Below are 230,686 nucleotides of genomic sequence, written 5' to 3' on the forward strand. Positions count from 1 at the left end.
CCTCAGCAGAAGGTCGATCCGGAACGGCACCATGATTCGCCGAGCCACCCCGTCCCGGCTTGGGTCATGTGACTGCTTCTCCGTACACGGACGTCGCCTCGCAGCCCTCGGCCACCGCCTCCAGCTCCCCGGCCAGCCGCCGCATCAGGGCGGGGTCGAGTTGGTCCAGGACACGTCGGCGCGCACTGGAGAGGTGGGCCGGACAGGCGCCTATCAGCCGTTGCCGACCGGCTTCCGTGAGGACGGCCACGCTCCCCCGGGCGTCCGTCGCGTGCGGCCGCTTGACGACCAGACCCTGCCCCCGGAGCGTCTCCACGAGCCGCGTGACACGGCTCGCGGACAGGGCGGTGGCGGTGGCCAGATCGGTCATGCGCATACGGTCACCGACTGCCTCGGAGAGCTGCATCAGCACGATGTACTGGCTGAGCGACAGGCCCGTGGAGCGCAGCAGATCCTCGTCGAGCGCCCGGGGCAGCGCCACGAGCAGTCTCTGCAGGGAGCGCCACAGGCGTTCCTCCGCGCTGGTCAGCGGTTCCGGTACGGGAGCCATTCCCCTTCCCTCCCTCCCGAGGCCGTAGGAACACTCAAGCACAGCCATTACTTGCTTGACAAAGCATTTTCAGGTGAGTGAAGATACTTGCCAGAGCAAGCATCAGCGCACCAGCCGGGCCGTTTCGCGCGACGGCGAACGAGAGGAACTTCCGATGTCCACCAAGATCGCAGTCATCTACTACTCGTCGACCGGCACCGTGCACGAGCTGGCGGAGTCCGTGGCGGAGGGCGCCCGCAAGGAGGGTGCGGAGGTACGGCTCCTGCGCGTGTCCGAGCTCGCCCCCGAGGAGGCCATCGCCGCCAACGACGCGTGGTCGGCGCATGCCGCGGCCACCAAGGACATCCCGGTGGCGACCGGCGCCGACATCGAGTGGGCCGACGCCGTGATCTTCGGCAGCCCGACCCGGTTCGGCAACATCGCCAGCCAGCTGAAGCAGTTCATCGACACCCTCGGCGGGCTGTGGGCGCAGGGCAAGCTGGCCGACAAGATCTACAGCGGCTTCACGGCCACCGCCACGGCACACGGCGGCCAGGAATCCACGCTGCTCGCCCTCTACAACTCCGTCCACCACTTCGGCGGCATCATCGTCACCCCCGGGTACACCGACCCGGTGAAGTTCGCCGACGGCAACCCGTACGGCACCAGCCACGTCAACGGCCAGGGCGCGATCCCCGTCGACGACACGGCCCGAGCCGCCGCCGTGTACCAGGGCAAGCGCGTGGCCGCGGTCACCGCGCGGTTCAAGGACGCGTAGGGGGAGGGTGGTTGGGCGCCGGGCCCAGGGTCTTCGCGGCCCAGATCTGTGCCGCTCAGGCTTCGCCCCGGCGCGCCAGCCACTCCTTCTCCTCACCCGGTTCGGGCAGGACCTGCCCGCCCTCCACGGCGGACCGGGCCGGGCCGTCCTGGATCACCACCATGACGTGGTTCTCCTCAACTCCGGTGATGCGTACGACCGCCGCGGACAACTCCAGCGCCAGTCGCGTCGTACCCTCCTGCGGATGCCCCCGTCGCGCCCAGCCCGTGATGATCAGGGGCGTCCCCGGCACCCCGCCGGCGAAGACGTCCTCCGACGGCGGCTCGGCGAAGATCACGTTGACGTAGGCCGGTGGCACATGGTTGATCGCCGCGTGGATCCGGGTGATCTCGGCCGCCAGTGAGGCCTTCGACTCCCGTGTCAGGGTTCCCTGTGCCGCGGTGCAGGTGTAGACGGGCATGTCGGCTCCTCACGGATCGGGGGCGCGTCCAACGGATGACACCGGCATCACGCTCCCTCCTGCCATGTGGTCGCGGCTTCCGTCATCCGACGGAGGCCGTGACTGCAACCGACAACCGGCCTGATTTCCACGGCAGTTACTACTCCCCCGACTGGCCCGGCACGCCTTGACACACTTTCCCCTCGACGCAATGCTTGCCGACGAAAGCAATAACTTCGGGTGGGAGACCGCGATGACCACAAGCACCCCGGACGACAAGGGCGGCCCGCTGCGTGCGGTACTGGAAGGCACCGCGTTCCAGGCGGATCCGCACTCGGTGCTACGGCAGTTGACGGACTCCGGGGCCGCCCACCGCTGCGAACCGGAGGGTGCACCCCCGCAGTTGCTCGTCACGGGCTACGACGCGGCACGCCAAGTGCTCACCGATCCCCGCGTGTCCAAGCGGAGCGAACGCGCGGGTCTTGAGCCGGGCTGGCTGATGAGCGGTGTCCGGGACGAGGTCGGGATCGACTACATGCTGACCGTGGACCCGCCCGACCACACCCGCCTCCGCAAACTGGTGACACGCGCCTTCACTCCGCAGCAGATCGAGGCGCTACGGCCCCGCACGCAGGAGCTCGCGGGCCGGTTCGCGGACGACGTACTCGCCCTGGAGACACCGGAGTTGGCCGAGGGATTCGCCGCCCGCGTCCCCATCGCCGTGATCTGCGAACTGCTCGGCGTGCCGCTGGACGACTGGGACAGGTTCCGCTGGGCATCGGAACAGATCGTGTCCCCGGTCGCGGGCAGTGACCGGGAGGAGGCGTACGTCTGGATGAGCGGATATCTGGCGGAGCTGATCGCGGCCAAGCGGGCCGGCCCCGGCCAGGACCTGCTGAGCGCGCTGGCCAACGACACCGTCGAGGACCGGCTCACCGACCCGGAGTTGGTCGGCATGGCCTTCCTCCTCCTGATCGCCGGGTACGAGACGACCGCCAACCTCATCGGGACCGTACTCCTCGGACTCGCCCAACAGCCGGACCTGCTCAAGGCGTTGCAGACCGACCCCTCCCTCGTGCCCACGGCGGTCGAGGAGTTCCTCCGCCTCGACGGGCCGGTGCTCACGGCGACCGAGCGCTTCGCCACCGAGGACATGCGGGTGGGTGAAGTCCCGGTGCGCCGGGGCGACATGCTGCTGGTGTCCCTCGCCGCGGCCGACCGGGACCCGGCCCGTTTCGAGGAACCGGACTCCTTCCGCCTCGGACGCCCGGCAGGCCATGTCGCCTTCGGACACGGTGTCCACCACTGCCTCGGAGCGCCGTTGGCCAGGATGGAGGCCACCGTCGCGATCACCGCGATGCTGGAGCGCGTCGAGAGTCTGGAACTGGCCGTGGACGCGGCCGACTTGGAGTGGACGCCGGGCCTGTTGATGCACGGGGTGCGGCGGCTTCCCGTGTCGGTCGTGGTCGCCGGGAACTCGAACTCGCAGTGATGCAGGGCGACGTCAGTCCTGGCGACGGACCTCGATGAGGAGTGCCTGCTCGGGGTTGAGAGTGGGCATGGGCAGACCGGCGGTGGTCAGCACCGAGCCCGGCACGGTGAGCCAGTCCTCCTGCGCGGCCCTCAACCACGCGGGCGATGCGATCTGGTGGAAGGAGGGCAGGCCGAGTTCGGTGCGCACTCGGAGCCGGTAGCGGGCGTCGGGACTCAGACCGGGAAAACGCGTCCGGCCCGACTGCCCTTCGGGTGAAGTGGCCACCCTCGCCCAGGAGTACAGCGCCCTTGAGCCGTCGTGGGCCACCACTCCGTGCAGTATCCGAGCCTTGTCCTCCAGGTCGGCACGTACCGTGCGACCGCTGTGCAGCAGCGGGCGCAGTTCCCGGTACAGGGCGCTCCAGGCGGTGAGCCTGGTCAGCTCCTCCTCCGAGCACTCGGCGAGATCCTGCTCGATGCCCGCGTGGCCGAAGAGGGCGGTGATCAGGCGGAACGTGTCGGAGGTGACGCGGCCTGTGGTGTGGCTGCGGGCGGCGCCGACGTGGGTGCCGACGAGTTCGGGCGGGAGGAGTTGGACGGTCCAGCTCTGGATCGACTGGCGTTCCACGGGGTCGTTGCAGTCCGAGGGCCACACACGGTCGGTGCGGTCCAGTACGCCCAGGTCGACGCGACCGCCGCCGCTCGCGCAGCTCTCGATCTCCAGTCCGGGGTGCCGTTGCCTCACCGCGTCCAGCAGTCGGTACAGCGCCTCGACCTGGGCGTGGCCTGCGGGCCGGTCTCCCAAAGTGCTTACGGCTTCGAGGAGTTCGCGGTTGTGGTCCCACTTGAGGAAGGCGATGTCGTAGCTTCCGACGAGCGCGTCCAGTGACTTCAGCAGGTAGTCGAAGACCTCGGGGCGGGAGAGGTCCAGGACGTGCTGATGACGGGCGGTCGGGCCGAGGCCGGCGGCGGGGCCGAGGATCCAGTCGGGGTGGGTGCGGGCCAGGTGGGAGTCGAGGTTGACCATCTCGGGCTCCACCCATAGCCCGAAGTCCATGCCCAGCGACCGGACATGGTCGGCGAGCGGGCTTAGTCCGTCGGGCCAGACGGTCGGGTCGGCGAGCCAGTCGCCGAGGCCCGCGGTGTCGGCGCGACGCCCGCTGAACCAGCCGTCGTCGAGCACGAACCGCTCGACTCCCACGGCGGCGGCCCGCTCTGCCAGGGCGCGCAGCCGGTCGAGGTCGTGGTCGAAGTAGACGCCTTCCCAGCTGTTGAGCACCAAGGGACGGGAGCCGCGCGGGTGTTGGGGTCGTGCTCGCAGGTGGCGGTGGAAGCGGTCGGCGATGCCGTCCAGGCCGTCCGGCGACCAGGCGAAGTGGCAGCGGGGAGTGCGGTAGGTGTCGCCGGGTGCCAGGCGGATCTCGCCCGCGCGGAGGAGTTCGCCACCGCCGAGCGCGGAGGCGTGGACGCCTGCTCCTTCCGGGAGTTGCTCGACGAGGTGACGCTGGTCTCCGCTCCACGCGACGTGGACGGCCCACACCTCGCCGGTGCCGAATCCGAAGCCGGGTACGCCCACTGTCAGGAGATGCGGCGAGTCGACACCGGGTTTTCCGCGTCGTACGTCGCGGACGTGTGCGCCATGGTGCAGCGGGTGGCGTTGTGGGGAGCGTTCCCTGCTCCACTTGCCGGTGAAGTCCAGGATCTCGGTGGCACGGCGCGGCAGGGGCAGCAGGGTGAGCGCGCCGGCGAGGTCGTAGGGCGTCGGATCGGCGCTGTCCGCGCGGGAGATGACGGCGTCGGCGGTGAGGACACCGTAGGTGTCCAGGGTGTAGGTCAGGGTGATGTCCAGTGCGGACGCCGTGTCGGTGAGGTGCAGTTCGAGTACGCCGCCGCCGTCGGGGCGCGTGCGGTGGGTGGCGCCGGTGAGGGTCGGGCGGGGTGCGGTGGCGGTGCCTGCCTGGTGGCCGTGGTGGGCCGGGGTGCCGGACCAGCCGTCGGCCTCGGTGGGCCAGACAGTGAAGCGGCGTGGGATGTCGGGGGCGTTGTTGAGGATCGCGGGTTCGGCGGTCAGGCTCAGGGCGGTCAGGTCGTCGGGGCTGAGGTCGCCCAGGTCCGCTCCCCAGTGCAGGACTCGGGGGACCGGTTCGGTGAGCTCCACGGCGAGGCAGGTACCGGCCGCGCGCAGGCTGACGATGCGCGAGGAGGTTGTGGGCATGCAGTCTCTTTTCGGGGAGGGCGGCGGGACGGGCCGTAGGGGACGCGTCCGGCCGCGGGGCGCCAAGGGGGCGGCTGTTACTTCTGGGTGAGGATGCTCTTGGTCTTGGACTGCATGTCGGCGAAGACGCTGTCGTTCTTCTGTCCGCCGAAGTAGCCCTCGATCAGCGGCTCGATCGCGTCCTGCAGGGCCGCGCCGTTGCGGAAGTCCGGTGACGGGTAGAGCTCCTTGTTCTTGAGCATGTCGGTGAAGACCGAGAGGTCGACGCCCTGTGCCTTGAGCGCCTTGGCGGAGGCGTCCATCGAGGCGGGGATGGACGGGAAGAAGGTGCCGGTCGCCGACGCCTTGGTCTGGCAGGCCTCGGAGCCCATGTAGGAGACCCACTTCCAGGCCAGGTCCGGGTTCTTGGTGCCCGCCCAGATGGTGTTGCCGTTGGAGTTGCTGAAGACGGCACGGGTCTTGTTGTCGGGACCGAGGACCGTGGGGGCGATGCCGACCTTGATGTCGGGGATCTTGGCGAAGGTGGACGCCGTCCACGAACCGCCCGTCTCCATCGCGACCTTGCCCGAGGACAGCAGGTCGACGTCGGACACGGTGTTGGTGAACGTACCGATCTTGGGGGCGTATCCCTTCGCCACCAGCGTACGGATCCAGTCCATGGTCTTCACCAGGCGCGGGTCGTTGTAGTTCAACTGGGTCGGCCAGTTGGCCTTGTTACCGAGCCGCCAGCCCGTCGTGGAGACGAAGGAACTCCAAGTCGTCTGGCCCAGAAAGTCCTTGGCGGCCAGCTGGCCGAAGCCGTACGTCTTGATGTTCGCCTTGTCGAATCCCGGCTGGTCGCCGCGTCGGCCCTTCGAGTCGACGGTCAGGTGGGCGATCATCTTGCCGATCGTGCCGCCGTTGTCGGGGTTCCAGTTGAGGTTCTGGACGTCCTTGGTGGTGTAGCCGGCCTTGGTGAGCATGTCGGTGTTGTAGTAGAGGCCGGTGGCGGCCCAGTCCAGGGGCAGGCCGTACTGGTGGCCGTCGGTGTACTTCCACGAGTCGACGCCGACGGAGAACCTCGACAGGTCGAACTTGTCCTTCTTGATGTAGTCGTCAAGCGACAGGAGTTGGTGCTGGTCGGCGTACTGCGGGAAGAACTGGACGCTGTTCTGGAACGCGTCGGGAGCCTTGCCTGCGACGAAGCCGGCGGTGAGCTTGGTGAAGTAGTCGGTGACGCCGTACTGGGAGATCTTCACCGTGACGCCCGGGTTGGCCTTCTCGAAGTCCGTGGCGCAGACCTTGTACGCGGCCGCCTGCTTGTCGTCCCAGGTCCACCAGTTCAGGGTCGAAGAGCCGGAGCTGCTGCTGGAGTTGGAGGAGCAGGCGGACACGAGGGCCGTCAGAGTGAGCGCGGCTCCGAGTGCCACGGCCTTGCGAACTCTCATGGTTCCTTCTTTCGCTGGTCTCTGGAGGCTTTCGCCGGTCACTTGAGGCCGGAGAAGCCGATGGAGTTGACGATGCGTTTGCCGAAGGCGAGGAAGAGCAGCAGCATCGGCAGCGCCGCGATGAGGGCGGCGGCCATCAACCCCGCCCAGTCGGGGGCGGCTTGGGGCGAGGACTGCTTGAAGACGCCGAGCGCGAGGGTGAGGGGCTGGACGCTCTGGTCGTTGGCGATCAGCAGGGGCCAGAAGTAGTCGTTCCAGGCGTTGACGAACATCAGCAGCGACACGGTGGCGATCGGCGCGGAGGTCATCGGCAGGATGATCCGGAAGAAGATCCGCAGCGGTCCCGCGCCGTCGATGATGGCGGCCTCCTCGACCTCATTGCTGAGGCCGAGCATGAACTGCCTCAGGAAGAACAGCGTGAAGGCCTGGAAGAGGCCGCCGGGGAGGATGAGCCCGGCAAAGGTGTCGGTGAGTCCGAGGTCCTTCACGAGGACGAAGTTGGGCAGCAGGGTGAACACGCTGGGCACCATCAGGGCGCTGATCAGGATGTTGAACACCAGGTCGCGGCCCCGCCAGTGCAGCCGGGAGAACGCGTAGGCGGCGGCCGCCGAGATCAGCACGATCATCGCCGTCTGCACCGATGCGTAGATCACCGAGTTGCGCAGGTAGAGCGCGAAGTCGAGGGAGGCGCCGGAGCCGCCCTGGGCCTGGGCGGACGCGGTGGAGGCGATGCCCAGGGCCCGCTCGAAGGCGCCCCAGGTGAAGCCGACCGGCAGCAGCGAGGACGGGTGGGTCGCCAGTTTGTAGTTGTTGGACAGCGCGGTGCGCAGGATCCAGTAGAACGGGAAGAGCGTGACGAGGACGATGACGCCGAGGTAGATCCAGGCGACGGCCCTGCCGGGTGAGAACCTGCGGGCGGTGTTCCGCGTCGGGCGGCGCGGAGCGGCCGCGGGGCCGGGTGCGATGGTGACAGCCATGAGGGCGGCCTCCTTCAGTTCAGGTCGGATTCATTGGCGCGGGCGAGCCGCAGCTGGGTGAAGGTGACCGCGATGAGCAGGGCGAACAGGGCGAGCGACATGGTGGCGGCGTAGCCGAAGTCGAACTGCCGGAAGGCCTTGTCGTAGATGTACATCTGCAGCACGTTCGAGGCGTTGGCCGGGCCGCCCTTGGTGGTGACCTGCACGATGTCGAACACCTGGAAGGAGTTGATCACCGTCAGGACGACCACCATGACGAGGATCGGCCGCAGCAGGGGCACCGTGAGCCGGCGGAACATCTGCGCCTCGCTCGCGCCGTCGACGCGGCCCGCCTCGTAGATGGTCGAGGGGATGGTCTGCAGGCCGGCGAAGATCAGCAGGGCGTAGTAGCCCATCCACTTCCAGACGCTGATCGCGGCAAGCGAGGGGATCGCCCATCCCCCGCTGCCGAAGAACAGGATGGAGTGGCCGGTCAGGTGCTTGAGGGCGATGTTGACGATGCCGAGGGTCGGGTCGAGCATCCACTGCCACACCAGGGCGGCGATGACGTTGGAAATCAGGAACGGCAGCAGGATCACGCCCCGCAGGACCGACGACCGGGTGACCCGGTGCAGCACCACCGCGGTCACGAGGGAGATCGCCGTGCCGAAGAAGACCGACAGCAGGACGAAGTAGACGGTGACGAGGAGCGAGTGCCAGAAGACGTCGTCCCCGAACAGCTCCCGGAAGTTGGCCAGTCCGACCCACTGCGGTGGGGTCAGGACGTGGAAGTCGGTGAAGCTGAGGTAGATGCCGCGCACGGTCGGATAGGCGTAGAAGGTCGCGAAGCCGACGACGGCGGGCAGGATGAGCAGCAGGGCGACGGGCAGGTCCCGGCGTCGTGCCGCCGCCGACCTCGTGGCAGTGGCGCGCCGTGCTTTCCTGGTCGGGCCCTTGCCCGGTGAGGTGGCCGTGGTGGCCACCGCGCCCGGCTCACCGGACCGCGGTTTCACCGGCGTTGCGTGGTTGCCCTGTGATGTGACCACCACAGCACCCTCCTTCGTGTGTTGCGTGTCCAACTGGTGGAGCGTCGGGCGTGGTTCAGACGGTGATCTTGTCGATGTCGGGTGCGTAGTCGGTGGCGTTGCCGAAGCGGAGCGTGTTGTCCCCGGCCTTCAGCGGCACGGAGACGGTGAGCGACTGTGGGGCACCCCAGTTGTTGTCGTTGGTGCCGGGCACCGGGATCTGGAGGGTGGTGTCGCCAACGGTGAGGTTGATGACGCGACTTGAGTCGCCGTCCACGTAGTCCAGCTTCAGCAGATACGTGCCGTCCTTCGGGGCACTGACGTGGTTGACGGCCACCTCACCGCCTCCGAGGTTGCCGACCTTCTGTCCGCCGGAGCAGCCGTCGCAGCCCGCGACGGTGGCGTTGCCGGTGAGGGTGTTGCCGGAGGCCTCGGCCTCGTAGGCGGTGGGACCGCCGGACGCGGGTGTGGTGACTCCAACCGGCTTGCTGGGAGCGGACGTTCGGCCCTTGGCATCGCGGGCTACGACCGTGAAGGTGTGGGCGTTCGCGGCGCTCAGACCCGTGACGGTGGCCGTGGTACCGGTGCTGGTGGTCAACGGCCGGCCGTCGGCGTAGACGGTGTAGCGGCTGGCAGTCGAGGCGCCGGTGTTCACCTTGTCCCAGGCCAGCGAGACGCTCGTCGAGGTGGCGCTGGTGCCGTGGACGCCCAGCGGAGTACCGGGGTTCGCGCTCTGCCGGTTCGGCGTGAAGGTGAAGAGCCGCGAGCCGTGCGGCGGCAGGTTCTCCGTCAGGTGCCCGGAGACGCGGCCGAGGTTCTTGTGCTGCCACAGGTCACGCACCGAGGCAGCACCGCTGATGCCCAAGTCGGCGAAGTCCGCGGTGACATCGGCGGCTCGGGTCCCCAGGTTGAACAGTGCGACGGTGTAACTGCCGTCGGGATTACGGGAGTACCAGGTCTGCTGGTTGGTGGTCTGACTGACGGGTCGTGCCGGATGGCCGGCTTGGTCCACGGCGATGACCTCGTCGTTGGTGAGCAACTTCAGCCCGTACGCGTCGAGTTTGGTGAGGTCGTCACCCGAGTAGAGCGGCGCCGACTCGATGGCCCACAGGGTCGCGTAGCTCTGCCGTTCGGCCTCGGTGAGGCCGTCCATGGCGCCGACTCCGACGTTCAGGGAGTCGAGGTTGTTCCAGTGTCCGGGCCCTGCGTCGTCGATCCACTGCACGACGTCGTTCCAGCGCACCTTGAGGGAGTTGTCCCAGGTCACCAGCGTGTCGCAGTAGCACTCGACGTCCGTGTCGATGCGCCAGCCGTTGGAGTTGGCCTTCCAGGTCGCCGCCTGGGTGTGGCTCAGCGACCAGGACAGCGTCAACTGGACGGGCCGCCCGGTCTGTTGGAGTGCGGTGTGCCAGGCCTTCACGTCCGAGGTGTTGTCGTGGTCCGCACCGCCTTGAAAGGAGCCCGGGCCCACGCCGTCGACCTTGAGGAAGTCCACGCCGTAGCCCGCCAGTTGGTCGGCGAGGGAGTCGATGTACTTCTGCGAGCAGGGGTTGGCGAAGTCCATCTTGTACGCGGAGTTCCACCCGTTGGTCTTGCGCAGGTCGGGATAGACGATGTCCGAGGTGGTGCAGCCGGGGGCGTCGTGGATGGCGGTCGTCCCGTCGCCGTACGCGGCGGGGTCGAGGCCGACGGCCAGATACAGCCCGAACTTGAGGCCCTTGTGGTGGAGGTAGTCGCCCAGGGACTTCATGCCGTGCGGGAAGGTGGTGGCGTTCGGCTTCGGGCGGGCGTACTGGTCGAAGCCGTTCACCCACCCCGCGTCCACGTTGATGTACTCGTAGCCATGGGACTTGAGCTTCGAGGCGACCACGTCGGCCTGCTGCTTGACGTGCGCCTCGGTGAGCCAGCTGACCCCGCCGTAGCCGGGGTAACTGGTGGCCTCCAGGCTCCAACTGCTCCAGCCCATGTACGGCTTGGCGGCGAGGGCGGCTTGCTGGTGGCCCGCGCTCGTCGGCGCCGGGGAGGAGTCCGCCGCCGACGCGGCGGTGGGTGCGGCGAGGGACACCACGAGTGCGGTGGCGGCCAGGACGGGCAGGTGTCGGAGACGCAGACCGCCCGTACGGAGTCTGTGGCGTACGGCGGATGCGGGTCCTGCTGGACGAGCCATGTGTTTACTCCATCTCGGCGCGAAAAGGCACGGCGGGGCCCTGGGAAGGACCGGAAGGTGCCCCCTGCACGGTCAGCCGCATGGGGAATTGGTGAGTGGGCGTTCGGATCCGCCCAAGTGGCCGTGAGGCGACGCCCGTTGGAGAGCGCAGCCCGCGATGACTTATGCGACCGGTCGAGGAGGAAACCTGCCGCCACCTGCGTCGGTGGACGTCCCATCCACCTGTCGTGAGGTGCCGCGAATGTAGCCAGGCTTTTCTTCCAACGTCAACATATTGCGCAGCGCGAATCATCGACATTCGTGGAAGGAATGGAGCAGGATTCGGTCGATCGGGCGGGAAGACGGACGCCGAACACCACGATCCTTCTTCTATCTTCTTTTCCAATGGAAATGTATGGTCGCCGCATGACGCTCGCCGATCAGCCACCCGCGGCCGCTCTGCTGTTCCAGACCCTCCTCGCCCACGGCCCGCTCACACGCGCCGAGATCGGGCGCCGTACCGGTCTGTCGCCGGGCGCGGTCACGAAGGTCGCCACTCCCCTGCTGACCGACGGCTGGATCAACGAGCTGGGCCGCTCGACCGAGCGCACCCAGGGCCGGCCGGCCACGCTCATCGCGGTACGGGGCGAGCGCGCCCGCTTCGTGGGCGTGAAGATCACCGGCAACGAACTCATCGGCACACTCACCGACTTGACCGCACGGCCGCTGGCCACCGCGCGGGCCGTACTGGGTTCGCGTGACGTCGGTACGGTCGTCCTGGCCGTCGCCCGGCTGGTCGATCAGCTGAACGCGAAGGCTGCGCCGCACGCGCCGGGCGCGCTCCACGGCATCGGCGTCACGATCTCCGGGGACGTCGACGGCCACACGGGGACCGTCCAGTACTCCCCCTTCCTGAACTGGCGCCGCGTACCCCTGGCCCAACTCGTGGAGACGGCAACGGATTTGCCGACCGTCATCGAGAACGACGTCCGCGCCCTGACCGTCGCGGAACAGTGGTTCGGCGTCGGGGTCGGGCTGTCGTCCTTCGCCCTGGTCACCGTCGGCGCGGGCATCGGCTGCGGCATCTCCATCGGCGGCCGGGTCGTCTCCGGTGCGCACGGCGTCTCCGGGGAGGTCGGCCACCTTCCCGTGGGCGGCACCGACCGCGTGTGCACCTGCGGCAACACCGGCTGCGTCGAAGCGGTCGCCTCCACCCAGGCCATCACGGAACAGGCCCGCCGGGCGACGGGCGACCCGGCGCTGACGATGGACGGCGCGGTCCGCCTCGCCCATGCCGGCAACGCCGACGTCCGTGCGGTCTTCGCCCGGGCGGGCCACGCCCTGGGCCTGGCCCTGGCCTCCGTGGCCAACCTCATCGGCCCGGAGCGCATCATCATCTCCGGTGAGGGCGTGGCCACTTACGACCTCTACGAGGACCAGATCCGCACCACCTTCGCCGCCCGGGCCTTCGGCGCCGCGGCCGACTGCGACCTCGTGGTCAGACCCCTCCCCTTCGAGGAATGGGCCCGCGGAGGCGCCGCCGTGGCCGCGCAGCACGTCTTCGCGCCCGCCAAGTAGCCCATGCCCAAAGCGAGTTGCTCTCTTTCACACCGTCACGAAAGCGCATGCCATGCTGAAGGCTTTCTCCGACCAGAACCTCCGCGATGTCCGCGTCCCACCCGGAACCCTCCGCTACGACCGCCCCGCCACCCGCTGGTTCGAAGCCCTGCCCATCGGCAACGGCCGCCTGGGAGGCATGATTTACGGCGGCACGGACCGGGAGCGGATACAGCTCTCCGAGTCGACGGCATGGTCCGGCGGCCCGTCCACGGCAGACCTCAACCCGACCGCCCGGCCACAGGTCCCGCGCATCCGCGAACTCCTCTTCGCGGGAGACCACGCCGAGGCGCAACGGCTCGCCGCCGAACATCTCCCGGGCAGAGCACCGTCGTTCGGCACCAACCTGCCCCTCCCCGAAGTCCAACTCGCCTTCCCTGACGGGGTTCCGGCCCAGGACTACCGGCGGACGCTGGACCTGGACACGGGCCTCGTCACAGTCACCTACGTGCAGGACGAAGTCCGCTTCACCCGCGAGGTGTTCGCCACCAACCCCCACGGCCTGATCGCGATCCGCCTCACCGCGGACCGGCCCGGGTCGCTCACCGTCACCCTCTCGATCCGGGACGGCATACTCCCCGGAATCACGACCGCCACGGACTCGTCCGTCACCTTCAACGGCCATGCGTACGAGAGCCTGCACAGCGACGGACAGCAGGGAGTCGCGCTGGAGATCCGTGCCCACCTCGAAGCCGAGGTTGGCACCGTGCACCGCACGGAAGACACGCTTCGTCTGGAAGGCGCCGACAGCGCGGTCGTCTACGTCGTCGCAGGAACCGACTGGGCAGGAGCGGCCCCCCGAGCGCGTGCGGAATCCCTGCTGTCCGCAGGCCTGGAAGCCGGTTACGAGACGGTCCGGGCGGCGCACATCGCGGACCATCAGGCGCTGATGCGACGGGTCTCCCTGGATCTCGGTTCGGCGTCACCCGAACTCGCCGCTCTGCCCACCGACGCCCGCCGCGAACGGCTCGCCTCCGGGAAGGCCGACGACGAACTCATCGCGCTCTACTTCCAGTTCGGCCGCTACCTGACGATGGCCGGCTCCCGCGCCAACTCCCCTCTTCCGCTTGCCTTGCAAGGCCTGTGGAACGACGGTCTGGCCAGCAGTGCGCCCTGGACGAACGACTTCCATCTGGACATCAACACCCAACAGAACTACTGGGCAGTCGAGTCGACCAATCTGGCCGAGTGCCACGCGCCGCTGTTCGGGCTGTTGGAGAACCTGGCGGACCAAGGCCGGGCAACCGCCGAGGAGTTGTACGGCGCGCCGGGCTGGGTCGCGCACACGGTGACCAACGCGTGGGGGTACACGGCACCCGGCTCCGGCATCGGCTGGGGCATGAACGTGACCGGCGGAGCCTGGCTCGCGCTCCAGTTGTGGGAGCACTTCGAGTACGGCCGGGACGAGACGTTCCTCCGGGAGCGCGCTTATCCGGTCCTGCGCGGGGCCGCCGAGTTCCTCCTCGGCTACGCGGTCGAGGAGCCGGAGCAGGGACTGCTCGTCACCGGGCCGTCGGAGTCGCCGGAGAACTGGTATCTCGCGCCGGACGGCAGCCGGTGTTCGGTGTCCATGGGTGCCACCGCGGACCGCGTGATCATGGAGGCCGTGCTGCGGATCTGCTCGGAGAGTGCCGAACTGCTCGGTGTCGACGCCGAGTTGAGGACCAGGATCGACGCCGCGCGCCACCGGCTGCCACCGCTCCGGATCGGGCGGCACGGGCAGGTGCAGGAGTGGCTGCACGACTACGAGGAGGCCGAGCCGAGCCACCGGCACACCTCCCATCTCAGCGCGCTGTTCCCGGAGCGCCAGATCACCCCGCGCGACACACCGGACCTCGCACGCGCCGCCGAGGTCACCATCGAACGCAGGCAGCAGGCCCCGGGCTGGGAGCAGACCGAGTGGGTCGAGGCCAACTTCACCGTCTACTACTCCCGTCTCCTCAACGGCGACGCGGCCCTGAAGCACCTCACCAGCCTCATCGCGGACGCCAGCGAGGCGAACCTGATGACGTTCTCCGCCGGCGGGGTGGCGGGCGCTGCGCAGAACATCTACTCCTTCGACGGCAACTCCGGCGGCACGGCGGGAGTCGCCGAGATGCTGCTCCAGTCGGACGGCAAGGACGTGGAACTGCTGCCCGCGCTGCCCGCCGACTGGCCCGAGGGGAGCGTGTGCGGACTGCGTGCCCGGGGCGGTCTCACCGTGGACATCCGGTGGCGCGACGGGCAGTTGACCGCCGCTTCGATCCGGGCGTCACGGGCTGCGGACGTACGACTGCGCTACGGCGCCGATCTCCTCGAAGTCCAGCTCGCCGAGGGAGAGACGCTTGCCCTCGGCGTCGGCTGAGGGCAAGCGCCGGTGACCGGGTCACTGGGCGATCTGGCCGCCGTCGACGAGGAGGGTCTGTCCGGTCATCGCGGTGGCGTCGAGCGCCACGAACGTCACGGCCGCCGCGATCTCCTCGGCCTCCAGCAGGCGGCCCATCGGGATCTGGTCGATCCACTGCGTCATCCGCCGCGGATCGTCCATCCCGACCGTGTCGAGGATGGGGGTGCGGGTCCGGCCCGGCGCGACCGCGTTGACCCGGACCCCGTACCGCGCCCACTCGACCGCGAGCGAGCGCGCCAGCTGGGAGACGCCGGCTTTCGCGACGTCGTAGGCGACGTGGTACTCGGGGTTGGTGCCGATGAAGGCGGCGATGGAGGAGATGTTCACGATCGAACCGGATCCCCGGCTCACGAAGTGCCGGCCGAACTCGCGGCTGGCCACGAAGGTGCCGGTCAGGTCGACGTCGAGGACGCGGTGCCAGACCTCGTCCGTCACGTCGAGGGCGTCGTCCTCGTGGGCGATGCCGGCGTTGTTCACCAGGACGTCGACGCGGCCGAAGCGGCGTACGACCTCACCCGCGACCCCTGCCACGGCTCGGGGGTAGGAGACGTCCAGGGGCAGGAAGTCGCCGCCGACCTCCTTGGCCACGGCGGTGCCGGTCTCGGTGTTGCGGTCGGTGACGACGACCCGTACGCCACGGGCGGCGAGGGCCACGGCGATGGCGCGCCCGATTCCCTGGCCCGCGCCGGTGACGACGGCCACGCGCTCCTCGGTGTGCCTCAGGGGCGACTCGGTCATCTCGTTCCTTCCGTCGGTGGTGGAGCGGGGGTCTCAGAGGGTCCTGGCCGAGCCCGCTCCGGGGATCTGCCACCGCACCCGCGCGGCCGGGTCGATCGCCGTCGAGGCCCCGGGACCATGCGGACGCTCCATGAGCCCCTCGCGTACGACGCTGCGCTCGACGAAGGCCTCCTGGGTCCAGGGGATGAACTCGACGAGGGGCGGCACCTCCGAGAGGACGGTGCCGACCAGGTGCTGGTGCACCTGCATCATGTCGCCGGCGTGCGGCGCGAACCGCAGGCCCCGTGCCGCCGCGTGCGCCGCGATCTGCAGGAGCTCGGTGACGCCGCCGACCCGGGTGACGTCGGCCTGGACAACACGGATGGCGTCGGCGGCCATGAAGGAGGCGAACTGGTGGTAGGAGTAGATGCTTTCGCCGGCCGCCACGTCCAGCCGCGTCGACGACTGGAGGCGGGCGTGGGCCTGGAGGTCGTCGGCGTGGAAGGGCTCCTCGACCCAGTCCATCGCCGCCTCTTCCAGGACCGGCATGATCTGGTTCGCCGTCGACAGGTCCCAGCGCTGGTTGGCGTCGCACATCAGGGTCACGTCGTCGCCGAGTGCCCGCCGGACCGCGCGCACGCGTCGGGCGTCCTCGCGCCAGTCGGAGCGTCCCACCTTGATCTTCACCCGGGACCAGCCGTGGTCGACCAACGAGGTGAGATCCCGGACCAGTTCGGAGTCGGTGAGGTTGAGCCAGCCGCCGTCGGTGTTGTACGCCTCGACGCTCTCCTGCGTGCCGCCGAGGAGCCGCCACAGGGGCATGCCGGCCCGCTGTGCCGCGAGGTCCCACAGGGCGATGTCGACCATCGCGAGCGCCATGTGGACGACACCGGCCCGGCCGATCCAGTGCGTGGGCAGCCAGTACAGGCGCTTCCAGGTGCCGAGGATGTCCTCCGACGAGGTGTCCAGGAGGGCGTCGGCATAGTAGGAGAGGATCACGCCGGAGAGGAGTTCGGGAGCGCAGTGGACGCCGGAGATCCCTGTCCCGACCAGGCCGTCGGCGGTGCGGATCTCGACCACGGGCACCGTCCAGTGCGCCATGGCGGCCGTGGAGTCGGCGATGGGCCGCTTCAGGGGCACGGCGAGGGCGTAGGTCTCCACGGAGGTGATCACGGCACCGTCGTCGCCGCGAAGAAGGTCCGCTCCGTGCGCGGACAGCAGCCCGCGGGCGGTGCCGAAAGAAGTCTGATCGGTCATTGTTCCAGTCGGCCATGGTCGCCGGAACTCGTCAACAGCGAAATACGAATACACATGATCTGCCGCGCAGATGACATGCCGTCAGCGGGAATTCCCGACCGACGGTGGTCCGACTGCGAGGAGAGGAGGTTCGGTCAATGACGCTCGAACTGGCTTGGTTGCGTACCTGGGTCGAGGTCGTGGATACCGGCGGTTTCACCAGAGCGGCCGAAAAGTTGCATTTGTCGCAACCGCGCGTCTCGGCGCACATCGCGAATCTGGAACGCGAACTCGGCTGCCTGCTCATCGAACGCCGTATCCGACCGCTCACCCTCACCGACGACGGGCGCGCTCTGCTGGCCCGGGCGCGATCGGTTCTCGCCGCCGCCGATGAATTGGTCACCGCGCGCCAGACCGACCGGGGTGACATCTCGGGAACCGTCACGGTCGCGAGTTTCGCCAGCGGGAGTTCCGAATTCCTCCCGGCGGTCATCACGGCGCTGCAGAAGGAGCACCCGCGGATCCGGGTGGCGGTCCTGGACGGGGACGCCGGCTTCATCGAGGCGGCACTGTCCGAGCGCCGGGTCTCGGTGGCCCTGCGCCCGGTCCGGCCCGAGCCGCACGACCACGGCTTCACCATGCGTCCGCTGTGGCGGGAGCCCTTCGTCATGCTCGCCCCGACCGGTCATCCGCTGCTCAAGAAGGACGAGATCGAACTCGCGGACTTCGCGGACCAACGCGTCATCACGATCGGCGATCCCCTCGCCAATACGGTCGTCGGATACGAGGCCGAGGTCGAATTGAGCATCAAGGACCTGGTCGCGCCATCCGGAACCGTCTCCCATCAGCCGACCACTCTCGGCGCGATGGTCCGCGCCGGACACGGAATCGGCATCATCAACTATCTCGGTGCGGTGATGATCCTGCGCGAAGGAATGGAAATGCGCCCCATTCAGCATCTCAACCGCTATCGGGACGTGGGAATCTGGTGGCACTCGGAACGACCGCTGGGTGCGGCCGCACAAGCGTTCATCCGAGCGGTCGTAAAGGCGCCGAGGCCTGAGGGCACGACCACCGTTCCCCTGGTGTGACGCGGCCCGGATCCATTCGCGGAACGAATGCCCCGCATCCGTTAATCAGCGTTGACGATCGCGGGTGACCGGGGCGAGGTTGAGGGAAAACGAGAGGCCGAACGAAGGGAGTCGCGATGGCCGATGTCCGCACGTACACAAATCTCGATGTGGCGGTACGCAATGACACGTCGGACGTGGGTGAGGGGCCGGTGTTCGATCCTCGCACCGGGCATCTCCTCTGGGTCGACATCTACGGCCGCAAGATTTTTCAAGACAGCCTGTCCACAGGACGACGGACCGTCACGGACGTCGGCACGATGATCGGCGCGGTCGCACCGCGCGCTACGCACGACGGTTTCGCCGTCGCGGTGGCAGACGGGTTCGGCTACGTCACCGGCGACGGACTGAACCTGGTCGATCCCGTCCTCCCCGAGCCGAACCTGCGCATGAACGACGGCAAAGTGGACTCTCACGGCAGGTTCTGGGCCGGCAGCAACGACATGGAGTTCGCACCCGGCCGGGGCCGACTGCACCGGTGGGACGGCGACGGCCCGAGCGTCGTCGTCGCGGACGGGCTCGTCCTGCCGAACGGGCTTGGCTGGAACGCCGAGGACACCGTCATGTACCTCGCCGACAGCTACGCCAACCTCCTGTACCGCGCGGACTTCCACCCCGAGCCGGGAGAACTCGGCCGTCTGGAGGTGCTGACCAGGACCGAGGGAGTCGGAGTCCCCGACGGCCTCGCCGTCGACGTCGAGGGGTGCTTCTGGGTGGCCATGCACGGAGGACGCGAAGTGCGGCGCTACGACCCGACGGGCCGCATCGTCGGACTCGTACCGGTGCCCGTGCTCCAGCCGACCAGTTGCGCCTTCGGCGCGGACGGCCGCCTGTTCATCACGTCCGCGCGAAACGGCCTGTCCGCCGAGGAGTTGACCAAGTCCCCGTTGTCCGGTTCGGTCTTCGTCGTCGAGACCGGGACGGAGGGCGTTCCGGTCCGGCCGTTCCGCGCCTGACCCAACTCCCCCTCTGACCCAACTCCCCTTGAGGCACCGCGCATTCGTAATCCGGATGACCGACCATCGATAACCGTCTTTCCCTTCTGGGGTGTTGGCGTCCTACGGTCGATCACGTGAACCGTGAACGTCGTGACTCAGGGGGACCTGGTCCGGGGCCGGGTCCGGGACCGGCGGCAACCGTCAAGCCGCTGGTGCCTCGTCCCGGCGTGGACGACATAGGGCTGCTCCTCAGCGATGTGCCGGAGGGAACACTCCTCGAACTCCCCGACGGCACAACACCGGTACCGGCACCGAAGGACATCGCCGCCGGACACAAGGTCGCGTTGCACGCCATCCCGAAGGGCACGCCGGTCCGCAAGTACGGCGAGGTCATCGGCGTGACCCTGGCCGACATCCCGGCGGGCGGGCACGTCCACGTGCACAACCTGGGAATCGGCCCGTGGGAGGAGCCGACCGCGAGCCCGTCACCGAGGCGCACCCCTCCGACTCAGGTCTCCCCCACCCGCGACCACTTCCTCGGCTACCGCAGGGCCGACGGACGCGCGGCCACCCGGAACCACATCGTCATCGTCCCGACCGTGAACTGCTCCGCCACGGTGGCCCGGATGATCGCCCTGCGCGCCGACGCCCTGCACAAAGGAACACCGGGCCTCGACGGCGTCGTCGCGCTCCCGCACGACCTCGGCTGCGGAATGGCGGAGGGCACTCCCGGCGACGCGATCCTGCGGCGCACGCTGCGCGGTTACCTCGGCCACGCCAATGTCGCGGGCGCCCTCCTGATCAGCCTCGGCTGCGAGGTCAACCAGCCGGCGAACGTCCTTGGCGGCGGAGTGGACGCAGAGCCCCTCGCCATCCAGCAACTCGGCGGCACCGCGGCCACGTTGAACACGGCGCTCGACCGCATCGCGGACCTGGTCTCCCGCATCACCCGGACACACCGCGTCCCGATCCCGCTGGCGGAACTCACCCTCGGCCTCCAGTGCGGCGGCAGCGACGCCTACTCCGGACTCACCGCCAACCCGACGCTCGGTGTGGCGGCCGACCTCCTCGTCGCAGCCGGCGGCAAGGTCGTACTCGGCGAGACCCCGGAGATCTACGGCGCCCACCACCTCCTACGAGACAGGGCGTCGACCCCGGAGGCGGCGGCCCGCATCGACCAACTCATCGCCTGGTGGCAGGAGTACACGGCGACCAACGGCGCGACCCTCGACAACAACCCGTCCCGCGGAAACCGGGCCGGAGGCATCACGACCATTTGGGAGAAGTCCCTCGGCGCCGTGCTCAAGTCCGGGACCACCCCGCTGAACGACGTGGTCGGATACGCGGAGCCGGTCACCGCACCGGGCCTCACCTTCATGGACACCCCCGGCTATGACCCGGTGTCAGCCACCGGCATGGTCGCAGGCGGCGCCAACCTGCTCGCCTTCACAACCGGCCGCGGCTCGCTGTTCGGCTCCCGTCCCGTCCCCTGTCTCAAGATCAGCACCACCAGCGGGCTGTACGAGCGGATGCGCGGCGACATCGACTTCGACGCCGGGCCCGCCATGAACCACGCCGATCAACTCACGTACGGCACCGCCCTGTTCGAGGCCCTCGTGGACATGGCCTCCGGTGCGGAGAGCAAGTCCGAGGCGCTCGGTTTCGGCACGGAGGAGATCGTCCCCTGGCGCATGGGAGCGGTCCTGTGACGGTCAGCCGCGCTCTCGGTACAGGTCGCGCAGCATGGCGATCTCCGCTCCGTGGTGCAGCACTTCCTGGTTGACCCACCACACGATGTCGATGAACGGCTCCTCCGCGTCGCTGCCGTGCGGATAGGTGCAGTACCCCACGGTGTCGAGCGCGGCCTCGTCGGCACTCACCAGCGCCTTCCGCCAGGCACCCGCACCGGCGTCGAAGGCATCGACCGCGCCGACGGCATCGCCGCTGACGGAGTGGTCGTCGCGGGTCAACGTACGGCTGCCGGCCGTGTGGTCGGCCCGGAGGGTCAGCAGCTCGGCGAGATGGCTCAGCCGCCACGCGATGGTGGTGAAGGGTGGCGGCCAGGGATGCGGATAGGCGGCGGCATCGCGTCCCCAATCACCCTGTCCCGTCAGGGCAGTTGCCCGCGCTCCCGGACCGTCCGCCCGCCGTCGCACCGACCAGCAGTCCGACACCGGCTCCCACAAGTACTCCGCGTCGGTCATGGGCCCGACCCTGGTGTCCGCCCCGTCGCCGCTGTCCATGACGGGCCCTGTCATCCGGCTGGAGAGGCGTTCGCACGCGAAGTCGAACTGCTCGAGCAGCGGAACCAGTCGGGGTGGGATCACTGGGCACTCCTGTGGCGAGCCGGTCGGGCTTCGATACGGCGGTCTGCCGACCCGGCAACCTAACAGCGCGCTTGCACCCACCGCCTCCCCATTACGAGGTGCGCGCACGCAGTCGGCGCAGCATCCGCGCGTCCTCGAAGCCGACCGTGCGGGCGGCGGCGTCGATCGTGGTGCCGTGGCTGATGAGGTGCTCGGCGCGTTCGAGGCGGAGGGTCTGCTGGTAGCGCAGCGGGGTGAGCCCGGTGGCCCGGGTAAAGAGGCGGGTCAGGGTGCGCTCGCTGACGCCGACCGCCGAAGCGAGGGCCGGCAGCGGGAGCGCCTCGTCGAAGCGCGTGTCGATGAGGTCCTGGGCGCGATGCACCGTGTCGTCCAGGTGGGAGCGGTGCCGGAGCATCGCGCTGGTCTGCGGTTCGTGGCCGTTACGGCGGGCGTAGACGACCATGTCTCGGGCGATCTGCGCGGCTACGGCGGGGCCGTGCCGGGTGGCGACGAGGTGCAGGGCGAGGTCGATGCCGCTGGCGATACCGGCCGAGGTGATGACCCGGTCGTCGGTGGTGAACAGGACGTCGCGGACGACCGTCGCCTTCGGGTGGCGCAGGGCGAGTTCGTCCTGGACGTCGTGGTGGGTGGTGCAGTGACGCCCGTCGAGCAGCCCGGCCCGGCCGAGCGCGTCGGCTCCGGCGCAGACGCTGGCCACCGTCCCTCCGCGAACGTGGTGGTCGCGGAATGCCTCCAAGGCCGTGGCACCGATGGCGGGCCCATGGGCGAGCCGGAGCGCACGCCACCCCGGCACCACGATCAGGTCCTCGGGACCGAGCTCGGGCCAGTCGAGCTCAGCCGCCAGCGGCAGCCCCTGGGCGCTGGTGACCTGGGGCTGCTCGGCGACGTAGGAGAGCGTGTAAGGGTGCCCGAAGTCGGCCGCTGTGGAGAAGACCTGTGCGGGGCCGGCCAAGTCCAGCAGGTGGACTCCAGGAACCAGGAAGAAGACGACGTGGCTGCTCACGATCCGGTCATCATGCCTGATGTGCGGCGGCGGCTTCCAGTTCGTCGACCGTCGCGATGGTGGCGAAGCGGCCGGCGAGGGCGTACTCAGTACGCCGGATGATCTCGTCGGCGGGGAGGGTGCGAGGGTCGGCGAGGAGCTCGGCGACGGTCCGGTCGGCGGGGGCGTCGCGGTGCGGGATGGGGTTGGTGGCGGTCGCGTCGGTGACGAAGGTGACCTGGTAGCCGAAGTCGCTCGCGACCCGGGTGGTGGTCTCGACGCACTGCTCGGTGCGGATGCCGCAGACGGTGACCTCGCGGACGCCGTGTTCGGTGAGGAGTTGTTGCAGGTTGGTGGTGGTGAAGGCGTTGTGCGAGGTCTTGTGGAGGAGCGGCTCGCCGTCCGCGCGCTCCAGTCCGTCGATGAGCCGGACGTGGCCGAGCGCCGGGTCGAAGACGTCGCCGCTGCCGGGCTCGGAGTGCAGCACCCACACCACGAGGTCACCGGCCCGGCGGGCGAGCTGGACCAGTCGGTTCGCCTGTTCGGCGATCTTCGGGTCGGAGATGGTCTCCCACAGCGGGCGGGCGCGGAAGGATTCCTGGACGTCGATGACGATCAGTGCTCGGGTCATGTCCCAAGACTGCGCCGTGCGGGCCGGCCGACGACAGGCCGCATCGGGTCCGGGACCGGACCGATCCGGTCACCGGGTCGAGCGGCCTGCCGCCGTACCGTCTACCTCAACACTCCGGACACCGTGTCGAGTCGCCCACCTCGACTCCCGGCGCCGGGTCGAACCGCCCGCCGCCGTAGCGCCCGTAACGCCTACCGCAGTTCGACGAGCAGGTCGCCGCCCTCCACCTGCTGGATGCGGTTGATGGCGAGGCGGGCGACCCGGCCGGACTTGGGCGCGGTGATCGCCGCCTCCATCTTCATCGCCTCGATCGTGGCGACGGTGACTCCGGCCTCCACCTCGTCGCCCTCTTCGACCGCGAGGGTGACCACGCCCGCGAACGGGGCCGCGACATGACCCTGGTTGGTGCGGTCGGCCTTCTCGGTGACGGGGACGTCGGAGGCGGCTGCCGTGTCCCGCACCTGGACCGGGCGGATCTGTCCGTTCAGAGCGGACATCACGGTGCGCATCCCGCGTTCGTCGGCCTCGCCGACCGCCTCCAGCTCGATGAGGAGCCGGACGCCGGGTTCGAGGTCGACCGTGTACTCCTTGCCGGGGCGGATGCCGTAGAAGAAGTCCTTGCTGTCCAGGACGCTGGTGTCGCCGTAGGTCTGGCGGTGGTTCTCGAACTCGCGGGTCGGGCCGGGGAACAGCAGGCGGTTGAGGGTGGCGCGGCGGTCCTTGTCGAGGGCCGTGCGGTCCTCGGGGCTCAGTTCCTGTACGGGCTTGGGGGCGGCGCGGCCCTGGAGTGCCTTGGTGCGGAACGGCTCGGGCCAGCCGCCGGGCGGGGTGCCCAACTCGCCGCGCAGGAAGCCGATCACGGAGTCCGGGATGTCGTACCGGTCGGGGGACGCCTCGAAGTCGGCGGGGCTCACTCCGGCGCCGACCAGGTGCAGGGCGAGGTCGCCGACGACCTTCGACGACGGGGTGACCTTCACCAGGTGGCCGAGGATGCGGTCGGCGGCGGCGTACATCGCCTCGATGTCCTCGAAGCGGTCGCCGAGGCCGAGCGCGATGGCCTGGGTGCGCAGGTTGGAGAGCTGGCCGCCGGGGATCTCGTGGTGGTAGACGCGGCCGGTGGGTGAGGCGAGGCCCGCCTCGAAGGGGGCGTAGATCTTGCGGACGCTCTCCCAGTACGGCTCCAGGTCGCCGATGGCCTGGAGGTCGAGGCCGGTGGGGCGCTCGGAGTAGTCGGTCGCGGCGACGATCGCGGAGAGGGACGGCTGCGAGGTGGTCCCCGCCATGGAAGCCACGGCGCCGTCCACGGCGTCCGCTCCGGCCTGGATCGCGGCGAGGTAGGTGGCGAGCTGACCGCCCGCCGTGTCGTGCGTGTGCAGGTGGACCGGCAGGCCGAACTCGCGGCGCAGTGCCGATACGAGCGTCGCGGCGGCGGGTGCGCGCAGCAAGCCCGCCATGTCCTTGACGGCCAGGACATGTGCGCCCGCTTCTACGATCTGTTCGGCCAGGCGCAAGTAGTAATCGAGCGTGTACAGGCGCTCGTTGGGGTCGGACAGGTCCGAGGTGTAGCAGAGGGCGACCTCGGCGATCGACGTTCCGGTGGCGCGTACGGCGTCGATGGCCGGGCGCATCTGGCCCACGTCGTTCAGCGCGTCGAAGATGCGGAAGATGTCGATGCCGGTGGCGGCGGCCTCCTGGACGAAGGCGTCGGTCACCTGGGTCGGATACGGCGTGTAGCCGACGGTGTTGCGGCCGCGCAACAGCATCTGGAGGCAGATGTTGGGGACGGCCTCACGCAGGGCGGCCAGCCGGTCCCAGGGGTCCTCGGCGAGGAAGCGGAGCGCTACGTCGTAGGTGGCGCCGCCCCAGCACTCCAGGGAGAGCAGTTGGGGCACGGTGTGGGCGACGACCGGGGCGACCGCGAGGAGGTCCTTGGTGCGGACGCGGGTGGCGAGGAGCGACTGGTGGGCGTCGCGGAAGGTGGTGTCGGTGACGCCGATCGTGGGCGACTCGCGCAGGTGGCGGGCGAAGCCCTCGGGGCCGAGTTCGGCGAGCAACTGCCGTGAACCGGCCGGGGGTTCGGTGCTCGGGACCGACGGCAACTTGGTGGTCGGGTCGATCAGGTCGGGGCGCTCGCCGTGCGGCTTGTTGACCGTGACGTCGGCCAGGTAGGTGAGCAACTTGGTGCCGCGGTCGGCCGATTGACGGGCCGTCAGCAGCTGCGGGCGCTGCTCGATGAACGAGGTGGTGATGCGCCCGGCTTGGAAGTCCGGGTCGTCCAACACGGCTTGGAGGAAGGGGATGTTGGTGGCCACACCGCGGATGCGGAACTCGGCGACGGCGCGCCGGGCGCGGTTGACGGCGGTGGTGAAGTCCCGGCCCCGGCAGGTGAGTTTGACCAGCATGGAGTCGAAGTGCGCGCTGATCTCCGTACCGGCGTGGGTGGTTCCGCCGTCGAGGCGGATTCCGGAGCCGCCGGGCGAGCGGTAGGCGCTGATCCGGCCGGTGTCCGGGCGGAAGCCGTTGGCGGGGTCCTCGGTGGTGATACGGCACTGGAGGGCGGCGCCGTGCAAAGTGACCGTCTCCTGGGAGAGGCCGAGGTCGGCGAGGGTCTCCCCCGAGGCGATGCGCAGCTGGGCCTGGACGAGGTCGACGTCGGTGACCTCCTCGGTGACCGTGTGCTCGACCTGGATGCGCGGGTTCATCTCGATGAAGACGTGGTTGCCGGCCGGGTCGAGGAGGAACTCGACGGTGCCCGCGTTGCGGTAGCCGATCTCGCGGGCGAAGCGGACCGCGTCGGCGCAGATCCGGTCCCGCAGGGCGGGGTCGAGATTGGGCGCGGGGGCCAGCTCGACGACCTTCTGGTGGCGGCGTTGCAGCGAGCAGTCGCGCTCGAAGAGGTGGATGACGTTGCCCTCGCCGTCGGCGAGGATCTGCACCTCGATGTGACGGGGGTCGACGACGGCCTTCTCCAGGAACACCGTGGCGTCGCCGAACGCGGACATGGCCTCGCGGGCCGCCGCCTCGATGGACTCGCGCAGCGTGGCCGGGTCCTCGACGCGGCGCATACCGCGACCGCCGCCGCCCGCGACCGCCTTCACGAACACCGGGAAGCCGATCTCCTCGGCGGCGCGCACCAGTTCGTCGACATCCGTGGAGGGAGCCGAGGAGCCGAGCACCGGTACGCCGGCCGCGCGGGCGGCGGCGATCGCCGTGGCCTTGTTGCCGGTCATCTCCAGGATGTGGGCGCTCGGACCGACGAAGGTGATGCCCGCCTCCTCGCAGGCGCGGGCCAGTTCGGGGTTCTCGGAGAGGAACCCGTAGCCCGGATAGACCGCGTCCGCGCCCGCCCGCCGGGCCGCGCGGACGATCTCCTCGACCGAGAGATAGGCGCGGACCGGATGCCCGGGCTCACCGATCTCGTAGGCCTCGTCGGCCTTGAGCCGGTGCAGCGAATTACGGTCCTCGTGCGGGAAGACCGCGACCGTTCGCGCGCCCAGCTCATAGCCGGCGCGGAACGCCCTGATCGCGATCTCTCCACGGTTGGCGACCAGCACCTTGCGGAACATTCCCGATCCCTTCAGCCTGCCGATGACGTGCACCATGGTGTCGGCGCAGCCCCTGTAACGCCATGTGAGCCGGGACACTAGTCGCAAACGTGTCGCGCGACGCGGTCCGCCGGGCCGATGGTAAAGAAATCGTATGGTCTAGTCCAAAGTGAGCTTTGGTCCAGTCCAATCCATTGACGTGACCGCGACAGCGCCAGAAGCTGGGCGCCTCCCCCATCCCCACCGGAGGCACAACGTGACACGTCTTCGTGCATGTCTGGTCGCGGCGGCCGCCGTGACGACCGCCGCCGCGGGCACGACCGCGCTGGTCGCGACCAACGCCCAGGGCGCCACCGACGCGGCCACCGCGCTCAGCAACCGCTGGTACGCCGCGGCCCCCTATCTGATGCCGACGGACAACAACCCGCCGGACGCGGGCGCCATCATGGACGCCACCGGCCTCAAGGCCTTCCAGCTCGCCTTCGTCCTCGCCCCCAACGGCGGCGGCTGCACCCCCACCTGGGGCGGCACCTCACCGGTCTCCTCGGACACCGCCGTCCAGTCGGTGATCAACACGATCCGCGCCAAGGGCGGCGACGTCTCCGTCTCCATCGGCGGCTACGGCGGCACCAAGCTCGGCCAGGCCTGCGCCGACCCGGCCTCGACGGCGGCGGCCTACCAGCAGGTGATCACCAAGTACGGCCTGCACGCGATCGACTTCGACCTGGAGGAGCCGGAGTACGAGAACACCGCGGCCATCCACAACGAGATCGGCGCGGCCAAGATCCTCCAGCAGAACAACGCGGGTCTGTACGTCTCCGTGACCACGGCCGGTACGGCGGACGGTACGGGCTGGTTCGGCAAGCAGATGCTGCTGGAGGCGAAGTCGCAGGGGTTCACGCCGAACAACTTCTCCATCATGCCGTTCGACGGCGGCTTCAACGGCGCGGCCTCGCAGACCAGCGCGCTCACCAACTTCAACTCCATCCTCCAGTCCACGTTCGGCTGGGACCAGGCGACCGCGTACGCCCACGAGGGCTTCTCGGGCATGAACGGCCGCAGCGACACCGGCGAGTACTTCACCCAGGCAGACTTCCAGACCGTCCTGAACTACGCCACGAGCCACAACATGGACCGCTTCACGTTCTGGTCCCTCAACCGCGACCGGCAGTGCAGCCCGGTCGACAACGGCGGTACGACGTCCGGTACTTGCTCCAGCGTTGCGCAGAACGCGTGGGACTTCGCCAAGTACTCGGTGCAGTTCGCGGGCGTGACCCCGCCCACCTCGACACCGACGCCGACTCCGACTCCGACGCCCACCCCCGGCGGTACGTGCAAGACGGCGTGGAGTTCCACGGCCGTCTACACGCAGGGCAACGAGGTGTCGTACGGCAACCACAACTGGGTGGCCAAGTGGTGGACCCAGAACGAGGTGCCCGGTGCCTCCCAGTGGGGCCCCTGGCAGGACGAGGGCTCCTGCTGATCCGGCGGGATCAGTAGGACATGGGCTGCGACGTCAAGTAGGCCTTGAGAAAGGCGTACTTGGCGTCGCTGTCCGCTGCGGGGAGCCGGATCGTCGGCGGCAGTACGTCGGGCGCCCAACTCCCGTGCCGTCAAAGGATGTTGACCGCTCGCGCCACCACCAGGACGACGATCGACACGGAGACCGACGACTGGCCCATCATCAGCATCTTGGCCCAGCGGGAGAGCGGCATCACGTCGGTCGGGCTGAAGGCGGTGGAGTTGGTGAAGGACAGGTACAGGTAGTCCAGAAACACCGGTTCCCAGTCCGGCGGCGCGGTCTCCGGGCTCTGCATCTGGACGAAGAGGAAGTCGGCGTACTGGTGGTGCCCCATGACCCGGGCCATCGGCCCGCCGCGGTCCCACTCCCAGTACCAGAGGGCGAACACGATGACGTTCGTCAGCCAGATGGCACCGCCGGTCAGCAGCAACGGCCCGGCGTCCAGCCCCTCGGTGCCCCTGACCAGGCCCACCACCAGCCGGGCCGCCGACCAGCTGTTGGCCAGGCTGATCACGCCCGTCAGGACCAGGCTCGGCCAGCGCAGCCACCGGGTGCCGGGCTCGATCCGCCCGGGATTGGCGACGAACAGGCCGACCATCAGCGCGATTTCGAGGGCCGGCAGCAGCCAGTACGGCTGGAAAGCGAGCCGGTGCGGCAGCATCAGCTGGAGGGCGAGCGCCACCAGGATCACGGCGGACACCGCCCACCGTGTCTCGCCGCGCGTCACCCGGCGCCACGCGGGCACCACATCACGCCCGCTGTCCTCCAGCAGCCGCTCGATCCTGGCCAAGCGGCTGCTGGAGTCGTCCCTACCGTCCGTACCGTCCGTCATGGCAGCGATTGTCCCCGGTGAGGGGTCGATCGGATGACGCGCCCCACCCCGAACGCCCGCGGACGTTCCGGCCGGTCCCGGTTGCCCGGTGCGGGGCGGGATGCCACGGCTCAGCCCGCAACGGCTCCGCGAGTCGCCCCGGCAACCCCGTGACCAGCGCGGCTCGGGCGGGCACCACGTCGATGTATCCGGCCGGTCCCGGCCCGTCCCGGTCAGCCTCGGTCAGCCCCGGTCAGCCCCGCAACGGCTCCGCCAGCCGCCCCAGCAGCCCCGCGACCAGCGCCGTCTGCGCAGGCACCATATCGACGTAGATGAACTCGCCCTGGGCATGCGCCCCGTCGCCGACCGCCCCCACGCCGCACAGCACCGGCAGACCGAGCGCGGCGACGAAGTTGGCGTCGCTGGCACCACCGACGGCGGTGTCGCGCAGGGCGTCGCGGCCCTGCTCGCGGGCGACTTCCCGGGCGAGGTCGAGCAGCGGGGCGGAGGCGGCGTTGAGGGTCATCGGGGGCCGGTTCCAGGCGTGGTCGATCTCGATGCGGACGCGCGGGTCGCTGACCTTGATGGCGTCCAACTCCTCGTCCACCCGGTCCTGTTCGGCGGCGCTGCTGACCCGGATGTCGACCCCGGCGGTGGCCTGCCCGGCGACGACGTTGATGGCCGAACCGCCCTTGATGAGCCCGGTGTTGATGGTGGTGCCCCGCTCGGGGGCGGCCACGGCAGCGGCGGCGACCACGAACTCGGACAGCGCGGTGATCGCACTCGCCCCGTCCTGCGGCGCGAGCCCGGCGTGCGATGCGACGCCGGTGGCGGTGACGTGGAAGATTCCGGTGCCCTTGCGGGCGGTCTTCACCGCGCCGTGGGCGCTCGGCTCAAGGACCAGCGTGACGTCGACCTTCTGCGCGACCTCCTCGATCACCGGTCGCGAGGACAGAGAGCCGATCTCCTCGTCGCCGTTGAAGAGGAACGTGACGGTGGGCAGGGGCGCGCCGCTCTCCCGGGACAGCTTCAGCGCCCAAATGCCCTGCGCCAGACCGGTCTTCATGTCGAAGATGCCGGGTCCGCCGAGCTTCTCCCGCCCGTCGTCCGCCGCTTCCGGCTGCGCCCATCCGGCGAGGGTCCCGGTCGGCCATACGGTGTCGTAGTGCCCGATGAGCGCGACATGCCCGGCGCCGGTGCCGGTGTAGGTCAGGGTGAGGGTGTCGCCGCACTCGCCGCCGGGATGGCGCTGCTCGTGGTCGGGTGGGCCGAGCCGCTGGACGGTCAGCTCACGCAGGAGGTCCAGGCCGCTCGCGAGGCCGGGAAGGTCGTAGCTCCCGGTCTCGTGGCGGACGAGGGTCAGGATGTCGTCGACGATCTGCGGCGAGACGTCGTGGGCGCGGGCGGTGAGGGTGGCGGCTGCGGATGAAGCGGTCATGATCTGCTTTCTGTTGCGGAACTGCGGCTCGGGTCGGTCGACGGGTTCGGTCGACGGGTTCAGCTGACGCCGAAGGGGATGCCCAGCAGGTACCAGGCCACGAAGAACGCGACCCAGACGACCCATACGACGGCGGCGATCGGGATCGTGAAGGAGGCCAGGGTGCCGATGCCGGCGGACTTGCGGTACTGCTGGATGAAGCCCAGGGCCATGACGAAGTAGGGGCTCATCGGGGTGATGCAGTTGGTGACGGAGTCGGCGACGCGGTAGACGGCCTGGGTGGTCTCGGGCTCGATGCCGATGAGCATCAGCATGGGGACGAGGACCGGCGCGGCCAGTGCCCACAGAGCGGAGCCGCTGGTGATGACGAGATTCATGAAGGTGATCAGCACGGCGATGCCGACGAGCACGGTCCAGCCGTGCAGGTGCAGGTCGCGCAGGGTCTCGGCGCCCTTGATGGCAAGGATGTTGCCGATGTTCGTCCACTTGAAGTAGGCGAGGAACTGGGCGATCGCGAAGAACAGCACGAGGATCGGCGCCATCGAGCGGGTGCCGTCGACCATCGCGCCGATACTGTCGCGGGCGGCGGTGAAGGTGCCGGACAGTCGGCCGTAGACGGTGCCGAGCACGGCGAAGAACACGCCGAGGGCGAGTGCCATGCCGCCGATCAGCGGGGAGTTGACGATGCCGCCGCCCTCGCCGCGCAGGGGTGAGGACGAGGGGATCATGGCCGCCGCGAGGAGCGCGAGGAAGCCGACGGCGACCAGTCCGGTGACGCGCAGGGCGCGCTGCTGCCGGTCGGTGACCTCGATCTCCGCCAGCTCTTCGGTGCCCAGCGCGGCGACCGGCTCATCGGGTTCCAGGTCGGTGCGGCGGGCGAGGACCTTGTCGACGACGAGGGTGATCACCAGCGCCACCACGACCGACGAGCCGAGGCTGAAGAAGTAGTTGGCGACCGGGGTGACCACGTAGTGCGCGTCGATGGTGTGGGCGGCGGCCGTGGAGATCCCGGAGAGCAGGACGTCCGTGGTGGTGAGCGACGGTGAGGCGTCGTACCCGGCGGCGATCGAGACGTAGGCGACGACGCAGCCGAGGACCGGGCTGCGGCCGGCCGCGCGGAAGACCAGGGCGCCGAGCGGGATGAGGGTGACGTAGGCGGCGTCGCCGGCGACATGGCTGACCATGGCCGTCATCGAGAGGGCGAAGGTGAGGTACTTGCCGGGCACGCGCGCGACCATGCGGCGCAGCAGGGCGGAGAACAGTCCGCTCTTCTCGGCGACGGCGATGCCGAACATCACGGTGAGGATGGTGGCCAGCGGCGGGAAGGCCGCGTAGTTGTCGACGGCGCCCTCGACGGCCATGGTGAGGCCGTCCTTGCTGAGCAGGTTCTGCACCTTGATGGTCTCGTGCGTGCCGGGGTGCACGGCGCTGAGGCCGGTCGTCGCCAGGACGGCGCTGAGGACGGCGACGATCCCGGCGAGGATCCAGAACAGCCAGAAGGGGTTGGGAAGTTTGTTGCCGACCTTCTCGATCGCCGTCAGGCCGCGGAACGCGGTCCGCAGGACTCTCGACTGGGGCTCGGTGGACGGGGGTTGAGGTTGAGCGGAGGTGACACTCATCGGTACCTCTTGGCGCGATGGGGGGATGTTCCTGCGAACAATGGCACCCAGATGAGAGATTCTCTATATCTTGGAAGTAACGGTGGGATTAAACAGCACCTTAGAGTGAGGCCCTATGACCCGTCCTCTCCTCGACGAGCTCGACCGGCGCCTCATCGGCGCGCTGCATCTGGCACCCCGGGCCACCTGGGACGACATCGGCGAGATCCTGGCCGCCGACGCCAGCACGCTCAAACGCCGTTACGACCGTTTGCACGAGGCACGCATGGTGCGCGTGATCGGGCAGGCCGACTGGGGCGTCCACTCCACGGCGATGCCCGTCCACGTCTTCCTGGACATCACCGGCGAGAGCCCCCTCGCGGTCCTGCACCGGCTCCGCGACCTGCCCCACCTCCAGCTGCTGGCGCAGATCTCGGGCGACTACCCGCTCTACGCCGTGGTGCACGCCCCGTCCGAAGCGGCGACCAGCGAGGCGATCGACCGGATGTTCTCCGTCCCCGGTGTCCGGCGCGTCAACGCCCTGCCCGCGCTCAGCACCCTGCGCCGGGGCATCACCTGGGACCCGCAGTTCCTCACCGACACGGAACGCGCCGAGCTGCTGAAGCTCACGGGCACCCGCCCCGAGGGCACGGCGACCGCGACTCCCCCGGCGAAGCCGCTCAGCGAGGCCGAGCGCGGTGTCGTGGCGCAGCTGCTCCAGGACGGCCGTGCGTCCGCCGCGAGCATCGCCCGCACTGCCGACCTGGCCACCTCCACCGCGCACCGCGTGGTCCGCCGGGTCCTGGACGAGGGCTGGGTCAAGCCACGCCTGGAGATCGTGTCGGAGTGGCTGGGCTTCCGGACCGCGTTCATCCTGCGGCTACGGGTGGCGCCCGGCGCGACCCCCGAAGTGATGCGCCGCATCGACCGGTTGCCCCAGACGCGGCTCGCCGCGCACGTCGCCAGCGACATGTCCGTCCTCGCCACCGGCCTGGTCGCCGACCGCTCCGCCCTGGCGCTGTTCGTCGACAACGAACTCGCGAGCATCCCCGGCCTTCTCGGCGTCAGCGTCGCCGTGATGCTCGCCGAACCGCGCCGCTACTGGCTGGACCGCGAACTGACCACCGGCCTCGGCGCGTTCCACGCGCCGAGGCTGCTGTGAGCCAGGGGCAGGCTCAGCTGACGCCGAAGCCGCCCGTGCTGTACGCGCACTCCGTGTAAATGTAGCCCGACCTGAGCTTCGCCGTGTCCGAGGCCGGCGTCGCGGTGGAACTGTCGGGACGGTGCACGAAGTACGTCGTACCGGTCGGCAGACTGATCGTCTTCTGCGGGTAGTTCTTGCCGGAGCTGCACGGCTTGAACCCCTTCAGCAGGGTGGTGGTGAGGGAGTACGACGTGCAGCTCCCGCAGCCCTTCAGCGTGAAGCTCCCGGTCACCGGCCCGGTGTACAGGACGGTGATGTCATCCGGGCTGTCGTTCTTGACGGTGACGGAGATGCTGCCGCCGGACGCGGTCGTCGGCAGCTTCTTGCCCGCGGCCGGGACCGTCTGCGCCACCTCGGCGGCGATCGCGATCTTCTTGGCCCGGGTCCGGTTCTTGTCATGCGTGTTGTTCTTCACGAAGTCGTTCATCGTGCTGAGCGCCGAGTCGAAGTCGCCGTCCTTGTACTGCGAGACACCGCACTGGTAGGCACCGGAGGCGGCCTGGCTGTCCGCCCTTTGAGCGTCCGCGCTGAGCGCGTCGGCCACGCCCGCCTCCTCGCCCTGCAGGGTGCCGATCTGCCCGGAGAGACTCTCCAACTGCTTGACGGCCGTGCACGGTTCGCTGCCGCTCACGCCCTGTACCGCCTTGCCGACGGCCGACTTGACGGCCGGCTCGACCCGACCCGCCTGGGCCGACTGCGGGAACGTGGCCAGCAGATCGCCGAAGTTCGTCGGCCAGTCCGCGTACTGGGCGGCCAGCCCGGTGGAGGCGCACTCGTAGAGCGAGGTGGCCAGCCGGTCGTCCGGCCAGGTGGCCAGCGAGCCCAGTTCCTTCTTGCCGATCGTGCCGGGGACGGTCCGCAGATACTTCAACTCGGGTATCGCGTTGCAGTAGTTCTTCTGCGCGTAGGCGCCGGCGACCGTCGTGTAGAAGGTCTTCAGCCGGTCGGGCACCTTGGCCGCCGCCCGCGAACCGAAGTGGGCGCTGCTCAGATCGTCGTACACGCTCAGCGCCTGGCGGTAGTGCGGCTCGGCTGTGGAGAACGACGACTGCCCTGAGTCCGCGACGAGTTGGTCGGCCTTGTCCAGCCGGTCGAGGAGCATCTGCTGGGTCGCCTCGTCGCGCGCGTTGCCGTAGAGGACGACTCCCCCGGCCGGTACGGCGAGCAGCACCAGGCCCAGCAGGAGCGCGAGGGGCAGCGGCGCGGGCCAGGCAAGGCGGGTGCGCAGGCCCACCAACGCGCCGTGGACCGCGGCGAACACGAGGAACACGACGTACAGGGTGACGAGGACACCGGACACGCCGTCCGGGTCGGCGGGCAGGGCCACCAGCAGCAGGACGATGGTCGCGACCCAGCACACGGCCATCAGCAGCCAACGGCGCGTCAGCGCGTAACCGAGCCCGAGACCACTGAGGTTGAGCAGACCCACCGCCACGGATCTGAGCCGGTCCGGCGGAGCGGGTGGCGGAGACGAGGGCATGGGTGGAACCGCGAACCCCTGATAAGTGCCGTACTGATCCCCGGACATGATTCTCCCCCCGCGCAACAACGCCCCCGTTACCGTGACTTGTCAGTGTACGGTCGGGTTCACCGCGAGGACAGTGGGATCCGCGCGCCTCCTCCGCCACGCAGCACGCGGGACAGCCCGAGCGCCGCCGTCCGTACCGCCGGGGCGAGTTGGGCGGGCCGGAAGCGGGTGCGCGGTACGGCGACCGAGAGGGCGGCGACCGCGGTGTCACCGGCGAACACCGGGGCCGCGATGCAGCTCACCTCCAGCGCGGCTTCCTGCTCCTCGTAGGAGAGGCCGGAGACCTGGATCTTCTCCAGGGCCATGCGCAGTCGGGCCGGGTCGGTGATCGAGTGCGGGGTGAGGCTCGGCAGCGGGTGGGAGAGCACTTCCTCCGTCAACTCGGCGCCGGAGAAGGCCAGTAGCGCCTTGCCCACGGCCGTGCAGGTCAGCGGGAGGCTGCCGCCGATGCGGGACGGCAGCCGCAGTGCCTCGTGGCCGTGGATGCGTTCGAGGTAGACCACTTCCATGCCCTCGCGGATGCCGAGGTGGATGGTCTCGCGGGTGGCCTCGAACAGGTCCTGGAGGAAGGGCAGGGCAGTCTCGCGCAGATCGCGCCGGTGCGGCACCAGCGAGCCCAGCTCGAACAGCTTCGCGCCGAGCAGATAGCGCGGGCCCGAGCGCTCCAGCCAGCCGAGCCGGACGAGGTCGGCGGCCAGCCGGTGGACCGTCGGTTTGGGCAGTCCGGTGCGCTCCGAAAGTTCCGACAGGCGGTACGGTCCGCCGCTCGGGCTGAAGCAGTCGAGGATGAGCGCGGCCTTCTCCAGCATGCTGCCGCTCGCGTTGTTCCGTGTCACGGAACAAACATTGTCCCTTTGCGGGGATGCTGTCTATACCGAGGGTGTACCCGCACTGCTCTCTCCCAGGAGGTAACCCGTGCCCACCGAGTCCGACGGCGCCCGCGCGGACGCCGTGTCACCGGCCGTGGTCAAGGCCGCCGACCTGCTGGCGGAGGCCACCCGCACCGGGGTCGTCTGTCCGCCCGTGCGCGACCTCCTCGACGGCGGCGGTCTGGAGACCGCCTACGCCGTGCAGCAGCTGAACGTCCGGCGCGGTGTGGACGCCGGCCGCCGGATCGTCGGCCGCAAGATCGGCCTGACCTCGCCGGCCGTGCAGCGCCAACTGGGCGTGGACCAGCCGGACTTCGGCGCACTGTTCGCCGACATGGCGGTGCCGGACGGCGGCGAGGTGGCCCTGGGACGACTGCTCCAGCCGAAGGTGGAAGCGGAGGTCGCGCTGGTCCTCGGCCGCGACCTGCCGCACCCCGATTGCACGATTGTGGACGTACTGCGCGCGGTGGACTTCGCGCTGCCCGCGCTGGAGATCGTCGACAGCCGGGTGCGCAACTGGGACATCTCCCTCGTCGACACCGTCGCCGACAACGCCTCCTGCGGTCTGTACGTCCTGGGCGCCACGCCCGTACCGCTGACCGCCGTGGACCTGCGCACAGTCACGATGACCATGACCCGGGGCACCGAGACCGTCTCCGAGGGCACCGGCGCCGACTGCCTCGGCAGCCCCCTCACCGCCGCCGTCTGGCTGGCCTCGGCCCTCGCCGAGCGGGGCGACCCGCTGCGCGCGGGCGACCTCGTCCTGACCGGCGCCCTGGGCCCGATGACCCCGGCCGCTCCCGGAGACGCCTTCGAGGCGCACATCTCGGGCCTGGGCTCGGTACGGGTCCGCTTCGCAGAGGAAGCCACTGAAGCTTCGGAAGGGGACGGAAAGTGACCACGAAGGTCGCCATCATCGGCTCCGGCAACATAGGCACCGACCTCCTGATCAAGGTCCTGCGCCTCTCCGATTCCCTGAAGATCGTCGCGCTGGCCGGCATCGACCCGGACTCCGACGGCCTGGCCCGCGCCCGCCGCCTGAAGGTCGCCACGACCCACGAGGGTGTCGAAGGACTCGTCAAACTGGACGAGTTCGCCGACATCGACCTCGTCTTCGACGCCACCTCGGCCGGCGCCCACCGCCACCACGAAGAGGTCCTACGGCCCCTGGGCCGCACCCTCGTCGACCTCACCCCGGCCGCCCTCGGCCCGTACGTCGTCCCGCCCGTCAACGGCGACGCCCACCTCGACGCCCCGAACGTCAACATGGTCACCTGCGGCGGCCAGGCCACCATCCCGATCGTCGCCGCCGTGGGCGCGGTCTCGCCGGTCCACTACGGCGAGATCGTCGCGTCCATCGCCTCACGCTCGGCGGGCCCGGGCACCCGCGCGAACATCGACGAGTTCACCGAGACCACCTCCCGGGCCATCGAGGTGGTCGGCGGCGCCGCGCGCGGCAAGGCGATCATCGTCCTCAACCCGGCCGAACCCCCACTGATCATGCGGGACACCGTGCACTGCCTGGTCTCCGACTGCGCGACCGAGGCCGTCACCGCGTCCGTCGAGGAGATGGTCGGCCGCGTCCAGGCGTACGTGCCCGGCTACCGGCTCAAGCAGAAGGTCCAGTACGACAAGGTGGCCGCCGACGACCCGCTGCGCACCCTCGCGGCGGGCGCGGGCGAACTGCTGAAGGTGTCGGTGTTCCTGGAGGTCGAGGGCGCCGCCCACTACCTCCCCGCCTACGCCGGAAACCTCGACATCATGACCTCGGCCGCCCTGCGCACCGCGGAACGCATGGCCGCCCGCACCCACGAGGAGGCAGCCAAGTGACCCCGTCCCTCTACGTCCAGGACGTCACCCTCCGGGACGGCATGCACGCCGTACGGCACCGCTACACCGTCGACCAGGCCCGCGCGATCGCCGCAGCCCTGGACGCGGCCGGCGTGGGAGCCATCGAGATCGCCCACGGCGACGGACTGTCGGGCTCCAGCATCAACTACGGCGTCGGCGCCCACACCGACTGGGAGTGGATCGAGGCCGTCACCGGCGCCGTACAACAGGCCGTCCCCACAACCCTGTTGCTGCCCGGCATCGGAACCGTCCACGACCTCAAGCAGGCCCACGCGCTGGGCATCCGCTCGGTACGGGTCGCCACGCACTGCACCGAGGCCGACATCTCCGCCCAACACATCGCCGCCGCGCGGGAGTTGGGCATGGACGTGGCCGGGTTCCTGATGATGTCCCACATGGCCGAGCCCGCCGAACTCGCCCGCCAGGCGAAGCTGATGGAGTCCTACGGCGCCCACTGCGTCTATGTCACCGACTCCGGGGGCCGGTTGACGATGGACGGGGTCCGGGACCGGTTCCGCGCGTACCGCGAAGTCCTGGCCCCGGAGACCCAGTTGGGCATCCACGCCCACCACAACCTCGCACTGGGCGTCGCCAACACGGTCGTCGCGGTCGAGGGCGGCGCGATCCGCGTCGACGCCTCCCTCGCGGGCCAGGGCGCCGGTGCGGGCAACTGTCCACTGGAGGCGTTCGTCGCGGTCGCCGACCTGATGGGCTGGAAGCACGGCTGCGACCTGTTCCCCCTCATGGACGCGGCCGACGATCTCGTACGACCGCTGCAGGACCGCGAGGTACGGGTGGACCGCGAGACCCTCAGTCTCGGCTACGCGGGCGTGTACTCCAGCTTCCTGCGCCACGCCGAGACCGCGGCGGCCCGCTACGGCCTCGACACGCGCAGCATCCTGGTCGAGGCCGGGCGGCGGGCGATGGTCGGCGGACAGGAGGACATGATCACCGACATCGCGCTGGACCTCGTCGCGCGTGCGGAGGGCTGATCCCGGTCAGGAGGTGGTGTCCATGCGCTGGGTGCCGATGACCGACAGCAGCCGCAGGGCTCCGTCGGACGGTGAGCCGGGAGTGGCCGTATAGATCACGACCCGCTGGTCCCGGTCGGTGAGGTCGAGCACGTCGCAGTTGACGGTGACCGGCCCGACCGACGGATGCTGGAAGGTCTTGCGGAAGGTGGGCGCGGTGGCCACGTCGTGGGACTCCCACAACTCGGTGAACTCCTCGCTCCCCGCGAGGAGTTCGGCCACCAGCTGGGCGAGTTCCGGGTCGTCGGGGTAGCGGGCGGCGGTGGCGCGCAGGTCCTGGGCGGCGCGGCGCGCGAACTCGTCCGCGTCCGAGACCCCGTACAGCCGTCGCCCCTCCGGGTGTGGCCCGAGGAAGACCCGGCGCACCAGGTTGCGGTCGCGGCGCGGCACGGCCGAGAAGTCCTCCATGAGGGCGGCGGCCAGGTCGTTCCAGGCGATCACCTCGTGCATCGCGGAGACCACGATCGCGGCGGCCTGCGGCAGCCGGTGCAGCAGATCGAGGATGCTCTGCCGCACCTCGCGCGAGGGACCGGGCGGCGGGCCCGGCGGTACGCCCGCCAGGTGGTGGAGGTGGTCGCGCTCGGCGTCCGTCAGACGCAGGGCGCGGGCGAGCCCGGCCAGTACCTCGCGCGACGGGTGCGGGCCGCGGGCCTGCTCCAGCCGGGTGTAGTACTCGGTCGAGATGAACGCCAGCTGGGCCGCCTCCTCGCGGCGCAGCCCCGGGGTACGGCGGCGCGGTCCCGTGGGCAGCCCCACGTCGGCGGGGGTGATCCGCTCGCGCCTGCTGCGCAGGAAGTCGGCCAGTTCTCGTCGATCCACGCCTCCAGTGTGGACGGGAGTCGGCCGCTCCAGCCAGGTACTGCCGGTGCCTGGATCAGTTGCACGCACCGGCGCAGGCTCGCTGCCATGACCAACACAACCACTCCTCCCTCCCTCGGCCTGCTGGCCGGCAAGGTCGCGTTCATCACCGGCGCCGGGCGCGGAATCGGCGCCGCAGCAGCGCGACTGTTCTCCCGCGAAGGCGCCCGAGTACTGCTCGCGGCCCGGACGGAGGCCCAACTGAAGACGGTCACCGAAGAGATCCGGGAGGCGAACGGCACCGCGGACTACGTGGTGTGCGACCTGTCCGACGCGAGCAGCGTGCGCGCGGCCGTCGACCGGACCGTGGACCTGTACGGCCGCCTCGACGTGGCCTTCAACAACGGCGCGACGATCCAACGCCCCGGCCCGATGGACGAGTTGCCGGAGCGCGACTTCGACCACATCTACGACGTGAACCTCAAGGGCGTCTGGCTGGCCATGGTCGCCCAGGTCGCCGCGATCCGGGCCACAGCCGGAACCGGCGCCATCGTCAACAACTCCTCCGTCGGCAGCCTGATGGGCAACCCCGAACTGCCCGCGTACGGCGCGATGAAGCGCGCGGTCAACAGCCTCACCGAGTCGGCCGCCGTCACGTACGGCCCGGAGGGCATCCGCGTCAATGCCATCGCCCCGGGTGGCACGCTGACCGAGATGATCCGGACCTGGGAAGCTGACTCGCCCGGTCTCCTGGCTCGCATCACGCACACTCCGCTGGGGCGCATGGCCGACCCCGACGAGATCGCCCAGGCGGCGGCCTGGCTGCTCAGCGACCGCGCCTCCTTCGTGACCGGCACGGTGCTGCGGGTGGACGGCGGCGCGCGGGCCTGAGAGCAGAGGGGCCGGAAGATCGGCTGGACGGCCGCCTCTCGGCTAGGCGACCGCTTCTCGGCGATTGTGGCGGCGGATGACCAGCCACGTTATCCAGCCGACGCCGATGATGAACCCGAAGCTGATGATCCGGTAGAGCACGACCGTGGCGATCGCGGTGCTGGTCGCGACGCCGCCCGTGACCAGTCCGAGGATCAGCGCGCTGTCGATGAGGCCGAGGCCGCCCGGGATGATCGTGAGGGTCCCGGCGGCCATGCCCGCGCAGAAGGCGAGCAGCAGTTGGGCGTTGCTGATCTGTGTGTCGCTGATGGCGTGGAAGCACAGCCACAGACAGCCCGCGTCGAGCAGCCAGTTGAGGACGGCGAAGACTGCGGCGGCGACGGCGTGCCGGGGTTCGAGTCTGGCGGTGCGGAGTTGCTCGACGAAGCCCCGGATGCGGTCGAGGCCCTGGGTCTCGGGCAGGTGCCGCAGCCGGTTGACCCGGGCCAGCGCGGCGCGGGTGGCCGGTTCGACCTTCTCGGGGTGGCGGGTGATGCGCCGGATGCCGACCGTGAGGAGGAGCACGGCCAGGCCGAGGGTGACGAGGCTGTGCCACTGCAGGCTGCCGTCGGAGGCGATCGCGGAGATCGCGGTGACGACGGCCAGGGCCGCCGCGGAGAGCAGCCCCGACAGCGCGATGCACCAGGAGGCGACGGCGGGCGTGGCTCCGAAGCGGCGCATCTGCTGGTAGTTGAAGTGGGTGGAGAAGGCCGGGCCGCCGGGCAGGGTGACGCTCAGCGAGTGGGCGGCGTAGGCGAGGGCGACGTGCCGTTGGATCGGCACGATCACCCCGGCCGAGCGCAGCAGCCGGCGTTGCATGCGCGCGTAGCAGCCCATCGCGGCCACTTCGGCGACGAGCGCGACGGCGAACCAGTTCAGCCGGGGTGCGCGCAGCTGTGACAGCGCGGCGGCCAACGACGGCCAGCCCAGCACCAGTTCGGTGGTGAACAGCGCGAGCAGGACCGTGATCACCAGCGGGCGCAGCCAGCGTCGGGTGCGATGCGAGGCCGCGTCGACCGGTTCGGGTTCGGTGGCGGTGGTGTCCGGAGCGTGCACAGGCAGGACCGTCGATTTCGTGAAGTGAGCTTCAGCCGTCGGCGATGCCGGCACCGCTCAATGCGGGGACGGCGATCTCCGAGCGGACGAGGGAGCGGACGCCGAGGCGGAACTGTGCCAGTTTATCCACGATGGTCCGACCGACCGTAGTGCGCCCCTGGATACCGCCGCACCCGGAGGAGTTCACACGGACTCGGCGCGCTCCTGGTCGCGGCCGGCCTCCGTCGCCTGCGACCCCTGCGGCTGGGGCGTCTTGGCAGCGCGGCGGCCGGGCAGGACCGCGAGGACGATCAGCGTGCCGGCGGCCATGATGATCCCGCCGACCAGGCTGGTCTGTGCGACACCGTGGGCGAACGCCTCGTGCACGGCGTCGACCAGGGCCTGCGCCTGCTGCGGCCCGGCGGAGGGGGTCTTCGCGATCTCCTGGGCCACCGCAAGGCCACCACCCACCGAGTCCTTCGCCGTGTCCAGCGCGGCGGCGGGCAGGTGGCCGTCGACCAGGTCGGTCAGCTTGTCCTTGTAGGTGGTGCCCAGCAGCGAGCCGAGGATGGCGATGCCGAGGGAGCCGCCCAGTTCCAGCGCGGTGTCGTTGGCGCCGCCGCCGACGCCCAGCTCGTTCTCCGGGAACGATCCCATGATCGTGTCCGTGGCCGGGGAGACACTGAGCCCGATGGCGAAGCCCAGCAGCAGCATCATCGGCAGGAAGTCGCCGTAGCCGGACGTCTTGTCGACGAGCGTGAGCAGGAAGACGCCCACGGTGCCGATCGCCATGCCGGTGACCACCATCGGCTTCATGCCCAGCTTGGGGGTCAGCCGCCCGGTGACCGCGGCGCCGAGGGACACGGCAGCGGCCAGCGGCAGCAGTCGTACGCCGGTCTCCAGCGCGCTGTAGCCGAGGACGAACTGGAGGAACTGGGTGGCGTAGTAGATCGCGCCGTAGGTGCCGAAGAAGAAGAACAGGACCGCCATCATCGAGCCGCTGAAGGAGCGCTGCGCGAACCTGCGGACGTCGAGCATGGGGTGCGGGTGGCGCAACTCCCAGGCCACGAAGGCGGGTAGACCGAGGGCGGCGACGACGGCCGCGGTGACCGGACCCGCGCCCCAGCCGAAGTGCGGGCCCTCGATGATCGCGTAGACCAGGCTGCCGACGGAGACGATCGAGAGCAGACCGCCCACGTAGTCGATGCGGCCCATCGCGTCCGCCTTGGACGGCGGTACGAGGACCAGGGCGCCGACGACAGCGGCGACGGCGATGGGCACGTTGATCAGGAACGTGGAGCCCCAGGCGTGGTCCTCCAGCAGCCAGCCCGCGACGAGCGGGCCGACGGCGATGGCGAGGCCCGAGGTCGCGGTCCAGGCCGTGATGGCCCGCGCCCGCTCGCGCTTCGGGAAGATCGCGACCAGCAGCGACAGCGTGGCCGGCATGACCACCGCCGCGCCCACACCCATGATCGCGCGGGCCGCGATGACCAGTCCGGTCTCGTGGACCAGGCTGCCCATCACCGATCCGCCGGCGAAGATCACCAGGCCGGTGACGAGCGCGCCGCGACGGCTGTACTTGTCGCCGATCGCGCCCAGCACGAGCATCAGCGCGGCGTACGGGACGGTGTAGCCGTCGACGACCCACTGCAGATCACTGCTGCTCAGGCCCAGGTCCGTGGTCATGTCGGGGGCGGCCACGATCAGCGAGGTGTTCGCCATGACCACGATCAGCAGGCTCAGACAGAGCACGATCAGGGCGGACCAGCGCCGTGTGTACGGCCCGGTCATCTTGTCGACGGGTGTGGTGACGAAGAGCGGCATCGGAGACTCCTGAACGACATTAATTGCTCACTGATGTGCAGGTTATTTTATTGCCCATCGATGTGCAACTATGCCGGGACAGGCCAGCCCCTCCAGGAGGTGTCGACGTGACCGACCGCAGCAGCGCCAAGGCGCACGCCACCCGCGCCCGCATCCTGGAAGCGGCCCGGCGGGAACTGCGCCGCGACCCCGACAGCAGCCTCGGTGACATCGCGGAGGCCGCGGGCCTGGCGCGACGCACCCTCTACGGCCACTTCGCCGGACGGGCCGCGCTCGTCCACGGCCTCGCGGCGGACGCCGGGGAGGCGGTACGGCGGGCGAGCGCCACCGTCGCCCGCACACCGACGCCGGATCCCGTGACCGCCCTGGCCCACTTCGTCCTCACGCTCTGGCCGATCGGCGACCGCTACCGGACCCTCATCGCCCTCGCCCACTGCGACCTCGGTCCCGACCAGGTCGACGCGCTGCTCGGCCCGGCCCGTGACACGGTCGCCGGAATCCTCGCCGACGGCCAGCGGCAGGGCGTCTTCCACACCGTCGTCCCACCAGGTCCGCTCAGCAGAGCCCTGGAGGCACACGTGCTGGCGCTGCTCGACAGCGCGGGCTCCGGCCACTGGACCGACGACGGCACAGCCGCCGCCACCGCCGCCCTGATCACCGTCGGCGTCGGCCCCGACCTCGCGAACACCACGGTCCACCGCCTGCGACCTTCCCGTTGAAGGAGACCCATGCATCCGTACGACCACACCGACGCCACGTTCACCGCGTACGAACCCGGTGACACACGCCCGCCCCGGCGGAACCGGCGACCGGTCGTGATCGCCGTCGGCGCACTGCTCGCGCTGCTCCTCGTGCCCGTCGCCGTCGACCGCTTCGCGACGGCGCGGGTGGAGTCCCGTACGGCCGAGGCGTTCCAGGAGGGCATCCGCACCCCCGCGGCGCCGGAGGTCCACGTCCGAGGCTTCCCCGTGCTGACGCAGCTGGCCTCCGGCACCCTGCGGCACGTGGACATCACCGCGCACGACATACCGGCGAGCGATGCCACCGGCCCGCTGCCGGTGAGCGAACTCTCCCTCCGGCTCAAGGAGTTGAGGAGGTCCGACGACGACACGCAGGCACTGGCCCGGTCCGCCACGGCGACCGCTCTGCTGTCCTACCCGGACCTGTCCGACGCCCTGGGGCCGACGATCTCCCGGGGCACCCGTCCCGACCAGGTCCGCGCGCGGGTCCCGCTACCCACCGGCGACAGCGTCACCGTGGCGACGACCGTCTCGGTACTGTCCGGCAACCGCATCGCCTTCCGGGACTTCCAGGTCACCGGTGGTCTCCTGCCCGAGGTGGGGCGAGTGGCGCTCGGCACGGTCTTCGAGCGGCCGATCCAGCTCCGGAAGATGCCTCAGGGCCTGCGCCTGCGCTCGGTCACCGCGACGGAGAGCGGGCTGATCGCCCGTCTGTCGGGCGAGTCGGTCACCTTCCGGTCCGACAGTACCGAGCGCGACGACTCGGCGAGGGGCGACTCGTCGTACGGGAAAGTCTGACGCTCAGTCTTCCGCGGCGACCTCGTCCACCACGATCCGCGCCTGCTTCTCCGGCACCCCGGCCGCGATGAGCGAGGCGACCGTCGCACGGGTCCCGTCGTCCTCCAGTTCCCCGGAGTTGACCTCTTCGAGCAGGGCGATCGACATGGCTTCCAGTCCGGCGCTCAGCACGGCGGGCGGCAGTTGGGTGTGGAAGACGCCGTCGCGCTGTCCGCGGTCCAGGATGGTGGTGGCCGCGCGGCGGGCCGGTGCCAGGATCTCGGTCACGCGCTCCTGGCCGAGGTCACGGCGGGCCAGCGCCAGGAGCAGCCGGTAGCGGTCCCCCACGGTCCACATCGACAGCACGAAGCGCGCGTACGACCGCTCGGCCGACTCGGCCCCGGCATCGGACGGTGCCGGGTCGGCGGGCAGCGCGTCCCGCAGGGCCTGCGACGCTTCCTCGGCCAGCGCCTCCAGGAGCGCCTCCCGGCCGGGGAAGTGCCCGAACAGCGTGCGTCGTACGACGCCGGAGGCGCGCGCGAGTTCCTCCAGGGTGATGTCCGGGTTCCGGCCGAGCTCCCGGCGGGCCGTGGCCAGGATGCGTTCCCGGTTGGAGCGCGCGTTGCTGCGCTGGGGGACACGGGCCGGGGGCTTGGTCACGGACAACCTCGGTGAAGTGCGGGAGCTACGGAGCGGGGGCGAGCGGTACGTCCAGTCTGGCACGCACCCTCGGCCCCGTGGCCGCGCGGCGCCACGGGCACCGGTCGATCTCCCGGTCGTGGTCAGTAGTAGGCGCGGAGGTACCGGTCGAGCCGGGACTGGGCGTTGTCCACGCTCAGCCCGAGCGCCGTGCCGAGCGCCTCGCCCGGCACATCGTCGGCCTGCGCCCCGTACGCCGCCTCCTTGCCGACCCGCGCAGCCATGCGCTCCAGCATGGCCACCGCCTTCAGCGCGGCCACCGGCGCGGTGTCCGCGAGCGCGTCGAGCCGTTCCTCCAACTGCTCCATCAGCTCGGAGAGTTCCTCCGGCAACGGGACCGTCCGGCGTTCGACGGCGTGGATGTGTTCCCACCACTCGTCGTACGCGTCGGAGGTGTCCAGGTCGTCCAGGTCGTGGTCCTCGACCTGGTCCCAGTCGATAGGATGACTGTCCCCGCGCCAGCCGCACGCGCAGGAGGCCCGCCAACCGGCCGCCTTGGGCCGGCCCAACCAGCCGTTGTAGGCCCACCACTCACGCGTCTCGAACATGGAACTGCCGCTGCCCACATCGATATACACGGACTTCGGCTCACTGCCGTCGGCGAGGACCGCCCCCACGATGCCCTCGTGGGACTCCCCGAACTCCTCACTCCGCCACGCCACAACTCCCCCTTCCGGCAACCCCGCAACAGCCGGGCAGGCACCTGAGGTGCCGGTCCGGCCACAGTACGAGAGTGCCGCAGAACGGACATCCGTGGAGGGTGAAATCACCCAACAGCCCGGATTGTTGGGCCGGATCGCCCGTCAGGCGACCGCGGGATCGAGCAGCCCCGCGCGAAGGCGGCGGAGCATCCGGCTGATGAGCCGGGACACATGCATCTGGGAGATGCCGAGTGCCTCGCCGATCTCGGCCTGGGTGCGCTCCTCGACGTAGCGCATGTGGATGATCTTCCGCTCGCGCTCGTCGAGTTCGGCGATCAGGGGGGCCAACGAGCTGAGGTCGTCGACCAGTTCGAGCCCCGGGTCGTCCGAGCCGATGACGTCGGCCAGCACGGTCTCGCCCTCGGCGCCCGCGTCGGAGCTGAGCGCGGCGTCGAGCGAGGAGGAGGTGTAGCCGTTGGACGCCTTGCGGGCCTCGATGACCTCTTCCTCGGTCAGGCACATCAGCTCGGACAGCTCACGCGTGGTCGGCGTACGACCGAGGCGGGACCGCAGTTCCTCGGTCGCCTTGGCCAGCTCGACGCGGGCCTCCTGCAGTCGGCGCGGTACGTGGACGGCCCAACTGGTGTCGCGGAAGAAGCGCTTGATCTCGCCGACGATGTAGGGGACGGCGAACGAGGTGAACTCCACCTGGCGGGAGAGCTCGAACCGGTCGATCGCCTTGATGAGTCCGATCGTGCCGACCTGGACGATGTCCTCCATCTCGTTGTTGCTGCGGCTGCGGAAGCGCGCGGCCGCGTAGCGCACGAGGGAGAGGTTCATCTCGATCAGGGTGTTGCGCACGTACTGGAACTCGTGGGTGCCCTCCTCCAGCGAGGTCAGCCGGTCGAAGAACTGGCGCGACAGCTCACGCGCGTCCTTCGGGCTCACCTTCGACGGCTCGGCGATCATCGGGAGCGCCTCCCCGACCGTGGTCCGCCGTCCTGCCGTGGCCGGTGCCTCCGCTGCCGTCACGGCTGCCATAACGCCCACCCCATTCGTCAGAAGGAACTGTCGACAAGAGCCCCCTGCCCCGGTTCCCGCGACTCACTCCCCCTCATCCGGCCAAATCCGGGGCACGCACCTCGCTTCCCGTATCGAAGTACCCACCGAACCACCCGGTACCCACCGAACTACCCGTGATCTACGCGTTCTTGGCGCCGACGCCCGCGTATACCCAGTACTCCGAAGGGTTTTCGGGGATCTCGTCCGCCGGGTCCGGGCGCCACAGGGGGACGTAGGTCAGGCCGGGCCCGACGAGGTCGAAGCCGTCGAACAGGCCGAGGATCTCGTCGTAGGAACGGGCGGTGACCGGCGAAGTGGCCCTGGCGCTGTACAACTTGCCCACGGCCGCCGCGGTGTCCGGGCGGTCCTCGTTCGTGGCGTGACTCATGGCCAGCCAGCTGCCGTCGGGCAGCTCGTCGCGGAAGGCGGCGACGATGCCGGCCGGGTTCTCGGCGGGCGTGATGAAGTGCAGGATCGTGATCATCAGCACGGCGACGGGCTGCTCGAAGTCGATCAACTTCCGTACCTGCGGGGAGGACAGGACGTCGGCCGGTCTGCGGATGTCGCTGTCGACGATGTCCGCGTCCGGGTTGTCGGCGAGGAGGGAGGTGCTGTGGGCGACGGCCACCGGGTCGTTGTCCACGTAGACCACGCGGGCTCCGGGGCTGGCGGCCTGCGCGACCTCGTGGACGTTGCCCTGGGTGGGGATGCCCGAGCCGAGGTCGATGAACTGCCGTACACCGGAGGCCACTAGGAAGCGCACGGCACGGCCGAGGAAGTCGCGGTTGGCGCGGGCCAGGGTGCGCACCTGGGGGTCGATCGCGGTGAAGGCCGCCAACGCCTCGCGGTCTATGGCGAAATTGTGTTCACCGCCCAGCATCGCGTCGTACATTCGGGCGACACTCGCCTTGTGCGGATCGATCCCCTGCGGCAGACCTGCGCTCTCCGTCACCACAACTCCCTCTCGCCCCAGGTTCCTTGACGCGTCATCATATAGTTGCCGAGGAAAGCACGGCAGACCGCTTGTCCCCCCACGCCACGCGGCCGGTCCCCACCCGGAAAGGCACGACCCTGCGGAACGAACCGCGCAGTCACATCGGTGACGCACCCGCTGCCGGGCCCCCACGCCGCAGGCAGGTCTTCGCTCCCGCCGCGGACGTGATCGGCTCGGAGCTCGACCTGCGGCTGACCGGCAGCCATGTCGTGCACGCGCTGACGCCCGGGTTCTGCGACGCGGCGTCGGTGTATCTGCTGGAGCGGTGGGTGCTGGAGGAGAACGCGTATCCGGCCGTGGATCCGCCGCAGATCGAGGCGCGCCGGCTGGCGGTGCGGGTGGGCACGGAGGCGCCCGAGAGCTGGGACGGTGTGCTGCCGGTCGGCGAGGTGGTCGTCTTCCCGCGCGAGACCCCGTATGCGCGCGCCCTCGCCAGCGGTCATTCGCAGGTCCTCGACGGAGTGGACAAGCACACCTCCGAGCGGCTGCTGGCCTCCGCGGGCGGGGACGCGCAGCGCATAGACGATCTGCTGGGGACGGCGTCCTTCCTCGTGGTCCCGCTCCAACTGCGGGGCGCCACCGTCGGGTTCGTCGCCTGTACGCGCGGCCCTGACCGGGAGCCGTTCCTGCCCGGCGAGGCCGTGGCCGTGGAGTCGCTGGCGGCCCGGGCGAGCGTCGCCCTGGACAACGCGCGCCGCTACGAACGCGAGCGCCGCACCGCGCTGGCCATCCGCAACAGCCTGCTCCCGGACCCGGCCCAGGCGTTCCACGGCTGCCGCATCGCGCACGGCTATCTCCCGGCCGGCCAGGGCAACCTCATCGGCGGCGACTGGTTCGACGTCCTGCCCCGCCCCGGCGGCCGGGTCGGCCTGGTGGTCGGCGACGCGATGGGTCACGGCCCCGAGTCCGCCGTGGCCATGATCCAGTTGCGTACGGCCGTGCGCACCCTGGCCCGGCTCGACATGGAACCGGCCGAACTCATGCGCAGGCTGGACGAGTTGGCCTACGACACCCCGGGCGCGTCGTTCGCGACCTGCATCTACGCCGAGTGGGACGCCCGGGCGCACACCTGCACCCTGGTCGGCGCGGGCCACCCGCCGCCGCTGCTGCGCGGCCCGGACGGAGTGGCCGCACCGGTCACGCTCGCCAGCGCGGGACTGCCGCTGGGGCTCGGCACGGGCAACTACGAGGCCACGGTGCTGACCATCGACGAACCGGCACTGCTCCTGTTGTACAGCGACGGGTTGGTCGAGTCGCGGCACGCCGACATCGACCAGGAGATCGCCTCGCTGGCCCGGGCCCTCGACACGGCGGCCGCCGAACCCACGCCGGCCGACGGACCGGAGGGCTTCCCCTCGCTGTGCGCGCGGTTGCTGCGCGCCCCCTCCGCCGCACCCGGCGCGGACGATCGCACCTTGCTGCTGGCCGAGTTGACGCCCGCGACCACCTGAACAAGCCGCGGGCGTCCTCGCCCCCTCCGCGTGTCCGGCGTCAGTAGCCGGTGGTCAGGGTGGCCCACACGGCTTTTCCGCCGGTGAGCGCCGATCTGTCGACGCCCCACGTGTCCGCGATGGCCTGCACGATGAAAAGTCCGCGTCCGCTCTCGTCGTCGACGCACGGCTCGCAGCGGGAGAGATCACTGCCCGTGTAGTCGTGGTCGTGGACCTCGACGCGCAGACTACGGTCGGTGACGAGCCCGACACCGCACAGCAGCCGGGCGCTCGGCGTGTGGCACACCCCGTTGGTGGCCAACTCGGAGATGAGCAGCACCGCGTCGTCGCGCACCTCCTCGGGCAGGCCCCACTTGGCCAGTTGCGCACCCATGGAGTGCCGGGCGGTCCGGACGCCGGAGCGGTGCGCCGGGAGTTCCAGCCAGTGCGCCAGGTCCGGGCTCGCGACGTCTAAAAGCTGCGGGGAGGGAGTCGTGTGGGGGGACACGGTGGTTCGCCTTCCATCGGGGGCGGGCGCAGGCGGGAGACGCACAGCATCAGCAACCGGCCTGCCGGAGTTGGGGTGTTCCAGCTGGAGGCCGAGGTCGCTCACACAAGTAACTATGCCCATAGCTCAGTTCAAGCTGCAACCGACTCCCTGATAATTTCAGAACGTCGGTTTCTGTCTGGCGGCATCAGCAAGTCGCTGTCAGACTAATGCCGGTGACAGTCCCTCAGGAGGTTGGGCGTGAGCGAAGCTCGTTCGGGCACCGGCGCCGGTGCACCCACTGTTCTCCGCATGATCCTCGGCCGGCGGCTGCAGGAGCGGCGACAGGGTGCGGGCGTGTCCCTGGAGAACGCCGCCAGGGCCCTGCGGGTGACCTCCCTGACCATCCGCCGCCTGGAGAAGGCCGAGGTCGGCCTCAAACCGCTCTACGTCGAGAAGCTCCTGGAGACCTACGGCGCCGACCGCCAGGAGATAGAGGAGTTCGTCGCCCTGGCGGACCGCGCCAACGAGCCCGGCTGGTGGCACGCCTACCGCGATGTGCTGCCGGGCTGGTTCACCGCCTATGTGAGCCTGGAGACCGGCGCCAAGACCCTGCGTACCTATGAGCCGCACTACGTCACAGGACTCCTGCAGACGTACGACTACGCGCGAGGCGTGCTGAGCGGCGGCTTCCCGAACGACAACGACGAGGACCTTGAACGGCGGGTGCAGTTACGTCTGCGCCGCCAGAGTCTGCTGGAGAGGCCGGACTCGCCCACGCTGTGGGCGGTGCTGGAAGAAGCCGTGCTCCACCGGGTGGTGGGCGGTCCCGCGGTGATGCGGGACCAGATAGACCGGCTCCTCGAGGTTTCGGAACTGGACCACGTCAGTGTCGACATCGTCCCGTTCGCGGCGGGTGCCCACGTCGGGGCGTGCGCACCCTTCACCTATTTCCGGTTCCAGGAACCGGAGCTGCCCGACATCGTCTACAGCGAGATCCTCTCCGCCTCCATGTATCTGGACCAACGGTCCGATGTCGTGGCCCATTTGGAGGCGCACAACAGGATGTCGCTGCTGACCTCGTCCGCGGACAGCAAGGCGCTCTTGAACCGCATGCGCAAGGAGTACTCATGACCACCACGGACGGCAAGGTCTACAACGGGATGCCCGCGTCGAACCTCGGCGAGCAGGGCTGGGAATGCCCCTGGAGCGGTCCCAACGGAGGTCAGTGCGTGGAGACCAAGCAACTGGCCGACGGGCGCGTCGCGTTGCGCCAGTCGACCGATCCCGCCGGACCCGCTCTGATCTACACACCCCAGGAGATGGCCGCGTTCGTCGCGGGAGTCAAGCGGGGCCTGGCCGACCATCTGATGGCAGGCTGAACCAGACCACGGGCGTGGGGAATTGGAGCCGGCCCGGCTGCGACCTGCCCGAGACGCCGACGCACACCACTTGAGAGGGAGAGCATGACCAACGCCCACGCCGCGCGGGACATCGACACCAGCAGGCCGCACTCCGCCCGCATGTACGACTACTACCTGGGCGGAAAGGACCACTTCGAGGTCGACAGGCAGGCGGCCGAAGCGGTCTCGAAAATCTTCACCGGCGTCTTCGTCGCCGGCCGGGAGAACCGCGGGTTCATGCACCGGGCCACCCGCGTACTCGCCCGCGAGCACGGCATCCGCCAGTGGCTCGACATCGGCACGGGCATCCCCACCGAGCCGAACCTGCACCAGGTCGCCCAGTCCGTGGTACCCGAGGCCCGGGTGGTCTACGCCGACAACGACCCGTTGGTCCTGAAGTACGCCGAGCGCCTGATGCGCAGCACCCAGCAGGGGCGCACCGCGTACGTCCAGGCGGACGTGAACGACCCCGAGACGCTCCTCAACTCGCCCGAAGTGGCCGAGATACTCGACTTCGACCAGCCGATCGCGCTGTCCCTGAACGCGCTGCTGCACTTCGTCACCGACGAGCAGGACCCGTACGGGCTCGTGGACCGGCTGCTGTCGGTCCTGCCGTCGGGCAGCGCCCTGGCCATCAGCCACGTCACCGCGGACTTCGACCCCGAGCCCTGGGCGAAGGTCACCGCGATCTACGAGGAGGGTGGGACACCGGTGAAGGTCCGTACCCGGGACGAGGTCGCGCGTTTCTTCACCGGGCTCGACCTGCTCGACCCGGGCATCGCCGTCGGCTGGCGCTGGCGTCCCGACCCCGTGACCGAGGAGTGGTCCGAGGACGAGGCGCCCACGGACGCCAAGGTCAGCCTGTGGACCGGGGTGGGCATCAAGCCGTAGCCCCGTCGCGGGATGCAGGCGACGTTACGTGCGGGAAACCTTGACGATGGCGGTGCCGGATGCCACGATTCCGGCGCCGCCATGTTTGCGTAAACATATCGACGGACCAGCTCGGCCAAGGGATTCGGCCCGCGATTCCGCCGCAGGATGTTTACGTAAACACCGTGACGCGGCCGGTGGAGGAGGGAGGACTGGAGGCTCCCGGCGAGCAGGGCCCACCGTGCCCGTACTCCCCCAACACCACCTGGCCCACCGGGACTTGGGACGACGAGCCGACGTCATCCGTCCCGCCCGGTATCCGTTCCGACGGCCGCTCAGCCGCGCGCAGGCCTCGCCATGCGCGGAGTCGCCATTCCTGAAAGGGCAAGTCGATGCGCACCATCCCCGCCAGAACCCGTCTGCGGGCCACCTTCGTGGCCGTCGCGATCGCCGCGGTCACCGGCACCACGCTGGCCGGCAGCCCCGCCTCCGCCACGCCGAGCACGAACACGTCCCAGTTCAAGGGCGTCAACTGGGCCGACCCGCGCGACAATTACGCCGACGACCCGGTCGTCCTGTCCGGCCTGTCGCTCACCGACACGTACGCCCAGACGTATGCCAAGGCGACCCGGGTGATCGCGGCGTTCCGCGCCAACCTCGGTGCCAACACGGTGCGGTTGCCCATCAACCCGTACACGGTGAACGGCAGTTACTGGAAGTCCTACCGCGGAGTGATCGACGCGGCGACGGCGCAGGGGTTCAAGGTCATCGTCTCGTACTGGGAGGGGACGGGCGCCAACAAGGACGGCTTCATCGACGACCCCGCCACGTACTGGCCCATGTGGAACACCGTGGTGAAGGCGTACCAGCACAACCAGCGCGTCTACTTCGAGCCGATGAACGAGCCGCACGGCTACACCGACACCGAGTGGGCCGACCTCGCCGCCAAGTGGCTGGACACCTACTCCAAGGTGCCGCGCAACCGCGTCTTCGTCAGCGGCGCCGGCTACAACGACCACGTCACCACGGTCTGCGCCGACCCGCGCCTGAAGGGCACCTACCTCTCCCTCCACCACTACGGCTTCTGGAAGGACTACGCCACCTACGACCAGTGGGTGAGCGACCTCAAGGTGCGCCTCGGCGACTGCGCGAACCGCACCGTGGCCGACGAGTTCGGCGCCCCGATGACGACGGGCCTGAACTACAACGTGCCGACGCCCGCCGACAACTCGGTCAACTTCATCCAGGCCGACACCGACACGTTCCGCAAGCTCGGCATGGGCTCGGTGTACTGGCCCGGCCTGCGCACCGACGACACGTACTCGATCCAGAAGCTCATCGGCGACGCGGCCCGCCCCTGGCTGGTCACCACCAACCAGTCCGGCGCCGACCGCCTGGCCTGGGCCTGGGGCCGCGGCAAGCCCGTGAAGTCCTGAACCGGCGCACCGGTCCGGTGCGTTGAACCAATGCCCTGATCCGTGTCTCCCGTACAACGGGGGAACGGATCAGGGCACTTTTACATACGGGTCAGGCGTCCCCCGCCTTGACCGCGGTCACCTGACGCATTTCCGAGATCCTGCCGTCGGTGACGGAGAAGATCGCCATCACACGGAATTCCTGCCGCTCGGCGTCTCCCCCGCCCGCGGCACCTTCGCTCCGTCGCCCGCGGATCAGGATGTCGTACTCGATGACGACTTCGTCGCCCGACTCCAGATAGGTGTGGAACGGCTCCGGGATCTCCACCTCTTCGTATTGCTGGGGATAGATCCCGAAGTGCTTCCGCAGCTCCTCGATGCCGGACGCCTTGACTTGACCGCAGGTGACGATGCGTGCGTCAGCTGCCCAGAATCGGCGAATCTCGTCGAGCGTGCCGTGATTCTCGGCATCAGGCAGACCGGATATCCACGTGTACATAGCGTGGAAAAAATCCCGATAGCGCACAGTCGCGTCCATGTCCGGGAACGATCCTTTCGCACAAAAATCACCTTGGTCGCCGACCAGGACCGTACCGCACCGCTTGGTCACCGCACAAGGGATTCGTTCCGGGTTGACATCTTGGTCACTGACTAAGTTAACTGGTCGTGTTGGTCACTGAACAAGAGCATGCGCCCAGGAGGAAAGTCATGGCGAAGACGTGGTTCATCACCGGAGCCTCGAAGGGATTCGGCCGGGAATGGGCGGAAGCCGCGCTCGAACGGGGCGACCGGGTCGCGGCGACCAGCCGTTCCGCGGCCGCCTTCGACGACCTGGTCGAGAAGTACGGCGACGCGGTGCTGCCGCTGCGCGTCGATGTCGCCGACCGCACGGCCGCGTTCGAGGCCGTGCAGCAGGCGATCAACACGTTCGGCGAGCTTGACGTCGTCATCAACAACGCGGGCTACGGCCTGTTCGGCATGGTCGAGGAAGTGACCGAGCAGCAGGCCCGCGACCAGATCGAGATCAATGTGTTCGGCGCGCTCTGGGTCACCCAGGCGGTGCTCCCCCACCTCCGCGCCCGCGGCTCCGGCCACATCATCCAGGTGTCCTCCATCGCCGGCCTCACCTCGCTGCCCGGACTCGGCATCTACCACGCCTCCAAGTTCGCCCTGGAAGGCTTCACCGCGAGCCTCGCCGCCGAGGTGAAGGGCTTCGGCATCAAGGTCACCCTGGTCGAACCGGCCGGGTACGCCACCGAATGGGCGGGGCCCTCCGCGGTGCAGACCGAACACCTTCCGGCCTACGACGACTTCCGTGCCGCCATGTCGGGCATCTCCTCCCGGCGCGGCGACCCGAGCGCGACGCGGGCGGCGATTCTCACCGTGGTCGACGCACAGCAGCCGCCCCTGCGGATCTTCTTCGGTGACGGCCCGCTGGAAAGGATCACCAAGGAGTACGAGACGCGGCTCGACGAGTGGCGGAACTGGGACGAGGTGTCGAAGGCCGCGTTCGGTTCCTGAGGCGCGACGGCACAGCCTCGGCCAGAGCGCGGAGAGCGGCATGAGCTCGCAGACGTCACCCAGACCCTCACCCTCGTCGACACCATCCCGACCGTGGCCGGCCGGCCCGGCCGCCCGCGCCGTCGCCCCGAATCGTCCTTCTCCACCGGTTCAAACGCCTCGCCGTCCGCCGGGAACAAGGAGTCAGTCCGGGGGCGTGTCGATGAGCAGGCGGATACCGTCGATCAGCGCCTGCGCCTGTCCATCGGGCCAGTCCGCGATCCGGTCCGCGAGGTGCCGGGTCAGGGCGTTGCGGAGCACGGTGACTGCGGCGCGGCCCTTGGGGGTCAAGTTGAGCAGGGTGGCCCGGCGGTCGCGGGGGTCGGGACTGCGCTCGAGGAGGCCCGCGGCTTCGAGTCGGTCGGCATAGCGGCTTGCACCGGATCGGTCGATACCGACCTCGTCGGCCAGCCGCGCCGCCGACCGCGGTCCGAGCCGGGCCAGGCCACTGAGCACCGAGTAGGTCTGACGATCGACACCCGCCGGTGCCGAGTCGAGGATCGCGTCGTAGAGCGCGCTCCGGTTGCGCCGCAGCAGCAGCTGTCCCAGCGCTTGCTCCAGGTCCCGCGCCAAGCCCGTGTTCGCCATCCACCAATAATACGTGCGAAACGCACGGATCGAGCGTATGTTGTTACGTGCAATTCGCACGCATCTTCCTGGGTGCTCTCATGGGCACAGGTCACGTGCCAACCCGGCGGATCATCGGGCAGCCGGACGACGCCGCGGTCGACATCGCGCGCTACGCCGGGCTCGTGACACCGACCGACGCAGGCGGGGTTGTTGAGCGACGGACTGCCACGCGGCGGACCGAGGGGGCACGGTGATGGCCGAGAGGCGTCGCAGCGCGCAGATCGGGCCGGTGCTGGTGCTGGCCACCTTGGTCTCCAGCATCATCAGCTCGTTCGGTGCTCCGCTGATCCCCACGGTTGCCCGCGAATTTCATGAGTCCCTGAGCACGGCGCAGTGGTCGCTGACCGTGGCACTGCTGGTCGGCGCGGCGAGTTCCCCGGTCCTGGGCCGGCTCGGCGACGGCCAGCGGCGGCGCGTGACGCTGCTCGGCGGCCTGGCGGTGGTCACGGCGGGCGGTGCGGTGGCCGCCCTGGCAGGCGGCCTGGGGATGTTGCTCGTCGGCCGCGGACTGCAGGGCGTCGGGCTCGGGCTGGCGCCGTTGGCGATGGCCACCGCCCGGGACGAACTGCCCCAGGCCAAGGTCGCGCCGATGATCGCCCTGTTGTCGGTATCGGCGGGGGCCGGCCTCGGTGCCGGATACCCGATCAGCGGGGTGCTCGCCGAGGCATGGGGACTGGCGGGCGCGTACTGGTTCGGCACGTTCGTGTCCGGCCTCGCACTGATCTGTGTCGCCGCAGTCGTACCGCCGAGCGCGGGACACGGCGCCCCTGCCCGGCTCGACCGGGTCGGCGCCGTGCTGCTCGCACTGGCACTGGTCACCACGCTGGTCGCAGTGGCGGAGGGGACACAGTGGGGCTGGGGTTCGGCAGCGATCATCGGCCTACTGGCTGCCGGGGCGGTGCTCTTCACGGTGTGGGTCGTGCAGCAGCTGCGCACCGAGAATCCGCTGGTTCAACTGCGCCTGCTGCGCCATCCCTCCGTGCTCGCCGCCGATGCCGGCGCCCTGGTGCTCGGCGTCGCGATGTACATGATGCTTTCGGGGGTGACGGAGTTCGTGCAGTCCCCACGCGCGGGCGGATTCGGGTTCTCCGCATCGTCCGTCGTGGCCGGCCTCGTCCTCATCCCCCTGTCCTTCTTCATGCTGACCAGCTCCCGCACCCTGCCCACCCTGGTGTCCCGCACAGGGATCCGGGCAGTGCTGACGCTGGGCTGCCTCATATCCGCGCTGGGCTGCGGATTCTTCGCCGTCTTCCATGGCGCCCTGTGGCAGGCCTTCGTCATGACGGGTGTCCTGGGAGTGGGACTGGGGACCACCTTCGCCGCGATTCCCGGTGTGATCGTGCAGGCGATCCCCGCCCGGGAGACAGGCAGCGCCCTGGGCTTCTACCAGGTGGTCCGCTTCACCGGCTTCTCCCTGGGCAGCGCGCTCGCCGCCACCGTCCTGGCCGCTCACATCGACGGCAACGGCCAACCCACGGTGGGTGGTTACACCCTGGTGCTGTGGATCTCCGCCGGCTTCTGTGTCCTCGCCGCCGCCCTCGCCTGGCTCCTGCCCGCCCGATCCACCCGGCCCACGCCCGAGCAGCGCCGACCCGCCGACGAGACCCGGCTGGTGGAACGGACCGACGGCGACGAACTCTCGGCGTAGTACTCCAGCTGTAGAGCGCTCTTGAGCTGCAGGTGCCTACGCTTTCCGTGGTTTGCGCCGCTTGCCCCAGCTGCCGTACGGCCGATTCCGGTCCTGGGCCAGGATGGCCGCGTCGAACTGGGCTTTGCTGGTCACTGCTCGTGGTTCAGGTACGAGCGTGGTCGCCGTCGATCGCCAGGGGATGGCCGAGGCCCAGCCGACCAGGGGCATGGTCTCGTCGTAGTGCGGGGCGAACTGCGCGACGGTGACGGTAGGAATCTGGTAGTTCAGGCTGCGGACGTGTTCGAGGAACGCGTCGGGCAGTGATACGTGGTGGGTTTCCACGTAGTGCGGGAAGTCCTGGCGCCACAGCCACGTCCCGTCGGTCACCAGGGACGAGCAACCCGGAGAGTGCCGGTGGGCGCTGCCGGTGATGACGTCGTGCCCGCCCTCCATGACGTCGATCAGGACGTGGCCTGCGTCCAGGTAGGCCACCAGGTTCGCCTCGTCCGGCTCGCAGACGGACCGGACTGCATCCCTGATCGATCCATTCGGCTGGCCGGAGCGGGTGTCGAGTTCGTCGTAGAAGCCCAGCAATCCCAGCACTGTGTCTCCTTGGACGAGCCGTTCCGCTCTGCTGACACTGGCACGTGCGGCCACCGTTGATCATCGGCGTGTGAAGGCAAACGATCACGCGGTGGCCGCAGCTCACAGCGTAGACGCTGCCCGTCGGCAGGAAGCGTTCGAGGGCCTGATGGACCGCCTCGCAGGCCGGTTCGCCCGAGTCGAACCACGTCGCCGAATACGGCACCTGGTGCTGGGACCGCTCGTGGACTTGCCGCGGAAGAATTGCCGGACCATCGCCGAATGGGCCGGGCAGGCCACTCCGGACGCCATGCAGCACCTGTTGAGCCGCGCCAAGTGGGACGCCGACGCCGTCCGTCAGAATCGAAAACGCCCAAGTCACCGTCGGCCTCGCCTACGCCGGCCGGCACTGGCACGCCGCACTGGACCGCGAGCTCCACATCCCGCGCTCACGGACCGACCAGCCCGACCGGTGCCAGGCCGCCTGACTCGACGCGAACACCGAGTTCACCACCAAGCCCAAACTCGCGGCCCGCATGATCACTCGATTCCTGGATTCCGGCCGTCTCGCCTCCTGGGTGGCCGCGGACGAGGCCTACGGCGGCAACCCCACACCTGCGCACCGCCCTGGCGGAACGCTCCACCGGATACGTCCTCACGGTGGCCCGCGCCCACGAAGTCACCATTCGCCGCTATGCGTCCTGGTCCCGTTGGGTGACCCTGGCCGTGCTCGCCCATGCCTTCTTGGCCGTCGACCGCGCCGACGAGCACCGTCTCCGTCCGGGACCCGCCGCCCTGATACCGCTGACCTGCAACGAAATCCAGCGCCTCGTCATCACCCTCGTTGCCCGGCCCGTCCACGAAGCCGGTCACTGGCTTCGCTGGTCCCACTGAAGGCGTCGTCACCAGGCCCGCTCCCAGGCCAGGCACTACAGGTGCCAAGCCGCGACTCGAGCATGATCGTGATCTACAGCTGGAGTACTGGACACCCCATGACACCCCGACGCACCGTCAACTCGCAGCGTGAGGTCGCGGTTTGGTGGTCGGGGCCGACTGGAGGATCTGCTCGATTCCGAAGTCGAAGCGCTCGCTGTAGTCGATGGAGACGTAGTCCTCCAGCACTGAATGGAGGCCGGGGAAACACCGCTCGTCCACCGATTCGCGCAGCCGATCGTGGAGCTCGGCAGGTGTCGCCTGTTCTTCCTGGACAAGCCCGAGCGTGAAATAGAAAAGGCTCCAGGACGTCCACGCGGCCGATTTGCGGGTGGGGCAGCCTTCGAAGAGGACTGTCACCACTCGCTCGGAGAAGGCCAACGTGTTCGGTTCGACGGGAAAGGTCCCGGCGACGAGCAGGGCGCCGTCCCGGTGTCCGAGCATCGCTCGCCTCAACCGCCGCATCAGTTCGGCCACTTGCTCGCGCCAGTCTCCGGGCAGATTCTCCAGGTCGACCTCGCCCATGATGAATTCCGCCATCAGGCCGAGCAGCCGATCCTTGGTCCGGATGTGCCACATGACCGTGTTCATCCGGACATCGAGTTCGGCTGCCACCGCGCGAGCGGAGAGTTTGGCGATGCCGTGCCGCTGCAGGACGGTGAATGCGGCCTCGACCACACGGTCGAGGGTGATGCCGACCTTGGTCGTGGCGGCGCCTGGCGTCTTGGTCACCGATCAATGCTATCGGGGCCACTGCTCACCGGCAGAAGCTGGGGCTCACAGGGTCGCGACCACCTCGATCTCGACCAGATAGCCCTCCGCGAAGAGCGTCTCCACACCCACGCACGTACTCGCGGGCGGCGTCTGCCCCGGTCCCCGGCAGCCGGCGATGAGCCCGATCAACTGCTCCGCGTTGTCGGTGTTGTACCCGACAAGGTGGATCGTCTCCTTGATGATTTTGCTACGGCTCGAACCTCCGGCGGCCAGAACGATGTCGATGTTCTCGTAGGCCTTGGTGAATTGCGCCGCCAGGTCGTCTCGACCGACGAGTTCCCCCTTGGCGTCCCACGCGACCTGCCCGGACGTGTAAATGAGTCCGAGGTCGGGAATTGCCAGGCCGTGGGAGATCACGCCGGTAAGGGGCGGGAGTTCGGCAGGATTCAGTGCGACGGGTGACGACATCGGGAGCCTTCCCTCATTTTCCTGGAATCACCGATGCGCACCCTGCGCGTTCACGCAATGCTCAGCGCGAGTCCGCCGAGCTGCGACGTGATGACGCCGGAATGGGGTGCCGCATCGGAACAGTTGCCGCTGTTGATGCGATCAGGACGGTCGCGACGACATCGTCCTTGTTGGTGAGACGATGCTCCTTCGACGAATCGAAATGCACCGAGTCCCCGGTGTCGAGCTCAAGCGATACACCCGAGATATCGAGAGTGATCGCCCCGGACAGCACATGCAGCCATTCTTCGCCGACGTGCCGCGCTGTCTTGGTGTTCTTTCCGGCCGCCAATTCGACCCGGACGACGGACATGGTTTCCCGAGACCCGCTCAGTACGGTGTAGCGGCCGTCCTGCCCGTCACGTGTCATCGCCGCGTCGGCGCGCACGAGATGGAAGTCGTCCTGATCGGGTTCCTGGACCAACTCACTGATGGATACGCCGTACACGCGGGCGATCTGCAGCAGGCTGCCGATGGACGGCTTGCGTACGCCCTTCTCCAGGCGCGAGAGATGCGCCGAGGAAATGCCGGTCTGTTCGGCCAGTGTCGTCAGCGTGATGCCGCGCTCGCCCCTCATGTCCTTGAGACGTTGGGCAACCCACAGATCAGTGTCCTCGATCGACATTCCCGCACCATAACATGCCTCTGAGGCATATAGACCGGGCCTGTGAGGCACACTCCCCCTTGTACGCGTTCATACGCGTTATACGAGGTTCAGCAGTTCCCGCTCAAGGACGTGCGGGCTCGTCAGCAGACCGACATGGGTGACGTCCCTCAGGGCGACGACCCGGAACCCGCGTTTCTCCGCCGAAGCCGCGATATCGGTGAAGAGGGCCTGATCGGCGCAGTAGATGTAGGTGACCGCCTTGCCCGCCAGAGCCTCCTCACTGCCGGGACCGAGCGGCTCCTCGTGGGTGAGGCGCGGCATCGGCGTCATCCTGCTCGCAAGCCAGGCCGCCCCCTCGTCGTCCGCCCCGAGCAGCCCGGGGTCGAGCGCCGCCACCTCCCACTCGGCGGGCCCGGGTGACTCGGCGAACGCCTTCTCCAGCCACGGCAGCATCGTGAACGCCGACTCACCGGTGACGGGGGCGAAGGCGTCCGCGTACACCGCCTGCCCGACACGATCGGGGGCGAGCGCGGCCACTCCGGTGATCACCATCCCGCCGTAGCTGTGCCCGACCAGGATCGCGTTCTCCACCCCTTGGGATTCCAGGAGTTCGGCGACCTCTCGCGCGTGGACGCCCAGCCCGACGTCCGGCGAGGAGAGCTCGTGCCGCTCGGCGAGGCCGGTCAACGTGGGCGTGAGAACCGTGTGGCCGGCGCTCTCCAACAGGGGGCGCAGCCGGTCCCAGACCCAGCCACCGCCCCATGAACCGTGTACGAGTACGAACGTAGCCATGGCCCGCTCCTCATGAGATTCCAGAACCCCTCGGTCTTCTCACAGAGTCACGGTCCGGCCCCACCCAAGTCAACCTCATGGGCAAAATAAGTTGCCTCTTAGGCCAATACGCCGTCCGGCACGGCAGTCGTCACAGCATCGCCAGCCCCGGTTCCTGCAGGATCTGCGCGGTATTGGCCAGCAGCTCGGAGCCCTGTCGGCCGTCCATGAGCCGGTGGTCGAAGGAGAGTGCCAGTTGGGTACCCCAGCGCGGCTCGATGCGTTCGTTTCCGTCGTCGTCCTGGACGACCCAGGGCATACGGCGGACGGCGCCGACGGCGAGGATGGCGGCCTCTCCCGGGTTGAGGATCGGCGTGCCTGTGTCCACGCCGAACACCCCGACGTTGGTCAGGGTGACGGTGCCGCCGGTCATGTCCTGAGGTGAGGTGCGGCCGGCTCGGGCGGTCGCGGTGAGGTCCGCCAGCGCCTGGGTCAGTTCGAGCAGGGACATCCGCTCCGCGCCCTTGATGTTCGGCACGACCAGCCCACGGTCCGTCGCCGCCGCGACGCCGAGGTTGACGTAGTGCTTCAGGACGATCTCCTGCGCCGCCTCGTCCCAACTACTGTTCGCCTCAGGGGTTTTGGCCAGCGCGATCATGAAGGCCCGGGCGAAGAACAGCAGCGGGGTCACCCGCAGATCGCGGAACTCCCGCCGCCCGGCGACCAGTTCACGAAGTCGCATGGTTGCGCTGACGTCGACGGTGATGAACTCGGTGACGTGCGGTGCGGTGAAGGCGGAGGCGACCATGGCGGCGGCCGTGTGCTTGCGAACTCCGCGGATCGGTATACGCGTTTCGGAGGCCCGAGGGGTCTGCGAGGCGTGCGGGGCCGGGGCGGGAGCAGCCTGCGGGGTCGCGCCTCGGGCGGCCTCGTGGACGTCCTCGCGGGTGATGGTGTTCCCGGGACCGGTGGGGGCGACGGTCGTGAGGTCGACCCCGAGATCCTTCGCGAGTTTACGGACCGGCGGTTTGGCCGCCGGCCGAGCTGCGGCAGGCTCCGGGGCGCTGACCTCGACGCTGTCCGCGCGTTGCGACGGCGCGTGGTGCGCGGGACGCCTTCTACGACGGCCGGCGCCGGTGCCCTGCGGACCGTAGCCGACCAGCAGTGCGGCCTGTTCCGAATCCTGCTGCTGCACCGGCCCACCGTCCGGTTCTCCGCCCGCCGCCCCACCCGGTACGCCGGTGTCGATCGTGATGAGCGGCTTGCCGACCGGGAGCAGGTCGCCCACCTCCGCGTGGAGGGCGCTGACCACACCGGCGTAGGGCGAGGGAAGTTCGACGGCCGCCTTGGCCGTCTCCACCTCGACGATGATCTGGTTGACCTCGACGACGTCACCGGGCCGGACCGACCAGGCGAGGATTTCCGCCTCCGTCAGACCCTCGCCGACGTCGGGGAGCAAGAACTGCTGTGGGCTCGTCACGACGGCGCCCCTCCTAGTAACTCAGGCTGCGGTCAATGGCGTTGAGGATGCGGTCGACACCGGGAAGCCAGTCCGACTCCAGCCGGCTCGGCGGGTACGGGGTGTCGTATCCCGTCACCCGTACGACGGGCGCTTCGAGGAAGTGGAACTCCTCGTCCTGCAACCGTGCGGCGACCTCCGCGCCGAACCCGTGGGAGAAGGCGGCCTCATGGGCGACGACGGCCCGCCCGGTGCGGTGCACGGACGCGCGGACCGTCGTGACGTCCCACGGAGACAGGCTCCGCAGATCTACGACCTCCACGCTGCGCCCCTCCTCCGCTGCGATGTCGGCCGCCTCCAGGGCGACCGGCACGGTCGGGCCGTAGGCGATCAGGGTCACGTCCGTTCCCGCGCGGCGGATGACGGCCTGTTCCAGGGGGACTTCCGTGGCCGGGGCCACTTCTCCCTTGGTCCAGTAGTGCCGTTTGGGTTCGAGGAACACCACGGGGTCGTCCTCGGCAACGGCCTGTTGGATCATGTGGAAGGCGTCGTTCGGGGTGGCGCAGGTGACCACCTTCAGCCCGGCCGTGTGGGCGAAGTACGTCTCCGGCGACTCCGAGTGGTGCTCGATCGAGCCGATGCCGCCGCCGTAGGGGATACGGATCACGACGGGCAGGGTGATGCGGCCCGCCGAGCGGTGTCGGAGTTTGGCGAGTTGGGTGATGATCTGGTTCACGGCCGGGTAGACGAAGCCGTCGAACTGGATCTCGCAGACGGGCCGGTAGCCGCGCATCGCGAGTCCGATCGCCGCTCCGACGATGCCGGCCTCTCCCAACGGGGTGTCGACGACCCGCAGTTCGCCGAAGTCCTTCCGCAGTCCGTCCGTCACGCGGAACACACCGCCGAGGCGGCCGATGTCCTCGCCCATGAGCAGGACTTGGGGATCGTCGGTCAGGGCTTTGCGCAGGCCGTCGTTGAGGGCCTTGACCATGGAGACGGTCATTTCTGCTCTCCGTCCTGCGACCCGGTGGAGACGAACTCCAGGTGCTCGCGCAGCTGTTGGCGCAGATCGGCGGGCATCTGCGCGTAGGTGTGCTCGAAGGGCGAGGAAGCGTCGGGGTCGGCCAGCCCGCGGCAGCCCGCGCGCAGCCGTTCGGCCAGGTCCCGCTCGCGCTGTTCGAGGTCGGTGAAGTACTCGTCGGTCACGGCGCCCGCCGACTCAAGATGCGCGCGCAGCCGCTCCAGCGGGTCCCGGGCGGTCCAGTCCTCGGTCTCCTCGGCGGCCCGGTAACGCGTCGCGTCGTCGGCCGTCGTATGGGCGTTGACGCGGTAGGTGACCGCCTCGATCAGCGTCGGGCCACCGCCGGTTCGCGCCCGGTCCAGCGCCTGACGCGTGGCGGCGAGGCAGGCCAGTACGTCGTTGCCATCGACGCGGATGCCCGGGAAGCCGTAGCCGGCGGCTCGCTGGGCCGCGGGGATCCGGCTCTGCACGCTGTAGGGCGCGGAGATGGCCCACTGGTTGTTCTGGCAGAAGAAGACCACCGGCAGGTTCTGGGCGGCGGCCCAGATGAACGCCTCGTTCGTCTCGCCCTCGCTCAGCGCGCCGTCGCCGAGGAACGCCAGCACGGCCGTGTCGCGATCCGGGTCGCCGGAGCCGGTGCTGCCGTCGCGGTACAGACCCATGCCGTAGCCCACGGCGTGCAGCGTCTGCGCTCCGATGACCAGCGTGTACAGGTTGAAGTGATGGGCGTAGGGGTCCCAACCGCCCAGCGTGGTGCCCCGGAAGAGTCCGAGGAGCGACACCGGGTCGAGGCCGCGGCACCAGGCCACGCCGTGCTCGCGGTAGGTGGGGAAGACCATGTCCCGGTCGTAGAGCGCGTATGCCGCTCCGACCTGTGCCGCCTCCTGGCCGCGAAGCGACGGCCACAGGCCCAACTCCCCTTGCCGTTGCAGGGCGATGGCCTCTGTGTCCAGTCGGCGGACGAGCGCCATGTCGCGGTAGAGGGCGGGGAGGTCGACGGTCGCCAGGTCCAGGGGGAGCCGGGCATCCGTGGTCAACTTCCCCGACTGATCGAGCAGTTGGATGGAGGGATCGGCCAAGGACGCTTCCGACAGCGGGTCTTGTACGGCGTTTGCCATGCGTGTTCTCTTTCCGGGCGACGCTCTCGACGTGGAGCGCGGGTCAACGGGCCTTGTCGGTACGGGGATTCAGCGCGGGGCCATGCGCAGGGCACCGTCGAGGCGGATGACCTCGCCGTTGAGCATCGGGTTGTCGAGGATGTGGGTGACCAGGCCGGCGTATTCGTCCGGTGAGCCGAGCCGGGACGGATGCGGTACGGCGGCGCCCAGTTGGGTCCTCGCCTTCTCCGGCAGGCCCGAGAGGAGCGGGGTGTCGAACAGTCCCGGCGCGATCGTGACGACACGGATCGCCGAGTCGGCGAGGTCCCGGGCCGCGGACAGGGTCAGCGAGACCACCCCGCCCTTGCTCGCCGCATACGCGGCCTGACCGATCTGCCCGTCGTAGGCGGCGATGGACGCGGTGCAGACGATGACGCCTCGATCACCGTTGTCCGGCGTGTTCTCGGCCATGACGGCGGCAGCGGCGGCGAGCACATGGAAGGTGCCGAGCAGATTGATCTCGATCACCCGTCGGAAGTCCTCGGCCGGCAGCACTCCCCGCTTGCCCAGGATGCGGCCGGGTGTCGCGATTCCGGCGCAGTTGACCGCCGCGCGCACCGACCCCTGACCTGCCGCGTAGGCGAAGGCCTGGCGGACCTGGTCCGGATCGGTCACATCCGCCGCGACGAAATGCGCGCGCTCCCCCAACGCGGCTGCCGCGGCCTCCCCTTGGCTGTTCGGGAGGTCCAAGAGCACGACGGTACGGCCCTGTCGGTGCAGCCGGTGTGCGGTCGCCCGCCCCAGTCCGGAGCCGCCTCCCGCTATGACGGCAACAGCATCGCGAGATGTCATGGTGCCCGCCTTCCTTCACGTCGTCGGAACGTGCAAGTCGTAGGAAATGTGCAAGTCGTGGGAAACGAGGCCGAGTTCAGGAGTCGGCGAGATGGCGGCTGATGACCATGCGCTGGATCTGGTTGGTGCCCTCGAAGATCTGGGTGATCTTCGCCTCGCGCATATAGCGCTCCACCGGGTGCTCACGGACGTATCCAGCGCCGCCGAGGACCTGGACGGCATCGGTCGTCACGGCCATCGCCGTGTCCGTCGCGATGAGTTTGGCCATGCTGGCCTGCCGGCTGAATGCCTGGCCTGCGTCCTTGCGCCGGGCGGCGACCAGATAGGTGGCGCGGGCCGCTTCGGTGCGCGCGGCCATGTCGGCGAGCAGGAATCCGACGCCCTGGTGCTCGATGATGCGGCGGCCGAAGGTCCGGCGCTCGCGGGCGTAGTCGACCGCGTGGTTGAGCGCCGCCTGCGCGATCCCGACCGCGACCGCGGCGATGCCGAGCCGGCCGGCGTCGAGTGCGGACAGCGCGATCTTCAGGCCCTGGCCTGGCTCGCCGATCAGCCGGTCGCCCGGGACCCGCACATCGTCGAAGTGCATCACCGCGGTGGTCGAACTCCGCAGCCCCATCTTGCGCTCCGGAGCACCCGCGCTCAGGCCGGGCGACCGGGCGTCCACGTGGAAGCAGGAGATGCCGTTGCGCGGATCCTCGGACGTGCGCAGAAACGCGGTGTAGAAGTCGGCCTCACCGCCATGCGTGACCCAGGCCTTGGCGCCCCGGGCCACCCATGCCTCGCCGTCACGTGCCGCGCCGGCCCGGATGGCACTCGGGTCGGAGCCCGCGTGCTCCTCCGACAGGCAGTAGGCGCCGAGTACGGCGCCGCTCAGCTGCCACGGCAGCAGCGCCTGCCGCTGCGCCGCGGAGCCGAAGACCGAGACGGGGTGGCAGGACAGCGTGTGGACGCTGACACCGACGGCGACAGCGGCCCACCGGGCGGCAAGCTCTTCGAGTACCTGCAGGTAGACGGCGTAGGGCTGGCCCCCTCCCCCGACGTCCTCGCCGAATGGAAGGGTCAGCAGACCCGCTTCGCCGAGGAGGCCGAACACCTCACGCGGAAAACGGCCCTCCTCCTCGAACTGGGCCGCACGCGGGGCGAGTTCCTTGTCCGCGATCTCGACCGTCAGCTCCAAGAGCTCACGGGCCTCGCCGGGCGGTAGTTCGCGCTCAACCTTCACCGCTGGGTCCCTTCCTCACGCCCTCGAACGGCGGTCGCCGACCAGTTGCAGGCGTTGTCAGTGGACCGGCGGGACATCGGCGGTGGCAATTAAGTTGCGGGTATCTTGCACGTGATGCAAAAAAGTCGAGCCAGACCAAGCTCGCCCGCAAAATACGTGCACCTGAGGAGGACCACATGACCGACACGGCACTCATCGACAGCGTCGACCGAGCGATTCTGGAACTGCTGGTCGAGGACGGCCGCCGGACCATGACGGAGATCGCGGATCGCGTCAGCCTCTCCCCGTCGGCGGTCAAACGCAGGGTCGACCGGCTGGAGCGGGTCGGGGTCATCGCCGGCTACACGGTCACCCTCGACCACGGCAAGCTGGGCTCCGGTTTCGAGGCCTTCGTCGAGCTGCGGTTCGCCGGTGACGTCAAGGTCGAGGCGATCACGATGGCCGCCACCAGCGTCCCGGAGGCCCTGGAGGTCTTCACCGTCGCGGGCGACCCCGACGCCCTGGTCCGCGTCCGGGTGACCAACGTGCAGCACCTGAGAGACGTCATCGACCGGCTCCGGCGTACGGGCGCGGTGATCGGCACGAAGACGCTCATGGTGCTGGGCGCGTGGCGCAGGGGGGACTGAGCAGGCGGAGGATTTGTGCCTCATGGGCAACTTTCCTTGCCTCTGAGGTTGACAGCGGACAGGAGATGGTTGCAGCCTGAAAGAAATTCACCATGCATCGGAAAGGACGTCCCGATGTCCATCACCACCGGCAGCAACGACATCGACTTCGAGAACACCGAGGAACTGGACATTCCTCGCCTGGCGGAGAGCCGCGAGACCATCGAGGCCGAACGCGCCCACCGCAAGCGGCAGTTGGCGGCGGCGTTCCGGATCTTCGCCCGCTACGGCTTCGACGAGGGCATCGCCGGCCACATCACCGCGCGGGACCCCGAGTTCCCCGACAGGTTCTGGGTCAACCCGTACGCGGTGCACTTCTCCAAGATCCGGGTCAGCGACCTGCTCCTCATCGACGAGGAGGGCCGGGTCATCGAGGGCGAGCGCCGTACCAACAAGGCCGCCTTCTGGATCCACTCGTCCATCCACCAGGCCCGCCCGGACGTCGTGGCGGTGGCGCACGCCCACACCATCCACGGCCGGGCCTTCGCGTCACTCGACAAGCTCCTGGACCCGATCGTGCAGGAGTCCTGCGCCTTCTACGACGACCATGTGCTGTTCGACGAGTACAAGGGCCTGGTGCTGGAGCGGACGGAGGGCGAGCGGATCGCCGTCCGGCTCGGCGAGCGACGGGCCGCCGTTCTCCGTCACCACGGCCTGCTGACGGTCGGGCGGTCCGTCGAGGAGGCCGCGTGGTGGTTCATCACCATGGACCGCGCCTGCCAGATGCAGCTCCTCGCCGACGCCGCGGGCAAGCCCCGCGTCATGACCGAGGAGGAAGTCACCCTGGCCCACCGGCAGTTCAGCAACGCCAACATGGCCCGCCACAACTTCAACCTCCTGGCCGACCTCGTGGTGGAGGAAGAACCCGACGTCCTGGGCTGAGCCCCACCGCGAGCACCACCACCCCTCGCCGGCTACACATCGGGCGCGTAGTGCTTGCCGTCACCCCTGCGCTCCACCGGCGGCAGATTCCGCCGCGGCGTCTCGACCGGTCCTACGGCGAGACCGCGCGCCCGCCGCCAACCGGCCCGGGCCCGCGGGTGGTAGCGCCGCTCGAACGGCACGAGGTGCCAGCCGAGCGCGACGGTACGGCCCACCAGCCACAGCGCGACCGCGCTCCGACGGGACCAGCGGTAGCCCAACTTGGCGCGCACCGCGGGCGGATACATCCCGACGGTGAGCCAGAGGAAGGGCCGGGTCAGCGGCCCCCGGATCGCCCGCCACACCACGTCGGGCAGCCACTTCAGAAACGGCGGCTTGCCTATGCGGCGGATGTCGAGCACGGCGCGCGCCGCCCGGTTGTCCTCCAGAGTGTCGACGCACATCCGGTCGAAGTACGCGGTAAATCCTGCCCAGTTGGCGGGAGCGGGCCGGTCGCTGACCCCGTAGAGCCGGTACCACTGAAGGCTCTCGGCATAGAACCGCTCCTTCTGTTCCTCCGTCAGCGGCCGGCCGAAGTACCGGCACACCAGCACCGGGACCATGACGAAGGTCGCGTGTGCCCAGAAGAAGGTGTCCGGGTCGAGGGCGTGATAGCGCCGCCCCTGGCTGTCAACTCCCTTGATCTGGACGTGATAGTCGCGGACCTCGCGGGCGGTACGGGCCGCGTCCGGGCCGTCGTAGATCACTCCGGCGATCGGGTAGAGCGAGCGGAGCAGCCGTTCCCAGCGCTCCTCGAAGAAGTGTGAGTGTTCCTCCACTCCGGCGCCGAGGGCGGGATGCATGTTCTGCATCGACCCGGCCCAGAGGCCGATCAGCATGCCCCGCCAGTCGCTGAAGTACCGCCAGACCAGAGACGACGGCCCGAGCGGCTCGGGTGTCGACGGGTCGCCGGGTGAGGTCAAAGGACGCTCCTGACTGACGAGTTGTGGTTCCTACAGGGCCCACCAGCAGTACAACCGCCGGTTCTCCGCCGCGGCTCTCCTGGCCAGGCCGGACAACCGATGGAGCAGTTCCACCGTCTTGGTGGGCGTGAGTCTCAGTTCTTCGACAGCCGCGAACGGACCTGCCGCCAGGGCCAGTCGCTTACCGGACGCCGTGGCCAGGGCGTCCCGGAGGGTGTCGGAGACGCTGATGACGAAGGCCGCTTCGGCCTCGGGGTCCGAGAGCAGTTGCCCGGAGCGGGGGCGGGCGCGCGCCTCGTCGTAGGTGCAGTCGGTGAGGATGCCTTCGAGCCGCGCCAGCACGACCACCGGGTCGACGCCCTTGAGGGACAGCACGTCGAACACCGACACATCGGGCCCGCCCGGTCCGTCGAGGACACCGACGGCAGCCTCGTCACTCGCGGCCGAGAAGTACGCGCACATCACCATGCCGTAGAGCGTGCCCTATGCAGCCGTCTGACGGCGACTGTCGTACGGTGACCGCTCACGGCGGGGGAACGAAAGGGTGGGAATGGGCATTTATGGGGGCGAGTCGGTGCGTACACTGCCGGACATCCTGCGGGAGCACGCGACTCGGATCGGCGGGAAGACCGCATACCGGGACGACCGACGTGCCGTCACCTACGGGGAGTTGGAGCAGCGCACCGGCCGAGTGGCGGGGCATCTGGTGCGGCTCGGGGTACGGCGTGGCGACCGGGTCGCGATCCATCTGGGCAACCGGGTGGAGCTGGTGGAGACCTGGCTCGGGGTGTTGCGCGCCGGGGCCATCGGCGTGCTGCTCAACCCCGCCGCTTCGGAAGAGGAGTTGGCGTACTTCCTCGACGACAGCGGCGCCGTGGCGGCGGTGAGCGCAGAACCGCTCGCCCAACTCGCTTCCGTGCAACGGGTGATCGTCGTCGGGCAGGACGAACCGACCGAGGGCACGATCGCCTTCGAGAGCCTTGCCGGTACGGAGTCGGGTACGGCCCCCCGTGATGACCTCGATCTCGACGAGCCGGCCTGGATCCACTACACCTCGGGCACCACCGGGCAGAGCAAGGGCGTTGTCTCCACGCAGCGTTCGGGACTGTGGTCGGTGACGGCGGCCTACGTACCGGCGTTCGGACTGGAGCAACAAGACCTCCTGCTCTGGCCGTTGCCGATGTTCCACGCCCTCGGCCACTCCGTGTGCCTGTTGGGCGTCCTCTCGGTCGGTGCGACCGCGCGCGTCCTCGCACCGGGCGCGAACGTCGCCGAAGCGCTCGCCGCCGAGCCGTTCACCATCCTGGGCGGGGTGCCCGCCACTTACCGTCTCCTCCTGGAGTCACTGCGGGAGACGGCGCGTCCGGCACCCGCGTCGCTGCGGGTGTGTGTCAGCGGCGGGGCACCCTGTTCCCCCGAGCTGCGCACCGAGGTCGAACTGGCCCTCACCGCACCCCTGTTGGACGGGTACGGCTCCACGGAGACCTGCGGAAAGATCGCGGTCGAACGGCTCAACGACCCCCGTGACGACCCTTCACGTGGTTTTCCACTGCTGGTGCTGGACCTCCGCATCACTGAACCCTCCACCGGTGCCGAGGTCGGCGACGGGCACGAGGGCGAGATCTGGGTACGCGGCCCCGGCCTGATGGCCGGCTACCACAACCGTCCGGACGCGACCGCCGAGGCGTTCACCGACGGCTGGTACCGCACCGGGGACCTCGGTCGGCGCGACGCGAACGGTCAGCTCCATGTCACCGGCCGGGTCAAGGAGTTGATCATCCGGGGCGGTGTGAACATCAACCCCGCCGAGGTGGAGCGGGTGTTGCTGGCCCGCCCCGACATCGCCGACGCCGCAGTGGTCGGCCGACGGCACGATGTGCTCGGCGAGGTACCGGTGGCGTTCGTCGTGCCCGGCCCGGACGGAGTCGACACGGAGCGGGCACTCGCCGTCTGCCGCGAACGACTGTCCGGGTTCAAGGTCCCGGACGAGATCTATCCGACCACGTCCCTCCCCCGTACCGCCTCCGGCAAGATCGCCCGGGCCGTGCTCGCCGAGCAACTGCCGGAGCGCCTCGCCGCCGAACGTACGACCGCGTCGGCCGCGCTGCGCGAGCGACTCATGGCCGCGTCCGACGCCGTACTCGACCTGGTTCTCGAAGTGACGGCACGGACTCTCGACGTACCCGTGCGCGAGTTGGACTCCGAAGTGCCGTTCAACGCACAGGGGTTGACCTCGCTCGGCGCTGTCCTGCTGCGCGACCGGCTCGGCACGGTGACCGGTCTCACGCTGCCCGCGACGCTGGTGTTCGACCACCCCACGCCCGCCGCCGTGGCAACCCTGGTGCGCGACGCGCTGCACGGCGACAGCCCCGTGCCCACATCCGGCGACGGCCACAGCGCCGAACCCGGGGAACCGATCGCCATCGTGGCCATGGCCTGCCGCTACCCGGGCGGCGTGGAATCCCCGGAGGACCTATGGCAGTTGGTCGCCGACGGCACCGACGCGACCTCCGACTTCCCCGCCGACCGCGGCTGGAACGTGGCCGACCTCTACGACCCGGATCCCGACCGCCTCGGCAAGTCGGTCACCCGCCGGGGCGGATTCCTGGACCGCGCCGCCGACTTCGACGCGGCCTTCTTCAGCATGTCGCCCCGCGAGGCGCTCGCCACCGACCCCCAGCAGCGACTGCTCCTGGAGACCGGCTGGGAGTTGCTGGAGCGGGCGGGCATGGACCCCGCCGGTCTGCGCGACAGCGACACCGGCGTCTTCGTCGGCGTCATGCACGCCACCTACGCGAGTCGTCTACTGCACCGCGGCGGGCACGAGTTGGAGGCGCATCTCGCCCTCGGTTCGGCGGGCAGCGTGGCCTCCGGCCGGATCGCCTACACGCTGGGGCTGCGCGGGCCCGCCGTGACGGTGGACACCGCGTGCTCGTCGTCGCTGGTCGCAATGCACTCGGCGGTACGGTCCCTGCGCGAGGGTGAGTGTTCGCTCGCCGTCGCCGGCGGGGTCACGATGATGGCCTCGCCCGGCCCGTTCATCGCGTTCAGCAGACTGCGCGGGCTGGCACCGGACGGCCGCTGCAAGCCCTTCTCGGCGGCGGCCGACGGTACCGCCTGGGGCGAGGGCGTCGGCCTGGTCCTGCTGGAACGGCTCTCCGACGCGCGGCGCAACGGCCATCCCGTACTGGCCGTGCTGCGCGGCTCGGCCGTCAACTCCGACGGCGCGTCCAACGGCCTCACCGCGCCCAACGGCCCTGCTCAGCAACGGGTGATCCGCTCGGCGCTGGCCGACGCGGGACTGTCACCGGCCGACATCGACACCGTGGAGGCCCACGGCACGGGCACCGCGCTCGGCGACCCGATCGAGGCACAGGCGCTCCTCGCCACCTACGGTCAGGACCGCACCGCCAAACGCCCGCTGTGGCTCGGCTCGTTGAAGTCCAACCTCGGGCACACCCAGGCCGCGGCCGGTGTCGGCGGCGTCATCAAGACCGTACTGGCGATGCACCACGACCGACTTCCCCGCACTCTCCACGTCGACGAACCGTCGCCGCACGTGGACTGGTCCTCGGGCACCGTAAGGCTCCTGTCCCAGGACGAGGAATGGCGACCCGAGCCCGGGCGCCCGCGACGAGCGGCGGTGTCGGCGTTCGGTATCGGCGGGACCAACGCACACGTGATCCTGGAGGAGCCCGAGGCGACCGCATCCGACGAACCACCCCTCCGCCGCCCGGTGACACCCCCGCTGCTGCTCTCCGCAGCGAGCCCTGCCGCCCTGCGCGAACAAGCCGCACGCACCGCCGCCTTCCTACGCACCCAACCCGAACTCGCCCTGCCGGACCTGGCGTTCACCCACGCCACCGCCCGAGCCGCACTCCCCCACCGAGCCACCGTCCCTACCACCGACCGAACGGCCGCACTGACCGCCCTCGACACTCTGACGACATCCACCCCGTCACACACCACCACCCCCTCCGCCCGCCTGGCCCTGCTCTTCACCGGCCAGGGAGCCCAACGGACGGGCATGGGAAGGGAGTTGTACGACATCTTCCCGGAGTTCGCGACCACCTTCGACGCCTTGTGCGCGCGCTTCGACGCCCACCTGGAACGTCCGTTGCGCTCGGTCCTCTGGGACGCGGACGCGAACACCCTGCTGAACCGGACGGACTTCACCCAGGCCGCCCTGTTCACCTTCGAGGTGTCCGTCTTCCGGTTGCTCGCATCCTGGGGCGTACGACCGGAGTTCCTGGCCGGACACTCGGTCGGCGAACTGGCGGCGGCCCACTGCGCGGGCGTGCTGTCCGAGCCGGACGCCGTCGAACTGGTCGCGGCACGCGGGAGGTTGATGCGGGGACTGCCGGAGGGCGGTGCCATGGTGGCGCTCGACGCCACGGAGGCCGAGGTCACGCCCGAGCTGACCGACGGGGTCGCGATCGCAGCCGTGAACGGACCCCGTGCGGTCGTCGTCTCCGGCGCCGAGAAGCCGGTCCTCGCACTCGCGGAGCGTTTCGCCCTACGAGGCCGTCGTACCGTCCGGCTACAGGTAAGCCACGCCTTCCACTCCCCTCTCATGGAGCCGATGCTCGCCGAATTCGGGCGTATCGCGGAGGAGTTGACGTATCACTCCCCCGTCGTCCCGGTCATCTCTGGCCTGACCGGGCTTCCGGCCACCGGGGGTGAGCTGCGGTCGGCCGCGTACTGGGTACGGCATGCCCGTGAGGCCGTACGGTTCGGGGACGCCGTGCACTGGCTGGCGCACGACGGACGGGTGACCTCGTTCGCCGAGATCGGCCCGGACGCCCACCTCACCACCCAGGCCGCGGCGACCCTGGCCGGGACCGGCAAGGAACTCCTCTTCACCGCGGCGGCCCGCCGTGACGGATCGGAGCCCCACACGCTGTTCGACACGCTCGGCCAACTCCACGTCCACGGCGTGCAGTTGGACTGGCGCCGGGTGTACGCGGACAGTGGCGCCCGGCGGGTCGACGGCCTGCCGACCTATCCCTTCCAGCGGCAGCGCTACTGGCTGCCCGACACCGGCACCGACGCGACCGCCGGCTCCGGGCATCCGCTGCTGACGCAGACGGTCACGGTGCCGGGCACCGAACGCCTGCTGTGCACGGGCCGGTTGTCCGGCGCGGCCCAGCCGTGGCTGCGCGACCACGTCGTGGGCGGGCACGCCCTCGTGCCCGGCGCCGCGCTCGCCGACCTCGTGCTGCACGCGGGCGACCTGTGCGGACTCGCCGTACTGGAGGAACTCGCCCTGCTGAACCCGCTGTTCCTCCCCGAGGACGACGAAGCGGGCATCCAGCTCCAGGTGGTCCTGGGCGAGCCGGACGACTCCGGACGCCGGGCGGCGGACGTGTACGCGCGTCCCGAGGAGTCCGGCGCGCTCGGCGCCTGGACGCAGCATGCGACGGGTCGGCTCGGCCCGGCCGTTCCCGGCGTCCTGGACGGTGCGGTCTCCCTCACGGCGTGGCCACCGACGGGTGCTACGCGGATGGATCTCGCCGGTGCCTACGAGCAGGTGGCTGAGGCCGGGTTGGCGTACGGTCCGGCGTTCCAAGGCGTCACGGCGCTGTGGCGGCGGGACGAGGAGTTGTTCGCCGAGGTCGGCCCGGCACCGGTCGCGGACGCCCGGCGCCATATGCTCCACCCGGCACTGCTCGACGCCGCCCTGCACCCGGGGCTGCTCGCCGAACCCCCGACCGGTGCGCCCCGACTGCCGTTCGCCTGGCGGGGGTTGACCCTGCACGCCACGGGTGCGACGGCCCTCCGCGTCCGGATGACGACGACCGGCCCGGACTCGATCACCCTCGACCTCGCCACCCCGACGGGCGCCCCCGTGGCCCGGCTGGAGTCGATGACGACCCGACCGGCACCGGAGATGGGTCCCACCCCGGCCGGAGAGCTGTACCGGCTGCGCTGGACGGGCGTTCCGGCCGCCGGTGAGGTACCCGCCGTAGCGATGTCGGAGACGGACGACCTGGATCTGGCCGCGTTCCTCACCTCCGCCGACGACGAGTCGTCCTGGTCCGAGGAGACGCCGGAGTTGGTCGTGGCGTCCCTGTCCGCTCCCGGCGGCAGGAGCACCGACCCGGCCACCGCAGCGCACGAACTCACCGTACGGGCGCTGGAGTTGCTGCAAACACATCTCGCCGGTTCCGGGCGGCTCGCCGTGATCACGCGCGGTGCCGCCGACGCCTCACCCGACCTCCCCGCCGCCACGGTCTGGGGCCTGCTGCGAACCGCGCAGTCCGAGTACCCCGGACGCCTCACCCTCGTGGACGTCGACGGCCGCCCTGAGTCGCTACGACAGGTGTCCGCCGCCCTCGCCACCGGTGAACCTCAAATCACCGTCAGGGACGGCATGTTGAGCGTCCCTCGACTGGCGACCGCACCCGGTCCGGCGACCGACGGTTCCCTCGGTGGGGGCACTGTCCTCATCACCGGTGGCACGGGATCCCTCGGGGCGATGCTGGCCCGGCACCTGGTCGACCGACACGGGGTTCTGCAGCTCGTACTCCTCAGTCGGCGTGGTGAACAGGCGCCGGGCGCGCGGCAGTTGCGGGACGGTCTCCAGCGGGCGGGCGCACAGGTGGACTTGGTGGCCTGCGACATCGCCGAACGAGACCAACTCGCCTCCGCAATAAAGGCGTTCGAGCCCGATCTGACCGCCGTAGTGCACGCGGCCGGGGTTCTGGACGACGGTGTGCTGGCGTCGATGACTCCCGAGCGGCTGGCGGTGGTGATGCGGCCGAAGGTCGATGCGGCTTGGCAGTTGCACGAGTTGACGAAGGAGCTACCACTCGCGCAGTTCGTGCTGTTCTCGTCCGCGGCCGGGTTGCTGGGCAACCCCGGTCAGTCCAACTACGCGGCGGGGAACTCCTTCTTGGACGCGCTCGCCCGCCATCGGGCCGAACTGGGCCTGCCCGCACTGTCGTTGGCATGGGGCGCGTGGGCGGACGAGGAGGGCATGGCGGCTCGCAGCGGGCGGGTGCACGGCGGGCCGGTGCGGGCGATCTCCCCCGAGGGGGCGTTCGCGCTCTTCGACGCGGCGCTCGGCAGCGGTGAACCAGTCCTCGCACCACTGCCGTTGGACCGCTCACCGAAGGCCGACCCGGCCGGGACCGTCGTACCCCCGCCCCTGCGTGGGCTGTTGCGCGCGAACCGGCAGTCGGCCTCTTCCACCATCCCGGCGGACGGCGCCACCGGCTCCTGGCGGGACCGGCTCGCGGCACTGCCCCTGCGCGAACGGCTGCCCACACTGCGGGCGTTGATCCGGACCGAGGTCGCCGGTGTGCTCGGGCACACGGATGCCGACGCGGTCGACCGGGACTTCACGGAACTGGGCCTCGACTCCTTGATGCGCGTCATGCTCTGCAACCGGTTGAGCCTGCTGACCGAAACCCCCCTGGCCGTCACCGTGGCCTACGACTGGCCGGACACGGAACAGCTCGCCGAGCACCTGTACGGCGAACTGCGCGGCACCCTGCCCGACGAGCCCGCAGCCACGACCACCCCGGCACCGGTCCGGGTCGACGGGCGTGGCGCCGGGCGGTCGCTGCCCGCCCTGTACCGGAAGGTCTGCGAGGCCGGTGACGTCGTAGCGGCCATGCATCTTCTGGTGACCGCGTCCATCGGTGCGCCCGTCTTCGGCCCGGAGGAGGCCGCCCGGCACGCGCTGCCGCCGTTGCGGCTGGCGGCCGGCACCCGGGGGCCCGCCCTCGTCTGCGTTCCCGGCTTCGCCAGCAATCTGGGCCGCCCCTGGTACGCGGGGCTCGCGCCCTGCTTCGAGGGCGAGCGGGACGTCTTCGAGGTACGGCACTCCGGCATCGACCACGGAGACGCGGTGGCGCGCGACCTGGAGTCGCTGATGGAGTCGCACGCCACGGCCGTACGGCATCAACTCGGCGACCGGCGTTACGTGTTGGTCGGCCACTCCATGGGCGGTACGGCCGCCCACGCGCTCGCCACCCGGCTGGCGGACCTCGGTGCTCCCCCGGCCGGGCTCGTGCTGATCGACTCGTACCACGTCACCCCGGAACGGGAGGCAGAGCCGTGGCTGCTGTCACTACCTGCCCGGATTCCCCTGATGGTCGGCGAGAGCTTCGACACGATGGTGGACGATCTGACGCTGCTGTCGCTGGGTGCGTACACCCGGATGTTCCGAGGTTGGCAACCTGAGCCCACCGAGGTGCCCACCCTGCTGGTGCGCGCCTCCGAGCCGCTGGCGGACATGCCGCCGGAGTGGCGTTCGTCCTGGCCTGGCGTGCGGGACACGGCGGACACCGCCGGCACTCATCTCAGCGTGCTGGAGGAGGACGCCGCCACGACGGCCAAGGTCGTCCGCGACTGGATCGACGCGCTCGCGTAGTCCGGCCCGCAGTCCGGCACGAAACCCAATATCTACGTCGGCGACATGAGAAATGAAATTAACGTCCGCACACGGCCGATCGCGCCGTGCTACTATTGATCTCAGTTGCAGTTGTGGTTGCCAAACCCTTCAGATGCCCACACCGCCCTCCGGGACGGTGGAGCATTTTTTTGTGTGTCCGGTTTCTTTCCGGCGGGGTGATCATCACGGCGACACGGAGTCCGCACACTGCGGGCTCCGCTGACCGCCCCGAAGGAGAACAAAATGGCCAGTGGCACCGTGAAGTGGTTCAACGCGGAAAAGGGTTTCGGCTTCATCGAGCAGGACGGTGGCGGCGCTGACGTCTTCGCCCACTACTCGAACATCGCCGCCCAGGGCTTCCGCGAGCTGCAGGAGGGTCAGAAGGTGACCTTCGACATCGCGCAGGGCCAGAAGGGCCCGACGGCCGAGAACATCGTTCCTGCGTAACGACGACGTTTACTTCGCAGCTGGGGCCCGCACCTTGGGGTGCGGGCCCCAGCTCGCTGCATTTTCCATGCTTTCGGCGATATTCCGCCGAAGCCACCGGCTCGTTCTTGCGATTCTCTGCGCCGTTCATTCACCGCGGGAATTCCTTGATACGTGCCATATCAAGGAAGGTTCCACATTTTGAACCGCGCACGTACGAATGACCGCTTCTCGCGAAAGCGTAATGGAAATCCGGAATCCGGAAAGAGCGGCGGCGGCTACCGCTCGGCAGCTCCGTCCGGCAACCGCTCCAGCGCGCCGCGCCGCTCCAAGGGCGGCGGCGGTGGCCGTCCGGTCGCTCTGCAGGGCGAGTTCGCCCTGCCGAAGACGGTGACCCCCGGCCTTCCCGCCGTGGAGTCGTTCGCCGAACTCGACATGCCGGCCAAGCTGTTGGCCGCGCTCGGCCACGAGGGCGTCACCGTCCCGTTCCCGATCCAGGCGACGACGCTCCCGAACTCCCTCGCCGGCCGTGACGTGCTCGGCCGCGGCCGCACCGGCTCCGGCAAGACCCTCGCCTTCGGCCTCGCGATGCTGGCCCGTACGGCGGGCCGCCGCGCCGAGCCGCGTCAGCCGCTCGCCCTCGTCCTCGTCCCGACCCGCGAGCTGGCCCAGCAGGTCACCGACGCGCTCACCCCGTACGCCCGCGCCGTCAGCGTGCGGATGACCACCGTCGTCGGCGGTATGTCGATCGGCCGTCAGGCCGGTGCGCTGCGTGGCGGTGCGGAGGTCGTGGTCGCGACTCCGGGACGGCTCAAGGACCTCATCGAGCGCGGCGACTGCCGGCTGGACGGTGTCACCATCACCGTCCTCGACGAGGCCGACCAGATGGCCGACATGGGCTTCATGCCGCAGGTCACCGCGCTGCTCGACCAGGTGCAGCCGGGCGGACAGCGGATGCTGTTCTCGGCCACCCTGGACCGCAACGTGGACCTCCTGGTCCGCCGCTACCTGACCGACCCCGTCGTCCACTCCGTCGACCCCTCCGCGGGCGCGGTCACGACGATGGAGCACCACGTCCTGCACGTGCACGGCACGGACAAGCAGCGCGCGACCACCGAGATCGCGGCGCGCGAGGGCCGGGTCATCATGTTCCTGGACACCAAGCACGCGGTGGACCGGCTGGTGAAGCACCTGCTGAACAACGGCGTCCGCGCGGCCGGTCTGCACGGCGGCAAGTCCCAGCCGCAGCGCACCCGCACGCTCGCCCAGTTCAAGGACGGGCATGTGACGGCCCTGGTGGCGACCAACGTCGCGGCCCGCGGCATCCACGTCGACAACCTCGACCTGGTCGTCAACGTCGACCCGCCCACCGACCCCAAGGACTATCTGCACCGCGGCGGCCGTACGGCCCGTGCGGGCGAGTCCGGCAGTGTCGTCACGCTGGTCACTCCCGACCAGCGCCGTGACTTCACCCGGCTGATGACCGCGGCAGGCGTCACCCCGGAGGTCACCGCGGTGCGCTCCGGCGAGGAGGAGCTGACCCGGATCACGGGCGCTCAGGCCCCGTCCGGCGTCCCGGTCGTCATCCAAGCCCCGGTCGTGGAGCGCGAGCGCACCCGCCGTAGCCCGTCCTCGTCGTCGTCCCGGGGCCGTCGTGGCCGTCCGGCCGGGGCCGGCGAGGGCCGGTCCACCGGTGGTGCGGCTCGGCGTGGCGGCAGCGGCAGCAGTGCCGGCGGCAGCAGCCGGGGGCAGCGACGGTCGTCCTTCGGCTCCGCGGCCTGAGGACCAACTCGGCGCCTTCGGGCGCCCGTTCGGCCCCCGATCCTCCCTTCTCTCTGTGAGGCAACATGCGCTGTGTCATCGCCCGGTATCCCTTCGACCTCACCAAGATGGGTGTCCTGGAGACGATGAAGGGCATCAAGCCCGAGCTGGTCACGGGTGAGTCCGTGACCATCGGGCGGCGCCGCTACCCCGTCAAGCAGGTGGGGCAGGTCATCACCCGGCAGGACCCCCGCGACTTCAACAGCGGCGAGGTCATCCGGGCCATGACCCGGCTCGGCTTCACCTGCCACGGACTGCCCGAGGCCGTGCCCGTGCACGTCCTGACTCCGCTGGAGAACGCGTCGGCCCTGCTGGGCAGCGGCGCGGCCCAGGACGTGTCGGAAACCGTGTAGAAGCGACACCAGTACAGCCGAAAGGGCCCTGCCGACGCACGTCGGCAGGGCCCTTTCGGCGTTCCGGGCCTGCCACGGGCCGGGCGGTACCCCTGCTGAACGAGCAGATGAACAGCGGGTTAGCATATGAGCGCCGCCTAGCTCGAAAGAGAATTCTGTGCCTGTCAACGAGGACTCGTTCACCAACTGGAAGACCCGCGAGGAGATCGCGGAGTCGATGATCCCGATGATCGGGAAGCTGCACCGCGAGCGGGACGTCACGGTCCTGCTGCACAGCCGCTCCCTGGTCAACAAGTCGGTGGTCAGCATCCTCAAGACCCACCGGTTCGCCCGCCAGATCGCCGGCGAGGAGCTCTCCGTCGTCGAGACCCTCCCCTACCTGCGGACGCTCACCACGCTCGACCTGGGCCCCTCGCAGATCGACATCGGCATGCTCGCCGCGACCCACCGCAGCGACGAACGCGGCCTGTCCGTCGAGGAGTTCACCGCCGAGGCCGTCGCCGGCGCCACCGGCGCCGACAAGATCGAGCGCCGCGAGGGCCGCGACGTCGTCCTCTACGGCTTCGGCCGCATCGGCCGCCTGGTCGCCCGTCTGCTCATCGAGAAGGCCGGCTCGGGCAACGGGCTGCGGCTGCGCGCCATCGTCGTACGACAGGGTGGCGAACAGGACATCGTGAAGCGCGCCTCGCTGCTGCGCCGCGACTCGATCCACGGCCAGTTCCAGGGCACGATCACCGTCGACGAGGCCAGCAACACGATCATCGCCAACGGCAACGAGATCAAGGTGATCTACGCGGGCGACCCGTCCGAGGTCGACTACACGGCGTACGGGATCAAGGACGCCATTCTCATCGACAACACGGGCAAGTGGCGTGACCGGGAAGGACTTTCGCAGCATCTGCGGCCCGGGATCGACAAGGTCGTGCTGACCGCGCCCGGCAAGGGCGACGTCCCGAACATCGTGCACGGCGTCAACCACGACACCATCAAGCCGGACGAGCAGATCCTGTCCTGCGCGTCCTGCACCACCAACGCGATCGTGCCGCCGCTGAAGGCGATGGCCGACGAGTACGGTGTGCTGCGCGGCCATGTGGAAACCGTCCACTCGTTCACCAACGACCAGAACCTGCTGGACAATTACCACAAGGCCGATCGTCGCGGCCGTTCGGCGCCGCTGAACATGGTGATCACCGAGACCGGTGCCGCCTCCGCCGTCGCCAAGGCGCTGCCCGACCTGAAGGCGCCGATCACCGGCAGCTCGATCCGGGTCCCGGTGCCGGACGTGTCGATCGCGATCCTCAGCCTGCGGCTCGGCCGCGAGACCACCCGCGCCGAGGTCCTGGACCACCTCCGCGATGTCTCGCTCACGTCTCCGCTCAAACGGCAGATCGACTTCACCACCGCCCCCGACGCGGTGTCGAGCGACTTCATGGGCTCGCGCCACGCCTCGATCATCGACGCGGGCGCCACCAAGGTCGACGGCGACAACGCGATCCTCTACCTCTGGTACGACAACGAGTTCGGCTACTCCTGCCAGGTCGTCCGGGTCGTCCAGCACGTCTCCGGGGTCGAGTACCCGACGTATCCCGCGCCGGCTGTCTGAGGTCTTCTGCCTCGCGCGTTGAACATGTGACGGCCCGGCCACCCCCAAGTCGGGGCGGCCGGGCCGTCGTTGTCACAGACGTGCACGGACGTGCTGTGTGTCAGCGTGTACTGCGCTTACCTCGGTAGAGCACCACGAATCCGGCGATGAGAAGCAGCGCGCCGGCCACGGCGGGCCACAGATTCGCGCCGGTCTCCGCCAGTCCGCCCTGTGCCTGCGGTTGGTTGGGGCCTACGGCTGCGTAGCTCTCCCCGCCCGAGGACGAGTCAGGCGGCGTCGCCGTGGGGCTGCCGACCTGGCCGCCGGAGCCGTTGTCCGAACTCCCCTGCGTCTCGGTCGACTTGGACCCCTCGGTCTTCGTGTCGGCCTTGGGGACCGAGACCGCGGTCGTCAGGTCACCGGGGTCGGTGGTCTGGGTGTCCGTGGGCTCGGGGGCGTTGGTCTCGGTGTCCGGGGCGCTCGTCGCGGGATCCGCGGTGGGCTGGTCGGCGTTGTCACCATTCCCGGCGTTGCCGCCGTTGCCGCCGTTCCCCTCATTGCCGCCGTTCCCGCTGGGCGCGTCGGACGCGGAGCCGGAGGGCGCCGCCGTAGCGGTGTCGGTGGCCGTCGGGGACGCCTCCGGGTCACCCGAGCCGCCGCCCGAACCCGAGCCGCCGCCCGAACCGCCGCCGGTACCGGGGTCGTCGTCCGTCCCGGCGCCGCACTTCTTGCCGTCGTTGATGCAGTTGACCATGTCCTTCATCAGGCCCTCGTCGAAGACGTTGATGAAGTCGCCGTGGTCCGTGACGGGCTTGTGCTGCTGCTCGGGGAAGGAGTCCACCGCGAACAGCGGGGTCGTCTTGCCACCGTCCTGGAGGCTCGGCGCGTTCACGTCGTAGACGATCCGCTGCACCAGCTGCGGAATGGCCTCGAAGCCCGCCGGGCAGGAGCCGTCGGCGGCCTCGAAGGCCACGTGGGTGCGGTGGTTGGCGCTGTCGATGTTGCGGCCGTCCCAGCAGCTCTGGAACTTGAAGGTGCGCACCACGTCGCTGCCCGCGGGGCACAGCGGGTACTTGTCCTTGAGCTGCCGGTCCTCGAACCCGGTGCAGCTCCAGGAGGCGTTGGCGTTGGCCGGGCCGTTCACGAAGGCCTTGGCGTCGCCGGTGATGATGCGCAGGAGGCGCGGCATCGCGACGACCTTGCTCTTCGGGTTGCCCACGAACGTCAGCGTGGCCGCCTTCGCGGTGACGATCTGACCGGAGTTGCCCTCGGTACCGCCGCCGGGCTTGTCGGCGTCCTGCTCCTGCTTGCCGTTCTGCAGGCGCAACACGGGCCAGTAGTAAGTGGACTTGTCGCCCGGGTTCTCACAACTCGTGTCGGCCTTCGCCAGGTCGTCGTCGCTCGCGAAGGCGTTGTTCGACTGGTTGCCGATGTAGTCGTGGAAGTGGTGGGCGCCGTTGGTGACTCCGGGCGCGACGATCACGTTGTCCGAGTTGAACAGGCCGTTCTCGTTGACACCGCACGCGGTGACGAACGTGCCGCGGGAGGCGTCGGCCTGGTCCTGCGGGGTGTTCACGTTGGGCTGTACGGAGGTGATGTCCGCGTAGTCCGAGGCGACGGGCCCGTTGCTGGACTGCTGGTTGCCCTGCTGGTCCTGGCCGTCGCCCTGCTGCTGGTCCTGGCCGGTCGGGTCGGCGCTACCGCTCTGGTCGTCGCCCCCGCTGCCGTTCTCGTCGCCGTTCGTGGGGGCGATCAGGGTGCAGCCCGCGAGGGCGTCGAGGCCTTCCGGGCGGTCCCCGACACGCGCGATGGCGTCGCCGATCCGTCCGATGGTCGCGGCGCGCTTCTCCTTCAACGGATTCATGATCGCGTTGTCGGCGAAGGAGGCGTCCTGGCGGATGGACTCCGTCGAGTCCTTCAGTTTCTGGTAGGCCTCGGTTATCTGCTGGTCCAGAAGCGCGAGTTGGGTGTCGACCTCGGTCTTCGCCTCGTCGGGGACCGTTGTCAACTGGGTGCCGATGTCCGGGCAGTCGATCGTGGCGCCGTCCGAGGCCGCATCCGGAGACCCTTGTTGGGCAGAATCACCGCCCCAACCACCTTCGGACGCCGACGCGTAGACGTTCGCCGCCACCAGTCCTCCGCCGCCCAGCATCAGGGCGACTGCTGCCATCGTCGCGCGTCGTGCGCCTGTGGGGCGTCTGCGCGTGTTGCGTGCCAAGGAAGTTGCTCCTACACGTATCGGTCGGCCCGGATCGTCCCGGCATGGAAATCCCCCGTTCCAATACGGAGCCGGACGCCGGTGTGTTCAACCGTCCCAAAAATTCATAGCGACCTCATATGGATCACCCGGCCCGGCGGACCCATGAGCCCGCGACACGTTTGGGAGAGGTAAAGGTCACAAAAACGTATCGGACATATCGCGCTTCAACCTTCACACGAGGCACACACGTTGGCTAAGTTGGCGCTCAGACCGTACGACCTACTCCGGCGATCAGCGCCGGGCCGCACGGTTTGCGCCGAATCCGGTCTGTCGCTCGCGACAGCCGGAACCGGGGACCCAACCGACTTGGGGTGAATCGGCCCAACTGCCCATCCGGGCAAGGGTCGTAGGGCAATCCTTCCGTGATCGGCCGCCCGAACCCGACAGCTAACTCGGTAGGCGCGATACGGAAGGAGCACGTCTGCCATGCCGGCAGAACGAAGTACGCGCACCGGAGGCAGTGGCCCCACCGTGGACGACCGACCCAGCCGTGACGAAGTGCAGCGGCGGATCAACTCCCTTTACGACAGGGCCGAGACGGCCACCGGAAACTACAACGCCACGCGCAAGATGTCCGGCGCTCCACGCCAGCGTGTCGAGCCCCGTCCCAGCGCGTCGCGTCCTTCCGACCCCGCTCAGGACGCCGTCACCCGGCAGTTGTTCGACCGCGCCCGCGCTCAACTGGGCCCGACCGTACCGGCGGCCCTACCGCCCCGCAGGACTCCCGCCCGTCCGGCCGCAGCCCGGCCCGAGCGGTCCGAACGGCGCCCCGAGCCCGAAGGCGGCGCCCGAGCACTTGAGGCGCAGTCCGGCCGCGCCGTGGCCGAACTGACCGCGGGGACCGGAGTGCCGGGGCCCGCCGCCCCTCAACTCGCGGCGCCTGTCGCCGAGTTGACAGCCGGACCCGTCGCCGCACTGCCGCCCGCCGCGCCGCAAGCCCCCCAGATGCCTCAGATCGCCGCGGTGCAGGCATCTCAGGCACCACAAATGCAGCAGATGGCCCAGATGCCCCAGGCGACCGTCCTCGACCTGCCGCCCGTGCCGTCCATCGAGGTGCCGCCCACGCCCGTCATGGAGGCACAGCAGTTCGCCGTCGCGACTGCCCCGGCACCGGCCTTCGACCCACTCACCGCGGATCTGAACCTGCTCCCGTACATCGCCGCTCCGCGCGCCGAACAGGCCCCGGCGAGTGCCACCTGGCCGCCCGCGCAGACCAACTGGCCCACAGCGGAGACGACTTGGTCGACCGGGGCGATGCCCATGGTCCCCGAACAGCAGACGTGGTCGACCGGGCAGCTGCCCGTCATGCCCGAGCAGCAGGCCTGGGGCACGGGGCAGCTGCCCATCGTGCCCGAACAACAAGCCTGGGCCACAGGCCAGATGCCGGTCGTGCCCCAGCAACAGGCCTGGGAAACAGGGCAGCTGCCCGTCCTCCCCGAGCAACAGGTCTGGGCCACAGGCCAGATGCCCATGGTGACCGAGCAGCGCACCTCGTACCTCACGCCTCAACCGGACTGGCGTCCGCCGCAGCAGGAGTGGCAGCCGACCCCACCCGCCGCCGAGGTCTCCTTCGCCGCGGCCCCGGTCGTCGCTCCCGAGTTCACCCTGCCCACGGCTCCGACGATGGCCCCGGAGATCATTCTTCCTCCGGCCCCGACCATCAGCCCGGCGCCCGCCGCGGCCGTACCCGCCGCACTGCAGGACCCCACCACGCTCAGCAAGACCAGCACCGCGCTCGCCTTCGCCCGCGCACAGATCGGCAGGCCGTGTCTGTGGGGCGCGGCGGGACCGGACGCGTACGACTGCTCCAGCCTCACCCAGGCCGCCTGGAAGGCCGCGGGCGTCCTCCTCCCGCGCACCGCCCAGGAACAGTCCGGCGCCGGCGCGCTCGTCCCGCTCGCGGACATCCGCGCGGGCGACCTGATCTTCTTCTACGACAGCATCGACCACGTCGGCCTCTACACCGGCAACGGCCTGATGATCCACGCGCCGAGCCCGGGTACGCCGATACGCGAGGAGTCGATCTTCTACGCCGGTGCCGCCGCCATCCGGGGCGCCGTACGGCCCGCCTGATCCGATCGGGGCCGGGCATTTCCCGGCCCTGACCGCACACCCCGCGACACTCCCGGCCAACCGCGTCATGGACCCGTACGAGTGGTGCATCCTGGGACACGGTCGTAGCGTCGACAGAGACACGACGACCGTGCCCCGGCAGGCGGGCCCACCGCTGGTGCGGGGTGACGAGGACGAACAGGCGGCCGGGAGCGGACATGTACAAACACACCATGGTCGGAATCGTCACGCTCTGTGCCGCGGCCCTGCTCGGTCCGGCCGTCGCCACCTCGTCGGCGGCCCCGACCACGGTCCCGGTGACCGCCCACCGCCAGCTCCAGGACCCCGTGCTGGTCGACTGCCTCTGGCACCCCGAGGTGCGCCCCACCGACTTCATGCTCGCCTGCGGCGACGGCAACAGCCGCCTCACGTCGCTGCGTTGGACGGACTGGAACGCCAACTCCGCGACGGCCACGGGCGTGAACGTGGTGAACGACTGCAAGCCCTATTGCGCGGTGGGCAAGTTCCACTCGTTCCCGGTCACCGTCCGGCTCGACACCCCGCAGACCTGGAAGCGGCACCCGCAGGTGCGGCAGTACACCGAAATCACCCTGACGTACCCGGGCGCGAGGCCGGACAAGTTCCAGCACACCGTGACCTACCCCCTGTGGAACTGACTCAGAGCGCCAGCTCCACCACGAGCGGCCGGTGATCCGAGATCGCCGTCCTGGGCGCGTGCGCTGTCCCTACGGCGTCCACGCCGAGCCCCGTCGTCATGATGTGGTCGAGCTGGACGAGCGGCCGGTGTGACGGAAAGGTCGCCCGCCGCGCCGAACTCCGCCAGCCACGCGGCGCGGTCGCGTTCAGGGTGAGCCGGGGAAGCGCGCCGAAGAGGTTGAAGTCGCCCATCAGTAGCCGGGGTTGGGGAAGATCGGCGATCCAGCGGCGCACGGTGCGCAGTTGCCCGATGTTCCACCCCGGCACGAACGAGAGATGGACGGCCACGACGGTGAACGGGCCGTGCGGTCCTTCCACCACGGCGGCCAGGGCGGCCCGGGGCTGATCCCGGGCCAGCACCGGAGCGGCCCGCCCGGCCACCCGCAACGGCATACCGAAGGGTGCCGCCGGGAGCCGTAGGGCACGCCACTCGTGGACCGGGAGTCGGGACAGCAACGCCAGTCCGTGCGACGGGACTTGGGGCTGCCGGGCCTCGGGGCCGTAGACGCGCATGCCGGGTTCGTCCGGGTCGAGGACCCAGCCCCGGCCCGGCACGGAACGGCAGTGCAGCGCCGTCGCGTACCGCCAGTCCCGCGCGCCCATCGCATCAGCGGCGACCGCCGCCTGATCGACACCGCCCGACCGTTCCTGGAGCCGGTCGACCTCCTGGAGCGCCACCACATCGGCGTCCAGGGACGCGACGGCTTCGGCGAGGGGCGCCGAGGGCTCGTCGGGGGCAGCGGGCGTCGGGCGGCCGTCCGGCTGGATCCGCCGGCCGTGCAGCACGTTGAACGTCGCGCATCTCACCAGTAACTCACCCATGATCAGGCCGCATTGTACGTAGTCCGTCTGTGGGAGGGGCTCCCCCGTCGCGAAACTATACTTGCGTAACTCAACGACTCCGCTATGGTTGAGTAAGTCAAGCAAACTTACGCGGTCGCATCGCAGAGGCGCAGCGTACGGAGCGGATGGAGACCGCCATGGACGACGCGCCCCGGATCCCGGCCGCTCCCGGTCCGCTCGCCTCCTTCGCCCGGTTCACGGCACTGGGAGGCGGTGTCGGGCTTCTCTCCAGCGGCGCGGTGGCCCTGCTGGCGGAGCAGCTGCCCTGGGCACTGGCGAACGCGCTGATCACCGTCGCCTCCACCCCCCTCTGCACGGAACTCCACGCCCGCTTCACCTTCGCCTCGGGTCGGCACGCCGGATGGCGCCGGCACTGGCAGTCGGCGGGCTCGGCAGCGGCGGCCTACCTGGTGACCTGCGCCGCGATGTTCGTCCTGCACCTGGTGCAGTCGTCGCCGGGGGCACTGACCGAGCAGGCCGTGTACCTCGGCGCGTCCGGTCTCGCCGGCCTCGCCCGCTTCCTGCTGCTGCGCATGTACGTCTTCGCCACCGGTCGTGACCGGACGGCCGTGAACGCGTCGTGGCAACTCCAGCGCCCTCAGGGCATGTTGGAGGCTCCGACTACCGTGGGCACGTTGCAGCAGCGGCAGTTCGCGCTCGCCTCCAGCTGACCTCCCCCGGTGATCAGTTACGCTGACCGTTTCCAAATAACAGGCGGCGGGGGCATGTTCACCAAGCGATTGATAGCGGGCGGACTCACAGCACTTCTGGTCGGAACGCTCAGCTCATGCGGCAGCGGCAGCGGAAGCGGGAGCGGGAGCAGCGACAGTACGCAATCCGTATCCGGCGTCGGGCAGGGCAGTTCGAGCACCCCGCAGAAGGCCCGGTCGACCCCCGACACCGTGACCGGACTCCGTGACTCGGTCCGCCATCTCGCCAAACAGACGACGAGGGCCACGCGGCCGCACACGGTCACCAAGTGCACGCCCGCCACCAAAAGGGTCCAGCACAAGTCCAGTTCGGGATCGGGCTCGAAGAAGAAGACCCGCACCTGGTACACCACGGAGCAGTACCGGAAGTGCTCGAAGGTGCGCAGCGGCACCGAGACGTACACCCGGATCGTCCGCGCGGAACGGTGGTGCGTGAGCCTCGACGACGTGGGCGGCAACACCGCGAAGGACGACGTCTGGTACCAGGTCACGCGCGCCGTCTACGACAAGGTCCGCACCGCGGACGACCACGCGCGCGTGGAATTCGCCCCGGCCGGAACGGGTTGCTGAAAAGTAGGTCCGACTGCGGGGCGCCGGAACGAATTACGAATCGGGTCCCCGGACTTCGAGTCAATTCGTGATCACAGACGTACCTGCGGTCATGGGCGCCCCGCGCCGACCCGCCACGTCACCGACCCGGAGAACAGGCACCCCATGAACGCATCCGCACCGCACGACCCCGCCGCCGACGGAACCGCCCAGATCGGCGTCACCGGCCTCGGCGTGATGGGCCGCAACCTCGCACGCAACTTCGCCCGCAACGGCTACACGGTCGCCGTCCACAACCGATCGCCGCACCGCACCCATGAGTTGATGAAGGAGTACGGCGACGAGGGCGCCTTCGTCCCGGCCGAGACGGCCCAGGAGTTCGTGGCCGCGCTCGAGAAGCCCCGCCGCCTGATGATCATGGTGCAGGCCGGTCCGGCCACCGACGCCGTGATCGACGAGTTCGCCGCGCTCATGGAGCCCGGCGACATGATCATCGACGGCGGCAACGCCCACTTCGCCGACACCCGCCGCCGCGAGGCCGCCCTGCGCGACAAGGGCCTGCACTTCGTCGGCGCCGGTGTCTCCGGCGGTGAGGAGGGCGCGCTGAACGGGCCATCCATCATGCCCGGCGGTTCGGCGGAGTCGTACGCCGTGCTGGGTCCGATGTTCGAGTCCGTCAGCGCGAAGGTCGACGGCGAGCCCTGTTCCACGCACATCGGGACCGACGGCGCCGGGCACTTCGTCAAGATGGTGCACAACGGCATCGAGTACGCCGACATGCAGCTCATCGCCGAGGCGTACGACCTGCTGCGCCAGGTCGGCGGCTACACCCCGGCCGAGATCGCGGAGATCTTCCAGCGCTGGAACGAGGGACGGCTCGGTTCCTATCTGATCGAGATCACCGCCGAGGTCCTCGGTCACACCGACGCGGAGACCGGCAAGGCGTTCGTCGACATCGTCACCGACGCGGCCGGTCAGAAGGGCACCGGTCGCTGGACCGTGCAGACCGCGCTGGAGCTGGGTTCGCCGGTCACCGCGATCGCGCAGGCCACCTTCGCGCGCGCCTCGTCCAGCCAGGGCGACCTGCGCGCCGCCTACCGCGGACTGCCCGGCGGCACCACTCCCCCGCTGAGCCGCACCGAGGCCGACCGGTTCACCGCCCAGGTCGAGCAGGCGCTGTACGCCTCGAAGGTCATCGCCTACGACCAGGGCTGGAAGATGATCCAGGACGCGGCGACCGAGTTCGACTGGTCGATCGACCTCGCCGCGGTCGCCGGGATCTGGCGCGGCGGCTGCATCATCCGCGCCTCCTTCCTCGACCGCATCCGTGCCGCGTACACGGCCGACCCGGCGCTGGTCAGCCTGCTGGGCGAGGAGCGTTTCGCGCAGGAGATCGGCGACGCCCAGGTCCCCTGGCGTGAGGTGGTCGCCTCCGCGGCCCGCCGTGGCATCCCCGTGCCGGCGTTCTCCGCCGCGCTGTCGCACTACGACACGCTGCGCGCCGACCGGCTGCCGGCGGCCCTGCTCCAGGGCCAGCGCGACTTCTTCGGCGCGCACACCTACGGCCGTACGGACCGCACCGGCATGTTCCACACTCACTGGTCCCGGCCCGGCCGCCCGGAGACGACGGCCTGAGCCGTGCGCGCATGACGTTCCGGCCCTCCTGCTCAGGCAGGGGGGCCGGAGTTCTGTGTGCCGCTACCCGACGGGCGGTGCCGTGCTGTCACGTATGACGAGTTGCGTGGGCACCAGCGTGGTGCCGTGCTCGTCGCCGCGCTCCCGCATCCGCCGTAGGACACCCTCCACGCACAGCCGGCCGACCTCGGCGAAGTCCTGGTGGACGGTGGTCAGGGGCGGCAGGAAGGAGCCGGCCTCGGGGATGTCGTCGAAGCCGATGACGCTGACGTCCTCGGGGATGCGCCGGCCGCGCTCGTGCAGGGCCCGCAGCAGGCCCAGTGCCATCTGGTCGTTGGCCGCGAACACCGCTGTGCAGTCGGCCTGTTGGGCGAGTTCCAGTCCCACGCGGTAGCCGGATTCCGCGGACCAGTCGCCGCGTACGACGGGGGGCACGGGCCGTCCCGCGTCGGTGAGTTCGGCGCTCCAGGCGTCGGCCCGGCGCTGGGCCGCGAAGGACTCCTCGGGGCCGGCCAGGTGCCAGACCGTGCGGTGGCCGAGGTCGAGGAGGTGGCGTACGGCGGCTCGCGCGCCGCCGTTCTGGTCGGTGTCGACCACGCTGTAGCGGTCGCCCGCGTCGGAGTCGGCGACGACGACCTGGACATGGGGCGGCAGGGAGATGGTCGCCGCGTCCAGGAGGTGGACCTCCATGATGGCGATGACCGCGTCGACGGCGAGTTCACCGAGGCGCGAGAAGGCGCCGCGCACCTCGTCCTGGGTGGGCACGGCGACCGGCAGGAGCGTGACGGCGTAGCCCTCGTGCGCTGCGGAGGTGGCGATCGCCTCCAGGGTGCGCATGTTGCCGGTGGTGGAGAGGTTGAAGGTGATCACGCCGATGGTGCGGAACTCCCCGCGTTTCAGCGCGCGGGCCGCGCTGTTGGGCCGGTAGCCCAGCTCCTTCATGGCGGCGAGGACCTGTTGCCGGGTCTCCTCGTTGACGCCCGCGAAGCCGTTGGACACGCGGGAGACCGTCTGTGACGACACTCCGGCGACGCGCGCGACATCCGCCATGGACGCGCTCGGGGCACGTCTCGACGACCGTTTCCCGGTGCGTCTGCGTGGCTTCTCCGTACCGCCCGGGGCACCGTCCACTGTGTCCACCTGTATCCCTCACATATCGATCCGATCGCCTCGGCCGTGTTTCCGCAAACGACCCTTGACCACCGACATTGGGGCAGTGTAGACATGCCGCCATCAGATGTTTACGTAAACATAACAGCCCGGGGCCGTTCCGGACCGTGCCGTTTACGCAACATCGCGACGGCGTGAGACGCCGGTTCCGAGATGGACGAGCGAGGAACTACATGACGACGCTTCAACCCCCTGCGGCCGCGACTCGGCCTCCTACCAGGCCGTCGGCGAAACGGGACCGACGATCCTGGACAGGGTGGGGTTTCATCGGACCCTTCGCGGTGGTCTTCGCCTTCGTCTTCCTGGCTCCGATCGCGTACTCGATCTACCTGAGTCTCTTCCGCGACCAGCTCATCGGCGGCAACCACTTCGTCGGCCTGGACAACTACAAGCAGGCCTTCCAGGACGACCAGTTCTGGTCCTCCCTGGAGCGGGTCTCGCTGTTCCTGGTGATCCAGGTGCCGATCATGCTCGGCATCGCCCTGTTCGTGGCGCTCGCCCTGGACAGCGGCCGGCTCTTCGGCCGGGACTTCTTCCGGATCTCGATCTTCCTGCCGTACGCCGTGCCCGCCGTGGTCGCCACCCTGATGTGGGGCTTCATGTACGGCACCCAGTTCGGTCTGGTCGGTGACATCAACAGCGCGTTCGACGTCACGCTGCCCGACCCGCTCTCCGCGCACCTGGTGCTGGCGTCGATCGGCAACATCGTCACCTGGGAGTTCGTCGGCTACAACATGCTGATCTTCTACTCCGCGCTGCGGGTCATCCCGAACTCGCTCTACGAGGCGGCGGAGATCGACGGCGCCGGGCAGTTCCGCGTCATCACGGCCATCAAGCTCCCGGCGATCCGCGGCGCCCTGGTCATCGCGACGATCTTCTCGATCATCGGCAGCTTCCAGCTCTTCAACGAGCCGAGCATCCTGCGACCGCTGGCGCGCAACGCGATCACGACGGACTACACGCCGAACTTCTACACGTACTCACTGTCCTTCAACGGACAGCAGCACAACTACTCCGCGGCGGTCGCCATCATCATGGGCCTGATCACCATGGTCATCGCCTACGTCGTGCAGCTCCGCGGCATGCGCAAGGGAGCCTGAGCCATGAGCACCCCCGTCACCACCGCCTCTCCCTCCGCATCGGCCGCGTCCGGCGGCGGCTCCAAGAACGCCCCCCGGCTGCGCACCCCGCGCAAGAAGCACTCCCCCGGGCGCCCCAAGCGCAGCATCCTGCTGACCGTGCTCACCGGTCTGATCCTGGTCTACACCGTGGTGCCGCTGCTGTGGCTGGTCATCAACGCGACCAAGACCCAGGCGGGACTCGCCGACTCCAACGGCCTGTGGTTCGCCCACCACTTCGCCCTCTGGTCGAACATCCACGACACGTTCACCTACCACGACGGCATCTTCGTCCGCTGGCTGCTGAACACCCTGCTCTACGTCGTGCTCGGCGCCGGCGGTGCCACCTTCCTGTCGATCCTCGGCGGCTACGCGCTGGCGAAGTTCAACTTCCCCGGCAAGCGCGCCATCTTCGCCGTGGTCATCGGCGCGGTCGCCGTCCCCGGTACGGCTCTCGCGGTGCCGACGTTCCTGATGTTCAGCAAGATGGGGCTCACGGACACCCCGTGGGCGGTGATCATCCCCTCGCTGGTCTCGCCGTTCGGCCTGTATCTGATGTGGGTGTTCGCCACCGAGGCCATCCCGGTCGAGCTCCTCGAAGCCGCGCGGATCGACGGAGCGGGCGAGATCCGCACCTTCTTCCAGGTCTCGCTGCCGCTGCTCGCGCCCGGTGTCGTGACGGTCCTGCTGTTCACCACGGTCGCGACGTGGAACAACTACTTCCTGCCGCTCATCATGATCAAGAACCCGGACTGGTACCCCCTGACCCTGGGACTGGACGCCTGGAACTCCCAGGCCCAGACGATCGGTGGTGACGTCATCTTCAACCTGGTGATCACGGGTTCGCTGCTCACCATCGTGCCGCTGATCGCCGCGTTCCTGCTGCTCCAGAAGTACTGGCAGTCCGGGCTCGCCGCCGGAAGCGTCAAGGAATAACCCAACCCTCAAGTAGTCCCACCCACGAAGAAGTGGAAGCACCTCCATGCGCAGAACTACCGGCCGCCTGCTGCGCGGCATGGCTCTCCTCTCCGTCCTCGCCCTGGGAGCGACCGCCTGCGGCGGCTCCGACGACGACAGCTCCAGCAGCACCAAGGCGGTCTCCGCCGCGGACATCCAGGCGGCTCTCAAGAAGGGCGGCTCGGTCACTGTCTGGGCCTGGGAGCCCACGCTGAAGACGGTCGCCGCCGACTTCCAGAAGAAGTACCCGAAGGTCAAGATCAACCTGGTCAGCGACCGGTCCGGTGACAAGCACTACACCGCGCTGTCGAACGCCATCGCGGCCGGCAAGGGCGTCCCCGACGTCGCCCAGGTCGAGTACTTCGCGCTGAGCCAGTACTCCCTCACCAAGGGCCTGACCAACCTGGCGCCGTACGGTGCCGACAAGCTGGCCTCCAAGTACACGGCCGGTCCGTGGAACGCGGTGAGCGACGGCGACAAGGTCTACGGCCTGCCGATGGACTCGGGCCCGATGGCGATGTTCTACAACAAGAAGGTCTTCGACAAGTACAAGATCGCCGTCCCGACCACGTGGGACGAGTACGTCGTCGCTGCCCAGAAGCTGCACAAGGCCGACCCGAAGGCCTACATCGCGGCCGACGCCGGTGACGCGGGCTTCACCACCAGCATGCTGTGGCAGGCCGGTTCGCGCCCCTACAAGGTCGACGGCACCAAGGTGACGATCAACTTCGAGGACGCGGCCGCCAAGAAGTACACCGACACCTGGCAGAAGCTGATCGACCAGAAGCTCGTCGCGCCCATCAACGGCTGGACGGACGACTGGTACAAGGGCCTCGGTGACGGCACCATCGCCACCCTGACCACCGGTGCCTGGATGCCCGCCAACTTCGTCAGCGGTGTCTCCGGTGCCTCCGGTGACTGGCGCGCGGCCCCGATGCCGCAGTGGACCGCGGGCGGCAAGGCCAGTGCGGAGAACGGCGGTTCGTCCCTCGCCCTGCCCACCCTGGGCAAGAACAAGGAACTGGCCTACGCGTTCGTCGAGTACGCCAACGCCGGCGCCGGCATCCAGACCCGCGTGAACGAGGGCGCCTTCCCGGCGACCAAGGCTGAGCAGCAGTCCGCGGCGTTCCAGGACAAGGAATTCCCGTACTTCGGCGGGCAGAAGGCCAACAAGATCTTCGCCGAGTCCGCGGCCGAGGTCGCTTCCGACTGGTCGTACCTGCCCTTCCAGCAGTACGCCAACTCGATCTTCAACGACACCGTCGGCAAGGCCTACATCTCGGGCACCACGCTGGCTCAGGGTCTGAAGAGCTGGCAGGACGCCTCGATCAAGTACGGCAAGGAGCAGGGCTTCACGGTCTCGAAGTGACCCGCTCGAAGTAACCGGCTCGAAGAAGTAACCGGCACCACCTCGGGAGCCGCCGCTGAGCAGCGATCGCTCAGCGGCGGCCCGCCCGGAATCCACCACGCATCTCGTACCGCCCGCCTGTGCAGTAACCGGAAGGACCATCATGATCTCCACCCTCCTGTCCCAGTTGCGGCACGGGCCGGACGGTGAGCCCACCACCCCCCGTCTCGCCTACGGCGCCGACTACAACCCGGAGCAGTGGCCGCGCGAGGTGTGGGACGAGGACATCCGGCTGATGCGCGAGGCCGGCGTCAACGTCGTCTCGGTGGGGATCTTCTCCTGGGCCCGCATCCAACCCGCCCGGGACGCATGGGACTTCGGCTGGCTCGACGAGGTCATGGACCTGCTGCACGCGGGCGGCATCGGCGTCGACCTGGCCACCGCCACCGCGTCCCCGCCGCCGTGGCTGAGCACGGAGCACCCGGAGATCCTCCCGGTGACAGCCGCCGGTGAGACCCTGTGGCCCGGGGGCCGCCAGCACTGGCGCCCCACCTCGCCCGTCTTCCGCGAGCATGCGCTGCGCCTGGTACGGAAGTTGGCCGAGCGCTACGCCGACCACCCCGCGCTGGTCGCCTGGCACGTCTCGAACGAGCTCGGCTGCCACAACGTCTACGACTACTCCGACGACGCGGCCCGCGCCTTCCGCGACTGGCTGCGCGCCCGCTACACCACGATCGACACGCTCAACCAGGCCTGGGGCACGGCGTTTTGGTCCCAGCGGTACAGCGACTGGGAGCAGATCCTGCCGCCCCGACTGGCCGCCTCCTTCCCGAACCCAACCCAGCAACTGGACTTCAAGCGCTTCTCCTCCGACGCGCTCAAGGACCATCTCCGCGCGGAACGCGACCTGTTGCGCGAGATCACGCCCAACGTGCCGGTCACCACCAACTTCATGGTGATGGGCAACACCAAGGGCATGAACTACGCCGACTGGGCCGCCGAGATCGACTTCGTCTCCAACGACCACTACGTGCTGCCCGGTTCACAGGACCGCGACGAACTGTCCTTCTCCGCGAACCTCGTCAGCGGCATCTCCGCCGGCAAGCCATGGTTCCTCATGGAGCACTCCACCAGCGCCGTCAACTGGCAGCCCGTCAACGTGGCCAAGCGCCCCGGCGACCTGGCCCGTGACTCCCTCCTGCACGTCGCGCACGGCGCCGACGCCGTCTGCTACTTCCAGTGGCGCCAGTCGGCGGCCGGCGCCGAGAAGTACCACTCCGCGATGGTGCCGCACGCCGGTGAGGACAGCGAGGTCTTCCGCGCGGTGGCCGAACTCGGCCGCACGCTGCGGACGTTGGCCCCCGTCGCCGGGTCGGACCGTGAGACGGCCCGGGTCGGCATCGTCTTCGACTGGGAGTCCTGGTGGGCCAGCGAGCAGGACTCGCACCCCACCGACCGGCTCGACTACCGCCAGGAAGCGCTCGACTGGTACTCCGCCCTCCTCGACCTCGGCGTCCGCGCCGACATCGTCACCGCGCATACCGCCCTGGACCGCTACGACGTGGTGATCACGCCGGTGCTGCACATGATCCCGGCGGCCCTGTCCAAGGAACTCACGCGCTACGTCGAGCAGGGCGGCCACCTGGTCTCCACGTACTTCTCCGGTGTCGTCGACGAGAACGACCACATCTGGCTCGGCGGCTACCCGGGCGCCCTGCGCGATCTGTTGGGCATCCGCATCGAGGAGTTCGGCCCGCTGCTCGACGGCGACACGGTCGAGCTGGACCTCGGCGGCGCCGCCACGGGCTCCCTGTGGACCGACCGGATCACGGTGACCGACCCCGAGGTGGAGGTGCTGGCCCACTACCGCAGCGGTACGTACACCGGGCGCCCCGCCGTCACCCGCCGTACGGTGGGCGGGGGTTCGGCGGCGTACGTCTCCACGCGCCTGGGCCGTGCCGGACTCGCCGGTCTGCTCCCCGAGTTGCTCGCGCCCGCCGGTGTCGGCAGCGAACTCCCGGACACCGCGCGGGGAGTTGTCGAGCTGACCGTGCGCCGGAACACCGACAGCCGCTACCTGTTCCTGGTCAACCGGACCGACGACACAGTGCCGTTGACCGGACTGTCCGGGGAACTGCTGGTCGGCAGCGCGGGCGAGGACGGTTTCCCCGTGCTCTCCCCCAGGGAGGTCGCCGTAGTGAGCCGGCCCGTCAGGTGAGTTCGAGCAGCCCGCGGCGGACGGCCTCCGACACGGCCGCCGCCCGGTTGTCGACCTTGAACTTGCGGTAGATCCGCACGAGATGGGTCTTGACCGTGGCCTCGCTGAGGAACAACGCCTCGGCGATGGCCCGGTTGCTGTGCCCCTCGGCCATCAGCCGGACGACCTCGACCTCGCGCGCGGTCAACTCCTGGGCGGGGCTGACCACTTGGCCGACCAGTTCACCGACGACGTCCGCCGCGAGCCCGACCGATCCGGCGGCGGCCGTCCGGACCGCCTGGAAGAGTTCCTCCGGCGGCCCCGCCTTGAGCACATAGCCGCGGGCGCCCGCCTCCAACGCCCGTACGACATCGGCTCGTCCGGCATAGCTGGTCAGCATGACCACCGCGACGCCCGGTGCCCGTACGGCGAGCCGTCGGACGGCCTCGACGCCGTCGATCCCACTCCCCGGCCCGGCGAACCGCAGATCCATCAGCGCGACATCGGGCGTCACCTGGGCCGCCAGGCGCACGGCTTCCTCACCGCTGCCGGCCTCGGCGATCACATCGAGGTCCGGCTCGCCGTCGAGCAGGGCGCGCAGTCCGGCCCGTACGACGGCGTGGTCGTCCGCGATGAGGAGCCGGAACGGTCCGCCGGTCATGAGGCGGTCGCCGCGATGAGAGGTGCGACCGGCCGGATCCGGGGCAGTGCGGAGACCGTGGCGCGGACCCTGGTCCCCCGGCCCGGCACGCTGCTCACGTCGAGGTCTCCGCCGCATTCGCGCAGTCGAGCCCTGGCCGCGGGCAGCCCGAAGCCGCGGTCCGCGCGGGCACCGGCCGCGAAGGCCGCGGCGGGGTCGAAGCCCAGCCCGTCGTCTCTCACTTCGAGTTCCACCCGGTCCCGGTGCCGCCGGTAGGTGACCAACACGCTTGCCGCGCGGGCGTGTTCGCGTACGTTCGCCAGTGTGCTCTGGGCGACACGGAAGAGGGTGGTGGCCGTGTGCTCGTCGAGTACCGGCTGATGCGCGCCCACCGCGTGGAACCGGACGCTGGCTCCGGCGCCCTCGGTCCGTGACCGGGCGCACAGCAGCCGCAACGCGTCCTCCAGGCCCGCCTCGGCGACGGCGGCGGGAGTGAGGTCGCGAATGATCCGCCGGGTCTCCGCCAGGTTCGCGCCGAGTCCGTCGGCCACGGCGCGGACCCGGGTGCGCGCCACGTCCGGCCGCTCGTCCCAGTCCCGCTCGGCGACCTGCAGCATCATGACGCTGCCGGCGAGTTCCTGGGCCAGTGTGTCGTGCAGGTCGCGGGCGATGCGGGTGCGCTCCGCGAGCACACCGGCCTGGCGCTGCTGCTCCGCCAACGTGTCCCGGGTGTCCCGCAGTTCCTCCACGAGCCGCTGACGGACGGCCGCGTCCCGCTGCTGGGTCCGGTACAGGGCGACGGTCGCCCACACCGCCGCGACGGGCACCAACGCGACCTCGGCGTCGAACCGGCCCGTGGCCCGGACGAGCGACCCGACGAGCACGACGGTGATCACGGCCACGGTCACCACGGCGGCTCGCCGGCCGAGCACGCGCAGGGCGGCGCAGGCGAGCGGCAGGGCGCACCACACGTAGGCCGTCGTCAGCGGTGCCTGGGTGAGGAAGGTCAGCACGGTCCACAGCAGGACCAGTACGGGGACCCACGCCCGCCTGCCGAGCGGCCCGAGCCGGTCCCACCACGTGAGCCCGGCCGCATACACCAGCGCCAGCGCTCCGCTGAGGCTCACGATGTACCAGCACAACGGGACGTCGATCAGGGCGAGCCGGACGAAGCCCGCCCCGACGACGAGGAACAGCGCGAGATGGGAGACGTACTCCAGGGTGTGCCGACCGCCGCGAGCGGTCAGCGGAGCGCGAGCGGACACGGCAGATCCCCTTGGGCCGAAAGATCCGGACAGGGTTCCCGAGTCTATCGACCACCTGTATGACCGGTGTGAACAGTGGGGTCCGTCACGCCCCCGGGTGCAGCCCCAGCCAGCCCGGCGAGGGATCGCCCTTGACCTCGCCGAAGTAGAGGGCGAAGGTCTGCTTCCAGCGCTCGATCTGCGCGCGGTCGGCCATAAAGGCGGGGAAGCCATCGATGTTGGCGTTCGGGTACTCCCAGATCGGCTTCAGTCCCGCCGGGAGCGTGGTGTCGGTCCGTACCGACCAGCCGTTGAAGGACGCCCCCTGCTGGGCGTCGGACAGCTGCCAGTTGAGGTAGAGCTGGGCGGCCGTGGTGTTCTTGGCCTGCTTCAGGATCGCGGCGCGCTGGCCCCAGGCCATGAAGGGGTGGCCCTCGGGGACGACCCACCGCACGGGGGACGTGGAGACCAGCGTGCCCGACGAGCCGACGCCGATCGCCTTCTGCCCGGCGCGGACCGCGTCTCCCGGGGAGTTGCTGCCCCGGGCGAACCGCACGTCCTGTGCGGCGAACGCGGCCACCCATTCCCAGCCGTACCGCTGCGCGTAGAGCGAGTAGAGGTAGAGGGACGCGTCGTCGTCGTGCGGGTACGACGAGGCGATCTTCCCCTTCCACTTCGGGTCGATCAGTTCGAGTGGGGACCTCGGGGCGTCCGCACCGACCGCGTCGACGCCGTACAGGAAGCTGAAGGCCACCGCGGCGATGCCCACCCAGGCGCCCTGCGGATCCTTGAACTTGTCGTAGACCTTCGAGAACCCGGCCGGCTTGTAGGGCAGCAGGCGACCCTGCTCCTTCCACCGCGTGAAGTCCTGCAGGGTCTGGAGCTGTACGACGTCGGGTACCAGGGTGTCGGTCGCGAACTGGTTGTCCACGCGCACGTCGTGGTACTTGCTGTAGTCGACGATCAGCGTCAGATCGATGTCGGGGAAACGCTTCCGGAAGGCGGCCTTGGTGGCGTCCTGCTGGGTCGCCGTGTCACCTCCGGCGTAGATCACGAGCTTGCCGCCGTCCGCGAGGGCGGCCCGGTACAGCTCGTCGAGCGTTCTGGTCTCCTCCCGCGAGGACCGGAGGGACGGGGCGGCGGAGGCCGTCGTGGCCGTGGCACCGAGCACACTCATCCCGAGGGCGGCACCGGCTCCACCGGCAAGGACACGTCGTCTGCTGAGAAAACTGGACACGCTGTGGGGCCTCTCTGAGGGGGGCGTGAGGCCATGGACCGCGTGGGCGGAAGCCCGGCGCCATGGACATGCGTGATTCTTCAGCCGCCCAGGGGTCGTTCGCGTCGTCCGTACGGAGCGAGGGGTGCGCGAGAGGTTGAAGTCCCGTTCAACCGATCGGTTGAACGGGATGTCGCCGATCCCCTCCGCTCAGCCGTGCAGCATGGATCGCGCCGTGTCGCCGACCTGTCCCACCTGCTCGACGGTCAGGCGCCGGACGTCCCACAACAGTTCCGCCACGTCGGCCGCGGCCGGGTCCGGGGGCAGGACGACGTCGGGGAGGTCGACACCGGTGAGGACGGACAGGGTGTCAGCCGGAACATCGAGGACTGTCGAGAAGTCGGCCACCAGGTCGGAGGTCAGTTCCTTCCGGCCGTGGCCCACCGCCCCGTACGTGGACGCAGCCCAGTACCGGCCCGTCAGGCTCAGAAACGTCCGGGCCGTACCGCCCCAACTCAGATTCCGGTTACGGACCATCCGTACGAGCACACCACCAGGACCCCACCCAAACTGTTCATGCGCCCGCGGTGTCTCAACCGGCTGTGTGCGGTACTCCTGGGGCAACGACCGGACGAGTCGGCGTAGCAGGCGTCTGTCCTCCCGCGGCAGGCGCATGGCGTCCGGAACGAGGGATGCGGCCATAGATCCTGCCCTCGCGTCCAGGGGAGCCAGGTCATCCGGTACCGGCATGCCGGCGATCACGAACAGGTCCGCGGCGCGCAGCCGCAACGCGGGCGCGATTCCACGAAGCAGCGGCGGTTCGGGCACCGCCCCGGCAAACACCGACCGGAGTGCCGATTCCGGGATCCCGGTCGACCGACTCAGGTCGACAACATCCAGTTGGCGACGGTTCGCCAGCCGCGCCAGCAGCACGTCGAAGCCCGGGTATTCCGTCATCCCGCAGCCGGGCTCAGCCCCGTGACCGTGACCGTGACAAGTCGGCGTACCGCTGCCTTGGACGGCAGGGCGCCTGCGGCGGCGAGGGCGTGGAGGCAGTAGGTGGCGAGTTCGTCCGGGGAGACGTCGTCGCGGATGTCGCCGGACCGCACGCCCTCGGCCAGGAGTTCGCGGAGGAAGCGGTGGAGGTGTTGTTCGGCGCCGGTGACGTGTTCGCCCTGGTGCAGCAGCGCGCCGAGTTCGGGTCCGTGGCCGTGGCGTCGCTGCTGGATGAAGGCGTACGCCTCCAGTACCGCTCGCAGCCGTTCGCCCGCGCCGCCGGGGCCGTCCCGAAGTGCGGCGAGTTCGCGGAGATGGTCGGCGATCTGCTCCTCGTGCCACGCCGTCATGATCGATTCGACGTCCGGGAAGTACTTGTACAGCGTGGCCCGGCCGATGCCGCTCTCCTCGGCGATCTTCGACATCGTCACCGAACGCAGCCCACGCTCGGTCACCAGCACCGCCGTGGTCTCCAACACCGTCTCGCGTACGGCGCGGCGGTGCTCCTCGATGGTCTCGTTCCAGAGCTTCGGCACAGCCTCAGCATACGACTCGCCGCCATCGAGACATCATGCATTGACAGCGACACAGTGTCTCGATAAAGCTGGCGGGGCCGATACGCACGAGCCCCCTCGCCCGACCGAACCGAGGACCCCATGCCCACCGCCGAAGCACACATCCCCACCGACCGCGCCAGTCGCTACCTCGTCCAACTCTGCAAGCACTTCGCCAACAAGGGCCGCCACCTGACCCATCGCCCACGCACCACCCACACACTCCCGGAGCTCCGACCCGACCAGATCCAGGTCGAGTGGACGGACAGCGACGGGACGCTCCGTCTCCCGTGGGGGCAGTGCACCCTGCAAGCGATCCCCGGCACGCTGCGGGTGCGCGTCGAGGCCGACGACCAAGAGAACCTGGAGCGCCTTCAGGATCTCGTCAACACGCACATGGCCAGGTTCAGCAGGCGCGATCCGCTGCGGGTGGAGTGGGAGCCGTCCAGGCCCACACGCCGTGGACCGGCTGGGTAGTGGGGTTTCCGGTAACGGTTCTCGTGGTGAAGGCGACCCACGTGGGCGGTCTCGCTCTGCATCGACACGGGCGCCGCACCAGAGGACAGGTCCGGCCGAGCGGCGACCCGGTCTCCATCAGCACCACCCTTCCCCCCTCGCCCGCGGCACAACGCATGCGTTTGATACCCCCTAGGGGTATAGTCCTGCCAGACGCACACCGGAGAGGGGCGGGTTCATGGAAGCGATCGGGCACGCGTTGTCCATTGCGGGTTCGATGACCTGGGAGGTCACCTGGGCACTGATCCTCGGCTTCACGCTCTCCGCCGTCGTGCAGGCGGTGGTGCGCCGGTCGACGGTCGTGCGGCTGCTCGGTGACGACCGGCCGCGCACGCTCGCTCTGTCCGCCGGGCTCGGGGCTGCCTCGTCCTCCTGCTCGTACGCGGCCGTCGCGCTCGCCCGTTCCCTGTTCCGCAAGGGCGCGAACTTCACGGCGGCCATGGCCTTCGAGATCGCCTCCACCAACCTGGTCGTCGAACTCGGCGTGATCCTGGCCCTGTTGATGGGCTGGCAGTTCACCGCCGCGGAGTTCGTCGGCGGGCCGATCATGATCGTCGTCCTCGCGGTGCTGTTCCGCCTCTTCCTGCGTGAGCGTCTGCTGCGCGGGGCGCAGGAGCAGGCGGAGCGCGGGCTCGCCGGTTCCATGGAGGGGCACGCGGCGATGGACATGTCGATCGGGGGCGAGGGGAGCTTCGTACGGCGGCTGTTCTCCCGGGACGGGTTCACGTCCGTCGCGCACATCTTCGTGATGGAGTGGGCCGCGATCCTGCGCGACCTGGTGGCCGGGCTGCTGATCGCGGGCGCGATCGCCGCCTGGGTGCCGGACAGCTTCTGGCACACGTTCTTCCTCGCGGACCATCCCCTCGCCGCGAAGCTGGTCGGACCGCTCGTCGGCCCACTGGTGGCCATCGCGACCTTTGTCTGCTCGATCGGCAACGTGCCGCTCGCGGTGGTGCTGTGGAAGGGTGGCATCAGCTTCGGCGGGGTGATCGCCTTCATCTACGCCGACCTGCTGATCCTGCCGATCCTCAACATCTACCGGAAGTACTACGGCGCCCGGATGGCCGGCTTCCTGCTGGTCACCTTCTTCGCCGCGATGGCCGTCGCCGGGTACATCGTCGAGTTCGCCTTCGGCGGTCTTGGACTGATCCCGGACCAGGCCGACGCCAAGATCCCCGACGACGGGATCACCTGGAACTACACGACCTGGCTGAACATCGCCTTCCTGCTGCTGGCCGCGAGTCTGGTCGTTCGGTTCCTGCGCAGTGGCGGACCGGCCATGCTGCGGATGATGGGCGGTTCACCGGACGACGGCGGGCAGGAGCAGGAACACGAGCCCCACCATCACCACTAGGGCCTGTCCGGCGGATCCTGTCGCAGACGCGGGGCCTGATCAGGTGCCGTTGGTTTCCTGCGACCTGATCCGCCGGACAGGCCCTGGCCGGGGCCCCCGCCTCCCGCCGAATTCCCGCGCCGTCCCGGTCAGTTCACTGTAAAGAACCTTGACAGACGATTGGTCTAGTCCAAATATGGTCGCTGTTCGCCCCGGTCCGGGGCGACTTCCCTCCTTTCAGCATGGGAGCGTCAATGAGACGACCTGGGCCTCTTCGCGCGTCGCTGTCCTGCGCGGCCGTAACCGCCTTGTCCACGGGGCTTGTTGCTCTCGGCGGGGGTGCCGCGAGCGCCGATCATCGCGCGCGGCCCATGCCGGATCATGTGGCGGCGCCGTACTTCGAGGCGTGGACCGGCGAGAGCCCGGCCGTACTCGCCGCCGAGTCCGGCAACAAGTACCTCACGATGGCCTTCCTGCAGACCGAGGCGGCCGGCTCGTGCACGGCGTACTGGAACGGCCTGCCCGCCCAGCCGATCTCGAAGTCCACCTTCGGCAAGGACATCGCCACGATCCAGGCGGGCGGCGGCAACGTCATCCCGTCCTTCGGCGGCTACGCGGCGGACACCACCAACACCGAACTCGCCGACAGCTGCACCGATGTCGACGCCATCGCGAAGGTCTACGAGAGCCTGGTAACGACCTACGGCGTGAGCCGTATCGATCTCGACATCGAGGCCGACTCCATCAACAACACGGCCGGCATCGACCGCCGCAACAAGGCGATCGCGAAGGTGCAGCGCTGGGCTCAACGCACCGGCCGCAGCGTGGAGTTCTCCTACACGCTGCCGACCACCACGACCGGTCTCGCGCCGAACGGCGTTGCCCTGCTGCAGAACGCCGTCGACAACGGCGCGCGCGTCGATGTCGTCAACATCATGACCTTCGACTACTACGACGGCGCCACGCACGACATGGCGGAGGACACCAAGACCGCCGCGACCGGCCTGCACTCCCAACTCGCCGCGCTCTACCCGAAGAAGAACCCGGCCAAGCTGTGGAAGATGATCGGCGTCACCGCGATGCCCGGCATCGACGACTTCGGTCCCGCGGAGACCTTCACCACGCAGAACGCGGTCACCGTGAAGAAGTGGGCCGTCGCCCGGGGCATCAACACGCTGTCCTTCTGGGCGCTCCAGCGCGACAACGGCGGCTGTGTGGGCACCGGGGGCGCCAACAACTGCTCCGGGATCGCTCAGGACACCTGGTACTTCAGCCACACCTTCAAGTCGTTCACCCGGAGGTGACGGGGAGGGTCAACTCCCAGGTGTCGACGCCGTAGTCGAGGGTCATGCCGTGCCGTTCGTACAGCGCGAGCGCGTTGCTGGTGTTGTCCGTGTCCACGCCCAGACCGATCCGGTCGCGGCCGAGTGCCGCGTAGTGGCCGAAGCCGTAGCGCAGGAGGTGGCTGCCCAGGCCCCGGCCGCGGGCCTGGCGCAGGACGGCGATGTTGCCGATCCAGGCCATCGAGGCGCGGTCGTTGTGGGTGCGCAGCATCCCGACGTCACCGAGGCCGTCGACGTGGGTGATCCAGATCAGGGACCAGTCGACCCGCTCGGCGTCGATGTCGTCCAGCCACTGTGCGTACGTGCGGTACTGGAAGTCGAAGTGCTCGGTCATGGCCTCCTGGAGCAGCGCGTGGGCGCGTCGGCGGTCCGGTTCCTCCAGACAGGGGCGCAGGGTCACGCCGGGCGGGGAGGGTGGCAACGGGTCGGCCGTGGCAGACAGTTGACGGGCCATCACGTTGTAGCGGCGGACCGGTTGCCAGCCTCGGCCTCGTAGTGCGTCCACGTCCATGGTGGGGGCGAGGGTGAGGTGCAGGTGCACCACGGCCCGGGGCGCCCCGTTGGCGGCGGCCCGTTGCGCGGCGCGGGTCTCCATCACGTCGAACAGGTGCAGGGCGCCGGGGAGTTGGCCCGGCACGATGTAGTGGTCGATGTCGATCCGCTCGCCGCCCGAGTCGTCCCACAGCAGGCCGTACCCGATGAGGCGGGCGCCCTCGAAGAGCAGCCAGGAGTCCCGCTCCAGGTCCACCTCGGGGTGCTTCAAGTCCGCCTGGATCTCGGCCAGTTCGGTGTCCGCGCGGCCGATCTCCAGCACGTCGATCTCGTTCAGCAGCGCGCACACCGCCGGCGCGTCGTCCGGTGTCGCCGGGCGCACGGTCAGTCCGGGCGGCGGAGGGGTGGGGGCGGTCATGGATCCACTGTCGGATGATCGCCCCCGACTCGCAACGGAGTTTCCGGGTCCCCGCGCGTTCAGTCCTCCATCATTTCGCGCACCAGCGGGGCCACCTTCGTGCCGTACAGCTCGATGTTGGTCATGAGGGTGTCGTAGGGCATCCCCGTGATGCCGTACTTGAGGTTGAAGCGGGTCGCGTCGAGGGTCTTGAGGGTGTTCGCGATCTTGCGGGCCACGGTCTCGGGTGATCCGACGTGGAGGGCGCCGCCGGGGCCGACGTCCTGCATGAGGCTCTCGCGGGTCGGGGTGCGGAAGCCGCGTTCCCGCGCCACACTCGCGATCAGCTGCTGGAATGCCGGGACGAACTCCTCCACCGCCTGTTCGTCGGTGGCGGCGACATGGCCGGGCGCGTGCACACCGATCGGGCGCGCGGGGTGGCCGAACTCCGTCAGCGCCCGCCGGAACAGCTGGGAGAACGGGGCGAAGCGGGCCACGTCCCCGCCAATGATCGCCAGCATCAGGGAGAACCCGTACTGGGCGGTGCGGATGACGGACTGGGGGCTGCCACCGACACCGATCCAGGTGGGTATCGAGCCCGTCTCGCTGTGCGGGTACACCGAGATGCCGTCCAGGGCGGCACGGGTGTTTCCGGACCAGGTGACGGGCTTCTCCTTGAGGAGTTCGGCGAAGAGGGCGACCTTCTCCTCGAACAGCTCCTCGTAGTCGTTCAGGTCGTAGCCGAAGAGCGGGAAGGACTCGGTGCTCGACCCTCTGCCGAGGATCACCTCGGCGCGGCCCGCGGAGACGGCGTCGAGAGTGGCGTAGCGCTGGAAGACCCGGACGGGGTCGTCCGAACTGATCACGGTCACGGCCGAGTTGAGGCGGATGTGCTCGGTGCGCGCGGCGATGGCCGCGAGGACGACGTCGGCGGCCGACAGGGGCATCGCCTCGGTGTGGTGCTCGCCGATGCCGAAGTGGTCGACGCCGACCTGGTCGGCGAGGACGCCTTCCTCGACGAGGCGGCGGATGGCCTGCCCGTGGGTCAGCGGCGTGCCCTCCGTGTCGTTCGTGACGTCACCGAACGTGTCCAGGCCGAGCGTGATGCCGAAGGGGGTGGTCGGAGTGGTCATCTCGTAACTCCTTGGTTCTGCTCGGTGGGTCAGGTGGCGATACGGCGCATCAGGCCGAGGAGCCGGGTCAGGTCGGCGGCGTCGACGTGGTCGAGGACATGGCGCCGGACGCTGGAGAGGTGGGCCGGCCATGCCTCCTGGAGGCGGGCGAGGCCCTGGTCGGTGAGGACGGCGTTCCAGCCGCGGGCGTCCTCGGCGCACCGCTCCCGTCCGACCAGCCCCTGTGTCTCCAGGCGGGTGACGATGCGGGTCATGCCGCTCAGCGAGAGGCTGCAAACGGACGCCAGCTCGCTCATCCGCATGCGCCGGTCCGTGGCCTCGGACAGATGCATGAGGGTCGTGTACTCGGACAGCGGCAGGCGCTGCTCCCGCATCATGTCGGCGTCGACGGCCCGGGGCAGCACGAGCATCACCCGCGCGAGTTCACGCACCAGCTCCTCCTCGTGCGGACTCATGGGGCGCAGTGGCTGCTCGGGCGTGGTCATGCCATCAGTTTACTTGATTGACGAAACAAGCAAATGGGCCGACGGTGGCGACCGCCTCATCCCTCCCGTGCCGTGCTCACCGGACGGGCGACTCGTCCCCCGTCGTGTCCGCATGGCCGTGATAGCGCAGCAGGAGCATCGCCGCGTCGTCGTGGAGCGGTCCGGCCGTGTGGCGGACCAGGTCCTCGCGCAGGGAGTCCAGCGCGCTCTGCGCGTCGGGCTCCTTCAGCAGGTCCGCCCGCTCGCCCAACGGATAGAACGTGCCCTGGCCGTCGCGGGCCTCGGTGACGCCGTCGGTGTACAGCAGCAGTTGCTCGCCCGGCGCGAAGCCCACGGAGAACGGCTTCGGGCTCTCGCTGCCCTGGGCGCCGCCCAGGCCGAGCGGCGGGGCGTAGGAGGGCGGTACCGGGAAGTCGGCGGTGCCGTCGCGCCGTACGACCATCGGGGGCGGGTGGCCGTAGTTGAGGAAGAGCACCTCGTGGTCCGTGCCGATCTCGGCGAGGACGGCGGTCACGAACTTCTCGTCGGACAGGACGCGGGAGACGCTGCGCTCCAGGCGCTCGCCGAGTCCCACGAGGTCGGGTTCGTCGTGCGCGGCCTCGCGGAACGCTCCGAGCACCACGGCGGCCGTCTCGACGGCGGCGAGCCCTTTGCCCTGCACATCGCCGACGATCACCCGCACGCCGTGCGGGGAGGCGACCACCTCGTAGAGGTCACCGCCGATGCGCGCTTCCGCGACGGCCGAGGTGTACGACACCGCCGCCTGGAGCGGACCCGCGGTCAGCGGTACGGGTCGTAGAAGTACTCGCTGCGCGACCTCCGCGATCGAGCGCACGCTGGCGAGTTCGGCCTCGCGGCGGCCGCGCATCACGGCGGCGGCGATGCCCGCGCCGGTCACGCCCACCACCGACACCATCGCCAGGAACCCTCGGCGTTCCTGGAACAGGCCGTCATAGAGGCCCAGTCCGACGCACAGGGCGAGCGCGGCCGCGCCGAACCACGCGGTACGGCGCCAGCCGCCGACGAGTCCGGCGAAGGCCGGACCGAGGGAGGCCAGCGGGAGGAAGCCGAGGCCCGGCCCCGTGACGAGGTCCCCGACCGCCACCACCGCCATCACCGCGGCGGGCAGCCAGGTCAGCACGGAGAGACTGCGCTGCGGCTTCGCTGCGGCCATGGTCACTCCAAGGGTGTCGCGGCTTTCGAGGGCCGCCTCCGCAGGGGCCCCTCCCCCACCTTTGGACATCGCAAGGCTGCCAGGCAATCCCCTCGGTGCGCCCGACGCTTTACCCAATTGATTCCGAGAACGGACATTTCCTGATCGACGACAACCATGTGGTTCCGCCTGGTTGCCGATCACGGACTGCGGGCAAGTGAACTGTGTAGGACCGGCCGTGCAAGACATGCAGCGGCCCCGGTGCGGTCGCGCCGCGGGGATACCGGGTTGTCCTAGGAGGGGAAGTGATTCGCCATGCGTACGCATCGGCGTACCCATAGGCGTTCTGTACGCGTGGAGTACCTGCTGCCCGACAAGGCCGCGTCGGCGGGTCAGGCACGGAAGTTGACCTCGGAGTTCCTCGCCCGCTCCCGCCATCAACTGGCGCGGGTGGACGCGGAGCAGATCGACGACGCGACGCTGATCGTGTCCGAACTCGTCGCCAACGCGACCGAGCACGGCCGCGGCGAGTGCCGGCTGCGCCTCCAGCTGTCCGACGAGCGCGTCACGGTCGAGGTCTACGACGACAACCCGACCCCGCCCCGCGTACGGCCGTTGACGGCCGAGGGCGAGAGCGGACGCGGCCTGGCCATGGTCCGCTGCCTGGCACACCGCCTGGACGTCACCCCGCTCACCGGGGGCGGCAAGCGGGTGCGCGCGATCCTCGCGATCTGACCCCGGCCGGGGGTCGGTTCAGCCGACGCGCAGCGGCGGTACGACGGGCACCTCCGGGGCGGCATCGATGTCGGCCTGCGTCATCCGGAACTCGATCGGGTACGCCTCGCGCCGGGTGCGGCGGTCGGGTTCGGTGGTGCGCCACATGTAGAGGCAGCGGGCGCACTGGAGTACGTCCCACACGCCGGGGACCGGCGAGGTGGTCACGGTGTCGACCGTGTCGTGGGCGCAGCGGGGGCAGATCATGTCGGGTGACTCCTGACGAAGGTTCGTGGATCGGGTCAGCGGGCGGCGATGAGGGCGCGCAGCCGGTCGGTCCACTCGGGGGTCTCGGGCAGGTCGCGTACCGGGGTGTCGAAGTGGCCCCGGTTGTCCGGTGCGACCGGGGTCGTGGCGTCGATGATCATCTTGCTGGTGATTCCTGGGGTGTTGGCGGCCGGTGCCAGGGCCATGACCGACAGGTTGGGGACGATGATCACGTCGTCCTGGGGGTTCACCTTCGCGGACATCGCCCACATCACCTGGGGCAGGTCGAAGGGGTCGATGTCCTCGTCCACGACGATGACCTGCGTGACGTAGCCGAGGCCGTGGGGTGTGGTCATCGCGCGCATACCGACCGCCTTGGCGAAGCCGCCGTAGCGCTTCTTCGTGGAGACGATCACCGCGAGGCCGTGGGTGTACATGGCGTTGACGGCCTGCACTTCGGGGAATTCGGCGCGGAGTTGCTTGAGGAGGGGGACGCAGGTGTTGGGGCCGACGAGGTAGTCGACCTCGGTCCACGGCATGCCGAGGTAGAGGGACTCGAAGACCGGGTCGGTGCGGTAGGAGACGCGGTCGATACGGATCGTCGGCATACGTCGGCCGCCGGAGTAGTGGCCGGTGAACTCGCCGAAGGGGCCCTCTATTTGGCGCTTACGGCTCTCTACGACGCCCTCGATGACGACCTCGGAACCCGAGGGGACGTCGAAGCCGGTGAGTGGCGCGGTGGCGATGGGGGCGGGTGCTCCGCGCAGGGCGCCGGCCATCTCGTACTCGGACTGGTCGTAGCCCATCGGCATGCCGGCGACGATCGTGATGACGGGGTCGTTGCCGAGGGTGATCGCGATGGGCAGGTCTTCGTCCAACTCCTCGGCGGCTCGCAGGTGTTGGGCCACGTCGTGCATGGGGACGGGCTGGAAGGCGAGGCGGTCGCTGCCGATGACCTCGATGCGGTAGGTGCCGACGTTCTGCTTGCCGAAGTGGTCCGGGTCGCGCGGGTCGCGGGAGACCACGGCGGCCTTGTCGAGGTAGAAGCCGCCGTCGCCGTCGTTGAGCCGGAACAGCGGGAGGACCTTGAACAGGTCGATGTCGGCGCCCTGTTGGGTGTTCTCCCGCCAGGGCGCGTCCTCGCGGCGCTCCGGTGCGACCGGGAAGGCGTCCCAGCGGCGGGCGAACTCCTCGACCTGCTCGCGCACGGAGGTGTCCGGGGGCAGTCCGAGGGCGAGGGCGTGGTTGCGCCAGGAGCCGTGGACGTTCATCGCGATCCGGGCGTCGGTGAAGCCCTTGACGTTGTCGAAGTAGAGGGCGGGGGCGCCTTCGCCGATGCGTCCGGCCGCGTTGGCGGCGGCGGCCAAGTCCGGTTCGGGGAGGACCTGTTCGGTGATCCGCAGCAGTTGGCTGTGCTTGTCGAGGGTGTCCAGGAAGGTGCGGAGGTCGTCGTAGGGCATGCGTGGGCTCCGTACGTCGTGTGTGGGGTGGTGGCTCAGGCGGCGGGGTGGATGCGTGCGTCGCGGGCGGGGCGTATGCCTTCCCAGCGCTTGGCGGCGGGGGCGGGCAGGTCCAGCTGGTCGAGGACGCGGGAGGTGATGTGGGTGACGATGTCGTCGACCGTGGCGGGGTGGTTGTAGAAGGCGGGCATCGGGGGCACGATCCGTACGCCCTTGCGCGCGAGGTCGAGCATGTTCTCCAGGTGGATCTCGCTCAGGGGGGTCTCGCGCGGTACGAGGACCAGCGGGCGGCGTTCCTTGAGGATCACGTCGGCGGCCCGGCCGATCAGCCCGTCGGCGTAGCCGGTGCGGATGCCGGCCAGGGTCTTCATGGAGCAGGGCACGATCACCATGCCGTCGGTGCGGAACGACCCGGAGGCGATGGTGGCCCCCTGGTCCTCGGGGCCGTGGACGACGTCGGCCAGCTCGGCGATCTCGCGGGCGGTGCGTCCCGTCTCCAGCTCGATGGTGGTCCGGGCCCAGCGACTGAGGACGAGATGGGTCTCGACCTCGGGCAGCTCGGCGAGCTGCTCCAGCAGCCGGACACCGAGGACGGCCCCGGTCGCTCCGGTCATTCCCACGATCAGTCGCACGTCACCAGCTCCTTGCCCAGTCCGGTCTCTGCACTTTCGACCGTAGGAGCGGTTCACTGTCCGGCAAGGGTAGGCTCGGGACTCACCATGGGAAAAAACGGTCAGCATCGACCCGAGATCACGGACGTGGCGTACCGTCCGTCACTCGGCGCGCCCATCGGTATGGACGTGGTGGGATTCACCGAGCTGCTGGCGCGCGGTGAGCGTCGCGCCATCGACCTGTCGGCGCCGCAGCGGCCGGACTTCCATCACCTGATCCACGTCACCGAGGGCACGCTGCGCCACCGGGTGGACTTCACGGACTGCGCGGTGGAGGCGGGCGGCTGGCTGTGGGTGAGCTCGGGACAGGTGCACCAGTACGTCCCCGACGACCTGACGACGGCCCACGGCACGATCGTGATCTGGCAGCCCGGCTTCGTCCTGGCCGATCCGCCCTTCGACCAGTCACCCCTGCTCCCGACGGGCCCGCACGCCCGGGCGGCCCGCCTGACACTCCGTCACCTAACCCACGAATACGCCGACTTGGCGTCGCTCCCCCTCGACGCCCACCTCCAGACCCTCCGCATGCTCCTCACCGTCCTGCTGATCCGCCTCTCGCACGTCCGGCCGGACCCGGTGTCGTCCGCCCCGGCCGACGACACGTTCCGCCGCTACAGCGCCGCCCTGGAACGCGACTTCCGCACCAGCCACCAAGTCGCCGACTATGCCGCCGCGTTGGGCTACAGCCCGCGCACCCTCACCCGCGCGACCCTCGCGGCCACCGGAACGACCGCCAAGCAGTACCTCGACGCCCGCATCCTCCTGGAGGCCAAGCGCCTCCTCGTCCACACCGACGCGACGGCGGCGGACGTCTCCCGCACCCTCGGCTTCGGCGAGCCGACCGACTTCGCGAAGTTCTTCCGCAAGCGGGAAGGGCGTACGCCACTGGAGTTCCGGGCGGTGGCACGCGGGCAGACATGAGTAGCCCGAGCAACTGGAGGTGGGTATGCGGGAGTTCCAGCCGGGTCAGACCGCCGTACGGCGTGATGTGTTCCGGCGGAAGGTGTGGAGCGCCCATGCGTTACGGGTCGTCGAGGACACCGCCGAGGCACTGGTTCTGGGGTGCCGGCCGGGCGCGGAGTCGTTGGCCCCTACGACCTGGATCGAGTCGCTCCTCACCGGCGACGAAACCGCCCGGCTGCGCGCCCTGGCGAACCTGGCCGATGGCAACTGGCAGCTCGGCCACTGGACTTGGCGGGACACAACCCATCTCCAATGGGTGCCGCCCGACAGCTGGTTCAGCGTCAACGCGTTCTTCGACGCCGCGGGAGAGGGCCGACTCACGTACTGGTACGTCAACTTCCAGCAGCCGATGCGCCGCACGCCCCTCGGTTTCGACACCTTCGACCTGCTGCTGGACCTGGTGGTCGCGCCCGACCTGTCGCGATGGGACTGGAAGGACGAGGACGAGTACGCCCACGGCCGCCGGTTGGGGGTGGTGAGCGAGGCCGATCACCGGGCGGTGGAGAAGGCTCGCGAGGAGGCGGTCGCGATGATCGAGGGGGCCGTCGGACCGTTGGCCGCGGAACGGGGGTTGGGGACGTGGCGCTACGAACCCGACTGGCCCGATCCTCAACTACCCACCGGCGTCCTGGACTTGGGCTAGTCGGTGCCGCCTGGGTCTCCTGACGGGCCGATCCGCACCGGCAGTTCACTCAGGCCCCGAAGCAGCGTGCTCGTTCGCCACGTCAGTGTCGCGGGGTCGGTGGCGAGGGTGAGGTCGGGGCAGTGGTGCAGGAGGAGGCGTACGGCGATGGCGGCCTCGGTGCGGGCCAGGGGTGCTCCCAGGCAGTGGTGGAGGCCGTGGCCGAAGGCGAGGTGTGCGGGTCCCCGGCGCCGTAGGTGGAAGCGGTCGGGCTCGGGGAAGTGGAGCGGATCGCGGGAAGCTGCGGCCAGGGAGATCTGCACAGCGTCCCCGGCCGGGATGTGGGTACCGGCGAGTTCCAGCGACTCGGTCGCGAAACGGAACGCGGTGGCGTGGACGGGCGACTGGTGGCGCAGCGCCTCCTCCACGGCGGCATCGGCCAAGTCCGGCTCGGAGCGCAGCAGTTCGAGTTGGTCGGGGTGGGTGAGCAGGGCATGGACGGTCGCGGAGATCAGGTTGACGGTCGTCTCGTGGCCGGCGACGAGGATCAGGAAAGCCATTCCGAGGAGTTCCTCGGAGGTGAGGGGTGACCCGGCGGGTTCGCGGGCCGTGGCGACCAGGTCACTCAGCAGGTCGTCGTCTCGTGTGCCGCGCTTCCGGTGGATCAACTCGGCCAGGTAGCCACCCAGGGCGGCGGCGGCCGAGGCGCCCGACTCGGGCGAAGCGGGCATCACGAGCTCGTTCGACCAGGCGTGGAACACCGTACGGTCCGCGGTGGGCACCCCGAACAGGTCGCAGATCACGGTGACGGGCAGCGGCAGGGCGTACCGGCTGACCAGATCCACCGTCCCCCGCGCCGGCAGCCCGGCGAGCAGATCGCCGGCGATCTCCGCGATGCGTGGGCGGAGGGCGGCGATCCGCGCGGGCGTGAAGTGGCCCGCGACCAGCCGCCGTAGGCGCGTGTGGTCGGGTGGATCGGTCTGCAGCATGTTGCGGCCGAGGGCGTGTCCGCCGTCGTCCTGCCAAGTCGCGGAGTGGCGGATGTCGTTGCGCAGGCGCGGGTCGGTCAGGGCGGCGCGGGCCGCGTCCCGGGTGACGACCAGCCAGCTCTCGCCACTGCCCGGCGCGAGGACCCGGTGCACGGGACCTCGTTCACGCAGGGCCGCGTACACGGGGTGGGGATCGGTGGCCAGGTCGTGCCCGTCGGGGGCGAGGTCCTGGAGGGTGGGTGCCGGCATGGCACTCCTTTCGGTGGTCGGCGGGGGTTCGGGGCCGGGCGGTCAGCTGCCGCCGCGCCGTACGGCATGTAGCGCGTACGCGAGGGCCGGCGCCTGGGCATGGCCCGCTCGGTCGGCCGCCGGGCGGCTGGCGTCGGAGGTCAAGTCGCGGCCCCTGGTCACGGCGCACTCGGGGCAGGGCGTCACATGCCGCTGCACCAAACAGCAGGCGCCGCGTGCGCGAAGGTCATCGACTGGGCGTGGCCAGTACGGGCGCCCGCCAGACGGCCGACGTCGGCGGTCGAGTCGCGGCCCATCGCAACTCGGGCCGCACGATCGGGTCCGGCACGGCACTCCTGTCGATGGTTACGGGGCAGTCGGGGCAGGGCGATCACACACCACCGCGCCATACGGCGTGCACCGCGTGCGCGAGGGCCATCGCCTGGGTGTGGCCGGCACGGGCGGCTGCCGGACGGCGGGCGTTCGCGGTCAGGTCTCGGCCCATCGCGCGGCGGGACGGGCGGTCCGGGGTCACGAGGGTGATCTCGGCGCCCTGCACGGCGAGTTGGGCCGCCTGTTGCGGGGCGCTGGGGTGCGGGCCGACCGCCTTCGGGATCGGTGCGACGGCCAGGATGTGGTCGTAGCCGTCGGCCAGGTGCACGTTGGTGGTCGTGCGGCTGCCGCCGTCGATCCAGCGGCGGCCGGCGGCCGTGACGGGCGGTGAGACGAGGGGGACGGCGCAGCTCGCGGCGACCGCTTCGACGAGGGGCACCTTTGCGTGCGCGTCGAAGGTCGACAAGGTCCCGGTCTCGGCGTCCACCGCCGTGATCCGCAGGGCACGGTCCGGCCAGTCCCGGGCGCCGCGCAGCAACGTGCCGACGGCGTCGAGGAGTTCGGACTCGGGTCCGGTGTGTGCGCCGAGGGCGGCACGGCCGAGCCGTCGTACGGAGCGTTGCGGATCGCGGGATCCCAGCGCCGCCCACAGGAAACGGATCGTCTGGGCCGCGGTGACCCGTAGCTCCACCTCGTCGGAGCGGTCGAGTTGACGTTCGTACAGCTCCGCCGGTGCCTCGCCGGCCGCGAGCCGGGCGCCGAAGATCGCGCCCGCGGAGGTGCCGATGATCATGTCGGCGCGGTCGAGGTCGACGCCGGCCTCCGTGAGCCCGGCGAGCACACCCGTCATCCACGCCCCGCCGACGGGCCCGCCACCACCCAGAACCAGTGCCGTGCCACGCATGACGCCACCCCCTCGTCGCAGAAATGGGGAGCACTCCCCACTTGACGGATCGACGATAGCATCACGACCGGGGAGCACTCCCCACTAGTGCGGAGGACGAGGATGACGGGCCCGAACGACACGACGGCACCTGCTCGACGCCGCGATGCGCGGCGCAACCGGGAGCTGCTGATCGAGGCAGCCCACGCCCTCTTCACCGAGCAGGGGCTGCACGCGCCGATCGACGTGATCGCCCGCCGGGCCGGTATCGGCAACGCCACCCTGTACCGGCACTTCCCCACCCGCGCAGCCCTCGTGGACGCGGTCTTCCGCGACCTGCTCACCGACACGATGAGCGTGGGCGAGCAGGCGCGCACCGTCGAGGACGCCTGGGCGGGCCTGACCGGTTATCTGGGGACCGTCTTCGCGGGCCTGGCCGCCGATCGCGGCACCAACGACCTCATGACCACCCACCTCGACGGCGTCGACTCGCTCCAGGCCGTGCACGCCCACAACCGGCACACCGTGGAACTGCTGCTGAGCAGGGGCCGCGACCAGGGCACGATCCGCGCGGACGTCACCCCGGAGGACGTCCTGTTCACCCTCGCCGCGCTGGGCCGAACCGTCCCCGCCCTCACCGCGGCCGCCGGCCCCGACGCCTGGCGCCGCCCGCTGGCGCTCCTCCTGGACGGACTGCGCGCCGCACCCGCCACCACCGCGCTCCCCTCCCCCGCCCTCACCGCGCCACAGCTCAACACCGCACTGCAGGGCCTTGGTTCACAGAACTGAGCTGTCCACGGCATGACCGGGCATCGGCGTCCGGAAAGCCCGCTGCCCGGCGCCGAAGAGCGATCCCCCACTCCTGCGACGCCGGGCAGCACTCCCCCGTACGTTCATCTCGCCCAGGTCAGGACTCGACCCCGGCATCCTCCAACTCGCTGGCCTCCTCGACCTTCTCCTCGGTCGGCGTGGCTGCCCGTACCGCCGGGATCGCCGCCGCGACCAGAGCCGCCAGCAGGGCGACGCCGCCGCCGATGATGAGACCCGTGCGGAAGCCGCCCTCGGAGGTGAAGGTGTAGCCGCCGGCCGTGTTGGTCATCTGGGCGAGGACCACGCCGATCACCGCGGCGCCGATCGAGGTGCCGAGGGAGCGCATCAGAGTGTTGAAGCCGTTGGCGGCGGCGGTCTCGGAGAGGGGGACCGAGCTCATGATGAGGGCGGGCATCGCGCCGTAGGCGAGGCCGACGCCGCTGTTGATGACGATGCAGACGACCATGAGGCCCCAGGCGGAGCTCATCAGGCCCATCGACAGGGCGTAGCCGGCGGTGATGACGAGGACGCCGCTGATCAGGGTGAACTTGGGGCCGCGGGCGTTGGTGAGCTTTCCGCCGAGCGGGGAGACGATCATCATCATGATGCCGCCGGGGGCCATCCACAGGCCGGAGGCGAGCATCGACTGGCCCAGGCCGTAGCCGGTGGCCTCGGGGAACTGCAGCAGCTGTGGGACGACCAGCATGCTGGAGTACATGCCGACGCCGACGAAGACCGAGGCGATGTTGGTGATCAGGACCCGGGGGCGGGCCGTCGTACGGAGGTCGATCAGCGGGTCGCCGGTGCGCAGTAACCACACACCCCAGGACAGGAAGGCCACGATCGCGACGGCGAACAGGCCCAGCACGGTGGCCGAACCCCAGCCCCAGTCGGCGCCCTTGGAGATGCCGAGCAGCAGGCAGACCAGGCCGACGGCGAGGCCGAGGGCGCCGGGAGCGTCGAAGCGCTGGCCCTTGGCGGCGGCCGGTACGTCCGGGATCAGGAACCAGATCAGCGCGGCGACGACCACGGCGAGGGCGGCCGAACCCCAGAACAGCGCACGCCAGTTGGCGTACTGGGCGATCGCCGCGGCGATCGGCAGGCCGAGGCCGCCGCCGATGCCCATCGAGGCGCTGACCAGGGCGATGGAGGGGCTGAGCCGCTCCTGCGGTACGACGTCCCGCAGCAGGGCGATGCCCAGCGGGACCATGCCCATGCCCATGCCCTGCAGACCGCGTCCGACGATCATCGGGACCACGGACGAGGAGAGCGCGCAGACCACCGAGCCCACGATCAGCGGGACGGAGCAGGCGAGCAGCATACGGCGCTTGCCCAGCAGGTCACCGAGGCGGCCGACGACCGGCACACAGACCGCGGCCACCAGCAGCGTGGCCGTGATCACCCACGCAGCGTTCGAGGACGAGGTGTGCAGCATCTCCGGCAGATCGGCGATGAGCGGGGTGACCAGCGTCTGCATGATCGCGGCCGTGGTGCCGGCGAAGGCCAGCGTGGCGACCACGCCTCCTGCGCGGGCTGAGGGCTGGGGGGCGTCCATGACGGGACTCCTCGGCATGTCTGTTCAGTCGGGATGTGAAGGAGTGTGCATCGTACACATCATATGTATCAGCCATGTGATGGGGATGGTGCATACCGTCGTGCGAGGATGGGCCGGGCCGCACCGGAGCGCACGACACGGCGGCGGCATCGGCTGGAAGCAGGAGGCAGCGAACCGATGGACAGGCGCACGCGCGAGGTCGAGTACGAGCAGATGCTCCTCAGCCGGCACGGACTGCTCGCGCAGAAGGGCGGGCGCCGCAAGGACGGCGTGCTGGAGCGCAGCGCCTACATCCTGCTGAGCCGGATCCGCGTCCAAGGACCCATGTCCATCGGCGAGTTGAGCGACGCCTTCGGTCTCGACACGTCCACCCTCAACCGGCAGACGGCGGCGGCCATGCGCTCCGGGCTCGTGGACCGCATCCCCGATCCGAAGGGCGGCATGGCCCGCAAGTTCCGCATCACGGACCTGGGCGCGCGGATGCTCGACGAGGAACGCGAGGGTTTGGTCCGGTCCCTGGACCAGATCATGGACGACTGGTCGGACGAGGACATCGACGCCTTCGCGGCTTTCCTACGACGCTTCAACACCGACATCGAACGGCTCGGCGGGCGTCCCTGGCCACGGCCATGAGCCCCGCCCCGTGACAACTCACGGGGCGGGGCGGTCAGTTCACGCCGGGCGTGGCTGTGTCAGGAGGAGCGGCGAGAGCGGCTCGCCATGTACACCGTGCCGCCACCGAGGGCGATCACCAGGGCCGCACCGCCCGCTATGAGGCCGACCGGCGCGTTGGAACCGGTCTCCGCCAGCGGCGTGTTGCCACCGTTGGGCGTCGCCTTCGGGGAGGGCGAGGGCGACGACTTCAGCGGCGGGACGTGCGCGGAAGTGGGCGGCGTCGTCGACGGCTTGGGGCTGGCCGGCGGGGTCGACTCCTCGGCGGGAGGCGTGCTGTCGGCCGGGGTCCCCGGCGTCTCGGGCGGCGCCGAGGCCGGCTGGGTCGGCGTCGGGGTGGGCGACTCCGGCGTGCTCGGGGTGCACTCCTTGTCACCGCCGTTCCAGGCCGCGATGAGGTGGTACGGGGTCATGATGTTGTCGGGCTGGTACGGAAGCGGGCCGTGGCCCTCGCCCGTACCGCCGTCGTAGGTGACGTCGTCGCCGTACAGGTCGATCTGGCCGTAGCAGTCGGGCGACTTGACCTTCAGCTGCTGCCAGGTGTCCTGCGAGCCCGCGACATCCTTGGCGGTGAGGTAGACCGTGGTCTTGTCGACCATGGTCTGGTGGCCGGAGTTGTACCAGGTGGGGCCTTCGGCGGTGTACTCGGCGAGCGAGACGGGGTACTTGCAGCTGTCCCCGACGCTCTGGTCGGGAGCCAGCCGGACCTCGACGGTGCCGGGGATGGTGTCCCACTGGAGGAACCCGCCCTGCGAGGTCCAGTCGGCGCCGACAACGTTTCCATCGGCGCCGACGATGCGGTACTGCACGGTGGCGGACTGGCACGCGTCGGCGTCGGTGGCGCTCGCCGGGCCGGCCGCGAGCACGGGCGCGGCGGCGGCGATGAACGCGGTGGCTGCGAGGGCGGACAGGGATCGGAGGTGGTGCGAACGTGACAAAGTGAGCCTCGACGATGGTAAAAGGTGTGGGAGGTGGCAGAACGAGCGGCGGGCGCACGAAGGAAAACGATCGAGGGCGTGCGCGACCGGACCGCTCGCAGATGCTCCGCTCAGCCAAGGCACAGCGAAGCAAGCTGAATTCTTGTCACCTTTCACAACTCCCGTCAATCCTTCACCACTTGACCACAGGTCAAGATCAGGGCATCACCGCGAGTAGATGCCGGCGCAGCCCCTCCAACTCGACGTACAGGCCGACGTCGACCAGCTCGTCACCGTCCCGATCGTAGGTCAACTCGTTGAGCAGTTCGGTGAGTTGGTGGGAGCCGCCGCGCAGGTCGGTCCACGGAAGGCGTACGCGGCCCTGGGCGGGTTGCTCGGAGAGGTTGACGACGACGAGATGGCGGCTGGAATCCGTTGTCCAGGACCAGGCGACCAGGTTCTCGTGGGTGAGGTTGTCCGGCCAGCCGGTGCAGTCGAGCAGCTGCCACTCCCCTCCCGTGCGCATGCCGGAGGAGGCGACCGCCGCGAGCAACTGGTGGTGGAACGCGAGGAGTTCCTTGTCGACGGGCTCCTCCGGCCGACGGGAGAGGAAGACCGGTGGCCGCACCTTCCGTCCCTCGAACTGTCCCTCGTGCCAGAGCGTCGCGCCGGGCAGGGTCGCGATGGTGACGGCCGCCGCCCGTTCCCGCTCGGGCGACAGGGTGGCGGCGGCCCGGGGTTCGTCGTGGTTCTCCAGGAAGCGCACCAAGCCGCGCTGGTAGCGGACGTCGGCCTGAAGATGGCCGTGCACCGAGTCGGCGCCCTCGTGCAGCAGGCGGTCGTAGAGGCGTTTGTCGTAGCAGTGGTCGAACCCCTGTTGTTGCAGGGCCCATTCGAGGTCCCAGTAGGCCTCGGCGACGAACAGGAAGTCGGGGTGGCGCTCGCGGACCTTGGGGATCGTGTACGGCCAGAAGTCCTCGGCCGGTGCCGTGCCCGCCCGTTCGCCCCAGGTCTTCGCGAACACGTCGGTCATCAGCAGCATGGCCATGTCGCAGCGCACGCCGTCCGCCTGGTCGGCGATCGAGGCGAGGGTGTCGACGGCCGCCGTGCGCAACTCGTCGCTGAAGGCGTTGAGTTGGACGACGTCCGGCCAGGGCGCGAAGTAGGGGTCGCGGCCTCGGGCGAAGACCTTGCCGCCGGTCTCCAGGAAGGCGGCGGGGTCGCGGGCCAGGTCGTCGGGGGTGCCCTGGACCAGGCAGCCGGGGCGTTCGGTCAGCCAGGGGTGGTCGGGGGCGATGTGGTTGGGGACGTAGTCGAGGATCAACCGGACGCCACGGGCGGCGAGTTGGGCGCGAGCAGCGGCCAGTCCCTCGGGACCGCCGAGGGTTGCGTCCACCACGTAGTTCCGAACGCAGTACGGCGAGCCGGCCACGTCCTCCGGGCGGAGGTCGGGCAGCGCGGCCCGGAACGACTCCTGGAGCGAGGCGTCGCGCAGCGCGATCTCCAGCCCGGCGGGACTGCGTTCCCACACACCCATCAGCCAGATCGCGTCGACGCCAGGGAGCGCGACCTCGTCCCAGGCGGCCTCAGGTATCTCGCCGAGGGTCACGGGGTGGCCGTAGCGGCGGCTCAACTCCCCCAGCCAGATAAGGGTGTTGATCTCGTAGATCACCGGATGCTCGGGCCAGGCGGTCATGACAGCGGCTCCTCTCGGTCACCGGTCGGGCGCAGGCTCTCGCGGCCCCGGGCCGACCACTCGCCGTCGCCCAGGGTGTGGAAGAGGGTGGCGGTGACCGCGGACAGGCCGGTCCAGCCGGTCTGGTGGGAGGCGCCGAGGCCGGCTCCGTTGTCGCCGTGGAAGTACTCGTAGAAGAGGATCAGGTCCTTCCAGTGCGGGTCCTTGGCGAACTTGGCCTGGGCGCCGTGCACCGGCCGGTGTCCGTCGGCGTCGCTGAGGAAGGTGGCGGTGAGCCGGTCGGAGATCTCGCCGGCGACCTCGTAGAGGGTGAGTTGGCGGCCCGATCCGGTGGGGCACTCGACGGTGAACTCCGGGCCGTGGAAGGCGTGCAGGTTGAGCAGGGCGCGGATCAGCAGCAGGTTGACCGGGAACCACACGGGGCCGCGCCAGTTGGAGTTGCCGCCGAACATGCCGGAGTCGGACTCGGCGGGCAGATAGCCGACGCCGTACGACTCCCCGTGCACCTCGAAGGTGTAGGGGTGCTCGGCGTGGTGGCGGGAGAGGGAGCGGATGCCGTGCGGGCCGAGGAACTCGCCCTCGTCGAGCATCCGGGAGAGGATGCGGCGGAGTCGGTCCTCGCCGAACAGGGCGAAGAGGTAGCGGCCGTCGGCGTTCGGGCCCAGTGCCTCGTGCGAGGAGATGGTGGCCTCGACGGCTGGATGGCGTTCGATGAACTCCCGTGCTCCGGCGACCAGTTCGGGGAAGCGCTGGTCCGCCCAGCCGCCGACCAGGCTGGTGGCCGCGAGCGGGATCAGTCCGACGAGCGAGCGGACCTTGAGCCGGGTCGCCGTGCCGTCGGGCAGCCGCAGCACGTCGTAGAAGAAGCCGTCCTCCTCGTCCCACAGGCTCGCGTTGTCGGCGCCGATGCGGTTCATGGCGACGGCGATCCACGCGAAGTGCTCGAACAGGGACTGCGCCTGTTCGACGTAGACGGGGTTGTCGACGGCCAACTCTATGGCGATCTCAAGGAGGTTCTGGCAGTACAGCGCCATCCACGCGGTGCCGTCGGCCTGGTCGAGGTGGCCGCCGGTGGGGAGCGGGGCGCTGCGGTCGAAGACGCCGATGTTGTCGAGGCCGAGGAAGCCGCCCTGGAAGACGTTGTTGCCGTCGGTGTCCTTGCGGTTGAGCCACCAGCTGAAGTTCTTCATCAGCTTCTGGAAGGCGTTCTCCAGGAAGGCGCGGTCACCCTTGCCGGTGCGGTGTTTCTCCAACTCGTAGAGGAACAGGGTGGCCCAGGCGTGCACGGGCGGGTTGACGTCGCCGAAGTTCCATTCGTACGCCGGGATCTGGCCGTTGGGGTGGAGGTAGAGGCGGCGCAGCAGCAGGTCCAACTGGCTCTTGGCGAAGGTGAGATCGACCATCGAGAGGGCGACGGTGTGGAAGGCGAGGTCCCAGGCCGCGAACCACGGGTACTCCCAGGTGTCCGGCATCGACATGATCTCGTCGTTGACCATGTGGTACCAGTTGCTGTTCCGCACCCGGGGGTCGGAGGCGAGCGGGTCGACGCCGTGCTCGGTCAGCCAGCGCTCGACGTCGAGGTAGTAGTACTGCTTGCTCCACAGCATCCCGGCCAACGCCTGCCGTACCAGCCGTCGTTCGTCGGCCGGGGTGTCGGCGGCGGTGATGCCGTCGTAGAACTCGTCGGCCTCCGCACGCCGTTGGGTCATGACGGTGTCGAAGTCGCCGGTCCAGTCGGGTAGTTCGGTGGCGGTGAGGCGTAGGCGGACGGTGGCGCTCTGGCCGCCGGGGATGGTGAGTACGTGGTGGACGGCGGCCTTGGTGCCGGTCCGGTCGGGGTTGACGGCTCCGGTCTCGCCTCCGACCACGTAGCGGTCGATGCCGTCCTTGACGTACGGGGAGGAGTTCGAACTGCCGAAGATCTTCTCGTTGTTGGTGTCGTTCTCGGTGAACAGGGCCTGCGCGTCCGCGTCGCAGTACAGCCGGCGCGGGCCCAGCTCCTCGTGGTCGGCGCGGAGTTGGCCGCCGGACTCCTGGTGGATGGACGGTACGGCGGTGTCGCCGGCCCAGGACCAGGTGTGCCGGAACCACAGGGTCGGCAGCAGGTGCAGGGGGGCCTCGTCGGGGCCGCGGTTGTGCGCGGTGATCTCGATCAGCAGGTCGTCGGGGCCCGCCTTGGCGTACTCGACGAACACGTCGAAGTAGCGGTCCTCGTCGAAGATGCCGGTGTCGAGGAGCTCGTACTCGAAGTCACCGCGCCCACGGGCCTGGTTGGTGGCCTTGAGGTCCTCGTACGGGAACTCCGACTGCGGGTATTTGTAGAGGTACTTCATGTACGAGTGGGTGGGCGTGCTGTCGAGGTAGAAGTAGTACTCCTTGACGTCCTCGCCGTGGTTTCCCTCGGCGTTGGTGAGGCCGAACATCCGCTCCTTGAGGATCGGGTCGCGGCCGTTCCACAGCGCGAGCGCGAAGCACAGCCGCTGTTTGTCGTCGCTGACGCCCGCGATGCCGTCCTCGCCCCAGCGGTAGGCGCGCGAACGCGCCTGGTCGTGCGTGAAGTACGACCAGGCGTCACCGCCCTGGCTGTAGTCCTCCCGTACGGTCCCCCACTGGCGCTCGCTCAGATAAGGACCCCAACGGCGCCAGGGCACCCCGGAATCGTCGGCCTCGGCCAGCCGTCGCCGTTCGGCGTCCGGTGTTTCAGCGCTCGTCCCCATCGCCCGTCCTCCCCTTGGCCCGACCCATTCCCCCAGACTCCGGTGTCCCGGACCCGACGGCAACACGAACAGCCGGGCGGAGAGCGCCGGTACCGGTCACGAACACCGCGACGGCGAGCAGCAGAGCCGCGGTCGCCGCGACCGGTGCCACCAGGAAGGCTCCGGTGCTGCCGTGGCGGTCGGCGAGGTACCCGGCCACCACCTGCCCGGTAGCGGTGCCGAGTGGTCCGCCCGCGCAGAGGATCGTCAGGGCGACGGTCGCGCGATCGGCGGGTGCGAGTCGTTCGGTGAGGGCGTAGAGGCTGATCAGGTACGGGGCCACGGTCACACCGGCGATGGTCATGGCCGTAGGAACGGCGTGCAGTCTGTCCCCCACGACCAACGTGAGGGCGCCCAGCAGCAAGGTCGCCGCGAAGGTCACGTACCGGTGGCGGAGGGTGAAGCGGGCGGGAAGCCAGGCGCAGGCGGCGCCCGCCACGGCGCTGCCGATGCCGAAGAGGGCGTAGAGGAGTCCTGCGCTGCCGGGGTGGCCGCTGTCGTTGGCGTAGGTGGTGACGGCGGTCTGTGTGGCACCGAAGATCGTGCCCATCGCGGCCATGGCGAGGAACATGGCGACAAGTGGCAAGCGGGGCAAGGGAGTTCGTGCGGGGCGGGAGTTCTGGCGCTGCTCGGTTCCCTCGTGGGTGAGGGAGAGCGCGAACGGGAGGGTGGCCAGGACGAGGAGGGCGATGGCCGCCACGGTCGGCGCTGTCGGGCCTGAGGGCTGTCCCGTATGTCCGACGCCCCCATCGGGTGCGAAGTGAGACTGGGTTGGCTGGACGTTGCCGGAAGACGGCAGAGTTCAGCCGACTCTTGATGCCGGAACCTGCCGTTCGCGTCGAGCAACCAGGTGGCTACCGTTGTCAGGCAGTCTTCGACCAGCGAAGCCGGCTCCGTCGATCACGACGACCGTCTGAGGCGATTGCGGGGGACGATGGGTTACGTGGTTGCGACGCTGGCGGTCGTGGCGTCAATTCTGGCCATGGCCATGACCGTGCTTGTACGTCGGGAGCGACGGCGCGTACCGGTCAATCCCGAAGCGCATCGGATCGAAACGGCGGCTACCCGGGGTCTTCGCGACGCGCGCCGCCAGGCCCATGCTTCTCAGCATTTCGCCGATGGCAGCGGCGTCAGCGCTCTGCGGGACCGCGACTCTCGGTCATAGTGATCGGTCTATCGCTGCCGGCTTTCGGCACGCAGTGGCTTTGTCGGGTGTGTCAGCCGGCCAGAGCGAAGCTGATCTCTTCGACGGTCGCCTCGTACGAGAGGGCGGTGGGTAGGAGGTCGGGCCGGTCGCGGGTACGGAGCAGGCGCGACCAGTGGACCCGTACCAGCGGCCCGCCGAGCGCGTTGGCGCAGCCCTGGGCGGCTGCCGCGAGACCGGCGAAGGCGTAACTGCCGGAGGCGGCCTGGACGAGGACGAGGGTCGCGAGGGAGGAGGTCGCGTAGGGAAGGCGGGCCAGAAAGCCCAGGGGGAAGAATGCCGCGCCGGGAACACGCAGCAGGGATCGGTACGCCATGGGCGTCTCCAATGGGCACGACGGAGAGACGCGCCACCCAGCCACCGCGCGTTGACGATCCCGATTCTGTCGCGCAGCCTAGCGAGCGGACCGGCCCGTCACCAGAGTGCTCAGTCCCCTCCGTGGTCGCCGTAGGCGGTGACGGACAGGAAGCGGACAGGGAGTTCGACCAGTTCCTGGGGGCCGTGCGCGCCCTCGCCGTCGAGTTGGAGGGCGTCGCCGGGGCGCATGGTGTAGGCCGCCTCTCCGTGGCCGTAGAGCATGACGCCTTCGAGCATGAACAGCAGCTCGGTGCCGGGGTGTTGGAAGAGGGGGAAGACCTCGCTGGACTCGGTGAGGGTGACCAGGACGGCTTCCATGCGTTTGTGGGGGCCGCGCAGGGCGCCGAGGAGTTCGTAGAGGTGGCCGACCCGGCTGCCGCGGCGGATGATCTGGGCGCCGTGGCCGGCGGGGACGTAGACGGCCTCGCGTTCGGTGTCGACGCCTCGGAAGAGGGCGGTGACCGGGACGTTCAGGCCGGTGGCGAGGCGGCCGAGCGTGGTGAGGCTGCACGACGTGTGCGCGTTCTCGATCTTGGAGAGCATCGCTTTCGAGATGCCGACCCGGGCCGCCATCTCCGCCACCGACAGACCGGCCGCGATCCGGTAGCGGCGCACCTGGCGGGCGATCGCGGTCTCCAAGTCCACTGGCCCGTCGGCCTGTTCGGGGGTGATCTCCCGGTCGGGCAGCGCGGCTGTCCGGTCGTCGTGGTCGGTGCCCATGGCGGTCATTCTGCCTGATGGGCGGGTGTTTACCGGGAGTTGCTGGTCGCGGGTCAACGGCTCAGCGCGAATCGTGGGTGGGGCTCGGCGCGGCCCAGGGCGAGGTCGGCGGCCATCGCACCGATGAGGGGGGTGAACTTGGCGCCGTGGCCCGAGCACGGGGAGACGACGACGAAGGGGCCGGTGCGGTCGAGGACAAAGTCCTCGTCGGGGGTGGTGGTGTAGAGGCAACTGGCCTCCGCCACGGGCGTGGGGTCGAGGCCGGGCAGGGTGCGTTCCACCCATGCGGTGACCTTGTCGCGCGAGGCGGGGTCGATGGTGCCGGTGCGGGTGTCGGCGGTGGTGGGGGTGCCCTCGTCGTGCTGGGCGACCTTGAGGGCCGGGAGGGGGCCGCCGTCGCTGTCGGAGGGGAGGCCGTAGAGGTTCAGTTCGTCCTTGTGGACGAAGACGGGCCAGTTCGCCGACGGGTCGCGACGACGGAAGTGGAAGACCTGTTGCTGGGTCACCTGGAGCGGTGGCAGGGGCTTCACCATGCCCAGCGGGGCGGCGAGTTGGGGCAGCCAGGCGCCGGATGCGACGACGACCGTGTCCGCGACGAGGGTGGGGCCGTCCGTCCGCAGCTCCACCCGGCCGTCGGCGCGGATGTCCGCGCCGGTCACGCGGACGCCGGTGAGGACACGGGCGCCGAGTTCGGCGGCCCGGCGTACGGCTGCGGCCACCGTCGCGTCGGCGTCGACCGTGCCCGCGTCCGGGTGGTGGAGCACGGGGCCCTGGAAGCGGAACTGCGGCCAGCGGTCGGTCGCTTCGGCCGCGGTCAGCAGTTCGTGCGGTACGGCGGCTGCCGCCAGGAGGTCCGCGATGCCCGCCGGGTCGCGGCCCGCACCGAAGTCCAATCCCCCGGTGAGGCGCAGCAGTTGGGCGCCGGTGTCCTGCTCCAGCTCCTGCCAGAGTTCGCGGGCCTCGCCGGTGAGGCGGACGTAGAGGGGGTCGGCGTAGGCGCGGCGGTAGATGCGTGAACTGCCGTGGGAGCTGCCGGACTTGTGGCCGATCTCGTACGCCTCGACGAGCGTGACCTCGTGGCCCTGCCGGGCGAGTTGCCAGGCCGTGGCCGCGCCCATCAGGCCCGCGCCGATGACGGCGATCACCGTACGGCTCCGGGGATCCAGTCGGTGCCGGCGAGGGGGACGCGGGCCATGGCGGCGGACTCGATGGTGAGGGCCACCAGGTCCTCGGGTTCCAGGTGGTGGAGGTGGGCCTTGCCGCAGGCGCGGGCGAGGGTCTGGGCCTCCATGGTGAGGACGCGGAGGTAGTTGGCGAGTCGGCGTCCGCCTTCGACGGGGTCGAGGCGGGCGGCGAGTTCCTCGTCCTGGGTGGAGATGCCGGCCGGGTCGCGGCCGTCCTGGAAGTCGTCGAAGTAGCCTGCGGCGGAGCCGAGTTCGCGGTACTCGGCGTCGTGCCGGGGGTGATTGTCGCCGAGGGCGATCAGGGCGGCGGTGCCGATGGCGACCGCGTCCGCGCCGAGTGCGATGGCCTTGGCGACGTCGGCGCCGGTGCGGATGCCGCCGGAGACGATGAGTTGGACCTCGCGGTGCACGCCGAGTTCCCGAAGTGCCTGTACCGCCTGGGGAATCGCGGCGAGGGTGGGGATGCCGACGTGCTCGATGAACACGTCCTGGGTCGCGGCGGTACCGCCCTGCATGCCGTCGACGACCACGACGTCGGCGCCCGCGTGCACGGCGAGCTTCACGTCGTAATAGGTGCGCGTGGCGCCGACCTTGACGTAGATCGGCTTCTCCCAGTCGGTGATCTCGCGGAGTTCGCCGATCTTGATGGTGAGGTCGTCGGGGCCGGTCCAGTCGGGGTGACGGCAGGCGCTGCGCTGGTCCACGCCGACCGGCAGGGTGCGCATACCGGCGACGCGGTCGGTGATCTTCTGGCCGAGCAGCATGCCTCCGCCGCCGGGCTTGGCGCCCTGGCCGAGGACCACTTCGATGGCGTCGGCCTTGCGGAGGTCGTCGGGGTTCATGCCGTAGCGGGACGGCAGGTACTGGTAGACAAGGTGCTTTGACTGGCCGCGTTCCTCCGGGGTCATACCGCCGTCGCCGGTGGTGGTGGAGGTACCGGCCGCGCTCGCCCCGCGCCCGAGCGCTTCCTTGGCGTTCGCGGAGAGGGCGCCGAAGCTCATGCCGGCGATGGTCACCGGGATGTCCAGGTGCAGCGGGTACTTGGCGTTGCGGGTGCCGAGGACGACGTCGGTGTCGCAGCGCTCGCGGTAGCCCTCCAGGGGGTAGCGGGACATGCTGGCGCCGAGGAAGAGGAGGTCGTCGAAGTGCGGGAGGGGGCGTTTGGCGCCCCAGCCCCGGATGTCGTAGACGCCGGTGGCCGCGGCCCGTTGGATGGCGTGGATGGTGGCGCGGTCGAAGGTGGCCGATTCGCGCAGGCCGTGCGATGCGAAGTCCATGCCCGTGTCCCTCTCTCCGGCCCTGCCCTTGTCCCTGTCCATGGCGGTGGCAACTCCCTCAGTACGCCGTCGAGTTGTCGACCTTGAAGTGGTACAGCTGTCGGGCCGAGCCGTAGCGGCGGAAGGCGGCCGGGTCCTCGTCGAACTCCGCCGCCTTCAGCAACTCGGCGAGTTCCGTGCGGTGTTCGTCCCGCATCTCCTTCTCCACGCAGTCCGCGCCGAGGGACTTGACCGTGCCCTTGACGTAGATCCGGGCCTCGTAGAGGGAGTCGCCGAGGGCGTCACCCGCGTCGCCGCAGACCACCAACCGTCCCGCCTGTCCCATGAACGCGCTCATGTGGCCGACGTTCCCGCCGACGACGATGTCCACGCCCTTCATCGAAATCCCGCACCGGGCCGCCGAGTTGCCCTCGATCACCAGGAGCCCGCCGTGTGCGGTGGCCCCGGCGGACTGGGAGGCGTCGCCGCGTACCCGGACCGTGCCGGACATCATGTTCTCGGCGACGCCCACTCCCGCGTTGCCGTGCACGGTGACCGTGGCGTGCTGGTTCATGCCGGCGCAGTAGTAGCCGACGTGGCCCGCTATGTCGACGGTCACCTCGTCCTTGAGGCCGCAGGCGACGCTGTGGGCGCCTCGGGGGTTCAACACCCGCCAGGACGCGGCCGGTCGGGGAGCGTGGAGCGCCTGGTTGAGATCGCGGACGGAAGAAGCCGCGAGGTCCACGACCTCCGCCTCGGTCAGCGCCGCCATACGTACACCTCTTCCGGCTCGGGTTCGAAGATGCGGGCGTGCTCGATGCCCGGCAGGACGTCCAGGGCGCGGTACTCGGAGGCCATCGCCACCCAGGCGTCCGTCTCGGCGACCAGCGCGGGCTTGCAGGCGATGGCGTCGCGGACCACCGCGAAGGAGTCGGCGGTGGAGACCAGCAACGTGTAGAAACCGTCGAAGCGCTCGCACAGCAGCCGCAGCGCCTTCTCCAGGTCGGTGCCCTGGGCGAGGTGGTGGGCGACGAAGCGGGCTCCGACCTCGGAGTCGTTCTCGCTGTCGAACTGCACCCCCTGGGCGCGGAGTTCGCGTCGGATGGTGGCGTGGTTGGCGAACGAGCCATTGTGGACCAGGCATTGACCGGGGCCGACGGAGAAAGGGTGCGCGCCCTCGGGGGTGACGGCCGACTCGGTAGCCATACGGGTGTGGCCGACACCTTGGTGGCCGGTCACTCCGGCGAGCCCGAACGACTTCGCCAACTGGACCGGATTTCCGGTGCCCTTGAGGACGGCGAACCCCTCCCCCGAGCCGATCACGGTGGCCTGTGGCAGCGCGGTCGCGATGGTGGCGAGCAACTCGGGGACCGGTGAGTCCGCGTGGACCACCGTCGTGGCGTCGGCCGTCACAACCACCGCGTCCGGCAACGCGGTTGCCGCCTCGCGCGGGGTGACCCCCAGCAGCGAGACGACGGCACGCCCCGGAGGCGACAGGCGCGGGTCGCCGTAGACCGCGACGCCCGCCGAGTCCGGGCCGCGTTCCACGACCTGGCCCAGCATCGCGGTGAGCAGTTCACCGAGCCGGGGTTCGAGGGAGGGCTCACGCAGATGGAGCCCGACGATTCCGCACATGCGGCTCTCTTCCGATGAGGGGGGGGACGGCGAGGAGCAGGGGGAACGGGTGGGTCAGAAAGCGGTGAGATAGCGGTCCAACTCCCAAGCGCCGACCGTGCCATGCCAGTCGAAGAACTCCTGGCGCTTGACCTCGCCGAAGTACTCGCTGACGCCCGGGCCCGCCGCGTCGAGGGCCCCGGCGATCACCGGGTCGGCCGCCAGCGCTTCTACGGCGTGCAGCAGGGTCGGCGGGAGTTCGGGGCGGGATGCCGTGGCCGCCGCGTCTCCCGGGGCACCGGGGTCGAGGGTGCGCTCGATGCCGTCGAGTCCGGCGGCCAGGGCCGCGGCCGCCGCGAGGTAGGGGTTGGCGGAGCCGTCGCCGCCGCGCAGTTCGACGCGGTTGCCGTCGGGGACGCGGATGAAGTGGGTGCGGTCGTTGCCGCCGTAACCGGCCTTGCGGGGTGACCAAGTCGCGCCCGAGCGGGTCGAGATCGCGCCGGTGCGCTTGTACGAGTTGACGGTGGGCGCGATGACGGCCTGCAGGGCGCGGGCGTGGTCGAGGATGCCGCCGACGAAGGAGTAGGCGAGCGGGGACAGGCCCAGGCCCCGGGTGTCGGAGGCGTCGGGGAACGCGGGTTCGTCGCCCCGCCACAGCGACAGGTGCATGTGCATCCCGGAGCCGGTGCGGTCGGTGAACGGCTTCGGCATGAACGTCGCCGTCATGCCCCGCTGTTCGGCCAGCACCGACACCAGGTACCGCATGGTGATGACCCGGTCGGCGGTGGTGAGGGCGTCGGCATGGGCGAAGTTCTGCTCGAACTGGCCGTTGCCGTCCTCGTGGTCGTTGGCGTAGTTGCCCCAGCCGAGGGAGTTCATCGCCTTGGACACGGCGGTGAGGTGGTCGTACATCCGGGTCAACCCGCGTGCGTCGTAACAGGGTTGGGCGGCGGTGTCGCGGCTGTCGGCGACGGTGAGCGTGCCGTGTTCGTCGCGGTTGACGAGGAAGTACTCGATCTCCGCGCCGACCGCGAGGGACAGTCCGAGTTCGGCGGCACGGGCCAGTACCGCGCGCAGGATGATGCGGGGCGCGTACGGCCAGGGCTTCCCCTCGACGTGCGGGTCGCAGTGCACGAGGGCAAGTCCCGGGCGCACGAAGGGCAGCGGGGTGTACGAGGTGACGTCCGGGAGCGCGATGACGTCCGGGTCACTGGGCTGCTGGCCGAGGGCTCCGGCCGCGTAGCCCGCGAATCCCACGCCGTCGGACTGGAGTTCCTCGACCGCCTCTACGGGGACGAGTTTGGCGCAGGGCTTGCCCGCGAGGTCGACGAAGACGGCCAGGACGAACTCGACGCCGTCGGCGCGGACTTGGGCGGCGAGGTCGGGTGCGGGGTCGGCCGAGGATGCCGGGTCGGTGGTCGTGGGCGGTGCGGCTGCGGTGTCCATCGCCATGGGAGGCTCCCAGCATCCGGGGTTTCCTGATGTGAATCTCGATTTCTCCCGAGGAAACCGCGCGGGCATTACCGAGCCGTTTCCCGCGCGGAAGCAGCCTGTTGCCAACTGCCGGGCGGGACCGCCCCTGACGTAGGACCGATCACCGGTGATGAATACCGATCTCCGGTGATGAATATGGCGTTCTCAATTATCGAGAGGTAGCCTCTCGCTTGATCGCCACAGCTCGTTCCGTCTCGTCAATGTCTCGTCAACGTCTCGCCGGGGAGGCCGTCATGGCAGGCACGATGCAGGGCAAAGTCGCCGTGATCAGCGGAGGTTCGACCGGCGTGGGACGCGCCGTCGGGGCACTGCTCGCGGAGAACGGGGCGCAGGTGGTGCTGCTCGCCCGGCGCGCGGACCGACTGGAGACGGCGGCGCGCGAGATGAAGGGATCGGTGCTGACGATCCCGACCGACGTGAGCAGCGGCGACAGTGTGCGCGCGGCATTCGCTCAGGTCGAGGAGCGGTTCGGGCGGGTGGACATCCTGGTGAACAGCGCCGGTGTCGCCCGCATCCGCGCCATCGAGGAGACCGCCGACGAGGACATCCACGCCTGCGTCGGCACCAACCTCCTGGGCCCGATCCACACGATCCGCTCGGCGGTGCCCCTGCTACGGGCGGCCGGAGGTGGTGACATTCTCAACATCTCCTCCGAGATCACACTGGACCACATGCCGCTGATGGCGATGTACGCGGCGAGCAAGCACGGCCTGAACGGCTTCACCGCCGCGATGCACAAGGAGCTGCGCGGCGACGGCATCCGCGTCGCGCTGGTGATCCTGGGCTCGATCTCGGACAGCGCCTTCATCGAGAACTTCCCCGGCGAGGACCGGCAGCGCGCGGCCCCGATCTGGGAGGCGGACGGCTATCTGACCAGGGTGGGCGCCATGAAACCGCTCCCTTCGGCCACCGTCGCCCGGGTCATGGTCCAGTTGCTCAGCACACCGCCCGAGGTGGTCCAGGACGTGGTCCACATCCGCCCGGCCGGCTGAGAACCCCGGTCCACCCCCAACCCCATACCCCGCCCACTCCCCCACCCGATCCACGTACCAGACGTGGACACCCCATAAGTCGGCCTTATGAGGTCATAGACGGGACCCGCATACCGACTTAGGCATGCCTTAGTTTAGGCTTCCCGTCGAGTCGCTTGTTTTCGCTCGAAGGGAACCTGATCATGCCGCGCCCCCTGCGGGTAGCCATCGTCGGAGCCGGCCCCGCCGGGATCTACGCCGCCGACGCCCTGCTCAAGTCCGAGGTGGCCGCCGAACCCGGCGTGTCCATCGACCTCTTCGAGCGGATGCCCGCGCCCTTCGGCCTGATCCGGTACGGCGTCGCCCCCGACCACCCGCGCATCAAGGGCATCATCAACGCCCTGCACCAGGTCCTGGACAAGCCGCAGATCCGTCTCTTCGGCAATGTCGACTACCCCACCGACATCAGCCTGGACGACCTGCGCAGCTTCTACGACGCGGTGGTCTTCTCCACCGGCGCCACGGCCGACCGCGAGATGTCCATACCGGGCATCGATCTCGACGGTTCCTACGGCGCCGCCGACTTCGTCTCCTGGTACGACGGCCACCCGGACGTGCCGCGCACCTGGCCGCTGGAGGCCGAGAAGGTCGCCGTTCTCGGTGTCGGAAACGTGGCTCTCGACGTGGCCCGCATCCTCGCCAAGACCGGCGACGAACTGCTCCCGACCGAGATCCCGCCGAACGTCCACGAGGGCCTCAAGGCGAACAAGGCCCTCGAAGTCCACGTCTTCGGGCGGCGCGGCCCGGCGCAGGCGAAGTTCTCCCCGATGGAGCTGCGGGAGCTGGACCACTCCCCGAACATCGAGGTCATCGTCGACCCCGAGGACATCGACTACGACGAGGGCTCGATCACCACGCGTCGTAGCAACAAGCAGGCCGACATGGTCGCCAAGACCCTGGAGAACTGGGCGATCCGCGATGTCGGCGACCGCCCGCACAAGCTGTTCCTGCACTTCTTCGAGTCCCCGTCCGAGATCCTCGGCGAGGACGGCAAGGTCGTCGGCCTGCGCACCGAGCGCACCGCGCTGGACGGCACCGGCAACGTCAAGGGCACCGGCGAGTTCAAGGACTGGGACACCACCGCGATCTACCGCGCGGTCGGCTACCTCTCCGACAAACTCCCCAAGCTGCCCTGGGACATCGACTCGGGCACCGTCCCGGACGAGGGCGGCCGGGTCATCCAGGAGACCGGCGAGCACCTCCAGTCGACCTACGTCACCGGCTGGATCCGGCGCGGCCCGGTCGGCCTGATCGGCCACACCAAGGGCGATGCCAACGAGACGGTCGCCAACCTGCTCGACGACCACGCCAACGGCCGTCTGCACACGCCCGCTTCGCCCGACCCGGAGGCCGTGGAGGCGTTCTTCGCCGAGCGCAACGTCCGCTTCACCACCTGGGACGGCTGGTACCAACTCGACGCCGCCGAGAAGGCGTTGGGCGAGCCGCAGGGCCGTGAGCGCGTGAAGATCGTCGAACGTGAGGACATGCTCCGGGCGAGCGGCGCGTAAGCCGCACTCCCGCGCAGCTGACACCGAGGGGCCCGGCGGCCGTACCGCCGGGCCCCTCGCGCGTGTCAGCGTGCCGCCCTGCCGTACCGCGTGAACACGGTGTGGGCCGTCTTCTCGATCTCCCGGCACTCCAGATGGAGGGGCGGACCGCCCGCCGGGAAGAGCCGTTCGCCGGTGCCGAGGACCGTGGGGAAGGTGATCAGCCGGTACTCGTCGACCAGGTCCTCCGCCATCAGCGTGCGGACGACGGGCAGGCTGCCGATGACGATCACATCCCGCTCCTCGCGCTTCACCGCGTCGACGAGGTCGCCGTCGAGGACGCTCGAATTCGTCCACGCCGACACATCGGTCAGGGTGCGGGACGCGACCAGCTTCGCCCCGGCGTTCATGCGCGCGGAGAACTCGTCGTCGCGGCCCGGCCACAGCCGCGAGAACGCCTCCCAGGTCCTGCGGCCGAGCAGCATGACCCCGCCGTCGATGGTGCTGCCCAGCCGGAACTTGTCGCCGTCGATCTCCTCACGGCCGTAGCGGAAGATCCAGCCGCCGTCCGGGGTGCCGTCGGACCCGTCGGGGTCGGAGACGATCCCGTCCAGGGTGGTGAACTGGATGACGATGACACTCATGATGGATGTCCTTTCGGTCGGTGCTCGCCGGTACGTACCGGTGGCGTCGGCCGAACTCATCGCGGCGAGTGGGATCAGTTCGAGGAAATCCTTCGTGGCAGGTCGAAGGTGTCCAGCACCTGCGGATCGGTGAAGACGACATTGCGGGTGATGCGCCCGCCGGCGACTGTGAACACCTGAAGGCTGTGCAGCCACCGGTCTCTGTCGGGGGCCGACGCGTACGCGGCAAGCGCCGGTTGCCCGTTGGCGGCCAGGCGCGTCAACGCCCAGTCCGTGCCCCGGAGTTCGAAGACCCTGCGCATGAACGCGCCGTAGTGCTCGGTGCCGCTGAACCAGAGCGGGACCGGCGGCATCTCCAGGACCACGGCGTCGGCCAACAGCCGTACCAGGGCGGGGACATCGGCCGCCTCGAACGCCCGCAGGTAACTGTCGACGACCTCGCGTGCCCCGGGGTCGTCCGCTTCGGCGATCGTCTCGTCGTCGCCGATGTCCGTGAGGGCGGCGCGGGCGCGCTGGAGCGTGCTGTTGACGGCTGGGACGGTGGTGTCGAGCTGGTCGGCGACCTCGGCGGCGCTGAACTGCAGCACCTCGCGCAGCACGAGCACGGCCCGCTGCCGCGCGGGCAGCCGTTGCAGGGCGACCACGAGGGCGAGCCGCATGTCGGCGCGGGCCTCCACGTCGTGGCGCGCGTCGGGGAAGGGCTGCAGCCAGGGGATGTCGGTCGCGGGCGTGAGCGGTGTTGCGGGGTCATCGCCCGGTGCGCCGAGGCCGGACGGCAGGGGGCGGCGCGCGCGTCCTTCGAGCGCGGTGAGGCAGACGTTGGTGGCGATGCGGTAGAGCCAGGTGCGCACGGACGCGCGTGCGGGGTCGTACCGGTCGCGGGCCTTCCACGCGCGCAGCATCGTCTCCTGCACCAGGTCCTCGGCCTCGTGGAACGAGCCCAGCATGCGATAGCAGTACGCCACCAGTTCGCCCCGGTACGGTTCGAAGTCCACCCGCCCATCATGGCGTACGGGCCTGCTAACGTCCCCCGGTGTTCTCCCTCCTCGAACCCCCGTTCTTCTCCCGGCTGCGTGACGCGCGCCGGATCCTCGTCGCCGGTGCGGGCGGCGGTTTCGACGTCTACGCCGGGCTGCCGCTGGCCCTCGCGCTGCGCTCGGCAGGCAAGGATGTGCACCTCGCCAACCTGTCCTTCGCCGACCTGTACGGCCTCGACCAGGACGTGTGGGTGGACCAGGACATCGCCGCCGTACGGCCCGACACGGTGGCCCGGGGCGACTACTTCCCCGAGCGGTCCCTCGCCCGCTGGCTCGACCTGCACGGCATGCCGTCCACGGTGTACGCGTTCCCGCTGACCGGTGTGCGACCGCTGCGGGACGCGTACCGCACGCTGATCGAGCACCTCGGCGGGGTCGACGCCGTCGTGCTGGTGGACGGGGGCACCGACATCCTGATGCGGGGCGACGAGCACGGGCTGGGCACGCCGGAGGAGGACATGGTCAGCCTCGCGGCGGTGACCGGGCTGGACGAGGTACCGGTGCGGATGGTGGCGTGCCTCGGGTTCGGCGTGGACGCGTATCACGGGGTCAACCACTCGCTGGTGCTGGAGAATCTGGCCGCGCTCGATCGTGAGGGTGCCTATCTCGGCGCGTTCTCGCTCCCGCGTGAGAGCCGCGAGGGGCAGCTGTATCTCGATGCGGTGGCCCACGCTCAGGAGTCCACGCCGGATCATCCGAGCATCGTCAACGGTTCCGTGGCGGCGGCCGTACGCGGGGACTTCGGAGACGTCCGTTTCACCGAACGCACGCACGGCAACGAGCTGTTCATCAATCCGCTGATGGCCGTGTACTTCTGCGTGGACGCCCTGGGGCTCGCGCGCCAGAACCTCTATCTCGACCGGTTGGAGTCAACCTCCCTCATCCGTCAGGTCAGTTCGCTCATCCAGGACTTCCGCGACGAACTGCCCCGGCAACGGCCGCCTCGCGCCTACCCCCACTGACCGGCCGGCCCACCGCCGCCGGGACTTCCCGGGCGCGCACGACGCGCAGGCTCACCACGGTGGTCGCCGCGAACGCGAGCATGCCGCAGCCGATGGCGACGCCGGCGGTCAGGGCCGTCAACCGGTCGAGGCCGAGGGCGTGTTGGAACACCGGAGCGGCGGCGGCGGACAGCACCGGGGCCAGGCCCAGTGCCGTCAGGTGCAGCCGCCACTCCTCCTGGGCCCAGCGCCTTCCCTGCCGCCCGGCGCGCCGCGCGTTGACGGCCATCGCCACGTAACCGACCGCGTAGGGCAGGAGATAGGCCCACAGCAGTCGCCGTCCGGTCGCGCCGAAGTCGAGGTAGGAGTACGCGATCCACAACAGGGCCGTCGCACCGGCGAGTTGCGCGACCGCGAGCACGGGCAGCGGCGCCCAGGATCCCGAGACCCCCTCGACCGTGGTACGGCGGTCCCGTGCGCGCGAGGCGACCAGCGCGCCGAAGGTGACGATCAAGCCCAGGTGCGTGATCGCCACTTGGTTGATCTGCTCCATGGTCAGGCCGGGCAGCAGCCGGGGCAGGAAGCCCCACTCCAGGCGCAACAGCGGTGCGGTGAGCAGGAATCCGTAGCAGAGGAGCATCCAGCGCTGGTGCAGGTCGAGGAGTCCGCGGATCGCGGCGAGGATGCCGAAGGTGACGCTGAGGACGGTGCCGACCAGGAGGGTGGCGAGCACGATCCAGAACGCGGCGCCGCTGAACGCGTCCTCGGGTGCCGTGCGGGCCAGGTAGATCCCGGCGCCCGCCATCGAGACGTAGACCGTGGCGGCGAAGACCATGCCGAGCGCGCGGTGCAGGCGGGTGCGGTGGCGTGCGGCGGTGAGGAGTTGGGCGGGGCCGAGCAGCATGAGGGCGCCGCCGAGGACCGAGTGGACGATCATCGGGACGAGGCTGTGGCGGTAGGGCGCGATCCGGTCGGCCAGGGCGTCGGTGACGTAGTGCGGGGAGACGACGCGGCCCATGACCCATTCGCCGAGGGCGGGGGCGCCGGGGCGGGCGTAGGGCCAGAGTTCGGTCATGGCGATCGGCGCGTAGGCCAGGCACACGACCGTGACCGCGATCATCGTGGCGCGACGCCAGGTGCTGTTCGTCGGACGACGCACGGCGGCCCACCTGCCTGCTCATGGCCGCGGCCCGGCCCTCGATGATCTCTTCTGGACCATCGTGACGGTAGGGGCGACCGCCGTCGTGGTCAACGGTCCCGCGCACGTTCGTCGCGGCGGCGCACCCATTCCCAGAAGTCGACCATCATCCCCTCGTACCGGATGCCACGCTCCCGCGCCTCGACCGGCTCGAACGAATACTTGGGGTCCGCGAATGATGTGAAGTGCACCACGACGGGTAGTTCTTAACTCAGCGCCTCTTCCGCGTGAACACCTCCACTCAAAGGAACTGTGGTCTTGGCTCTCGCGTACCCTGACGCCCCGTCAGCCCGTCGGCCCGGGCGTACTTGGACTATTCGCATCACAGGTCACCGCGACCGTACCGCCTCGGTCAGCTGCTCCTCCGGGTGCGGCATGCCCGCCCGGTCGCGCGACATCGCGGCTCTGCGCCGCTTCGCCGAAGCCCATGCGGCGGCCCATGTCAGAGCGGCGACCGTACGCCCCGACGCGGCCTGCGGCTGCCGTCGCCAGCGGTGCGCGGCGCACGAGGGGACCCGGGTCGACTGCTCGGGCTCGGTGCTGCTCGTGCTGCGGCACGATCCCGCGGTCGGCCAGGTGTGGACCCTGGCCGAGGTCTGCGCGGCCTGTGCCTCGCTGATGACGCACACCCGCGTCGTCGGCAAGCCGCTGCCGCGCACCCGGCCGCCGCGCGAGGAGACGGTCGTACCGCTGGAAGTGCCGTCCGCGCCGGGCGCGCGTTCGGTGCCGGCCGGGTTCAGCGCGCCCGCGCCCGAACCGGGCGTCCCGTCCCGGCCGGGCGCCGCGGACAGGCGCCGGCGGCGGTGAGGTCCGGTGACACACGGAAGGGACCCGCCCCGAGCGGATGGTGGGCGGGTCCCGTCCGCCCGACCATTCTGCGGACCGGGCCATGTCAAAGGCACGCGTGAAACCCGCCCGCCCGGAGTGAACGGATCACACCCCGCGCGTATGCTCGCGCGGTATCGCAGGAAAATCGGGCATACGAGACTCAACAACCCCTGCTCGACCCCCCGCTTGACCCGCCAAGATCTCCGACGGTGATACTGGTGGGTCAGCACCGCACCCGCCCGCAGATTGGCTTATGTCGAACTCCTCCACAACTCCGCCCACGATCCCCCACACGGTGTGGCTGGCTCGCGGCCGCCACGTCGGGTCCGAGGACGCCGCGGATGTCGTACGGCGACAGCTGCAACGGCTCAAGGACCGCGAGGTCATCGACGACCACCTGGAACCCGACGAGGACCAGCACGAGGATCCGCGCGAGCAGGTCTTCGAGGCCCGGTGGCGGGTGGAGGGGACGGTGACCGTGCGGGCACGGCTGACGTTCCCGCCCGCTCCGGAACCGGGTTCGACCGCTGCCGGCTCCGTCCCGGCGGACGGGCAGGAGTGGATCCTGGTCGCGGAGGCCGAGCGGGTCTGGGATCCCCGGTGGCCCTCCCCCGCGACGATGTTCTGGCCCGAGGACCCCGAGAGCGCCGACGCCGGCTGGGACCGTGTGACGGTTCCGGGGCTGCGCTTCGGGCAGGTCAATCCGCTGCCGTCCGACGAGAAGGAGCTGCGGCGCCTGTTCCGTAGCTGCGCGCAGGACGGCTGGAGCATTCACGTCGTCGTGCACGAGGCCATGACCCCGGACGCGCACGGCCGGGAGCCCCTGGCCGGGCTGCTGCCCGCGAGCCTCCGGCACCGCGTGGTGGAGCACCGGGCCACGCCCGATCAACTACGGTCCGTCAACTGGGCGTTGCTGCGCGAGTTCGACTTCCAGGTGCCGCGCGGCGGTGCCGTGGTGCTGCCCACCAGTCCGGTGGCTCCCTCCTACGACGTGCGCGAGTTCTCCGTGCGCAGCGTCTTCCTCGACGGCTCCGAGCCCACCGAACTCGTGGACGTGCTCTGCCGCTACGCCGCCTCCGCGCGTCCGCTGCCGGAGGGCGGCCAGGAGGCCGTCACCGCGCTGCGCGAGCAGTGGAAGCTGATGACGCTGGAGGAGGAACTGGCCCGGGAGCGCAGGCTCGTGGCCATGTACGCCGAGGCTCTTGAGGCGATGACCAAGTCCCGTGACCTGTACCGGGAGTCCGCGGACCGGGCCAACGAGGCGCTGGCCGCGCTCCGCGATTCCGCCGGTGCCTCCGTGCCCGGGGTGACGTCTCAGCCGGGCGGGTCGCCGTTCCAGCGGACCTTCGGCCGGCTGCGGGACGCGACGAAGTCGCTGCGCCCCGCACCGACGACCGACGGCGACCGCGAGGATCCTCCACGTGACGGGGATCGGCCGCCCGAGGAGCGGTAGCACCCCGGACCTGAGTCAGGTGGCTTGCGGGACCCTCATCGATCCCGCGAAGCTACGCAGCGGAGCGCCGGTGGTGAAAATGGACCACCGATGGTGATCACCGCCCACGCGCCCCAGGCACCGCCCGGCCTAGCTTGGCGGCATGCCGATGCAACCCTGGTTCCGCGATGCCAAGTTGGGCATCTTCGTCCACTACGGGATCTACGCCGTCGACGGTGTGCCGGAGTCCTGGTCGTTCTACACGGGCGAGGTCCCGCACGACCGGTACATGCGGCAGCTCGACGGGTTCACCGCCGCACGCTACGAACCGCGGGCCTGGGCGCGGCTGTTCGCGCGGGCGGGTGCCAAGTACGCGGTGCTGACCGCTCGCCACCACGACGGCGTCGCCCTGTGGGACTCGGCCCACGGTGACCTGGACGTGGTCCGCGACACCCCGGCGGGCCGCGACCTGATCGGGCCGTACACGGACGCGCTGCGCGAGGAAGGTCTCAAGGTCGGCCTCTACTACTCCCACTCCGACTGGAACCACCCCGACTACGCCAGCACGGTGCACCCCCAGCCGCCCGACGAGGAGCTCCGCACCAACCCGTACGCCTCCGCACGCCCCGGTCACGAGGACCCGGCCGCCTGGGCGCGCTACCTCGGCTACCGCAACGGCCAGGTCAGCGAGCTGGTCGACCGCTTCCGGCCCGACCTGCTGTGGTTCGACGGCGAGTGGGAACGCAGCGAAGAGCAGTGGCGGATGCGGGAGTTGGCGGAGCTGATCCTCGCCGGGAACCCCGACACCGTCCTCAACGCCCGCATGCTCAGCTACGGCGACTACGCGACGCCCGAGCAGGGGGTGCCGTTGCAAGCGCCGGACGGGCCTTGGGAGTTGTGTCTCACGGTCAACGACTCGTGGGGTTTCCAGCACGGGGACGAGCACCACAAGTCGGTGCGGCAGCTGGTGCGTTACTTCACGGAGACGATCGGGATGGGCGGCAATCTGCTGCTCGACGTCGGCCCGCGGGAGGACGGGACGATAACGCCCGCTCAGACGGAGCGACTTGAGGGACTCGGTGCCTGGATCGCCCGGCATGCGGAGGCGGTGTACGGCACGGTCGCCGGTCTGCCGGCCGGGCACCACTACGGGCCCAGCACCCTCTCCGCCGACCGGCGCACGCTGTACCTGGTGTGCTTCGATCCGCCGCACGAGTCGGTGTCGGTGCGCGGCCTGCGTACGCCCGTCAAGCGGGTCACGGTGCTCGGCACCGGTGCCGAACTCGGCCACGACGTCATCGGCGGGCTCGGTGATGTGCCGGGCGTGACGTGGATCGACGCCCCGGGCGCGGCCGACGTGGACGAGCGGGCGACGGTCCTGGCGGTCGAGCTGGACGGGGAGTTGGACGTCTACCGGGGTGCGGGCCGGGATTGATTCACGAGGTGCCGGCGCGAACCGCCCTGGGGGAAGACCCCAGTTCGCGTCGGCACGCCTTGTTGAAGGCCTGGAGGTCGCCGATGCCGACGGCGGCCGCGATCGCCGGGACGGACAGGGTCGACTCGCGCAGCAGGTGCCGGGCGCGTTCCATGCGGCGGTGCCGGATGTAGGCGACGACCGTGGTGCCGGTCTCGGCGCGGAACAGGCGGATGAGGTGGTTGTGGGAGACGCCGGCCGCGTGCGCCACGTCGGGGACGGCCAGTTGGGCCGCCAGGTGCGATTCGATGTGCGCGACGGCGAGGGCGACAGCGGGGTGCGGTCCCGTGGTCCCACCGGCCGCCGGGGTCGCCAGGTCCGCCACCCGCCACAGCACGGACCACAACTCGGCCGCCGCGCGGGCGGAGTTGCGCGGAGCCGCAGCGACGGCCCGCTGCATCAGGTCGGTCAGCACGGGCGTCTGGGTACCGGCGTCCTGCATCACGGGGACGGTCAACCGCTCACCGGCGGACGGGAGTTCCAGGTGGGCGAAGAGGTGCTCGGAGCGGCCCCGGTAGTGGAACCGCACGAGCGCGCCGGGCGGCACCAGGCTGACATGGCCGGGCCTGATCTCGTGCGCCACACCGTCGACGGTCAACTCCGCCTCGTAGCGGTACAGATGGAGCTGCCAGAGGTCGGGCAGCCGGAACACGTCGCGCGGGCCCGTCGTCCCGTGCACGCCGACGCCGAGGCTCGCCACGCGCGGTGGGGCGTCGAGGCCGATCCGTACGTGGGTTCCGGTGCCGTTGGTCGCGCTCACGGTGAAAACGTACCAGTGCCTGACAAGGGGTCAACGGCTGTCAAGGCTCTTCGAGGCGTTCGGGTGTGATGTTCCCCTCGTCGGTCATACCGGGGCCGTAACCGGGCATCCGGATAGGGCACATGCCGTGCGGCCACACCCGGGGAAAGAGGCGCCAGTGGACTCGACCACAACCGTGATCGTCATCGCCGCGGCGCTCGCGGCGGTGCTGCTCGCCGTGGCCGTCGGAGTGCTGGTACGGCTCGTCCGTATGCGGCGCGGAATGCGGCGCGCAGGGCTTCCGACCGGCCCAAAATGGGTTTTCTGGGGTGCCGTTCTCTACTTCGTACTGCCGACCGATCTGATGCCCGATCCCGTGTACTTGGACGACATCGCCGTACTTCTCCTCGCCCTGCGCACCATGCGCAAGTCCCTCGGCGAGCAGGAGGAGGGGCGGCCGGGCGACCTCGGCTGAACCGGTCGGGCGCCTCGCACGTTCCTTCCTGCGACTACGCAGAGTAAGGAAACCATTCACTCGTTCGATTCGTATAAGTCTCTGGAAGCAGACGGAAGTCAGCGGGCCAAGCGACCTCGCAGGGTGGCCACCGCTTGCACGAGGCAGTACCGACGAGGGAGAGACGATGCAACCGTTCGCGCTCAACTACGCTCGCCCGGCAGCACAGTTGGAGCTCAGCGCTCCGTACACCTACGACTCCGGACTGCAGTTGAACGTGCTCGCCGACGGACGGGTCGCCGCCCACGATCTCGCTCTGCTGAGAGAACTGGGGACCACGACGTCCACCGCGGGATCGAAGACTCACTTCGACGACTGAACACGGAACGACGAAAATGACCGTCCTGGTCCTTACCTGCGAAGAGGACGTCACGGCGGACCTGGTGGTGGTCCACCTGCACGCGTCCGGTGTTCCCGTGGTCCGGATCGATCCCGCCGACCTCACGGGCGGGGTCGCGCTCTCCGGGGAGTACGTCCATGGTGCCTTCCGCGGCCATCTGTCCGCCGGGGGGCGGCTGGTGAGCGTGAGCGGACTGCGGTCCATCTGGGTGCGCAGGCCCGGCACCCCGGCGACCCGCGCGCCCCAGCCCTCCGCATGGCTGACCGAGGAGGCCTCCCAGGCTCTCTACGGCATGCTGCGCGGCTCCGGCGCCCGCTGGATGAACCACCCCGACGCGGCCCGCCGCGCCCGGCACAAGCCCTGGCAGCTGCGGCTCGCGCAGCGCAGCGGACTGCCGGTGCCGGCCACCCTGATCACCACGTTTCCGCAGGCCGCCCGCGAGTTCTCGCGGCGCTTCCCGGACCTGGTGGTCAAGCCGGTCTCCGGTGCCCACCCGCAGGATCCGCCCCGGGCGGTGCCGACGAGCCGGGTCGCGCCGGACACCGACTTCGCCGCCGTCGCGTTCGGCCCCACGCTGCTGCAACGCCGGGTCGCCAAGCGGGCCGACATCCGGCTCACCGTGGTGGGCGACCGGATGCTAGCCGCCCGTACGGCGACCGCCCCGGACCCCGACCCCGCCGAGGTCGACGTCCGCTTCGCCGTGTCCGCGCAGCCCTGGCGTCCCACCGAGGTCCCGCCGCGCATCGCCGAGGCCGTCCTGACGTATCTGCGCGAGGCCGAACTGGCCTACGGTGCCTTCGACTTCGCCGAGGACGGCGACGGGACCTGGTGGTTCCTGGAGTGCAACCAGTCGGGCCAGTTCGGCTTCGTCGAGGCGGAGACCGGCCAGCCGATCGCCCGGACCATCGCGGAGTGGCTGGCCCTGCCCGCCGCCCCGGAACGGGAGGGCCTCGTCAACGGGGCGGACAAAACGGCCGGTTGAGCAGTAACGGTTCACCTGAGGCGGAAGGGGCGAGCACCCTGGGTCAGGAGTGGCGCTCTGCCCCGTATGTCCCCAACAGGCTGCACACCGCGTCCTCCTCGACCGCGCGCAGCTTCCGCAGCAGTTCCGGGTTCCCGGTCTGGTTCACCTGAGTTGTCAATGAGAAAGTGAGCGACCGTCGGCCGTCGGGGGTGGCCGCGATCAACTGTGTGTAACCAAGGGTGTTCCCGGTATGTCCGAGGACCACCCCGCACCGGGTGTCGTAGCGGAAGAGGGCGAGCCCGGCACTGTTGCGGCCGGGGCCGGCCGGTTCGGAGGAACCGGGGATCCAGTGCCGCTGCTCCCGCAGGGCCGCCTTCGAGGTGAGGGCCCCGGCGGCGTAGCCGCTGATGAACGCGGTCAGGTCGCGCGGCGAGGAGGTGATCCCGCCCGAGGCCCACACGCCCGACATGCCGATCGTCTCGGAGACGTCCTCCGGTCCGGCCGGTCCGCCGACGGCATAGCCGTGCATGTACGGCTCCGGCATCTCGTACCCCTGCGGCAGGCTCGTGTCACGCAGACCCAACGGCCGGTACACGTCGTGACGCAGCAGGTCCTCGTACCGCGTGCCGGTCGCCGCCTCCGCCATCAGTGCTACGGCGATGTTGTCGGAGTTGGAGTAGCGGTACTGCGAGCCCGGCGTGAAGTTCAGCGGCTCCCCGGCCACGAAGTCGAGCAGCCGCCGCGAGTCGAAGTGCCGGCGCGGGTCGGCGGCGATGAGGCTCCGGAACCGCGTGCTCTGGCTGAAGTCCGGGAGCCCGCTGGTGTGTTGGAGCAGCTGGCGCAGGGTCACCTTCCGCCAGGCCCGGGGCAGGTGGGGCAGCCGGGTACCGATCGTGTCGTCGAGGGCGAGCCGGTGCTGTCGTACGAGACTCAGGGCCACCGCCCCGCTGAACGCCTTGCTGGTGCTCGCGGTCCGGGTGTGGTCGTCCGGTTCGAGCGGGCGGCCGGTGCTGAGGTCGGCGGTGCCGGCGCGCAGGACGCGCTGGTGGTCGCCGTCGCGGAGCACGACGATCACGCCGGGCGGGCCGTCGGGGGCCGCGACCAGGTTGTCGAGGCCGCGCTGGAGGGAGTGGTCGTCGGCCGCGGCAGGCGAAGCGGGCACGAGGGCGCCCACGCAGGTGGCGACCAGGACGGAAACGAGGCGGAGCGGCAAGGGCATGGAGTGTCCCTGGGGCTGTGGGGTCTGGGCACGACCAGAATCCGGGGGCTCGTCGGCGTCCGCGCGGGCGCGTGCTCCATACGGCCCCCTCCCCTGTTCACCTCGCGCGGTGTTGCCTCGCGGGGCGTGCTGTGCCGTAATCGGATGACCCGCGGTTCGGATCTTGGTGGTGCCTTGCCGCGCCGGAAGGAGCGGCTGGGATGGACGCTTACGGTGCCGGGGACGGTGTCTCGGCCACCCCGGGAGGGCTGCTCGACCTGTTGCAGGTCGCGGCGGTGGTCCTGGACGCCGGCGGGTACATCGGGCTGTGGAGTCCCGAGGCGGAGCAGTTGCTCGGCTACACCCCCGAAGAGGCGCTGACCCAGCGCGCGGACCGGCTGCTGGTGTCGCCCGACGACCGGGCCAGGGCGCGTGAACTGTTCGCCCAGGTCGGTACGGGCGCCCGCTGGGCGGGGGTCTTCCCGCTGCTGCACAGGGACGGCACGGAGCGGCCGGTCGAGTTCCGCACGATGCGGCTGCGCGACAGCCACGGTCAGCCGCATCTGCTGGGGCTCGCCGCGGACGCCACGACGGTACGGGGAGTGGAGCGGGACCTGGCGCTGTCCCACAGCCTGGTGCGGCAGACGCCGGTGGGCATCGCGGTGTTCGACACGGATCTGCGGTGGGTCGGTGTGAACCCGGCCCTGGAACGGCTGAACGGCGTACCGGAGGCGAACTTGATCGGGCGTCGTGTGGGCGAGGTGCTGCCCGGTCTGGACGTGGCGGCCATCGAGTCGCGGATGCGGCATGTGCTGATCACCGGCAAGCCGCTGCTCGACCAGCAGACCGTGGGCCGGACGGCGGCCGACGTCGTGGACCGGGCGTACTCGGAGTCGTACCACCGCATCGAGGACGCGCAGGGCCGGGTGCTCGGGCTGGCGATGGCCGTCCTGGACGTGACCGAGCGGGAGCAGGCCGCCGCCGAGGTCGCGCAGGCACGTCGGCATCTGTCCGTCGTCGCGGAGGCCGGGGTGCGGATCGGGACGACGCTGGACCTCCAGCAGACCGCGCGGGAACTGGCCGACGTGGCGGTCCCCCATGTGGCCGACCTGGCCGCCGTCGACGTACTGGAATCGGTCGTCACGGACGGCACGATCACTCCGGTGACCGGGGACGCACAGGTCGAGTTCCGGGCGCTGGCCGTCGCCGCCGGATACCTGACCGACGCGATCCACGCGGCGGACCCGGTGGGCGAACTCGCCACCTACGGCCCGAACCGCATCATCACGCAGTGCGTGCGCGAGGCCGGACCGATCCTGGTCGAGCGGGTCGACCCGCCGACGATGCGCCGTATCGCCAGGGACGGACGCGCCGCCCAGACCCTGCGGATGGCGGGCGTCCACTCCTACCTGGCCGTCCCGTTGGTGGCCCGCGGCGAGGTCCTGGGCACGCTGAGCCTCTATCGCACCATCAACGAGCGCCCCTTCGACGAACAGGACCGCGTCCTCGCCTCGGAACTCGCCGCGCGCGCCGCGATCTGCATCGACAACGCCCGCCTCTACGGCCGTGAGCGCACCACCGCGCTGACCCTGCAACGCAGCCTGCTGCCACCGGCCCCGGCCCGGCAGGAGGGGCTCGACATCGCCGCCCGCTACCTCCCGGCGCTCAGCGAGGTCGGGGGCGACTGGTACGACGTGCTGCCGCTGGGGCCGGGGCGGACCGGGCTCGTCGTGGGCGACGTGATGGGCAAGGGCGTCCAAGCCGCCGCCATCATGGGCCAGTTGAGCACCGCGACCCGCGCACTGGCCCGGCTCGACCTGCCACCGGCGGAACTGCTGCACCACCTCGACGACCTCACCGGTTCCCTCGGCGACGCGATCGCCACGTGTGCGTACGGCGTCGTCGACCTCGGCCGGGGCACCTGCGAACTGTCCAGTGCCGGGCACTTGCCGCCGGTCCTGATCCACCCCGACGGCACCGCGGAACTCCTCGACATTCCCGGCGGAGTCCCGCTGGGCGTCGGCGGGGTGGACTTCGGGACCGCCGAAGTCGACTTCACCACAGGCGCGTTGCTCGCCCTCTACTCCGACGGGCTGGTGGAGAACCGCGGCGAGAACATCGACGTGGGGCTGCACGCGCTGACCCGGCTGTTGCAGAGTTCGCGCCGTCCCCTGGAGCAGACGAGCGACATGCTTCTCAACGCGCTGCGCCCGGAACCCGACGACGACGTGGCGCTCCTCCTGGTCCGCGCCACCGGTTGACCTCTCCGGTCAGGCGCCCGTGGTCGAGCCCGGGCGGATGATCATGAGGACGGTGACGGTCGCCCACAGCAGGTTGAAGATGCCGGTGAACATGGCGAGTTGAACGGTCCCGGCCCGCTCCACGGGCCGCTGTGCGCCGAGTTGCTCCAGGAGTTCGTCCTGGCGGGGCAGCACGAAGGCGATCAGGATGCCGGCCGCCACCGCGGTGAGGGTGATGGAGGCGATGAGCCAGCTGCTGCCCAGGACGCCCATGGCGGAGGCGGTCGCGAAGCCGAAGAGGGGCACCGCCAGTCCGACGGCGCCGTAGACACGGCAGATGCGGTGCAGCAGTCGTACGGTCGTCACGCCCGCGTCGGGTCCGTCCGGGCCGGTGAGGGCGCGGCGGGCCGCCGGTGGGAACATGCTGGCGGCGACGGTGACGGGGCCGACCGCGACGATGGCGGCCAGGACGTGCAGGGCGAGGAGGATCTTGGTCACCGGCCCAGGCTAGGGGCGTACCAAGCGGGAACACAGAGGCTGGAACGACAGCTTCCAACGGATTCCCGCCAACCCTTGCGGCAGCGCTTATGCGACAGAAGGCCCTGTCACATGGTTGGCGGGAATCCGCCTATCGTGGTGTTCATGCACACTGTCGCGATCCTCGCTCTCGATCATGTGGTGCCGTTCGACATGGCGACACCGATGGAGGTGTTCGGCCGTACCCGGCTGCCGGACGGGCGGAACGCCTACCGGGTGCGGGTGTGCGGCGAGACGCCGGACGTGCGGACGGACGGGTTCGCGCTACGGGTCGACCACGGGCTCGAAGCGCTGGCGGACGCCGACACCGTCATCGTCCCAGGGCGCTCGGAGCGGGCCGCGCCGCCCTCCGCCCGGGTGCTGGCCGCGCTGCGGGAGGCGGCAGCGTCGGGCACCCGGATCGTGTCCATCTGCGTGGGCGCCTTCGTGCTGGCCGAGGCCGGGCTGCTGGACGGGCTGCGCGCCACCACGCACTGGGTGGCCGCCGAACTGCTGGCCCGCACCTATCCGTTGGTCGAGGTGGAGCCGGACGTGCTGTACGTCGACAACGGACAGATCCTCACCTCGGCCGGGGCCGCCGCCGGTCTGGACCTGTGTCTGCACCTGATCCGGCGGGACTACGGCTCGGCGGTCGCCGCGGACGCGGCCCGGCTGTCGGTCATGCCGCTCGAACGGGAGGGCGGGCAGGCCCAGTTCATCGTCCACCGGCACCCGCCCGTCCCGCAGGGTTCGACCCTCGAACCGCTTCTCCAGTGGATCGAGGACAACCTCTCCCACGAGGTCACCCTGGGCGCGCTGGCGACGCGATCGGGCATGAGCGAGCGGACGTTCAGCCGTCGTTTCCGCGAACAGACGGGCAGCACACCACTTCAGTGGCTGCTGCGGGCCCGCGTACGACGCGCCCAGTACCTGCTGGAGAACAGCGACCACACCGTCGAACGCATCGCCCAGCAGGCCGGGTTCGGCTCCCCCACCGCGTTCCGCGAGCGCTTCCGCCGGGTGGTCGGCACCAGCCCGCAGGCATACCGCTCGGCGTTCCACGGCAGGAGGGTCGCCGAAGTGGCGTTCTCCTGAACAGATCTCCTGACGGTTCTACGCCGCGGCGCGGCCGTCCGCGACCACACGGCCCGGGGTGCTGCGCGCCGCCGCCAGCAGAGCGTCCGCCTTGACGATGGCTTGCTGGATGCCGGTCGTGCCCATCATCACGCAGAGGGTGTACACGACGTCGTTCAACTCGTCGGCCGCCTGCGGTCGGTGGCGCTCCGCCTGGGAGATGCGCAGCACCGCGTACCGGGTGAGCAGTTTTCTGACGGCCTTCGGGTCCGGCACCAGCACGAAACGCCCCTCTCTCGCTTTTCGCTCCGTGTGCCCAGCCTGCGCCGATCCAACCAACCGGCCCACGGGATCCGGTCAGGCGACCTGCCCGCTGTGCAGTGCCGTGTACGCCCCGCCCCGGCGCAGGAGTTCGTCGTGCGTGCCGACCTCCAGGATCTCCCCCTCCCCCATCACGACGATCCGGTCGGCGCCCCGGACGGTGGACAGCCGGTGCGCGACGACGAAGGTCGTACGGCCGCGCAGCAGCCGAGAGAGGGCCTGCTGGACGAGCGCCTCCGAGCGGGTGTCCAGGGCCGAGGTCGCCTCGTCCAGGACGAGCACCTTGGGGTCGCGGATCAACGCCCGTGCGATCGCGAGGCGTTGACGCTGACCGCCGGAGAGCCGGGCCCCGCGCTCGCCGACCAGGGTCTCCAGTCCGTGCGGCAACTTGTCCACGAACTCGAGGGCGTTGGCGTCGCGCAGCGCCGCGCGCACCGTTTCCTCGTCGGCTTCGTCCATGCCGTAGGCCACGTTGTCGCGGATCGTGCCGTCGAAGAGGATCGACTCCTGCGGGACGACCGAGACGAAGCGGCGGTACGTGCGCAGGTCGAGGGTGTTCATGTCGGTGCCGTCGAGCAGCAGTTGGCCGGTGGTGGGGCGGATGAAGCCGATGACGAGGTTGAGGACGGTGGACTTGCCGGCGCCGGACGCACCAACGAGGGCGACGGTCTCGCCCGGTGCGACGGTGAGGGTGAAGTCGTGCACGGCGGGCCGGAGTTGTTCGTCGTAGGTGTGGCCGACGTCTCGGAAGGCGACGGCTCCGCGCACCTCGGCGACCTCCGTCTTGCCCTCGTTGTCCTCCAACTCGGGTGCCTGGAGCACCTCGCCGACCGAGCGGACCGATTCCAGGCCCTTGGTGATGACCGGGGCCAGGGTCGTGAGGGTCGTGGTGGAGTTGGTGAGGGTGGTCAGGAAGGCGCTCAGCATCACGACGTCGCCGGCGGTGACTCCCCAGGCTCCGTAGTACGACACCAGGGCCGCGCCGGCGAGGACCAGGACGCCGACGACGTTCAGGACGACCCAAGCCAGCGAGCCGAAGCGGCCGTTGAGGAGGTCGAGGCGGTTGCCGGAGGTGAGCAGGCGGCGCAGGGTGCCGTCCATGCGGCGCAGGGCCTTGCCCTCCAGGCCGTGGGCGCGGGTGACCGGGATGAGGCGGGTCATCTCCGTCACGCGCGAGGAGAGGGTCTCGACCTCGTGGCGGAACTGCTCGTTGTGGGTGCGGAGGCGTGCCTTGAGCCGGGAGACGAGCAGCGCGGCGACCGGTACGACGACGATGAAGACGGGCACGAACTCCGGTGTGCGGATGCCGATGATGACCAGTCCGCCGGTGAGCACGGTGATCGCGCCGAGCCCGGTCTCCGCGGTCTGCTGGACCATCTGCTCGACCGTCTCCACGTCCCGCACGACCTTGGCCTGGAGCACTCCGGCGCTGACCCGGGAGTGGTAGCCGATGGAGAGCTGCTGCATGCGGGTGCACAGGGCCGAGCGCAGGTCGGTGCCCATGCGGCGGACGCTGCCGTAGAGGAGGCGGACGTAGAGCACGTGCAGGGGGTAGTTGATCAGCAGGATGAACAGGATGATGCCGGTGCTGATCCAGATTCCGCTGACCGGCTGATGCTGGACGACCGTGTCGATGATCGACGCGGTGATCAGGGGGAGCAGCCAGATGGGGCTGTGCTTGACCGTGAACACGGCGACGGCCAGGGCCAGTCGTCTGCGGTCGGCGCGGAAGAGGTAGGCGAGGGTGCGGATCGGGTGTTCGTCGCGGTAGTGGTGGTCGAGCGGTTTCTCCGTGGATGACGCCATGGGCAGTGATCCTTCCCCTGCGACCGGACGGCGGGCAAGCGCTTTCCACCCTTGCCCGCCGCGACGGCACCTCAGGCGTCACAGCCTTATCAGACGGCGTCCAGCTCCGCGATCTCCTCGGCGGAGAGGGCGAGTTCGGGTGCGGCGGCCGAGTCGCGGATCGTCTCGGGGCGGCTGGCACCCGGGATCGGTACGACGACCGGGGACTTGGCGAGCATCCAGGCCAGGCAGACGCGCTGCGGGCTGACGCCGTGCTTCTCGGCGATGTTCGCGAACGGGGCGTAGGCGGAGCCGAGTTCACCGGCGCGGGCGATGCCGCCGAGGGGGCTCCAGGGCAGGAACGCGATGCCGAGTTCGTCGCAGAGGTCCAGCTCCGGCTCGCTGGAACGGAAGGCCGGGGAGAACTGGTTCTGCACGGAGACCAGTCGGCCGTCGAGGATCTCGTTCGCCAGCCGGATCTGCTCCGGGTTCGCGTTCGAGATGCCGGCCAGGCGGATCTTGCCCTCGTCGAGCAACTCCCGTACGGCGCCGACCGAGTCCGCGTACGGGACGCTCGGGTCGGGGCGGTGGAACTGGTAGAGCCCGATGGCCTCCACGCCGAGCCGGCGCAGGGATGCCTCGCAGGCCTCCTTCAGGTAGGCGGGGCTGCCGTTCAGGGTCCAACTGCCGTCCCCGGGGCGGAGATGGCCGCCCTTGGTGGCGACGAGGACGTCCGCTCCCCGGTCGTGGGAGGCGAGCGCCTTGGCGATCAGGGTCTCGTTGTGCCCGACCTCGTCGGCGTGCAGGTGATAGGCGTCCGCGGTGTCGATCAGCGTCACGCCCGCGTCGAGGGCGGCGTGGATGGTCGCGAGGGAGCGTGCCTCGTCCGGCCGTCCTTCGATCGACATGGGCATACCGCCCAGACCGATCGCACTGACCTCGACGTCACCGATACGGCGGGTGTCCATTGCTCGTGCTCCTCTTCCGGTCTTCCGGTGCGGTCTTCCGGCTGTCGTGCGGAACCGTGCCGTCCGGCACCGCCGGTGCCGGAGCCGGATCTCGGACCGGGGTCACGACGGGCGGGACGCGTCGTCCAGCTTCTCCGGCCCGGGTCCGCAGGTCCAATAGAAGAAAGCGAACGCATCCAGCAGCGGGACTGCTCAATCGGGACCGCTCAACGAGCGGCGACCTTGGCGATGAACGCCGTGACGTTGGTGACGGTCCGCTGGATCTTCTCCTCCAGGGTGAGCGACTCGGGCATCCGCGCGCCGACGCCCGCGTCCTTCTTGCCTCGCACGTACAGCGGGCAGGCGAGGTCGCTGCATATGTAGGCGCCCACGGAGTTGCCCTGCTGCCCGGCCTTGCCCGCCCTCGCGGCGGTCATCAGCGAGACGCCTCCGGTATGGGTGGTCAGGCACATCGAGCACATGCTGCGCCGCGTCTGCCAGGAGGCGGCACCGGGGCAGCGCAGGGCGATCGCCGTCGGGCGACCGTCCAACTCGATCGCGAGGTACGCCCGGCCGGGGGCCTGGGGGTCCCGCCAGCCGAGGAAGTCCAGGTCGTCCCACGGCCGTTCGGCCAGGTCCCGGGGTACGGACAGGCGCTTGGCCTCGCCCTTGGTGCAGTTCACGAAGGCAGCGCGGATCTCCCGCTCGGTCAGTGGTCTCATGAACGGCACGCTAGTTTGCCTAAAACCTTTAGGCAAATACATAATAGCTATCGTCGAACGAGAGGATGGTTATGGCCAGAGCAGGACTGACGCCGGAGCGGCTGACCCTGGCGGGGGCGGAGCTGGCCGACGAGGTCGGCTTCGAGCAGGTGACCGTCTCGGCGCTCGCCCGGCGCTTCGACGTCAAGGTCGCGAGTCTGTACTCGCATCTGAGGAACTCCCAGGAGCTGAAGACCAGGATCGCCCTGTTCGCCTTGGAGGAACTCGCCGACCGGGCCTCCGACGCGGTCGCCGGACGGGCCGGCAAGGACGCCCTGGCCGCCTTCGCGGAGGCCTACCGCGGCTACGCCCGGGAGCACCCCGGCCGGTACGCGGCGGCACGGCTCCGGCTCGATCCCGAGACGGCGGCCGTCAGCGCCGGGGTGCGGCACTCGCAGATGACACGGGCGATCCTGCGCGGCTACGACCTGCCGGAAGCGGACCAGACGCACGCGGTCCGGATGCTGGGCGGCGTCTTCCACGGCTACGTCAGCCTGGAGCTGGCCGGAAGCTTCGACCACAGCGCGCCCGACGCGCGGGAGTCCTGGGCCTGGATCGTGGATTCGCTCGACGCGCTGCTGAGGAACCGCCCCGCGCCACCCAACTGACCGTCCCGGAAACCCCGATCGACAGGCTGAGGCGATGACCACCGAGCACGACACGATCACCACCCCCGTCACCACCGACCTGCTGCGCGGCTTCCTCGACGTGGAGACGACCGCGCAGGGTCTGCTGCCGCACCGGCTGCCCGCCCGTGCGCGCCGACAGTTCCCCGACGACCAACTCTCCGTGGCCGAGGCACAGCCCTCCGGTGTACGGCTGGTCTTCCGCACCCGGGCCACCACCATCGAGCTGGACACGCTGCCCACCAAGCGCGTCTACCGGGGGTTCCCGGCCCCGGCGGACGGCGTGTACGACCTGCTGGTCGACGGCCGGCTCACCGCCCAGGCCACGGTGCCCGGCGGCAACGTGCGCACGATCACCGACATGGTCACCCAGTCCGCCGAATGGACGGAGGGCCGGCCCGGCACCGCCCGGTTCGCCGACCTGCCCGCGGGTGACAAGGACATCGAGATCTGGCTCCCGCACACGGAGATCACGGAATTGATCGCCCTGCGCACCGACGCCCCGGTCGAGAAGGCGCCGGACAACGGGCGCAAGGTGTGGCTGCACCACGGCAGTTCCATCAGCCACGGCTCGAACGCCACGCATCCGACGGCCATTTGGCCGGCGCTCGCAGCGGCACATGGCCAAGTGGAGCTCGTCAACCTGGGGTTCAGCGGCAGCGCGCTGCTCGACCCGTTCACCGCCCGTGCGATGCGGGACACCCCGGCGGACCTGATCAGCGTGAAGATCGGCATCAACATCGTCAACGCCGACGCGATGCGCCTGCGGGCCTTCGTCCCGGCGGTCCACGGCTTCCTCGACACCCTTCGCGAGGGGCATCCGACGACGCCGTTGCTGGTCGTGTCCGCCATCCTCTGTCCGGTGCAGGAGGACACGCCGGGCCCTCTCATGCCCGACCTCGACGGCGGAACCCTGCTGTTCAAGGCCACGGGCGACCCGGCCGAACGCCCCCTCGGACGTCTGACCCTCACCGTCATCCGCGAGGCACTCGCCCGCGTAGTGGAACAACGGGGGGCCGACGACCCGAACCTGTACTACCTCGACGGCCGTTCCCTCTACGGCGAGAAGGACCACGCCGAACTCCCGCTCCCCGACGCGGTCCACCCCGATCCGGCGGGACACCGGCGCATCGCCGAGAACTTCGGGCGGCTCGTGTTCGGCGAGGGCGGCCCTTTCGCGACCGGGGCCGGGACCGACTGAGGCTTTCGCACACCGGCTCGGACCAACTCAGACCAGCTCAGACCGGCTGAGCAGGATCACGGTTGCGCCGTAGCCCGACGGGGCGGTCCCTAGCCCAACTGGACGGTCCCGAGCCCGACTTGGAGGCGGTCCGCGGAGCCGGTCGAAGAAGGTCTCTTTCCGCACCGGTGAACAAGCGGTCGCGCCTGTTCAGAACGTCCCGTCGTCGCGCGTGTAGTTGGGGCTGAGCTTCAGCAAGGCGGCGACGGCGGGGCTCGGTTCGCGGCCCGCGCGGACCGCGAACGACAGGGCGAGCGAAGGCACGGGACCGGACACCGGCTTGACGACCACTCCGGCCGTACCCACCGGCCAATAACGGGGTACGACGGCTGCGCCACCGATGGCTCGCACATACGACGCGGCCGAGGCGATGTCCGTGATCTCGACGGACACGCGGCGCGTGATGCCGAGTTCGCCGAAGGCCCGGTCCATGGCGGCACGCGACCCGAAGCCGTTTGCCCCCGAGACGAAGTTCTCGTGGGCGAGGTCCTTGAGCGCGATGCGTTCCCGCTGCGCCAGCGGATGCTCGGTCGGCAGGATCACCACGTACGGGATCGTCGCGAACTGCCGCAGGTCGAGGTCGTGCGCGTCGGCGGCGGCCAAGGCCACGACGCCGACGTCGAGTCGGCCGCGTCGCACGTCCTCGGCGATTCCGCCCGCTCCGGAGCCGGAGACCTGGATCCGTATGTCCACCAGCGGGTGACGTTGGCGGAAGGCCCCCACCAGGCGTGGCAGGTCGAGAGCCGTGATGCGGGTCATCGTGCCGACGCGCAGGCTGCCCCGCAGGGTTCTCGACGCCTCGCCGACCACTTCCCTCGCACGCTCCGCGGCCCCGACGACCGACTTGGCTTCCGGCAGAAACGCCTCGCCCGCCGTGGACAGGGCCACCGTCCTGGTCGACCGGTCGAAGAGCGAGACCTGGAGCTCCTCCTCCAGGGCGCGGACGGCTGCCGACACGGTCGACTGAGCTGCGAAAAGGCGAGCTGCGGCGCGGGTGAAGCTGAGTTCTTCGGCCACGGTGATGAAATAGCGCAACTGCCGTAATTCCATCCGCCAATTATCGATTTCTTCGATAACAGCTGTCAATGTTTTTCGTTGGACTCGATATCCCTGCTGCGCCAGGCTGTCGTCGACGGCAACTCCCGCTGTCTGACGAAGGGTTGGTCATGAGCAAGCAAGTTTTAATCGTCGGAGGTACATCCGGTATCGGCCGCGAACTGGCCGCGACTTATGCCCGGCAGGGCGCCTCCGTGATCATCGCCGGCCGCGACGGGACGCGCGCGGAGAAGGTGGCCGCGGAAATCAATACCGAGGTGGATTCCCAGCACGTGCGGGGCATTGAGGCCGATCTCTCCAAGCCCGAGTTCCTCAAGGAGGCGCTGAGCGGCATCGAGCACATCGACTCGATCGTCCTCGCTGGCATGCGGCGTGACAACAACACGATCGCCGACTACGACATCGCCGGGGCGACGGAGCTGGCGATCACCAAGATCGTCGGCTACACCACGGTCGTCCACGCACTGCGCTCGCGCATCTCCCCCACCGGTTCGGTGCTGCTGTTCGGCGGTCTGGCCAAGGATGTGCCCTACCCCGGTTCCACCACGGTCACCGCCGTGAACGCCGGTGTGACAGGCCTGGTGGCGACGCTGGCCAAGGAGCTCGCGCCGATCCGCGTCAACGCCATCCATCCCGGCATGGTCGGCGACAGCCCGCACTGGGCCGGCAACGAGCGAGTCGTGGAGGCAGCACGCGCACGGATCCTGACCGGTGTCGTCCCCACGATGCGGGACATCGTCGAGGGCTCCGTGTTCCTGCTGGAGAACCCGGCGGCGAACGGCGTGAACCTGGACCTCAACGGCGGCCACGCATGATCGACGCCCTGCCCACGCTGGCCGTGATCGGCATCGGCCGCATCAGCCGCCCCATGGTGGTGCGCCTGCGCCGGGCAGGGCACAGCGTGACCGTGACCAACCGGACCCGGGCCCGCGCCCTCGACGTCGCGGCGGAGACGGGCGCGTGCGTGGCCGGCACCCCGCGCGAGGCGGCCGCCTCCGCCGACATCGTCATCGTCTGTCTGACCGACGACACGGCGGTGGGCGACGTCTACCACGGGCCCGACGGCATCCTCGCCGGGGTCCGCCCCGGAACAACGGTCCTGGAGACCAGCACCATCGCCCCGCAGACGGTGAGGACCCTCGCACCGCTGGTTCTCGAACGCGGCGCCACTCTCCTCGACACCCCGGTGTCCGGTTCCGTCGAACTCGCCACACGCGGCGAACTCACCTTCCTGGTCGGCGGCCCCAAAGAAGCCCTCGACCGGGTGCGCCCCGTCATGGACGTCCTGGCCACCCGTGTCCTCCACTTCGGGGAATCGGGCAGCGGCAGCATCATGAAGCTCGCGATCAACTCACTTCTGCTGTCCATGGCAACAGCCCTGGCCGAAGCGCTGGTTCTCGCAGAACGCGCCGGCATCGACCGCGCCGCCGCCTACGACGCTTTCACCCAGAGCGCGGCCGCAGCGCCGTTCGTGCTCTACAACCGCGACAACTTCGTACGACCACGCGAAGCGGCCATCCACATGACGCTGTCCCTGGTCGCCAAGGACCTCACACTCATCGACGCCCTGGCATCGTCCGTGGGAGCGCCCATGGCCCAACTGGACGCGAACCGCAAGCTCATCGACCAGGCCATGGCCGCAGGGCTGGAAGACCGCGACGGCGTATCCGTCCTGGCCGAACTCCTGCGGCACAACGCCACGGCCCAGGCAGGACAGCCGGGAGAGCCGAACCGCAGCCATTGATGAGCATGCGCCGCGGGACAGGAAGGGCTTGCGCACCTGCCCTGTTCATGTGGCACGCTCACCGGCGACCGGCCGATCGTCATGACTCCGGTCGCGTCACCAGGTTCGACCGTGGAAAGGCAGCGCTATGCGCATCGGACTGCTCGGCACCGGCCCTTGGGCTCAGATGGCACACGCCCCCGCCCTCAGTGGGCACGACGCCTGGGACTTCGCGGGCGTGTGGGGTCGCCGACCCGACGCCGCCAAGGAACTCGCCGACGCGCACGGCGTACCGGCCTACGACGATGTCGACGCCCTGCTCGCGGACGTGGACGCCGTCGCCGTGGCGCTGCCGCCGTCCGTACAGGCCGAGTTGGCGGTGCGGGCCGCGCGGGCGGGATGCCATCTGCTGCTGGACAAGCCCCTGGCGCCGACGGTGGAGCAGGGGCGGGCCGTGGTCGACGCGGTGCGGGAGGCCGGGGTCGCGTCGGTCGTGTTCTTCACCACCCGCTTCCAGCCGGAGACCGAGGCGTGGGTGACCGAACAGGCCGCCGCCGGGGGTTGGTTCACGGCTCGGGCCGAATGGCTCGGCTCGGTGTTCACCAGCGACAGTCCGTTCGCGGCCTCGCCCTGGCGGCAGGAGAAGGGCGCGCTGTGGGACGTGGGCCCGCATGCCCTGTCCGTGTTGCTGCCGGTCCTTGGTGACGTCCGCCGGGTGGCCGCCGCCGTACGGGGCCCGGGCGACACGGCCCTGTTGATCCTCGACCACGAGGGCGGGGCGTCCAGCACCCTGACGCTCAGCCTCACGGCACCGACCGCGGCGGCGGGAGCCACCGTCGAACTGCGCGGGGAGGCCGGGGTGACCAGCCTTCCGGACAGCTCGGGCACTGCGGTGTCCGCCCTGGTGCGGGCCGCCGACGCGCTGAGCGAGGCCGTACGCACGGGCCGACCGCACCCCTGCGACGCCGTATTCGCGCAGCGGGTCACCGAGATCCTGGCCGAGGCCGAAGCGATGGTGGACAGCGAGGCTGTCTGATCGGTCGCCCGACGGCTCACCTGATCACTCGTCACCGGACTCTTCGTCCTCGCCGAACGGCTCGTCGTTCCACCGGAACCAGGCCCGCTCCCCCTCGATGTGCAGCAGGAACTCGGGAACGGGACCGTCCGGCGAGGTCAGCGTCACCTGTCGGCTGATCTCGTCGTAGGCCTCCTCCCACCGTGCCCAGTGCCCGTCGTCGTCCGCCTTCGTCAGAGCCAGTTCGCGAGCGAAGAGCTCCTCCACGTCACCGAACGCCGGACCGGCGGTGAACTTGCCCGAAAGCCAGGGGAAGTCGGCGTCGTCGATCAGGATCTCCCCGACCGGCTCCTCGCCCCTGCGCACCTGCCAGACCTCGCCGACGAATCCCATGCCCGCCTCCATCCCGCCGTAGATCGACCTGCCGCCAGCATGGCACCCGGCACTGACAGTCGCCCCGGATCGCATCGCGAGCGGGCCGGGGCGACTGTCCTGTCCGCCTACGTTCCCGCGCGCCTACTCGACGACATGGAAGTTGGCCCGCTCCCGGATGACCGGATAGCCGACCTTGGCGAAGTGCGCGGCCATCGGGAAGTTGCCCTGGTCCGTGGCGGCGGCGATGAACTCGGCGCCGCGCTCGACGAGGTAGTGCGTGCATTCGGCCAGCAGGTCGCGGGCGTAGCCGTGGCCGCGCTGTTCCGGTACGACTCCGATGAAGCCGATGCACGGGCCCGACGGATTGTGGGCCGGGATGTGGATGCCTGCGAGGTCTCCCTCGGGGGTGCGGGCGACCTGCCACCACTCACGCGGGGACGGGCACCAGCGGAAGAAGTCGATCTCCTCCTGTGCGGCCTTGTCGATTCCCCCTTGTCGGATGGCCAGTTGGGAATGGGCGTCGAGGGAGACGGAGTGGATGCGGCGCAGGGCGTCGAAGAAGACGCCGTCGTCCGGTTCGGGGGCGAAGACGAGGCGTCCGGGGCGTTCGGGCAGGCCGCACTCCGGGGTCCACCGGTAGATGAAACGCTCGACCAGGAGGTCGTAACCGGCCGCGCGCAGCGCGGTGAAGCGTGTCTCGGCGGCGGCGCGGAGCTCGGGGTTGTCGCGCCAGCCGGCGGGGAGGTTCAGTTCCGCGCCGACGCGCCAGGGTGCGGTGCGCAGGAGTTCGGCGCCCGCCTCCGCCTCGCCCTCGATCACGTCGAAGCAGTTGATGGTGAGGGGTTCGGTGTCGTTCGGGCCGCCCCACCAGGCGCCGCGCGCGACGACCGTGCCGTCGCGCAGTGCCACCCGCTGCCAGTCGGGCCGCCAGGTCGTCTGGCCGTGTGCGGCGCGGGCGCCGATGGAGTCGGGAAGGGTGTCGAAAAGGTGGGCGTCGCTCTCGTCGAGCGCGCGGATGACCAGATCGGTCATGGGTTTCCTCCGGGAGGGGTACTGCGTGGAGCGCTCCCGGTCAGATCCGTCGTGTCACGCCGGGTCAACGGGGAGGGAGCGCTGGGGTGTTGTGAACCTCATGGCACTCGCCTCCTTCCGCTGGTCTCAGGGCGTGCACGCACACGCTAGGGGATCGATCTCCCGCCCGTCCAACGTATTTTCGGGCCGGCCCGGCGGAGCGCCACTCCGCCGGACCGGTGCGCATCATCCGATGTACATCACCCGATGCGCGTCACTTCGGAAGTTGTCCCGGGTCGGTCCCCCAGCTCGTGTTCGGTTCGGTGGCGAGCCGGAAGTCCAGCCTGCCGCCCTTGAGCGTCAGGCCGGCGCCGGTCCACGCGCGCGTGAGGTCACGGCCGTCGAGGCGTACGGCGTCGACGTACTGGTGGGTGTCGTCGGCGTCGGGGGCGGTGATGACGAGGTCCGTGCGGCCGGGCCGGTCCACGACCGCCTTCGGGAAGAGCGGGGCGCCGAGCAGCAGGTCGGCGCTGCCCGGGGTGCGCGGATAGATGCCTAGGGCGGAGAGGACGTACCAGGCGGACATGGTGCCGAGGTCGTCGTTGCCGGGCAGGCCCTTGGGGCCGGTGCCGTAGGCGGTGTCGAGGATCTGGCGGACGGTCGCCTGCGTCTTCCAGGGCTGGCCGAGGGAGTCGTAGAGCCAGGGGGCGTGGATGTCGGGCTCGTTGGTCGGGTCGTAGCGCAATGCGTCGCCGCCCCGGACCGACCACGCGCCGTCGGCAGTGTGGAAGAAGCCGTCGAGCCGGGTGGCGGCCGCCTCGCGTCCGCCCATCGCCTCGGCCAGCCCCTGGACGTCCTGCGGGACCATCCAGACGTACGCGGCGGCCGAGCCCTGTGCGAAGCCGAGGTCGCTCGCCGGGTTGAACGGGGTCACCCAGGAGCCATCGAGCTTGCGGGCCTGGATGTAGCCGGTGGCGGGGTTGAAGACGTTGCTCCAGTAGGCGCCTCGTTCGGTGAAGCTCTTCGCCTCGGCGTCGCGGCCGAGCAGTTTCGCCCACTGGCCGAGGGCGGAGTCGGCGACGGCGTCCTCCAGGGTCTCGGCGGCGCCGCCCCAGCAGTGGCACGCGTCCTGGGCGGCGTAGTGGGAGGTCATGTACTGGGCGAGGTTGGGGCGTTGGCCCACGCACTGGCCGGGGCAGCCGGCGTCCGAGAGTTCGTCCGGGTTGGGGACGGTGGCCTGGTGGACGAGGGAGTCGAAGGCACCCTGGTAGTCGAAGTTGCGGACGCCCATGGCGTAGAAGGTGGCCAGGGTCGCGGCGGACGGGTCGCCCGTCATGACGTGGGTGGCGCCGCTGATGTGCACCCAGCGGTCCCAGATGCCGCCGTTCTGTTTCGCGAAGTTGTAGAGCGATTGAGCGAAGTCGCCCGCGACGGTGGGCTTGAGGAGGGCGAGTAGCTGTATCTGGGCGCGGTACTGGTCCCAGCCGGAGAAGTTGCTGTACTGCGCCCGCTGCCCGCGCGCGAGTCGGTGCACGGCCTGATCCATGCCCCAGTAGCGGCCGTCCTCGTCGCTGATCAGGTTGGGCTGCATGAGGGCGTGGTACAGCGCCGTGTAGAAGGTCTGGCGGCGTGCGGGGGTGCCGCCGTCGACGCGTACGGTGCTCAGTTCGCGGTCCCAGGCGCGGGCACCGGTCTTCGCCACGTCGGCCACGCGCGCGTGCGGGGCGATCTCCTGGCGCAGGTTCGACTCGGCTCCCCCGAGGCTGACGTACGAGATCCCGATCCGCATGCGGACATCGTTGTCAGAAGCGGTGTCGAAGCCGACCCAGCCGCCGGAACCGCGTCCCGCGCGGTCGGCGCCGGTGGCGTAACCCTCGCCTCCGGAGGCGGTCGTCGAGCCGGGTGACACGGTGCTGTCGTGCCAGGTGCCGACGGAGGAGAAGACACGGTCGAAGGAGGCGCTGAAATAGAGCTTGTAGTAGCTCTTGCGGTTGTTGACGCCACCGTTGGCGCGGCGCCCGCAGAAGGCTCCCGTGTACACCCAGCCGGTCACCTTCTGGTGGGCGGTGTCGATGTCGACGTGTGCGTCCTGGCTGCCGTTGAGGGAGTTGGAGACGCGGAAGAGCAGGCTCGCCGGGCGGTCGGCGGGGAAGGTGAAGTCGGCGACTCCGGCGCGCTTGCTGACGGCCAGGTCGGCGGTGGCGCCGGAGGCGAGGCCGAGGGTGTAGCGGCCGGGGGTGGCCTTCTCGTCGGCGTGCGAGAAGTTCGACGCGTACACGGCGTCCTTGGTGTCGGCCGAGGGTGACGAGGTGACGTCGCCGACGAACGGCATGATCGGTACGTCGCCCGCCGCGCCCGGGTTGCAGCCGGCGCCGTTGACATGGGTGAGGCTCAGGCCGCGGATGCGGGTGGCGCCGTACTCGTACCCGTTGGCGGCGCCCGTGCTGGTCTGGTCGCCGGTGGTGCTGGTCGGGGACCAGGCGATCATGCCGTACGGGAGGGTGGCGCCGGGGTAGGTGTTGCCGCCGTTGCTGGAGCCGATCAGCGGGTCGACGAGCGAGGACGGCCGGACGGACGGTACGGCCGCCGCGACGGCGGGGAGCGGGGCGGACGCGGCGAGTGCGGAGGTGACCGCCACGGCCGCGGCTCTGACACCGAACCGTCTTGCCGTGCCGAGGAGTTGGTGACGCATGCGTCAGGTCGCCTTTCGAGGAAGGGACGAGGAAGGGCCATGGAGTCGGAAAAAGACAGGGGGCGTCGTGAGGCTAGGAGGCCGCGCGATGGGAGGGAAGAGGAGCCCGGGTACGGGTGATGAAGCACGGGTGAACGCTTCGCCGGGCGCTTAAGTGATCCTTAAGTACGGGTTAAGTCACCCATCTCACCACGTCTGCGCAGGTCAGCGCGGTGACGACTTCCCGCAGAACCGTTGGCCCAGCCCGCGGTCCTGCGTAACATCGGGCCCCGGCGGCGGTGCCGACACACGCTGTGAGAGCGCTCTCAAAGTGTCGGCACCGTTCGCTTCGAACAGCCCGACTCGTCCGGAGGTCCCCCCACATGACTCCCCCGACCGCCCGCCATCAGCGCACACTCGGCCGCCGCAAGCTGCTCTTCGCCCTCGGTGGCGCGGCGGTGGCCGCGCCCGCCCTCGCGGCACTCGCACCGCACGCCCTCGCGGACACAAAGTCCATGGAGACCAGCGCACTTGAGGCCGGTGCGCTTCCGTTGACACTGGTCAACAACAGCGGTTCGTTCGACAACGCCAACGTGCACGTCTACATCGTCGGAAACGTGGACGGCAAGCAGGTGCGGGTCACTCCCGACGGGACGATCGCGCCGATCGCGCTCTCGGACAACGGCGCCGACGGTTTCACCGACTACGCGATCAGCCTCAACTCCGGGGCGGAGACGACGATTTCGCTCCCGTACCTGTCGGGCCGCATCTACGTCTCGCTCGGCGCGAAGCTCAAGTTCAAGGCCGTGGCGGACGGCAACGGCAACCCGGCCCTGCAGTACCCGGCCGGCTGGGTGACCTCCGACCCCAACTACCAAGTCCTGCACGACTGCGCCGAGTTCACCCACAACGCGTCCGGCATGTTCTGCAACACGACGATGGTCGACATGTTCAGCGTGCCGTTGAGCATCCGGCTGACCGGCGCGCAGGACCAGACGACGGGCACCCTGCGCGACGGCGGCCGGGCGTCGGTGTTCGACGCGGTACGGAAGGTCGAGGCGTTCGCCCCGCTGATCGTGAGCGACACGCGGGTGATCGCGCCGGGGCACGGGCTGGACGCGGGCCTGTTCGCCGCGGACTACTTCGCGCCGTACATCGACGAGATGTGGAGCACCTACACCGGCAAGGACCTCACCGTCACCACGAATGCGGGCGCCTTCACCGGGCGGGTGCGCGCCGGCCAGTTCGCCTTCACCGGCCCGGCCTCGGTCTCGTTCGCCAAGCCGTCGACGCGGGACGTGCTGTTCTGCGACGGCAACCTGGCCGCCCCGAACGACGGCACCACGGGCCCGGTCGCGGCCGTCCTCGGCGCGGGCTTCAACCGCTCGACGCTCCTGTCGAACCCCGCCCAGCCGACCACCGACGCGTCGAGTTTCTACGCCACCGACCTCACGAACCACTACGCGAAGGCGATCCACGCGGCCACCGCCGACGGCAAGGCCTACGGCTTCGCCTTCGACGACGTGGCGGACTTCGCGTCGTACGTCCAGGACATGGCGCCGACGGGGATACGGCTGACACTCACGCCGTTCTAGCGCCGCATCGGGCGGCCAGGCGCCGACCAGGAGCAGATGCCGGCGGGAGAGGGCGGGAGCGCCGCCCCCGCCCTCTCCCGTTCCGTACCGCTCAGTTCAGCCGCTGCATGCGCCGACGCCACCACAACAGACCTGCACCGATCAGCAGGATCCCCGCCGCGCCCGAGGCCGCCGACGCGGCGATCAGGCCGGTGTCGGGCGTGCCGTCGGCGGAGTCGGCCGGCCACAGGGCGTTGCCGACCTGGTCGCGGACGCTGTTGCCACCGGTCGTGCCCTTCGCGAGCGGGCCGCGTGAACCCGCGACGGGCTCGGCCAGGTAGGGGAAGGAGTCGCCGAACTTCTGGTCGTTGACGTCGACCGCGTCGCCCAAGTCGTTCTTGGAACCGACCAGTTCGCCCTCGACCACCTGAAGCGAGATGTCCACGACGTCATCGGTGAGCCGGCGCCCGTTGGGGAAGCCCGCGTTGTCACCGTCGAGCACACCGAGCCGTTTCGGGTCCGCGGCCGGCTTGATCGAGGTGTTCAGGCGCAGCATCTCCGCCGGTCGCACGTTCGGCGGCTGGTTGAGGCCCTTGACGCCCTTGAGGAAGACGTCGACGAGATCGTCACGCGGTTCCGCGGGCGCCTTGATCTTGTAGATGGCCTCCATGAGCTTCGGCAGCTCCGGATCGGTCACGTTCTTCAGGAACTGACCGTCGTTCCACGGCGAGTCCGCGTTGAACCTGTCCTTGTCCTTCAGCGGGTTGACGACCTCGTTGACCAGCGGGTTGCCCAGCCGCGAGACCTGCTCGTAGGAACCCTGGGCGTTCTTTCGCTGGGTGGTCGACCAGATACCGACGACCGGCTGGTCCTTCGACGCGGTGATCATGTCGGTGGGCAGTTGCAGGGCGACCGAGTTGACGTTGTAGCCCTTGAGGGTGTCGTTGCCGACTTCAGAGAGGTTCCCGCCGTACAGCAGGTCGAACACGCGCAGGTCCAGGAAGAACGGGTCGTCCGCCTGGCCGGCGAATGTCCGGGCGCCGTCGGAGAGCTTGCGGACGGCCTGCCCGCGCAGCGTGTCGTAGTCCGGCATCGACGCCTTGCCGACGTTCGACGGAGCCACCGGTACGTCGTCGGCGAGCTTCCTCTTCGACACCACGTTCTGGTTGTGCAGCTTGAACAGCTCGATGTCGTAGGTCTGCGTGACGTTCAGGTCCGGGTCGTCCAGGCTGGTGACCGAGCCCGTGTTGTACAGGAACGTCTTCTTGTTCTTCGTGTGCGTCTTGAAGGTGTAGCGCAGCAGCAGTTCGCCCTGCGCGTCACCGTTGTTGTCGATGTGGATGTCGTACTGGGCGTCGTCCGCGAACGTGTAGAAGTTCGGGCCGCCCGCCGGGTCCTCGAACGGGATCCAGTCCGCGATGATCGTCGTCGTCTCCGGGCTGTCCGGACTGACGAAGGCGTACACGTCCGTGTTGTCGTACCGGGGGTTTCCCGAGATCAGCGGGGCCTCCCGGTGACTGGAGGCGGAAGCCGCCCCCGGTTCCAGCGTGGCCACACCGGCGGCTGCGAGTCCCCCGGCGGCCAGTGCACCTGCTATGAGGGTCGCGAGGCTCCTGCGCCCCGCACCGCTCCTGAAGATAGGTGTCATACCGTCCGTCCTCCATGCCAACTTCCCTGACGCTCGAGGATTCGGAGCGGCCACCCCCGCGGATTGGTGAATATTGCGTGATCTGACCGATGTTTCGGTTGATCTGTCGATTGATCTCTCCTTGATACGGCGGCACCAGGCGCTCGGCGTGCGGGGCCGGTCCCGCCGTAGGAGCGTGGTGGGGTGGGAAAGGTGCGCGTGCCGTCGTTCCGCCGGGTCCGGGAGCCGGCCCGGCGGGGGTGGCTTCGGGGCGCGCCGGCGCCGTGGTGGGTGCGGGTGCTGCCGGGGGCGCTGGTGGTGGGGGTGTGCGTGGCGACGCTGGTCAGCCCGCACTCGCTCGACATCGGCTTTCTGCTGGGCGCCATTCCGCCGCTGGCGGGGCTGTCGTACGGGCCGCTCGCGACCGCGCTGCTGGGCGCGGCCACCGTCGCCCTGCTGACCGTGCCGGCGTTCCATCTCAACGATCCCGGTGAGACCGATCTGCTGACGATCCTGTTCGTCGCGGTGCTGAGCGTGTTCGTGTCCTTCGTCCGCAGTCGCCGTGATGCCCAGCTGGACCTGGAGCGCACGGTCGCCGAGGCGGCGCAGCGGGCCGTCGTGCCGCCGTTGCCGGAGCGGGTCGGGCCGGTGGGGTGCGCGGGGCTGTACCGGGCGGCGCAGCGCGGGACGCTGGTCGGCGGGGACTTCTTCGACGTACGGGACGGGCCGTACGGCGTGCGGGCGGTCATGGGCGATGTGCAGGGGCACGGGCTGTCGGCCGTCTCGACGGTGGCGTCGCTGCTGGGCGCGTTCCGGGAGGCGGTGCTCGATCTGCCGGACCTGGAGGCGGTCGCGGCGCGGCTGGACCGGCGGCTGGTGGTGGACTCGGCGCGGTCGGCGCACGCGGAGCTGTTCGCCACGGCACTGCTGCTGGAGTTCACGGCGGACGCGGGTGCGGTGCGGATCGTGGCCTGCGGGCATCCGTCGCCGGTGCTGCTGCGCGCGGGACGGGTCACGGAGATCGGCGTCGAGGCGTGGACGCCGCTCGGTCTCGGGCTGTCCGACGCCGGTCCGCCGAGCGGGGTGAGTGTCCAACTGCGGCCCGGGGACCGGCTGTTCCTCGCCTCCGACGGGGTGTGGGAGGCGCGGGACACGGGCGGCTCCTTCTATCCTCTCGTCGAGCGACTGACCCAACTCGCCGACCACGAGGCGCCCTTGATGACGGAGCTGGTGTGGGCCGACCTGCTGCGGCACTCACCGGAGATCCGGGACGATGTGACGATGCTCGTGCTGACGCCCGGGGCACGCCCGTTCAACAGCTGAGACGCCGTACGGGAGTTGAGGCTCACGCCTGCTGCTCGTGATCGCCCTCCGCGTCGATGTGCGGCAGGATCCGGTCCAGGAATCGGGGTGTCCACCACGCGTGCCGACCCAGCAGGGTCATGACGGCGGGCACCATCAGCAGGCGTACGACGGTCGCGTCGATCAGGACGCTGACGGCCAGGCCGAGCCCGAGCATCTTGACCACGATGTTGTCGCTGACGACGAAGGCCGCGAAGACGCTGACCATGATCAGCGCGGCGCAGGTGATGACGCGCGCGGTGATCTCCAGGGCATGGGCGACCGACGCTTCGGCGTCCCCGGTGCGCAGCCAGGCCTCGTGGACGCGGGAGAGCAGGAAGATCTCGTAGTCCATGCTCAGGCCGAAGATGATCGCGAACATCATCATCGGGACGTAGCTCTCGATGGGGACCTTGCCGGAGACGCCCAGCGCGGGGCCGCCCCAGCCCCACTGGAAGACGGCGACGACGACGCCGTAGGAGGCGGCGATGGAGAGCACGTTGAGGACGGCCGCCTTCAGGGCGACGAGGAGGCCGCGGAAGACGGCGAGGATGATCAGGAAGGCCAGGGCGACCACCACGCCGATGATCAGGGGCAGTCGGCTCGACACGATGTCGCGGAAGTCGACCTGGGCGGCCGTGGTACCGGTGACGTAGCCCTTGGCGGAGGTGCCCGAGACCGCGTCCGGGAGAGTGTTGTGGACGAGCCGGTTGGTGAGGTCGGTGGTGTCGGCGCTCTGCGGGGACTGCTTGGAGTAGACGGTGCCGACGAGGACGTCGCCGTCCTTGGTGGTCGTCAGCGGGGTGACCTTGGCGGCGCCCTGCACCCCGTCGAGGGTCTTCTGGGCCTGGCTGGAGAGGGTCGAGCGCTGGGAGGTCGGGACGCCCGTCTGGTCGATCACGATGGTGAGGGGGCCGTTGGAACCGGGGCCGAAGGCGTCGGTCATCAGGTCGAAGGCGCGGCGGTCCGTGAACGAGGTGGGGTCCGCGCCGTCGCCGATGTGGCCGAGCTGGAGCGAGAACACCGGGATCGCGAGGACGACCACGGCCGCGACGCCTGCCGCGAGGAACGTCCACGGCCGGTGTTCCACGCGCTGCGCGTACCGGTGCCAGGTGCCCGTGGGTTCGGCGCCCGGCGCGGCGTCGGTCTCGGCGACCGGGCGGCGTACCCGGTAGCGGTCGATCCGCTTGCCGAGGAGCCCGAGCAGGGCGGGTACGAGGGTGAGCGCGCCGATGACCGCCGACACGACCGTCACGGCGGCGGCGAGCCCGAGTTTGCCGATGAACGGCACGCCGGACACGAACAGTCCGGCGAGCGCGATGATCACGGTGCAGCCCGAGACGAGCACCGCCCGGCCGCTGGTCGCCGTTGCTTGCCCGGCGGCGCGCACGGGATCGGAGCCGTTCATGAGGTTCTGCCGGTGCCGGGTGATGAGGAACAGGGCGTAGTCGATGCCGACCCCGATACCGATCATCGTCGCGAGAGTCGGTGACACCGTCGCGAAGGTGAACGCCGCCGCCAGCAGCCCCAGGCACGCGAGTCCGCCGATCACACTGATCAGCGCGGTGACCAGAGGCATCGCGGCGGCGACCACACTGCCGAAGCCGATCAGCAGGACGACGATCGCCACGGCGAACCCGATGAGTTCGCTGATCCGGTCGTCGGCGGCGGGTCGGGCCAGTTCGCCGAGTGGTCCGCCGTACTCGACCTGGGCGCCGGCCGCGCGCAGCGGCTTCACGGAGGTGTCGACGCCGTGGAGGTAGCCGTCGCCGAGGGTGGACGGCTGTACGTCGAAGCGGATGGTGATGTACGCGGTCTTCGCGTCGGAGGAGAGGGGTCCGACGTTCGGGCTCGTGGATGTCGGTGGCTGCGTTCCGGGCTGTGGCAGCGGGTTCTGCACCGACAGGACGTGCGGGAGTTTCTGCAGGTCGCCGACGGTCTCGGACATCTGCGAGTTCAGGGAGGTGAGCTGCTTGTCCTTGTCGTGCAGGACGATCTGGCTGCTGTAGCCGCCGGCCGCCGGGTCGTGCTCCTTGAGTACCTGCAAACCGTGCTGGGACTGTACGCCGGACAGCGAGAAGTCGTCCGAATAGTCGCCCCCGAAGGACCTGTTGAGGACCTGGAGCGCGGCCAGCGCGACGAGCCAGGCGACGATGACGATCACGAAGTGCCGGGCACACCACTCCCCCAGCCGCCGCAACATCCCCTTGGCAGCCGTCCGGCCGTCCCCTGCGTTGGATTCCGTGGGCGCCATGGCCTCGGCCTTTTCCGCCGGGTGACATTTCCGACATCCCCATTAGACGCCTACGGGATCACTCCGGCATCTCGGGCTCCTTTCGCCCCGTTGGTCCCGTTGGCCCCGTTGGCTTCTTTGGCGCGGGTCAGCCCACGTCCCACAGGAACCGATGCGTGTGGATGCCGAAGTACGGGAACGACCGGACGCTCCGCACTCCTTCGATCGGCCGCACGACGTCGTTGACGAAGTCGAGCAGATCCCGTGGCCCCGGGGTGACCACCTCGGCGAACAGGTCGAAGCCGCCGGAGGTGAGCACGGAGTACACCACCTCGTCGCGCAGGGCGAGTTGGTCGGCTACGGCACGCGGGTCGCCGTCCACCTCGATGCCGAGCATCGCCATGGCCTGCCCGCCCATGGCCATCGGGTCCGTCACCCCGACGACCTGAACCGCCTTGGAATCCAACAGGCGTTGGAGCCGCTGGCGGGCGGCCGAGGCGGACAGTCCGACCTTCGGTCCGAGATCGGCGTACGCGATACGTCCGTCGGTCTGCAGCTCGCGCAGGATGGCCCGGTCGATGTCGTCCACGCGCTTGTCTCCAACTCCCTGTATCAGTGGGCCAGTTCGGCGAGCGCGTCGGCGAAGACCCGGGTGTGGGTGTCCACGTCCTGCTCGGTGGTGTCGGGGCACATGAGCGCCATGCTGTGGAACGGGGTGAGCAGGATGCCCCGGTTGGCGAGGTAGAGGTGGAGGAAGTCCTCCAGCTCCGGGTCGCCGGCCGCTTCGGACTCGGTGCCGGTGCGTGGTGCCGGGGAGGCGAAGCGGTATTCACTGCGGGCGCCGAGGCGGCTCACCGTCCAGGGCAGCTCGTGGGCGTCGATGCCCTGCTGCACGCCCGCCGCGAAGCGTTCGGAGAGCTTCGCCATGTGGGCGAACGCCTCGTCGGTCAGGACGTGTTCGAGCGTTGCGCGCATCGCGGCGACGGAGAGCGCGTTGCCCGCGAGGGTGCCGCCGACGCCGCCCATGTCGACCAGGTCGAGATCTGCGCGGCCGAGCAAACGATCGGCGAGTTCGGCGGAGAGGCCGTAGGCACCGGCCGGGATGCCGCCGCCGATCGCCTTGCCGATGGTGAGCAGGTCGGGTTCGAGATCCCAGGCGGCGGTGCAGCCACCCGGTCCCGCGGAGAACGTGTGGGTCTCGTCGTTGATGAGCAACGTGCCGTATTTCCTGGTCAGTTCGCGTACGGCGGCCAGGTAGCCGGGCTCGGGCAGCACGATGCCGATGTTGGTGAGCGCGGGTTCCATGAGGACGGCGGCGACGTCGGCGTGCGCCAACTCCCGTTCCAGCTGGGCGAGATCGTTGAACTCGGCGACGCGGCTGGTGAGCGTGACATCGCAGGGGGCGCCGACGTTGCCGGGGCGGGCGGTGCCGTGTCCGTCCGGTCCGACGACGATGAGCGACTCGTCGACGCTGCCGTGGTAGCTGTAGCTGTTCACCAGGATCTTGGGGCGGCCGGTGACGGCACGGGCGAGCCGGATCGCCCAGCGGTTGGCGTCGGTCGCGGTCAGCGCGAAGCTCCAGCGGGCGAGTCCGAAGCGGCGGGTGAGCTCGGCGCCGACCCACTCGGCGTCCTCCGTGGGCAGCATGGCCGTAGCGCCGCCTTGCTCGGCGAACCGGCGTTGCACCGCCTCCGCGACGACGGCTGGCGAGTGGCCGGCCATCGCGCCGGTGTCGCCGAGGCTGAAGTCGATGTACTCGTGGCCGTCGATGTCGGTGACGCGGGCGCCCCGGGCGGTGTCGAGGTAGCGGGGGAAGGCGCCGGCGGTCTTGTTCATCCAGGTCATCGGCACCCGCCCGAAGAGATGCTCGGCGCGTGCGTAGGCGGCCTTCGAGCGCGGGTTGAGCCGCTCGGCGTCGGCGCTCTCGCGGGCGAGGAGGTCCTTTAGGCGGGTGCGGTCCATGGGGTACCTCGGTGGCGTCGACGACGGAATGTCCGGACCATATGACTGAAAGGGGCGAGCAAGCAAGGTGTGGCTGCGGAATCAATTGCGGCGACGATCGATTCACGCTCGCGCCCTACCGGGCCATGAGTCTCGCCGGGCCGCGAATCTCGCCGGGCCGCGAATCTCGCCAGGCCGCCGAGGCGGTCCCTGGGCTCACCGGTGGCATCGGCGACGGCGCCCCGTCCATGGGCTCCGCCCGCCTCTCCTTCGAAGCGCCGGTCCACACGGAGACATGCACGCTGGACGCGGCTCCCCTCGCGCACCGGCGGCTGCGCACCGGGAGGATCAGCGGCCGTGCGGTGCTCCGACCGAACGGCTCACGTCGACCGGCAAGTGCAGCAAGTCCCGCCCGATCGCCGGGAGTTCCGCCACCCCCGTCAGCCGCATCGTCTCGACCAGTTCCGCCGTCAGGTCCCCGATCAGACGGGTCACACCCTCCGCGCCGGCCAGGGACAGGGCCCACAGGGTCGGACGGCCGACGAACACCGCTCGGGCTCCGAGGGCGAGCGCGGCGAAGATGTGGGTGCCCCGGCGCAGTCCGCCGTCCACGTACACCTCGGCGCCCGTCCCGGCGACGGCGTCGACCACCTCCGGCAACGCCCAGGCGGTCGGGATCAGCCCGTCGAGCTGGCGGCCGCCGTGGTTGGAGACGATCAGTCCGGCGGCGCCCGCGTCCACGAAGGCGCGGGCGTCGTCGCCGCGCAGGACGCCCTTGACGACGACCGGGAGCCCGGTCAGGTCGCGCAGCCAGGTGATGACGTCCGGGGTGAGGTCCGGCGCGTGCTCGGCGGCCTCCCGGTCGGGGATGCCGGTGACGTTGCCGTACAGGTCCTCCGGGTCCACGAAGTCGGCGACATGCGCGCCAAGTTTGCCGTGCGAGCCGATGACGGGGGTGTCGGCGGTCAGGACGACCGCCCGGGCGCCGGCCGCCACGGCTCGCCGGAGCGTCTCCTCGGTCAGGGAGCGGTCGCGGGCCACGTACACCTGCACCCACCACGGCGCGCCCGAGGGCTCCAGGGCCGAGAACGGGACCGCGGTGTTCGAGGTCACCGCGAGCAGCGAGCCCGCACCGGCGGCGCCGAGCGAGGTGGCCGCCTCGCCGTCGGGGTGGGCGCGGCGTTGCAAGGCGCTCGGGGCGATGAGGACCGGCGTGTCGACTGCCGTGCCCAGTACGGTCGTTGAGGTCTCGCACCGGGACACGTCCCGCAGGATGTGCGGGCGCAACCGGAATCCGTCCCAGGACGGGGCGGCCTCGGCGACGCTGAGCCCTTGCCCCGCTCCTCTGCGGAAGTAGGCGTAGATCTCCGGCGGAAGGAGCCCGGCGGCCTGTTCCTCGATGCCGTCCAGCCACCGCGCGACGCCCGTCACACCGCTCCCCCTTCGTGCACGATGCACCGACCCTAGCGGCTCAACTCTCTTTCCCCACACGCCATTTCAGACACTTGGCGCAGAAGTGAACAGAGGCCTGTCAGTTTCGAAGGGAAGTCCTGCTACACCGTGCGAGAGCGGTCGATGACGGTGTGTACTGTGCTCCGGGCGCCCCGCCTGAGGGACCGAACTCAGCCTCAAGGGCCCCGACTCGGCCCTGCCCGACTTCTCTTGGACTCGATTCGATGACCGAATTACCGGACCTGGCGGCCGGTGCGCTCGCCGCCGGCACGCTGTCCGCGCTGGCTCTCGGAGCCGGGCTGTGGCGGTCGCGCCGCCAACGCGTTCTGCAGCGTGAGGAGTTGGCCGCGCTACGGGCCCGACTGGACGGTGTTCAGGCGGCGTTGGCGGCCGAGATCGAGCATCTGGCGGGGCAGCGGATCCCGGCCGCCGCCCGGCACCTCACGCATCCACGGGTCACCGTCCCGGGGCCCGCGCAGCCGCAGTTCATCGGCTCCCCCCTCGGGATCGGCCTGGAGAGCGTGCTGAACTCGGTGCGTTCGGAACTCACCGCGCAGCGCACCCGCATCGACGCCGCCGCGCAGGCCGGGATGCGCGGGGCCACCCGGGAGATCCAGGCCGCGCTGTACCGCTTGCAGGACGCTCTGCGCTCGCTCCAACAGCGGTACGACGAGCCCGAGTTGACGCAGACGCTGTTCGCGCTGGACCACGAGAACGAGCAGTCGCTGCGCCGTGCGCAGGTCGCGGCCGTCGTGTGCGGGGCCTGGGTCGGGCTCGCCCGGGAGGAGTCGTACCTCGTCGAGGCGGTGACCGGCGGCCAGGCCCGGCTCGCCGGGTACCATCGGGTGCGGGTGCACAACCACCTCGAAACCGGCACCGCGCTCGTCTCGCACGCCGTCGAGCCGGTAGCGATCATCGTCGCCGAACTCCTCGACAACGCGCTGCGGCACTCCGCGCCGGACACCGAGGTCGTGGTCAACCTGGAGCATGTCCATCACGGCGCCTGCGTCACGGTCGACGACGCGGGGGTCGGCATGACCCAGGACGAACGCGACCGGGCCCGGCGGATGGTGGCCGGTTCCGACCCGATCCTGCTCACCGACCTGGGCGACCCGCCGCGCATGGGGTTCGCCGCGATCGGCCGCCTGACCCGCCAGTTCGACCTGAACGTCGATGTCTCCTCGCCCTCCCCGTACGGCGGCGTCCGCGCGGTCCTGCGTATCGACAGCCATCTCCTCAGCCGGATCGACCCCGAGCTGCAACCGCCCGCGGCCGGCGCCCCGCGCTCGACCCGCCGGGCCCCCGCACCCACCCGCACGCCCGCGCCCGCACCGGCCCACTCCTACGGTGCCGAGCACCCCGAACAAGTCGACGCGTCCGGGCATCAGGCCCTTCCTGACGTCGGCGGCCTGCCACGACGCCGTCGCCGCACCCCGGCCACCGCGCCGGTCGCAACGGCCACACAGGCCGCCCCGGAGAGACACCAGCCGGAGCGCAGCCCGGAGCAGGCGGCCGCCGCGCTCGGTGCCCTCCAGTCCGGCACCGCCGCCGCGCGCGCCGCGAACGACGACACCGGAACCGCCATGGCAGAGCGGGCTACGGCACCCGAAACAGCGACAGCGCACGAGACACAGCAGTCCGACTACGAAGGGGGAGCGGCTAAATGACCAGCCGCGATGGGGGCGACACTGCGTGGGTGCTCGATCCCATATTGGAGGTGCCGCATGTGGTCGCGGCGGTGCTGCTGACCCGGGACGGGCTGGTGCGCGGGTACACCGACGCGCTCTCCCAGGCCTCGGGCGAGCGGGTGGCCGCGATCACCAGCACGGTGCAGGGGGCGTGCCGTACGGCCGCGGCGGCGTTCGCCGACCGGGAAGGGGCCGAGATTCGGCAGGTGGTCATCGAGTCGGACCATGGCTATGTCCTCATCGTCCCTACGGATCACGGGACTTGTGTGGCGGCCTACGGCGACACCGAGGTGCGGCTGGATCTGCTGGCGCACCGGGTGCACTCGCAGGTGGCGCGGCTGGGCGAGAAGGCGATGGCCGCCGCCGCACGGGGAGTTGACGGCGGCGCGTCGGCATGACGGGCCGCCGCGGCGGCCGTCCTCTCGTTCCCGCGTATCTGTCGACCGGCGGTATGGCCCGGCCCAGCCGCCCGCATCTGGAACGGCTGACGGTGCTCAGCGGCAGCGGCGAACCCGCCCCGGCCGACCTGCCCGCGGCCCAACTCGCCCTGCTGGACGCCCTGTACGGCGGTTCGCTGACGGTGCTGGAGGCGGCGGCCCTGCTGGAGCTGCCCGTGTCCGCGGTGCGCGTCCTGGCCGCCGGTCTGCTCGACCGGAGCCTGGTGCTCGCCCGAGCCCCGATCCCACCCGCCGAACACTTCGACCCCGACCTGCTGAAGAGAGTCGCAGATGGCCTACGCGCCCTCAAGCACCACTAGCGGCAGCGCCACTGGCGACATCCATCTGCCGGACACCGCACGCGAGTTGGTCAAGATCCTGATCGCGGGTCCCTTCGGGGTGGGCAAGACGACGCTCATCGACTCCGTGTCGGAGATCCGGCCGCTGCACACCGAGGAGCGGCTCAGCGAGGCGTCCGTCGCGGTGGACGATCTCGACGGGGTGCGGGAGAAGTCGACGACGACCGTCGCCATCGACTTCGGGCGGATCAGCCTGCCGGGCGGGATCGTGCTGTACCTGTTCGGCACGCCCGGGCAGGAGCGGTTCCGCGCCCTGTGGGAGGACATCGCGTACGGCGCGCTCGGGGCGCTCGTCCTGGTCGACAGCCGCCGGATCGACGCCTCGTTCGACGTGCTCGCGCTGGTGGAGGAGAGCGGCCTGCCGTACGCCGTCGCCTTCAACACCTTCCCGGACGCGCCCCGGCACCACACCGAGCAACAGCTGCGCACCGCACTGGACTTGGCGCCCGGCACACCGCTGGTGACCTGTGACGCCCGCGACGCGGACTCGTCCCTCGACGCACTGCTCGCCCTGGTCCAGCATCTGATCGACCGCGACCCTCCGGAGCACCGGTGACCACCACTTCCCCCGTCGGCCCCACCCGACCCGTCCGCCTGTGGGAGGACGGCTTCGCGCTGGATCCCTACGGCTACTACGCCGCCCTGCGCGCCCAGGGTCCGGTCGGCTGGGCCGAACTCGCCCCGGGTGTACCGGCGTACGTCGTCACCGAGCGGCGGGCGGCACTGGAGCTGCTGCGCGACACCGGCACGTTCTCGCACGATCCCCGGCCGTGGGAGTCGACGGTCGCCGGGGACTCGCCGGTCCTGGGGATGATGCGCTGGCGGCCCAACTCCCTGTTCTCGGACGGCGCGGCGCACGTCCGCTACCGTGCCTCGCTGATCGACGCCTTCGAGCGGATCGAGCCGCACGACCTGCGGGCCCGGGTACACCGGGCGGTGCATGTACTGGTGAGCCGGATCGGGCCGCGCGGAGAGGCCGATCTGGTGGGCGAGTTCGCGCGGCCGTTGATGGCGCTGGTGTTCAACAGCCTGTTCGGGCTGCCCGACAGCCAGAGCGAGCGGCTGAACCGGGCGCTGGGCAAGATGATGGAGGGCGGCTCCCAAGCGACCGAGGGCGAGGCGGAGTTCGGCGGTTACGTCCTCGAACTCATCGCCGCCAAGGCCGAGTCACGCGGCGACGACCTGCCGAGCTGGCTCCTGGACCATCCGGCCGGGCTCACCCCGGAGGAGGTCACCTGGCAGGTGTTCCTCACCCTGGGCGCGGGCCACGAGCCGACCGCGAACCTGGTGTCCAACGCCCTGTCCCGCATCCTCGGCACCTCGGTCTACTACTCCACTTTGACCAGTGGCGCCCGCCCGGTCATGGACGCCGTGGTGGAGGTGCTGCACCACGAGACGCCGCTCGCCAACTACGGTATCCACTACGCCCGTTCACCGGTGACCTTCCACGGCTCGTGGATCAGGCCCGCGGTCCCGGTCGTCGTCTCGTACGGCGCGCTCGCGCACTTCGCGGAGCAGGAGGTCGTCAGCGGCCGGCACCCGAAGGACGCCTCGCACCTGTCGTGGTCGGCGGGACCGCACGCCTGCCCGGTCAAACAGCACACGCTGCTCATCGCGACGGAGGCGATCGAGCGGCTCACCCTGTGGCTGCCGGACCTCGAACCCGTCGTACCGCGCGCGGAGTTGACGTGGCGGCCCGGCCCGTTCCACCGTTCGCTCACGTCCCTGCCCGTCCGGTTCAGCCCCCGCTCCCCCGACCAGCCAGGAGACCCGTCGTGACCGTGTCCGACCGCATCGCCCTCGACCCGTTCGGCGCCGACATGGCCGCCGAGAGCGCCAAGCTGCGTGCCCTCGGCCCGATCGTGCCCGTCGAACTGCCCGGCGGCATCCCCGCCTGGGCCCCCACCGGCTACGACACGCTGAAGGAACTGATCCTCGACCCGCAGGTCAGCAGGGACCCCCGGTTGCACTGGAACCTGTGGTCCGAGATGGGCGAACACCCGTCCTGGGGCTGGGTGTTGGGCTGGATCGGCGTCATCAACATGCTCTCGACGTACGGCACCGACCACGCTCGCCTGCGCAAACTCGTCGCGCCGAGCTTCACGCACCGGCGCACCGAGGCGATGCGCACCCGGGTCGAAACGATCACGACCGAGCTGCTCGACGCCGTGGCGACCGACGACGCCGAGGTGATCGACATCAGGGCGGCGCTCGCCCACCCCCTGCCGATGCGGATCATCTGCGAACTGTTCGGTGTGCCCGACGAGTTGGTGGACGACACCGGGCGGCTGATCGCGGCCATCATGGACACCTCGGACCCGTCTCCCGAGCACGCGGCGTTCGTACAGCAGCAGATCGGCACGGTGCTGCCCGCGCTGATCGCCCACCGCAGCGAGCACCCCGGCGACGACCTCACCACCGAGCTGATCCGGGTGCGCGACGAGGACGGCGACCGGCTCAGCGACGAGGAACTGCTGTACACGCTGCTCCTGGTGATCGGCGCCGGGTTCGAGACGACGGTCAACCTCATCGGCAACGCGATCGTCGCCCTGCTCGAGCGACCCGAGCAGCTGGCGGACGTGCGCGCCGGGAAGATCGGCTGGGACGCGGTCGTCGAGGAGACCCTGCGCGTCCACCCGTCCATCGCCTCGCTGCCGCTGCGGTTCGCGGTCAGTGACCTCACCGTCGGGGACATCACCGTCCCGGCCGGGGACGCCATCCTCACCACGTACGCCGCGGCCGGGCTCGACCCCGCGCACTACGGCCCGGACGCGGACGTCTTCGACGCGGCCCGCGGAGCCGACGACCACCTGTCGTTCGGCATCGGCGTGCACCGCTGCATCGGGGCTCCGCTCGCCCGGGTGGAGGCGCTGACCGCGCTGCCCGCGTTCTTCGACCGCTTCCCGGACGCCCGGCTCGCCGTAGCAGCGGACGAGCTGCGCCAGGTGCCGTCGTTCATCGCCTTCGGCTGGCAGGAAGTGCCGGTACGGCTGCACGGGTCGGCAATGTAGGAGCTACGAACCGCGATCCAAGAGCGAGGAACCGCCCCGCCGCGGCCCCGGAGGTGGGCCGCGGGCGGAGCCGGTCCTGCCCGGGTTCGGGGGAGAGACCCGAGCGCTCTCGTCGGCTTCCCCTGATTCGCCGGGGTACACACCCGCCGGACCGACGGGCGGCGACGGGCCCGTGCGGCGACCCGCGCGGGCACGGCATAAGCTCGGCGGGTGGCCAAGTACTTCGACGTGCATCCGGACAACCCGCAGCCCCGCACCATCTCCCAGATCGCGGACAGTGTGCGCTCGGGTGCGCTGATCGCGTACCCGACCGACTCCTGCTACGCGCTGGGCTGCCAGCTGGGCAACCGTGACGGCCTGGAGCGGATCAAGACGATCCGGCAGCTGAACGACCGGCACCACTTCACGCTGGTGTGCCAGAACTTCGCCCAGCTGGGTCAGTTCGTGCACATCGACAACGACGTGTTCCGCGCCATCAAGGCCTCCACGCCCGGCAGTTACACGTTCATCCTCCCGGCGACGAAGGAGGTGCCGCGCCAGTTGCTGCACGCGAAGAAGAAGACCGTCGGCGTGCGCATCCCCGACCACGTCGTCACCCAGGCCCTGCTGGCCGAGCTGGGCGAGCCGCTGCTGTCCAGCACCCTGCTCCTGCCCGACGAGGAGGAGCCGATGACCCAGGGCTGGGAGATCAAGGACCTGCTCGACCACGTGCTGGACGGGGTGGTCGACTCCGGGGACTGCGGCACGGAACCGACGACCGTCATCGACTTCTCGAACGGCGAGGCCGAGATCGTCCGCAAGGGCGCGGGGGACGTCTCCCGCTTCGAGTGACCCCGGTTCGGCTTCGACTGACCCCGGCGGAGGGGCCGTGGGCGGGCGTGCCACGATGATCGGAACACGCCGCGCCGGGCCGGCAGGTGGCCCGGCGCCGATCCGCTGGGAGGCACCCCCGCCATGACCGCCGTACAGGGCACAGCCGTGGACATCCCGACCGAGGACGGCATCGCCGACGCCTATTGGGTGCATCCCGGCGACGAGCTTCCCCGTCCGGCCGTGCTGCTCTATCAGGACGCCTTCGGGCTCCGTCCCCACCTGAAGTCGATGGCCGACCGGCTGGCCGAGGCCGGTTACGCGGTGCTCGTGCCGAACGTGTTCTACCGGCAGGGGCGCGCGCCGGTGGTCGAGCTGCCCGAGTTCATCGACCACGACGGGCGTCCGGAGATCTTCGAGAAGGTCGGCCCGCTGATCATGGGGCTGGCCCGGCATCCGGAACTGATCGAGCGGGACGCCGGGGCCTATCTGCGCTGGCTGGCCGAGTCGCCGTCGGTCGTCGACGGGCCGATCGCGATCACCGGGTACTGCATGGGTGCCCGCCTCGCGCTGTACACCGCCGGCGCCTACCCGGACCGGGTGGCGGCCGCGGCCGGCTTCCACGGTGGGCGGCTGGCCACCGACGACCCGGACAGCCCGCACCTGGCCGCCGAACACATCACCGCCGAGCTGTACTTCGGCCACGCCGACCAGGACCCCTCGCTGCCCGAGGACCAGATCAAGCGGTTCGAGGACGCGCTCACCGCGGCCGGTGTCCGGCACCGCTGCGAGGTCTACCCGGGTGCGCAGCACGGCTACACGCAGGCCGACACCTCGTCGTACGACGCGAAGGCCGACGAGCGTCACTGGGTCGCGCTGCTCGACCTGCTGGACCGTACGTTCTGATCGACACACCGTTTTCACTGATTCAATGCGGGTGCCCACGGCGCGAGTTGCCGTGGGCACCTTTCGTTCAACTCATTGACATGCCCGCGCCTCGGCGCGACTCTGAGAGCGCTCTCACATAGGTACGGACCAATTTTTCGTACACCCCCCACACGGAGGTGAGTAGTGCTCGTCAGACTCCTGCGTCGACTGGGCGCCGCGACCGCGGTGGCCACGATGCTCGCGCTCGCCACACCGCTGACGGCTGATGCCGCGGTGCCCGCCACGATCCCGCTGAAGATCACCAACAGCTCGGGCCGCGGCGACGCGGTCTACATCTACAACCTGGGCACCAACCTGGCCACGGGCCAACAGGGTTGGGCCGACGCCAACGGCACGTTCCACGCCTGGCCCGCCGGTGGCAACCCGCCGACCCCGGCGCCGGACGCGTCGATCGCGGGCCCGGCGGCCGGGCAGTCCAGCACCATCCGGATCCCCAAGTTCTCGGGCCGCATCTACTTCTCGTACGGCCAGAAGCTGGTGTTCAAGCTGACCACCGGCGGTCTGGTGCAGCCGGCCGTGCAGAACCCGACGGACCCGAACCGCAACATCCTCTTCAACTGGTCCGAGTACACGCTGAACGACTCCGGACTGTGGATCAACAGCACCCAGGTGGACATGTTCTCCGCGCCGTACGCGGTCGGGGTACAGCGTGCCGACGGGAGCACGGCCTCCACCGGGCATCTCAAGTCGGGTGGCTACACCGGGTTCTTCAACGCGCTGCGCGGGCAGCCGGGCGGCTGGGCCAACCTGATCCAGACCCGGTCCGACGGCACGGTTCTGCGAGCGCTCTCACCGACGTACGGGATCGAGACGGGCGCCCTGCCGAGCACCGTGATGGACGACTACATCAACCGTGTCTGGTCGAAGTACGCGTCGTCGACGCTGACCGTGACACCGTTCGCCAACCAGCCGAACACCAAGTACTACGGCCGGGTGTCGGGCAACGTCATGAACTTCACCAACAGCTCCGGGGCGGTCGTCACGACCTTCCAGAAGCCGGACGCGGCCAGCATCTTCGGCTGCTACAAGTACCTCGACGCCCCCAACGACCTGGTGCGCGGCCCGATTTCACGCACGCTGTGCGCGGGCTTCAACCGGTCCACGCTGCTGGTCAACCCCAACCAGCCGGACACCTCGACGGCCAACTTCTACCAGGACGTGGTGACCAACCACTACGCCCGCAAGATCCACGCGCAGATGGCCGACGGCAAGGCGTACGCGTTCGCGTTCGACGACGTCGGCGCCCAGGAGTCCCTGGTGAACGACGGGAACCCGCAGCAGGCCTATCTGACGCTGGACCCGCTGAGCTGAGGACACCGGAACACCCCGCACGCCTGGGGGCGCGTGCGGGGTGCCGGATGGAACAGGGGAAGCGGATCAGCCGGTCGTCACGGCGGTGTCGTCGATGACGAAGCTGGTCTGGAGCGAGGAGTCCTCGACGCCGCTGAACTTCAGGGCGACCGTGGTCCCCGCGAAGGCCGACAGGCTGAAGGACTTCGCGACGTACCCGGTGGCCGCGTTGAGGTTGGAGTAGGTGGCCAGGGTGGTCGATCCGGCGGTGACCGTCAGCTTGTCGTAAGCCGTGCTGGTGGTGGTCTCAGCCGTGTCGATGTGGACGTAGAAGGTGAACGTCGTCTTTGTGCAGCCGCTCGGGATCGTCACCGACTGGGACAGCGTGTCGGTGTGGGTCGAGCCGTAGCCGTCGAGCCATGCCTTGTACGAACCGGTACGGGCCGCCTCGTCGGTGTCGTTGGTGATGACCCCGCTGGTCGCGGTCCAGGTGGTGGCTCCCGACTCGAAGCCCGCGTTGCCCAGCAGCTGCGTCGAGGTGCAGGTTCCTCCGCCCCCGCTGGAACTCACGGTCCACGTGAAGGACGCGGTGCCGGTCGCCCCCGTGCTGTCGGTGACGGTCACGGTGGTGCTGTACGTGCCCGCGGTCGTCGGGGTGCCGGTGATGGCGCCCGTGGAGCTGCTGATCGACAGGCCGGTCGGCAGTCCGGTCGCGGCGTACGTCAGGGTGCCGCTGTTGGTGCTGCTGGCCGTGATCGCCAGGCTCACCGCGGTGCCGACGGTGGAGGACTGGCTGCCCGGGTTGGTGACGGTGACGCCCGTGGTCGGCACGGTGATGTGGCTGCCGACGTTGATGCCGGCGAAGGCGTTGCCGACTCCCGCGTACTGGGCGGACGTTGTGCCGTACAGCGCTCCGGCGGCGCTGAGCGCGGCGGTGCGGGCTCCGGCGTAGTTGGTGGTCGACGTCATGTACGTCGTCAGCGCCTTGTACCAGATCTGCAGGGCCGCGGCCCGGCCGATACCGGCGACGGCGACACCGTCGGAGGTGGTGCTGGTGTAGGTGGTGCCGTTGATGACCTTGGTGCCGCTGCCCTCGGAGAGCAGGTAGAACATGTGGTTCGCCGGGCCCGAGGAGTAGTGGACGTCGAGGTTGCCGACGCCGGAGTACCAACTGTCCGCGGAGCCGCCGTCCTTGCTCGGCTTGTCCATGTAACGCAGCGGCGTGCCGTCGCCGTTGATGTCGATCTTCTCGCCGATGAGGTAGTCACCCACGTCGGACGAGTTGTTGGCGTAGAACTCGACGCCCGTCCCGAAGATGTCCGAGGTCGCCTCGTTCAACCCGCCTGATTCACCGGTGTAGTTGAGCCCGGCGGTGTTGGAGGTGACGCCGTGGCTCATCTCGTGGCCGGCCACGTCCAGCGAGGTCAGCGCGTGGGTGCTGCTGGTGCCGTCGCCGTACGTCATGCAGAAGCAGCTGTCGTCCCAGAAGGCGTTGACGTACGCCGTGCTGTAGTGGACGCGCGAGTAGGCGGCGACGCCGTCGTTCTTGATGCCGCTGCGACCGAAGGTGTTCTTGTAGAAGTCCCAGGTCGTCTGGGCGCCGTAGGCCGCGTCCGCGCCGGCGGTCTGGGTGTTGGAGCCCGCGCCGGTGCCCCACACGTCGTCCGCGTCCGTCATCAGAGTGCCGGTGCCGGACGTGGCGTTGTTGAGGCTGTACGTCTTGTGACCGCCGCGCGTGGTGTCGTACAGCTGGTACGTCGAACCCGACAGTGTGGTGCTCAGTGACACCGTGCCGCTGTACTGGGTGTTGCCGGTGCCGGTCTGGATGCCCTCGAAGCGGGAGAGTTCCTTGCCGGTGGTGGCGTCGGTGATGACGTGCAGCTGGCTCGGGGTGCCGTCGTCCTGGAACCCGCCGACGACCGTCTCCCAGGCGAGCTTCGGGGTGCCGGTGCCGGCCCAGATGACCTTGCGGGCGCTGTCGGTGCTCGGCGCCTTGGCGTCGAGGGCCTTCGCGGTCGTCAGGGCCTTGGTCTCGGCGGCCGACTTGGCCACGGACGCGGTGGTCGAGGGGACCGTGAGGGTGTGCTTGTTGTTGAAGGTGGCGCTCACGGTGCCGGTCGCCTCGGCGGCGGGCGGTGTGTGCACCACGAGGTCGCCGCCGAGCACGGGGAGACCGGCGTAGGTGCGCTCGTAGCGGGTGTGGACGGTGCCGTCGTTGTCCTTGACGACGTCCTTGACGACCAGCTTCTCCTTGGCGCCGAGGCCGAGGGTGTGGGCGGTCGTCGTGCTGTTCGCGGTGGCGCTCTTCACCAGGGCGGTGCGCTGGGCCGGGGTGAGCTTCGCCTCCAGGCTGCCGGTGAGCAGCGGACTCGGGTGGGGGGAGGCGGGCTTCGCGGTCGCGGGCACCGTCTGGATGCCGACGGCCAGGAAGGCGGCGGTGGAGACCAGGGCTCCTATCGCCATCCGCTTGCGGGGGATGCGTCTCACTCTTACTCCTACTGCGACGACCGCGAACGCGGCCGGTGACAGACCAGACAGCCGGGTCTGCTGTCCGGGAAGAGCCGAGCTGTGCGGGACCGGACGAACTTTGACCAATCCGTGGAGGAATCGTGGGGGTGGCTGCGTGGAGGATGACAGCGTTGACCCGTCCATGTCATCACGGTCAGGGGCACTCAAGGGTTTTCCCTCTGTCAGGGATTTCGCTACAAGTTCCGAAATTATTCGTGACGGCTGAGCCACGCCGGCGAAACAGACCCTTCCTAACGTCGCAGTCAGCCACAGAGGTCCCATCAGCCGCAGGACGGCCGCCGGACCGATAACGCTGCTTTCCCCGAAAATCCCGGAACCCGAATACAGGCGAGGCTCCGGAATTCCCTTCACTGTCCTCAGCGCCCCATGAGACAGGAGCCCCCGAGTGTCCGATCCCTCCCGCCGCGGCGTCCTCAGACTGTCCGCCGGCACCGCCCTGCTCGGCACCCTCGCCCTCGCGGGCTGTGGGCGCGGCGACACCGCGACCGCCACCGCGAAGGCCACCGCCAAGTCGATCGACGACAAACCGGCCACCGGCACCGTGAACGTCTGGGCCGCCCAGGGCGACGCCGACGTGCTCGACAAGGTGATCAAGCCGTTCAAGGCCGCGAACCCGGACGTCACCGTGAAGTTCACGCTGATACCGAACTCCGAGTACTACACGAAACTCCAGGCGGCTATCGCGGCGGGCAAGGGCCCGGACGTGGCCCAGTTCTTCCCCGAGTCGCAGGCCCAGTTCCTCGACCCGTCGATCCTTCGGCCGGTACCGGCCGGACTCGTCGACTCCGGCGCCTTCTTCAAGAGCCTGTGGGACGCCGGTCTGGTCAAGGACGTGGCCTACACCGTGCCCTGGTACGCGTACACGTACGCCCTCGTCTACCGCGCCGACCTCGCCAAGAAGGCGGGCGTCGAGGCACCGACCACGTGGGCCGAAATGGTGCCGTTCTTCAAGGCGTTGAAGGGCGCCGGCGCCGTGCACGGGCTCGGGGCGGACATCGGCTGGGACATCTTCAACGGCCAGGACGTCGCGATGTACGCCTGGCAGGCGGGCGGCAACCTCCTTTCCACGGACGGTAGTTGGACCCTCGACACACCCGCGATGGTCGACGCCCTCAAGTACAACGCGTCGTTCTTCAGCTCGGGTTCGGCCGACACCGCGACCCCCACCTTCCTCGACGCGCAGCCGTACTTCGTGTCCGGGAAGACGGCCACGATGATCACCGGCCCCTGGGTGCTCGGGCAGTTGGACACCGCCGCGAAGCAGACCGGCTGGACGACGGCCCATGTCGCCACGGCACCGCTGCCGGCCGGCTCCTCGGGCAGCGTCTCCTTCTCCGCCGGGGGGACTTGGGGCGTCCTCGCGGACAGCGGTAACACGGACGCGTCGTGGAAGTTCGTCCGCTACGTCTCGAAGCCGAGCACGCAGGTCGCGCAGTACTCGGCGTACGGCTCGCTGCCCGCGGTGATCTCCGCCTGGGACGCTCCGGCGGTCAAGAAGCAGCCGCTCCTCGACGCCTTCCTCACCCAGCTGAAGAACACCAAGGCCTTTCCCCAAGTGGGCAGTTGGCAGCAGGTCGCCACCCGGCTGGGCAAGGAGATGGAGACCGTGGCGAAGGGCACGCAGACCGCGGAGAAGGCCGCCGCGAGCATCCAGGCGTACGCCAAGACCCTCGGCACGGGCGCGGAGTGAGCCGCCGATGACCAGCACGCTCGTCCCGGGAACGCGGCGCCGGGCACGCAACTCCCGTCGTACGGCGGTGGCTTGGCTCTTCCTCGCGCCGTTCGCCGTCGTGTTCCTGCTCTACACCGCGATCCCCACGGTGGCCGCGCTCGGCTTCAGCCTGACCGATCTGCGGGGCTCGGACCTGCGCCATCCGCTCGCGGTCGACTTCACCGGCCTGGACAACTACCTGCGTCTGTTCCAGGATCCGACCTTCCTGCGGGACATCCTGAACACCGGCGTCTTCGTCGCCGTCGGGGTCCCGCTGACCATGGCGATCGGCTTCGCGCTGGCCTTGGCACTGAACTCCGGGATCCGGCGGATGCGTGGCGTGTTCCGTACGGTCTTCTTCGCGCCGGTCGTCACGAACGTCGTCGCGGTCGCCCTGATCTGGCAGTACGCCTTCAACGCGGGCGGCACCGTCAACAAGGCGCTGGGCTACGTCGGTCTCGCCGGGCCGAACTGGCTGGACGATCCGCACCTCGCGATGCCCGTGGTGATCCTGCTCGGCGTCTGGCGCAACTTCGGCACCGCGATGGTCCTGTTCCTCGCCGGGCTCCAGGCCGTACCGGAGGACGTCTACGAGGCCGCCGCGCTCGACGGGGCGGGCAGATGGCGGCAGTTGAGACACATCACCCTGCCGCTGCTGCTGCCCACCACCCTCATGGTGTCGGTGCTGCTGACCGTGTTCTACCTCCAGGTCTTCGACGAGCCCTATCTCCTCACCGACGGCGGCCCGTTGGGGTCGACCGAGTCCGTGTCGCTGTACACCTACCACCAGTTCGGGTCCGGCCAACTGGGCATGTCCTCGGCCGCGTCCTTCGTGATGCTGCTGCTCGTACTGCTGGTGAGTGTCGTCCAGTTCCGACTGCTGAGGCCCCGCACATGACCGCCGTAGCCGCGTCGTTGAACGACGCCGACACCGACACCGACCTGACCGCCACCACCACCGCCGCCTCCGCCGCCTCCGCCGCCTCCGCCGAGGACCGGATCGCCGTACGTCACCGGTCAGTTGGGCGCCCCCTGCTGTACGGCGCGTTGGCGCTGTGCGCGCTGCTCACGCTGCTGCCCTTCTACTGGGTGGTCAGCGGCTCGCTGCGCGGACTCGACGAGATCCGGGCCGACCCAGGCGCATGGGTACCGCAGCACGTCACGCTCGACAACTTCGTGCGGCTGTTCCGGACCGAGGGCTTCGGGCGCTTCCTCACCAACAGCGTCCTGGTCGCCCTCATGGTGGTGATCGGCAACATCGTGGCGGCCTCGGCGGCCGGATACGCCCTCGCCAAGCTGGAGTTCGCGGGCAAGCGGCTCGCGTTCGGCGCGGTGATGGCGGCGATGATGGTGCCGTTCACGACGGTGTTCGTCACGCAGTTCGTGATCACCGTCGACATGGGGCTCGCCGACACTCTTACCGGGATCGCGCTGCCCGGCGTGGCGCTCCCGCTGTCGGTGTTCATCATGCGGCAGTACGCGCAGTCGGTGCCCGACGAGTTGCTGGAGGCGGCGCGCATCGACGGCGCGGGCGAGGTCCGGATCTTCTTCCGGGTCTTCCTGCCGCTGGCCGGTCCGGCGGTCGCGACGATCACGATCATGTCGTTCCTGAACTCGTGGAACAACTTCATCTGGCCGCTCATCGTCGCCCAGAGCACGTCGAGTTACACCCTCCCGGTCGGCCTCGCCGCCACCAGCCAGGCGGCCCAGCACGTCACCGACTACGGCCTGGTGCTCGCCGGCGCGCTCGTCGTGATGCTGCCCGTCCTCGTGCTCTTCCTGTTCCTGCAGCGGTACTTCGTGCAGGGCATCGCCGGATCGGGGATGCGGTGACGTCCATGACGGTGACCGTCCTCGCTCCCGCCACCGGGGTGTTCGATCCCGTCGTACTGGGCAAGTCCGAGGAGGCGGAGGGGTGTTGATGTCGGGGATGAACCAGAGCGCCGTGCGGCGCGTCAACACCTCGGTCGTCCTGCGCGCGCTCGCGGTGTCCGCGGGGCCCACGACACTGACCGCGCTCGCCGAGGGGGCCGGCCTGTCCCGCCGTACCATCGAGCTGATCCTGGACTCGCTCGTCGAGGCGGGCTGGGTCGCCGAGTTGGAGCGGATACCGATCAGCGGCAGTGCCGGGCGACCTGCCCGGCGGTACGAACTGCGCGCGGAGCACGCCCTGTTGGCGGCCGTCTACATCAACACCGCTGACGCCTCGGCGGTGATCTCCGACGTACGCGGCCGGATCGTCGGCCGGGCGCACCGCCCGCTGCGCGCCTACCAGGACCCTCAGGTCACGCTCGACGACGCGGCGACCCTGGTGCGGGAGGCGCTCGACGACGCGGGCGGATCACCGGACCGGCTTCGCGCGGGAGCGGTGGCGGCCGGTGGCGCCATCGACGACGAGGGGGTCGTACGACGCCTGGTGCACACCACACGCTGGGAAGGTGTGCACCTGCCCAAGGAGCTCGAACAGCGCGTCAGCGTCCCGTGGTTCGCGGACAACGACTCCAACCTCGGTGCGCTGGCTGAGCGTTGGCGGGGTGTGGCCGGTGATCACGACAACGTCGTGTGGGCGATCCTCGGCAACCGGACCGGTCTCGGCATCCTGATCCGAGGTGCCGTGCACCGGGGTCTGGACGGCGCGGCGGGCGAGATCGTCGAGGCGCGGTCGATCCCGACCGGCACGATCGCCGACCGCCCGGTGGCCTGGCTGAGTTCACCGGAGGCGGCCCAACGGAAGGTGGCTCGGGAACGCTTCGACGCGGCCCGCACCGGAGACGCCGAAGCGCTCGCCGAGGTCGACGAGTTCGTCGAGAACATCACCTCCATCCTCACCACCCTGTCGTGGACCGTCGCGCCCTCGCTCATCGTGCTCGGCGGCGGTCTGGAGGACGCCGCCGATGTGCTGCTCCCCCGGGTGCGCGAGGCGATGCGCGTCGCCCGTACCCCCGCGATCGAGCTGCGCGCCACCGGCCTGGGCCGCGACGCCGCGCTGATCGGCGCCGTGAAGCTGGCGCTCGACCGCATGGACACCGAGCTGTTCGGCCCACTCGCCCCCAGCTCCTAACTCCCCCCACAGCAACCGTCTTTGGAGTCTCCCTGTGACCGACACCCCGCACACCGACGTCCTCATCGTGGGCAGCGGCATCATGGGTTCCGTGGTGGCCCGGCTGCTGCGGGAGGGCGATCCGGGGCTGGGCATCACGATGGTCGACGGCGGCAGCGCGATCGGCGAGGCGCCCGGGCTGCATCTCCACGACGTCGCCGATCCGGCCCTGTGGTCGCGGTACAACGAGCGGGTCGAATCCGGCATCCAGGGCATGTACACCGGCGCCGAGGTGGTGCGCGAGGTCGCCGGCGGCCTCGCCGGTCTGACACCCGGCATGTTCCACGCGCTGGCCTTCGGCGAGGACGCCGAGGCAATGCCCGCGACCGCGTTCGCGTGGAACGCGGGCGGCATGGGCGTCCACTGGACCGCCGCGACGCCGTGGCCCGCCGGTCCCGAGGTCTTCGACTTCGGCGACCCGGCCCGGTGGGCGGCCGACCTGGACACCGCGCGCCGCGTGCTCGCCGTCTCCCCCTCCCCCATCGGCCCGACCGAGGTCGGCCGGACCGTCCTCGACGTCCTGCGCCGCCGCTACGACGACACCGCACCCGCCGACAGACGCCCGCAGCCGATGCCCATGGCCGTCACGGCGACGGACTCGGGCCCCATGCCGCGCACGGCGCCGGGGACGATCTTCCCGGCGATCGCGGCGGGCGGAGACCCGGCGTTCACCCTGCTGACAGGGACCCTTGCGACCCGGTTGCTCGTCTCGGACGGCCGTGCCACCGGCGCCCGACTGCGCAGCGTCTCCGACGGCACCGAGTCCGCACTCCACGCGGACACCGTGATCGTGTGCGCCGACGCGCTGCGCACCCCGCAACTGCTCTTCGCCTCGGGCATCCGCCCCGAAGCGCTGGGCCGGTATCTCAACGAGCACGCGTTCATCACCGCCCAAGTCCTGCTGGATCTGAACCGGTTCGGCATCGCCCTGGACGACCTGCCGCTCCCCCGCACCGGCGAGTTCAGCACGGACTCGCTGTGGCTGCCGCAGAACGGGCCGGCCCAGCCGTTCCACGGCCAGATCATGAACCGGACGTACGTCGACGAGGACGGGCGTCCCCTCGCCCACGCCGTGGGCCTGGCGCTGCTCGTCCCCGTCGAGTCACGCCCCGAACACCGGCTCGTCTTCTCGGAGTCGGAGACCGACCTCACCGGACTGCCGCGCATCGGCGTCGAGTTCGCCTACTCCGACACCGACCTCGCGCTGATCGACCGGGGACTCGCCGAAGTCCGTTCCCTGGCCGAGGAGTTCGGCCCCTTCGACCCCGCGACCGAGCTCGCCCTGCTCCCACCCGGCTCGTCCCTGCACCTGACCGGCACCGTCCGCTCGGGCACCGCCGACGACGGAAGCAGCGTGTGCGACTCGGACGGCCGGGTGTGGGGCTTCGACAACCTGTACGTCGCCGGTACCGGAGTGATCCCCACCCCGATGGCCGCCAATGTGACTTTGACCGGCGCGGTGACGGCCGTACGGGCCGCGCGAGCCGTGACCACCCGCACCGCGCCGCTCGCCGCGCACTGAATGCAAGCCCAGCCGTGAAGGAAGCCCGACCATGAAGGAAACCCGATCGTGATCGACATCGTGAAGGAATACCGCGTGGCGCTGCCGACGTGGATCGACGACGAGCTGGCCGACGTGCCCGCCGTCATCCCCGGTCGGGAGGACCGGATGCGCCTGGTGCACCGGCTCGCGGACCGCAACTGGCGGGAGGGGAACGGCGGTCCGTTCGCGGCCCTCGTCGCCGAGCGCGACACCGGCCGGATCGTCTCGGTGGGCGTGAACGTCGTTCTCGCCTCCGGAGTCTCCAGCGCACACGCGGAGGTCATGGCGCTCGGCCTGGCCCAAGTGGCCACCGGGGGCTGGGACTTGGGCGCATCCGGCCTTCCGACGCACGAGCTGGTCGTCAACTGGCGCCCCTGCGTGCAGTGTTACGGCGCCACCCTGTGGTCCGGAGTGCGCGGTCTGGTGGTCGCGGGCGAGGGCCCGGAGCTGGAGGAGATCACCACGTTCGACGAGGGCCCGCTCGGCGCGGACTGGGCCGAGCAGTTCGAGGCACGCGGCATCGAGGTCGTAGGAGATGTGCTCCGCGACGAGGCGCTGGCCGTGTTCCGCGACTACCGCAAGGCCGTGGACGAGGCGGACGGCATCGTCGTCTACAACGCGCGCGGAGGTACGGCATGACTCCGCGCTTCGCGACCGATGTCGTCACCTTCTATCACCCGGACTTCTGGGATCTCCCCTCCGCGGACGCCGTACGCGCGTGGGCGCTGGCTCATCCCGAACTCTTCTGGGAGCGGGTGATGGACGCGCTGGACGAGGCAGGCGTCACGGGCATCGAACTCACCTTCGCGCCGGGCGACATCGAGTCGGCGCTACGGGCTTTCGGCAGTGCGCAGGGCTTCCGCCGCGAGCTGGTGTCCCGCGGGCTGGCCGTCGTGAGCGCGTTCGTCGCCGGGGAGGACAGCCCCGACTGGCTGGACACCGGCAACCTGTCAGCGATCGTCGCCGACGCCGAGCGGCGCGCGGCCTTCCTCGTCGACGTGGGGGCCGAACTCCTCGTCGCGGGCCTCCCGATGCGCACGACGTTCGGGACCCGGCCGCCCTTCTTCGTCGACGCCCAGTACATGACCCGCATGGCCGACATCGCCCACGCGGTGGGCGAGGCCGTCTCGCAGCAGGGCGTGCGGCTCGCCTTCCACACCGAGTCCAACAGCACGCTCTGGTACGAGCGCGACATCGACCTGTTCATGTCCTTCACCGATCCGCGCTACGTCTGGCTGTGCCCCGACTCCTGCCACATCGCGCTCGGTGGGGGCGACCCAGTGGCCGTGGCACGCCGTCACGCGCGGCGCGTCGCCCTGGCGCACTGGAAGGACGCGGTCAGGCCGATCGACGTGGAACTCACCATCGACGAGACGGTCTTCGCCCAACAGCAGCCCTACATGGCCGAGTTGGGCTCGGGCATCGTCGACTGGAAGGGTTGGGCCGACGCGATGTCCCGTACGCCCGGCGCCGACACGGTGCTCATCGAGCTGGACGAGGCCGCCGATCCGGTCGCCGCGTTGCTGGCGGGGCGGGCGGTGGCGTCGTCGGTGCTGCCGTGACCGGTGGCACAACTGCGGTGGCGGAACGGTCACTTGATACGATCCGATCATGCCGCGCCTGGTGGATGTTCCTGGGTACGTACGCTTCTGGACCGCCTCAGCGATCTCGTCGTTCGGCTCACAGATCACCGGACTGGCGCTGCAGATCCTCACCGCCGTCACGTTGAGCGCGTCCGCCACGGAGGTGGGTCTGGTCAGCGCGGCCCGCTGGGCGCCGTATCTGCTCTTCGGGCTCGTGGCCGGGGTGCTGGTGGACCGTTGCCGGCGCAGGCCGGTCATGGTGGCCATGGATCTCGGCAGGGCCGTTCTCCTCGGCGCGATCCCGCTGCTGTACGCGCTGGACCGGCTCAGCATCGCCGCACTGTGCGCGTGCGTCTTCGCCTTCGGGCTGCTCTGTCTGTTCTTCGAGGCCGCCAACCACTCCTACGTCCCGCAGCTGGTCCCCAAGGAACTCCTCAACGCGGGCTATGCCCGGCTGGGACAGGCCGACGCGGCGGCCGGGTCTACCGGGCCACTGATCGCCGGAGTGCTGATCAAGCTGGCCGGCGCGCCGCTGGCCGTACTCGTGGACGCCGTGAGCTATCTGCTGTCCGGCCTCCTGCTCACCTCGGTGCGGGCCCACGACCCCGTTCCCGACCGAGGCGCGCGGCGCAGTCTCGTGACCGAACTGCGGGAGGGCGTGGCCTGGGTCTACCGCCATCGGACCTTGGCGTCCATCGCGCTGACCTCGCACCTGATGCTCCTGTTCAACACCGTCGTCAGCACGGTCTTCGTGGTCTTCGCGCTGCGTGAGCTGAGGATCGGGGACTTCGGCCTGGGTGTGACGTACGCCTGCGCGGGCCTCGGTGGAGTGCTCGGCGGCGCGTTCTCCGCCCGTGCGGCGCGGCGGTTCGACGTCGCCGCCGTCCTGATCGCGGGCCGTCTGGTCGCCGCCGCCGGCTGGCTGCCGCTGGTCCTCGCCCAGCGTGGACCGTGGGCCCTGGTCTCGGTGTCGCTGGCCTTCTTCGTGGTCTCCGGCGCCATCTCGCTCGAGAGCCCGGTCGAGATGAGCTACCGGCAGGCGGTCACGCCCGAGCGGCTGCGGGGCCGGATGAACGCCACGATCCGCTCGTTCAACTGGGGAATGGTCGCGATCGGCGCCCCGCTGGGCGGACTCCTCGCCGACCGCGTCGGCTACCGGTTCGCCCTGTGGGTGGGCCTGTCCGGAGCGGTCCTCCAGGCCCTCCTGCTCGCCGTGTCCCGCACCCGGGAGGCCCGCGACACCGACGGGGTCGAGCCTCTCGCACGGGCCTGAGCCCGCGGCCCGTGCCACCGAAATGCGGCCCGCCGGAAGCCGGGGGATGCTGAGAGGGCCAACGCACGTCCGAAGGAGGACAGCCATGTCGTTCATGGACAAGGTCAAGGGAATGCTGGGCCAGCACCCCGACCAGGCCAAGCAAGGCGTGGAACGGGCGGGAGACATGGTCGACAAGCGCACGGGCGGCAAGCACGCCAAGCAGGTCGACATGGCCCAGGACAAGGCCAATGACTTCATCGACCGCGAGAAGCCGCAACAGCCCTGACCGCTTCTGTCCCCGTATCGACCGCGATGCGACCCAAGTGCACCCCGGAAAGCACAGAGTTAATCGACAGCTGATGTGAAAGGGTTGCGCACGCCGGGCCTGATCCATACATACTCCCCCCACAAGAAGCCACAACTCTGGGGGGAGTTGGCTCATGCAAGGCACGATCGACGGGTTCCGGTACGGTGCGGTAACCCCGGTGGCGGCCTATCTGATGGCCTGCCTGGGAGGGGCTCTGGGACTGCGCTGCGTGGTGCGGTCCCTGCACAACAAGCAGTCGTGGAAGGCGGGTTGGCTCGCGCTCGGCGCGACGTCGATCGGCAGCGGTATCTGGACGATGCACTTCATCGCGATGATGGGCTTCCAGGTCGAGGAGACCCGGATCGGCTACGACGTCGGCCTCACGGTGCTGAGTCTGGCCGTGGCGATCGTCGTGGTCGGCATCGGCGTCTTCGCCGTGGGCTACCGCGGCGCGACTCCCGGCACACTCTCCGCGGCCGGCGTCATCACCGGGTTAGGAGTCGCCGCCATGCACTATCTGGGCATGGCGGCCCTGAAGTTGAACGGCGACATCGAGTACCGGACCAGCACGGTCGCGCTCTCCGTGGTGATCGCGATCGTCGCCGCGACGGCGGCCCTGTGGGCGGCCGTCTCCATCCGGGGCTTCCTGGCGAGCCTGGGTGCCAGCCTGGTGATGGGCGTGGCCGTGTCCGGGATGCACTACACGGGCATGGCCGCCGTGAGCGTCCATCTGCACGGCACCGGCGGAGAGTGGACGGGCGACTCGGCCAACTCCATTCTGCTTCCCATGCTGTTGGGGCCGGCCATCTTCCTGCTGCTGGCCGGGGTCGTCGTGATGTTCGACCCGCTGCTGGTGATGGGCGAGGGCGAATGGGACCGCTCCTTCGCCCGCCACCCGGTCGGCCCGGACGCGAGCGCCAAACAGCCCGCCCCACGCCCCGACTCGCTCTTCGACACAGCGGACCGCCCGGCAACCGGCCGACCGGACCGCTACGAGAGCCCGGCCGCCCCACCGGGCAGCCGCCGGAGCCGGAACACCCACAGAAACCCCACCCGACAGGCCCCGTACGGCAGCCCCGTGGTGCCACCTCCGGCGACCGCCCGCAGCGCCCACAACACGCCGGCCAACCCCGCACGCGGCCGCCCGGACCCGTACGGGGCCCCGCAGCGACCCGGGGAATGGTGACCAACAGCGCGCACCACACACCGGGCCGCCCGTCCCCGTAGCACCAAGTCGCCCTACGGCGCGCTCAGTTGGGCGCTCCCGGCGGCACCCTCGGCAGTGGGTCGACCCGCACCGACCCGGCGTCGGCAAGGAACGCCCGGATCAACTCCCCTGCCTCACGCGCCTGTTCGTCGCCCTGGCACCGCAGCTCCGTCCCGAGCCGCCGCACGGCACCGCGCAGTGACATGCGTACCGGCGTGTGGAGTGCCGTCTCGTCGAGCAGGGTCAGCAGCTGGTTCAGGAGGGTCCAGTCCGCCGCGTGCTGCACGGCGGCCCCGCCGGGGAGTTCGGCGGGCACCGGGTCGGTACGGCGCCAGGTGACGGCGAGGAGCGCGTCGACGATGTCGGTGACACCGGGCGCCGCGGGGTCGGCGGCATGCTGCCAGGCCACCCGGTTGAGCCGGGCCGGGTCCAACAGGTGCTCCGTGACCAGCGCGGTGGCGACCCGTGCGGCCTCGAAGGGGTCGAAGATCCGCCCGGCACCCGTGTCGAGGTACTGCTCCGTCCGGTCGTAGCGGATCGCGGGCGGGGTCAGGGTGTCCAACACCGCGCCGGGCAGGACGAGTTGCTCGGCCCGGAGGAGTTCGGCGAGTCGGGTCAGCACCGTGTGCTGGGTGGCCGGGTCGACGGCTTGCGCGCCTCGGCCGTCCTCGCCCGCGAGGCCGTAGGCGTAGCGCACCCCGCCGACCAGCCGGGCCACGGCCGTCACCTCGTGCCGGTGCAGGAGGTGCAACAGGACGGCCCGTTCCTCCAGTTCGCCGGTCTGCCGGTCGGGCGGCAGCACCGCTCGGGAGAATCCGTCCAGCGCGATACGGCGGACCCGCAGCATCGTCTCCAGCGCCTGGAGGGCGTCCGGCCCGGTCACCCAGGTCACGGCGTCGGCGTGGGCGGCGTTCGGGCCCTGGGCGTCCTCGTCGGAAAGGTAGGTCAGACCCGACTCGGCGGCCTCGCGGCGGAGTTGGGCGAGCGCGGAGTCCTCCGCGCCTTCACCGAACCGGCCGTAGGCGTGCGCGACCAGGAAGTGGTCCCACGGCCCGAGTCCCGTGCCGTACGCGGCGGACAGGTCGAGGTCGCCCTCCTCCGTGACCTGGATGCGCGCGTGCGGGTAGTCCATGACGGACGGCTCGGGGTGTCCCGTACTGGCGAAGTTGTGCATGAAGCCGAGGGCGTGGCCGATCTCGTGCGCGGCGAGCTGGCGCAGCCGGGCGAGCACCAACTCCTCGACGGCGGCGAGCCGTTCGGTCTCGTCCGGGCGGCCGTACGGTGCGAGGAGGGCCTCGCCGAGCGCGCGGACCTGTTCGACGCGCTGGGAGCCGAGGCGTACCCGGGCGTGCAGGATCTCGCCGGTTCGCGGGTCGGTCAGGCCCTGGCCGAGGGACCAGCCGCGGCCCGCCCGGTGCACCCAGACCACGCCGTTGACGTCGGGGTCGTACGGGTCGAAGCCGTCGTCGCAGGGCTCGACCCGGTAGGCGTCGGGGAGTCCGATCCCGGCGAAGGCCCGCCGCCACCAGTTGCCGCCCTCCACGATCGCCGAGCGGAAGGGTTCGGGGACGGCCGGGTCGATCCGGAAGACGATCGGGGCGCCGCCGGGTTCCGCGCGGAACCGGGGCTGGAGCTTGACCTGGGTGCTCGACCGGCCGACAAGGCCGTGGTCGGCGTAGCCGATGCCGTAGCCACCCGAGGCGGGGTGGTAGCGCCGCACGGGCAGCGGGGACGCGGGCAGGCGCAGCAGGTTCAGCTGCTGGACGACGGTGAGGGCGCGCGGGTCGGCGGCGACGGCCCGGACCGCCGAACCGCGGCCGGGGCCCCGGAAGGTGAGCAGCGCGGGCAGCCGGACGGCGGTGGGTCCGGTGCGGCTGTCGGCGACGAGCGGGAGGCTGGTGGACGCGTCGATCGTGTAGTCGCCCTGCTCGCGTGCGTACAGGTGCTCGGCGATCCCGTCGTGGTCGGCGAGGACGAGCCCGGTGGCGTCGACGACCGCCGTGCCGTTCTCCTCGCGCAGCACGGGCCCGCTCCACAGCACGGACAGCGCGAACGACTCGTTTCCGGCCCGTACGGCGGCCGCGTCGCCGGAGGTCAGAAAGTGCTTGTTGCGGACGGCGAACAGGACCCGGTCACCGACCCGGCGGAACTCCGCGAGCCAGGTCCGGCCCGCCTTCCCCCGGTCCAGCCAGAGCTCGCTGGAGCCCAGGCCCTGGGAGAGGGAGACGGAGAGGAGGAAGGGTTCGTCGAAGTGACGGATGCCCAACAGCAGCCGGTCCGACCGGAGTTCGGGGTCGGGGATCAGATCGATGAAGTCGGCTTCGCCGGGCATGCGGGGGCCTTTCGGTTGAGCAACGTCGAGTTGATGTTGTCAGGCCCCTGCCTCTCACCCCGCGTTGGCTCGTTGTTACGGTGCACCGGTGTCTGAATCTTCACGCGATACTCCCGAAGGCGCCGGTTGGGGCGCGGCGGAGCGCGGCGCGTATCAGCAGCTCATGCCGTCCCATGTCGAGAAGGTCTCGTGGCTCGACCCGAGGACCCTGTGGACCGCACGCAACGGTGTGTTGGCGTCCTGGTTCGGGGACCCGACGGGCGACACCCGCGGCCGTTGGGTGGCGCAGCGCGCGGAGGCCGGCGCACCCGCCGACAAGGTGATCCGGCGCGACGACCCGGACACCTTCTCCTTCATGGTCATCGGTGACACCGGCGAGGGCGACGATCCCCAATACGCCGTCGTGCCGGGCTTTCTGAAAGCCAGTCAGGAAACGGCCTTCGCGGTCGTCGCCAGTGACGTCATCTATCCCGTAGGCACCGCGGACGACTACGAGACGAAGTTCTTCCGCCCGTACCAGGCCTATCCGGCGCCCATCTACGCGATACCCGGCAACCACGACTGGTACGAGGGCCTCGGCGGCTTCATGCGCGTCTTCTGCGACGACGCGCCCGCGCTGCCCGCACCGAAGGCACCGCGCCCGCTGACGCGCGCCTGGTTGCGCTCGCTGCTGTGGCACCGCCCCCGCCCGTCCGACGGTGAACGCCTGGACAAGGCAAGGGAGTTGCGCTCCTCGCCGGTCCAACAGGCCGTGCAGCCGGGCCCGTACTGGGCGATCGACGCGGGACCGGTGCGCATCATCGGTATCGACACAGGCCTGTTGGGGACGATCGACACCGAACAGGGCGCCTGGCTGCGCGAGGTGGCGAAGGGAACCACGCCGAAGATCCTGATCACCGGCTCCCCCCTGTACGTGGACGGCGAGCACCACCCGTGCGCGATCGAGGGCGGCGGCACGGTCGACGACATCGTCAGCGATCCGGCCCACCACTTCGTGGCCGCGATAGGCGGCGACATCCACAACTACCAACGCTATCCAGTGCGGTTGGCGAACGGCCGCACGCTCCAGTACGTGGTCTCGGGCGGCGGCGGCGCGTTCATGCACGCGACGCACACCGTGCCGCGCGTCGACATCGGACACGTCACCGAGCAGGACTTCCGCTGCTATCCGCTGCGCGGCGACTCCCTCGCCTTCTACAGCAGGCTGTACGGGCGTCGACTGCACCTGCGCCGCTTCTTCACCCTCACCGAGGCCGAGGCGTCGGCCGTGATCTGCGAGCGCCTCGGCATCCCGCCGACCCGCACCCCGGGCCCGCCCGTCCGCATCACCCGCCGCATCCGCCTGGTCGCGAGCCTGCTGGGCGCCGGGAGCCGCCCCGACCGCCGCTCGCGCTTCCGCCTCCCGGTGCGCAAGATCTACACCCAGCTCTTCTCGCCCGGCTCGGTGACGTACAGCCCGCCGTTCTTCAAGTGCTTCCTGCGGCTGGACGTCACCCCGGAGGCGATCCGGCTGCGCTGTTTCGCGGCCACCGGCAACCGCGCCCAGGAGATGGACCCGCCGGTCGAGGACGAGATCACCATCCCGCTGAACTGATCACACGCCCGCAACGTTCGCCTGTCACAATCGGGACAGAACAGAACTGACGTACGACCGCCGGAGGAGCCCGTGCCGCCCACCTCACGCCCGTTGCGGAAGCTGGGCTTCCTCACCATCGGCCTGTTCGACGAGGCCGATCCGCGCCGGGGCCACGAGTCGACGCTGGAGATCATCGAACTGGGCGAGCGCCTCGGCTTCGACAGCGCCTGGCTGCGCCACCGCCACCTCCAGTACGGCATCTCCTCCCCGGTCGCGGTGATGGCGGCGGCCTCGCAGCGCACCAGCCGTATCGAACTCGGCACGGCGGTGATCCCGCTCGGCTGGGAGAACCCGCTGCGGCTGGCGGAGGACCTGGCGACCGTCGACATCCTGTCCGGGGGCCGCATCAACCCGGGCGTGAGTGTCGGCCCGCCGATGCACTTCGACCAGCTCAAGGAGGCGCTGTACCCCGACACGGCCGACGTCGAGGACTTCAGCTACGAGCGGGTGCGGCGGCTCCTGGACTTCGTGCGGGGTGAACCGGCCACCGACTTCAGCGGGGTCGAGGGCTTCGAGGTGTTCTCGGACCGGGTGCAGCCGCACTCCCCCGGTCTGGGACAGCGCCTCTGGTACGGCGGCGGCAGCGCGGGCTCGGCGAAGTGGGCGGGCGAGCACGGGATGAACTTCCTGACGAGCAGTGTCGTCAAGGCCGAAGGGCCGGGCGAGTCAAGGGACTTCGCGGAGATCCAGCTCTCCCACGTCCGTACGTTCCGCGCCCACCACCCCGACGGCGAGGCGGCCCGGGTCTCGCAGGGCCTGGTGGTCATCCCGACCGACTCCGCCTCGCCCGAACAGCGCGCGAAATACGGGGAGTTCGCCCGCAAGCGCACTCCCCGTACGACATCACCGCAGGGCCCGGCCCGGCTGATGTTCGCGCCGGACATCGTCGGCACCTCCGACGAGATCGCCGAACTCCTGCACGCGCACGCCGCGTTCAGGGAGATCGACGAGGTGGCGTTCGCGCTGCCGTTCACCTTCGAGCACGAGGACTACGTACAGATCCTCACTGACATGGCGACGAAGCTGGGGCCGGCGCTCGGGTGGAAGCCCACCGTCTGACCTCGATGTCACCAGCGGCCGGGCTCGGTGCCGACGATCGGGTCCGACGACTTGCCGTCGACGCCGACCGGTATGTCGCCGGTGAGCATCACCCGGTGCATGGTCCGCGGGAAGCCGAGGTGGGCGTTGTCGCTGGGGGCGAGATGGATGGTGGCCCGGTTGTCCCAGAAGGCCACGCTGCCCGGCTCCCAGCGGAACCGGACCGTGTACTCGGGCCGGGTCGCCTGCGCGAGCAGCATCTCCAGGATCGCGGCGCTCTCCGCGCGGGAGATATCGGTGATCTGCTCCAGGTAGTAGCCGTTGACGAACAGCACCCGCTCCCCCGTCTCGGGGTGCACCCGTACCAGCGGGTGCACCGAGGCGACCTGGTGGTCCAGGAGGTGGCGGACGTACGCGTCGTCGCCGGGCCGCGGCTGATAGCCGACGCCGAGCCGGTGCTCGGCCCGCAGCCCGTCCACGAACTCCCTTACCGGCTGCGACAGTCCGGCGTAGGCGGCGGCCAGATTCGACCAGGTGGTGTCGCCGCCGTACGGCGGGACGGTCTCCGCGCGCAGGATCGTCGCGGCCGGCGGGTCGACGCGGGCGCCGTGATCGCAGTGCCACCCACGCAAAAGTGTGTGCCTGCGCCGCTCCAGCCACTCCTCTTGCTCCATGCCGAAGCGTCCGCCCAACTCCAGCCGGTCGGCGGTCGTTTCGACCTCGGGGAAGCCGGCCGGTGACGCGCTGCCGCGCCGCCCGAGCACGACGGGTTCCCCGAACCGGCGCGCGAACGCGACATGCCCGGTGTGGTCGAGCCGCTGCCCGCGGAAGAACACGACCTTCCAGCGCAGCACCGCCGCGCGGATCGCGGCGACCACGGCGTCGTCGAGCTCACCGGCCAGGTCGACACCGGTGATCTCGGCCCCGATGTGCCCGGAGGCGGGCCGCACCTCCATGCCGTCCACCCGCACCGTCCCGTCCGTCGTCGTACCGCTGCTGTCCGTCGTCATGCCCGCTCCGTCGTCGTACGTGCCCGGCCGGTCGTCCGCACCAGGCCCCCCACCGGGTCGTACCCAGGTCGTACGGGTTCCAAGGAAGATCGTGTCAGCGATCCCCGCGCGGGGCGACAGCGCCCCGGTCCGCCTCGGCTCCGCGCCGCGCGGCACGTGCGGGCCCGGGAGCGGTCCGGCGAGGAACGGGACCGCCGGGCGTGTACCACCCGGCCTTCTTGCGGACGACCGGGGACGGATCGTCGGCGCGGGCGCGGCTCAGTGCCGCGAGGGCGGCTGTGCACCCACAGTCCGACGAGTTCGACGGCCCTGGCCCGCACCTGCGGGTCCTGGTCCCGCTCCAGGAGTCGGATGCCCCGGGGCAGCAGCGCGAGACGGTCCGGGAAGCAGGCCGCCGCGTCCGGCTTGCACCGGTCGCAGGACAACGCGTGCACGGCCGCGATCCGCACCCGCGCGTCGGGGTCGTCGAGCCGGGCGGTCAGGTCGTCCACGGCGTCCCGGACGAGCAACTCGTCCAGCAGCTTGCAGCACTGTTCGCGCACCAGCGGGTGGGTGTGGTCGAGCCCCTCGCGGATCGCGGGCACGGCGGCTGCTCCACGCCGGAGCAGCTCACGGAAGGCTCCGGGACGGCTTTTCCACCGGGCGGGACGGCCTTGGTCCGGCGAGCGTGGGACTGCCCGCCCATACTGGGTGTGCCGCACAGTCAAGGGAAGGTCCGACCGTGATCAGCATCCCCACGCACACGCTCAACGACGGAACGAAGATCCCCGCCATCGGCCTGGGCACCTGGCCGATGGACGACGCCACGGCCGAGGAGGCCGTCGACGGTGCGTTGCGCCTGGGCTACCGCCTGGTGGACACGGCGACGAACTACCGCAACGAGACCGGCGTCGGCCGTGGCATCGCCCGCAGTGACGTGCCGCGCGAGGAGATCCTCGTGACGACGAAGCTGCCGGGTCGCCACCACGGCTACGAGGAGACCCTCGCGTCCTTCGAGGAGTCCCGGGCGCGACTGGGCGTCGAGCACGTGGACCTGTATCTGATCCACTGGCCGCTGCCCCGCGTCGGCAAGTTCGTCGATTCCTGGAAGGCGATGATCAAGCTCCGTGAGGAGGGTCTCGTCCGGTCGATCGGCGTCTCGAACTTCACCCCCGGGCACATCGAGCAGTTGGAGAAGGAGACCGGCGTCCTGCCCTCCGTCAACCAGATCGAGCTGCACCCGCTGTTCCCGCAGGACGAACTGCGCGCCTTCGATGCCGAGAAGGGCGTTCTCACCGAGAGCTGGAGCCCTCTCGGGCGCGGTTCCGAGCTGCTGAACGACCCCGCCGTCGTGACGGTCGCCGAGGCCTTCGATGTGACACCGGCCCAGGTGGTGCTGCGCTGGCACACCCAGCTCGGGGCCATCCCGATCCCCAAGTCGGCGGACCCCGACCGGCAGCGCGCGAACCTCGACATCTTCGGCTTCGAACTCGGCCCGGCCCAGCTGGCCGCCATCGCCGACCACACGCCGCAGCGGCTGGGCGGGGACCCGGAGACGCACGAGGAGTTCTGAGAGTTTCCGGGAAGTCACCGGGGCTCAGGGAAACTCTGGGAGTTCCGGGGGTGGGAGTCGGCGTTTCTGCCCCCAACTCGCCTTCCCTGCCTCTATGTTCACGGCGGATGCTCAGGATCTCATCGGAAGGTTCTCGTATGCGCACCGCGTTCCGTACCGCCGTGACCGGGTCGGTGGCCGCCGCCGCTCTACTGGTCGGCGGCACCGCCCAGGCGACCCCGGCGGGGCCCGGAGTCACCGCCACACTGATCAGCCAGACGACGATCGGCGACACCGACTACACCCTGCGCGAGATCACCATTCCGCCCGGCCAGGCCACCGGCTGGCACTACCACGACGGCCCGCTCTACGGCATCGTCAAGCAGGGCACGCTCAGCCACTTCGACTCCAGCTGCGCCTCCGACGGCGTGTACCGGGCGGGCAACCCCATCCAGGAGCCGGCCGGTTCGGGCAATGTGCACATCGGCCGCAATCTGGGGAACGTCCCTCTCGTCCTCGACGTGCTGTACGTCCTGCCGCACGGATCACCGTTCTCGGAGGACGCGCCGAACCCGGGCTGCCCCTTCGAGTGAGCCGAGCTGTCAGTCGGTCGGCAGCGGCTGTTCCGCCCAGATCGTCTTGCCGCTGCCGGTCTGCCGACTGCCCCAGCGCTGGGTGAGCTGCGCGACGAGGAGAAGTCCGCGCCCGCCCTCGTCGTAGGCGTGGGCTCGGCGCAGATGCGGTGAGGTCGAACTGCCGTCGGAGACCTCGCAGATGAGGGCGGAGTCACGGATCAGGCGGAGCTGGATGGGCGGTTCGCCGTACCGGATGGCGTTGGTCACGAGTTCGCTGACGACGAGTTCCGTGACGAAGGCCTCCTCGTCCAGTCCCCAGGCGGTGAGTTGCTCGGTGGCGGCCTGCCGGGCTCCAGCCACGTGCGCGGGGTCGGGTTCGATGTCCCAGGTGGCGACCCGGTCGGCGCCCAACGCCCTGGTACGCACCAGCAACAGGGCCACGTCGTCGCTGGGTTCCTCCGGCATCACGGCCTTCAGCACCTCGTCGCACAGCGCGTCCAGCGACTCGGCCGACGTGGTCAGCGCGCGGCACAGCTCGGCGGTGGCGTGGTCGATGTCCCGGTCCCGGTCCTCGATCAGACCGTCCGTGTACAGGGCGACGACAGCCCCCTCGGGCAGCTCCAACTCCACTGACTCGAAAGGGAGTCCGCCGACGCCGAGCGGTGGTCCCGCGGTCATGGGGACGAGGCTCGCGGTCCCGTCGGGCAGCACGACGGCCGGCGGCGGATGTCCGGCGGCGGCCATGGTGAGGCGGCGCGAGACCGGGTCGTAGACGGCGTAGAGACAGGTGGCGCCGAGTTCCGCGACCTCGTCGCCGGTGTCGTCCGTCGCGAGGTGGGTGACCAAGTCGTCGAGGTGGGTGAGGAGTTCGTCCGGCGGAAGGTCCACGTCGGCCAGGGTGCGGACGGCCGTGCAGAGACGGCCCATGGTCGCCGAGGACGGGATGCCGTGGCCGACGACATCGCCGACGACCAGGGCGACCCGGCTGCCGGACAGCGGGATGACGTCGAACCAGTCGCCGCCGATGCCCGCGAGCGACCCGGAGGGCAGATAGCGGTGGGCCACCTCGACCGCCGCCTGCCCGGGCAAGTCCCTGGGAAGCAGGCTGTGTTGGAGGGCGAGCGCGGTGGAGCGCTCACGGGCGAAGCGGCGCGCGTTGTCGATGCAGACGGCGGCCCGGCTGGCCAACTCCTCGGCGAGTACGGCGTCGTCGGCCGCGTAGTCTTCCGGGTTGGCCACGCGGACACCCACCGCGACGCCGAGGGTGGTGCCCCGCGCCCGCAATGGCACCGCGATCATCGAGTGGACGCCCTTGCGGTACGAACTGCCCTCGGGGAAGCGCGCGTTGCGTTCCTCGACCCAGCGGGCGAAGTCGGGTTCGCCCGCCTGACCGCGCACCGCTCTCCCCTCACGCAGGGCACGCACAGGCGGCGAGGACGGCGGGTAGACGTCCGCCTGCCCCAGGTGCACGGCGGCATCCGGTGCGCCCTCGATGACGGAGCCGTGGGCGACGCGCCGCAGCACGATCTCGCCGTCCGGGGTAGGCGGTGGTTCGTCCGCGCCGAGCACCCACGGCAGCAGGTCCACGCTGGCGAAGTCGGCATAGCGCGGCACCAGGATCTCCACCAGCTCCTCGGCGGTGCGGACCACGTCGAGGGTGGTGCCGATACCGGCTGCCGCCTCGTTCAGCAGGGCCAGCCGCTGCTGGGCGAGGTACTGCTCGGTGCTGTCGATCGCCGAGAGGGCGACCCCGGTCACCTCGCCGGAGTCGTCCTTGAGAGGCCACATCTCGATGCTCCAGGCGTGCTCCCTGTTCAGCGCGGGAGCACCGGCCCAACTGTTGTAGCGGACCGGTCTGCCCGTCTCGGCGACCAGGCGCAGGTTGTTCAGGAAGCTGTGGCTGTGTTCGGCGTCCTCCACGCTCTCCGGGAAGTACCGGCCGATCAGGACGTCCTCGGGCACTCCCATCACCCGGCAGGCGACGCCGTTGAGGCGGAGGTAGCGCTGCTCGGTGTCGAAGACGGAGAGCGACATCGACGCCTGCTGGAAAGCCTGCTCCGCCAAGGTGGGCACGGCTGCGGGCACAGGTGCGGGCACGGGTGCCGGTGCCGGTTCAGCGAGGGGCTCGGCGGTGATGACGTATCCGTCCGGTGCGCCGTCCGCGCCGAGCACCGGGCACGCCCGCACGGTGAGGGAGAGCGGGGTTCCGTCCCGGTGTCGTAGGACCAAGGGGCCCGCCAGCGCGGCCAGGGCCGTGGTGGAGGGGGGTTCGGCGAGCAGTGCCGCCACCGACCGGCCCACGGCCTCCTCGGCCGGGTATCCCGTCAGTGTCCGGGCACCGTCGCTCCACCCCGTCACGATGCCTCGGGCATTGATGACCGCCGTGGCGGAGGCCTGCTCCATATCGTCCAGGATGGTCCCATTACCGCGCCGCAACAACCGCGCTACGGCATTTGTGGTCCCTGTGTCACTTCCGGTGGGTACGGAGTGCGGCGAGGGCGCGGTCGGCGTGGGTGTTCATCCGCAGCTCGCTGGAGACGACCTCCAGGATCGTGCGGTCCTCGCCGATGACGAAGGTGGCCCGCTTGGTGGGCGCCAGCGAGAACCCGCGTTTCACCCCGAACCGTTCCCGGATCGTCCCGTCGGCGTCCGAGAGGAGCGGCATGCCGAGCGTGTGCTTCCCGGCGAACTCCTGCTGCTTGTCGACGGAGTCACCGCTGATGCCGACGGGCCGCGCGCCGACCGCCGCGAACTCGGCGGCCAGGTCACGGAAGTGGCAGGCCTCGGCGGTGCAGCCGGCGGACAGGGCGGCCGGGTAGAAGAACAGCACCACCGGCCCCTCGGTGAGCAGTTCCGTGAGGCTGCGCTCGGCGCCGGTCTCGTCCGGCAGCGTGAAGTCCTCAACCTTGTCACCGACGTTCAGGCGTCCTGTCATGACCGTCCCTCCCCATTCTTCGCGACATTGCGTGCCCACAGTACGAGAGGCACCTGCAGAGGCAGCCGCCCGTAGGCCGCCGCTTTCTGCGGGGTCGGCCGGTCCCGCCAGTCCAGCGCCATCTTCACGTTGGCGGGGAACACGCCCACGAAGAAGCCCGCCGCGGCCAGCGCGGCCGTACGCCGGGTGCGCGGCGCCGCGATCCCCGCGGCCAGCGCCAGCTCGACGACACCGCTCGCGTACGTCCAGGTCCGGGGCGACCCGGGCAGGGCGCTCGGGATCGTCGCGTCGAACTGTCTCGGTGCGGCGAAGTGGGCGACTCCCGCGGTCGCCAACAGACCGGCGAGCAGCAGCGACGAGCGTTCGGACCGCGACACGGTTCCTCCTCTGATGGCCTGCCGCGCGATATTACTCGACGGTAGGACGGTGCCGACTCGACGGTATGCCTCTACTGCTTCGGTCTGACCTTTGATATGTTTCGCCACCGGAACCGAAGAAGGGTCCGTGCATGGACTTCGAACTGACCGAGGACCAGGAAACGATCCGCAAGTCCGTCGCCGGACTGCTGCGCGACTTCGACGACCAGTACTGGATGGCGAAGGACCAGGCGCACGAGTTCCCGACGGAGTTCTACGACACCGTCGCGGGCGGCGGCTGGCTCGGGATCACGATCCCGGAGGAGTACGGCGGCCACGGCCTCGGCATCACCGAGGCCAGCCTGCTGCTGGAGGAGGTGGCAAGGTCGGGCGGCGGCATGAACGCGGCCAGCGCGATCCACCTGTCCATCTTCGGCATGCATCCGGTGGTGGTGCACGGCTCCGAGGAGCTGAAGCGCCGCACACTCCCGCGCATCGCCAACGGCGACCTGCATGTCTGTTTCGGCGTCACCGAACCGGGCGCGGGTCTCGACACCGCGAGCATCACGACGTACGCACGACGGGACGGCGACCACTACGTCGTCAACGGCCGCAAGGTGTGGATCTCCAAGGCCATGGAGTCCGAGAAGATCCTGCTGCTGACCCGCACCAGCAAGGCGGACGAGGTCGCCAAGAAGACCGACGGGATGACCCTGTTCCTGACGGACATCGACCGCGACCGGATCGACATCCGCCCGATTCCGAAGATGGGCCGCAACGCCGTCACCTCGAACGAGCTCTTCATCGACGACCTGCGCATCCCGGTCGAGGACCGCGTCGGCGAGGAGGGCCAGGGCTTCCGCTACCTCCTCGACGGCCTCAACCCGGAGCGCATGCTGATCGCCGCGGAGGCCCTCGGCATCGGCCGCGCGTCACTCGACAGGGCGGTCCAGTACGGCAAGGAGCGCATCGTCTTCGGCCGCCCGATCGGCATGAACCAGGCCATCCAGTTCCCCCTCGCCGACTCCCTGACCCGCCTCGACGCGGCGGAACTCGTGCTGCGCAAGGCGACCTGGCTGTACGACAGCGGGAGGCCCTGCGGGCGGGAGGCGAACACCGCCAAGTACCTGTGCGCCGACGCCGGGTTCACGGCGGCCGACCGGGCCGTGCAGACACACGGGGGCATGGGCTACTCCGAGGAGTACGCCGTGGCCCGCTACTTCCGCGAGGCCCGCCTCATGCGCATCGCACCGATCAGTCAGGAAATGATCCTGAACTACCTGGGATCACACACGCTGGGACTCCCGAGGAGCTACTGAATGACCGACAGCACAGGCCTGTTCGACCTCACGGGACGGTCGGCGCTGGTCACCGGCGCCGGGGGCGGCATCGGTTCCGCGGTCGCCGAGGCGCTGGCGCGCGCGGGTGCCGCGGTGCTGGTGACCGACGTCGACGAGTCGGCCGCGGCGGCCGTCGCGGGGAAGATCAACGCCGCCGGCCTGACCGCGGACAGCGCCGCACTCGACGTACGGGACCGGTCCGCCGCCGACGCGGCCGTGGCACGCGCGGCGACGCTCGCCGACGGGACGCTGCACATCCTCGTGAACAACGCCGGGGTCATCGCGCCTGCCATGTTCGACAAGCTGGAGGAGGAGGCGTTCCGGCGGGTCCTCGACATCCACGTGATGGGCACGTTCCACTGCGCGCAGGCCGCGCTGCCGTTCCTGCCGGAGGACGGCAGGGGGCGGATCATCAACGTCACCTCGTCGGCGGGCCTGGTCGGCACACTCGGGCAGGTCAACTACTCGGCCGCGAAAGCCGGGATCATCGGGCTGACGAAGTCCCTGGCCCGCGAACTCGCGCGCAAGCGCATTCTCGTGAACGCGTTGGCGCCGCTGGCCGCCACGCCCATGACGGAGACCATCCGCACCAACGAGAAGTTCTCGGCCCAGATGCTCGCCCGTATTCCGCTGGGGCGATGGGCCGAGCCGGCGGAGATCGCGGGCAGTTTCGTGTTCCTCGCCTCGGACGCCGCGTCGTTCATCACCGGGCAGGTCCTGCCGGTGGACGGCGGCATGGTGATGTGAGGGGCGGGCGCGTGCTGTGCGGCACGGTGATGTGACAGGCGGCGCGGTGATATGACAGGCGGCGCGCGTGCTGTGTTGAATGGTTCAGCCAAAGAGGCCGAAGAGCGCGGCTTCCGACGAGAGGCCTGAACCTGTGCAGAGCGCCGAGCACCCTTCCCGCACCCTCCGGGGACGCGCTACGGCCGGTGGACCCCGGCCACGCTTCGACACGCTCACCGTCCCCAAGGCCTCGGACGTGCTGGCGGCGGAGGTGCGGGAGCGGATTCTCTCCGGGGAGTTCACCGAGGGCATGGCGCTGCCGCCGGAACGGCAACTGGTCGAGCAGACGGGACTGAGCCGGGCGACGGTACGCGAGGCGCTGCGCATCCTGGAGGTCGAACGGCTGCTGGAGATCAGGCCGGGGCGCGGGGGCGGCGCCTTCGTGCACCGGCCGGGCCGTGAATCCCTTGCGAACACCGTGCGGCTGGTGATCCGGGGGCAGCGGATCCGCCTTGAGGACCTGCACGAGACCCGGGAGGCGATCGAGCCCGCGTGCGCGGCACTGGCGGCCAGGCGCCGCACGGACGCCGACCTCGCGGAGCTGGACGAGGCCCACGCGGACCTCGTCGCGGCCGGGGACGACATCCAGCGCTTCCTGCGCGCCAACATCCACTGGCACAACGCCGTGGCGCGGGCCGGCGAGAACGAGCTTCTCATCGGGTTCATGAGCGCTCTCTCGCAGTCGATCCACGCGGCCACCAACATCGAGCAGTTCATGGACGCGGACATCCGCAAGCTCACCGCCCGCGCGCACGCCCGGATCACCGAGGCGATCCGGGACCGCGACAGCGAGGCGGCGACGCGCCGGATGACGCGCCATGTGTGCGGCTTCGCCCGGGCGGCGGCCGAGGTTGACCGCCGGGACGGCGTGGAGCTCACAGATCCCGAGAACTGACCCAACCGAAGGTGAGAATGTGATTCTCTTCTTCGTGCAACACCATTGACAGTTTCGGTCTGACCTTTAATACCATCACGGTATGAGCAAGGTGACCCCCGTGCTGACCGTGGCCGCCGACGGAGACGTCCGCATCGTCACCCTCAACCGCCCCGACCGGCTGAACGGCGTGTCCGAGGAACTGCACCGACGCTTGTCCGAGGTGTGGCGCGAACTCGCGGACGACACGAAGGCCCGGGCCGTCGTCCTCACCGGCGCGGGCCGCGCGTTCAGCGCCGGCGGCGACTTCGACCATCTCCTACGGCACCACACCGACCCGGAGCTGCGGGAGCGGTCGATCCGCCTCGACCGCACCATCCAGACCGAGATGATCCGCTTCCCGCTGCCGGTGATCGCCGCCGTCAACGGCCCGGCGGTGGGCCTGGGTTGCAGCCTCGCCCTGGCCTGCGACCTGGTGCTGATCTCCGAGGACGCCTACTTCGCGGACCCGCACATCTCGGTGGGCCTGGTGGCCGGCGACGGCGGAGTCACTCTCTGGCCGATGCTCACCAGCCTGCTGCGCGTGAAGGAGTACCTCTTCACCGGGGACCGCATCCCCGCCCCCAAGGCGGTCGAACTCGGCCTCGCCAACCGCACGGTCCCGCCCGACGACCTCATGCGCGAGGCACTCACCCTGGCCCACCGGCTCGCGGCCCAGCCCGCCGAGGCCCTCCGCGCCACCAAGCTGGCCCTCGCGGCGGTCGTCGAGCAGGTCTCGCGCGGCGGTATGGAGGCGGCGCTGATGGCCGAGCGGGCCACGATGACCAGCCCGGACCACATCCGCATCATCACCGAACTCGCCGCCCGCGCCGAACTGCGCGCGAACCCCCCTGAGGAGAACTGAGCGTGGACCCCGAGGAGTTCGTCCTGGTCCGCGACATGGTGCGCTCGCTCGCCACCCGGCACGGCGTGACCTCGGCGGACGAAGTGAAGCCGTCGACCCGGACGACAGCCCAACAAGCCCTGGACGACACGGGTTTGGCAGATCTACGGCGCACCTCTCCCCCGGCGGCGACCGCCCAGGAGTGCGCGCTGCTCGCGGAGGAACACGGTCGCCGCCCCCTCACGACCTCGCTGCTCGGAACGGTCCTGCTGGCCCCGGAGTTGCTCCGCCTCCTCGGCGACGACGCCTCACCCGGGACTCCCACCATCGCGCTCACCCGCGAACTCCGCTTCCCCGGCCGGGCACCGACGGATCTCGTCGCCTGGGACTGCGAGGGAGCCGACAGCGCGCTCTGCGTCACGGCCGAAGGGACGGTCAACCGGGTCGAGTTGGGCCCGGCGGCACCGAGCACGGATCTCGTGCGCGCGGTGCGTGCGGTGCCGTCGGATGCTCCCGTGGAGGTCGTCGGCCGACTCGCCGCCGCCGACCAACTCCGTTGGCAGGCATACGCCCTTGTCGTCGTGACCGCCGAACTCGTCGGCGCGGCAGGCTCGTTGGTGGAGCAGGCGGTGCAGTACGCCCGCGATCGCCGCCAGTACGGACAGACCATCGGCTCCTTCCAGGCCGTACAGCATCTCCTCGCGGACGCGACGGTCCTGGTGGAGGCGTGCACCAGCGTCACGCGTTACGCGGCCTGGTGTCTCGACAACGAACCACCGGAGCGGGCCCTGGCGGCGGCACGGGTCGCGAAGGCGGAGGTCAACTCCTCGGCGCTGGACGCGGTTTACGCGGGGATGCAGGTCTTCGGCGGTATCGCCCAGACGTGGGAGCACATCGCGCACCTGTATCTGCGCAAGGTGCGGCTGGGCACGACGCTGCTCGCCACGACAGCCGATCTGCTCCCGGCGCTGGCGGCACCGAAGGTGACGCGATGACCGACACCCCGCTGGACTTCGGCGACCCGGCCGATCTGGACCGGCTGCGGCGGGAGTTCCGTGCCTGGCTGACCGAACACCCGCTCCCCGAGCGGCAGTCGGGCGAACCGGTACCGGTCTTCCTCCGCCGCTGGCACCGGCTGCTGCACTCGGGCGGCTGGGTCGGCCTCGACGTCCCGGAGCGCTACGGTGGCCGGGGCCTGACCGCGCTGCACCAGGTCGCGATCAGTGACGAACTCGGCGCCTGCCGGGCCCCGGGGGTCCCCCGGATCGGCTATCTCGCCCACGCCCTGCTGGAGTTCGGCTCGGAGGAACAGCGACTACGGTTCCTGCCAAGGATGTTGGCCGGTGACGAGGTGTGGTGCCAGGGCTTCAGCGAGCCCGGTGCCGGTTCGGACCTGGCGGGCATGAGCACCTTCGCCGAGCGGCACGACGACCACTACACGGCGCGCGGGCAGAAGCTCTGGACGAGCTACGCCCAGTACTCCGGCCAGTGCCTGCTGCTGGCCCGCACCGACCGCTCGGCACCGGCCCACAAGTCGATCTCGGCGTTCGTCCTCCCGCTGGACCGACCCGGCGTGACGGTACGGCCGCTGCGCGCGGCCAACGGCGACGACGAGTTCTGCGAGCTGTTCCTGGACGACGTCCGCATCGAGGAGTCCGAACGCATCGGGGCCGAGGGGGTCGGCTGGGCGCTGGCCATGACGACGGTGTCGTACGAGCGCAACGCCCTCGACACCGGGCACATCTCGAAGTACGGGCTGCTCGTCGAACGGCTGCAACGCCACGCCGCCGAGCGTCAAGGCAGCCTGCCCGACGGGCTGTTGTCCCGGATCGGCCGGTGTGTCGTGGACTACGAGGTCCTGGTGGCGCACGCCCGCCGCCGTACCGCCGAACGTCTCGCCGGGCAGGTCGCCGGCCCGGAGTCGTCCGTGGACAAGCTGCTGATGACGAGGACCGAACAGCGGCTCTACGACACGGCACTTGAGGTCTTCCCGGCCGAACTCTCCGGAGAGGGCGGTGAGTTGTTCGGCGACTACCTCTACTCCCGTGCGGCCTCCGTCTACGGCGGCACCTCCCAGATCCAGCGGAACATCATCGCCAAGCGGATCCTGCATCTGCCCTCGAACGGCTAGCCCTGGAGCCAACTGATGCGCTACGACGACGAATTCCAAAGCATCCCGAACGTCATCAGGCTGGCGGCCAAGCGCTTCGGGGACGCCACCGCGCTCATCGACGGTGACCGCCGGTGGACGTTCCGGGAGCTGGCGGAGCAGTTGGTCGACTCGGTCCGCGCCACCATGGCACTCGGCATCAAGCCGGGCGACCGGGTCGGGCTGTGCGCCCCCAACTCGGCGGAGTGGATCTTCGCCGCGCTGGGCATCCACGGCGCCGGGGCGATATTGGTTCCGCTCAACACGCGGTTCAAGGCGCAGGAACTCTCGTACATCCTGCGCAAGTCGGAGGCGGCGGCCGTCTTCGCCTCACCCTTCCTGGGCAACGACTACGTCGGCGAACTCCGGAAGGCCGATCCGGGACTGCCGGCCCTGCAGAAGACAGTGTCCGTTCTCGGTCCGCAAGGGGCTGCCGAGCTGGCCTGGAACGACTTTCTCGGCGCCGGAGAGGGCGTTTCCGCGTCCGCGGCGCATGAGTCGATCGACCGGTTGACGCCGGACGACGTGTCCGACGTGATGTTCACGTCCGGCACGACCGGCCACCCGAAGGGCGTGCTGCTCACCCACGGCCAGTCCCTGCGCGCCTACGGGTGGATGGCGAAGGAGTACACCTTCGAGGCCTCCGACACCTTCCTGGTGATCCCGCCCTTCTTCCACTGCTTCGGATACAAGGCCGGCTGGCTGGCCTCGCTCATGCACGGCGTGACCGTCATCCCCATGCCCGTCTTCGACGCCGGGCGGGCGCTGGACCTCATCGCGCGGGAGGGCGTGAGCATCCTCCTCGGGCCGCCGACCATCTTCCACGACCTGGTCAACCACCCGGACCGTGCCGCGCACGACCTGTCGTCACTGCGGGTCTCCATGACAGGCGGTACGACGATTCCGGAATCGCTGATCCGCGCCATGAAAACGGAGTTGTCGTTCGACATCGTGATGAGCGCCTACGGCCTCACCGAGTCGACAGCGCTGGTGACCACGACACGCGTCGGGGACTCCGAGGAGACGGTCGCTCACACCACGGGAAGTGCCATTCCCGGTGTCCAGGTCCGGATCGTCGCCGCCGACGGACTCGACGTCCCGATCGGCCTCGACGGCGAGATCCTCGTCCGCGGCTTCAACGTCACCCGCGGCTACTGGGACGACCCCGACGCCACCGCCGCGACCATCGACGCCGAGGGCTGGCTGCACACCGGGGACATCGGGCGGCTCGACGACGACGGCAACCTCGCGATCGTCGACCGCAAGAAGGAGCTGTACATCGTCGGCGGCTTCAACGCCTACCCGGCGGAGATAGAGAAGCTGCTTCTCGACTGCGAGAACGTCCACCAGGTCGCCGTGATCGGAGTTCCCGACGAACGGCTCGGCGAGGTCGGCTGTGCCTTCGTGGTCGCACCACCGGACCACACCCCGACCGAGACGGACGTCATCGCCTGGGCCCGCGAACACATGGCCAACTTCAAGGTCCCCCGGCATGTCCGCTTCGTCGACCAACTCCCGCGCAACGCAAGCCAGAAGGTGCTGAAGGACGAACTCCGTGACCGGTTTACGGCCGCGAGCCGAGACGCGACGATCTGAGATGACGAGTTCCGAGACGACGACAACGACAGGGCCGCTGGCCGGAATCACCGTGGTCGCGCTGGAGCAGGCGATCTCCGCTCCCATGTGCACCCGCACACTCGGCGACTTCGGCGCCCGGGTGATCAAGGTGGAGAACCCACAGGGCGGCGACTTCGCCCGCCACTACGACGACGTGGTCAAGGGGCTGGGCGCGCACTTCGTGTGGGTCAACCGGGGCAAGGAGTCGGTGGCCCTGGACCTGAAGACACCCGGCGGCATGAGCGTCCTGCACCGCCTGCTGGAACGCGCCGACGTCCTCGTCTCCAACCTCACACCGGGTACCACGGCCAAACTCGGCATCTCCCCCGACGACTTGAAGACCCGCCACCCCGAACTCATCGCCGTCGAGATCGATGGCTACGGCCCCGGCGGCCCCCTCTCCCACAAGCGCGCCTACGACCTTCTCGTCCAGGCCGAGTCGGGCGCCTGCGCGGTGACGGGCCACCCCGGAGCACCGGCCAAGCCGGGTCCACCGGTCGCCGACGTGTGCAGCGGCCTCTACGCCGCCCTGTCGATCGTCGCGCTGCTGTGCGGCAGGGAACGCGGGGTCGGCCCCGCGGCCTCGTCCGTCGCGGTGAGCCTGTTCGACACGATGACGGAGCTGATGGGATATCCGCTCACCTACACCCGCCACTCCGGCATCGAGCAACAGCCGCTCGGCATGAGCTCCCCCGCCGTCGCACCGTACGGCGCCCATCGCACCGCCGACGGCCACACCGTGGTCCTCGGTACGACGAACGACCGTGAATGGCAGCGCCTGGCACGGGAGTTGATCGACCGGCCCGATCTCGCGGACGACCCGCGCTTCGCGAGCAACGCCGGGCGGGTGGAGCACCGAGCCGTGCTGGAGCCGGAGATCAGCGCCTGGTGCGCCCGGCATGATCTCGCCTACGTGCAGGACCGCGCGGACGCGGCCGGGATCGGCAACTCCCGCTACAACACGCCCAGCGACGTCATCGCCCACCCGCATCTGCGGGCCCGCGACCGGTGGCGCGAGATCGACACCCCGTCGGGTCCGGTCCCGGCTCTGCTGCCGCCTCCGGTCATCGCCGGGTACGACCCTCCGATGGGCGCGATTCCCGCTCTCGGTCAGCACACGGACGCCGTGCTGGCCGAACTCGGGCTGGCGGACGAGGAGATCGCCGTTCTCCGGGCGCAGGGGGCGGTGCGATGAGTGGGCGGCCGGTTGATTCGGTCCATGCGGTTCTCCCGGTTCACCCGGTTCTCGTGACGAGCGACGCCGAGGGCGTGCGCACCCTCACCCTGAACCGACCCCACCGTAAGAACGCGATCGACGCCGAGCTGTGGGACGCCCTGAGAGCGGCACTCTCCGCGGCGGGCAGCGACCGTACGGTGCGTGCGCTGGTCCTGACCGGTGCCGACGGCGCGTTCTGCTCCGGGGCCGATATCCGTAACGGCGTCAGCACCGAGCATCCCCTGTACCGGATGCGGACCCTGAGCGAGGTCACGCTGCTGCTGCACGAGTTGGCGGTCCCCACCATCGCCAAGGTGAACGGCGTGGCGGTCGGCGCGGGTTGGAATCTCGCCCTGGGCTGCGACTTCGTCGTGGCCACTCCGGAAACCACGTTCTCGCAGATCTTCGCGCGCCGCGCCCTCTCCCTGGACTGCGGCGGCTCCTGGCTGCTGCCGAAGCTCGTGGGGCTGCAGCAGGCGAAACGGCTCGTGCTGCTGGCCGAGACGATCGGCGCCGAGGAGGCCCACGCACTGAACCTGGTGACGTGGGTCGTGGGCGCCGACAAGATCGACGCCTTCGTGGACGACCTCGCCGCACGACTGGTGGCCGGAGCGCCGGTCGCGCTCGCCCAGAACAAGGCGCTCCTGAACGAGAACGCCGATCGCACCCTGCGCGAGGCCCTTGCCGGTGAGGTGCGGGCGCAGGCCATGAACTTCGCCACGGCAGACGTCCCGGAGGCGTATGCCGCCTTCGTGGAGAAGCGCCCACCTCGCTACACGGGGCGCTGGGCGGTGCCGGGAACAGCGGTGCCGGGAACAGCCGCGCCGAAAGCTACGGAGGGCATGTGATGCGTGAGGCAGTGGTGGTGGAGGCGGTCCGTACCGCCGTCGGGAAGCGGAACGGCGGTCTGGCCGGTGTGCACGCGGCCGATCTCTCCGCCGTCGTCCTGAACGCGCTCGTCGACCGCACGGGTCTTGATCCCGAGGTCGTCGACGACGTGGTGTGGGGCTGCGTCGGCCAGTTGGGCGACCAGTCGAGCAACATCGGCCGCTACGCGGTGCTGGCCGCGGGCTGGCCCGAGACCATTCCGGGGACCACGGTGAACCGGGCCTGCGGTTCGAGCCAGCAGGCGCTGGACTTCGCCGTCCAGGCGGTCATGTCCGGTCAGCAGGACGTCGTGGTGGCGGGCGGCGTCGAGGTGATGAGCCGAGTCCCGCTCGGGGCCTCACGGGCCGGCGGTGTGCCGTACGGGCCTCAAGTCCTCGACCGTTACGAGGGGTTCTCCTTCAACCAGGGTGTCTCTGCGGAGAAGATCGCGCAGAAGTGGGGGCTGGGACGAGGTGTCCTCGACGAGTTCTCCGCGCTGTCGCACGAGCGGGCGGCGGCCGCGCAGGACGGCGGGGCGTTCGAGGCGCAGATCGTGCCGGTGAGCGTCGAGACGGACTCGGTGACAGTGGACGAAGGCATTCGGCGTGGCACGAGCGTCGACACTCTCGCCAAGCTGAAACCGTCCTTCCAGGAGGACGGGGTGATCCACGCGGGCAACTCCTCCCAGATCTCCGACGGAGCCGCCGCGCTGCTGGTCACCACCCCTGAAAAAGCCCGCGAGTTGGGGCTGACACCGATCGTCCGCTACCGCGCGGGCGTGGTCACCGGCTCCGATCCCGTCCTCATGCTGACCGGACCGATCCCGGCGACCGAGAAGGTGCTGCGCAAGGCCGGAGTGGGACTCTCCGAGGTGGGCGTCTTCGAGGTCAACGAGGCCTTCGCACCGATCCCGCTCGCCTGGCTGGCCGAGACCGGCGCGGACCCGGCGCTGCTCAACCCGCTCGGCGGCGCCATCGCGCTCGGGCACCCGCTCGGCGCGTCGGGTGCCGTCCTGATGACCCGGATGATCCACCACATGCGGGACCACGGGATCCCCTACGGCCTGCAGACCATGTGCGAGGGCGGCGGCACCGCCAACGCCACCATCGTCGAACTCGCTTCCTGACAGGGGTTGTTGTGCGCCGAGACGTCTTCACCGACGACCACGAGGCGTTCCGCCGGCTCGCGCGGGACTTCATCGCCAAGGAGGTGGTCCCCCACTACGCCGAGTGGGAGGAGGCCGGCCGACTCCCCCGCGCACTCTTCGAACAGCTGGGCTCGCTCGGCCTGCTGGGGACGGCCGTCCCCGAGGAGTACGGCGGCGCAGGTCTCGCCGACTACCGCTACAACGTCGTCCTCCAGGAGGAATCGGCCCACGCCCTGGTGACGTTGGGCACCGTGCGCACCCAACTCGACGTCGTGCTGCCGTACTTCCTCACCTACGCCGACCGGGATCAGCGCGAGCGCTGGTTCCCAGGCCTGGCATCCGGGAAGTTGCTGACGGCCATCGCGATGACCGAGCCGGGCACGGGCTCCGATCTCGCGGGAATCCGGACGACCGCCGTGCGCGACGGGGACTCGTACGTTCTCAACGGCGCGAAGACCTTCATCACCGGCGGGTTCCTCGCCGACCTGGTGATCGTCGTGGCGCGTACGTCGACCGACCCGGACAACCGGCGCGCCGGGCTCACCCTGCTGGTCGTCGCGGACGGCATGCCCGGCTTCACGCGCGGCCGGGTGCTGCACAAGCTGGGCATCAAGGTGCAGGACACAGTGGAGTTGGGGTTCGACGACGTACGGGTCCCGGTCGCGAACCGACTCGGCGAGGAGGGCGCCGCGTTCGGCTATCTGGGCAACAACCTGCCGCAGGAGCGGATGACGGTGGCGGTCGGCTCGGTAGCGCAGGCCCGAGCCGCCCTCGACACGACGATCTCGTACGTCAAGGAGCGCAAGGCGTTCGGGAAGACGGTCGCCTCGTTCCAGAACACCAAGTTCGAACTCGCCGCGGTGGCGGCCGAGATCGAGGCCGGGCAGGCGATGCTGGACCGCGCGGTGCTCGAACTCGTCGCCGGCGAACTGAGCGGACCCGACGCCGCCAAGGTCAAGCTGTTCTGCACCGAGATGCAGGCCCGCGCGGTCGACCGCTGCCTGCAACTGTTCGGCGGCTATGGCTACATGCTGGAATACCCCATCGCCCGGCTCTACGCGGACGCGCGCATCACCCGCATCTACGCCGGGACCAGCGAGGTCATGAAGGTCATCATCGCCAAGTCCCTCGGATTGTGAGGCGGTTACGGTGCCGTACTTCTCCAGCAGACCAGGTGTCGCGTTCGTCGCGGGCGGCTCGGGCGGGATCGGAGCGGCGATCGTCCGGCTCCTCGCCGAGCGCGGCAGCGACATCGTGTTCACCTACCGGGCCAACCACGAGGCGGCGGACGCGATCGCCGCCGAGGTCACGAAGCTGGGCCGTCAAATCCGTGCGCAACGACTGGACTTGACCGACGAGTCCGCCACAGCCGAGGCCGTGTCCGAGGTGGGCGGCGGCATCCACACCCTCGTGTACGCGGCGGGCCCGCACGTGCCGATGCGGCACCTGAGCAAGGTGACGCCGAGCGAGTACCGCGCCCAACTCGAAGGCGACGCCGTCGCGTTCTTCAACCTGGTGCATCCCGCACTGCCGTTGCTGCGCGAGAGCCGGGGCAACATCGTCGCCGTGACGACCGTCGCCACCCGCCGCTTCCCGGTGCGGGACGGGCTGTCGTCGGGCGCGAAGGGCGCGGTCGAGGCGGTCGCCCGGGCGCTGGCCGCCGAGGAGGGCCGGTACGGCGTCCGCGTGAACTGCGTGGCACCCGGCATGCTCAACGACGGTATCGCCGGCCGCCTGATCAGCTCCGGCGAACTGGACGAGGCCGCCCTCGCCGTCACCCGGCGCAACATCCCGCTGCGCCGCTTCGGCGACGCGACCGACATCGCGGAGGCGGTCGCGTTCCTCGCCTCGGACCGGGCCGGGTTCATCACCGGACAGGCGTTGGGAGTTGACGGCGGGTACAGCGTGTAGGTCACGCGGACCCGGTGCACCGACCAGGTCACAAGGGCGTGATGCGCCGGCCCGACACGTATGCGGCGCGGACCAGTTCGCCGGACAGCACGCGGAAGGCCTCGCGGAGCGGTACGTGGAGCAAGCACAGGTCGGCGGTCGCCCCGACCGTCAACCTGCGTGTCCGGCCCGGGCGTTGGGGTTCGCCGGTGAACAGCCGCAGCGCCGCCCCGGGTTGGAGTCGCTCCGCGTCGTCCCGCTCCGTCGCCGCCCGCATCACCGCCCACGGATCCGCCGTGCCGTACGGCGCATCGGTGCCGGCGGCGAGCGGAACGCCCGCCTCGACCAGGCTCCGGCAGCGGTAGAGGTGCGGGCGGTCGTCGGCGTCCACGTCGGTGGCGTACGCGGCGCCCCGCTCGACCGGGAAATGCGGCTGGGTCACGACTGTCACGCCGAGCCGTCGTAGCCAGGGAATCGTCTCGGCCGGGATCACCGACCCGTGCTCGATCCGGTCACCGTCGGCCGGTCCCACCTCGTCCAGGGCAAGCAGCGTCACCAGCAGCTGCACCCGGGTCACACAGTGCACGGCGACGGGACGGGGTCTGATCTCCCCTATGGTGCGGGCGAGTTGGGTAGGAGTGGGCAGCGTCGGATCGTCGAGCATCAGCTTCACGGGTTCGTCGACGCCCATCACCAGGAGCCGTTGCGGGAGGATCGCCAGCATCTGGGTGAGCCCGCTCGCGGGATGCGGGTCGGCGTTGGTGAACCCCGTGACGCCGAGCGCCGCCGCCCGCCGCCCAACACCCTCCAGATCCAGCTGTGTTGGAGGCACGAACCCGCGCAGCCGATCGTCCTCGCGCCAGAACCGCCCGTCGCCGTCCAGCCCGACCGCCCGAAGCGCGGCGCTGTTCCACACCCACAGGGCACCGGTGCGATGCTGCACCCGCACCGGCCGATCCGGCACAAGAGTGTCCAGCACCCACCGGTCCAACTCCCCCGCGACGCTCTCGTGATAGCCGACGGCCCGCACCCACTCCCCCGCTGGCCCATCAACCAAGGCCGCTGCAAACGCCGTTCGGTCATGCACGTCCGCCGGTCCGACCCGCACGGAGGCGGCTTCGGCGGCCAGCGCCGCAAGGTGTACGTGGTGATCGTGCAGGCCCGGCAGCAACGCGCCGCCCCGACCGTCCACGTCACCCGGCCCCGTCAGCCCGGCCCCGATCTCGGTGATACGCCCGCCGTCGATCCGTACGTCAACCGCCGATCCGTGGCCCTCGACCTCAACGTTCCTGATCAGCACGGCGGTTGGACCTTGGTCCGGGCGTTCGCGAGTGTCGCGGCGCAGGCCGCCATGGAGACACAGAGGAGTTCTCCGCCCCCCGCGGCGAGTGAACGGGCCGCGGCGTGGGCGGCGAAGACGCCGGTAACAGGGTCGGCGAGCGCGTCACCCAGGAAGACGGGGTCGCCGTCCGAGTCCACGCCGCTCAGGCCGCCGGCCACGGCAGCGTCGTCTCCGAAAGCGATACGGTCACTCTCGCGTCCGTATCCGGTGATGCCGACCCACACCCGGCCGGGGCGGGCGGCGAGGAACTCCTCGGCGCGGAGGCCCAGTCGGCGCAGCGCGCGCGGCCGTGACGCCTCGATGACCACGTCGGCCTCGGCGACGATCTCGTCCAGCGCACCAGGGACGAAATCGACGACCAGGCTGTCGTGCCCGTCATGCAACCAGCGGTAGAAGGCGGGGGTTCCGAAGCGCGCTCCGTCGGGTCGCGTCGCGCTCTCCGCCTTCACCACCCGCGCGCCCGCCAGCCCCAGCAACCGCGCGCACAACGGCCCCGCCCAGAGCGCGGAGAAGTCGACGATCCGTATCTCCGCCGTCGCGCGAGGGGTACTCCGTTCACCCCACCGCTCGACGTGAACCGCAGGCCGTCCGCGCTGGGCCGATCCCGGTACCGCTGCGGCGATGCCGAGCAGCCGCGCCCCCTCTACGGCCTCGTCCGCCGTGACCCGTCGTACCGCTGCCCGCAGGCCCTCGGGCTCGCCCGGTGAGCCGAGAAGTGCCAGCAGTGCGGGTACGGCAGCCAGGTCGTCGGGGCGGGTCAGGTTCACGGCGGCCCAGCCGTCGGTGGCTTGGAGGAGATGGCAGGAGCCGTTGGCGGATGTGCTGCCGGGGCGTTCCAGGCCGACCAGTTGAGCCCGTAGGAACAAGGCGGTCGGCAGGTCGACCGGCACACCCGTCAGGTCGGTGAAGGAGCCTGCGACGTCGGCGAGGGGTGCCAGGAAGGGCTCGACGGAGTCCATCCAGGAATGGAGAACGTGATTCTCCATGAGTTGAACCCCCTTCTCTCCCGAGGTGATCTCAAATTACACTCCGGTTCACGCCTGGAGGGAGATCACTGTGGAGTCGCCCTTCGTGATCGTCGATCTCGACCAAGCTCCCGAGAGCCGCACCGCCGCGCATGAAACGGAAGCTCGTGACCGGGACCGTGTCGTGGTCGGTGTGACAGCCGAACCAGGAGATGCGGTCGAGGGATGCGACATCCTCCTCACCGGTGTCCCCGATCCGCCCAGGCCATGGGTGGGGTGCACGGATCCGCACGCCACCGCCCGGCAACTGGGGCACCTCGTCGAGAGTCGGCCCGCCGCCTCCGTCGCCCTGGTGCAGGTACTGCGGATGGGCGGCGGGCTCTCGATCCCCGACAGGCTGATTCTCGAGTCCCTCGCGTACTCGACGCTTCAGGGCGGAGCGGACTTCCAGGCTTGGCTGGCCGCCGCGCCCCGGCGTACCCCCCGCCCCGCCGAGACTCCCGTACGACTCGACCGTGACGGTTCCCGGTTGTCCATCACGCTGGACCGGCCCTGGGTGCGCAACGCGTTCGACGCGGCGACGCGGGACGCGTTGTGCGAGGCGCTTCAGGTGGCCGTGGCCGACCCGTCGATCGGCCGGGTCGATCTGTACGGCGACGGTCCGGCCTTCTGCAGCGGCGGCGACCTCGCCGAGTTCGGTACGTCTCGAGATCCGGCGCAGGCCCATCTCGTACGGGTTCAGCGCAGTCCGGGCGCGCTGCTGCACCGTTGCGCTCCCCGAGTGACCGCGCATCTGCACGGTGCGTGTGTCGGCGCGGGGATCGAGCTTGCCGCCTTCGCGGGGCGTGTCGTCGCCGCGCCGGACACGGTGATCCGGTTGCCGGAGATCGGGATGGGACTGATTCCGGGCGCGGGCGGTACGGCGAGCATTCCGGTCCGGGTCGGCCGGGAGCGGACGGCGTATCTCGCCCTGTCCGGGGCGGAGTTGGGCGCCGGTGAGGCGCTGCGCTGGGGGCTCGTCGACGAGATCAGCGACGTGGACGACGCGACGCCGGCCCCTCGGCAAGCCGTTCGGCACTGAGCACGCACCACCGGCTTCACTCCGGTGTCCCCGAGACCATCCCGCGGCCTCGGGAACACCAGAGGTGAATTACTTCCCCGTCCACACAGGGCTACGCCGTTCGGCGAAAGCCCGTGCCCCCTCCGCCGCGTCGGCGCTCCTGAACACCGAGTCGACCTCTGCCGGTTCGGCCCAACGGCGTTCTCGCATCAGCCTCTTGGTCATCGCGACGCCGAGAGGGCCGTTCTCGGCGATGCGTCCGGCCAGGGTCAGCGCGGCTTCCCGCACCTCTCCGGCCGGGACGGAGCGGTTGACCAGGCCGAACTGCTTGGCGTCCGCCGCGGTGACGAGGTCGCCGGTCAGGCCCATCTCCAGGGCGACCGCCAAGGGCACCCGGTCGGCGAGGGTCGTACCGCCTCCGGCGGCGAACAGGCCCCGCTTGACCTCCGCGATCCCCAGCTTGGCGTCCTCCGCGGCGACCACCAGGTCGCAGGCCAGGGCGAGTTCGAAGCCGCCGGCGAGTGCCGAGCCGTTGAGGGCGGCGATCACCGGTGTGGTGATGCCCTCGCGGAAGAACCACACCAGGCCGTCGAACTTGCCGCCGCCCTTCGCGAACGCCTTGAGGTCCATGCCGGCGCAGAAGACCGTTCCGGCGCCCGTGAGGACGATGGCCCGGACTGCCGGGTCGGCGTCCCCTTCCCGGAGCACGGCTGACAGTTCGTCAATCAGCTCCGGGTTGAGGGCGTTTCGGGCCTCCGGGCGGTTCAGGGTCGCCACGAGGACGGCGCCGATCCGTTCCGTCAGGACCAGGTCGCTCATCGGGCCGCCGCCACGGCCGCCCGGGCCTTGGAGCGGAACGCCTCCAACTTCTCGGCGGGCTCGATGAGTTGGTGGCTGCGGGAGCGGGTGCTGACGTCATGGCCCTCGGCCGCCTTGCGCAGTGCGCCCACGGTGGCCTGTTCGCGCGGGATGTGCGCGAAGGGGTCGAAGGAGTACCAGCGCATGGCGTTCTCGTAGGTGATCTTCCGGGCCTCGTCGTCGGGAACGTCGCAGCTCGACAGCACGTCGTGCATCTGCTCGGGGGCGTCCGGCCACAGGGAGTCGCTGTGCGGGTAGTCGCCCTCCCAGCAGATGTTGTCGATGCCGATGTCGTGGCGCAGCCGTACGCCTAGCTTGTCGGTGATGAAGCAGGTCAGGAAGTGCTCCCGGAAGACCTCGGAGGGCAGCTTGCCGCCGAAGTCCTGGAGGGTCCAGGTCGAGTGCATCTCGAAGGTGCGGTCGAGACGCTCGAGGAAGTACGGGATCCAGCCCGTTCCGCCCTCCGAGAGGGCGATTTTCAGATTCGGGAACTGCTTGATCGGCGGCGACCAGAGCAGGTCCGCCGCGGCCGAGACGATGTTCATCGGCTGGAGCGTGATCATCACGTCGGGCGGCGAGTCGGCGGCCGGGACGGCGAGCCTGCCGGAGGAACCGATGTGCACCGACATGACGGTGTCGGTGTCGGACAGCGCGCGCCACAGCGGGTTCCAGTACGGGTCGTGGAAGCTCGGGTAGCCGAGGACGGCGGGGTTCTCGGTGAAGGTGAGCGAGTGAACGCCCTTCTCGGCGACCCGGCGGACCTCGGCCGCGCACAGCTCCGCGTCCCAGATGGCGGGGAGCGCCATCGGGATGAACCGGCCCGGGTAGGCGGCGCACCACTCGTCGATGTGCCAGTCGTTGTAAGCCCGTACGAGCGCGAGGGAGAAGTCCACGTCCTTCGTGGCGAACAGGCGGGCCGAGAAGCCGGGGAAGGACGGGAAGTTCATCTGGGCGAGGATGCCGCCCGCGTTCATGTCCTTGATCCGCTCGTGCACGTCGTAACAGCCGGGGCGGATCTCGTCGAGGCCCTGCGGTTCGACGCCGTACTCCTCCTTGGGTCGGCCGGCCACGGCGTTGAGCGCCGAGTTGGTGATGGTCGCGCCGCCGAACTGCCATACGTCGGTGCCGTCGTCCCGGTGCACCAGCTGGGGCGCTTCTTTTTTGTAGCGCTCGGGGAGGTGGTTCACGAACATGTCGGGGGGTTCGATGATGTGGTCGTCGACGCTGATGAGGATGAGGTCGTCGCGGTCCATGACGGCTCCTTACGGGGGGTGGGTCGGTCAGTCGGAGGCGGGCAGCGGCTTGGCCGCCTTCAGGGCCATGGGGGCGCCGTCACAGGTGAGTTCGCCCGCGCCGGAGGCGGTGCAGAGAAGTTCGAGCGTCCCGGTGGCGTCGACGTACCGCTTGCCGATGAGGGTGGTCGTGCCGGCCGGTCCGGGCTTCGCCGGGGTTGCGCCGGCCGCGCGGATCAACGGGCTGCCGCCGCAGGTCAGTTGGGGCTGCGGCTCGGCGGCGGCGGGTGCGCGGATGACGACCACGCGGGTGCCGCAGACGGTGCTGGCGAGTTGGTCACCGGGGCGCAGCGTCGGTGCCGGTGGGGTCATGGCGGAGTTCCCTTTCGAGCAGGCGGTCGGCGAGGAGTTCCACGTCGTAGGACTGACGGGCCATCCAGTACCGCAGGAAGCCGGTGAGCGAGTACCGCAGGAAGAGCGCGGAACCGACGACGCTCCCGGCGACCGCGGCCAGGCCGAGGGTGAGAGCGTCGTTCTGCACCAGCGGATCGCTGGTGTTGTGCGAGATGAAGTAGGCGCACACGCCGAGGACGACGCCGATCGTCATCAGGGCGGTGCCCGCGCGCAGCCAGAGAACGGCCCTTCCGGCCGCCGGGTCGGGGATTTTCAGGACGGTGAGTTCGCGGACGAAGCGGTCCGCTCGCGTCTCGGTGGACGTCATGTGGAACTCCCCAGGTAGAGAGCGGACAGTTCGGCGCGCAACCCGCCGTCGGGGTGGCCCTGCCGTTCGACCCGGCCGCGTACGAGGACGGCGGCGTGGTCGCAGATGTCGAGGACGGCGGCGGCGAACTGCTCGACGACCAATACGGCGACGCCCTGCCGGGCGATCTCGGCGACCTGTTCGTAGAGCCGGCCGACGACCAACGGGGCGAGCCCCATGGAGAGTTCGTCGAGCAGCAGGACGGCGGGGTCGGTGGCGAGGCCGCGGGCGAGGGCGAGCATCTGCTGTTCGCCGCCGGAGAGGGTGCCTGCCGCCTGTCCGGCGCGCCGGGCGAGGACGGGGAAGCGGGCGAACGCGATCTCCTCGATCTCCTCGCGGCCACGGCCGGTGAAGGTCATCATGAGGAGGTTGTCGCGGACGGACAGGTTCGGGAAGACGCCTCGTCCTTCGGGGATGAGGCAGACTCCGGCGCGGGCCAGGTCGCGGGGGTCGGCACCGGTCATGTCCCGTCCGCCGAGGACGAGTTGGCCCGATTCGGCGGGGTGGACTCCGGCGGCGACGCGTAGGGTGGTGGTCTTTCCGGCGCCGTTCGGGCCGAGCAGTGCCACCACCTGTCCGGCGGCGACGTCGAGGTCGACGCCGTGCAGGACGGTGATGCGTTCGTGGGCGGCGCGGATGCCGCGCAGTTCGAGAAGTGCGCTCACGCGTCCCCCAGGTAGGCGGCGAGAACCGTTTCGTCGCTGCGGATCACCTCGGGCGGGCCGACGGCGATGATCTTGCCGAGGTCGAGGACGTACACCTCGTCGCAGACGGCCATCACGAGGCTCATGTCGTGTTCGACGAGGACGACGGCGGTGCCGTCCTCGGTGAGGGCGCGCAGGAGTTCCGCGAAGCGTTCGGTCTCCTCCGCGTCCTGTCCGGCGGCGGGTTCGTCGAGGAGAAGCACCTTCGGGCGGATCGCGAGTGCCCTTCCGACCTCGACGAGACGGCCGACTCCGGTGGGGAGGGCGTCGGGTGAGGTGTCGGCCAGGCCGGTGAGACCGAGGCGGTGCAGGATCTCGGTGACGACCTGGTCGGCCCGGCGGCGTTCGGGTCCGAGTTCGGCGGCGACGAGCAGGTTGTCGCGCACGCTGAGGCGGCCGAAGAGTTCCAGGCGTTGGAAGGTGCGGGCGAGTCCGTGCCGGGCGCGGGCGGAGGGCCGGGCCCGGGTGACGTCCCGGCCGTCCAGGCTGACCTGCCCGGAGGAGGGCCTGCGCAGTCCGGAGGCGACGTCGAACAGGGTGCTTTTCCCTGCCCCGTTGGGTCCGATGAGTCCGGTGACCCGGCCCGCCTCGGCGGTCAGCGCGACCCCGTCGAGAGCGCGGTTTCCGCCGAAGGAGACGGTCACTCCACTAACCTGCAGCGACGCCACGGGCCAGCACCTCCTCGTCCTCGGGGCGCCAGTCACGCCGTAGGCCCCACCATTCGACGGGGATCTCCGGCTCGCCGGGGTCGGCCTGCCGGGCGCTCGCCCAGGCGCGGAGGGCCATGGCGAGGACGAGTGAACCGCCGTAGTACGTCCAGTCGTTGATCACGTCGGTGAAGCGCAGGGCCCAGGCCGGCGCGAGGGCGCAGAGCAGGGCGGGCAGGGCGATGCGGTCGCGGGCGAGGGGCTCCCACTGGCGGCGGAAGCGGGAGACGATGCCGTCGGGGTTGTGGCCGAGTCCGACGCCGGCCAGGCCTGGGAGGAGGGCGACCAGGTTCGCGGTGCCGGGGGCGATGGCGATCAGGGCGTTCGTCGGGCCGACGAAAGCGGTGCCGGCGAAGAGTCCGTTGCCGACCGCGCCGAGTCCGCCGATCACGGCGACGAGGAAGATGGGCAGGCCGGCGATGAGGCTGAACTGGTCGGCGGTGACGGTGTGTTGCTGCATTCCGTACAGTGCTCCGCCGAGTCCGGCGATGCCCGAGGCGAGAGCGAACACGGCGACTTTGGCGACCAGCAGGTTGCCGCCGAGGGTGGCGTACGCGGCCTCGCTGTCCCGCAGGGCGATCAGCCGCCGTCCGAAGCGGCTGCGGCGCAGGGCCGCGACGCCGATCGAGGCGAGGGCGAGACAGACGGCGGCGAACACCATCAACTCCCGCCCGCTGTCGAGCCGTAGGCCGAGGAGGTGGGGACCGGAGATGTCCACCGAGCCCTGGTCGAAGAGGGCGATCCGCAGGCCGAAGACGTGGAACGCCGGGATGGTGAAGATCCACCGGTCGAGGATCACGGCGAACGCGGCTGTCCCCAGGGCGAGATACACGCCGGAGAGTCGCAGTGCGGGCAGTGCGACCAGTGCTCCGGCCGCCGCCGAGACGAGGATCGCGGCGCCGAGTGCCCACAGTTGACCGTGGGCGCCGAGGTGTCCCCAGACGACCGCGCCGATGCCGGCCATGCTCAGCTGGCACAGGGAGACCTGTCCGGCGTACCCGGCGAGCGGGACGTACGAGAGTGCCACCACGCCCAGCGAGAAGATCGCTCCGTAGGTGATCAGGTCGGCTTCTCCGAGGAGAGAGGCGAGTACCGCTCCGAAGGCGATGACGACCGCGGCGAACACGAGGGTGCCGCGCGCGGTCGGCACCGGCACACGGGCCAGCCGTCGTTCGCGGCCGCGCAGGCGTCGGTGCGGGAAGACCAGCAGGGCGAGGAAGAGCAGCAGGGCGGGGGCGGCGAGCCGTAGGCCGGGGAGGTATTCGTTCTGCGGCAGGTAGCCGGTCAGATAGCTCTCCATGCAGCCGACGACGACGGCGCCGAGGAAGGTGAGCGGCAGGCTGCGCAGCCTGCCGAAGACGGCCGCGGTGTAGGCGCTGACGATCAGCAGGGAGAGCTGGGCGGCGTCCAGGGTAACGGTCGGGGCGATCAAGATGCCGCCGATCGCGGCGAGTTGGGTGCCGAGGATCCAGGAGACCCGGCCCGCGCGGACCGGGTCGGCGCCGGTGAGACCGACGAGCGCCCGGTCGTCGACGGCCGCGCGCATCTCGGCTCCGGCGCGGGTGCGGTAGAGCAGGATGCGCAGGCCTACGGCGACGGCGACGGCCACCGCCATGGTGATCGCCTGGTGCCAGGTGATGACGGCCGGGCCGAGGTGGATGGGCTTGCGCGCGGCGAAGAACATCGGCAGGGGGCGCGCCACGTTCGGGTCCCAGATCCAGCGCGCTGCCGCGATGAGTCCGCTGAGCAGCGCGACCGTCATGACGAGCCGTTCGGCTTCGCCGAGGGCCTGGACGGGCCGCAGGACGAACCGTTCGACGAGCAGTCCGAAGCCCGGGGCGAGCACGAGCAGCACCACGACGAGGGCGACCGGAACGGGCATGCCCCAGCCGACGGTCAGCTGCCAGTACATGAACGCGGACAGCATGCCGGCCGCGCCGTGCGCGAAGTTGAACACGCCGGTGGTGGTGTAGGTGAGCACGAGCCCACTGCCGATGACGGCATAGATCGCGGCCGTGCTCAGGCCGACGATCCCGAAGGTGAGGAACTGGTCCATCGCGTCGGATCTCCCCTCTCCATCGCTGGAAACTAGCTTCTCATCTACGGAGAATCAACCATTCAGACAGAGACTGTTGACGTCGCCTCACCCACCATGGAAATCTGCCACTCATCTGAGAGAATGCCATTCTCACTCATGGTGAAGGGTGGAAAGTCCTTGTCCTCCTTGCCCGTTCCGGCTCCTCCCCCTGGTCCGACCGACGACCTGATGGAGATCCAGCAGCTCCTCGCCCGCTACGCGGTGTGCATCACCCGCGGTGACCTGGACGGGGTACTGGGCGTCTTCACGCCCGACGGCACGTACAGCGCCTTCGGGGACTCCTACGGCCTCGACGAGTTCCCCGCGCTCGTGGCCGCCGCGCCCAAGGGGCTGTTCCTCACGGGTACGCCGGCCGTCGACCTCTCGGGCGACACGGCGACCGGCACCCAGCCGCTCTGCTTCGTCGACCACGCCACGCACGACCTGCGGATCGGCTACTACAGCGACACCTACGTCCGCACGGACGCGGGGTGGCGACTGCGCACGCGGGCCATGACGTTCATCCGCCGCAGCGGAGCACACGACTCGGGCCGCCCGCACGCCTATCAGCGCCCGGGGACATGAACACCGCCTCCGCGCCCGGGGACATGAGCGTCGCCGACTTCCGCTCGCGCCTGCGCGGCTGGCTGGACGAGCACGACCTGTCCCCCGGCCCCGACCACTCCCTGGACGCCCAGGTCGCTCAACTGGCCCGGGTCCGCCGGGCGTTGTACGACGCGGACTGGATGCGGTACGGCTGGCCCGCCGAGGTGAGGGGGCTCGGCGGGCCCGCGGTGCTCAGGGCGGTGCTCGGCGAGGAGGTCGCCACAAGGGAGTTGGCCGAGCCGGGGATCTACTCGATGATCGAGGTCCTCGCCCCGACGATGATCTCGTACGCCCCTCCGGCGCTCGCCGCAGAGATGGTCCCGCGCCTGCTCAGCGGGCGTGAGCAGTGGTGCCAAGGTTTCTCCGAGCCCGGCTCCGGCAGCGACCTCGCCTCGCTCACCACCCGGGCGGTGCCGCGCGGCGACCACTGGGAGATCAACGGCCAGAAGGTGTGGACGAGCCTGGCCCAATTCGCCGCCCGCTGCGTCCTGTTGACCCGCACCGC

At 70.0% G+C, this 230,686-nt stretch carries 206 protein-coding genes, 2 pseudogenes and 1 riboswitch (1 of these 209 running past the window's edge); of the genes and pseudogenes, 103 read left to right on the forward strand and 105 right to left on the reverse strand.

The genetic code is table 11. The features are described 5' to 3' along the window. Positions 1-64 precede the first annotated feature (64 nt). On the reverse strand, positions 65-550 hold the full coding sequence (locus tag OG588_RS00990; protein WP_405945594.1) for a MarR family winged helix-turn-helix transcriptional regulator: 486 nt from the start codon (positions 548-550) through the stop codon (positions 65-67). 154 nt (positions 551-704) lie between these two features. Between OG588_RS00990 and wrbA the strand changes: the two genes are divergently transcribed. Then, complete coding sequence (wrbA, locus tag OG588_RS00995; RefSeq protein ID WP_405945595.1) at positions 705-1,307, forward strand: NAD(P)H:quinone oxidoreductase; 603 nt, start codon at positions 705-707, stop codon at positions 1,305-1,307. 55 nt (positions 1,308-1,362) lie between these two features. Here the strand turns inward: wrbA and OG588_RS01000 are convergent, their stop codons facing one another. After that, positions 1,363-1,767, reverse strand: a complete 405-nt coding sequence (locus OG588_RS01000; RefSeq protein WP_405945596.1) for a tautomerase family protein — start codon at positions 1,765-1,767, stop codon at positions 1,363-1,365. A 232-nt stretch (positions 1,768-1,999) separates the two neighbouring features. Between OG588_RS01000 and OG588_RS01005 the strand changes: the two genes are divergently transcribed. Beyond that, positions 2,000-3,238: a cytochrome P450 gene (locus tag OG588_RS01005; RefSeq protein ID WP_405945597.1), complete on the forward strand. Its 1,239-nt coding sequence runs from the start codon at positions 2,000-2,002 to the stop codon at positions 3,236-3,238. 12 nt (positions 3,239-3,250) lie between these two features. Here the strand turns inward: OG588_RS01005 and OG588_RS01010 are convergent, their stop codons facing one another. The 5 genes from OG588_RS01010 to OG588_RS01030 all read right to left on the reverse strand — a co-directional run bounded on the left by OG588_RS01010 (position 3,251) and on the right by OG588_RS01030 (position 11,009). Next, positions 3,251-5,434 (reverse strand): alpha-galactosidase, encoded by a 2,184-nt coding sequence (locus OG588_RS01010; protein WP_405945598.1) that lies wholly within the window; start codon positions 5,432-5,434, stop codon positions 3,251-3,253. Between the two features lie 77 nt (positions 5,435-5,511). Continuing rightward, complete coding sequence (locus OG588_RS01015) at positions 5,512-6,861, reverse strand: ABC transporter substrate-binding protein (RefSeq protein WP_405945599.1); 1,350 nt, start codon at positions 6,859-6,861, stop codon at positions 5,512-5,514. Between the two features lie 38 nt (positions 6,862-6,899). Next, positions 6,900-7,838, reverse strand: coding sequence for a carbohydrate ABC transporter permease (locus OG588_RS01020; RefSeq protein ID WP_405945600.1), 939 nt, complete (start codon positions 7,836-7,838; stop codon positions 6,900-6,902). Positions 7,839-7,852: 14 nt separating this feature from the next. Beyond that, positions 7,853-8,866, reverse strand: a complete 1,014-nt coding sequence (locus tag OG588_RS01025; protein WP_405945601.1) for a carbohydrate ABC transporter permease — start codon at positions 8,864-8,866, stop codon at positions 7,853-7,855. Between the two features lie 52 nt (positions 8,867-8,918). Then, positions 8,919-11,009, reverse strand: coding sequence for a fibronectin type III domain-containing protein (locus tag OG588_RS01030; RefSeq protein WP_405945602.1), 2,091 nt, complete (start codon positions 11,007-11,009; stop codon positions 8,919-8,921). A 405-nt stretch (positions 11,010-11,414) separates the two neighbouring features. Here OG588_RS01030 and OG588_RS01035 point away from each other — a divergent pair, with 405 nt between their 5' ends. After that, the gene (locus OG588_RS01035; RefSeq protein WP_405945603.1) at positions 11,415-12,566 is read left to right on the forward strand and encodes an ROK family protein; all 1,152 of its coding nucleotides are present in this window, start codon (positions 11,415-11,417) and stop codon (positions 12,564-12,566) included. A 52-nt stretch (positions 12,567-12,618) separates the two neighbouring features. After that, entirely contained in the window at positions 12,619-14,949 is a 2,331-nt protein-coding gene (locus OG588_RS01040) for a glycosyl hydrolase family 95 catalytic domain-containing protein (RefSeq protein WP_405945604.1), read from the forward strand. A 21-nt stretch (positions 14,950-14,970) separates the two neighbouring features. On the opposite strand, the gene OG588_RS01045 is transcribed toward OG588_RS01040, so the two are convergent. Together OG588_RS01045 and OG588_RS01050 are read right to left on the reverse strand one after the other, a co-directional pair. Further along, positions 14,971-15,729, reverse strand: a complete 759-nt coding sequence (locus OG588_RS01045; RefSeq protein WP_405945605.1) for an SDR family NAD(P)-dependent oxidoreductase — start codon at positions 15,727-15,729, stop codon at positions 14,971-14,973. Positions 15,730-15,762: 33 nt separating this feature from the next. Further along, a complete protein-coding gene (locus OG588_RS01050) occupies positions 15,763-16,965 on the reverse strand; it encodes a mandelate racemase/muconate lactonizing enzyme family protein (protein WP_405945606.1) in 1,203 nt (400 codons plus the stop codon). A 137-nt stretch (positions 16,966-17,102) separates the two neighbouring features. Between OG588_RS01050 and OG588_RS01055 the strand changes: the two genes are divergently transcribed. The 3 genes from OG588_RS01055 to OG588_RS01065 all read left to right on the forward strand — a co-directional run bounded on the left by OG588_RS01055 (position 17,103) and on the right by OG588_RS01065 (position 20,721). Next, the gene (locus tag OG588_RS01055) at positions 17,103-18,035 is read left to right on the forward strand and encodes a LysR family transcriptional regulator (protein WP_405945607.1); all 933 of its coding nucleotides are present in this window, start codon (positions 17,103-17,105) and stop codon (positions 18,033-18,035) included. 116 nt (positions 18,036-18,151) lie between these two features. After that, positions 18,152-19,030: an SMP-30/gluconolactonase/LRE family protein gene (locus OG588_RS01060; RefSeq protein WP_405945608.1), complete on the forward strand. Its 879-nt coding sequence runs from the start codon at positions 18,152-18,154 to the stop codon at positions 19,028-19,030. A 209-nt stretch (positions 19,031-19,239) separates the two neighbouring features. Next, positions 19,240-20,721, forward strand: a complete 1,482-nt coding sequence (locus OG588_RS01065) for a UxaA family hydrolase (protein WP_405945609.1) — start codon at positions 19,240-19,242, stop codon at positions 20,719-20,721. 3 nt (positions 20,722-20,724) lie between these two features. On the opposite strand, the gene OG588_RS01070 is transcribed toward OG588_RS01065, so the two are convergent. The 4 genes from OG588_RS01070 to OG588_RS01085 all read right to left on the reverse strand — a co-directional run bounded on the left by OG588_RS01070 (position 20,725) and on the right by OG588_RS01085 (position 26,518). Next, positions 20,725-21,339, reverse strand: coding sequence for a DinB family protein (locus OG588_RS01070; protein ID WP_405945610.1), 615 nt, complete (start codon positions 21,337-21,339; stop codon positions 20,725-20,727). A gap of 91 nt (positions 21,340-21,430) precedes the next feature. Next, positions 21,431-22,342, reverse strand: coding sequence for a GlxA family transcriptional regulator (locus OG588_RS01075; protein WP_405945611.1), 912 nt, complete (start codon positions 22,340-22,342; stop codon positions 21,431-21,433). A 10-nt stretch (positions 22,343-22,352) separates the two neighbouring features. Beyond that, positions 22,353-22,952, reverse strand: a complete 600-nt coding sequence (locus tag OG588_RS01080; protein WP_405945612.1) for a cysteine hydrolase family protein — start codon at positions 22,950-22,952, stop codon at positions 22,353-22,355. A gap of 191 nt (positions 22,953-23,143) precedes the next feature. Next, entirely contained in the window at positions 23,144-26,518 is a 3,375-nt protein-coding gene (locus OG588_RS01085) for a pyruvate carboxylase (RefSeq protein WP_405945613.1), read from the reverse strand. A gap of 235 nt (positions 26,519-26,753) precedes the next feature. Between OG588_RS01085 and OG588_RS01090 the strand changes: the two genes are divergently transcribed. After that, positions 26,754-27,980, forward strand: coding sequence for a chitinase (locus OG588_RS01090; RefSeq protein WP_366432674.1), 1,227 nt, complete (start codon positions 26,754-26,756; stop codon positions 27,978-27,980). 130 nt (positions 27,981-28,110) lie between these two features. Here the strand turns inward: OG588_RS01090 and OG588_RS01095 are convergent, their stop codons facing one another. From OG588_RS01095 to OG588_RS01105, 3 genes are all read right to left on the reverse strand, one after another. Then, positions 28,111-28,851: a hypothetical protein gene (locus OG588_RS01095; RefSeq protein ID WP_405945614.1), complete on the reverse strand. Its 741-nt coding sequence runs from the start codon at positions 28,849-28,851 to the stop codon at positions 28,111-28,113. 232 nt (positions 28,852-29,083) lie between these two features. Then, positions 29,084-30,268, reverse strand: a complete 1,185-nt coding sequence (locus tag OG588_RS01100; protein ID WP_405945615.1) for a M20 family metallopeptidase — start codon at positions 30,266-30,268, stop codon at positions 29,084-29,086. 59 nt (positions 30,269-30,327) lie between these two features. Beyond that, on the reverse strand, positions 30,328-31,887 hold the full coding sequence (locus OG588_RS01105) for an AbgT family transporter (RefSeq protein WP_405945616.1): 1,560 nt from the start codon (positions 31,885-31,887) through the stop codon (positions 30,328-30,330). Between the two features lie 115 nt (positions 31,888-32,002). Between OG588_RS01105 and OG588_RS01110 the strand changes: the two genes are divergently transcribed. Next, positions 32,003-33,028 carry an Lrp/AsnC family transcriptional regulator gene (locus OG588_RS01110; protein WP_398844880.1) on the forward strand — a complete coding sequence of 342 codons (1,026 nt, stop codon included), beginning with the start codon at positions 32,003-32,005 and terminating at the stop codon, positions 33,026-33,028. 13 nt (positions 33,029-33,041) lie between these two features. Here the strand turns inward: OG588_RS01110 and OG588_RS01115 are convergent, their stop codons facing one another. Further along, positions 33,042-34,550 (reverse strand): hypothetical protein, encoded by a 1,509-nt coding sequence (locus OG588_RS01115; RefSeq protein ID WP_405945617.1) that lies wholly within the window; start codon positions 34,548-34,550, stop codon positions 33,042-33,044. 107 nt (positions 34,551-34,657) lie between these two features. After that, entirely contained in the window at positions 34,658-35,407 is a 750-nt protein-coding gene (locus OG588_RS01120; protein WP_405953034.1) for an IclR family transcriptional regulator, read from the reverse strand. A 106-nt stretch (positions 35,408-35,513) separates the two neighbouring features. Here OG588_RS01120 and mhpD point away from each other — a divergent pair, with 106 nt between their 5' ends. From mhpD to dmpG, 3 genes are read left to right on the forward strand one after another with little or no spacing between them, the layout of a single operon-like run. Beyond that, positions 35,514-36,365, forward strand: a complete 852-nt coding sequence (gene mhpD / locus OG588_RS01125; protein WP_405945618.1) for a 2-keto-4-pentenoate hydratase — start codon at positions 35,514-35,516, stop codon at positions 36,363-36,365. Then, on the forward strand, positions 36,362-37,297 hold the full coding sequence (locus OG588_RS01130) for an acetaldehyde dehydrogenase (acetylating) (RefSeq protein ID WP_405945619.1): 936 nt from the start codon (positions 36,362-36,364) through the stop codon (positions 37,295-37,297). Before mhpD ends, OG588_RS01130 begins: the two co-directional genes overlap by 4 nt. After that, positions 37,294-38,310 (forward strand): 4-hydroxy-2-oxovalerate aldolase, encoded by a 1,017-nt coding sequence (dmpG, locus tag OG588_RS01135; protein ID WP_405945620.1) that lies wholly within the window; start codon positions 37,294-37,296, stop codon positions 38,308-38,310. Before OG588_RS01130 ends, dmpG begins: the two co-directional genes overlap by 4 nt. 6 nt (positions 38,311-38,316) lie before the next feature. Here dmpG and OG588_RS01140 read toward each other — a convergent pair whose 3' ends face one another. Continuing rightward, positions 38,317-39,168, reverse strand: coding sequence for a helix-turn-helix transcriptional regulator (locus tag OG588_RS01140; protein WP_405945621.1), 852 nt, complete (start codon positions 39,166-39,168; stop codon positions 38,317-38,319). Between the two features lie 87 nt (positions 39,169-39,255). Here OG588_RS01140 and OG588_RS01145 point away from each other — a divergent pair, with 87 nt between their 5' ends. Continuing rightward, positions 39,256-40,038, forward strand: coding sequence for an SDR family NAD(P)-dependent oxidoreductase (locus OG588_RS01145; RefSeq protein ID WP_405945622.1), 783 nt, complete (start codon positions 39,256-39,258; stop codon positions 40,036-40,038). 42 nt (positions 40,039-40,080) lie between these two features. Here the strand turns inward: OG588_RS01145 and OG588_RS01150 are convergent, their stop codons facing one another. Both OG588_RS01150 and OG588_RS01155 read right to left on the reverse strand, forming a co-directional pair. Continuing rightward, positions 40,081-41,133 (reverse strand): YbhN family protein, encoded by a 1,053-nt coding sequence (locus tag OG588_RS01150; RefSeq protein ID WP_405945623.1) that lies wholly within the window; start codon positions 41,131-41,133, stop codon positions 40,081-40,083. A gap of 183 nt (positions 41,134-41,316) precedes the next feature. Beyond that, complete coding sequence (locus OG588_RS01155; protein ID WP_405945624.1) at positions 41,317-42,936, reverse strand: MFS transporter; 1,620 nt, start codon at positions 42,934-42,936, stop codon at positions 41,317-41,319. A gap of 107 nt (positions 42,937-43,043) precedes the next feature. Here OG588_RS01155 and OG588_RS01160 point away from each other — a divergent pair, with 107 nt between their 5' ends. Together OG588_RS01160 and OG588_RS01165 are read left to right on the forward strand one after the other, a co-directional pair. Further along, the gene (locus OG588_RS01160; RefSeq protein WP_405945625.1) at positions 43,044-43,655 is read left to right on the forward strand and encodes a TetR/AcrR family transcriptional regulator; all 612 of its coding nucleotides are present in this window, start codon (positions 43,044-43,046) and stop codon (positions 43,653-43,655) included. A gap of 9 nt (positions 43,656-43,664) precedes the next feature. After that, positions 43,665-44,474, forward strand: coding sequence for a DUF2993 domain-containing protein (locus OG588_RS01165; protein ID WP_405945626.1), 810 nt, complete (start codon positions 43,665-43,667; stop codon positions 44,472-44,474). A 3-nt stretch (positions 44,475-44,477) separates the two neighbouring features. On the opposite strand, the gene OG588_RS01170 is transcribed toward OG588_RS01165, so the two are convergent. The 4 genes from OG588_RS01170 to OG588_RS01185 form a co-directional block, all read right to left on the reverse strand. Further along, on the reverse strand, positions 44,478-45,113 hold the full coding sequence (locus tag OG588_RS01170) for a TetR/AcrR family transcriptional regulator (protein WP_405945627.1): 636 nt from the start codon (positions 45,111-45,113) through the stop codon (positions 44,478-44,480). A 122-nt stretch (positions 45,114-45,235) separates the two neighbouring features. Beyond that, positions 45,236-45,814 (reverse strand): hypothetical protein, encoded by a 579-nt coding sequence (locus OG588_RS01175; RefSeq protein ID WP_019056834.1) that lies wholly within the window; start codon positions 45,812-45,814, stop codon positions 45,236-45,238. Between the two features lie 141 nt (positions 45,815-45,955). Next, on the reverse strand, positions 45,956-46,834 hold the full coding sequence (locus OG588_RS01180) for a SigB/SigF/SigG family RNA polymerase sigma factor (protein WP_405945628.1): 879 nt from the start codon (positions 46,832-46,834) through the stop codon (positions 45,956-45,958). 160 nt (positions 46,835-46,994) lie between these two features. After that, positions 46,995-47,747, reverse strand: coding sequence for an SAM-dependent methyltransferase (locus OG588_RS01185; protein ID WP_405953035.1), 753 nt, complete (start codon positions 47,745-47,747; stop codon positions 46,995-46,997). Positions 47,748-48,013: 266 nt separating this feature from the next. Between OG588_RS01185 and OG588_RS01190 the strand changes: the two genes are divergently transcribed. Beyond that, positions 48,014-49,300, forward strand: coding sequence for a PP2C family protein-serine/threonine phosphatase (locus tag OG588_RS01190; RefSeq protein ID WP_405945629.1), 1,287 nt, complete (start codon positions 48,014-48,016; stop codon positions 49,298-49,300). Between the two features lie 40 nt (positions 49,301-49,340). On the opposite strand, the gene OG588_RS01195 is transcribed toward OG588_RS01190, so the two are convergent. Continuing rightward, on the reverse strand, positions 49,341-49,787 hold the full coding sequence (locus OG588_RS01195; protein WP_019056838.1) for an anti-sigma regulatory factor: 447 nt from the start codon (positions 49,785-49,787) through the stop codon (positions 49,341-49,343). A gap of 240 nt (positions 49,788-50,027) precedes the next feature. Here OG588_RS01195 and OG588_RS01200 point away from each other — a divergent pair, with 240 nt between their 5' ends. The 4 genes from OG588_RS01200 (at position 50,028) to OG588_RS01215 (ending at position 53,475) form a co-directional block, all read left to right on the forward strand. Continuing rightward, complete coding sequence (locus OG588_RS01200; RefSeq protein ID WP_405945630.1) at positions 50,028-50,900, forward strand: helix-turn-helix domain-containing protein; 873 nt, start codon at positions 50,028-50,030, stop codon at positions 50,898-50,900. Then, positions 50,897-51,148, forward strand: coding sequence for a DUF397 domain-containing protein (locus OG588_RS01205; RefSeq protein ID WP_366095350.1), 252 nt, complete (start codon positions 50,897-50,899; stop codon positions 51,146-51,148). The genes OG588_RS01200 and OG588_RS01205 overlap by 4 nt, the downstream gene beginning before the upstream one ends. An 84-nt stretch (positions 51,149-51,232) precedes the next feature. After that, on the forward strand, positions 51,233-52,060 hold the full coding sequence (locus OG588_RS01210) for an SAM-dependent methyltransferase (RefSeq protein ID WP_405945631.1): 828 nt from the start codon (positions 51,233-51,235) through the stop codon (positions 52,058-52,060). 371 nt (positions 52,061-52,431) lie between these two features. Then, positions 52,432-53,475 (forward strand): glycoside hydrolase family 5 protein, encoded by a 1,044-nt coding sequence (locus OG588_RS01215; RefSeq protein ID WP_405945632.1) that lies wholly within the window; start codon positions 52,432-52,434, stop codon positions 53,473-53,475. A 91-nt stretch (positions 53,476-53,566) separates the two neighbouring features. Here OG588_RS01215 and OG588_RS01220 read toward each other — a convergent pair whose 3' ends face one another. Then, complete coding sequence (locus OG588_RS01220; RefSeq protein ID WP_405945633.1) at positions 53,567-53,992, reverse strand: nuclear transport factor 2 family protein; 426 nt, start codon at positions 53,990-53,992, stop codon at positions 53,567-53,569. A gap of 170 nt (positions 53,993-54,162) precedes the next feature. Here OG588_RS01220 and OG588_RS01225 point away from each other — a divergent pair, with 170 nt between their 5' ends. Beyond that, positions 54,163-54,975, forward strand: coding sequence for an SDR family oxidoreductase (locus tag OG588_RS01225; RefSeq protein ID WP_405945634.1), 813 nt, complete (start codon positions 54,163-54,165; stop codon positions 54,973-54,975). A 183-nt stretch (positions 54,976-55,158) separates the two neighbouring features. Here OG588_RS01225 and OG588_RS01230 read toward each other — a convergent pair whose 3' ends face one another. Continuing rightward, positions 55,159-55,602: a MarR family winged helix-turn-helix transcriptional regulator gene (locus OG588_RS01230; protein ID WP_405945635.1), complete on the reverse strand. Its 444-nt coding sequence runs from the start codon at positions 55,600-55,602 to the stop codon at positions 55,159-55,161. Positions 55,603-55,837: 235 nt separating this feature from the next. Between OG588_RS01230 and OG588_RS01235 the strand changes: the two genes are divergently transcribed. Next, complete coding sequence (locus OG588_RS01235; RefSeq protein ID WP_405945636.1) at positions 55,838-57,292, forward strand: MFS transporter; 1,455 nt, start codon at positions 55,838-55,840, stop codon at positions 57,290-57,292. A gap of 36 nt (positions 57,293-57,328) precedes the next feature. Here OG588_RS01235 and OG588_RS01240 read toward each other — a convergent pair whose 3' ends face one another. Then, positions 57,329-57,877, reverse strand: coding sequence for a hypothetical protein (locus tag OG588_RS01240; RefSeq protein WP_405945637.1), 549 nt, complete (start codon positions 57,875-57,877; stop codon positions 57,329-57,331). A 148-nt stretch (positions 57,878-58,025) separates the two neighbouring features. On the opposite strand from OG588_RS01240, the pseudogene OG588_RS01245 reads away from it, so the two are divergent. After that, positions 58,026-58,816 (forward strand): annotated as a pseudogene (locus OG588_RS01245) (transposase). A gap of 51 nt (positions 58,817-58,867) precedes the next feature. On the opposite strand, the gene OG588_RS01250 reads toward OG588_RS01245, so the two are convergent. The 9 genes from OG588_RS01250 to OG588_RS01290 form a co-directional block, all read right to left on the reverse strand. Next, complete coding sequence (locus tag OG588_RS01250) at positions 58,868-59,521, reverse strand: TetR/AcrR family transcriptional regulator (RefSeq protein ID WP_405945638.1); 654 nt, start codon at positions 59,519-59,521, stop codon at positions 58,868-58,870. Between the two features lie 45 nt (positions 59,522-59,566). Further along, the gene (locus tag OG588_RS01255; protein ID WP_266879133.1) at positions 59,567-59,971 is read right to left on the reverse strand and encodes a RidA family protein; all 405 of its coding nucleotides are present in this window, start codon (positions 59,969-59,971) and stop codon (positions 59,567-59,569) included. 61 nt (positions 59,972-60,032) lie between these two features. Beyond that, on the reverse strand, positions 60,033-60,635 hold the full coding sequence (locus OG588_RS01260; RefSeq protein ID WP_405945639.1) for a helix-turn-helix domain-containing protein: 603 nt from the start codon (positions 60,633-60,635) through the stop codon (positions 60,033-60,035). 78 nt (positions 60,636-60,713) lie between these two features. Next, complete coding sequence (locus tag OG588_RS01265; protein WP_405945640.1) at positions 60,714-61,409, reverse strand: alpha/beta fold hydrolase; 696 nt, start codon at positions 61,407-61,409, stop codon at positions 60,714-60,716. Positions 61,410-61,539: 130 nt separating this feature from the next. After that, positions 61,540-62,868 (reverse strand): dihydrolipoamide acetyltransferase family protein, encoded by a 1,329-nt coding sequence (locus OG588_RS01270; protein WP_405945641.1) that lies wholly within the window; start codon positions 62,866-62,868, stop codon positions 61,540-61,542. Between the two features lie 13 nt (positions 62,869-62,881). Beyond that, positions 62,882-63,850: an alpha-ketoacid dehydrogenase subunit beta gene (locus OG588_RS01275; protein ID WP_405945642.1), complete on the reverse strand. Its 969-nt coding sequence runs from the start codon at positions 63,848-63,850 to the stop codon at positions 62,882-62,884. After that, entirely contained in the window at positions 63,847-64,986 is a 1,140-nt protein-coding gene (locus OG588_RS01280) for a thiamine pyrophosphate-dependent dehydrogenase E1 component subunit alpha (protein WP_405945643.1), read from the reverse strand. The genes OG588_RS01275 and OG588_RS01280 overlap by 4 nt, the downstream gene beginning before the upstream one ends. A gap of 69 nt (positions 64,987-65,055) precedes the next feature. Then, the gene (locus OG588_RS01285; protein WP_405945644.1) at positions 65,056-65,817 is read right to left on the reverse strand and encodes an SDR family NAD(P)-dependent oxidoreductase; all 762 of its coding nucleotides are present in this window, start codon (positions 65,815-65,817) and stop codon (positions 65,056-65,058) included. 76 nt (positions 65,818-65,893) lie between these two features. Then, positions 65,894-67,039 carry an acyl-CoA dehydrogenase family protein gene (locus OG588_RS01290; RefSeq protein WP_405945645.1) on the reverse strand — a complete coding sequence of 382 codons (1,146 nt, stop codon included), beginning with the start codon at positions 67,037-67,039 and terminating at the stop codon, positions 65,894-65,896. Positions 67,040-67,215: 176 nt separating this feature from the next. On the opposite strand from OG588_RS01290, the gene OG588_RS01295 reads away from it, so the two are divergent. Both OG588_RS01295 and OG588_RS01300 read left to right on the forward strand, forming a co-directional pair. Next, positions 67,216-67,665, forward strand: coding sequence for an Lrp/AsnC family transcriptional regulator (locus OG588_RS01295; RefSeq protein ID WP_019056857.1), 450 nt, complete (start codon positions 67,216-67,218; stop codon positions 67,663-67,665). 114 nt (positions 67,666-67,779) lie between these two features. Then, a complete protein-coding gene (locus tag OG588_RS01300; RefSeq protein WP_405945646.1) occupies positions 67,780-68,586 on the forward strand; it encodes a class II aldolase/adducin family protein in 807 nt (268 codons plus the stop codon). A 32-nt stretch (positions 68,587-68,618) separates the two neighbouring features. Here the strand turns inward: OG588_RS01300 and OG588_RS01305 are convergent, their stop codons facing one another. Both OG588_RS01305 and OG588_RS01310 read right to left on the reverse strand, forming a co-directional pair. Then, positions 68,619-69,548: an oxygenase MpaB family protein gene (locus tag OG588_RS01305; protein WP_405945647.1), complete on the reverse strand. Its 930-nt coding sequence runs from the start codon at positions 69,546-69,548 to the stop codon at positions 68,619-68,621. A gap of 30 nt (positions 69,549-69,578) precedes the next feature. Further along, entirely contained in the window at positions 69,579-70,016 is a 438-nt protein-coding gene (locus OG588_RS01310) for a hypothetical protein (protein WP_405945648.1), read from the reverse strand. Between the two features lie 82 nt (positions 70,017-70,098). On the opposite strand from OG588_RS01310, the gene OG588_RS01315 reads away from it, so the two are divergent. The 5 genes from OG588_RS01315 to OG588_RS01335 all read left to right on the forward strand — a co-directional run bounded on the left by OG588_RS01315 (position 70,099) and on the right by OG588_RS01335 (position 82,152). Next, the gene (locus tag OG588_RS01315) at positions 70,099-77,928 is read left to right on the forward strand and encodes an SDR family NAD(P)-dependent oxidoreductase (RefSeq protein ID WP_405945649.1); all 7,830 of its coding nucleotides are present in this window, start codon (positions 70,099-70,101) and stop codon (positions 77,926-77,928) included. 264 nt (positions 77,929-78,192) lie between these two features. Then, on the forward strand, positions 78,193-78,396 hold the full coding sequence (locus OG588_RS01320) for a cold-shock protein (RefSeq protein WP_019056860.1): 204 nt from the start codon (positions 78,193-78,195) through the stop codon (positions 78,394-78,396). Between the two features lie 180 nt (positions 78,397-78,576). Further along, entirely contained in the window at positions 78,577-80,157 is a 1,581-nt protein-coding gene (locus tag OG588_RS01325) for a DEAD/DEAH box helicase (RefSeq protein ID WP_405945650.1), read from the forward strand. A 65-nt stretch (positions 80,158-80,222) separates the two neighbouring features. Next, positions 80,223-80,549 (forward strand): SCO5918 family protein, encoded by a 327-nt coding sequence (locus tag OG588_RS01330; RefSeq protein WP_019056862.1) that lies wholly within the window; start codon positions 80,223-80,225, stop codon positions 80,547-80,549. A 157-nt stretch (positions 80,550-80,706) separates the two neighbouring features. Then, positions 80,707-82,152 carry a glyceraldehyde-3-phosphate dehydrogenase gene (locus OG588_RS01335; RefSeq protein ID WP_405945651.1) on the forward strand — a complete coding sequence of 482 codons (1,446 nt, stop codon included), beginning with the start codon at positions 80,707-80,709 and terminating at the stop codon, positions 82,150-82,152. Between the two features lie 100 nt (positions 82,153-82,252). Here the strand turns inward: OG588_RS01335 and OG588_RS01340 are convergent, their stop codons facing one another. Further along, the gene (locus OG588_RS01340) at positions 82,253-84,301 is read right to left on the reverse strand and encodes a DUF1996 domain-containing protein (RefSeq protein WP_405945652.1); all 2,049 of its coding nucleotides are present in this window, start codon (positions 84,299-84,301) and stop codon (positions 82,253-82,255) included. 334 nt (positions 84,302-84,635) lie between these two features. Further along, positions 84,636-84,809, forward strand: a riboswitch (cyclic di-AMP (ydaO/yuaA leader). A gap of 8 nt (positions 84,810-84,817) precedes the next feature. Here OG588_RS01340 and OG588_RS01345 point away from each other — a divergent pair. Continuing rightward, complete coding sequence (locus tag OG588_RS01345) at positions 84,818-86,464, forward strand: NlpC/P60 family protein (protein ID WP_405945653.1); 1,647 nt, start codon at positions 84,818-84,820, stop codon at positions 86,462-86,464. A 197-nt stretch (positions 86,465-86,661) separates the two neighbouring features. Then, on the forward strand, positions 86,662-87,120 hold the full coding sequence (locus OG588_RS01350; RefSeq protein ID WP_317773855.1) for a hypothetical protein: 459 nt from the start codon (positions 86,662-86,664) through the stop codon (positions 87,118-87,120). 1 nt (position 87,121) lies between these two features. Here OG588_RS01350 and OG588_RS01355 read toward each other — a convergent pair whose 3' ends face one another. Beyond that, the gene (locus tag OG588_RS01355) at positions 87,122-87,982 is read right to left on the reverse strand and encodes an endonuclease/exonuclease/phosphatase family protein (protein ID WP_405945654.1); all 861 of its coding nucleotides are present in this window, start codon (positions 87,980-87,982) and stop codon (positions 87,122-87,124) included. A 158-nt stretch (positions 87,983-88,140) separates the two neighbouring features. On the opposite strand from OG588_RS01355, the gene OG588_RS01360 reads away from it, so the two are divergent. From OG588_RS01360 to gndA, 3 genes are all read left to right on the forward strand, one after another. Continuing rightward, positions 88,141-88,674, forward strand: a complete 534-nt coding sequence (locus tag OG588_RS01360) for a GtrA family protein (RefSeq protein ID WP_405945655.1) — start codon at positions 88,141-88,143, stop codon at positions 88,672-88,674. Between the two features lie 231 nt (positions 88,675-88,905). Then, on the forward strand, positions 88,906-89,283 hold the full coding sequence (locus OG588_RS01365) for a hypothetical protein (RefSeq protein ID WP_405945656.1): 378 nt from the start codon (positions 88,906-88,908) through the stop codon (positions 89,281-89,283). 144 nt (positions 89,284-89,427) lie between these two features. After that, positions 89,428-90,897, forward strand: a complete 1,470-nt coding sequence (gndA, locus tag OG588_RS01370; RefSeq protein ID WP_405945657.1) for an NADP-dependent phosphogluconate dehydrogenase — start codon at positions 89,428-89,430, stop codon at positions 90,895-90,897. 63 nt (positions 90,898-90,960) lie between these two features. Here the strand turns inward: gndA and OG588_RS01375 are convergent, their stop codons facing one another. After that, positions 90,961-92,037: a LacI family DNA-binding transcriptional regulator gene (locus tag OG588_RS01375; RefSeq protein WP_398876730.1), complete on the reverse strand. Its 1,077-nt coding sequence runs from the start codon at positions 92,035-92,037 to the stop codon at positions 90,961-90,963. A 203-nt stretch (positions 92,038-92,240) separates the two neighbouring features. On the opposite strand from OG588_RS01375, the gene OG588_RS01380 reads away from it, so the two are divergent. The 4 genes from OG588_RS01380 (at position 92,241) to OG588_RS01395 (ending at position 97,708) form a co-directional block, all read left to right on the forward strand. Further along, positions 92,241-93,167, forward strand: coding sequence for a carbohydrate ABC transporter permease (locus tag OG588_RS01380; protein WP_384172572.1), 927 nt, complete (start codon positions 92,241-92,243; stop codon positions 93,165-93,167). 3 nt (positions 93,168-93,170) lie between these two features. Then, on the forward strand, positions 93,171-94,121 hold the full coding sequence (locus OG588_RS01385; protein ID WP_019056873.1) for a carbohydrate ABC transporter permease: 951 nt from the start codon (positions 93,171-93,173) through the stop codon (positions 94,119-94,121). A gap of 46 nt (positions 94,122-94,167) precedes the next feature. Next, complete coding sequence (locus tag OG588_RS01390) at positions 94,168-95,511, forward strand: extracellular solute-binding protein (protein ID WP_366095319.1); 1,344 nt, start codon at positions 94,168-94,170, stop codon at positions 95,509-95,511. Positions 95,512-95,653: 142 nt separating this feature from the next. Then, complete coding sequence (locus OG588_RS01395) at positions 95,654-97,708, forward strand: beta-galactosidase (RefSeq protein ID WP_405945658.1); 2,055 nt, start codon at positions 95,654-95,656, stop codon at positions 97,706-97,708. On the opposite strand, the gene OG588_RS01400 is transcribed toward OG588_RS01395, so the two are convergent. The 5 genes from OG588_RS01400 to OG588_RS01420 form a co-directional block, all read right to left on the reverse strand. Further along, entirely contained in the window at positions 97,701-98,348 is a 648-nt protein-coding gene (locus OG588_RS01400; protein ID WP_405945659.1) for a response regulator, read from the reverse strand. The genes OG588_RS01395 and OG588_RS01400 overlap by 8 nt on opposite strands. Beyond that, complete coding sequence (locus OG588_RS01405) at positions 98,345-99,592, reverse strand: sensor histidine kinase (protein ID WP_405945660.1); 1,248 nt, start codon at positions 99,590-99,592, stop codon at positions 98,345-98,347. The genes OG588_RS01400 and OG588_RS01405 overlap by 4 nt, the downstream gene beginning before the upstream one ends. A gap of 85 nt (positions 99,593-99,677) precedes the next feature. After that, complete coding sequence (locus OG588_RS01410; RefSeq protein WP_405945661.1) at positions 99,678-100,748, reverse strand: ABC transporter substrate-binding protein; 1,071 nt, start codon at positions 100,746-100,748, stop codon at positions 99,678-99,680. 249 nt (positions 100,749-100,997) lie between these two features. Further along, positions 100,998-101,744, reverse strand: a complete 747-nt coding sequence (locus tag OG588_RS01415; protein ID WP_405945662.1) for a hypothetical protein — start codon at positions 101,742-101,744, stop codon at positions 100,998-101,000. After that, positions 101,741-102,319, reverse strand: a complete 579-nt coding sequence (locus tag OG588_RS01420; protein ID WP_398844700.1) for a TetR/AcrR family transcriptional regulator — start codon at positions 102,317-102,319, stop codon at positions 101,741-101,743. The genes OG588_RS01415 and OG588_RS01420 overlap by 4 nt, the downstream gene beginning before the upstream one ends. 120 nt (positions 102,320-102,439) lie before the next feature. Here OG588_RS01420 and OG588_RS01425 point away from each other — a divergent pair, with 120 nt between their 5' ends. The 3 genes from OG588_RS01425 to OG588_RS01435 all read left to right on the forward strand — a co-directional run bounded on the left by OG588_RS01425 (position 102,440) and on the right by OG588_RS01435 (position 105,490). After that, on the forward strand, positions 102,440-102,814 hold the full coding sequence (locus OG588_RS01425) for a DUF2218 domain-containing protein (protein ID WP_405945663.1): 375 nt from the start codon (positions 102,440-102,442) through the stop codon (positions 102,812-102,814). Between the two features lie 217 nt (positions 102,815-103,031). Continuing rightward, positions 103,032-104,207, forward strand: a complete 1,176-nt coding sequence (locus OG588_RS01430; protein ID WP_405945664.1) for a permease — start codon at positions 103,032-103,034, stop codon at positions 104,205-104,207. Positions 104,208-104,557: 350 nt separating this feature from the next. Beyond that, positions 104,558-105,490, forward strand: a complete 933-nt coding sequence (locus OG588_RS01435) for a chitinase (RefSeq protein WP_405945665.1) — start codon at positions 104,558-104,560, stop codon at positions 105,488-105,490. Here the strand turns inward: OG588_RS01435 and OG588_RS01440 are convergent. The 4 genes from OG588_RS01440 to OG588_RS01455 form a co-directional block, all read right to left on the reverse strand. Beyond that, positions 105,477-106,439, reverse strand: coding sequence for a GNAT family N-acetyltransferase (locus OG588_RS01440; RefSeq protein WP_405945666.1), 963 nt, complete (start codon positions 106,437-106,439; stop codon positions 105,477-105,479). The genes OG588_RS01435 and OG588_RS01440 overlap by 14 nt on opposite strands. Positions 106,440-106,498: 59 nt before the next feature. Beyond that, a complete protein-coding gene (locus OG588_RS01445) occupies positions 106,499-107,551 on the reverse strand; it encodes an LLM class flavin-dependent oxidoreductase (protein ID WP_405945667.1) in 1,053 nt (350 codons plus the stop codon). 29 nt (positions 107,552-107,580) lie between these two features. After that, complete coding sequence (locus OG588_RS01450; protein ID WP_026150402.1) at positions 107,581-108,036, reverse strand: MarR family winged helix-turn-helix transcriptional regulator; 456 nt, start codon at positions 108,034-108,036, stop codon at positions 107,581-107,583. A gap of 76 nt (positions 108,037-108,112) precedes the next feature. Then, positions 108,113-109,210, reverse strand: a complete 1,098-nt coding sequence (locus tag OG588_RS01455) for a PP2C family protein-serine/threonine phosphatase (RefSeq protein WP_405945668.1) — start codon at positions 109,208-109,210, stop codon at positions 108,113-108,115. 294 nt (positions 109,211-109,504) lie between these two features. Between OG588_RS01455 and OG588_RS01460 the strand changes: the two genes are divergently transcribed. After that, positions 109,505-109,924, forward strand: a complete 420-nt coding sequence (locus tag OG588_RS01460) for an ATP-binding protein (RefSeq protein WP_405945669.1) — start codon at positions 109,505-109,507, stop codon at positions 109,922-109,924. 18 nt (positions 109,925-109,942) lie between these two features. Here the strand turns inward: OG588_RS01460 and OG588_RS01465 are convergent, their stop codons facing one another. Genes OG588_RS01465 through OG588_RS01475 form a run of 3 tightly spaced genes read right to left on the reverse strand, consistent with a single transcriptional unit; the run spans position 109,943 to position 112,262 of the window. Then, the gene (locus tag OG588_RS01465; protein WP_405945670.1) at positions 109,943-110,170 is read right to left on the reverse strand and encodes a non-oxidative hydroxyarylic acid decarboxylases subunit D; all 228 of its coding nucleotides are present in this window, start codon (positions 110,168-110,170) and stop codon (positions 109,943-109,945) included. Positions 110,171-110,205: 35 nt separating this feature from the next. Continuing rightward, entirely contained in the window at positions 110,206-111,630 is a 1,425-nt protein-coding gene (locus OG588_RS01470) for a non-oxidative hydroxyarylic acid decarboxylases subunit C (RefSeq protein ID WP_405945671.1), read from the reverse strand. A gap of 35 nt (positions 111,631-111,665) precedes the next feature. Further along, positions 111,666-112,262 (reverse strand): non-oxidative hydroxyarylic acid decarboxylases subunit B, encoded by a 597-nt coding sequence (locus tag OG588_RS01475; RefSeq protein WP_405945672.1) that lies wholly within the window; start codon positions 112,260-112,262, stop codon positions 111,666-111,668. 87 nt (positions 112,263-112,349) lie between these two features. Between OG588_RS01475 and OG588_RS01480 the strand changes: the two genes are divergently transcribed. Together OG588_RS01480 and OG588_RS01485 are read left to right on the forward strand one after the other, a co-directional pair. Beyond that, a complete protein-coding gene (locus tag OG588_RS01480) occupies positions 112,350-113,222 on the forward strand; it encodes an AraC family transcriptional regulator (protein WP_405945673.1) in 873 nt (290 codons plus the stop codon). Between the two features lie 25 nt (positions 113,223-113,247). Next, positions 113,248-113,907: a DUF402 domain-containing protein gene (locus OG588_RS01485; RefSeq protein WP_366095300.1), complete on the forward strand. Its 660-nt coding sequence runs from the start codon at positions 113,248-113,250 to the stop codon at positions 113,905-113,907. On the opposite strand, the gene OG588_RS01490 is transcribed toward OG588_RS01485, so the two are convergent. Further along, positions 113,904-115,124, reverse strand: coding sequence for a cytochrome P450 (locus OG588_RS01490; RefSeq protein WP_405945674.1), 1,221 nt, complete (start codon positions 115,122-115,124; stop codon positions 113,904-113,906). The genes OG588_RS01485 and OG588_RS01490 overlap by 4 nt on opposite strands. 370 nt (positions 115,125-115,494) lie before the next feature. After that, positions 115,495-116,340, reverse strand: a complete 846-nt coding sequence (locus OG588_RS01495) for a patatin-like phospholipase family protein (protein WP_366095297.1) — start codon at positions 116,338-116,340, stop codon at positions 115,495-115,497. A gap of 102 nt (positions 116,341-116,442) precedes the next feature. Between OG588_RS01495 and OG588_RS01500 the strand changes: the two genes are divergently transcribed. Continuing rightward, positions 116,443-117,108 carry a TetR/AcrR family transcriptional regulator gene (locus OG588_RS01500; protein WP_405945675.1) on the forward strand — a complete coding sequence of 222 codons (666 nt, stop codon included), beginning with the start codon at positions 116,443-116,445 and terminating at the stop codon, positions 117,106-117,108. A 118-nt stretch (positions 117,109-117,226) separates the two neighbouring features. Here the strand turns inward: OG588_RS01500 and OG588_RS01505 are convergent, their stop codons facing one another. Then, on the reverse strand, positions 117,227-118,684 hold the full coding sequence (locus OG588_RS01505) for an MFS transporter (RefSeq protein WP_405945676.1): 1,458 nt from the start codon (positions 118,682-118,684) through the stop codon (positions 117,227-117,229). Between the two features lie 177 nt (positions 118,685-118,861). Between OG588_RS01505 and OG588_RS01510 the strand changes: the two genes are divergently transcribed. Beyond that, the gene (locus tag OG588_RS01510) at positions 118,862-119,317 is read left to right on the forward strand and encodes a MarR family transcriptional regulator (protein ID WP_366095294.1); all 456 of its coding nucleotides are present in this window, start codon (positions 118,862-118,864) and stop codon (positions 119,315-119,317) included. A gap of 59 nt (positions 119,318-119,376) precedes the next feature. Here the strand turns inward: OG588_RS01510 and OG588_RS01515 are convergent, their stop codons facing one another. From OG588_RS01515 to glnT, 11 genes are all read right to left on the reverse strand, one after another. Further along, a complete protein-coding gene (locus tag OG588_RS01515) occupies positions 119,377-120,294 on the reverse strand; it encodes a hypothetical protein (RefSeq protein ID WP_405945677.1) in 918 nt (305 codons plus the stop codon). Positions 120,295-120,490: 196 nt separating this feature from the next. After that, entirely contained in the window at positions 120,491-121,969 is a 1,479-nt protein-coding gene (locus OG588_RS01520; RefSeq protein ID WP_405945678.1) for an alpha-amylase family glycosyl hydrolase, read from the reverse strand. Beyond that, on the reverse strand, positions 121,966-124,686 hold the full coding sequence (locus OG588_RS01525; RefSeq protein WP_405945679.1) for an MGH1-like glycoside hydrolase domain-containing protein: 2,721 nt from the start codon (positions 124,684-124,686) through the stop codon (positions 121,966-121,968). Before OG588_RS01525 ends, OG588_RS01520 begins: the two co-directional genes overlap by 4 nt. Then, on the reverse strand, positions 124,670-125,425 hold the full coding sequence (locus OG588_RS01530; RefSeq protein ID WP_405945680.1) for an MFS transporter: 756 nt from the start codon (positions 125,423-125,425) through the stop codon (positions 124,670-124,672). Before OG588_RS01530 ends, OG588_RS01525 begins: the two co-directional genes overlap by 17 nt. Before the next feature lie 517 nt (positions 125,426-125,942). Next, entirely contained in the window at positions 125,943-126,245 is a 303-nt protein-coding gene (locus OG588_RS01535; RefSeq protein ID WP_405945681.1) for a hypothetical protein, read from the reverse strand. 110 nt (positions 126,246-126,355) lie between these two features. Continuing rightward, complete coding sequence (locus tag OG588_RS01540) at positions 126,356-127,006, reverse strand: helix-turn-helix domain-containing protein (RefSeq protein ID WP_405945682.1); 651 nt, start codon at positions 127,004-127,006, stop codon at positions 126,356-126,358. Between the two features lie 53 nt (positions 127,007-127,059). Next, the gene (locus OG588_RS01545; protein ID WP_405945683.1) at positions 127,060-128,151 is read right to left on the reverse strand and encodes an FAD-dependent oxidoreductase; all 1,092 of its coding nucleotides are present in this window, start codon (positions 128,149-128,151) and stop codon (positions 127,060-127,062) included. After that, positions 128,148-129,467 carry an FMN-binding glutamate synthase family protein gene (locus OG588_RS01550; protein ID WP_405945684.1) on the reverse strand — a complete coding sequence of 440 codons (1,320 nt, stop codon included), beginning with the start codon at positions 129,465-129,467 and terminating at the stop codon, positions 128,148-128,150. The genes OG588_RS01545 and OG588_RS01550 overlap by 4 nt, the downstream gene beginning before the upstream one ends. 58 nt (positions 129,468-129,525) lie before the next feature. After that, complete coding sequence (locus OG588_RS01555; protein ID WP_366095285.1) at positions 129,526-130,218, reverse strand: glutamate synthase; 693 nt, start codon at positions 130,216-130,218, stop codon at positions 129,526-129,528. Further along, the gene (locus tag OG588_RS01560) at positions 130,206-131,081 is read right to left on the reverse strand and encodes a glutamine amidotransferase (protein WP_405945685.1); all 876 of its coding nucleotides are present in this window, start codon (positions 131,079-131,081) and stop codon (positions 130,206-130,208) included. The genes OG588_RS01555 and OG588_RS01560 overlap by 13 nt, the downstream gene beginning before the upstream one ends. A gap of 54 nt (positions 131,082-131,135) precedes the next feature. Next, positions 131,136-132,512: a type III glutamate--ammonia ligase gene (glnT, locus tag OG588_RS01565; RefSeq protein ID WP_405945686.1), complete on the reverse strand. Its 1,377-nt coding sequence runs from the start codon at positions 132,510-132,512 to the stop codon at positions 131,136-131,138. 275 nt (positions 132,513-132,787) lie between these two features. On the opposite strand from glnT, the gene OG588_RS01570 reads away from it, so the two are divergent. Continuing rightward, positions 132,788-133,546, forward strand: a complete 759-nt coding sequence (locus OG588_RS01570) for an SDR family NAD(P)-dependent oxidoreductase (RefSeq protein ID WP_366095282.1) — start codon at positions 132,788-132,790, stop codon at positions 133,544-133,546. A gap of 182 nt (positions 133,547-133,728) precedes the next feature. Next, a complete protein-coding gene (locus tag OG588_RS01575; RefSeq protein ID WP_398844636.1) occupies positions 133,729-135,093 on the forward strand; it encodes an FAD-dependent oxidoreductase in 1,365 nt (454 codons plus the stop codon). A gap of 65 nt (positions 135,094-135,158) precedes the next feature. Here the strand turns inward: OG588_RS01575 and OG588_RS01580 are convergent, their stop codons facing one another. Together OG588_RS01580 and OG588_RS01585 are read right to left on the reverse strand one after the other, a co-directional pair. Continuing rightward, positions 135,159-135,716, reverse strand: a complete 558-nt coding sequence (locus tag OG588_RS01580; protein WP_366095280.1) for a dihydrofolate reductase family protein — start codon at positions 135,714-135,716, stop codon at positions 135,159-135,161. Positions 135,717-135,790: 74 nt separating this feature from the next. Further along, entirely contained in the window at positions 135,791-136,711 is a 921-nt protein-coding gene (locus OG588_RS01585) for a sigma-70 family RNA polymerase sigma factor (protein WP_405945687.1), read from the reverse strand. Between the two features lie 38 nt (positions 136,712-136,749). Here OG588_RS01585 and OG588_RS01590 point away from each other — a divergent pair, with 38 nt between their 5' ends. Beyond that, positions 136,750-137,715 (forward strand): DUF1152 domain-containing protein, encoded by a 966-nt coding sequence (locus OG588_RS01590; protein ID WP_405945688.1) that lies wholly within the window; start codon positions 136,750-136,752, stop codon positions 137,713-137,715. Here OG588_RS01590 and OG588_RS01595 read toward each other — a convergent pair. Both OG588_RS01595 and OG588_RS01600 read right to left on the reverse strand, forming a co-directional pair. Beyond that, positions 137,654-138,853 carry a DUF2306 domain-containing protein gene (locus tag OG588_RS01595; protein ID WP_405945689.1) on the reverse strand — a complete coding sequence of 400 codons (1,200 nt, stop codon included), beginning with the start codon at positions 138,851-138,853 and terminating at the stop codon, positions 137,654-137,656. The two genes, OG588_RS01590 and OG588_RS01595, sit on opposite strands and share 62 nt — an antisense overlap. Before the next feature lie 89 nt (positions 138,854-138,942). Continuing rightward, positions 138,943-139,083: a hypothetical protein gene (locus OG588_RS01600; RefSeq protein WP_366095276.1), complete on the reverse strand. Its 141-nt coding sequence runs from the start codon at positions 139,081-139,083 to the stop codon at positions 138,943-138,945. A 184-nt stretch (positions 139,084-139,267) separates the two neighbouring features. Between OG588_RS01600 and OG588_RS01605 the strand changes: the two genes are divergently transcribed. The 3 genes from OG588_RS01605 to OG588_RS01615 all read left to right on the forward strand — a co-directional run bounded on the left by OG588_RS01605 (position 139,268) and on the right by OG588_RS01615 (position 142,587). After that, complete coding sequence (locus tag OG588_RS01605; RefSeq protein ID WP_052346958.1) at positions 139,268-139,699, forward strand: hypothetical protein; 432 nt, start codon at positions 139,268-139,270, stop codon at positions 139,697-139,699. Positions 139,700-139,973: 274 nt separating this feature from the next. Further along, on the forward strand, positions 139,974-141,173 hold the full coding sequence (locus OG588_RS01610; protein WP_405945690.1) for a hypothetical protein: 1,200 nt from the start codon (positions 139,974-139,976) through the stop codon (positions 141,171-141,173). Between the two features lie 142 nt (positions 141,174-141,315). Then, the gene (locus tag OG588_RS01615) at positions 141,316-142,587 is read left to right on the forward strand and encodes an alpha-L-fucosidase (protein WP_405945691.1); all 1,272 of its coding nucleotides are present in this window, start codon (positions 141,316-141,318) and stop codon (positions 142,585-142,587) included. Position 142,588: 1 nt separating this feature from the next. Here the strand turns inward: OG588_RS01615 and OG588_RS01620 are convergent, their stop codons facing one another. Beyond that, the gene (locus tag OG588_RS01620) at positions 142,589-143,386 is read right to left on the reverse strand and encodes a helix-turn-helix domain-containing protein (RefSeq protein ID WP_405945692.1); all 798 of its coding nucleotides are present in this window, start codon (positions 143,384-143,386) and stop codon (positions 142,589-142,591) included. Positions 143,387-143,543: 157 nt separating this feature from the next. Between OG588_RS01620 and OG588_RS01625 the strand changes: the two genes are divergently transcribed. The 3 genes from OG588_RS01625 to tgmB all read left to right on the forward strand — a co-directional run bounded on the left by OG588_RS01625 (position 143,544) and on the right by tgmB (position 145,201). Further along, entirely contained in the window at positions 143,544-143,840 is a 297-nt protein-coding gene (locus tag OG588_RS01625; protein ID WP_405945693.1) for a YkvA family protein, read from the forward strand. A gap of 166 nt (positions 143,841-144,006) precedes the next feature. Next, positions 144,007-144,198 carry a putative ATP-grasp-modified RiPP gene (tgmA, locus tag OG588_RS01630; protein WP_019056920.1) on the forward strand — a complete coding sequence of 64 codons (192 nt, stop codon included), beginning with the start codon at positions 144,007-144,009 and terminating at the stop codon, positions 144,196-144,198. Positions 144,199-144,214: 16 nt separating this feature from the next. Then, a complete protein-coding gene (tgmB, locus tag OG588_RS01635; RefSeq protein WP_405945694.1) occupies positions 144,215-145,201 on the forward strand; it encodes an ATP-grasp ribosomal peptide maturase in 987 nt (328 codons plus the stop codon). 43 nt (positions 145,202-145,244) lie between these two features. Here the strand turns inward: tgmB and OG588_RS01640 are convergent, their stop codons facing one another. Then, complete coding sequence (locus tag OG588_RS01640; RefSeq protein ID WP_405945695.1) at positions 145,245-146,402, reverse strand: serine hydrolase domain-containing protein; 1,158 nt, start codon at positions 146,400-146,402, stop codon at positions 145,245-145,247. A gap of 200 nt (positions 146,403-146,602) precedes the next feature. Between OG588_RS01640 and OG588_RS01645 the strand changes: the two genes are divergently transcribed. After that, positions 146,603-148,642 (forward strand): SpoIIE family protein phosphatase, encoded by a 2,040-nt coding sequence (locus OG588_RS01645; protein ID WP_405945696.1) that lies wholly within the window; start codon positions 146,603-146,605, stop codon positions 148,640-148,642. A 9-nt stretch (positions 148,643-148,651) separates the two neighbouring features. Here the strand turns inward: OG588_RS01645 and OG588_RS01650 are convergent, their stop codons facing one another. Continuing rightward, the gene (locus tag OG588_RS01650) at positions 148,652-149,119 is read right to left on the reverse strand and encodes a hypothetical protein (protein WP_405945697.1); all 468 of its coding nucleotides are present in this window, start codon (positions 149,117-149,119) and stop codon (positions 148,652-148,654) included. 144 nt (positions 149,120-149,263) lie between these two features. Between OG588_RS01650 and OG588_RS01655 the strand changes: the two genes are divergently transcribed. Further along, complete coding sequence (locus tag OG588_RS01655; protein ID WP_405945698.1) at positions 149,264-150,232, forward strand: GlxA family transcriptional regulator; 969 nt, start codon at positions 149,264-149,266, stop codon at positions 150,230-150,232. An 18-nt stretch (positions 150,233-150,250) separates the two neighbouring features. On the opposite strand, the gene OG588_RS01660 is transcribed toward OG588_RS01655, so the two are convergent. From OG588_RS01660 to OG588_RS01675, 4 genes are all read right to left on the reverse strand, one after another. Then, positions 150,251-150,493, reverse strand: coding sequence for a DUF5133 domain-containing protein (locus OG588_RS01660; RefSeq protein ID WP_019056926.1), 243 nt, complete (start codon positions 150,491-150,493; stop codon positions 150,251-150,253). Between the two features lie 75 nt (positions 150,494-150,568). Further along, entirely contained in the window at positions 150,569-152,338 is a 1,770-nt protein-coding gene (locus OG588_RS01665; protein WP_405945699.1) for an ABC transporter ATP-binding protein, read from the reverse strand. A gap of 89 nt (positions 152,339-152,427) precedes the next feature. Next, positions 152,428-153,285, reverse strand: a complete 858-nt coding sequence (locus tag OG588_RS01670; RefSeq protein WP_405945700.1) for an aldo/keto reductase — start codon at positions 153,283-153,285, stop codon at positions 152,428-152,430. 206 nt (positions 153,286-153,491) lie between these two features. Then, complete coding sequence (locus OG588_RS01675; RefSeq protein ID WP_366095262.1) at positions 153,492-153,986, reverse strand: FBP domain-containing protein; 495 nt, start codon at positions 153,984-153,986, stop codon at positions 153,492-153,494. Between the two features lie 71 nt (positions 153,987-154,057). Between OG588_RS01675 and OG588_RS01680 the strand changes: the two genes are divergently transcribed. After that, complete coding sequence (locus OG588_RS01680; protein WP_405945701.1) at positions 154,058-154,633, forward strand: TetR/AcrR family transcriptional regulator; 576 nt, start codon at positions 154,058-154,060, stop codon at positions 154,631-154,633. A 34-nt stretch (positions 154,634-154,667) separates the two neighbouring features. Then, positions 154,668-155,852: an SGNH/GDSL hydrolase family protein gene (locus OG588_RS01685; RefSeq protein WP_405945702.1), complete on the forward strand. Its 1,185-nt coding sequence runs from the start codon at positions 154,668-154,670 to the stop codon at positions 155,850-155,852. A gap of 189 nt (positions 155,853-156,041) precedes the next feature. On the opposite strand, the gene OG588_RS01690 is transcribed toward OG588_RS01685, so the two are convergent. Next, entirely contained in the window at positions 156,042-156,941 is a 900-nt protein-coding gene (locus tag OG588_RS01690; protein WP_405945703.1) for a LysR family transcriptional regulator, read from the reverse strand. A 116-nt stretch (positions 156,942-157,057) separates the two neighbouring features. Between OG588_RS01690 and OG588_RS01695 the strand changes: the two genes are divergently transcribed. The 3 genes from OG588_RS01695 to OG588_RS01705 all read left to right on the forward strand — a co-directional run bounded on the left by OG588_RS01695 (position 157,058) and on the right by OG588_RS01705 (position 159,706). Further along, entirely contained in the window at positions 157,058-157,762 is a 705-nt protein-coding gene (locus OG588_RS01695; RefSeq protein WP_405945704.1) for an SDR family NAD(P)-dependent oxidoreductase, read from the forward strand. Continuing rightward, a complete protein-coding gene (locus OG588_RS01700; RefSeq protein ID WP_405945705.1) occupies positions 157,759-158,691 on the forward strand; it encodes an NAD(P)-dependent oxidoreductase in 933 nt (310 codons plus the stop codon). The genes OG588_RS01695 and OG588_RS01700 overlap by 4 nt, the downstream gene beginning before the upstream one ends. A 127-nt stretch (positions 158,692-158,818) precedes the next feature. Next, a complete protein-coding gene (locus OG588_RS01705) occupies positions 158,819-159,706 on the forward strand; it encodes a Gfo/Idh/MocA family protein (RefSeq protein ID WP_405945706.1) in 888 nt (295 codons plus the stop codon). A 24-nt stretch (positions 159,707-159,730) separates the two neighbouring features. Here OG588_RS01705 and OG588_RS01710 read toward each other — a convergent pair whose 3' ends face one another. The 3 genes from OG588_RS01710 to OG588_RS01720 form a co-directional block, all read right to left on the reverse strand. Further along, positions 159,731-160,078, reverse strand: a complete 348-nt coding sequence (locus OG588_RS01710) for a hypothetical protein (protein ID WP_405945707.1) — start codon at positions 160,076-160,078, stop codon at positions 159,731-159,733. A 123-nt stretch (positions 160,079-160,201) separates the two neighbouring features. After that, complete coding sequence (locus OG588_RS01715) at positions 160,202-161,092, reverse strand: GNAT family N-acetyltransferase (RefSeq protein WP_405945708.1); 891 nt, start codon at positions 161,090-161,092, stop codon at positions 160,202-160,204. Between the two features lie 253 nt (positions 161,093-161,345). Beyond that, complete coding sequence (locus OG588_RS01720; RefSeq protein ID WP_405945709.1) at positions 161,346-163,763, reverse strand: GH92 family glycosyl hydrolase; 2,418 nt, start codon at positions 163,761-163,763, stop codon at positions 161,346-161,348. Positions 163,764-164,125: 362 nt separating this feature from the next. Between OG588_RS01720 and OG588_RS01725 the strand changes: the two genes are divergently transcribed. Next, on the forward strand, positions 164,126-165,337 hold the full coding sequence (locus tag OG588_RS01725) for a beta-1,3-glucanase family protein (RefSeq protein WP_405945710.1): 1,212 nt from the start codon (positions 164,126-164,128) through the stop codon (positions 165,335-165,337). A 91-nt stretch (positions 165,338-165,428) separates the two neighbouring features. Here the strand turns inward: OG588_RS01725 and OG588_RS01730 are convergent, their stop codons facing one another. Then, on the reverse strand, positions 165,429-166,964 hold the full coding sequence (locus OG588_RS01730; protein WP_405945711.1) for a DUF4331 domain-containing protein: 1,536 nt from the start codon (positions 166,962-166,964) through the stop codon (positions 165,429-165,431). Between the two features lie 183 nt (positions 166,965-167,147). Between OG588_RS01730 and OG588_RS01735 the strand changes: the two genes are divergently transcribed. Then, entirely contained in the window at positions 167,148-168,266 is a 1,119-nt protein-coding gene (locus tag OG588_RS01735; RefSeq protein ID WP_366095249.1) for a PP2C family protein-serine/threonine phosphatase, read from the forward strand. A gap of 22 nt (positions 168,267-168,288) precedes the next feature. Here the strand turns inward: OG588_RS01735 and OG588_RS01740 are convergent, their stop codons facing one another. The 4 genes from OG588_RS01740 to OG588_RS01755 all read right to left on the reverse strand — a co-directional run bounded on the left by OG588_RS01740 (position 168,289) and on the right by OG588_RS01755 (position 173,889). Then, positions 168,289-170,538, reverse strand: coding sequence for an MMPL family transporter (locus tag OG588_RS01740; RefSeq protein WP_405945712.1), 2,250 nt, complete (start codon positions 170,536-170,538; stop codon positions 168,289-168,291). Between the two features lie 127 nt (positions 170,539-170,665). After that, positions 170,666-171,106, reverse strand: coding sequence for an Lrp/AsnC family transcriptional regulator (locus tag OG588_RS01745; protein ID WP_019056942.1), 441 nt, complete (start codon positions 171,104-171,106; stop codon positions 170,666-170,668). A gap of 23 nt (positions 171,107-171,129) precedes the next feature. Continuing rightward, positions 171,130-172,479, reverse strand: a complete 1,350-nt coding sequence (locus tag OG588_RS01750) for a transaminase (RefSeq protein WP_405945713.1) — start codon at positions 172,477-172,479, stop codon at positions 171,130-171,132. Between the two features lie 327 nt (positions 172,480-172,806). Further along, positions 172,807-173,889: an alpha-hydroxy acid oxidase gene (locus OG588_RS01755; RefSeq protein ID WP_405945714.1), complete on the reverse strand. Its 1,083-nt coding sequence runs from the start codon at positions 173,887-173,889 to the stop codon at positions 172,807-172,809. A 245-nt stretch (positions 173,890-174,134) separates the two neighbouring features. On the opposite strand from OG588_RS01755, the gene OG588_RS01760 reads away from it, so the two are divergent. The 9 genes from OG588_RS01760 to OG588_RS01800 all read left to right on the forward strand — a co-directional run bounded on the left by OG588_RS01760 (position 174,135) and on the right by OG588_RS01800 (position 182,474). Further along, positions 174,135-175,577, forward strand: a complete 1,443-nt coding sequence (locus tag OG588_RS01760) for a sensor histidine kinase (protein WP_405945715.1) — start codon at positions 174,135-174,137, stop codon at positions 175,575-175,577. Then, on the forward strand, positions 175,574-175,996 hold the full coding sequence (locus OG588_RS01765) for a roadblock/LC7 domain-containing protein (RefSeq protein WP_398844563.1): 423 nt from the start codon (positions 175,574-175,576) through the stop codon (positions 175,994-175,996). The genes OG588_RS01760 and OG588_RS01765 overlap by 4 nt, the downstream gene beginning before the upstream one ends. Next, complete coding sequence (locus tag OG588_RS01770) at positions 175,993-176,355, forward strand: DUF742 domain-containing protein (RefSeq protein WP_405945716.1); 363 nt, start codon at positions 175,993-175,995, stop codon at positions 176,353-176,355. The genes OG588_RS01765 and OG588_RS01770 overlap by 4 nt, the downstream gene beginning before the upstream one ends. Then, on the forward strand, positions 176,327-176,950 hold the full coding sequence (locus tag OG588_RS01775) for an ATP/GTP-binding protein (RefSeq protein WP_366095241.1): 624 nt from the start codon (positions 176,327-176,329) through the stop codon (positions 176,948-176,950). Before OG588_RS01770 ends, OG588_RS01775 begins: the two co-directional genes overlap by 29 nt. Beyond that, positions 176,947-178,173 (forward strand): cytochrome P450, encoded by a 1,227-nt coding sequence (locus tag OG588_RS01780; protein WP_405945717.1) that lies wholly within the window; start codon positions 176,947-176,949, stop codon positions 178,171-178,173. The genes OG588_RS01775 and OG588_RS01780 overlap by 4 nt, the downstream gene beginning before the upstream one ends. Then, the gene (locus tag OG588_RS01785; RefSeq protein ID WP_405945718.1) at positions 178,170-179,405 is read left to right on the forward strand and encodes a cytochrome P450; all 1,236 of its coding nucleotides are present in this window, start codon (positions 178,170-178,172) and stop codon (positions 179,403-179,405) included. Before OG588_RS01780 ends, OG588_RS01785 begins: the two co-directional genes overlap by 4 nt. 210 nt (positions 179,406-179,615) lie before the next feature. Further along, positions 179,616-180,236, forward strand: coding sequence for an L-threonylcarbamoyladenylate synthase (locus OG588_RS01790; protein WP_405945719.1), 621 nt, complete (start codon positions 179,616-179,618; stop codon positions 180,234-180,236). A gap of 123 nt (positions 180,237-180,359) precedes the next feature. Next, positions 180,360-181,121, forward strand: a complete 762-nt coding sequence (locus OG588_RS01795) for a dienelactone hydrolase family protein (RefSeq protein WP_405945720.1) — start codon at positions 180,360-180,362, stop codon at positions 181,119-181,121. Positions 181,122-181,286: 165 nt separating this feature from the next. Next, positions 181,287-182,474, forward strand: a complete 1,188-nt coding sequence (locus OG588_RS01800) for a glycoside hydrolase family 64 protein (protein ID WP_405945721.1) — start codon at positions 181,287-181,289, stop codon at positions 182,472-182,474. Positions 182,475-182,540: 66 nt separating this feature from the next. Here OG588_RS01800 and OG588_RS01805 read toward each other — a convergent pair whose 3' ends face one another. Further along, positions 182,541-184,916, reverse strand: a complete 2,376-nt coding sequence (locus OG588_RS01805) for a M4 family metallopeptidase (RefSeq protein ID WP_405953036.1) — start codon at positions 184,914-184,916, stop codon at positions 182,541-182,543. Positions 184,917-185,367: 451 nt separating this feature from the next. Between OG588_RS01805 and OG588_RS01810 the strand changes: the two genes are divergently transcribed. The 10 genes and pseudogenes from OG588_RS01810 to OG588_RS01855 all read left to right on the forward strand — a co-directional run. Beyond that, positions 185,368-186,672, forward strand: coding sequence for an extracellular solute-binding protein (locus OG588_RS01810; RefSeq protein ID WP_405945722.1), 1,305 nt, complete (start codon positions 185,368-185,370; stop codon positions 186,670-186,672). A gap of 7 nt (positions 186,673-186,679) precedes the next feature. Next, positions 186,680-187,591, forward strand: coding sequence for a carbohydrate ABC transporter permease (locus tag OG588_RS01815; protein ID WP_405945723.1), 912 nt, complete (start codon positions 186,680-186,682; stop codon positions 187,589-187,591). After that, positions 187,588-188,526 carry a carbohydrate ABC transporter permease gene (locus tag OG588_RS01820; RefSeq protein WP_405945724.1) on the forward strand — a complete coding sequence of 313 codons (939 nt, stop codon included), beginning with the start codon at positions 187,588-187,590 and terminating at the stop codon, positions 188,524-188,526. Before OG588_RS01815 ends, OG588_RS01820 begins: the two co-directional genes overlap by 4 nt. 97 nt (positions 188,527-188,623) lie before the next feature. Beyond that, a complete protein-coding gene (locus OG588_RS01825) occupies positions 188,624-189,754 on the forward strand; it encodes an ROK family transcriptional regulator (protein ID WP_366095406.1) in 1,131 nt (376 codons plus the stop codon). 34 nt (positions 189,755-189,788) lie between these two features. Further along, entirely contained in the window at positions 189,789-191,315 is a 1,527-nt protein-coding gene (locus OG588_RS01830) for a GMC oxidoreductase (protein ID WP_405945725.1), read from the forward strand. 48 nt (positions 191,316-191,363) lie between these two features. Next, positions 191,364-191,975 carry a nucleoside deaminase gene (locus OG588_RS01835; RefSeq protein WP_405945726.1) on the forward strand — a complete coding sequence of 204 codons (612 nt, stop codon included), beginning with the start codon at positions 191,364-191,366 and terminating at the stop codon, positions 191,973-191,975. Further along, entirely contained in the window at positions 191,972-192,898 is a 927-nt protein-coding gene (locus OG588_RS01840) for a sugar phosphate isomerase/epimerase family protein (RefSeq protein ID WP_405945727.1), read from the forward strand. The genes OG588_RS01835 and OG588_RS01840 overlap by 4 nt, the downstream gene beginning before the upstream one ends. A 49-nt stretch (positions 192,899-192,947) precedes the next feature. Beyond that, entirely contained in the window at positions 192,948-194,192 is a 1,245-nt protein-coding gene (locus OG588_RS01845; protein ID WP_405945728.1) for an MFS transporter, read from the forward strand. Between the two features lie 85 nt (positions 194,193-194,277). Further along, positions 194,278-194,460, forward strand: coding sequence for an antitoxin (locus OG588_RS01850; RefSeq protein WP_019056963.1), 183 nt, complete (start codon positions 194,278-194,280; stop codon positions 194,458-194,460). A gap of 154 nt (positions 194,461-194,614) precedes the next feature. Then, a pseudogene (locus OG588_RS01855) lies at positions 194,615-195,362 on the forward strand (MHYT domain-containing protein); the annotation flags it as partial. Between the two features lie 369 nt (positions 195,363-195,731). On the opposite strand, the gene OG588_RS01860 reads toward OG588_RS01855, so the two are convergent. Beyond that, entirely contained in the window at positions 195,732-198,020 is a 2,289-nt protein-coding gene (locus tag OG588_RS01860; protein ID WP_405945729.1) for a zinc-dependent metalloprotease, read from the reverse strand. A gap of 88 nt (positions 198,021-198,108) precedes the next feature. On the opposite strand from OG588_RS01860, the gene OG588_RS01865 reads away from it, so the two are divergent. Then, a complete protein-coding gene (locus OG588_RS01865) occupies positions 198,109-199,614 on the forward strand; it encodes a metallophosphoesterase family protein (RefSeq protein ID WP_405945730.1) in 1,506 nt (501 codons plus the stop codon). Between the two features lie 72 nt (positions 199,615-199,686). Then, the gene (locus OG588_RS01870) at positions 199,687-200,715 is read left to right on the forward strand and encodes an LLM class flavin-dependent oxidoreductase (protein ID WP_398844529.1); all 1,029 of its coding nucleotides are present in this window, start codon (positions 199,687-199,689) and stop codon (positions 200,713-200,715) included. An 8-nt stretch (positions 200,716-200,723) separates the two neighbouring features. On the opposite strand, the gene OG588_RS01875 is transcribed toward OG588_RS01870, so the two are convergent. Together OG588_RS01875 and OG588_RS01880 are read right to left on the reverse strand one after the other, a co-directional pair. Next, positions 200,724-201,704: a TauD/TfdA dioxygenase family protein gene (locus OG588_RS01875; protein WP_405945731.1), complete on the reverse strand. Its 981-nt coding sequence runs from the start codon at positions 201,702-201,704 to the stop codon at positions 200,724-200,726. After that, on the reverse strand, positions 201,701-202,288 hold the full coding sequence (locus tag OG588_RS01880; protein WP_405945732.1) for a HEAT repeat domain-containing protein: 588 nt from the start codon (positions 202,286-202,288) through the stop codon (positions 201,701-201,703). The genes OG588_RS01875 and OG588_RS01880 overlap by 4 nt, the downstream gene beginning before the upstream one ends. Positions 202,289-202,425: 137 nt before the next feature. Between OG588_RS01880 and OG588_RS01885 the strand changes: the two genes are divergently transcribed. Together OG588_RS01885 and OG588_RS01890 are read left to right on the forward strand one after the other, a co-directional pair. Continuing rightward, positions 202,426-203,256, forward strand: a complete 831-nt coding sequence (locus tag OG588_RS01885; RefSeq protein ID WP_405945733.1) for an aldo/keto reductase — start codon at positions 202,426-202,428, stop codon at positions 203,254-203,256. Between the two features lie 137 nt (positions 203,257-203,393). Then, entirely contained in the window at positions 203,394-203,828 is a 435-nt protein-coding gene (locus OG588_RS01890) for a cupin domain-containing protein (protein WP_366095219.1), read from the forward strand. A gap of 9 nt (positions 203,829-203,837) precedes the next feature. Here the strand turns inward: OG588_RS01890 and OG588_RS01895 are convergent, their stop codons facing one another. From OG588_RS01895 to OG588_RS01905, 3 genes are all read right to left on the reverse strand, one after another. Beyond that, the gene (locus OG588_RS01895) at positions 203,838-206,213 is read right to left on the reverse strand and encodes a SpoIIE family protein phosphatase (protein WP_405945734.1); all 2,376 of its coding nucleotides are present in this window, start codon (positions 206,211-206,213) and stop codon (positions 203,838-203,840) included. Between the two features lie 64 nt (positions 206,214-206,277). Further along, on the reverse strand, positions 206,278-206,745 hold the full coding sequence (locus OG588_RS01900; RefSeq protein ID WP_398844517.1) for a peroxiredoxin: 468 nt from the start codon (positions 206,743-206,745) through the stop codon (positions 206,278-206,280). After that, positions 206,742-207,122 (reverse strand): DoxX family protein, encoded by a 381-nt coding sequence (locus OG588_RS01905; protein ID WP_405945735.1) that lies wholly within the window; start codon positions 207,120-207,122, stop codon positions 206,742-206,744. The genes OG588_RS01900 and OG588_RS01905 overlap by 4 nt, the downstream gene beginning before the upstream one ends. A gap of 131 nt (positions 207,123-207,253) precedes the next feature. Between OG588_RS01905 and OG588_RS01910 the strand changes: the two genes are divergently transcribed. The 12 genes from OG588_RS01910 to OG588_RS01965 all read left to right on the forward strand — a co-directional run bounded on the left by OG588_RS01910 (position 207,254) and on the right by OG588_RS01965 (position 219,891). Continuing rightward, positions 207,254-208,420 (forward strand): acyl-CoA dehydrogenase family protein, encoded by a 1,167-nt coding sequence (locus OG588_RS01910; RefSeq protein ID WP_366095214.1) that lies wholly within the window; start codon positions 207,254-207,256, stop codon positions 208,418-208,420. Then, on the forward strand, positions 208,421-209,188 hold the full coding sequence (locus tag OG588_RS01915) for an SDR family NAD(P)-dependent oxidoreductase (protein ID WP_366095213.1): 768 nt from the start codon (positions 208,421-208,423) through the stop codon (positions 209,186-209,188). A gap of 133 nt (positions 209,189-209,321) precedes the next feature. Next, a complete protein-coding gene (locus tag OG588_RS01920; protein WP_405945736.1) occupies positions 209,322-210,122 on the forward strand; it encodes a FadR/GntR family transcriptional regulator in 801 nt (266 codons plus the stop codon). Positions 210,123-210,204: 82 nt separating this feature from the next. After that, positions 210,205-211,005: an enoyl-CoA hydratase/isomerase family protein gene (locus OG588_RS01925; protein WP_398844509.1), complete on the forward strand. Its 801-nt coding sequence runs from the start codon at positions 210,205-210,207 to the stop codon at positions 211,003-211,005. 2 nt (positions 211,006-211,007) lie between these two features. Continuing rightward, entirely contained in the window at positions 211,008-211,979 is a 972-nt protein-coding gene (locus OG588_RS01930) for an acyl-CoA dehydrogenase family protein (RefSeq protein ID WP_366095210.1), read from the forward strand. Next, positions 211,976-213,115: an acyl-CoA dehydrogenase family protein gene (locus OG588_RS01935; RefSeq protein WP_405945737.1), complete on the forward strand. Its 1,140-nt coding sequence runs from the start codon at positions 211,976-211,978 to the stop codon at positions 213,113-213,115. Before OG588_RS01930 ends, OG588_RS01935 begins: the two co-directional genes overlap by 4 nt. A gap of 15 nt (positions 213,116-213,130) precedes the next feature. Continuing rightward, positions 213,131-214,729: a FadD3 family acyl-CoA ligase gene (locus OG588_RS01940; RefSeq protein ID WP_405945738.1), complete on the forward strand. Its 1,599-nt coding sequence runs from the start codon at positions 213,131-213,133 to the stop codon at positions 214,727-214,729. A 1-nt stretch (position 214,730) separates the two neighbouring features. Further along, positions 214,731-215,945 carry a CaiB/BaiF CoA transferase family protein gene (locus OG588_RS01945; RefSeq protein ID WP_405945739.1) on the forward strand — a complete coding sequence of 405 codons (1,215 nt, stop codon included), beginning with the start codon at positions 214,731-214,733 and terminating at the stop codon, positions 215,943-215,945. A gap of 53 nt (positions 215,946-215,998) precedes the next feature. Beyond that, on the forward strand, positions 215,999-216,814 hold the full coding sequence (locus OG588_RS01950) for an enoyl-CoA hydratase/isomerase family protein (protein WP_405945740.1): 816 nt from the start codon (positions 215,999-216,001) through the stop codon (positions 216,812-216,814). Then, a complete protein-coding gene (locus OG588_RS01955) occupies positions 216,814-217,959 on the forward strand; it encodes a thiolase family protein (RefSeq protein WP_405945741.1) in 1,146 nt (381 codons plus the stop codon). Before OG588_RS01950 ends, OG588_RS01955 begins: the two co-directional genes overlap by 1 nt. Before the next feature lie 11 nt (positions 217,960-217,970). Continuing rightward, entirely contained in the window at positions 217,971-219,119 is a 1,149-nt protein-coding gene (locus OG588_RS01960; RefSeq protein ID WP_366095204.1) for an acyl-CoA dehydrogenase family protein, read from the forward strand. 10 nt (positions 219,120-219,129) lie between these two features. Further along, a complete protein-coding gene (locus OG588_RS01965; protein WP_405945742.1) occupies positions 219,130-219,891 on the forward strand; it encodes an SDR family NAD(P)-dependent oxidoreductase in 762 nt (253 codons plus the stop codon). A 28-nt stretch (positions 219,892-219,919) separates the two neighbouring features. Here the strand turns inward: OG588_RS01965 and OG588_RS01970 are convergent, their stop codons facing one another. Continuing rightward, the gene (locus OG588_RS01970; protein ID WP_398844490.1) at positions 219,920-221,170 is read right to left on the reverse strand and encodes an amidohydrolase family protein; all 1,251 of its coding nucleotides are present in this window, start codon (positions 221,168-221,170) and stop codon (positions 219,920-219,922) included. After that, a complete protein-coding gene (locus tag OG588_RS01975) occupies positions 221,164-222,198 on the reverse strand; it encodes a CoA transferase (protein WP_405945743.1) in 1,035 nt (344 codons plus the stop codon). Before OG588_RS01975 ends, OG588_RS01970 begins: the two co-directional genes overlap by 7 nt. 70 nt (positions 222,199-222,268) lie before the next feature. On the opposite strand from OG588_RS01975, the gene OG588_RS01980 reads away from it, so the two are divergent. Next, positions 222,269-223,258: an enoyl-CoA hydratase/isomerase family protein gene (locus OG588_RS01980; protein WP_405945744.1), complete on the forward strand. Its 990-nt coding sequence runs from the start codon at positions 222,269-222,271 to the stop codon at positions 223,256-223,258. 69 nt (positions 223,259-223,327) lie between these two features. Here the strand turns inward: OG588_RS01980 and OG588_RS01985 are convergent, their stop codons facing one another. The 7 genes from OG588_RS01985 to OG588_RS02015 are packed head-to-tail and all read right to left on the reverse strand — an operon-like array spanning position 223,328 to position 229,554. Beyond that, positions 223,328-224,056: an enoyl-CoA hydratase-related protein gene (locus OG588_RS01985; RefSeq protein ID WP_405945745.1), complete on the reverse strand. Its 729-nt coding sequence runs from the start codon at positions 224,054-224,056 to the stop codon at positions 223,328-223,330. Beyond that, positions 224,053-225,348 (reverse strand): amidohydrolase family protein, encoded by a 1,296-nt coding sequence (locus OG588_RS01990; protein ID WP_405945746.1) that lies wholly within the window; start codon positions 225,346-225,348, stop codon positions 224,053-224,055. The genes OG588_RS01985 and OG588_RS01990 overlap by 4 nt, the downstream gene beginning before the upstream one ends. A 27-nt stretch (positions 225,349-225,375) precedes the next feature. Continuing rightward, positions 225,376-225,699 carry a hypothetical protein gene (locus tag OG588_RS01995; protein ID WP_366095197.1) on the reverse strand — a complete coding sequence of 108 codons (324 nt, stop codon included), beginning with the start codon at positions 225,697-225,699 and terminating at the stop codon, positions 225,376-225,378. Next, on the reverse strand, positions 225,665-226,048 hold the full coding sequence (locus OG588_RS02000) for a hypothetical protein (protein WP_366095196.1): 384 nt from the start codon (positions 226,046-226,048) through the stop codon (positions 225,665-225,667). The genes OG588_RS01995 and OG588_RS02000 overlap by 35 nt, the downstream gene beginning before the upstream one ends. Next, on the reverse strand, positions 226,045-226,752 hold the full coding sequence (locus OG588_RS02005) for an ABC transporter ATP-binding protein (protein ID WP_405945747.1): 708 nt from the start codon (positions 226,750-226,752) through the stop codon (positions 226,045-226,047). The genes OG588_RS02000 and OG588_RS02005 overlap by 4 nt, the downstream gene beginning before the upstream one ends. Continuing rightward, on the reverse strand, positions 226,749-227,459 hold the full coding sequence (locus OG588_RS02010; RefSeq protein WP_398844474.1) for an ABC transporter ATP-binding protein: 711 nt from the start codon (positions 227,457-227,459) through the stop codon (positions 226,749-226,751). Before OG588_RS02010 ends, OG588_RS02005 begins: the two co-directional genes overlap by 4 nt. Then, positions 227,440-229,554 carry an ABC transporter permease subunit gene (locus OG588_RS02015; RefSeq protein WP_405945748.1) on the reverse strand — a complete coding sequence of 705 codons (2,115 nt, stop codon included), beginning with the start codon at positions 229,552-229,554 and terminating at the stop codon, positions 227,440-227,442. The genes OG588_RS02010 and OG588_RS02015 overlap by 20 nt, the downstream gene beginning before the upstream one ends. 210 nt (positions 229,555-229,764) lie before the next feature. On the opposite strand from OG588_RS02015, the gene OG588_RS02020 reads away from it, so the two are divergent. Beyond that, complete coding sequence (locus OG588_RS02020; protein WP_366095192.1) at positions 229,765-230,160, forward strand: nuclear transport factor 2 family protein; 396 nt, start codon at positions 229,765-229,767, stop codon at positions 230,158-230,160. Continuing rightward, on the forward strand, positions 230,157-230,686 hold the 5' end (the start) of the coding sequence (locus tag OG588_RS02025) for an acyl-CoA dehydrogenase family protein (RefSeq protein WP_405945749.1). Its footprint extends 586 nt past the window's final position; only the first 530 of its 1,116 coding nucleotides appear in the window; the start codon lies at positions 230,157-230,159; the stop codon falls past the right edge of the window. Before OG588_RS02020 ends, OG588_RS02025 begins: the two co-directional genes overlap by 4 nt.

The organism is Streptomyces prunicolor (genome assembly GCF_045162825.1).
GTDB classification, from domain to species: Bacteria; Actinomycetota; Actinomycetes; order Streptomycetales; family Streptomycetaceae; genus Streptomyces; species Streptomyces prunicolor.

Excerpts from the sequence above, each read along its gene's own strand:
- OG588_RS01155 (WP_405945624.1), bottom strand. The coding sequence starts at position 42,936 with ATGCCGCTCTTCGTCACCACACCCGTCGACAAGATGACCGGGCCGTAC.
- OG588_RS01320 (WP_019056860.1), top strand. The coding sequence starts at position 78,193 with ATGGCCAGTGGCACCGTGAAGTGGTTCAACGCGGAAAAGGGTTTCGGC.
- OG588_RS01890 (WP_366095219.1), top strand. The coding sequence starts at position 203,394 with ATGCGCACCGCGTTCCGTACCGCCGTGACCGGGTCGGTGGCCGCCGCC.
- OG588_RS01575 (WP_398844636.1), top strand. The coding sequence starts at position 133,729 with ATGCCGCGCCCCCTGCGGGTAGCCATCGTCGGAGCCGGCCCCGCCGGG.
- OG588_RS01355 (WP_405945654.1), bottom strand. The coding sequence starts at position 87,982 with ATGGGTGAGTTACTGGTGAGATGCGCGACGTTCAACGTGCTGCACGGC.
- OG588_RS01390 (WP_366095319.1), top strand. The coding sequence starts at position 94,168 with ATGCGCAGAACTACCGGCCGCCTGCTGCGCGGCATGGCTCTCCTCTCC.
- OG588_RS01425 (WP_405945663.1), top strand. The coding sequence starts at position 102,440 with ATGCCCACCGCCGAAGCACACATCCCCACCGACCGCGCCAGTCGCTAC.
- OG588_RS01615 (WP_405945691.1), top strand. The coding sequence starts at position 141,316 with ATGCCGATGCAACCCTGGTTCCGCGATGCCAAGTTGGGCATCTTCGTC.
- glnT (WP_405945686.1), bottom strand. The coding sequence starts at position 132,512 with ATGGCGATGGACACCGCAGCCGCACCGCCCACGACCACCGACCCGGCA.
- OG588_RS01795 (WP_405945720.1), top strand. The coding sequence starts at position 180,360 with ATGACCGCCGTACAGGGCACAGCCGTGGACATCCCGACCGAGGACGGC.
- OG588_RS01410 (WP_405945661.1), bottom strand. The coding sequence starts at position 100,748 with ATGAGTGTGCTCGGTGCCACGGCCACGACGGCCTCCGCCGCCCCGTCC.
- OG588_RS01680 (WP_405945701.1), top strand. The coding sequence starts at position 154,058 with ATGGCCAGAGCAGGACTGACGCCGGAGCGGCTGACCCTGGCGGGGGCG.
- OG588_RS01955 (WP_405945741.1), top strand. The coding sequence starts at position 216,814 with ATGCGTGAGGCAGTGGTGGTGGAGGCGGTCCGTACCGCCGTCGGGAAG.
- OG588_RS01495 (WP_366095297.1), bottom strand. The coding sequence starts at position 116,340 with ATGCGTGGCACGGCACTGGTTCTGGGTGGTGGCGGGCCCGTCGGCGGG.
- OG588_RS01225 (WP_405945634.1), top strand. The coding sequence starts at position 54,163 with ATGGCGAAGACGTGGTTCATCACCGGAGCCTCGAAGGGATTCGGCCGG.
- OG588_RS01850 (WP_019056963.1), top strand. The coding sequence starts at position 194,278 with ATGTCGTTCATGGACAAGGTCAAGGGAATGCTGGGCCAGCACCCCGAC.
- OG588_RS01480 (WP_405945673.1), top strand. The coding sequence starts at position 112,350 with ATGGGAAAAAACGGTCAGCATCGACCCGAGATCACGGACGTGGCGTAC.
- OG588_RS01210 (WP_405945631.1), top strand. The coding sequence starts at position 51,233 with ATGACCAACGCCCACGCCGCGCGGGACATCGACACCAGCAGGCCGCAC.
- OG588_RS00990 (WP_405945594.1), bottom strand. The coding sequence starts at position 550 with ATGGCTCCCGTACCGGAACCGCTGACCAGCGCGGAGGAACGCCTGTGG.
- OG588_RS01385 (WP_019056873.1), top strand. The coding sequence starts at position 93,171 with ATGAGCACCCCCGTCACCACCGCCTCTCCCTCCGCATCGGCCGCGTCC.
- wrbA (WP_405945595.1), top strand. The coding sequence starts at position 705 with ATGTCCACCAAGATCGCAGTCATCTACTACTCGTCGACCGGCACCGTG.
- OG588_RS01330 (WP_019056862.1), top strand. The coding sequence starts at position 80,223 with ATGCGCTGTGTCATCGCCCGGTATCCCTTCGACCTCACCAAGATGGGT.
- OG588_RS01900 (WP_398844517.1), bottom strand. The coding sequence starts at position 206,745 with ATGACAGGACGCCTGAACGTCGGTGACAAGGTTGAGGACTTCACGCTG.
- OG588_RS01120 (WP_405953034.1), bottom strand. The coding sequence starts at position 35,407 with ATGCTGGAGAAGGCCGCGCTCATCCTCGACTGCTTCAGCCCGAGCGGC.
- OG588_RS01940 (WP_405945738.1), top strand. The coding sequence starts at position 213,131 with ATGCGCTACGACGACGAATTCCAAAGCATCCCGAACGTCATCAGGCTG.
- OG588_RS01550 (WP_405945684.1), bottom strand. The coding sequence starts at position 129,467 with ATGGACTTCGCATCGCACGGCCTGCGCGAATCGGCCACCTTCGACCGC.
- OG588_RS01185 (WP_405953035.1), bottom strand. The coding sequence starts at position 47,747 with ATGTACGACGCGATGCTGGGCGGTGAACACAATTTCGCCATAGACCGC.
- OG588_RS01205 (WP_366095350.1), top strand. The coding sequence starts at position 50,897 with ATGACCACCACGGACGGCAAGGTCTACAACGGGATGCCCGCGTCGAAC.
- OG588_RS01840 (WP_405945727.1), top strand. The coding sequence starts at position 191,972 with ATGACTCCGCGCTTCGCGACCGATGTCGTCACCTTCTATCACCCGGAC.
- OG588_RS01275 (WP_405945642.1), bottom strand. The coding sequence starts at position 63,850 with ATGACCGTCTCCATGGTCAAGGCCCTCAACGACGGCCTGCGCAAAGCC.
- OG588_RS01035 (WP_405945603.1), top strand. The coding sequence starts at position 11,415 with ATGACGCTCGCCGATCAGCCACCCGCGGCCGCTCTGCTGTTCCAGACC.
- OG588_RS01350 (WP_317773855.1), top strand. The coding sequence starts at position 86,662 with ATGTACAAACACACCATGGTCGGAATCGTCACGCTCTGTGCCGCGGCC.
- OG588_RS01360 (WP_405945655.1), top strand. The coding sequence starts at position 88,141 with ATGGACGACGCGCCCCGGATCCCGGCCGCTCCCGGTCCGCTCGCCTCC.
- OG588_RS01815 (WP_405945723.1), top strand. The coding sequence starts at position 186,680 with ATGACCAGCACGCTCGTCCCGGGAACGCGGCGCCGGGCACGCAACTCC.
- OG588_RS01525 (WP_405945679.1), bottom strand. The coding sequence starts at position 124,686 with ATGGGGACGAGCGCTGAAACACCGGACGCCGAACGGCGACGGCTGGCC.
- OG588_RS01295 (WP_019056857.1), top strand. The coding sequence starts at position 67,216 with ATGACCGACACGGCACTCATCGACAGCGTCGACCGAGCGATTCTGGAA.
- OG588_RS01400 (WP_405945659.1), bottom strand. The coding sequence starts at position 98,348 with ATGACCGGCGGACCGTTCCGGCTCCTCATCGCGGACGACCACGCCGTC.
- OG588_RS01675 (WP_366095262.1), bottom strand. The coding sequence starts at position 153,986 with ATGAGACCACTGACCGAGCGGGAGATCCGCGCTGCCTTCGTGAACTGC.
- OG588_RS01230 (WP_405945635.1), bottom strand. The coding sequence starts at position 55,602 with ATGGCGAACACGGGCTTGGCGCGGGACCTGGAGCAAGCGCTGGGACAG.
- OG588_RS01280 (WP_405945643.1), bottom strand. The coding sequence starts at position 64,986 with ATGGCAAACGCCGTACAAGACCCGCTGTCGGAAGCGTCCTTGGCCGAT.
- OG588_RS01470 (WP_405945671.1), bottom strand. The coding sequence starts at position 111,630 with ATGCCCTACGACGACCTCCGCACCTTCCTGGACACCCTCGACAAGCAC.
- OG588_RS01750 (WP_405945713.1), bottom strand. The coding sequence starts at position 172,479 with ATGGACCGCACCCGCCTAAAGGACCTCCTCGCCCGCGAGAGCGCCGAC.
- OG588_RS01765 (WP_398844563.1), top strand. The coding sequence starts at position 175,574 with ATGACCAGCCGCGATGGGGGCGACACTGCGTGGGTGCTCGATCCCATA.
- OG588_RS01730 (WP_405945711.1), bottom strand. The coding sequence starts at position 166,964 with ATGACACCTATCTTCAGGAGCGGTGCGGGGCGCAGGAGCCTCGCGACC.
- OG588_RS01180 (WP_405945628.1), bottom strand. The coding sequence starts at position 46,834 with ATGGCAGCCGTGACGGCAGCGGAGGCACCGGCCACGGCAGGACGGCGG.
- OG588_RS01690 (WP_405945703.1), bottom strand. The coding sequence starts at position 156,941 with ATGGAATTACGGCAGTTGCGCTATTTCATCACCGTGGCCGAAGAACTC.
- OG588_RS01510 (WP_366095294.1), top strand. The coding sequence starts at position 118,862 with ATGGACAGGCGCACGCGCGAGGTCGAGTACGAGCAGATGCTCCTCAGC.
- OG588_RS01775 (WP_366095241.1), top strand. The coding sequence starts at position 176,327 with ATGGCCTACGCGCCCTCAAGCACCACTAGCGGCAGCGCCACTGGCGAC.
- OG588_RS01820 (WP_405945724.1), top strand. The coding sequence starts at position 187,588 with ATGACCGCCGTAGCCGCGTCGTTGAACGACGCCGACACCGACACCGAC.
- OG588_RS01255 (WP_266879133.1), bottom strand. The coding sequence starts at position 59,971 with ATGTCGTCACCCGTCGCACTGAATCCTGCCGAACTCCCGCCCCTTACC.
- OG588_RS01315 (WP_405945649.1), top strand. The coding sequence starts at position 70,099 with ATGGGCATTTATGGGGGCGAGTCGGTGCGTACACTGCCGGACATCCTG.
- OG588_RS01460 (WP_405945669.1), top strand. The coding sequence starts at position 109,505 with ATGCGTACGCATCGGCGTACCCATAGGCGTTCTGTACGCGTGGAGTAC.
- OG588_RS01725 (WP_405945710.1), top strand. The coding sequence starts at position 164,126 with ATGACTCCCCCGACCGCCCGCCATCAGCGCACACTCGGCCGCCGCAAG.
- OG588_RS01995 (WP_366095197.1), bottom strand. The coding sequence starts at position 225,699 with ATGACCCCACCGGCACCGACGCTGCGCCCCGGTGACCAACTCGCCAGC.
- OG588_RS01440 (WP_405945666.1), bottom strand. The coding sequence starts at position 106,439 with ATGACCGCCCCCACCCCTCCGCCGCCCGGACTGACCGTGCGCCCGGCG.
- OG588_RS01235 (WP_405945636.1), top strand. The coding sequence starts at position 55,838 with ATGGCCGAGAGGCGTCGCAGCGCGCAGATCGGGCCGGTGCTGGTGCTG.
- OG588_RS01640 (WP_405945695.1), bottom strand. The coding sequence starts at position 146,402 with ATGCCCTTGCCGCTCCGCCTCGTTTCCGTCCTGGTCGCCACCTGCGTG.
- OG588_RS01060 (WP_405945608.1), top strand. The coding sequence starts at position 18,152 with ATGGCCGATGTCCGCACGTACACAAATCTCGATGTGGCGGTACGCAAT.
- OG588_RS01040 (WP_405945604.1), top strand. The coding sequence starts at position 12,619 with ATGCTGAAGGCTTTCTCCGACCAGAACCTCCGCGATGTCCGCGTCCCA.
- OG588_RS01095 (WP_405945614.1), bottom strand. The coding sequence starts at position 28,851 with ATGACGGACGGTACGGACGGTAGGGACGACTCCAGCAGCCGCTTGGCC.
- OG588_RS01465 (WP_405945670.1), bottom strand. The coding sequence starts at position 110,170 with ATGATCTGCCCCCGCTGCGCCCACGACACGGTCGACACCGTGACCACC.
- OG588_RS01580 (WP_366095280.1), bottom strand. The coding sequence starts at position 135,716 with ATGAGTGTCATCGTCATCCAGTTCACCACCCTGGACGGGATCGTCTCC.
- OG588_RS01935 (WP_405945737.1), top strand. The coding sequence starts at position 211,976 with ATGACCGACACCCCGCTGGACTTCGGCGACCCGGCCGATCTGGACCGG.
- OG588_RS01020 (WP_405945600.1), bottom strand. The coding sequence starts at position 7,838 with ATGGCTGTCACCATCGCACCCGGCCCCGCGGCCGCTCCGCGCCGCCCG.
- OG588_RS01005 (WP_405945597.1), top strand. The coding sequence starts at position 2,000 with ATGACCACAAGCACCCCGGACGACAAGGGCGGCCCGCTGCGTGCGGTA.
- OG588_RS01760 (WP_405945715.1), top strand. The coding sequence starts at position 174,135 with ATGACCGAATTACCGGACCTGGCGGCCGGTGCGCTCGCCGCCGGCACG.
- OG588_RS01445 (WP_405945667.1), bottom strand. The coding sequence starts at position 107,551 with ATGACCACTCCGACCACCCCCTTCGGCATCACGCTCGGCCTGGACACG.
- OG588_RS01540 (WP_405945682.1), bottom strand. The coding sequence starts at position 127,006 with ATGGGCACCGACCACGACGACCGGACAGCCGCGCTGCCCGACCGGGAG.
- OG588_RS01925 (WP_398844509.1), top strand. The coding sequence starts at position 210,205 with ATGAGCAAGGTGACCCCCGTGCTGACCGTGGCCGCCGACGGAGACGTC.
- OG588_RS01670 (WP_405945700.1), bottom strand. The coding sequence starts at position 153,285 with ATGGACACCCGCCGTATCGGTGACGTCGAGGTCAGTGCGATCGGTCTG.
- OG588_RS01715 (WP_405945708.1), bottom strand. The coding sequence starts at position 161,092 with ATGACCGATCTGGTCATCCGCGCGCTCGACGAGAGCGACGCCCACCTT.
- OG588_RS01220 (WP_405945633.1), bottom strand. The coding sequence starts at position 53,992 with ATGGACGCGACTGTGCGCTATCGGGATTTTTTCCACGCTATGTACACG.
- OG588_RS01505 (WP_405945676.1), bottom strand. The coding sequence starts at position 118,684 with ATGGACGCCCCCCAGCCCTCAGCCCGCGCAGGAGGCGTGGTCGCCACG.
- OG588_RS01310 (WP_405945648.1), bottom strand. The coding sequence starts at position 70,016 with ATGGTGATGTGCGCGTACTTCTCGGCCGCGAGTGACGAGGCTGCCGTC.
- OG588_RS01285 (WP_405945644.1), bottom strand. The coding sequence starts at position 65,817 with ATGACATCTCGCGATGCTGTTGCCGTCATAGCGGGAGGCGGCTCCGGA.
- OG588_RS01450 (WP_026150402.1), bottom strand. The coding sequence starts at position 108,036 with ATGACCACGCCCGAGCAGCCACTGCGCCCCATGAGTCCGCACGAGGAG.
- OG588_RS02020 (WP_366095192.1), top strand. The coding sequence starts at position 229,765 with ATGGAGATCCAGCAGCTCCTCGCCCGCTACGCGGTGTGCATCACCCGC.
- tgmA (WP_019056920.1), top strand. The coding sequence starts at position 144,007 with ATGCAACCGTTCGCGCTCAACTACGCTCGCCCGGCAGCACAGTTGGAG.
- OG588_RS01395 (WP_405945658.1), top strand. The coding sequence starts at position 95,654 with ATGATCTCCACCCTCCTGTCCCAGTTGCGGCACGGGCCGGACGGTGAG.
- OG588_RS01030 (WP_405945602.1), bottom strand. The coding sequence starts at position 11,009 with ATGGCTCGTCCAGCAGGACCCGCATCCGCCGTACGCCACAGACTCCGT.
- OG588_RS01555 (WP_366095285.1), bottom strand. The coding sequence starts at position 130,218 with ATGGCGGCGCTGACCGAGGCGGAGGTCGTGGACCTCGCGGCTTCTTCC.
- OG588_RS01415 (WP_405945662.1), bottom strand. The coding sequence starts at position 101,744 with ATGACGGAATACCCGGGCTTCGACGTGCTGCTGGCGCGGCTGGCGAAC.
- OG588_RS01500 (WP_405945675.1), top strand. The coding sequence starts at position 116,443 with ATGACGGGCCCGAACGACACGACGGCACCTGCTCGACGCCGCGATGCG.
- OG588_RS02000 (WP_366095196.1), bottom strand. The coding sequence starts at position 226,048 with ATGACGTCCACCGAGACGCGAGCGGACCGCTTCGTCCGCGAACTCACC.
- OG588_RS01000 (WP_405945596.1), bottom strand. The coding sequence starts at position 1,767 with ATGCCCGTCTACACCTGCACCGCGGCACAGGGAACCCTGACACGGGAG.
- OG588_RS01115 (WP_405945617.1), bottom strand. The coding sequence starts at position 34,550 with ATGCCCTCGTCTCCGCCACCCGCTCCGCCGGACCGGCTCAGATCCGTG.
- OG588_RS01990 (WP_405945746.1), bottom strand. The coding sequence starts at position 225,348 with ATGGACCGCGACGACCTCATCCTCATCAGCGTCGACGACCACATCATC.
- OG588_RS01110 (WP_398844880.1), top strand. The coding sequence starts at position 32,003 with ATGACCCGTCCTCTCCTCGACGAGCTCGACCGGCGCCTCATCGGCGCG.
- OG588_RS01260 (WP_405945639.1), bottom strand. The coding sequence starts at position 60,635 with ATGTCGATCGAGGACACTGATCTGTGGGTTGCCCAACGTCTCAAGGAC.
- OG588_RS01045 (WP_405945605.1), bottom strand. The coding sequence starts at position 15,729 with ATGACCGAGTCGCCCCTGAGGCACACCGAGGAGCGCGTGGCCGTCGTC.
- OG588_RS01770 (WP_405945716.1), top strand. The coding sequence starts at position 175,993 with ATGACGGGCCGCCGCGGCGGCCGTCCTCTCGTTCCCGCGTATCTGTCG.
- OG588_RS01165 (WP_405945626.1), top strand. The coding sequence starts at position 43,665 with ATGCATCCGTACGACCACACCGACGCCACGTTCACCGCGTACGAACCC.
- OG588_RS01945 (WP_405945739.1), top strand. The coding sequence starts at position 214,731 with ATGACGAGTTCCGAGACGACGACAACGACAGGGCCGCTGGCCGGAATC.
- OG588_RS01610 (WP_405945690.1), top strand. The coding sequence starts at position 139,974 with ATGTCGAACTCCTCCACAACTCCGCCCACGATCCCCCACACGGTGTGG.
- OG588_RS01655 (WP_405945698.1), top strand. The coding sequence starts at position 149,264 with ATGCACACTGTCGCGATCCTCGCTCTCGATCATGTGGTGCCGTTCGAC.
- OG588_RS01685 (WP_405945702.1), top strand. The coding sequence starts at position 154,668 with ATGACCACCGAGCACGACACGATCACCACCCCCGTCACCACCGACCTG.
- OG588_RS01485 (WP_366095300.1), top strand. The coding sequence starts at position 113,248 with ATGCGGGAGTTCCAGCCGGGTCAGACCGCCGTACGGCGTGATGTGTTC.
- OG588_RS01520 (WP_405945678.1), bottom strand. The coding sequence starts at position 121,969 with ATGACCGCCTGGCCCGAGCATCCGGTGATCTACGAGATCAACACCCTT.
- OG588_RS01860 (WP_405945729.1), bottom strand. The coding sequence starts at position 198,020 with ATGCCCGGCGAAGCCGACTTCATCGATCTGATCCCCGACCCCGAACTC.
- OG588_RS01015 (WP_405945599.1), bottom strand. The coding sequence starts at position 6,861 with ATGAGAGTTCGCAAGGCCGTGGCACTCGGAGCCGCGCTCACTCTGACG.
- OG588_RS01845 (WP_405945728.1), top strand. The coding sequence starts at position 192,948 with ATGCCGCGCCTGGTGGATGTTCCTGGGTACGTACGCTTCTGGACCGCC.
- OG588_RS01875 (WP_405945731.1), bottom strand. The coding sequence starts at position 201,704 with ATGACGACGGACAGCAGCGGTACGACGACGGACGGGACGGTGCGGGTG.
- OG588_RS01645 (WP_405945696.1), top strand. The coding sequence starts at position 146,603 with ATGGACGCTTACGGTGCCGGGGACGGTGTCTCGGCCACCCCGGGAGGG.
- OG588_RS01985 (WP_405945745.1), bottom strand. The coding sequence starts at position 224,056 with ATGAGCGACCTGGTCCTGACGGAACGGATCGGCGCCGTCCTCGTGGCG.
- OG588_RS01340 (WP_405945652.1), bottom strand. The coding sequence starts at position 84,301 with ATGGCAGCAGTCGCCCTGATGCTGGGCGGCGGAGGACTGGTGGCGGCG.
- OG588_RS01345 (WP_405945653.1), top strand. The coding sequence starts at position 84,818 with ATGCCGGCAGAACGAAGTACGCGCACCGGAGGCAGTGGCCCCACCGTG.
- OG588_RS01825 (WP_366095406.1), top strand. The coding sequence starts at position 188,624 with ATGAACCAGAGCGCCGTGCGGCGCGTCAACACCTCGGTCGTCCTGCGC.
- OG588_RS01215 (WP_405945632.1), top strand. The coding sequence starts at position 52,432 with ATGCGCACCATCCCCGCCAGAACCCGTCTGCGGGCCACCTTCGTGGCC.
- OG588_RS01695 (WP_405945704.1), top strand. The coding sequence starts at position 157,058 with ATGAGCAAGCAAGTTTTAATCGTCGGAGGTACATCCGGTATCGGCCGC.
- OG588_RS01300 (WP_405945646.1), top strand. The coding sequence starts at position 67,780 with ATGTCCATCACCACCGGCAGCAACGACATCGACTTCGAGAACACCGAG.
- OG588_RS01080 (WP_405945612.1), bottom strand. The coding sequence starts at position 22,952 with ATGACCCGAGCACTGATCGTCATCGACGTCCAGGAATCCTTCCGCGCC.
- OG588_RS02015 (WP_405945748.1), bottom strand. The coding sequence starts at position 229,554 with ATGGACCAGTTCCTCACCTTCGGGATCGTCGGCCTGAGCACGGCCGCG.
- OG588_RS01605 (WP_052346958.1), top strand. The coding sequence starts at position 139,268 with ATGCCCGCCCGGTCGCGCGACATCGCGGCTCTGCGCCGCTTCGCCGAA.
- OG588_RS01490 (WP_405945674.1), bottom strand. The coding sequence starts at position 115,124 with ATGCCGGCACCCACCCTCCAGGACCTCGCCCCCGACGGGCACGACCTG.
- OG588_RS01055 (WP_405945607.1), top strand. The coding sequence starts at position 17,103 with ATGACGCTCGAACTGGCTTGGTTGCGTACCTGGGTCGAGGTCGTGGAT.
- OG588_RS01455 (WP_405945668.1), bottom strand. The coding sequence starts at position 109,210 with ATGGCCGCAGCGAAGCCGCAGCGCAGTCTCTCCGTGCTGACCTGGCTG.
- OG588_RS01910 (WP_366095214.1), top strand. The coding sequence starts at position 207,254 with ATGGACTTCGAACTGACCGAGGACCAGGAAACGATCCGCAAGTCCGTC.
- OG588_RS01710 (WP_405945707.1), bottom strand. The coding sequence starts at position 160,078 with ATGGGATTCGTCGGCGAGGTCTGGCAGGTGCGCAGGGGCGAGGAGCCG.
- tgmB (WP_405945694.1), top strand. The coding sequence starts at position 144,215 with ATGACCGTCCTGGTCCTTACCTGCGAAGAGGACGTCACGGCGGACCTG.
- OG588_RS01740 (WP_405945712.1), bottom strand. The coding sequence starts at position 170,538 with ATGGCGCCCACGGAATCCAACGCAGGGGACGGCCGGACGGCTGCCAAG.
- OG588_RS01100 (WP_405945615.1), bottom strand. The coding sequence starts at position 30,268 with ATGACCGCTTCATCCGCAGCCGCCACCCTCACCGCCCGCGCCCACGAC.
- OG588_RS01535 (WP_405945681.1), bottom strand. The coding sequence starts at position 126,245 with ATGGCGTACCGATCCCTGCTGCGTGTTCCCGGCGCGGCATTCTTCCCC.
- OG588_RS01560 (WP_405945685.1), bottom strand. The coding sequence starts at position 131,081 with ATGTGCGGAATCGTCGGGCTCCATCTGCGTGAGCCCTCCCTCGAACCC.
- OG588_RS01915 (WP_366095213.1), top strand. The coding sequence starts at position 208,421 with ATGACCGACAGCACAGGCCTGTTCGACCTCACGGGACGGTCGGCGCTG.
- OG588_RS01665 (WP_405945699.1), bottom strand. The coding sequence starts at position 152,338 with ATGGCGTCATCCACGGAGAAACCGCTCGACCACCACTACCGCGACGAA.
- OG588_RS01700 (WP_405945705.1), top strand. The coding sequence starts at position 157,759 with ATGATCGACGCCCTGCCCACGCTGGCCGTGATCGGCATCGGCCGCATC.
- OG588_RS01085 (WP_405945613.1), bottom strand. The coding sequence starts at position 26,518 with ATGTTCCGCAAGGTGCTGGTCGCCAACCGTGGAGAGATCGCGATCAGG.
- OG588_RS01145 (WP_405945622.1), top strand. The coding sequence starts at position 39,256 with ATGACCAACACAACCACTCCTCCCTCCCTCGGCCTGCTGGCCGGCAAG.
- OG588_RS01570 (WP_366095282.1), top strand. The coding sequence starts at position 132,788 with ATGGCAGGCACGATGCAGGGCAAAGTCGCCGTGATCAGCGGAGGTTCG.
- OG588_RS01050 (WP_405945606.1), bottom strand. The coding sequence starts at position 16,965 with ATGACCGATCAGACTTCTTTCGGCACCGCCCGCGGGCTGCTGTCCGCG.
- OG588_RS01380 (WP_384172572.1), top strand. The coding sequence starts at position 92,241 with ATGACGACGCTTCAACCCCCTGCGGCCGCGACTCGGCCTCCTACCAGG.
- OG588_RS01105 (WP_405945616.1), bottom strand. The coding sequence starts at position 31,887 with ATGAGTGTCACCTCCGCTCAACCTCAACCCCCGTCCACCGAGCCCCAG.
- OG588_RS01265 (WP_405945640.1), bottom strand. The coding sequence starts at position 61,409 with ATGGCTACGTTCGTACTCGTACACGGTTCATGGGGCGGTGGCTGGGTC.
- OG588_RS01895 (WP_405945734.1), bottom strand. The coding sequence starts at position 206,213 with ATGGAGCAGGCCTCCGCCACGGCGGTCATCAATGCCCGAGGCATCGTG.
- OG588_RS01720 (WP_405945709.1), bottom strand. The coding sequence starts at position 163,763 with ATGCGTCACCAACTCCTCGGCACGGCAAGACGGTTCGGTGTCAGAGCC.
- OG588_RS01975 (WP_405945743.1), bottom strand. The coding sequence starts at position 222,198 with ATGGAGAATCACGTTCTCCATTCCTGGATGGACTCCGTCGAGCCCTTC.
- OG588_RS01430 (WP_405945664.1), top strand. The coding sequence starts at position 103,032 with ATGGAAGCGATCGGGCACGCGTTGTCCATTGCGGGTTCGATGACCTGG.
- OG588_RS01805 (WP_405953036.1), bottom strand. The coding sequence starts at position 184,916 with ATGGCGATAGGAGCCCTGGTCTCCACCGCCGCCTTCCTGGCCGTCGGC.
- gndA (WP_405945657.1), top strand. The coding sequence starts at position 89,428 with ATGAACGCATCCGCACCGCACGACCCCGCCGCCGACGGAACCGCCCAG.
- OG588_RS01435 (WP_405945665.1), top strand. The coding sequence starts at position 104,558 with ATGCCGGATCATGTGGCGGCGCCGTACTTCGAGGCGTGGACCGGCGAG.
- OG588_RS01705 (WP_405945706.1), top strand. The coding sequence starts at position 158,819 with ATGCGCATCGGACTGCTCGGCACCGGCCCTTGGGCTCAGATGGCACAC.
- OG588_RS01010 (WP_405945598.1), bottom strand. The coding sequence starts at position 5,434 with ATGCCCACAACCTCCTCGCGCATCGTCAGCCTGCGCGCGGCCGGTACC.